At 60.4% G+C, this 224,773-nt stretch carries 224 protein-coding genes, 1 other RNA gene and 1 riboswitch (1 of these 226 only partly in view); of the genes, 94 read left to right on the plus strand and 131 right to left on the minus strand.

Going from position 1 to position 224,773, the window contains the following annotated elements; translation table 11 throughout:
* The first annotated feature begins 584 nt into the window (after positions 1-584).
* The gene (locus ACLBW8_RS07700; RefSeq protein ID WP_447805088.1) at positions 585-878 is read left to right on the plus strand and encodes a fructose-bisphosphate aldolase; all 294 of its coding nucleotides are present in this window, start codon (positions 585-587) and stop codon (positions 876-878) included.
* 60 nt (positions 879-938) lie between these two features.
* Here the strand turns inward: ACLBW8_RS07700 and fba are convergent, their stop codons facing one another.
* The 6 genes from fba to tkt all read right to left on the minus strand — a co-directional run bounded on the left by fba (position 939) and on the right by tkt (position 7,362).
* The gene (gene fba, locus ACLBW8_RS07705) at positions 939-2,003 is read right to left on the minus strand and encodes a class II fructose-bisphosphate aldolase (protein ID WP_003177554.1); all 1,065 of its coding nucleotides are present in this window, start codon (positions 2,001-2,003) and stop codon (positions 939-941) included.
* Between the two features lie 298 nt (positions 2,004-2,301).
* A complete protein-coding gene (locus ACLBW8_RS07710; RefSeq protein ID WP_064454490.1) occupies positions 2,302-2,634 on the minus strand; it encodes an MliC family protein in 333 nt (110 codons plus the stop codon).
* Between the two features lie 61 nt (positions 2,635-2,695).
* A complete protein-coding gene (locus ACLBW8_RS07715; protein WP_064454491.1) occupies positions 2,696-2,923 on the minus strand; it encodes a hypothetical protein in 228 nt (75 codons plus the stop codon).
* A gap of 29 nt (positions 2,924-2,952) precedes the next feature.
* Positions 2,953-4,116: a phosphoglycerate kinase gene (locus ACLBW8_RS07720; protein ID WP_106575625.1), complete on the minus strand. Its 1,164-nt coding sequence runs from the start codon at positions 4,114-4,116 to the stop codon at positions 2,953-2,955.
* Between the two features lie 26 nt (positions 4,117-4,142).
* Positions 4,143-5,198: an erythrose-4-phosphate dehydrogenase gene (epd, locus tag ACLBW8_RS07725; RefSeq protein ID WP_447805089.1), complete on the minus strand. Its 1,056-nt coding sequence runs from the start codon at positions 5,196-5,198 to the stop codon at positions 4,143-4,145.
* A gap of 166 nt (positions 5,199-5,364) precedes the next feature.
* Positions 5,365-7,362 carry a transketolase gene (gene tkt / locus ACLBW8_RS07730; protein ID WP_447805090.1) on the minus strand — a complete coding sequence of 666 codons (1,998 nt, stop codon included), beginning with the start codon at positions 7,360-7,362 and terminating at the stop codon, positions 5,365-5,367.
* 258 nt (positions 7,363-7,620) lie between these two features.
* On the opposite strand from tkt, the gene ACLBW8_RS07735 reads away from it, so the two are divergent.
* The 5 genes from ACLBW8_RS07735 (at position 7,621) to ACLBW8_RS07755 (ending at position 12,621) form a co-directional block, all read left to right on the plus strand.
* Positions 7,621-8,616 carry an ArsR/SmtB family transcription factor gene (locus tag ACLBW8_RS07735; RefSeq protein WP_064454495.1) on the plus strand — a complete coding sequence of 332 codons (996 nt, stop codon included), beginning with the start codon at positions 7,621-7,623 and terminating at the stop codon, positions 8,614-8,616.
* A 19-nt stretch (positions 8,617-8,635) separates the two neighbouring features.
* The gene (metK, locus tag ACLBW8_RS07740) at positions 8,636-9,826 is read left to right on the plus strand and encodes a methionine adenosyltransferase (RefSeq protein ID WP_447805091.1); all 1,191 of its coding nucleotides are present in this window, start codon (positions 8,636-8,638) and stop codon (positions 9,824-9,826) included.
* A gap of 222 nt (positions 9,827-10,048) precedes the next feature.
* Positions 10,049-10,396: a hypothetical protein gene (locus ACLBW8_RS07745; protein WP_447805092.1), complete on the plus strand. Its 348-nt coding sequence runs from the start codon at positions 10,049-10,051 to the stop codon at positions 10,394-10,396.
* Between the two features lie 95 nt (positions 10,397-10,491).
* Entirely contained in the window at positions 10,492-12,156 is a 1,665-nt protein-coding gene (gene ligB / locus ACLBW8_RS07750) for an NAD-dependent DNA ligase LigB (RefSeq protein WP_447805093.1), read from the plus strand.
* Between the two features lie 69 nt (positions 12,157-12,225).
* Positions 12,226-12,621 (plus strand): DUF1090 domain-containing protein, encoded by a 396-nt coding sequence (locus tag ACLBW8_RS07755; RefSeq protein WP_447805094.1) that lies wholly within the window; start codon positions 12,226-12,228, stop codon positions 12,619-12,621.
* 6 nt (positions 12,622-12,627) lie between these two features.
* Here the strand turns inward: ACLBW8_RS07755 and ACLBW8_RS07760 are convergent, their stop codons facing one another.
* Complete coding sequence (locus tag ACLBW8_RS07760; RefSeq protein WP_447805095.1) at positions 12,628-13,077, minus strand: c-type cytochrome; 450 nt, start codon at positions 13,075-13,077, stop codon at positions 12,628-12,630.
* A gap of 129 nt (positions 13,078-13,206) precedes the next feature.
* Here ACLBW8_RS07760 and mltA point away from each other — a divergent pair, with 129 nt between their 5' ends.
* Positions 13,207-14,394: a murein transglycosylase A gene (gene mltA, locus ACLBW8_RS07765; RefSeq protein WP_447805096.1), complete on the plus strand. Its 1,188-nt coding sequence runs from the start codon at positions 13,207-13,209 to the stop codon at positions 14,392-14,394.
* Positions 14,395-14,520: 126 nt separating this feature from the next.
* Here the strand turns inward: mltA and ACLBW8_RS07770 are convergent, their stop codons facing one another.
* The gene (locus tag ACLBW8_RS07770; protein WP_064454502.1) at positions 14,521-14,907 is read right to left on the minus strand and encodes an MAPEG family protein; all 387 of its coding nucleotides are present in this window, start codon (positions 14,905-14,907) and stop codon (positions 14,521-14,523) included.
* 193 nt (positions 14,908-15,100) lie between these two features.
* Here ACLBW8_RS07770 and ACLBW8_RS07775 point away from each other — a divergent pair, with 193 nt between their 5' ends.
* Positions 15,101-16,336, plus strand: coding sequence for a cation:proton antiporter (locus ACLBW8_RS07775; RefSeq protein WP_447805097.1), 1,236 nt, complete (start codon positions 15,101-15,103; stop codon positions 16,334-16,336).
* Positions 16,337-16,376: 40 nt separating this feature from the next.
* Here the strand turns inward: ACLBW8_RS07775 and ACLBW8_RS07780 are convergent, their stop codons facing one another.
* Positions 16,377-16,640 (minus strand): hypothetical protein, encoded by a 264-nt coding sequence (locus ACLBW8_RS07780; RefSeq protein ID WP_447805098.1) that lies wholly within the window; start codon positions 16,638-16,640, stop codon positions 16,377-16,379.
* The gene (locus ACLBW8_RS07785) at positions 16,612-17,253 is read right to left on the minus strand and encodes a LysR family transcriptional regulator (protein ID WP_447805099.1); all 642 of its coding nucleotides are present in this window, start codon (positions 17,251-17,253) and stop codon (positions 16,612-16,614) included. Before ACLBW8_RS07785 ends, ACLBW8_RS07780 begins: the two co-directional genes overlap by 29 nt.
* A gap of 92 nt (positions 17,254-17,345) precedes the next feature.
* Here ACLBW8_RS07785 and ACLBW8_RS07790 point away from each other — a divergent pair, with 92 nt between their 5' ends.
* Both ACLBW8_RS07790 and ACLBW8_RS07795 read left to right on the plus strand, forming a co-directional pair.
* Complete coding sequence (locus ACLBW8_RS07790) at positions 17,346-17,759, plus strand: VOC family protein (RefSeq protein WP_447805100.1); 414 nt, start codon at positions 17,346-17,348, stop codon at positions 17,757-17,759.
* A 33-nt stretch (positions 17,760-17,792) separates the two neighbouring features.
* The gene (locus ACLBW8_RS07795; protein ID WP_447805101.1) at positions 17,793-19,082 is read left to right on the plus strand and encodes a cation:dicarboxylate symporter family transporter; all 1,290 of its coding nucleotides are present in this window, start codon (positions 17,793-17,795) and stop codon (positions 19,080-19,082) included.
* Positions 19,083-19,125: 43 nt separating this feature from the next.
* On the opposite strand, the gene ACLBW8_RS07800 is transcribed toward ACLBW8_RS07795, so the two are convergent.
* Positions 19,126-20,001 carry a formate/nitrite transporter family protein gene (locus tag ACLBW8_RS07800; RefSeq protein ID WP_447805102.1) on the minus strand — a complete coding sequence of 292 codons (876 nt, stop codon included), beginning with the start codon at positions 19,999-20,001 and terminating at the stop codon, positions 19,126-19,128.
* A 77-nt stretch (positions 20,002-20,078) separates the two neighbouring features.
* Positions 20,079-20,483 carry an acyl-CoA thioesterase gene (locus ACLBW8_RS07805; protein ID WP_064454506.1) on the minus strand — a complete coding sequence of 135 codons (405 nt, stop codon included), beginning with the start codon at positions 20,481-20,483 and terminating at the stop codon, positions 20,079-20,081.
* 198 nt (positions 20,484-20,681) lie between these two features.
* Positions 20,682-20,788, plus strand: a riboswitch (S-adenosyl-L-homocysteine riboswitch).
* A gap of 21 nt (positions 20,789-20,809) precedes the next feature.
* Here ACLBW8_RS07805 and ahcY point away from each other — a divergent pair.
* The 4 genes from ahcY (at position 20,810) to ACLBW8_RS07825 (ending at position 26,292) form a co-directional block, all read left to right on the plus strand.
* The gene (gene ahcY / locus ACLBW8_RS07810) at positions 20,810-22,219 is read left to right on the plus strand and encodes an adenosylhomocysteinase (protein ID WP_064454507.1); all 1,410 of its coding nucleotides are present in this window, start codon (positions 20,810-20,812) and stop codon (positions 22,217-22,219) included.
* A gap of 175 nt (positions 22,220-22,394) precedes the next feature.
* Entirely contained in the window at positions 22,395-23,240 is an 846-nt protein-coding gene (gene metF / locus ACLBW8_RS07815; RefSeq protein WP_064454508.1) for a methylenetetrahydrofolate reductase [NAD(P)H], read from the plus strand.
* Positions 23,241-23,383: 143 nt separating this feature from the next.
* Positions 23,384-24,175 carry a substrate-binding periplasmic protein gene (locus ACLBW8_RS07820; RefSeq protein WP_447805103.1) on the plus strand — a complete coding sequence of 264 codons (792 nt, stop codon included), beginning with the start codon at positions 23,384-23,386 and terminating at the stop codon, positions 24,173-24,175.
* Positions 24,176-24,396: 221 nt separating this feature from the next.
* Complete coding sequence (locus ACLBW8_RS07825; RefSeq protein WP_262666448.1) at positions 24,397-26,292, plus strand: DEAD/DEAH box helicase; 1,896 nt, start codon at positions 24,397-24,399, stop codon at positions 26,290-26,292.
* Positions 26,293-26,357: 65 nt separating this feature from the next.
* Here ACLBW8_RS07825 and ACLBW8_RS07830 read toward each other — a convergent pair whose 3' ends face one another.
* Complete coding sequence (locus ACLBW8_RS07830; protein ID WP_064454511.1) at positions 26,358-26,729, minus strand: nuclear transport factor 2 family protein; 372 nt, start codon at positions 26,727-26,729, stop codon at positions 26,358-26,360.
* 126 nt (positions 26,730-26,855) lie between these two features.
* On the opposite strand from ACLBW8_RS07830, the gene ACLBW8_RS07835 reads away from it, so the two are divergent.
* Positions 26,856-27,740, plus strand: a complete 885-nt coding sequence (locus tag ACLBW8_RS07835) for a LysR substrate-binding domain-containing protein (RefSeq protein WP_064454512.1) — start codon at positions 26,856-26,858, stop codon at positions 27,738-27,740.
* A gap of 61 nt (positions 27,741-27,801) precedes the next feature.
* Here ACLBW8_RS07835 and ACLBW8_RS07840 read toward each other — a convergent pair whose 3' ends face one another.
* Positions 27,802-28,398: a YceI family protein gene (locus ACLBW8_RS07840; RefSeq protein WP_064454513.1), complete on the minus strand. Its 597-nt coding sequence runs from the start codon at positions 28,396-28,398 to the stop codon at positions 27,802-27,804.
* 32 nt (positions 28,399-28,430) lie between these two features.
* On the minus strand, positions 28,431-28,982 hold the full coding sequence (locus tag ACLBW8_RS07845; RefSeq protein WP_064454514.1) for a cytochrome b: 552 nt from the start codon (positions 28,980-28,982) through the stop codon (positions 28,431-28,433).
* Between the two features lie 273 nt (positions 28,983-29,255).
* Between ACLBW8_RS07845 and ACLBW8_RS07850 the strand changes: the two genes are divergently transcribed.
* Positions 29,256-30,662, plus strand: coding sequence for an adenosylmethionine--8-amino-7-oxononanoate transaminase (locus ACLBW8_RS07850; RefSeq protein ID WP_447805104.1), 1,407 nt, complete (start codon positions 29,256-29,258; stop codon positions 30,660-30,662).
* 91 nt (positions 30,663-30,753) lie between these two features.
* Positions 30,754-31,473 carry a 16S rRNA (uracil(1498)-N(3))-methyltransferase gene (locus tag ACLBW8_RS07855; RefSeq protein WP_407016317.1) on the plus strand — a complete coding sequence of 240 codons (720 nt, stop codon included), beginning with the start codon at positions 30,754-30,756 and terminating at the stop codon, positions 31,471-31,473.
* A 129-nt stretch (positions 31,474-31,602) separates the two neighbouring features.
* Here ACLBW8_RS07855 and ACLBW8_RS07860 read toward each other — a convergent pair whose 3' ends face one another.
* The 3 genes from ACLBW8_RS07860 to ACLBW8_RS07870 are packed head-to-tail and all read right to left on the minus strand — an operon-like array spanning position 31,603 to position 34,132.
* On the minus strand, positions 31,603-32,505 hold the full coding sequence (locus ACLBW8_RS07860; RefSeq protein ID WP_447805105.1) for a transporter substrate-binding domain-containing protein: 903 nt from the start codon (positions 32,503-32,505) through the stop codon (positions 31,603-31,605).
* A gap of 24 nt (positions 32,506-32,529) precedes the next feature.
* Positions 32,530-32,880, minus strand: coding sequence for a RidA family protein (locus ACLBW8_RS07865; protein ID WP_447805106.1), 351 nt, complete (start codon positions 32,878-32,880; stop codon positions 32,530-32,532).
* Positions 32,881-32,890: 10 nt separating this feature from the next.
* Entirely contained in the window at positions 32,891-34,132 is a 1,242-nt protein-coding gene (locus tag ACLBW8_RS07870; RefSeq protein ID WP_447805107.1) for a D-amino acid dehydrogenase, read from the minus strand.
* A gap of 109 nt (positions 34,133-34,241) precedes the next feature.
* Here ACLBW8_RS07870 and ACLBW8_RS07875 point away from each other — a divergent pair, with 109 nt between their 5' ends.
* Entirely contained in the window at positions 34,242-35,144 is a 903-nt protein-coding gene (locus ACLBW8_RS07875) for a LysR family transcriptional regulator (protein ID WP_221295821.1), read from the plus strand.
* A gap of 123 nt (positions 35,145-35,267) precedes the next feature.
* Here the strand turns inward: ACLBW8_RS07875 and trhA are convergent, their stop codons facing one another.
* Complete coding sequence (gene trhA / locus ACLBW8_RS07880; protein WP_064454521.1) at positions 35,268-35,885, minus strand: PAQR family membrane homeostasis protein TrhA; 618 nt, start codon at positions 35,883-35,885, stop codon at positions 35,268-35,270.
* Between the two features lie 259 nt (positions 35,886-36,144).
* Here trhA and ACLBW8_RS07885 point away from each other — a divergent pair, with 259 nt between their 5' ends.
* Genes ACLBW8_RS07885 through ACLBW8_RS07895 form a run of 3 tightly spaced genes read left to right on the plus strand, consistent with a single transcriptional unit; the run spans position 36,145 to position 38,205 of the window.
* Positions 36,145-36,711 carry a chromate transporter gene (locus ACLBW8_RS07885; protein ID WP_407016319.1) on the plus strand — a complete coding sequence of 189 codons (567 nt, stop codon included), beginning with the start codon at positions 36,145-36,147 and terminating at the stop codon, positions 36,709-36,711.
* The gene (locus ACLBW8_RS07890; protein WP_064454523.1) at positions 36,711-37,253 is read left to right on the plus strand and encodes a chromate transporter; all 543 of its coding nucleotides are present in this window, start codon (positions 36,711-36,713) and stop codon (positions 37,251-37,253) included. The genes ACLBW8_RS07885 and ACLBW8_RS07890 overlap by 1 nt, the downstream gene beginning before the upstream one ends.
* A 37-nt stretch (positions 37,254-37,290) precedes the next feature.
* Complete coding sequence (locus ACLBW8_RS07895; protein WP_447805108.1) at positions 37,291-38,205, plus strand: LysR family transcriptional regulator; 915 nt, start codon at positions 37,291-37,293, stop codon at positions 38,203-38,205.
* 101 nt (positions 38,206-38,306) lie between these two features.
* On the opposite strand, the gene madM is transcribed toward ACLBW8_RS07895, so the two are convergent.
* The 20 genes from madM to pilG form a co-directional block, all read right to left on the minus strand.
* The gene (gene madM, locus ACLBW8_RS07900; protein WP_064454525.1) at positions 38,307-39,071 is read right to left on the minus strand and encodes a malonate transporter subunit MadM; all 765 of its coding nucleotides are present in this window, start codon (positions 39,069-39,071) and stop codon (positions 38,307-38,309) included.
* Between the two features lies 1 nt (position 39,072).
* Positions 39,073-39,486: a malonate transporter subunit MadL gene (madL, locus tag ACLBW8_RS07905; RefSeq protein ID WP_064454526.1), complete on the minus strand. Its 414-nt coding sequence runs from the start codon at positions 39,484-39,486 to the stop codon at positions 39,073-39,075.
* Between the two features lie 67 nt (positions 39,487-39,553).
* On the minus strand, positions 39,554-40,453 hold the full coding sequence (gene mdcH / locus ACLBW8_RS07910) for a malonate decarboxylase subunit epsilon (RefSeq protein ID WP_447805109.1): 900 nt from the start codon (positions 40,451-40,453) through the stop codon (positions 39,554-39,556).
* Positions 40,450-41,046, minus strand: coding sequence for a malonate decarboxylase holo-ACP synthase (locus ACLBW8_RS07915; RefSeq protein WP_447805110.1), 597 nt, complete (start codon positions 41,044-41,046; stop codon positions 40,450-40,452). Before ACLBW8_RS07915 ends, mdcH begins: the two co-directional genes overlap by 4 nt.
* On the minus strand, positions 41,040-41,810 hold the full coding sequence (mdcE, locus tag ACLBW8_RS07920; RefSeq protein WP_447805111.1) for a biotin-independent malonate decarboxylase subunit gamma: 771 nt from the start codon (positions 41,808-41,810) through the stop codon (positions 41,040-41,042). Before mdcE ends, ACLBW8_RS07915 begins: the two co-directional genes overlap by 7 nt.
* Positions 41,807-42,649, minus strand: coding sequence for a biotin-independent malonate decarboxylase subunit beta (locus ACLBW8_RS07925; protein ID WP_447805112.1), 843 nt, complete (start codon positions 42,647-42,649; stop codon positions 41,807-41,809). Before ACLBW8_RS07925 ends, mdcE begins: the two co-directional genes overlap by 4 nt.
* Positions 42,642-42,941: a malonate decarboxylase subunit delta gene (locus tag ACLBW8_RS07930; RefSeq protein WP_053258458.1), complete on the minus strand. Its 300-nt coding sequence runs from the start codon at positions 42,939-42,941 to the stop codon at positions 42,642-42,644. The genes ACLBW8_RS07925 and ACLBW8_RS07930 overlap by 8 nt, the downstream gene beginning before the upstream one ends.
* Positions 42,941-43,774 carry a triphosphoribosyl-dephospho-CoA synthase gene (locus tag ACLBW8_RS07935; protein WP_447805113.1) on the minus strand — a complete coding sequence of 278 codons (834 nt, stop codon included), beginning with the start codon at positions 43,772-43,774 and terminating at the stop codon, positions 42,941-42,943. Before ACLBW8_RS07935 ends, ACLBW8_RS07930 begins: the two co-directional genes overlap by 1 nt.
* Complete coding sequence (gene mdcA / locus ACLBW8_RS07940) at positions 43,775-45,445, minus strand: malonate decarboxylase subunit alpha (RefSeq protein ID WP_447805114.1); 1,671 nt, start codon at positions 45,443-45,445, stop codon at positions 43,775-43,777.
* 259 nt (positions 45,446-45,704) lie between these two features.
* Positions 45,705-46,139, minus strand: coding sequence for a hypothetical protein (locus ACLBW8_RS07945; RefSeq protein WP_221295829.1), 435 nt, complete (start codon positions 46,137-46,139; stop codon positions 45,705-45,707).
* Positions 46,102-46,731 (minus strand): nucleotidyltransferase domain-containing protein, encoded by a 630-nt coding sequence (locus ACLBW8_RS07950; RefSeq protein WP_447805115.1) that lies wholly within the window; start codon positions 46,729-46,731, stop codon positions 46,102-46,104. The genes ACLBW8_RS07945 and ACLBW8_RS07950 overlap by 38 nt, the downstream gene beginning before the upstream one ends.
* 285 nt (positions 46,732-47,016) lie before the next feature.
* Positions 47,017-47,265, minus strand: coding sequence for a DUF6124 family protein (locus tag ACLBW8_RS07955; RefSeq protein ID WP_447805116.1), 249 nt, complete (start codon positions 47,263-47,265; stop codon positions 47,017-47,019).
* A gap of 328 nt (positions 47,266-47,593) precedes the next feature.
* Entirely contained in the window at positions 47,594-48,013 is a 420-nt protein-coding gene (locus ACLBW8_RS07960; RefSeq protein WP_447805117.1) for a hypothetical protein, read from the minus strand.
* Positions 48,014-48,134: 121 nt separating this feature from the next.
* Positions 48,135-48,374, minus strand: a complete 240-nt coding sequence (locus ACLBW8_RS07965; RefSeq protein ID WP_447805118.1) for a hypothetical protein — start codon at positions 48,372-48,374, stop codon at positions 48,135-48,137.
* Positions 48,375-48,712: 338 nt separating this feature from the next.
* The gene (locus tag ACLBW8_RS07970) at positions 48,713-49,168 is read right to left on the minus strand and encodes a chemotaxis protein CheW (RefSeq protein ID WP_159960623.1); all 456 of its coding nucleotides are present in this window, start codon (positions 49,166-49,168) and stop codon (positions 48,713-48,715) included.
* Entirely contained in the window at positions 49,161-54,974 is a 5,814-nt protein-coding gene (locus ACLBW8_RS07975; protein ID WP_447805119.1) for an Hpt domain-containing protein, read from the minus strand. Before ACLBW8_RS07975 ends, ACLBW8_RS07970 begins: the two co-directional genes overlap by 8 nt.
* 168 nt (positions 54,975-55,142) lie before the next feature.
* Positions 55,143-57,194 carry a methyl-accepting chemotaxis protein gene (locus tag ACLBW8_RS07980; RefSeq protein WP_064454539.1) on the minus strand — a complete coding sequence of 684 codons (2,052 nt, stop codon included), beginning with the start codon at positions 57,192-57,194 and terminating at the stop codon, positions 55,143-55,145.
* On the minus strand, positions 57,191-57,715 hold the full coding sequence (locus ACLBW8_RS07985; RefSeq protein WP_064454540.1) for a chemotaxis protein CheW: 525 nt from the start codon (positions 57,713-57,715) through the stop codon (positions 57,191-57,193). The genes ACLBW8_RS07980 and ACLBW8_RS07985 overlap by 4 nt, the downstream gene beginning before the upstream one ends.
* A gap of 12 nt (positions 57,716-57,727) precedes the next feature.
* A complete protein-coding gene (pilH, locus tag ACLBW8_RS07990; protein ID WP_014720320.1) occupies positions 57,728-58,093 on the minus strand; it encodes a twitching motility response regulator PilH in 366 nt (121 codons plus the stop codon).
* A 46-nt stretch (positions 58,094-58,139) separates the two neighbouring features.
* Positions 58,140-58,547, minus strand: coding sequence for a twitching motility response regulator PilG (gene pilG / locus ACLBW8_RS07995; protein WP_003176671.1), 408 nt, complete (start codon positions 58,545-58,547; stop codon positions 58,140-58,142).
* Positions 58,548-58,786: 239 nt separating this feature from the next.
* Here pilG and gshB point away from each other — a divergent pair, with 239 nt between their 5' ends.
* From gshB to ACLBW8_RS08030, 7 genes are all read left to right on the plus strand, one after another.
* Positions 58,787-59,740, plus strand: coding sequence for a glutathione synthase (gshB, locus tag ACLBW8_RS08000; protein WP_094949150.1), 954 nt, complete (start codon positions 58,787-58,789; stop codon positions 59,738-59,740).
* 77 nt (positions 59,741-59,817) lie between these two features.
* Positions 59,818-60,723 carry an energy transducer TonB gene (locus ACLBW8_RS08005; RefSeq protein WP_262666471.1) on the plus strand — a complete coding sequence of 302 codons (906 nt, stop codon included), beginning with the start codon at positions 59,818-59,820 and terminating at the stop codon, positions 60,721-60,723.
* 67 nt (positions 60,724-60,790) lie between these two features.
* The gene (locus tag ACLBW8_RS08010; protein ID WP_057022840.1) at positions 60,791-61,360 is read left to right on the plus strand and encodes a YqgE/AlgH family protein; all 570 of its coding nucleotides are present in this window, start codon (positions 60,791-60,793) and stop codon (positions 61,358-61,360) included.
* Positions 61,360-61,797: a Holliday junction resolvase RuvX gene (gene ruvX / locus ACLBW8_RS08015; RefSeq protein ID WP_447805120.1), complete on the plus strand. Its 438-nt coding sequence runs from the start codon at positions 61,360-61,362 to the stop codon at positions 61,795-61,797. Before ACLBW8_RS08010 ends, ruvX begins: the two co-directional genes overlap by 1 nt.
* Before the next feature lie 83 nt (positions 61,798-61,880).
* A complete protein-coding gene (gene pyrR, locus ACLBW8_RS08020) occupies positions 61,881-62,387 on the plus strand; it encodes a bifunctional pyr operon transcriptional regulator/uracil phosphoribosyltransferase PyrR (protein WP_447805121.1) in 507 nt (168 codons plus the stop codon).
* Between the two features lie 24 nt (positions 62,388-62,411).
* Complete coding sequence (locus ACLBW8_RS08025; RefSeq protein ID WP_064454544.1) at positions 62,412-63,416, plus strand: aspartate carbamoyltransferase catalytic subunit; 1,005 nt, start codon at positions 62,412-62,414, stop codon at positions 63,414-63,416.
* Positions 63,413-64,684 (plus strand): dihydroorotase, encoded by a 1,272-nt coding sequence (locus ACLBW8_RS08030; RefSeq protein ID WP_064454545.1) that lies wholly within the window; start codon positions 63,413-63,415, stop codon positions 64,682-64,684. The genes ACLBW8_RS08025 and ACLBW8_RS08030 overlap by 4 nt, the downstream gene beginning before the upstream one ends.
* A gap of 134 nt (positions 64,685-64,818) precedes the next feature.
* Here the strand turns inward: ACLBW8_RS08030 and ACLBW8_RS08035 are convergent, their stop codons facing one another.
* Positions 64,819-65,247, minus strand: coding sequence for an NINE protein (locus tag ACLBW8_RS08035; protein WP_064454546.1), 429 nt, complete (start codon positions 65,245-65,247; stop codon positions 64,819-64,821).
* 249 nt (positions 65,248-65,496) lie between these two features.
* Between ACLBW8_RS08035 and ACLBW8_RS08040 the strand changes: the two genes are divergently transcribed.
* A complete protein-coding gene (locus tag ACLBW8_RS08040) occupies positions 65,497-66,132 on the plus strand; it encodes a C40 family peptidase (protein WP_053258477.1) in 636 nt (211 codons plus the stop codon).
* Positions 66,133-66,277: 145 nt separating this feature from the next.
* Here the strand turns inward: ACLBW8_RS08040 and ACLBW8_RS08045 are convergent, their stop codons facing one another.
* Positions 66,278-67,312, minus strand: a complete 1,035-nt coding sequence (locus tag ACLBW8_RS08045) for a type IV pilus twitching motility protein PilT (protein WP_447805122.1) — start codon at positions 67,310-67,312, stop codon at positions 66,278-66,280.
* Between the two features lie 57 nt (positions 67,313-67,369).
* Here ACLBW8_RS08045 and ACLBW8_RS08050 point away from each other — a divergent pair, with 57 nt between their 5' ends.
* From ACLBW8_RS08050 to ACLBW8_RS08090, 9 genes are all read left to right on the plus strand, one after another.
* Positions 67,370-68,065: a YggS family pyridoxal phosphate-dependent enzyme gene (locus ACLBW8_RS08050; protein WP_064454548.1), complete on the plus strand. Its 696-nt coding sequence runs from the start codon at positions 67,370-67,372 to the stop codon at positions 68,063-68,065.
* Between the two features lie 24 nt (positions 68,066-68,089).
* Positions 68,090-68,908, plus strand: coding sequence for a pyrroline-5-carboxylate reductase (gene proC, locus ACLBW8_RS08055; RefSeq protein WP_221295835.1), 819 nt, complete (start codon positions 68,090-68,092; stop codon positions 68,906-68,908).
* A gap of 39 nt (positions 68,909-68,947) precedes the next feature.
* Positions 68,948-69,535, plus strand: coding sequence for a YggT family protein (locus ACLBW8_RS08060; RefSeq protein WP_053258481.1), 588 nt, complete (start codon positions 68,948-68,950; stop codon positions 69,533-69,535).
* Positions 69,536-69,726: 191 nt separating this feature from the next.
* Positions 69,727-70,866, plus strand: a complete 1,140-nt coding sequence (gene metX / locus ACLBW8_RS08065) for a homoserine O-succinyltransferase MetX (protein ID WP_262666477.1) — start codon at positions 69,727-69,729, stop codon at positions 70,864-70,866.
* A 7-nt stretch (positions 70,867-70,873) separates the two neighbouring features.
* Positions 70,874-71,494 (plus strand): methionine biosynthesis protein MetW, encoded by a 621-nt coding sequence (metW, locus tag ACLBW8_RS08070; protein ID WP_003213768.1) that lies wholly within the window; start codon positions 70,874-70,876, stop codon positions 71,492-71,494.
* Between the two features lie 21 nt (positions 71,495-71,515).
* A complete protein-coding gene (locus ACLBW8_RS08075) occupies positions 71,516-71,950 on the plus strand; it encodes a DUF4426 domain-containing protein (protein ID WP_064454551.1) in 435 nt (144 codons plus the stop codon).
* Positions 71,947-72,543, plus strand: a complete 597-nt coding sequence (gene rdgB / locus ACLBW8_RS08080; RefSeq protein ID WP_064454552.1) for an RdgB/HAM1 family non-canonical purine NTP pyrophosphatase — start codon at positions 71,947-71,949, stop codon at positions 72,541-72,543. The genes ACLBW8_RS08075 and rdgB overlap by 4 nt, the downstream gene beginning before the upstream one ends.
* The gene (gene hemW, locus ACLBW8_RS08085) at positions 72,540-73,742 is read left to right on the plus strand and encodes a radical SAM family heme chaperone HemW (protein WP_447805123.1); all 1,203 of its coding nucleotides are present in this window, start codon (positions 72,540-72,542) and stop codon (positions 73,740-73,742) included. The genes rdgB and hemW overlap by 4 nt, the downstream gene beginning before the upstream one ends.
* Before the next feature lie 17 nt (positions 73,743-73,759).
* Positions 73,760-74,083 carry a DUF3392 domain-containing protein gene (locus ACLBW8_RS08090; protein ID WP_064454554.1) on the plus strand — a complete coding sequence of 108 codons (324 nt, stop codon included), beginning with the start codon at positions 73,760-73,762 and terminating at the stop codon, positions 74,081-74,083.
* 145 nt (positions 74,084-74,228) lie between these two features.
* On the opposite strand, the gene trmB is transcribed toward ACLBW8_RS08090, so the two are convergent.
* From trmB to ACLBW8_RS08110, 4 genes are all read right to left on the minus strand, one after another.
* On the minus strand, positions 74,229-74,954 hold the full coding sequence (gene trmB / locus ACLBW8_RS08095; protein ID WP_262666479.1) for a tRNA (guanosine(46)-N7)-methyltransferase TrmB: 726 nt from the start codon (positions 74,952-74,954) through the stop codon (positions 74,229-74,231).
* 9 nt (positions 74,955-74,963) lie between these two features.
* Positions 74,964-75,758: a thiazole synthase gene (locus tag ACLBW8_RS08100; protein ID WP_064454556.1), complete on the minus strand. Its 795-nt coding sequence runs from the start codon at positions 75,756-75,758 to the stop codon at positions 74,964-74,966.
* Positions 75,759-75,823: 65 nt separating this feature from the next.
* Positions 75,824-76,024 (minus strand): sulfur carrier protein ThiS, encoded by a 201-nt coding sequence (gene thiS / locus ACLBW8_RS08105; protein ID WP_053258809.1) that lies wholly within the window; start codon positions 76,022-76,024, stop codon positions 75,824-75,826.
* A gap of 71 nt (positions 76,025-76,095) precedes the next feature.
* Entirely contained in the window at positions 76,096-76,473 is a 378-nt protein-coding gene (locus ACLBW8_RS08110) for a DUF423 domain-containing protein (RefSeq protein ID WP_447805124.1), read from the minus strand.
* 74 nt (positions 76,474-76,547) lie between these two features.
* On the opposite strand from ACLBW8_RS08110, the gene mtgA reads away from it, so the two are divergent.
* Positions 76,548-77,270 (plus strand): monofunctional biosynthetic peptidoglycan transglycosylase, encoded by a 723-nt coding sequence (mtgA, locus tag ACLBW8_RS08115; RefSeq protein ID WP_447805125.1) that lies wholly within the window; start codon positions 76,548-76,550, stop codon positions 77,268-77,270.
* Between the two features lie 192 nt (positions 77,271-77,462).
* On the opposite strand, the gene rpoH is transcribed toward mtgA, so the two are convergent.
* From rpoH to ftsY, 4 genes are all read right to left on the minus strand, one after another.
* A complete protein-coding gene (rpoH, locus tag ACLBW8_RS08120) occupies positions 77,463-78,317 on the minus strand; it encodes an RNA polymerase sigma factor RpoH (protein WP_003176698.1) in 855 nt (284 codons plus the stop codon).
* A 129-nt stretch (positions 78,318-78,446) separates the two neighbouring features.
* A complete protein-coding gene (gene ftsX, locus ACLBW8_RS08125) occupies positions 78,447-79,469 on the minus strand; it encodes a permease-like cell division protein FtsX (protein WP_064454559.1) in 1,023 nt (340 codons plus the stop codon).
* The gene (ftsE, locus tag ACLBW8_RS08130; RefSeq protein WP_003213784.1) at positions 79,466-80,137 is read right to left on the minus strand and encodes a cell division ATP-binding protein FtsE; all 672 of its coding nucleotides are present in this window, start codon (positions 80,135-80,137) and stop codon (positions 79,466-79,468) included. The genes ftsX and ftsE overlap by 4 nt, the downstream gene beginning before the upstream one ends.
* On the minus strand, positions 80,134-81,558 hold the full coding sequence (ftsY, locus tag ACLBW8_RS08135) for a signal recognition particle-docking protein FtsY (RefSeq protein WP_447805126.1): 1,425 nt from the start codon (positions 81,556-81,558) through the stop codon (positions 80,134-80,136). The genes ftsE and ftsY overlap by 4 nt, the downstream gene beginning before the upstream one ends.
* Before the next feature lie 338 nt (positions 81,559-81,896).
* Between ftsY and ACLBW8_RS08140 the strand changes: the two genes are divergently transcribed.
* The 4 genes from ACLBW8_RS08140 to ACLBW8_RS08155 are packed head-to-tail and all read left to right on the plus strand — an operon-like array spanning position 81,897 to position 86,411.
* On the plus strand, positions 81,897-83,252 hold the full coding sequence (locus ACLBW8_RS08140; RefSeq protein ID WP_128591872.1) for a M16 family metallopeptidase: 1,356 nt from the start codon (positions 81,897-81,899) through the stop codon (positions 83,250-83,252).
* On the plus strand, positions 83,245-84,735 hold the full coding sequence (locus ACLBW8_RS08145) for a M16 family metallopeptidase (RefSeq protein ID WP_447805127.1): 1,491 nt from the start codon (positions 83,245-83,247) through the stop codon (positions 84,733-84,735). Before ACLBW8_RS08140 ends, ACLBW8_RS08145 begins: the two co-directional genes overlap by 8 nt.
* Complete coding sequence (rsmD, locus tag ACLBW8_RS08150; RefSeq protein ID WP_064454563.1) at positions 84,735-85,352, plus strand: 16S rRNA (guanine(966)-N(2))-methyltransferase RsmD; 618 nt, start codon at positions 84,735-84,737, stop codon at positions 85,350-85,352. The genes ACLBW8_RS08145 and rsmD overlap by 1 nt, the downstream gene beginning before the upstream one ends.
* Before the next feature lie 60 nt (positions 85,353-85,412).
* Positions 85,413-86,411 (plus strand): hydrolase, encoded by a 999-nt coding sequence (locus ACLBW8_RS08155; RefSeq protein ID WP_064454564.1) that lies wholly within the window; start codon positions 85,413-85,415, stop codon positions 86,409-86,411.
* A gap of 115 nt (positions 86,412-86,526) precedes the next feature.
* Here the strand turns inward: ACLBW8_RS08155 and ACLBW8_RS08160 are convergent, their stop codons facing one another.
* Together ACLBW8_RS08160 and ACLBW8_RS08165 are read right to left on the minus strand one after the other, a co-directional pair.
* On the minus strand, positions 86,527-87,381 hold the full coding sequence (locus ACLBW8_RS08160) for a sulfurtransferase (RefSeq protein ID WP_447805128.1): 855 nt from the start codon (positions 87,379-87,381) through the stop codon (positions 86,527-86,529).
* 33 nt (positions 87,382-87,414) lie between these two features.
* Positions 87,415-88,086: a TetR/AcrR family transcriptional regulator gene (locus tag ACLBW8_RS08165; protein WP_447805129.1), complete on the minus strand. Its 672-nt coding sequence runs from the start codon at positions 88,084-88,086 to the stop codon at positions 87,415-87,417.
* Between the two features lie 146 nt (positions 88,087-88,232).
* Here ACLBW8_RS08165 and ACLBW8_RS08170 point away from each other — a divergent pair, with 146 nt between their 5' ends.
* From ACLBW8_RS08170 to ACLBW8_RS08190, 5 genes are all read left to right on the plus strand, one after another.
* Positions 88,233-89,660: a coniferyl aldehyde dehydrogenase gene (locus ACLBW8_RS08170; RefSeq protein ID WP_447805130.1), complete on the plus strand. Its 1,428-nt coding sequence runs from the start codon at positions 88,233-88,235 to the stop codon at positions 89,658-89,660.
* Between the two features lie 27 nt (positions 89,661-89,687).
* On the plus strand, positions 89,688-90,233 hold the full coding sequence (locus ACLBW8_RS08175) for a hypothetical protein (RefSeq protein WP_053258498.1): 546 nt from the start codon (positions 89,688-89,690) through the stop codon (positions 90,231-90,233).
* Positions 90,234-90,395: 162 nt separating this feature from the next.
* Positions 90,396-91,991 (plus strand): GMC family oxidoreductase N-terminal domain-containing protein, encoded by a 1,596-nt coding sequence (locus ACLBW8_RS08180; RefSeq protein ID WP_447805131.1) that lies wholly within the window; start codon positions 90,396-90,398, stop codon positions 91,989-91,991.
* Between the two features lie 114 nt (positions 91,992-92,105).
* Positions 92,106-92,585, plus strand: coding sequence for a pantetheine-phosphate adenylyltransferase (gene coaD / locus ACLBW8_RS08185; protein WP_003176711.1), 480 nt, complete (start codon positions 92,106-92,108; stop codon positions 92,583-92,585).
* 171 nt (positions 92,586-92,756) lie between these two features.
* Positions 92,757-93,008, plus strand: a complete 252-nt coding sequence (locus ACLBW8_RS08190) for a YfhL family 4Fe-4S dicluster ferredoxin (protein ID WP_003195146.1) — start codon at positions 92,757-92,759, stop codon at positions 93,006-93,008.
* A 132-nt stretch (positions 93,009-93,140) separates the two neighbouring features.
* Here the strand turns inward: ACLBW8_RS08190 and mutM are convergent, their stop codons facing one another.
* Complete coding sequence (gene mutM / locus ACLBW8_RS08195; RefSeq protein WP_064454569.1) at positions 93,141-93,953, minus strand: bifunctional DNA-formamidopyrimidine glycosylase/DNA-(apurinic or apyrimidinic site) lyase; 813 nt, start codon at positions 93,951-93,953, stop codon at positions 93,141-93,143.
* A gap of 21 nt (positions 93,954-93,974) precedes the next feature.
* On the minus strand, positions 93,975-94,787 hold the full coding sequence (locus tag ACLBW8_RS08200) for an HDOD domain-containing protein (RefSeq protein ID WP_208604480.1): 813 nt from the start codon (positions 94,785-94,787) through the stop codon (positions 93,975-93,977).
* A gap of 208 nt (positions 94,788-94,995) precedes the next feature.
* On the opposite strand from ACLBW8_RS08200, the gene ACLBW8_RS08205 reads away from it, so the two are divergent.
* The 3 genes from ACLBW8_RS08205 (at position 94,996) to ilvD (ending at position 99,696) form a co-directional block, all read left to right on the plus strand.
* The gene (locus ACLBW8_RS08205) at positions 94,996-96,192 is read left to right on the plus strand and encodes a class I SAM-dependent rRNA methyltransferase (protein WP_003213799.1); all 1,197 of its coding nucleotides are present in this window, start codon (positions 94,996-94,998) and stop codon (positions 96,190-96,192) included.
* A gap of 218 nt (positions 96,193-96,410) precedes the next feature.
* The gene (locus ACLBW8_RS08210; protein ID WP_447805132.1) at positions 96,411-97,604 is read left to right on the plus strand and encodes an MFS transporter; all 1,194 of its coding nucleotides are present in this window, start codon (positions 96,411-96,413) and stop codon (positions 97,602-97,604) included.
* A gap of 250 nt (positions 97,605-97,854) precedes the next feature.
* Complete coding sequence (gene ilvD, locus ACLBW8_RS08215) at positions 97,855-99,696, plus strand: dihydroxy-acid dehydratase (protein ID WP_064454573.1); 1,842 nt, start codon at positions 97,855-97,857, stop codon at positions 99,694-99,696.
* Between the two features lie 407 nt (positions 99,697-100,103).
* On the opposite strand, the gene ACLBW8_RS08220 is transcribed toward ilvD, so the two are convergent.
* Positions 100,104-101,162 carry a hypothetical protein gene (locus tag ACLBW8_RS08220; protein WP_064454574.1) on the minus strand — a complete coding sequence of 353 codons (1,059 nt, stop codon included), beginning with the start codon at positions 101,160-101,162 and terminating at the stop codon, positions 100,104-100,106.
* Positions 101,163-101,403: 241 nt separating this feature from the next.
* Here ACLBW8_RS08220 and ACLBW8_RS08225 point away from each other — a divergent pair, with 241 nt between their 5' ends.
* Complete coding sequence (locus ACLBW8_RS08225) at positions 101,404-102,795, plus strand: L-cystine transporter (protein ID WP_447805133.1); 1,392 nt, start codon at positions 101,404-101,406, stop codon at positions 102,793-102,795.
* A 96-nt stretch (positions 102,796-102,891) separates the two neighbouring features.
* On the opposite strand, the gene ACLBW8_RS08230 is transcribed toward ACLBW8_RS08225, so the two are convergent.
* Positions 102,892-103,404 carry a dihydrofolate reductase gene (locus tag ACLBW8_RS08230; protein WP_447805134.1) on the minus strand — a complete coding sequence of 171 codons (513 nt, stop codon included), beginning with the start codon at positions 103,402-103,404 and terminating at the stop codon, positions 102,892-102,894.
* 97 nt (positions 103,405-103,501) lie between these two features.
* Between ACLBW8_RS08230 and ACLBW8_RS08235 the strand changes: the two genes are divergently transcribed.
* Both ACLBW8_RS08235 and ACLBW8_RS08240 read left to right on the plus strand, forming a co-directional pair.
* Positions 103,502-104,881 (plus strand): DUF2868 domain-containing protein, encoded by a 1,380-nt coding sequence (locus ACLBW8_RS08235; RefSeq protein WP_407016345.1) that lies wholly within the window; start codon positions 103,502-103,504, stop codon positions 104,879-104,881.
* Positions 104,874-106,277, plus strand: coding sequence for a DUF3482 domain-containing protein (locus ACLBW8_RS08240; protein WP_447805135.1), 1,404 nt, complete (start codon positions 104,874-104,876; stop codon positions 106,275-106,277). Before ACLBW8_RS08235 ends, ACLBW8_RS08240 begins: the two co-directional genes overlap by 8 nt.
* On the opposite strand, the gene ACLBW8_RS08245 is transcribed toward ACLBW8_RS08240, so the two are convergent.
* The 12 genes from ACLBW8_RS08245 to ACLBW8_RS08300 form a co-directional block, all read right to left on the minus strand.
* Positions 106,245-106,433 carry a hypothetical protein gene (locus ACLBW8_RS08245; RefSeq protein ID WP_447805136.1) on the minus strand — a complete coding sequence of 63 codons (189 nt, stop codon included), beginning with the start codon at positions 106,431-106,433 and terminating at the stop codon, positions 106,245-106,247. The two genes, ACLBW8_RS08240 and ACLBW8_RS08245, sit on opposite strands and share 33 nt — an antisense overlap.
* Positions 106,434-106,457: 24 nt before the next feature.
* Positions 106,458-106,769, minus strand: a complete 312-nt coding sequence (locus ACLBW8_RS08250; RefSeq protein WP_447805137.1) for a hypothetical protein — start codon at positions 106,767-106,769, stop codon at positions 106,458-106,460.
* Positions 106,770-106,946: 177 nt separating this feature from the next.
* Positions 106,947-107,528, minus strand: coding sequence for a hypothetical protein (locus ACLBW8_RS08255; RefSeq protein ID WP_447805138.1), 582 nt, complete (start codon positions 107,526-107,528; stop codon positions 106,947-106,949).
* Positions 107,516-108,106, minus strand: a complete 591-nt coding sequence (locus ACLBW8_RS08260) for a hypothetical protein (protein ID WP_447805139.1) — start codon at positions 108,104-108,106, stop codon at positions 107,516-107,518. Before ACLBW8_RS08260 ends, ACLBW8_RS08255 begins: the two co-directional genes overlap by 13 nt.
* A 107-nt stretch (positions 108,107-108,213) precedes the next feature.
* On the minus strand, positions 108,214-108,744 hold the full coding sequence (locus ACLBW8_RS08265; RefSeq protein WP_447805140.1) for a hypothetical protein: 531 nt from the start codon (positions 108,742-108,744) through the stop codon (positions 108,214-108,216).
* Between the two features lie 97 nt (positions 108,745-108,841).
* The gene (locus tag ACLBW8_RS08270) at positions 108,842-109,402 is read right to left on the minus strand and encodes a phosphonate degradation HD-domain oxygenase (RefSeq protein ID WP_447805316.1); all 561 of its coding nucleotides are present in this window, start codon (positions 109,400-109,402) and stop codon (positions 108,842-108,844) included.
* Complete coding sequence (locus ACLBW8_RS08275; RefSeq protein WP_447805141.1) at positions 109,402-110,535, minus strand: TIGR03364 family FAD-dependent oxidoreductase; 1,134 nt, start codon at positions 110,533-110,535, stop codon at positions 109,402-109,404. The genes ACLBW8_RS08270 and ACLBW8_RS08275 overlap by 1 nt, the downstream gene beginning before the upstream one ends.
* Before the next feature lie 118 nt (positions 110,536-110,653).
* Positions 110,654-111,679 carry a putative 2-aminoethylphosphonate ABC transporter substrate-binding protein gene (locus tag ACLBW8_RS08280; RefSeq protein ID WP_064454580.1) on the minus strand — a complete coding sequence of 342 codons (1,026 nt, stop codon included), beginning with the start codon at positions 111,677-111,679 and terminating at the stop codon, positions 110,654-110,656.
* A gap of 19 nt (positions 111,680-111,698) precedes the next feature.
* The gene (locus ACLBW8_RS08285) at positions 111,699-113,423 is read right to left on the minus strand and encodes a putative 2-aminoethylphosphonate ABC transporter permease subunit (RefSeq protein WP_447805142.1); all 1,725 of its coding nucleotides are present in this window, start codon (positions 113,421-113,423) and stop codon (positions 111,699-111,701) included.
* A gap of 1 nt (position 113,424) precedes the next feature.
* Positions 113,425-114,489 (minus strand): putative 2-aminoethylphosphonate ABC transporter ATP-binding protein, encoded by a 1,065-nt coding sequence (locus tag ACLBW8_RS08290; protein ID WP_064454582.1) that lies wholly within the window; start codon positions 114,487-114,489, stop codon positions 113,425-113,427.
* 247 nt (positions 114,490-114,736) lie between these two features.
* Positions 114,737-115,600, minus strand: a complete 864-nt coding sequence (locus ACLBW8_RS08295) for a LysR family transcriptional regulator (protein ID WP_064454583.1) — start codon at positions 115,598-115,600, stop codon at positions 114,737-114,739.
* Between the two features lie 16 nt (positions 115,601-115,616).
* Positions 115,617-117,905, minus strand: coding sequence for a heavy metal translocating P-type ATPase (locus ACLBW8_RS08300; RefSeq protein WP_447805143.1), 2,289 nt, complete (start codon positions 117,903-117,905; stop codon positions 115,617-115,619).
* A gap of 84 nt (positions 117,906-117,989) precedes the next feature.
* Between ACLBW8_RS08300 and cadR the strand changes: the two genes are divergently transcribed.
* Positions 117,990-118,439 carry a Cd(II)/Pb(II)-responsive transcriptional regulator gene (gene cadR, locus ACLBW8_RS08305; RefSeq protein WP_064454585.1) on the plus strand — a complete coding sequence of 150 codons (450 nt, stop codon included), beginning with the start codon at positions 117,990-117,992 and terminating at the stop codon, positions 118,437-118,439.
* Between the two features lie 115 nt (positions 118,440-118,554).
* Here cadR and ACLBW8_RS08310 read toward each other — a convergent pair whose 3' ends face one another.
* Both ACLBW8_RS08310 and lgt read right to left on the minus strand, forming a co-directional pair.
* Entirely contained in the window at positions 118,555-119,388 is an 834-nt protein-coding gene (locus ACLBW8_RS08310) for a thymidylate synthase (protein ID WP_053258517.1), read from the minus strand.
* 65 nt (positions 119,389-119,453) lie between these two features.
* Positions 119,454-120,266, minus strand: a complete 813-nt coding sequence (gene lgt, locus ACLBW8_RS08315; protein WP_447805144.1) for a prolipoprotein diacylglyceryl transferase — start codon at positions 120,264-120,266, stop codon at positions 119,454-119,456.
* Between the two features lie 212 nt (positions 120,267-120,478).
* Here lgt and ACLBW8_RS08320 point away from each other — a divergent pair, with 212 nt between their 5' ends.
* On the plus strand, positions 120,479-121,225 hold the full coding sequence (locus ACLBW8_RS08320) for an NRDE family protein (protein WP_447805145.1): 747 nt from the start codon (positions 120,479-120,481) through the stop codon (positions 121,223-121,225).
* 100 nt (positions 121,226-121,325) lie between these two features.
* On the opposite strand, the gene ptsP is transcribed toward ACLBW8_RS08320, so the two are convergent.
* Both ptsP and ACLBW8_RS08330 read right to left on the minus strand, forming a co-directional pair.
* Positions 121,326-123,605 (minus strand): phosphoenolpyruvate--protein phosphotransferase, encoded by a 2,280-nt coding sequence (ptsP, locus tag ACLBW8_RS08325; RefSeq protein WP_064454588.1) that lies wholly within the window; start codon positions 123,603-123,605, stop codon positions 121,326-121,328.
* 22 nt (positions 123,606-123,627) lie between these two features.
* Entirely contained in the window at positions 123,628-124,107 is a 480-nt protein-coding gene (locus ACLBW8_RS08330) for an RNA pyrophosphohydrolase (protein WP_003176750.1), read from the minus strand.
* A 143-nt stretch (positions 124,108-124,250) separates the two neighbouring features.
* On the opposite strand from ACLBW8_RS08330, the gene ACLBW8_RS08335 reads away from it, so the two are divergent.
* The gene (locus ACLBW8_RS08335) at positions 124,251-124,907 is read left to right on the plus strand and encodes a histidinol-phosphatase (RefSeq protein WP_221295849.1); all 657 of its coding nucleotides are present in this window, start codon (positions 124,251-124,253) and stop codon (positions 124,905-124,907) included.
* Between the two features lie 114 nt (positions 124,908-125,021).
* On the opposite strand, the gene ACLBW8_RS08340 is transcribed toward ACLBW8_RS08335, so the two are convergent.
* The 4 genes from ACLBW8_RS08340 to ilvA are packed head-to-tail and all read right to left on the minus strand — an operon-like array spanning position 125,022 to position 128,714.
* Positions 125,022-125,489 (minus strand): DUF2269 family protein, encoded by a 468-nt coding sequence (locus ACLBW8_RS08340; protein WP_221295850.1) that lies wholly within the window; start codon positions 125,487-125,489, stop codon positions 125,022-125,024.
* Positions 125,486-126,736: an SDR family oxidoreductase gene (locus ACLBW8_RS08345; protein WP_447805146.1), complete on the minus strand. Its 1,251-nt coding sequence runs from the start codon at positions 126,734-126,736 to the stop codon at positions 125,486-125,488. The genes ACLBW8_RS08340 and ACLBW8_RS08345 overlap by 4 nt, the downstream gene beginning before the upstream one ends.
* Before the next feature lie 9 nt (positions 126,737-126,745).
* On the minus strand, positions 126,746-127,159 hold the full coding sequence (locus ACLBW8_RS08350) for a DUF2269 family protein (protein ID WP_447805147.1): 414 nt from the start codon (positions 127,157-127,159) through the stop codon (positions 126,746-126,748).
* Between the two features lie 40 nt (positions 127,160-127,199).
* Complete coding sequence (ilvA, locus tag ACLBW8_RS08355; protein ID WP_053258525.1) at positions 127,200-128,714, minus strand: threonine ammonia-lyase, biosynthetic; 1,515 nt, start codon at positions 128,712-128,714, stop codon at positions 127,200-127,202.
* 137 nt (positions 128,715-128,851) lie between these two features.
* Between ilvA and rpiA the strand changes: the two genes are divergently transcribed.
* Complete coding sequence (rpiA, locus tag ACLBW8_RS08360; protein ID WP_221295852.1) at positions 128,852-129,523, plus strand: ribose-5-phosphate isomerase RpiA; 672 nt, start codon at positions 128,852-128,854, stop codon at positions 129,521-129,523.
* Between the two features lie 317 nt (positions 129,524-129,840).
* On the opposite strand, the gene ACLBW8_RS08365 is transcribed toward rpiA, so the two are convergent.
* From ACLBW8_RS08365 to ACLBW8_RS08380, 4 genes are all read right to left on the minus strand, one after another.
* Positions 129,841-130,749, minus strand: coding sequence for an SdiA-regulated domain-containing protein (locus ACLBW8_RS08365; RefSeq protein ID WP_064454594.1), 909 nt, complete (start codon positions 130,747-130,749; stop codon positions 129,841-129,843).
* 120 nt (positions 130,750-130,869) lie between these two features.
* Positions 130,870-131,793: an SdiA-regulated domain-containing protein gene (locus ACLBW8_RS08370; RefSeq protein ID WP_447805148.1), complete on the minus strand. Its 924-nt coding sequence runs from the start codon at positions 131,791-131,793 to the stop codon at positions 130,870-130,872.
* A 251-nt stretch (positions 131,794-132,044) separates the two neighbouring features.
* Positions 132,045-132,710, minus strand: a complete 666-nt coding sequence (locus ACLBW8_RS08375) for a fumarylacetoacetate hydrolase family protein (protein WP_447805149.1) — start codon at positions 132,708-132,710, stop codon at positions 132,045-132,047.
* A gap of 22 nt (positions 132,711-132,732) precedes the next feature.
* Complete coding sequence (locus tag ACLBW8_RS08380; RefSeq protein WP_064454597.1) at positions 132,733-134,127, minus strand: FAD-binding oxidoreductase; 1,395 nt, start codon at positions 134,125-134,127, stop codon at positions 132,733-132,735.
* 225 nt (positions 134,128-134,352) lie between these two features.
* On the opposite strand from ACLBW8_RS08380, the gene serA reads away from it, so the two are divergent.
* On the plus strand, positions 134,353-135,582 hold the full coding sequence (gene serA, locus ACLBW8_RS08385) for a phosphoglycerate dehydrogenase (RefSeq protein ID WP_010167810.1): 1,230 nt from the start codon (positions 134,353-134,355) through the stop codon (positions 135,580-135,582).
* A 64-nt stretch (positions 135,583-135,646) separates the two neighbouring features.
* On the opposite strand, the gene ACLBW8_RS08390 is transcribed toward serA, so the two are convergent.
* Entirely contained in the window at positions 135,647-136,087 is a 441-nt protein-coding gene (locus ACLBW8_RS08390) for a DUF4399 domain-containing protein (RefSeq protein ID WP_017139512.1), read from the minus strand.
* Positions 136,088-136,221: 134 nt separating this feature from the next.
* Between ACLBW8_RS08390 and ACLBW8_RS08395 the strand changes: the two genes are divergently transcribed.
* Positions 136,222-136,707, plus strand: a complete 486-nt coding sequence (locus tag ACLBW8_RS08395) for a transporter substrate-binding domain-containing protein (RefSeq protein WP_064454598.1) — start codon at positions 136,222-136,224, stop codon at positions 136,705-136,707.
* Between the two features lie 49 nt (positions 136,708-136,756).
* Here the strand turns inward: ACLBW8_RS08395 and ACLBW8_RS08400 are convergent, their stop codons facing one another.
* Positions 136,757-137,260, minus strand: coding sequence for a DUF523 domain-containing protein (locus ACLBW8_RS08400; protein ID WP_221295856.1), 504 nt, complete (start codon positions 137,258-137,260; stop codon positions 136,757-136,759).
* A 2-nt stretch (positions 137,261-137,262) separates the two neighbouring features.
* Entirely contained in the window at positions 137,263-137,895 is a 633-nt protein-coding gene (locus ACLBW8_RS08405) for a 2OG-Fe(II) oxygenase (protein WP_064454600.1), read from the minus strand.
* A 131-nt stretch (positions 137,896-138,026) separates the two neighbouring features.
* Here ACLBW8_RS08405 and ACLBW8_RS08410 point away from each other — a divergent pair, with 131 nt between their 5' ends.
* A complete protein-coding gene (locus tag ACLBW8_RS08410) occupies positions 138,027-138,779 on the plus strand; it encodes a DUF2059 domain-containing protein (RefSeq protein ID WP_447805150.1) in 753 nt (250 codons plus the stop codon).
* Between the two features lie 105 nt (positions 138,780-138,884).
* On the opposite strand, the gene ACLBW8_RS08415 is transcribed toward ACLBW8_RS08410, so the two are convergent.
* Positions 138,885-139,826, minus strand: a complete 942-nt coding sequence (locus tag ACLBW8_RS08415) for an alpha/beta hydrolase (RefSeq protein WP_432751403.1) — start codon at positions 139,824-139,826, stop codon at positions 138,885-138,887.
* Between the two features lie 99 nt (positions 139,827-139,925).
* Between ACLBW8_RS08415 and ACLBW8_RS08420 the strand changes: the two genes are divergently transcribed.
* The 4 genes from ACLBW8_RS08420 to ACLBW8_RS08435 all read left to right on the plus strand — a co-directional run bounded on the left by ACLBW8_RS08420 (position 139,926) and on the right by ACLBW8_RS08435 (position 142,578).
* The gene (locus tag ACLBW8_RS08420) at positions 139,926-140,504 is read left to right on the plus strand and encodes a DUF6436 domain-containing protein (protein WP_221295858.1); all 579 of its coding nucleotides are present in this window, start codon (positions 139,926-139,928) and stop codon (positions 140,502-140,504) included.
* Positions 140,505-140,594: 90 nt separating this feature from the next.
* Entirely contained in the window at positions 140,595-140,951 is a 357-nt protein-coding gene (locus ACLBW8_RS08425) for an EamA family transporter (RefSeq protein WP_064454604.1), read from the plus strand.
* Positions 140,951-141,364: a DMT family transporter gene (locus ACLBW8_RS08430; RefSeq protein ID WP_064454605.1), complete on the plus strand. Its 414-nt coding sequence runs from the start codon at positions 140,951-140,953 to the stop codon at positions 141,362-141,364. The genes ACLBW8_RS08425 and ACLBW8_RS08430 overlap by 1 nt, the downstream gene beginning before the upstream one ends.
* Entirely contained in the window at positions 141,361-142,578 is a 1,218-nt protein-coding gene (locus ACLBW8_RS08435) for a DegT/DnrJ/EryC1/StrS family aminotransferase (protein ID WP_447805151.1), read from the plus strand. Before ACLBW8_RS08430 ends, ACLBW8_RS08435 begins: the two co-directional genes overlap by 4 nt.
* On the opposite strand, the gene ACLBW8_RS08440 is transcribed toward ACLBW8_RS08435, so the two are convergent.
* Entirely contained in the window at positions 142,556-143,434 is an 879-nt protein-coding gene (locus ACLBW8_RS08440; RefSeq protein ID WP_447805152.1) for a hypothetical protein, read from the minus strand. The two genes, ACLBW8_RS08435 and ACLBW8_RS08440, sit on opposite strands and share 23 nt — an antisense overlap.
* Positions 143,431-144,537 (minus strand): GNAT family N-acetyltransferase, encoded by a 1,107-nt coding sequence (locus ACLBW8_RS08445; RefSeq protein WP_447805153.1) that lies wholly within the window; start codon positions 144,535-144,537, stop codon positions 143,431-143,433. Before ACLBW8_RS08445 ends, ACLBW8_RS08440 begins: the two co-directional genes overlap by 4 nt.
* A gap of 170 nt (positions 144,538-144,707) precedes the next feature.
* On the opposite strand from ACLBW8_RS08445, the gene ACLBW8_RS08450 reads away from it, so the two are divergent.
* Positions 144,708-147,065, plus strand: coding sequence for a penicillin acylase family protein (locus ACLBW8_RS08450; RefSeq protein ID WP_447805154.1), 2,358 nt, complete (start codon positions 144,708-144,710; stop codon positions 147,063-147,065).
* 130 nt (positions 147,066-147,195) lie between these two features.
* Here ACLBW8_RS08450 and ACLBW8_RS08455 read toward each other — a convergent pair whose 3' ends face one another.
* Positions 147,196-148,098 carry an AraC family transcriptional regulator gene (locus ACLBW8_RS08455; protein WP_447805155.1) on the minus strand — a complete coding sequence of 301 codons (903 nt, stop codon included), beginning with the start codon at positions 148,096-148,098 and terminating at the stop codon, positions 147,196-147,198.
* Positions 148,099-148,197: 99 nt separating this feature from the next.
* Between ACLBW8_RS08455 and ACLBW8_RS08460 the strand changes: the two genes are divergently transcribed.
* Complete coding sequence (locus ACLBW8_RS08460) at positions 148,198-148,551, plus strand: carboxymuconolactone decarboxylase family protein (protein ID WP_034110071.1); 354 nt, start codon at positions 148,198-148,200, stop codon at positions 148,549-148,551.
* Here ACLBW8_RS08460 and ACLBW8_RS08465 read toward each other — a convergent pair.
* Entirely contained in the window at positions 148,529-149,494 is a 966-nt protein-coding gene (locus ACLBW8_RS08465; RefSeq protein ID WP_447805156.1) for a GlxA family transcriptional regulator, read from the minus strand. The two genes, ACLBW8_RS08460 and ACLBW8_RS08465, sit on opposite strands and share 23 nt — an antisense overlap.
* Before the next feature lie 287 nt (positions 149,495-149,781).
* Between ACLBW8_RS08465 and ACLBW8_RS08470 the strand changes: the two genes are divergently transcribed.
* Positions 149,782-150,423 (plus strand): HD domain-containing protein, encoded by a 642-nt coding sequence (locus tag ACLBW8_RS08470; protein ID WP_221295861.1) that lies wholly within the window; start codon positions 149,782-149,784, stop codon positions 150,421-150,423.
* A gap of 140 nt (positions 150,424-150,563) precedes the next feature.
* Here ACLBW8_RS08470 and ACLBW8_RS08475 read toward each other — a convergent pair whose 3' ends face one another.
* From ACLBW8_RS08475 to ACLBW8_RS08510, 8 genes are all read right to left on the minus strand, one after another.
* A complete protein-coding gene (locus tag ACLBW8_RS08475; protein ID WP_003176774.1) occupies positions 150,564-151,448 on the minus strand; it encodes an ABC transporter permease subunit in 885 nt (294 codons plus the stop codon).
* Entirely contained in the window at positions 151,445-152,365 is a 921-nt protein-coding gene (locus ACLBW8_RS08480; RefSeq protein WP_064454612.1) for an ABC transporter permease subunit, read from the minus strand. Before ACLBW8_RS08480 ends, ACLBW8_RS08475 begins: the two co-directional genes overlap by 4 nt.
* Positions 152,362-153,504, minus strand: a complete 1,143-nt coding sequence (locus ACLBW8_RS08485) for an ABC transporter ATP-binding protein (protein ID WP_003195240.1) — start codon at positions 153,502-153,504, stop codon at positions 152,362-152,364. The genes ACLBW8_RS08480 and ACLBW8_RS08485 overlap by 4 nt, the downstream gene beginning before the upstream one ends.
* A gap of 72 nt (positions 153,505-153,576) precedes the next feature.
* Positions 153,577-154,671, minus strand: coding sequence for a polyamine ABC transporter substrate-binding protein (locus ACLBW8_RS08490; RefSeq protein WP_064454613.1), 1,095 nt, complete (start codon positions 154,669-154,671; stop codon positions 153,577-153,579).
* 147 nt (positions 154,672-154,818) lie between these two features.
* Entirely contained in the window at positions 154,819-155,913 is a 1,095-nt protein-coding gene (locus ACLBW8_RS08495) for a polyamine ABC transporter substrate-binding protein (RefSeq protein ID WP_053258811.1), read from the minus strand.
* A gap of 208 nt (positions 155,914-156,121) precedes the next feature.
* Positions 156,122-157,486 (minus strand): aspartate aminotransferase family protein, encoded by a 1,365-nt coding sequence (locus tag ACLBW8_RS08500; protein ID WP_064454614.1) that lies wholly within the window; start codon positions 157,484-157,486, stop codon positions 156,122-156,124.
* A 58-nt stretch (positions 157,487-157,544) separates the two neighbouring features.
* Positions 157,545-158,903: a glutamine synthetase family protein gene (locus ACLBW8_RS08505; RefSeq protein ID WP_064454615.1), complete on the minus strand. Its 1,359-nt coding sequence runs from the start codon at positions 158,901-158,903 to the stop codon at positions 157,545-157,547.
* A gap of 39 nt (positions 158,904-158,942) precedes the next feature.
* Complete coding sequence (locus ACLBW8_RS08510) at positions 158,943-159,722, minus strand: gamma-glutamyl-gamma-aminobutyrate hydrolase family protein (RefSeq protein WP_064454616.1); 780 nt, start codon at positions 159,720-159,722, stop codon at positions 158,943-158,945.
* Between the two features lie 278 nt (positions 159,723-160,000).
* On the opposite strand from ACLBW8_RS08510, the gene ACLBW8_RS08515 reads away from it, so the two are divergent.
* Complete coding sequence (locus tag ACLBW8_RS08515; RefSeq protein WP_003213894.1) at positions 160,001-161,377, plus strand: glutamine synthetase family protein; 1,377 nt, start codon at positions 160,001-160,003, stop codon at positions 161,375-161,377.
* A gap of 227 nt (positions 161,378-161,604) precedes the next feature.
* A complete protein-coding gene (locus tag ACLBW8_RS08520; RefSeq protein ID WP_447805157.1) occupies positions 161,605-162,246 on the plus strand; it encodes a TetR/AcrR family transcriptional regulator in 642 nt (213 codons plus the stop codon).
* 124 nt (positions 162,247-162,370) lie between these two features.
* On the opposite strand, the gene ACLBW8_RS08525 is transcribed toward ACLBW8_RS08520, so the two are convergent.
* From ACLBW8_RS08525 to ACLBW8_RS08560, 8 genes are all read right to left on the minus strand, one after another.
* Entirely contained in the window at positions 162,371-162,586 is a 216-nt protein-coding gene (locus tag ACLBW8_RS08525; RefSeq protein ID WP_003213899.1) for a TOBE domain-containing protein, read from the minus strand.
* Positions 162,587-162,614: 28 nt separating this feature from the next.
* Positions 162,615-163,421, minus strand: coding sequence for an aliphatic sulfonates ABC transporter ATP-binding protein (gene ssuB, locus ACLBW8_RS08530; RefSeq protein ID WP_064454618.1), 807 nt, complete (start codon positions 163,419-163,421; stop codon positions 162,615-162,617).
* Positions 163,418-164,206: an aliphatic sulfonate ABC transporter permease SsuC gene (ssuC, locus tag ACLBW8_RS08535; RefSeq protein WP_064454619.1), complete on the minus strand. Its 789-nt coding sequence runs from the start codon at positions 164,204-164,206 to the stop codon at positions 163,418-163,420. The genes ssuB and ssuC overlap by 4 nt, the downstream gene beginning before the upstream one ends.
* 9 nt (positions 164,207-164,215) lie before the next feature.
* Positions 164,216-165,364, minus strand: a complete 1,149-nt coding sequence (gene ssuD, locus ACLBW8_RS08540) for an FMNH2-dependent alkanesulfonate monooxygenase (RefSeq protein WP_064454620.1) — start codon at positions 165,362-165,364, stop codon at positions 164,216-164,218.
* Between the two features lie 25 nt (positions 165,365-165,389).
* Positions 165,390-166,358 carry a sulfonate ABC transporter substrate-binding protein gene (locus ACLBW8_RS08545; RefSeq protein ID WP_064454621.1) on the minus strand — a complete coding sequence of 323 codons (969 nt, stop codon included), beginning with the start codon at positions 166,356-166,358 and terminating at the stop codon, positions 165,390-165,392.
* A gap of 94 nt (positions 166,359-166,452) precedes the next feature.
* Positions 166,453-167,046 carry an NADPH-dependent FMN reductase gene (gene ssuE / locus ACLBW8_RS08550; protein ID WP_447805158.1) on the minus strand — a complete coding sequence of 198 codons (594 nt, stop codon included), beginning with the start codon at positions 167,044-167,046 and terminating at the stop codon, positions 166,453-166,455.
* Positions 167,047-167,372: 326 nt separating this feature from the next.
* A complete protein-coding gene (locus tag ACLBW8_RS08555) occupies positions 167,373-168,011 on the minus strand; it encodes a peroxiredoxin (RefSeq protein WP_447805159.1) in 639 nt (212 codons plus the stop codon).
* A 274-nt stretch (positions 168,012-168,285) separates the two neighbouring features.
* Entirely contained in the window at positions 168,286-169,629 is a 1,344-nt protein-coding gene (locus ACLBW8_RS08560) for an OprD family porin (RefSeq protein ID WP_064454623.1), read from the minus strand.
* Positions 169,630-169,999: 370 nt separating this feature from the next.
* Between ACLBW8_RS08560 and tauA the strand changes: the two genes are divergently transcribed.
* A complete protein-coding gene (tauA, locus tag ACLBW8_RS08565) occupies positions 170,000-170,986 on the plus strand; it encodes a taurine ABC transporter substrate-binding protein (protein WP_447805160.1) in 987 nt (328 codons plus the stop codon).
* Between the two features lie 131 nt (positions 170,987-171,117).
* Here tauA and argA read toward each other — a convergent pair whose 3' ends face one another.
* Entirely contained in the window at positions 171,118-172,416 is a 1,299-nt protein-coding gene (gene argA / locus ACLBW8_RS08570; protein WP_064454625.1) for an amino-acid N-acetyltransferase, read from the minus strand.
* A 133-nt stretch (positions 172,417-172,549) separates the two neighbouring features.
* Positions 172,550-173,698, minus strand: coding sequence for an acetylornithine deacetylase (gene argE, locus ACLBW8_RS08575; RefSeq protein WP_064454626.1), 1,149 nt, complete (start codon positions 173,696-173,698; stop codon positions 172,550-172,552).
* A 158-nt stretch (positions 173,699-173,856) separates the two neighbouring features.
* On the opposite strand from argE, the gene ACLBW8_RS08580 reads away from it, so the two are divergent.
* On the plus strand, positions 173,857-175,224 hold the full coding sequence (locus tag ACLBW8_RS08580; protein ID WP_064454627.1) for a CYTH domain-containing protein: 1,368 nt from the start codon (positions 173,857-173,859) through the stop codon (positions 175,222-175,224).
* Positions 175,225-175,336: 112 nt separating this feature from the next.
* On the opposite strand, the gene ACLBW8_RS08585 is transcribed toward ACLBW8_RS08580, so the two are convergent.
* On the minus strand, positions 175,337-175,807 hold the full coding sequence (locus ACLBW8_RS08585; RefSeq protein WP_003195279.1) for an Lrp/AsnC family transcriptional regulator: 471 nt from the start codon (positions 175,805-175,807) through the stop codon (positions 175,337-175,339).
* Between the two features lie 127 nt (positions 175,808-175,934).
* On the opposite strand from ACLBW8_RS08585, the gene ACLBW8_RS08590 reads away from it, so the two are divergent.
* The 6 genes from ACLBW8_RS08590 (at position 175,935) to ACLBW8_RS08615 (ending at position 181,191) form a co-directional block, all read left to right on the plus strand.
* Positions 175,935-176,273, plus strand: coding sequence for a hypothetical protein (locus ACLBW8_RS08590; protein ID WP_447805161.1), 339 nt, complete (start codon positions 175,935-175,937; stop codon positions 176,271-176,273).
* Between the two features lie 82 nt (positions 176,274-176,355).
* Entirely contained in the window at positions 176,356-178,047 is a 1,692-nt protein-coding gene (locus ACLBW8_RS08595) for a GspE/PulE family protein (protein WP_447805162.1), read from the plus strand.
* Positions 178,048-178,124: 77 nt separating this feature from the next.
* On the plus strand, positions 178,125-179,045 hold the full coding sequence (locus tag ACLBW8_RS08600; RefSeq protein WP_053258568.1) for an SPFH domain-containing protein: 921 nt from the start codon (positions 178,125-178,127) through the stop codon (positions 179,043-179,045).
* A gap of 10 nt (positions 179,046-179,055) precedes the next feature.
* A complete protein-coding gene (locus tag ACLBW8_RS08605; RefSeq protein WP_447805163.1) occupies positions 179,056-179,502 on the plus strand; it encodes an NfeD family protein in 447 nt (148 codons plus the stop codon).
* A gap of 69 nt (positions 179,503-179,571) precedes the next feature.
* A complete protein-coding gene (locus ACLBW8_RS08610; RefSeq protein ID WP_064454631.1) occupies positions 179,572-179,886 on the plus strand; it encodes a DUF2388 domain-containing protein in 315 nt (104 codons plus the stop codon).
* Positions 179,887-180,048: 162 nt separating this feature from the next.
* Entirely contained in the window at positions 180,049-181,191 is a 1,143-nt protein-coding gene (locus ACLBW8_RS08615; protein ID WP_064454632.1) for a DegT/DnrJ/EryC1/StrS family aminotransferase, read from the plus strand.
* Positions 181,192-181,336: 145 nt separating this feature from the next.
* On the opposite strand, the gene gcvH is transcribed toward ACLBW8_RS08615, so the two are convergent.
* The 9 genes from gcvH to ACLBW8_RS08660 all read right to left on the minus strand — a co-directional run bounded on the left by gcvH (position 181,337) and on the right by ACLBW8_RS08660 (position 190,744).
* Positions 181,337-181,720, minus strand: a complete 384-nt coding sequence (gcvH, locus tag ACLBW8_RS08620; protein WP_447805164.1) for a glycine cleavage system protein GcvH — start codon at positions 181,718-181,720, stop codon at positions 181,337-181,339.
* A 52-nt stretch (positions 181,721-181,772) separates the two neighbouring features.
* Complete coding sequence (gcvT, locus tag ACLBW8_RS08625; RefSeq protein WP_447805165.1) at positions 181,773-182,855, minus strand: glycine cleavage system aminomethyltransferase GcvT; 1,083 nt, start codon at positions 182,853-182,855, stop codon at positions 181,773-181,775.
* Between the two features lie 156 nt (positions 182,856-183,011).
* On the minus strand, positions 183,012-184,628 hold the full coding sequence (locus ACLBW8_RS08630; protein WP_447805166.1) for an ABC transporter permease: 1,617 nt from the start codon (positions 184,626-184,628) through the stop codon (positions 183,012-183,014).
* A 161-nt stretch (positions 184,629-184,789) separates the two neighbouring features.
* The gene (locus ACLBW8_RS08635) at positions 184,790-185,794 is read right to left on the minus strand and encodes an extracellular solute-binding protein (RefSeq protein ID WP_064454636.1); all 1,005 of its coding nucleotides are present in this window, start codon (positions 185,792-185,794) and stop codon (positions 184,790-184,792) included.
* A gap of 160 nt (positions 185,795-185,954) precedes the next feature.
* On the minus strand, positions 185,955-187,172 hold the full coding sequence (locus tag ACLBW8_RS08640; protein WP_447805317.1) for a 2-octaprenyl-3-methyl-6-methoxy-1,4-benzoquinol hydroxylase: 1,218 nt from the start codon (positions 187,170-187,172) through the stop codon (positions 185,955-185,957).
* 9 nt (positions 187,173-187,181) lie between these two features.
* Positions 187,182-187,667, minus strand: a complete 486-nt coding sequence (locus tag ACLBW8_RS08645) for a DUF4442 domain-containing protein (protein WP_221295870.1) — start codon at positions 187,665-187,667, stop codon at positions 187,182-187,184.
* Positions 187,660-188,847, minus strand: coding sequence for a 2-octaprenyl-6-methoxyphenyl hydroxylase (ubiH, locus tag ACLBW8_RS08650; RefSeq protein WP_221295871.1), 1,188 nt, complete (start codon positions 188,845-188,847; stop codon positions 187,660-187,662). The genes ACLBW8_RS08645 and ubiH overlap by 8 nt, the downstream gene beginning before the upstream one ends.
* Positions 188,844-190,166, minus strand: coding sequence for a Xaa-Pro aminopeptidase (gene pepP, locus ACLBW8_RS08655; protein ID WP_064454640.1), 1,323 nt, complete (start codon positions 190,164-190,166; stop codon positions 188,844-188,846). The genes ubiH and pepP overlap by 4 nt, the downstream gene beginning before the upstream one ends.
* A gap of 20 nt (positions 190,167-190,186) precedes the next feature.
* Positions 190,187-190,744 carry a YecA/YgfB family protein gene (locus ACLBW8_RS08660; protein WP_017135268.1) on the minus strand — a complete coding sequence of 186 codons (558 nt, stop codon included), beginning with the start codon at positions 190,742-190,744 and terminating at the stop codon, positions 190,187-190,189.
* A 138-nt stretch (positions 190,745-190,882) separates the two neighbouring features.
* Between ACLBW8_RS08660 and ACLBW8_RS08665 the strand changes: the two genes are divergently transcribed.
* The 4 genes from ACLBW8_RS08665 to ACLBW8_RS08680 all read left to right on the plus strand — a co-directional run bounded on the left by ACLBW8_RS08665 (position 190,883) and on the right by ACLBW8_RS08680 (position 192,303).
* Positions 190,883-191,092, plus strand: coding sequence for a TIGR02449 family protein (locus ACLBW8_RS08665; protein WP_003177365.1), 210 nt, complete (start codon positions 190,883-190,885; stop codon positions 191,090-191,092).
* A complete protein-coding gene (locus tag ACLBW8_RS08670; RefSeq protein ID WP_064454642.1) occupies positions 191,089-191,406 on the plus strand; it encodes a cell division protein ZapA in 318 nt (105 codons plus the stop codon). The genes ACLBW8_RS08665 and ACLBW8_RS08670 overlap by 4 nt, the downstream gene beginning before the upstream one ends.
* Positions 191,407-191,436: 30 nt before the next feature.
* Positions 191,437-191,615: non-coding RNA, 6S RNA (gene ssrS / locus ACLBW8_RS08675), on the plus strand.
* 58 nt (positions 191,616-191,673) lie between these two features.
* Complete coding sequence (locus tag ACLBW8_RS08680) at positions 191,674-192,303, plus strand: 5-formyltetrahydrofolate cyclo-ligase (protein WP_262668063.1); 630 nt, start codon at positions 191,674-191,676, stop codon at positions 192,301-192,303.
* 7 nt (positions 192,304-192,310) lie between these two features.
* Here ACLBW8_RS08680 and ACLBW8_RS08685 read toward each other — a convergent pair whose 3' ends face one another.
* Positions 192,311-192,460 (minus strand): hypothetical protein, encoded by a 150-nt coding sequence (locus tag ACLBW8_RS08685; RefSeq protein ID WP_167353713.1) that lies wholly within the window; start codon positions 192,458-192,460, stop codon positions 192,311-192,313.
* A gap of 194 nt (positions 192,461-192,654) precedes the next feature.
* On the opposite strand from ACLBW8_RS08685, the gene ACLBW8_RS08690 reads away from it, so the two are divergent.
* The 4 genes from ACLBW8_RS08690 (at position 192,655) to ACLBW8_RS08705 (ending at position 197,971) form a co-directional block, all read left to right on the plus strand.
* A complete protein-coding gene (locus tag ACLBW8_RS08690) occupies positions 192,655-193,104 on the plus strand; it encodes an EVE domain-containing protein (RefSeq protein ID WP_064454644.1) in 450 nt (149 codons plus the stop codon).
* A gap of 69 nt (positions 193,105-193,173) precedes the next feature.
* On the plus strand, positions 193,174-194,139 hold the full coding sequence (locus ACLBW8_RS08695; protein ID WP_064454645.1) for an HlyD family secretion protein: 966 nt from the start codon (positions 193,174-193,176) through the stop codon (positions 194,137-194,139).
* Entirely contained in the window at positions 194,136-196,853 is a 2,718-nt protein-coding gene (gene rbbA, locus ACLBW8_RS08700) for a ribosome-associated ATPase/putative transporter RbbA (protein ID WP_447805167.1), read from the plus strand. Before ACLBW8_RS08695 ends, rbbA begins: the two co-directional genes overlap by 4 nt.
* Positions 196,853-197,971, plus strand: a complete 1,119-nt coding sequence (locus ACLBW8_RS08705; protein ID WP_407016366.1) for an ABC transporter permease — start codon at positions 196,853-196,855, stop codon at positions 197,969-197,971. Before rbbA ends, ACLBW8_RS08705 begins: the two co-directional genes overlap by 1 nt.
* 144 nt (positions 197,972-198,115) lie before the next feature.
* Here the strand turns inward: ACLBW8_RS08705 and ACLBW8_RS08710 are convergent, their stop codons facing one another.
* The gene (locus ACLBW8_RS08710; protein WP_064454648.1) at positions 198,116-198,523 is read right to left on the minus strand and encodes a flagellar basal body-associated protein FliL; all 408 of its coding nucleotides are present in this window, start codon (positions 198,521-198,523) and stop codon (positions 198,116-198,118) included.
* 150 nt (positions 198,524-198,673) lie between these two features.
* Between ACLBW8_RS08710 and ACLBW8_RS08715 the strand changes: the two genes are divergently transcribed.
* Complete coding sequence (locus ACLBW8_RS08715; RefSeq protein WP_053258585.1) at positions 198,674-199,651, plus strand: NADPH:quinone oxidoreductase family protein; 978 nt, start codon at positions 198,674-198,676, stop codon at positions 199,649-199,651.
* 292 nt (positions 199,652-199,943) lie between these two features.
* Positions 199,944-201,281, plus strand: a complete 1,338-nt coding sequence (glpT, locus tag ACLBW8_RS08720; RefSeq protein ID WP_064454650.1) for a glycerol-3-phosphate transporter — start codon at positions 199,944-199,946, stop codon at positions 201,279-201,281.
* Here the strand turns inward: glpT and ACLBW8_RS08725 are convergent.
* Together ACLBW8_RS08725 and ACLBW8_RS08730 are read right to left on the minus strand one after the other, a co-directional pair.
* Entirely contained in the window at positions 201,278-201,931 is a 654-nt protein-coding gene (locus ACLBW8_RS08725; RefSeq protein WP_064454651.1) for a gamma-glutamylcyclotransferase, read from the minus strand. The two genes, glpT and ACLBW8_RS08725, sit on opposite strands and share 4 nt — an antisense overlap.
* A 53-nt stretch (positions 201,932-201,984) precedes the next feature.
* A complete protein-coding gene (locus ACLBW8_RS08730) occupies positions 201,985-204,372 on the minus strand; it encodes a TonB-dependent receptor plug domain-containing protein (RefSeq protein ID WP_447805168.1) in 2,388 nt (795 codons plus the stop codon).
* 286 nt (positions 204,373-204,658) lie between these two features.
* On the opposite strand from ACLBW8_RS08730, the gene ACLBW8_RS08735 reads away from it, so the two are divergent.
* Positions 204,659-205,135, plus strand: a complete 477-nt coding sequence (locus ACLBW8_RS08735) for a sn-glycerol-3-phosphate transporter (protein ID WP_447805169.1) — start codon at positions 204,659-204,661, stop codon at positions 205,133-205,135.
* A 62-nt stretch (positions 205,136-205,197) separates the two neighbouring features.
* Here the strand turns inward: ACLBW8_RS08735 and ACLBW8_RS08740 are convergent, their stop codons facing one another.
* The 6 genes from ACLBW8_RS08740 to ACLBW8_RS08765 form a co-directional block, all read right to left on the minus strand.
* Positions 205,198-206,166 carry a CDP-6-deoxy-delta-3,4-glucoseen reductase gene (locus ACLBW8_RS08740; RefSeq protein WP_447805170.1) on the minus strand — a complete coding sequence of 323 codons (969 nt, stop codon included), beginning with the start codon at positions 206,164-206,166 and terminating at the stop codon, positions 205,198-205,200.
* Positions 206,166-207,632, minus strand: a complete 1,467-nt coding sequence (gene ubiD, locus ACLBW8_RS08745; RefSeq protein WP_053258591.1) for a 4-hydroxy-3-polyprenylbenzoate decarboxylase — start codon at positions 207,630-207,632, stop codon at positions 206,166-206,168. The genes ACLBW8_RS08740 and ubiD overlap by 1 nt, the downstream gene beginning before the upstream one ends.
* A 59-nt stretch (positions 207,633-207,691) precedes the next feature.
* Complete coding sequence (locus tag ACLBW8_RS08750) at positions 207,692-209,695, minus strand: acyltransferase family protein (protein ID WP_447805171.1); 2,004 nt, start codon at positions 209,693-209,695, stop codon at positions 207,692-207,694.
* A 155-nt stretch (positions 209,696-209,850) separates the two neighbouring features.
* Positions 209,851-211,110: a transcription termination factor Rho gene (rho, locus tag ACLBW8_RS08755; RefSeq protein WP_003176825.1), complete on the minus strand. Its 1,260-nt coding sequence runs from the start codon at positions 211,108-211,110 to the stop codon at positions 209,851-209,853.
* A 234-nt stretch (positions 211,111-211,344) separates the two neighbouring features.
* Positions 211,345-211,674, minus strand: coding sequence for a thioredoxin TrxA (gene trxA, locus ACLBW8_RS08760; RefSeq protein WP_015886460.1), 330 nt, complete (start codon positions 211,672-211,674; stop codon positions 211,345-211,347).
* Between the two features lie 121 nt (positions 211,675-211,795).
* Positions 211,796-212,491 carry a FadR/GntR family transcriptional regulator gene (locus tag ACLBW8_RS08765; protein WP_447805172.1) on the minus strand — a complete coding sequence of 232 codons (696 nt, stop codon included), beginning with the start codon at positions 212,489-212,491 and terminating at the stop codon, positions 211,796-211,798.
* Positions 212,492-212,746: 255 nt separating this feature from the next.
* On the opposite strand from ACLBW8_RS08765, the gene ACLBW8_RS08770 reads away from it, so the two are divergent.
* Genes ACLBW8_RS08770 through ACLBW8_RS08785 form a run of 4 tightly spaced genes read left to right on the plus strand, consistent with a single transcriptional unit; the run spans position 212,747 to position 215,589 of the window.
* The gene (locus ACLBW8_RS08770; protein ID WP_064454657.1) at positions 212,747-213,532 is read left to right on the plus strand and encodes a transporter substrate-binding domain-containing protein; all 786 of its coding nucleotides are present in this window, start codon (positions 212,747-212,749) and stop codon (positions 213,530-213,532) included.
* A gap of 17 nt (positions 213,533-213,549) precedes the next feature.
* A complete protein-coding gene (locus ACLBW8_RS08775) occupies positions 213,550-214,218 on the plus strand; it encodes an amino acid ABC transporter permease (RefSeq protein WP_447805173.1) in 669 nt (222 codons plus the stop codon).
* Positions 214,215-214,865, plus strand: a complete 651-nt coding sequence (locus ACLBW8_RS08780) for an amino acid ABC transporter permease (protein WP_447805174.1) — start codon at positions 214,215-214,217, stop codon at positions 214,863-214,865. The genes ACLBW8_RS08775 and ACLBW8_RS08780 overlap by 4 nt, the downstream gene beginning before the upstream one ends.
* Entirely contained in the window at positions 214,852-215,589 is a 738-nt protein-coding gene (locus tag ACLBW8_RS08785) for an amino acid ABC transporter ATP-binding protein (protein WP_064454660.1), read from the plus strand. The genes ACLBW8_RS08780 and ACLBW8_RS08785 overlap by 14 nt, the downstream gene beginning before the upstream one ends.
* On the opposite strand, the gene ACLBW8_RS08790 is transcribed toward ACLBW8_RS08785, so the two are convergent.
* From ACLBW8_RS08790 to ACLBW8_RS08805, 4 genes are all read right to left on the minus strand, one after another.
* The gene (locus ACLBW8_RS08790; RefSeq protein ID WP_447805175.1) at positions 215,561-216,115 is read right to left on the minus strand and encodes a hypothetical protein; all 555 of its coding nucleotides are present in this window, start codon (positions 216,113-216,115) and stop codon (positions 215,561-215,563) included. The two genes, ACLBW8_RS08785 and ACLBW8_RS08790, sit on opposite strands and share 29 nt — an antisense overlap.
* On the minus strand, positions 216,105-218,606 hold the full coding sequence (locus ACLBW8_RS08795; protein ID WP_447805176.1) for a fimbria/pilus outer membrane usher protein: 2,502 nt from the start codon (positions 218,604-218,606) through the stop codon (positions 216,105-216,107). The genes ACLBW8_RS08790 and ACLBW8_RS08795 overlap by 11 nt, the downstream gene beginning before the upstream one ends.
* A gap of 7 nt (positions 218,607-218,613) precedes the next feature.
* A complete protein-coding gene (locus ACLBW8_RS08800; RefSeq protein WP_447805177.1) occupies positions 218,614-219,363 on the minus strand; it encodes a fimbria/pilus chaperone family protein in 750 nt (249 codons plus the stop codon).
* Between the two features lie 72 nt (positions 219,364-219,435).
* Positions 219,436-220,089, minus strand: coding sequence for a DUF1120 domain-containing protein (locus tag ACLBW8_RS08805; protein WP_447805178.1), 654 nt, complete (start codon positions 220,087-220,089; stop codon positions 219,436-219,438).
* A gap of 485 nt (positions 220,090-220,574) precedes the next feature.
* Here ACLBW8_RS08805 and ppx point away from each other — a divergent pair, with 485 nt between their 5' ends.
* Positions 220,575-222,077: an exopolyphosphatase gene (gene ppx / locus ACLBW8_RS08810; protein WP_064454665.1), complete on the plus strand. Its 1,503-nt coding sequence runs from the start codon at positions 220,575-220,577 to the stop codon at positions 222,075-222,077.
* Between the two features lie 128 nt (positions 222,078-222,205).
* On the opposite strand, the gene ppk1 is transcribed toward ppx, so the two are convergent.
* Complete coding sequence (gene ppk1, locus ACLBW8_RS08815; protein WP_064454666.1) at positions 222,206-224,428, minus strand: polyphosphate kinase 1; 2,223 nt, start codon at positions 224,426-224,428, stop codon at positions 222,206-222,208.
* Positions 224,429-224,446: 18 nt separating this feature from the next.
* Positions 224,447-224,773: the end of a porphobilinogen synthase gene (hemB, locus tag ACLBW8_RS08820; RefSeq protein ID WP_053258600.1), read on the minus strand. It continues 687 nt past the right edge of the window; the window shows 327 of its 1,014 coding nt (coding positions 688-1,014); the start codon falls outside the window, past its right edge; it ends in the stop codon at positions 224,447-224,449.

The following is a 224,773-nucleotide window of genomic DNA, read 5'->3' on the forward strand; positions in this document are numbered from 1 at the left end:
TTTCAATGACCTACCAATAAAACAGAAAGGCTGTAGCGCCGCCGGAACATCAACTTATTAGTATTCAGGACAGTTCCGACTGCAAACAACTCAGGAGCGTTTCTGTTCGTAGGTAATATCCGACAAACCCAAGGACAATTCATGAGTAGTCCAACCCCTTAAATACACCGCCAGTCCCTGTGGGAGCCGGGCTTGCCCGCGATAGCGGTGGATCAGCCACTCTTTGCGGCAGCTGACACACCGCCATCGCGGGCAAGCCCGGCTCCCACAGTTGCTCCGCATTGGTTGAGGGTTAAGTGCTCGTCCTACACGACCGTTGCGGCAAGCCAGATCGGCGCTTATAGTTCGCCCCGTCGCTGGCATTGACCGGCGATAGGGTTTCGCAGCCCTACAGAGTTAATTCCGCACCCGTCAAAACTGCCCTGGCGCTCCTGCCAATGGCCGTCTTGTTATGGCGGCTGTGCGTGGGAGACCTTCGGGTCTGCCGGGTCTTAACTCCTCGGTCTGCGAACCCGCGTACAGCTGCCACCCAATTTGTTTCGCAGCAAACGGTGGTCATTCTTCTCTCGAGTTAAGGATTCACCATGACCCAACAACTGCCACCCCGTCGTTTCAGTCCCTGCACCGAAACCGCAACCGATTACCCCGTGCTGCTAATCGACAGCGACGCTCCACTGCTGGACCTCCACGCCTGCCTGCGCGAACGTCTCAACGCAGCGCTAGAACACCTCAACCTGATCGCCTGCTCCAGCCTGCCGGACTTCGCCGAGCGCGACCTGAACAACGTGGCCAACACTGCGCGCATTCTGGTGCAGGACGTGAGCGATGTGTTCCGGGTGATTGAGCATCGAGGTTTCGATAGGCCTGACGTGGCCTGATCAAATCCAAGCCAGAAAAAAGCCCGCATCGCTGCGGGCTTCTTTTTAAACGACCAGGACTCAGTTCACCTTAGCGTTCAACTCACCTTTCAAATACCGCTGGTACATCGCTTCCAACGAGATCGGTTTGATCTTCGAAGCATTGCCAGCAGTACCAAAGGCTTCGTAACGCGCGATACACACATCACGCATCGCGGTTACGGTGGCGCCGAAGAATTTACGCGGGTCAAATTCGCTCGGGTTGGTGGCCATCAGGCGACGCATTGCGCCGGTGGACGCCAGGCGCAGGTCGGTGTCGATGTTGACCTTGCGCACGCCGTACTTGATGCCTTCGACGATTTCTTCAACCGGCACGCCGTAGGTTTCTTTGATGTCGCCGCCGTACTGGTTGATGATCGCCAGCCACTCTTGCGGTACCGAGGAAGAACCGTGCATCACCAGGTGGGTGTTAGGGATGCGTTTGTGGATTTCCTTGATGCGGTCGATGGCCAACACGTCGCCGGTAGGTGGCTTGGTGAATTTGTAAGCGCCGTGGCTGGTACCGATGGCGATGGCCAGGGCGTCCACTTGGGTCTTCTTGACGAAGTCGGCCGCTTCTTCCGGGTCGGTCAGCATTTGGCTGTGGTCCAACACGCCTTCGGCGCCGATGCCGTCTTCTTCGCCGGCCATACCGGTTTCCAGGGAACCCAGGCAGCCCAGCTCGCCTTCAACCGAGACGCCGCAGGCGTGAGCCATGGCCACGGTTTGTTGGGTGACGCGTACGTTGTACTCGTAGTCGGTTGGGGTCTTGCCGTCTTCGCCCAGGGAGCCGTCCATCATCACCGAGCTGAAGCCCAGTTGGATGGAACGCTGGCACACGTCAGGGCTGGTGCCGTGGTCCTGGTGCATGCACACCGGGATGTGTGGGAATTCTTCGATCGCCGCGAGGATCAGGTGGCGCAGGAACGGGGCGCCGGCGTATTTGCGGGCACCGGCCGAAGCCTGGACGATCACTGGGGAGTCGGTCTTGTCAGCGGCTTCCATGATGGCGCGCATCTGCTCAAGGTTGTTGACGTTAAAGGCTGGGACGCCGTAGCCGAACTCGGCTGCGTGGTCCAGCATTTGACGCATGCTGATAAGTGCCATTGTGTTGTCTCTCCCGATCGAGGGTCGTTAATCGTGCAAGCCTGCCGTAGCGGCGGCTGCTATTCAAGTTATTGCAGATCAAGGGGTTAAGGCTTGGCCTGCTGAATCGTTATTGCAGTTTCCGATTCAAAATCTATGTCACTTTGGAACCGGATCTACTGTGGGAGCGGGCTTGCTCGCGAAAGCGGTGTATCAGCTACCTGATGCATGACTGGCCCACCGCATTCGCGAGCAAGTCGAACCGTCGCACCGCCGCTCCCACATTTTGATCTCATCACATTCGAGATCATGTTCTGTCTTATTGGGCCTTACAGCCTCGCCCGATCAAATCATCGGTGGCGACCCAGTAAATCAGGCCTTCCTCACCTTTTGTGTGAAACGCCAACTGGTCGTTGCTGTACAGCACGCCCGAGGCGGCAACGTCTTGCTTAAGACGGTAAACCTGGTCCGAACCACCGAGGCGTACATCCACTTCGGAACGGGCCTGATTGGCAAAGCGCCAGTTGATCTCGGCCTTGCTGTCGCAAGTCCAGGTCGTCCACTTGTCCGCCGGCTCTGCCTTGTTGAACATGTTCATGCTGCTGCAGCCGGCCAACAAGGCCAATGCAGCCAGGGCGAATACGCCTTTCATTGCCAATCCTCGAACGGCGACCCGAAGGCCGCCACTGCTGTCGGTTAATTGATCAGACCGGTCACGGGCAACCCTGTTCCTGACCGTTGGGCGCAGCGTCGTATTTCTCCAGCCGCTCGTTGCCGATGCGCTTGTTGATCACCGGCATGGTCTCGGCTTGCCAGTCAGCCTGGTAGCAGCTCTTTTTTTGCCCCGGCGCACGCTCTGCCGGGTCAGGCTTAGCGCTTGGCGTGCTGCCGCAGCCGGCCAACAGGCCTGCTGCGATTACCAGTGCCAACGACTTGATCATGGGAATACTCCTTTTCCGGATCACGAGCCTTAGCCTTTGGCTCGGGTTTCCAGCACTTCAACGGCCGGCAGGACTTTGCCTTCGACGAATTCGAGGAATGCCCCACCACCGGTAGAAATGTAGGAGATCTGGTCAGCAACGCCATATTTATCGATCGCTGCCAGGGTGTCACCGCCACCGGCGATGGAGAATGCCGAGCTTTCAGCAATAGCGTGGGCCAGGACTTTGGTGCCGTTACCGAATTGATCGAACTCGAACACGCCCACCGGGCCGTTCCACAAAATGGTCTTGGACGACTTCAGCAATTCAGCGAAGTTGGCCGCGGTTTGCGGGCCGATGTCCAGGATCATGTCATCGGCAGCCACGTCCGCGATGAGCTTGACGGTGGCTTCGGCGCTTTCGGCAAACTCCTTGGCAACCACCACATCCACCGGCAACGGCACGCTCACTTTTGCCGCGATGGCACGGGCGGTGTCGAGCAGGTCCGGCTCGTACAGGGACTTGCCCACCGGGTGCCCGGCTGCCGCCAGGAAGGTGTTGGCAATGCCGCCGCCAACGATCAACTGGTTGCAGATCTGGCTCAGGCTGTTGAGCACGTCCAGCTTGGTGGACACTTTGGAACCGGCCACGATGGCGGCCATCGGTTGCGCCGGAGCGCCCAGGGCTTTGCCCAGTGCATCCAGCTCAGCGGCCAGCAGCGGGCCGGCTGCGGCGACTTTGGCGAACTTGGCCACGCCGTGGGTCGAGCCTTCAGCACGGTGAGCGGTGCCGAAGGCGTCCATCACAAACACGTCGCACAGGGCCGCGTATTGCTGGGCCAGCTCGTCGCTGTTCTTTTTCTCGCCTTTGTTAAAGCGCACGTTCTCGAACAGCACGATGTCGCCAGGCTTGACGTCAACGCCACCCAGGTAGTCAGCCACCAGTGGCACGTCGCGGCCCAGGGCCTTGCTCAGGTAGTCGGCTACAGGCTTGAGGCTGTTTTCAGCGGAGAACTCACCTTCGGTCGGGCGACCCAGGTGGGAGCAGACCATCACGGCCGCGCCTTTTTCCAGGGCCAGCTTGATGGTCGGCAGCGAGGCCAGGATTCGCGCATCGCTGGTGACAACACCGTCCTTGACTGGGACGTTGAGGTCTTCGCGAATCAGTACGCGCTTACCTTGCAGATCGAGGTCGGTCATCTTCAACACGGTCATGGGTCGCAGTTCCTGAATTGGCTGATTTAAAGGGCTGATTTAGCAGAGGCGATGTGCAGATAATGGTCCGCAACATCCAGCATTCGGTTGGCAAACCCCCATTCGTTGTCGAACCAGGCCAGGATGTTCACCAACCTGGGGCCGGAAACACGGGTCTGGCTGGCATCGACAATCGCCGAATGCGGGTCATGGTTGAAATCACAACTGGCGTGCGGCAACTCGGTGTAGGCCAAAAGGCCCTTGAGCGGGCCGCGGGTGGCGGCGTCGCGCAAAATCCGGTTGACCTCAGTGGCATCGGTATCGCTGACGGTTTGCATGGTGATGTCCAGGCAGGACACGTTCACCGTCGGCACCCGTACAGCTTTGGCCTGGATTCGCCCGGCAAGTTCCGGTAACAACCGTTCGATACCACGCGCCAAGCCTGTGGACACCGGAATCACCGACTGGAACGCCGAGCGCGTACGGCGCAGGTCTTCGTGGTGATAGGCGTCGATCACCGGCTGGTCATTCATGGCCGAGTGGATGGTGGTGATAGACACGTAATCCAGGCCAATCGCCTGATCCAGCAGGCGCAACAGCGGCACGCTGCAGTTGGTGGTGCAGGAGGCGTTGGACACCAGCAGCTCATCGCCGGTCAGGCAATCCTGGTTGATGCCGTAGACGATGGTGGCGTCGACATCCGCCTCGCTGGCCATCGGCTGGGAAAACAGCACACGCGGTGCACCGGCGTCGAGAAAACGCTGGCCATCGGCACGGGTGTGGTAAGCACCGGAGCATTCCAACACCAGGTCGACGCCCAGCGCCGCCCAGTCGATGCCCTCGGGGGTGGCACTGCGTAAGACTTTTACGCAGTCGCCATTGATATGCAGACAATCACCGTCGACCCGCACTTCGCCGGGGAACCGGCCGTGAGTGGAGTCAAAGCGTGTCAGGTATTCGATGCTGGCCATGTCGGCCAAATCGTTGATCGCGACAATTTCAAACCCGGCCGCCGCCCCTCGCTCGAACAGAGCACGCAAGACGCAACGACCAATGCGGCCGTAGCCGTTGAGTGCAACTTTGTAGCGACGCGGTTGAGGCATGGGGTTCTCGATTACCTTGGGTAATAGGGTGGCTGTTAGATCGCTTTCGCGAGCAAGCCCGCTCCCACACTTGAATGGGTTCACAATTGCAACTGTGTGAACCCGATCAAGTGTGGGAGCGGGCTTGCTCGCAAAGGCGTCAGTACAGCCACCTCAATCTACAGCCTTAGTCTTCCAGCAGCTCTTCAGCCTGACCCAGGATGTTTTCCAGGGTGAAACCGAACTCTTCGAACAACGCTGGCGCCGGCGCCGACTCACCGTAGGTGGTCATGCCGATCACGCGGCCTTCCAGGCCCACGTACTTGTACCAGTAGTCGGCGTGAGCCGCTTCGATGGCGATACGCGCGCTGACTTGCAACGGCAATACCGATTGCTTGTAGTCCGCGTCCTGGGCTTCGAACAGGCTGGTGCAGGGCATCGACACAACACGCACCTTGCGGCCTTGCTCGGTCAGCTTGTCGTAGGCCTGAACGGTCAGGCCGACTTCGGAACCGGTGGAGATCAGGATCAGCTCCGGCTCGCCAGCGCAGTCCTTGAGCACGTAGCCGCCACGGCTGATGTCGGCGATTTGCGCGTCGGTACGCACTTGGTGCTGCAGGTTCTGACGCGAGAAGATCAGCGCCGAAGGGCCGTCCTTGCGCTCGATGGCGTGCTTCCAGGCCACGGCGGATTCGACCGCGTCGGCTGGGCGCCAGCAATCCAGGTTCGGCGTGGTACGCAGGCTGGTCAGTTGCTCGACCGGCTGGTGCGTCGGGCCATCTTCGCCCAGGCCGATGGAGTCGTGAGTGTACACATGGATCACCCGCTTCTTCATCAGCGCGGCCATACGCACGGCGTTGCGCGCGTATTCCATGAACATCAGGAAGGTCGCGCCGTAAGGCACCAGGCCGCCGTGCAGGGACACGCCGTTCATGATGGCGCTCATGCCGAACTCGCGCACGCCGTAGTACATGTAGTTGCCGCTGGCGTCTTCTGCCGAAACACCTTTGCAACCTTTCCACAGGGTCAGGTTGGAACCGGCCAGGTCAGCCGAACCGCCGAGGATCTCAGGCAGCAGCGGGCCGAAGGCATTCAGGGTGTTCTGGCTGGCTTTACGGCTGGCGATGGTCTCGCCCTTGGCCGCGACTTCGGCGATGTAGGCCGAGGCTTTTTCCGAGAAGTCGGCAGGCAGGTCACCGGCCAGACGACGCACCAGCTCGTTGGCCAATGCCGGGAATTCGGCGGAGTAGGCCGCAAAACGCTGGTCCCACTCGGCTTCGGTCGCCAGGCCTTTTTCCTTGGCGCTCCACTCGGCGTAGATGTCGGCCGGGATTTCGAACGGGCCGTGGTTCCACTTCAGCGCTTCGCGGGTCAAGGCGATTTCCGCGTCACCCAGTGGGGCGCCGTGGCAGTCTTCTTTACCTTGCTTGTTCGGCGAGCCGAAACCGATGGTGGTCTTGCAGCAGATCAGGGTCGGCTGCTCGCTTTTGCGCGCGGTGTCGATGGCGGTCTTGATTTCTTCCGGATCGTGGCCGTCAACATTGCGGATCACTTGCCAGTTGTAGGCTTCGAAACGCTTCGGGGTGTCATCGGTGAACCAGCCTTCGACTTCGCCGTCGATGGAGATGCCGTTGTCATCGTAGAAGGCAATCAGCTTGCCCAGGCCCAGGGTACCGGCCAGGGAGGCGACTTCGTGGGAAATGCCTTCCATCATGCAGCCATCACCGAGGAACACATAGGTGTGGTGGTCGACGATGTTGTGGCCAGGGCGGTTGAACTGCGCGCCCAGCACTTTTTCAGCCAGCGCAAAGCCAACCGCATTGGCCAGGCCTTGGCCCAGGGGACCGGTGGTGGTCTCGACGCCTGGGGTGTAGCCGAATTCCGGGTGGCCCGGGGTGCGGCTGTGCAGCTGGCGGAAGCTCTTGAGGTCATCAATGGTGACGTCGTAGCCGGTCAGGTGCAGCAGCGAATAAATCAGCATCGAGCCGTGGCCGTTGGACAGCACGAAGCGGTCACGGTCGGCGAACGACGGGTTGCTCGGGTTGTGTTTCAGGTAGTCACGCCAAAGTACCTCGGCGATATCCGCCATGCCCATCGGGGCACCGGGATGGCCGCTGTTGGCTTTTTGCACGGCATCCATGCTGAGGGCACGAATGGCGTTGGCACGCTCACGACGGCTGGGCATCGCTGATCTCCTGGGGTTTGAATATAGAAACCGAAAAAAGGACCGGCATTTTCCCTCAGCCACCGCCTGCGGGCAATGACAGATAGTCACTTGACGGTGTTTTTCCTGCGCATTGCACGGCAATCGCTTGCAGAAACGCCCCACGGCTTCGTCTAGAGGTAATAGCGGCTGCTTATAACCGCCACTTATCGACCAATATCAAAACTTTTTGATATTGGCCTTGCAGGGATTTACACCCATCACTAGACTGCTGGCCTTATGAACCTACCCGTGCCCTCCCTGCGTCCCGACGACGGCGATGAGCTGGCTGCCTTATGCAAGGCCGCTGGTGATCCGTTACGCCTGAACGTACTGCGCGCACTGGCCAACGACTCCTTCGGGGTACTGGAACTGGCGCAAATCTTTGCCATTGGCCAGTCCGGCATGAGCCACCACCTCAAGGTGCTGGCCCAGGCCGAGCTGGTAGCCACCCGCCGCGAAGGCAATGCGATTTTTTACCGCCGTGCCCTGCCCCACACCGAGCTGCTCGGCGGCAAGCTGCACAGCGCTTTGCTCGAAGAAGTCGACAACTTGAGCCTGCCGGCGGATGTGCAGTCGCGCATCGGCCAGGTCCACGGGCAACGGGCCGCCGCCAGCCAGGACTTTTTCTCTCGGGTTGCCGAAAAGTTTCGCGCCCAGCAGGACCTCATCGCCGGTTTGCCGCAATACCGCGAAAGCGTACTGGCGCTGTTGGACAAGCTGAGCTTCAGTCATGAGGCGACGGCGCTGGAAGTCGGACCTGGCGACGGCGGTTTCCTGCCGGAACTGGCGCGCCGCTTTCAGCAGGTGACGGCGCTGGACAACAGCCCGGCGATGCTCGAACTGGCGCGCCAGCTGTGTGAGCGCGAAGCCCTGGGCAATGTCAGCCTGCAGTTGGCAGACGCGTTGAATGACACCAGCCTGCGGGCCGATTGCGTGGTGCTGAACATGGTCCTGCACCATTTCGCCGCCCCCGCCGACGCCCTCAAGCAGATGGCAAACTTGCTGCAACCCGGCGGTAGCCTGCTGGTCACAGATTTATGCAGCCACAACCAGAATTGGGCCAAGGAGGCCTGCGGTGATCTCTGGTTGGGTTTTGAACAGGACGATCTGGCCCGTTGGGCCACCGCTGCGGGACTCGTTCCCGGGGAAAGCCTCTATGTAGGTTTACGTAATGGTTTCCAGATCCAGGTCCGCCATTTTCAGCGGCCGGCTGGCGACACTCACCATCGGTAAATATCAGGAAATCATCGAGATGAGCGAATACTCCCTTTTCACCTCCGAGTCCGTGTCTGAAGGGCATCCGGACAAAATCGCCGACCAGATTTCTGACGCGGTGCTGGACGCCATCATTGCTGAAGACAAGTTCGCCCGTGTGGCGTGCGAGACTCTGGTGAAAACGGGCGTGGCGATCATCGCCGGTGAAGTCACCACCACGGCCTGGGTCGATCTGGAACAGATCGTCCGTGACGTCATCACCAAGATTGGCTACAACAGCTCCGACGTCGGCTTCGATGGCGCGACCTGTGGCGTGATGAACATCATCGGCAAGCAGTCCCCCGACATCAACCAGGGTGTGGACCGCGCCAAGCCTGAAGATCAGGGCGCCGGCGACCAGGGCCTGATGTTCGGCTACGCCAGCAACGAAACTGACGTGCTGATGCCGGCACCGATCACCTTCTCCCACCAACTGGTGCAGCGCCAGGCCGAAGCGCGTAAATCCGGCGTGCTGCCATGGCTGCGCCCGGACGCCAAGTCCCAAGTGACCTGCCGTTACGAAGGCGGCAAAGTGGTGGGCATCGACGCCGTTGTACTGTCGACCCAGCACAACCCGGATGTGTCCTACGCCGACCTGCGCGAAGGTGTGATGGAGCTGATCGTCAAGCACGTGCTGCCTGCCGAGCTGCTGACCAAGGACACTCAGTTCCACATCAACCCGACCGGCCAGTTCATCATCGGTGGCCCCGTGGGCGACTGCGGCCTGACCGGCCGCAAGATCATCGTCGACAGCTACGGCGGCATGGCCCGTCACGGCGGTGGCGCGTTCTCGGGTAAAGACCCCTCCAAGGTTGACCGTTCCGCCGCCTACGCCGGTCGTTACGTGGCCAAGAACATCGTTGCGGCCGGCCTGGCCGAGCGTTGCGAAATTCAGGTTTCCTACGCTATCGGTGTGGCTCAGCCTACGTCGATCTCGCTGAATACCTTCGGCACCGGCAAGATCAGCGATGAAAAGATCGTCAAGCTGGTGCGTGAGATCTTCGACCTGCGCCCTTACGCGATCACCACCATGCTCGACCTGCTGCACCCGATGTACCAGGAAACCGCAGCCTACGGCCACTTCGGTCGTACCCCTGCGCAGAAGACTGTCGGCGACGACACCTTCACCACGTTCACCTGGGAAAAAACCGACCGCGCCAGCGACCTGCGTACCGCTGCAGGCTTGTAATCACCCGCGGTACACAAAGCCCCGCAGGGTAAAACCTGCGGGGCTTTTTATTGGCCGGGTGATTAACCGGATGACATTCACGTTTTTGGATCCAAAACCTTGCAGGCCAAATAATGGCCCTCTAGAATCCGCGCCCTCTCGGGCGCTTCACCTTATTTGGATATTGCACTGCGCCAGCCCGGGGCCGATAAGCGCGCAGGCAATCGAACATTGAGGTTTTTCATGCGCATCTCCACGCTCGTCCCTGCCGCCCTTCTGCTCAGCCTGTTCACCCTGCCGGCCCAGGCTGCCGACCTGAGCGCACTGGGTGGCGCCCTGAGCACCCAACTGGGCAGCAAGTCCGGTGATTGCCAGCAACAAGCCAAAGACCTGCAAACCAAGATCGATGCGGCCGAGGCCAAGAACGACATGCTGAGCGTGAAGGCTTTTAAAGCGGCACAAGAGCAGGTCAACAAAGGCTGTAACAAACTGGCTGAGTCCCAGGCCAAAGTCGACGCCAAGCAGCAAACACAGGAAGCCAAGCTGGATAAGAACGATACGGTGAAGGCCTTGGGCGGTCTGTTCAAGTAACTCGAAACACCCGGTAAAAAGCCCCGCAGCGTCGGGGCTTTTTTGTGGCCGCATGGATCACTTAGGCTGGGCGCCCCTTCCGAGCAAGGATGCTCATGATGCGTTTACTGATTGCTCTTTTACTCAGCGCCCTGCCTTTTTTGGCCTGGGCAGACGATTGCCCCGAGGAAGCGCGATCACAGGTCGACACCTTGGCTGAACAGATAAGACTATGGGATGACAGCTACCACCGGCTTGGCCAATCCCCGGTCAGTGATGAACTCTATGATCAGGCTCGCCACCGCCTGGCTCAGTGGAGAACGTGTTTTACTCAATTAACCAAAGCCACCGACAACCCATTGGCCAGTTCACGGGGCACGCGGGCTCACCCGGTCGCGCACACCGGCCTGGAAAAGCTGGTCGATGAAAAGGCTGTCGATGAGTGGCTCCGAACCCGACAAGACGTATGGATTCAACCCAAGGTCGACGGCGTTGCAGTGACGCTGGTGTATCACCGGGGTCGGTTGAGCCAACTCATCAGCCGAGGTGACGGCCTGCTCGGCCAGGATTGGTCAGCCGCCGCACGCAAGCTCCCCGGCATTGTCCAGCAACTGCCGGAGCCGACCGATCTGGTGTTGCAAGGCGAACTCTATTGGCGCCTTGACGATCATGTGCAGTCAGCACACGGCGGGGTAAGTGCCCGAAGCAAGGTGGCAGGGCTAATGAATCGTCGCCAGCTGAGTGACGCCGACGCCGCTGGAATCGGCTTATTCGTCTGGGCCTGGCCCGACGGCCCGGCAGACTTCACCACGCGCCTGGCCACCTTGGCGCGCTGGGGTTTTGCCGACAGCCGTCGCTACAGCCAGCCCATCCAGAACATGACTGAGGCCGCGCACTGGCGCAGCTACTGGTACAACCATCCGCTGCCCTTCGCCAGCGATGGCGTGGTGTTGCACCAGGCGTTGCACCCGCCCGCCAAACGCTGGCAGGCCGGATCGCCTTACTGGGCGATCGCCTGGAAGTACCCGGTCACCAAGGCGCTGGCGCTGGTGCGCAAGGTGCACTTCAAGATCGGCCGCACCGGGCGCATCACCCCCATTCTGGAACTGGACCCCGTGCGGCTGGACGATCGGCAAATTCGCCGCGTCAACGTCGGCTCCCTGAAACAGTGGCATGCGCTGGATATCCGACCTGGCGATCAGGTCTCCATTAGCCTTGCCGGCCAAGTGATTCCCCGGTTGGACCAAGTGATCCTGCGCAACAAGACAAGGGTGGCGGTGCAGGTACCGGATGCGCGGGACTTCCACGCGTTGAGCTGTTGGCAACTGGACCCCGGTTGCGAGGAACAGTTGCTCGCCCGGCTGACCTGGCTGAGCAGCAATCAAGGCCTGTCCTTACCGAATATAGGGCGCGAAACCTGGAACGCATTGATTCAGGCCGGTCTAATCGCAGGCTTTCTCGATTGGTTGACCCTGGATGCGGCAGAGCTTGCTAACATTGACGGCTTCGGTGAACGCAGCCGTGCCCGTGTGCTCGACAGCCTTCAAAGCGCTCGGCAACGGCCCTTTGCGCAATGGCTCAAAGCGCTGGGAGTACCGCCTTCGGCACGCAACGATCTGGAGGGCGGCTGGCAGACCCTGGCCGCCAGAGACGTCCAGGCCTGGCTGGCTACCGACGGTATTGGCCCGGGCCGCGCGGCGCAATTGAGCGCTTTTTTTCGCGACCCGCAAGTACAAGCATTAGCTGAAACATTACGTGTGGCCGGGATTGACGGGTTTTAAGCCCCGCCCGGCCACCTTTAACCCCGGCAGAATTCACCCTGCCAACCGATTGCGACCTTGGAGCCTTACATGAAATTTCTAGCCCCACTTGCCTTGTTTACCGTCGCAAGCTTCATGACCACGCCGCTGCTGGCCGCCGAAGAAGTCCCGGAACTTACCGGCTGCGCCGCCAAACGCCAAGCCATCAGCGCCCAGATCGAACAGGCCAGGACCCATGGCAACAGTGAGCAGCAAGCCGGTCTGGAAAAAGCCCTGAGCGAAGTCACCGCCCACTGCACCGACGCGTCCTTGAGGAAAGAGCGCGAGAACAAGGTGCTCGACGCCAAACATGAAGTCAGCCGCCGCCAGGCCGACCTCGACAAGGCAATGAAAAAGGGCGACGCGGACAAGATCAACAAACGCAAAGACAAACTCGCTCAGTCCCGCAAGGAACTGCAGGACGCCGTAGAAGAACTCGACAAGTAAGACCGGTCAGTGATCCCGAAACTGTTTATGGCAGGCTGTGCAGGCATCTTCAACCTTCTGCACCGCCGGCCCCAGGTTGCTGGCCTTGTAAGGTTGCACTTGGCTTGCGATCACCAATTCACCGGTGGCCGCTTCAAGGTTTCGGGCCAACTCCTGGAAGCGTGCCTGCTGTTGCCACACGTTGTCCTTGGCGCTGGTGTGATCTTCTTCACGCACGCTCGGGAAATGCTTCCACGGTTCGTGGGACAAGGCATCGAGCTTGACTGCGCCTTCGGCGAACTTGGCGCCGTCGAACGGGATACGCCCACGCAACATGCCGCCCAGGTCTTCGCCGGTTTTGAGCATCTGCTTAAAGATTGCCTTGCGTTGGCCCAGGGGCGAATTCGGATCGACACCGCCGCAAGCGGACAAGGTCAGGCTGGCCAGCAATACCACGGTCAGTTTTTTAAAAGTCATGATGGCTTCAAGGTCACGGGAAACGGCGGTCAGTATCCTCGCCCCGCCCGTAAAGACCAATAGCCCTATTAATAATAAGGGTTGCCTGAATGCGCCACGGCGCGGGCAACCGCTTCAGGAATTGCTTGTATGACTATCACGTTGAAACCCTGGAGCCGCCGCCTGGCGCTGGCTCTGCCGATGCTGGCGTTGTTGGCCGGATGCGATGGCGGTAAAGAGGCCCACAAAAAAGATGAAGCGGCCAAACCCCATGCGGTCGCCACTTATGTGAGCGCACCGTGGGAAGCCCTGCCAGCCGTCTCCGACAGCGATCTGCTGGCCGGGTTTGAATCCTGGCGCAGCGCTTGCCAACGCCTCAAGGCCGACCCGGTATGGGGCGCCACCTGCGCAGCAGCAGCCACCGTGCCGGGTGATGCCGTGGCGGTTCGCAGTTTTCTCAAGGAACGCCTGGATGTATTCGGTTTGCGCTCGGCCGACAACACGCCGAACGGTCTGATCACCGGCTACTACGAGCCGGTCTACCCCGGCAGCCTGACCGAAACCGCCACGGCCCATGTGCCGGTTTACGGCGTGCCGGATGACCTGATCATCGTCAACCTGGAAAGCATCTACCCGGAACTCAAAGGCAAGCGCCTGCGCGGCCGTCTCGAAGGCCGTGTACTCAAGCCCTATGACGATGCCAGTACCATCAACGGCCAGGGCTCCACGGCCAAGCCGATTGCCTGGCTGACTAACCCGATGGACCTGCAATTCCTGCAGATCCAGGGATCGGGGCGCATTCAACTGGCGGGCGGGCGTCAACTGCGCGTCGGTTATGGCGACCAGAACGGCTACCCTTACCGACCGATCGGCCGCTGGCTGGTGGAGCAAGGCGAGCTGAAAAAAGAAGACGTGACCATGGGCGCCATCAGCGCCTGGGCCAAGGCGCACCCGCAACGCATCCCGGAACTGTTGGCGAGCAACCCCAGCTACGTGTTTTTCAGCGCCCGCCCGGACAGCAATGAAGGCCCGCGTGGTTCGCTGAATGTGCCGCTGACGGCGGGCTACAGCGTGGCAGTGGATCGCAAGGTGATTCCGCTGGGCAGCCTGCTGTGGCTGTCGACCACCCAACCCGATGGTTCACCCATCGCACGCCCCGTCGCCGCGCAGGACACGGGCGGCGCCATCACCGGCGAAGTGCGTGCGGACTTGTTCTGGGGCACGGGTGATGCAGCGGGTGAATTGGCCGGGAACATGAAGCAACAGGGACAGATCTGGATGTTGTGGCCCAAGGGTGCAGCGTTGCCGCAGGTGCCCGACGCACCCGCCGGGACCTGAAGACCACTGAAGATCAAATGTGGGAGCGGGCTTGCTCGCGAAGGCGGTGTATCAGCCAGCACAACTGATGACTGGCCCGCCGCCTTCGCGAGCAAGCCCGCTCCCACAATGAAACCGCGTCAGCCTTTAGATCGAGACAAAGAAGAAACTCGCAATCAACGCCATGCCCACGAACCATACCAGCGAACGCAGCATCGCCCAGTCCGCCAGGTAGCAAATGATGTACAGCAGGCGGCTGGTGATAAACAGCACTGCCAGCACATTAATGGTCACTAGCGACGCTGTACCGGCCAGGTGCGCAATGATCACCGCCGCCGCGAACGCAGGCGTCACTTCAAAGCTGTTGAGCTGTGCGCTGTGGGCGCGTTTGGCGAACCCTTCGAGGGTGTCCAGGAAAGCGCGCGGGTCATGGTTCTGGCGCGGCCCGAACTTGCCGCCGCTGAACTTGGCCAAACCCGTGCACAGGTAAGGCAGAAACATTGCAATCAACACACACCAGAATGCCACCGTCATCACAGATTCCTTTTGTCGTTTTAGTCAGCGGTTAGAGTTTTAGCACTAAAAATGCGAAGCCGCACTTACCCGCTATGAGCCGTGCCGCACCGAAAGGTTCTACCCGCCTTTTGCTGCGTGGTTTGCAACATCCCGCCACGGCTGCGGTCCATCCACCCATTAACAACCTGTCACTCTCCTCCAAGGACTCCGGATGCTTGAACTTGTCGCCGCCTTCATCTGCCTCACCACCCTGCTCACCTATGTGAACTTCCGTTTTATCGGCCTGCCGCCCACCATCGGCGTGATGGTCACGGCCCTGCTGTTTTCCCTGATCCTGCAAGGCCTGAGCGTTATCGGCTACCCCGGCCTGGAAGCGCGTATCCAGCAGTTGATCGGCCAGATCGACTTCGGCGACTTGCTGATGAATTGGATGCTGTCATTCCTGCTGTTCGCCGGCGCTTTGCACGTCAACCTGAATGACCTGCGCAGTTATCGCTGGCCCATCGGCTTACTCGCAACCTTCGGCGTATTAATCGCCACCGTGGTGATCGGCAGCCTGGCGTACTACATCTTTGCCCTGTTTGGCTGGCACGTGAGCTTCCTTTACTGCCTGTTGTTCGGCGCGTTGATCTCGCCTACCGACCCGATTGCAGTGCTGGGTGTGCTGCGAACCGCGAACGCCTCGAAACCCCTGAAAACCACCATCGTCGGCGAGTCGCTGTTCAACGACGGCACGGCGGTTGTGGTGTTCACCGTGCTGCTCGGCATCGCACAGTTGGGCGAAACGCCGACCGTCGGCGCCACCGCCATGCTGTTTGCCCATGAAGCCATTGGCGGCGTGGCATTTGGCGGGCTCATCGGCTACCTGGTGTACCTGATGATCAAGAGCATCGAGCAGCACCAGATCGAAGTGATGCTGACCCTGGCCTTGGTCATTGGCGGCTCGGCGATGGCCAGCGAACTGCACGTTTCCGCACCGATTGCGATGGTGGTGGCCGGGCTGATCATCGGCAACCTGGGCCGCAAACTGGCGATGAACGACATGACCCGGCGCTACCTGGATGGTTTCTGGGAACTGCTCGATGACATGCTCAACGCTCTGCTGTTTGCGCTGATCGGCATGGAACTGCTGCTGTTGCCGTTCAACTGGCTGCACGTATTCGCCGCCAGCTTGCTCGCCGTGGCGATCCTGCTGTCACGCCTGCTGACCGTGGCCCCGGCGATTCTGTTGCTGCGCCGCTGGCGCACGGTGCCACGCGGCACCATCCGCATTCTCACCTGGGGTGGCTTGCGTGGCGGGGTTTCGGTGGCACTGGCCCTGGCCCTGCCGCTGGGCCCGGAGCGCGACCTGTTGCTGAGCATCACCTACATCGTGGTGCTGTCGTCGATCCTGTTGCAGGGCTTGACGATTGGCCGAGTCGTACGCCGAGTGGCCGAGCCGCAGTAGCCCGGCAGCCAACCCAAACGCGCCCGTGAGCATTGGTCTGCTAGGCAGGAGGTCCGCTTACAGGCGTGCCGCACAGCGTTTCAAGCAGGTGCCGCATGGACAGTGGACGGCGCGGCACCGAGCCATGCATCACGACCAGATCCCGCGCATAGCGCTGCTCTTCGTCAACCGCCAAAACACATATTTTGTTCCGAGACATTCCCGTCCACTGCGGCACCAACGATACCCCCATACCTTGAGCAACCAGCATCACGATGGTTTCCAAAGCATCCAGCTCACACCTGCGGATCAAAGGACTGCTCATCAAGAAACCGCTGAGCGATCTGACCGCCCCACGAACGAGCGTCGTAACGGATAAATGATCGCTCGCGTAACAAGGTTTCAAACGTCTGCGTCTCACACGCTGAGGGCGCAATCAAAATCAGTGGTTCGGCACGCAACAATGCCGTGACCAGAGCCTTGGGCGGTTGAAACGGTGGCCTGACGAGAATCGCCGCGTCCAACTCCTGGGTCAGTAATCTCTCATAAAGGCTTCTGGAATCACCTGGTGTGATCTTAAGCCTCAACTTCGGGGCCGAACGTGCCAGCCGCTCGATTACCCCTGGCAAGACCCCGGTCAACGCCGTTGAAATGGCACCGATCTTAATCTCTCCCGATAAGCCGTCTTGGCTCAAGTCCTCCTGCAACTCGCGCGCCTGCTCTACGACTGCCTGAATTTTTGGTAACAACAGCAGGCACTGGTCCGAGGGTAACGCAGCATGTGCCGTACGCATGAGCAACGTGCAGCCCAGCGTCCGCTCAAGCGCCTTGATGCGTTGGCTGATCGCCGCGGCGGTACGGTTTTCACGTCGCGCAGCCGCGGCAATGGAGCCGGTTTCAATGACGGCGACCAGGCTTCTCAGGAAGCGAACATCCATAAGTTTTCCTTTCGCTCAGAACAAGGCGAACGCGTTTTATCCGTATATACAGCCTGTTTAATCTGAGGACTCACCCACTCGGAGATCCAGCCATGAACAGACCCTTTCACGCTGCATACCATGTTTGTGACTTAAACGAGGCGCGCATTTTTTATCGAGATGTTTTGGGCTGCACAGAAGGCCGTGGCACCGACACCTGGATCGACTTCGATTTTTTCGGCAACCAGCTTTCACTGCACCTGGGCACACCCTTTTCGACAACGCGTACCGGGCGGGTAGGTGAACACCACGTACTGATGCCGCACCTCGGCGTGGTGTTGCCGCTTGACGAGTGGCTGACGCTTGCCGAACGCCTTACCCATCTGGGTACGCACTTCGAGATACCGCCAGTGACTCGCTTTGCCGGCGAACCTGGAGAGCAGCGCACGATGTTTTTTCTCGACCCCAGCGGCAACCCAATCGAAGTGAAAGGCTTCAAGGACTTCGCCGGACTGTTCGCTCAATAAATCCCTGACAATCACAACAATAAGGGGCACCCCATGACTGCCAGTAAATCAACCAGCCTTGTCACCCGCATCATGATTGGCCTGGCTGCCGGCATAATCGTCGGCATCCTTCTCAACCAATTTCCCGAACACAAGACCTGGTTCATCGACAACCTGCTTCAACCGGCGGGCGACCTGTTCATCAAGCTGATGAAAATGATCGTCGTCCCTCTGGTGTTTGCGTGCATGACGGTCGGCATTGCCGGCATGGGTAACCCCGCGGCCCTGGGACGCGTGGGTGTGAAGACGTTCGTGTACTTCTTCACCATCACCAGTATTGCAATCGTCTTCGGTCTGATTGTCGGCAATGTCATTGAGCCCGGCGCGGGTGCGGAATTCGCCAGCACCCTACGTACACCGGTAGCAGGGCTAGCCGCCAACGACACGACGCAGAACCTGGGCCAAACGCTGCTGGCGATCGTACCGGACAATATCGTGTTGGCCATGTCGCAGGGCAAACTGCTCTCGGTATTGTTTTTCGCCATCCTGTTCGGCTGCGCCTTATCTCTGCTGCCCGAGCAGCGCAAGGCACCACTGATAAGTGTGATGCAGGGTGTCTCCGACACCATGTTCAAAGTCACTCAGTTGGTCATGCATTACTCGCCGATAGGTATTTTCGGACTGATTGCAGTCACCGTCGCCAGCTTTGGCCTCAGTGCCTTGCTGCCGTTGGCCAAACTGATCGGCACCACCTATCTCGCGGTACTGTTATTTGCACTGTGTGTATTGGGTGCGGTTGCGCGGCTGGCGGGCGTAAGCTTTTTCCATCTGCTGCGGGAAATACGCAGTGAACTATTGCTGGCCTATTGCAGTGCCGCTTCGGCAACGGTGATGCCTCAATTGATCGAGAAGATGGAGCGCTATGGCGCGCCACGACCGATTACCAGCATGGTTATCCCACTGGGCTACTCGTTCAACCTGGATGGCGCATCGCTATTTGCCGCGCTGGGCACGCTGTTCATCGCCCAAGCGTATGGCATAGACCTAAGCCTGGCGGATCAGGGGATGCTGGTCTTGATCATGGTGCTGACGTCAAAGGGCGCGGCGGGCGTGCCAGGGTTCATGTTTATTATCCTTACCGCCACCTTGACCACGGCAGGGCTACCCGTGGAAGGCGTGGCGATCATCGCAGGCGTCTATCGACTGATGGACATGCCCGTCACGGCATTGAATGTGCTGGGCAACGCACTGGCGCTATTGGTGATTGCTCGATGGGAAAGTCAGCTCAAGACACCTGACCGCACGCCGGCCGCCGAACCGTCCAGCGCACCGGCAAACGTCTGAAGCGTCCCCGCAAGGGAACAGCGTTAACCCTTGCGGGGCAATTTCAGGTTTTTTCCTTAACTTGAGGGTGCGATCGAGTAGAAGCGGGTGATGTCGCCTCGCTGCGAATCTGCGCATGGCTGATCAGCGCGAAGATAAAACTGCCGCCGATGATATTGCCCACCAGGGTCGGCCCGGCAAATATCAGCCAGAAGTCCTTCCAGGGCAGTTCGCCGGCAAACACCAGGTACGACACCTCGGCCGAGCCAACCACGATGTGGGTGAAATCCCCCAGCGCCATCAGGTAGGTGATCAGGATGATGATGAACATCTTCGCGCTTTCCATGGACGGGATCATCCACACCATGGTGGCGATCATCCAGCCGGAAATAATGCCTTTGGCGAACATCTGGCCAGGGTCGTTTTCCATGACCTTGCGGCCAATCTCAAGGAAGGCCATATCGGTCTTGGTGTCGAAAATCGGCAAGTGCAGCATCACATACGCGACCAGCAAGGTGCCACACAGGTTGCCCACCAACACCACTGTCCACAGCCGCAACAGGCGCCCGGCATTGGCCAGCGTCGGTTTGCTCATCACCGGTAGCACGGCCGTCAGGGTGTTTTCGGTGAACAGTTGCTGGCGCGCCAGGATGACGGCGAGAAAACCCGCGCAATAGCCGAAACTGGCAATCACCTTGAATGCTTCACCCTCGGGCAGGCGCGAGTTGAGCAGCCCCATGCCCATCAACGACAGGCCCATGGTCAGGCCGGCCGCCAGCGCCGACCACCACAGCGCCGCTACCGTGCGCTCCAGCTCCTGATCGCCCTGGGTGCGAATGATTTCATGCAGAACCGCCGCGCGGGGCGGTTGGTTCTTGTCGACGTCGTGTTGCTCTTCCTGCGACAAGTTGGGGGTCTTGCCGTCTGCTTGCGTGGCCATGGGCGTACCTGAACAGGGGGGTGTTATTCAGGTACGACCTGTCGCCCATCAATAGCGTTCACTGGCCAGCGGCAGTATTAATCCTTGATGCCGTCTTCCTGGAACTGATCCTTCACGTACTTGATCTCGGTACGGCCGTGGGGCGCCGGCAAACCGTCTTCACCGAGGTTGACGAAGACCATTTTTTCCACGGTCAGGATGCTTTTGCGGGTGATCTTGTTACGCACTTCACAGGTCAGGGTAATGGAGGTGCGGCCGAACTCGGTAGCGGTGATGCCCAGCTCGATAATGTCGCCCTGGCGCGAGGCGCTGACGAAGTTGATTTCGGAGATGTACTTGGTCACCACACGCTGGTTGCCCAACTGGACAATGGCGTAGATGGCCGCCTCTTCGTCGATCCAGCGCAGCAGGCTGCCGCCGAACAGGGTGCCGTTGGGGTTGAGGTCTTCGGGTTTTACCCATTTGCGGGTGTGGAAGTTCATGGTCACTCCAATGCGTCTTGCCGAATGATGGGCAACATCATGGCAGAGCGTCGGCCCAAGCTCTATGAGCCCTTGTCTATCAACCCCATGAGCGATCTTCATATGGCCGACAGAAAGGCTTGGGAAGTCTGGCGCACACAGCTATAATCGGCACCGTTTCAAAACGGTCATCTTCGATTGATACCGTTCTCCCGCCACCTGTCCGAGGGGCGCTGCAGCAGGCTCGACCTGTCAGGCTCGGATGGGGCGTTGTTGGGCCTGGTTCACCTGGCCTGATACTAAACGCACAACGGCGCCCATTCGCACACTACGAATGGAGGCTCTTCATGAGCGCTGTAATCACGCCTGCAGGTTTTACCGACTACAAAGTCGCCGATATGTCCCTCGCTGCCTGGGGCCGTCGCGAAACCTTTATCGCCGAATCCGAAATGCCTGCCCTGATGGGTCTGCGCCGCAAGTACGCCGCTGAGCAGCCGCTCAAAGGCGCGAAGATCCTCGGCTGCATCCACATGACCATCCAGACTGCCGTGCTGATCGAAACCCTGGTTGCCCTGGGTGCCGAAGTACGTTGGTCGTCCTGCAACATTTTCTCGACTCAAGACCAGGCTGCTGCTGCTATCGCTGCTGCCGGTATCGCGGTTTATGCCTGGAAAGGCGAGACCGAAGAAGAGTACGAGTGGTGCCTGGAGCAAACCATCCTCAAGGATGGCAAGCCATGGGACGCCAACATGATCCTCGACGACGGCGGCGACCTGACCGAGCTGCTGCACAAGAAGTACCCGCAGATCCTCGACCGTGTTCACGGCGTGACTGAAGAAACCACCACGGGCGTGCACCGCCTGCTGGACATGCTGGCCAAGGGCGAGCTGAAAATCCCGGCCATCAACGTCAACGACTCGGTGACCAAGAGCAAGAACGACAATAAGTACGGCTGCCGTCACAGCCTGAACGATGCCATCAAGCGCGGTACCGACCACCTGCTGTCGGGCAAGCAAGCCCTGGTGATCGGCTACGGTGACGTGGGCAAGGGTTCGTCCCAGTCCCTGCGTCAGGAAGGCATGATCGTCAAAGTCTCCGAAGTAGACCCGATCTGCGCCATGCAAGCCTGCATGGACGGCTTCGAAGTGGTTTCGCCGTTCATCGATGGCGTCAATGACGGCACCGAAGCAAGCATCGACAAAGCGCTGCTGGGCAAGATCGACCTGATCGTGACCACCACCGGTAACGTGAATGTTTGCGACGCGAACATGCTCAAAGCCCTGAAAAAGCGTGCCGTTGTCTGCAACATCGGTCACTTCGACAACGAAATCGACACCGCTTTCATGCGCAAGAACTGGGCATGGGAAGAAGTGAAGCCACAGGTGCACAAGGTTCACCGCACCGGTGCTGGTGATTTCGACCCGCAGAACGACGACTACCTGATCCTGCTGGCTGAAGGCCGCTTGGTGAACCTGGGCAACGCTACCGGCCACCCAAGCCGCATCATGGACGGCTCGTTCGCCAACCAGGTACTGGCGCAAATCTTCCTGTTCGGCCAGAAGTACGCCGACCTGTCGCCAGCCCAGAAAGCCGAGCGCCTGACCGTGGAAGTGCTGCCGAAGAAACTCGACGAAGAAGTGGCCCTGGAAATGGTCCGCGGCTTCGGCGGCGTAGTGACTCAACTGACCAAGACCCAGGCCGACTACATCGGCGTGACCGTCGAAGGTCCGTTCAAGCCGCACGCTTACCGCTACTGATATGCCTGCTGCCTGCTCTCTCTGCGAGAGCGGGCTTTTGTAGGAGCGGGCTTGCTCGCGAAAGCGGTGGGCCAGTCACAAAATAGATTGACTGACCCAGCGCATTCGCGAGCAAGCCCGCTCCCACATTGACGGTGTACATCTTCTGGCTTGATGAGTTTCCATAGGTACGACCATGTCCCAAGACCGTCGCTACAGCTTCGAGTTCTTCCCGACCAAGACCGATGCTGGGCATGAAAAACTGATGGCGACTGCCAAGCAGTTGGCCAGCTACAACCCCGACTTCTTCTCCTGCACCTACGGCGCCGGCGGCTCGACCCGTGACCGCACGATCAACACCGTGCTGCAGCTGGAAAGCGAAGTCAAAGTTCCCGCCGCTCCGCACTTATCGTGCGTGGGCGACAGCAAGGCCGACCTGCGCAGCCTGCTGACCCAGTACCAGCAAGCCGGCATCAAGCGCATCGTCGCCCTGCGTGGCGACCTGCCGTCCGGCATGGGCATGGCCAGCGGCGAGCTGCGCTACGCCAATGACCTGGTGAGCTTTATCCGTGAAGAAAGCGGCGATCACTTCCACATCGAAGTGGCGGCTTACCCGGAGATGCACCCCCAGGCGCGCAATTTCGAAGACGACCTGCAGAACTTCGTGCGCAAGGCCAACGCCGGCGCCAACAGTGCGATCACCCAGTACTTCTTCAACGCCGACAGCTACTTCTACTTTGTCGAGCGTGTACGGGCCATGGGTGTAAACATCCCGATTGTGCCGGGCATCATGCCGATCACCAACTACAGCAAGCTGGCGCGCTTCTCTGACGCTTGCGGTGCTGAAATCCCACGCTGGGTGCGCAAGCAACTGGAAGCCTATGGCGACGACGTCAAGAGCATCCAGGCGTTCGGCGAGCAGGTCATCAGCGAGATGTGTGAACAATTGCTGCAAGGTGGCGCACCAGGGCTGCACTTCTACACCCTGAACCAGGCTGAACCTAGCCTGGCCATCTGGAACAACCTCAAGCTGCCACGCTGAGGCTTGCCCGATTGCGGTGCATTTAAAACAAAAGGCCCTCGCATTGACGAGGGCCTTTTTGTTTTAAATGCGCCACATCAACTTGCCCGCGAATGCTTGTGCCAGAGCTTCTCTTTAGCGAAGGAGCATCGTAATCTCAGGGTATGCCCGTCATTCTCAAGTTGTTGACCGCTGCGCTTTTTACTTGCCTGAGCCTCACCGCCTACGGCGAGAAACTACGCATTGTCACTGAGCCCTGGGCGCCTTATGTCTACGACGAAAACGGCAGCATGCGCGGCCTGGACTATGAAACCACGGTGACCGTGTTCCAGCGCCTGGGTGTCGATGTGGAGTGGCAATTCCTGCCCTGGAAACGCTGCCTGGCCATGCTCGACCAGGGCCACGCCGACGGTGCGCTGGATATTTTCCACAGCCATGACCGCGACGCCCAGCTGCTTTACCCCAGTGAGCCGCTGTCGGAAGTCGAGTTCGTGCTGTTCTACGCCAATGCGCGACCACACCCCGCCGAAAACATCGATGACCTGCAGGGGCTGACCGTCGGCATTTCGCCGGGCTACCTCTATGGCGACGCCTTCAGCGAATCCACCCTGTTCAACCGCGAGCCGGCCGCCAGCCACGAGGCCAACTTCGGTAAGCTGTTATTGGGACGTATCGACCTGGTCATCACGGATCGCCGGGTGGGCCAACATGTGATCAAGGCCATGGGCCTGGAAGGCAAAGTCAGCCAGGCGCCCTTCGTGGTCAGCCGCCAGCAGCAATTTCTCGCCGTACGCCGTGGCGCGGGCATGGACCTGCTGGTGCAACGCTTTGCTGCCGAGCTCAAGCGCTTCAAGCAAGAACCGGCCTACGCAGCCTTAAGCGCCAAATATGGCGGAATCCAAGCCATTACGGCCTCCGAACACACCGTTGAGCAGCAGGAAAGCAGCGCGCAGTGATTGCTCTGTTATACTCCGGCCTTTCCGCCAGGCTCACGCCCGGCCGCTGAGGTCTTGAAAAAGGCACCTAACCCCGCTACTGCGCAGCTTTCAGCCCGCGCGAGCCGGTGGAGTGCCCGCCAGACGCAGCAGGACCGGACGGGGTTGCGCTCCCCTAAGCGCCATTCACGCCCGGCAAGATTATCCCTTTGGGCCAAGCCCTAACTAAAACAGGATTACTCATGTCCTTTGCTTCCCTCGGTCTCTCCGAGGCTTTAGTCCGCGCCATCGAGGCAGCGGGCTATACCGAGCCTACTCCGGTGCAACAGCGGGCCATTCCCGCCGTGTTGCAAGGTCGCGACCTGATGGTTGCGGCTCAGACAGGTACTGGTAAAACCGGTGGTTTCGCCCTCCCGATTCTGGAGCGGTTGTTCCCCAACGGTCACCCGGACAAATCCCAGCGTCACGGCCCGCGCCAACCGCGCGTACTGGTCCTGACCCCTACCCGCGAACTCGCCGCCCAAGTGCACGACAGCTTCAAGCTGTATGCCCGCGACTTGAAGTTCGTCAGCGCCTGCATCTTCGGCGGCGTCGGCATGAACCCACAGGTTCAGGCCATGTCCCGCGGTGTTGACGTGCTGGTCGCCTGCCCGGGTCGTTTGCTCGACCTGTGCGGCCAAGGCAGCGTTGATTTGTCCCACGTGGAAATCCTCGTGCTGGACGAAGCCGACCGCATGCTCGACATGGGCTTTGTCCATGACGTGAAAAAGGTCCTCGCCCGCCTCCCGGCCAAACGTCAGAACCTGCTGTTCTCGGCAACGTTCTCCAACGACATCACCGCCTTGGCCGGCAAGCTGCTGCACAACCCGGAGCGCATCGAAGTCACGCCGCCGAACACCACGGTCGAGCGTATCGAGCAACGCGTATTCCGCCTGGCCGCCAGCCACAAGCGTTCCCTGCTGGCGCACCTGATCACCGCCGGCGCCTGGGAACAAGTGCTGGTGTTCACCCGTACCAAGCACGGTGCCAACCGCCTGGCCGAGTACCTGGACAAGCACGGCCTCACCGCCGTCGCCATCCACGGTAACAAGAGCCAGAACGCGCGCACCAAAGCCCTGGCCGACTTCAAGGCCGGTGAGGTGCGCATCCTGGTCGCCACCGACATCGCCGCACGCGGCCTGGATATCGACCAACTGCCACACGTGGTCAACTTCGAGCTGCCGAATGTCGACGAAGACTACGTGCACCGTATCGGCCGTACCGGCCGTGCCGGTCGCTCGGGTGAAGCCATTTCCCTGGTCGCACCGGACGAAGAAAAACTGCTGAAAAGCATCGAACGCATGACCAAGCAGAAAATCGCCGACGGCGACCTGATGGGCTTCGATTCCAGCACCGTGGAGGCCGAGAAGCCTGAAGCGCGTGAGCGTCCGGACGTGCGTAACCCACGCAACCCACGCGGTCCGAAGGGCGATGGCCCGAACGGCGGCGGTGGTGGCGGTGGTCGTCGCGACAAGGGCAAAGACAAGGGCGGCAAAGAAAAAGCGCCTACCAACGGCCGTGGCGAACGCCCAGCCCGCGAGCAGAAGCCACGTGAAGGCACCCCGGCCCGCGAACAGCGCCAGCCGAGCCAACCGCCACGCGCCACAGCTGATCGTGCCCCGGACGAATTCCTCGACGATGACGTGGATAACTTCGGTAACCGCGTTGACTACGTGCCTCAGGCCAAACCGGCTCAAGGCCGTGGCCGCCGTCCGGGTGCTCCGGCACCGGCTGCAGGTGCAGGTGCAGGCGCTCCACGTGGCGGCCAGCCACAGGGCGGTCGTCAGAACGGTCCACGCAACAGCAGCGGCGGCACCACTGGCACCCCGCCTGCCAAGCGCAGTGGCCCGCGTAATGGCGCGCCGCGTGACGGTCAAGCCCGTCGCGAAGACTCGCGCAGCAGCAACAACCGCCGCCCGGCCCGTGACGATCAGCCACGCGCGTCCGAACCTGCCGTGCAGAACCCGCGCGGTGGCCCGGCGCCGAAAATCATCCACAAGGAGTCGAAAGCTGACCGCTTCCCGACACCCGAGCAGTTGGATCAACTGCCAGGCCGTCCTCGTGGTGAAAAACCAGCGCTGCTGACCCGCAACCGCTGAGTGTTCGACGGTAAATAAAAACGCCCCGACTGTTCGGGGCGTTTTTGTATCTGGCGGTCAGCGCATTAATCCGTCACTTCACCGGCCTTGTGAAACAGCTTGGCGAAGATCATCCAGCGACCATCCACTTTCATCAGATTCAAGTAGTCGACCATCACGTTATTGAACAGGCGCAAGCGTACTTTAACGATGGCCATTTCTGCCGACATCACATCAATCATCAGCACTTCGTCAAGTTGCGGAAAACCGCCTTCCCGGGGCGACTTACGGCCCTGAACCATCGCCCTGTACTCATCAAAAGGCCGAACCACCACGGCCGAATTTTGCGCGCTATACAACACGCAGCCTCGATGAAACACTTGATCGAACGCATTCAAGTCCTGGGTTTGCAACACATTAAAGTAGTCTTTCAGAAACGCTTGGATTTCATTAATCATGCCTAACAACTCCCGATTCTTCTGCACGGCGTTATTTAAATAAATAACTTGTCGCCATTATCGGTAGCTCACTCATTTCACGTATAGCGGCTATTATTGGGCTTTCCCGTGAAAGGAATTCACCTATTGAAGCTCCCTCCACTCGCCGCGTTGCGTGCCTTCGAGGCGGTCGCCCGGCTGGGCAAGGTGAACCTGGCGGCCATTGAGCTGCACGTCACCCACAGCGCCGTCAGCCACCAGATTCGTTCACTTGAAGAGTATTTGGACATCGCGTTGGTGGCGCGCAGCGGGCGTTCCCTGGTGCTGACGGATGAAGGCCGTGTTTATGCCTACCAGATCAGGCAAGCGCTGGGCGAAATAGCCGGGGTCACCGATAAGCTTCTGGCAAAAAACAAGCACCCGCTACTGACCCTGTCGGTGCTGCCCTCCTACGCCATGCATTGGTTACTGCCACGGTTGCACGATTTCATGAGCGCCCATCCTGGTCTGCGCCTGAAACTGGAATCGTCCATGGAGTTCGCCAGCTTCGAGCAGGGCCTGATCGATTGCGCCATCCGCTTCGGCCACGGCCAATGGCCCGATATGCATTGCGAAACGCTGATGACCGACTCACTGCTGGTGGTCGCCGCGCGCGACTTCAACCACGGCGTACTGCCCGATACACCGCAAGCCATCCTGGAGCAGCCACTGCTGCACGCCAGTGAAAGCTGGCCGACCTGGCTGGGTGCCGCAGGCGTGGAGGGGCAACGCCCTCATGCTGCGCTGGAATTCACCGACTCAACATTGTTGCTCGAAGCGGTCAGGCTCGGGCATGGCGTCGCATTGACCCGACGTTCGATTGCCCATTCACTGATTCAACGCGGGGATCTGGTCAAGCTCACCGATATTGAACCGGCGCATTCTTCACGCTATTACCTGGTCTGGCCGATGGGGACCAAACGTTCGGCGCAACTGATAGCCCTGCACACGTGGCTCAACGACCAGGTCGCGACGTATCAAGACAGCCTGTAACCCACGCACAGCAAAACGCCGACCCGGAGGTCGGCGCTTTGCACTTAAAACAGCGAAATAATTACTTCGCTTTCACACCTTCAAACGTCACGTACAGCTCAACAGTGTTGGACGCTGGGCCCAGGTCCATCTGCTTGCCGAAGTCCTGGCGGTTGAAGCTGGTGGTGCCTTCAAAGCCGGCACGGTAGCCGCCCCATGGATCTTTGCCTTCACCCAGGAAGGTGGCCTTGACGACGATCGGCTTGGTCACGCCGTGGAAAGTCAGGTCGCCGGTCACGTCGGCAGTGACTTGGCCTGCAGCATTTTTACCGGTGGTTTTAACACTGGTGGAGACGAACTTGGCATCGGCAAACTTGCCAACGTCCAGGAAGTCTTTGCTGGAGATGTGCTTGTCACGTTCGGCGTGGTTGGTGAACACGCTGGCAGTACGTACGTTGAACTCGATCTTGCTGTCTTCAGGCTTGGCAGCGTCGAAGCTGAACTTGCCGTCCAGGTCCTTGAAAGTACCGGTGATGAAGCTATAGCCCAAGTGGCTGATCTTGAAGTCAACGAAGGCGTGCTGGCCTTCTTTGTCGACAACATAATCAGCGGCCATCACCGAACCTGCGGACATCAGAGCAGAACCGATTGCCAGAGCGGCGAGCGTCTTTTTCAACATGCTTTCTATTCCTTGTGAGTCGAGGTTGAACATCAGGCTTTGCGCCCCAGCATTCGCGTCAGGGTCGCATCACGATCGATAAAATGGTGTTTAAACGCAGCCACGCCGTGCAAGCCGGCGAAGACCACCAACACCCAGGCGAGGTACAGATGCACCACACCGGCGGTGTCTGCCTGGTCCGGTAGCCCGGAAACCACGGCAGGAATCTCAAACAGGCCAAACACCGGGATACCGACACCGTCTGCGGTGGAAATCAGGTAACCGGCAATCATCACGGCAAACAGCCCGAGATAAAGGAAAGCATGGCCAAACGCAGCCCCGATACGGGTCAAGCGGCTGTAGCTGGCCAGTGGAGGAGGCGGCGGGCTGATCAGGCGCCAGACAATGCGCACCAGCATGATGGCGAACAGCGTAATGCCAATGCTCTTGTGCAGGTCAGGCGCGTCTTTGCGCCAGGTGCTGTAATAGTCGAGACCGACCATCCACAGGCCCAGGGCGAACAAACCGAACACCACCAGGGCCACGCCCCAGTGCAAAACAATGCTGACCCAACCATAGCGGGCCGGTGAGTTACGTAGTTGCATGTCCCAAATCCCGTAAGAGCTGTGCCCAAGACTAGCGATTTACCTATCGAATTAAAGCGGAAAATTTCGCTTTGAAATATCGAGAAATACGATCAAGAGGTTATGCACAGTACGTTAACAATGGATTAAGGACTATTCCTAAGAAACGTGACAGTCCGTCCCGCGTTTACTGCCAATTCATCCGTAATGGGTTGTGACACCGTCTGGCATTGCATAGGCTTGCGCGATTGTTTCGCCTGCGCCGGCCGCAGGTCCGCTTCGAGGAGATAGACGATGGGCTTGAATAACCAGTGGATGCAACGCGACCTCGCGGTGCTGTGGCATCCCTGCACCCAGATGAAAGACCACCAGCAACTGCCGCTGATCCCGATCAAGCGCGGTGAAGGCGTCTGGCTGGAGGACTTCGAAGGCAAGCGCTACCTCGACGCCGTCAGCTCCTGGTGGGTCAATGTGTTCGGTCACGCCAACCCGCGTATCAACCAGCGCATCAAGGACCAGGTGGACCAGCTGGAACACGTGATCCTCGCCGGTTTCAGCCACCAGCCGGTGATTGAGCTGTCCGAGCGCCTGGTGGCGATGACGCCCGACGGCCTGACCCGCTGCTTTTATGCCGATAACGGCTCGTCGTGCATCGAAGTCGCGCTGAAGATGAGCTTTCACTACTGGCTCAACCGCGGCCTGCCGAACAAAAAGCGCTTCGTCACACTGACCAACAGCTACCACGGCGAAACCATCGCTGCGATGTCGGTCGGCGACGTGCCGCTGTTTACCGAAACCTACAAGGCGCTGCTGCTGGACACGATCAAAGTGCCGAGCCCGGATTGCTACCTGCGCCCCGAAGGCATGAGCTGGGAGGAACACTCGCGCACGATGTTCCTGGCCATGGAACAGACCCTGGCCGAGCATCACGACACGGTCGCCGCCGTGATCGTCGAGCCCCTGATCCAGGGTGCCGGCGGCATGCGCATGTATCACCCGGTGTACCTCCAGCTGTTGCGCGAAGCCTGCGACCGCTACGGCGTGCACTTGATCCACGACGAAATCGCCGTCGGCTTCGGCCGTACCGGCAGCATGTTCGCCTGTGAACAGGCCGGCATCCGCCCGGACTTCCTGTGCCTGTCCAAGGCCCTCACCGGCGGCTACCTGCCGCTGGCGGCCGTGGTCACCACCGACGACGTCTACGACGCTTTCTACGACGAATACCCGACCCTGCGCGCCTTCCTGCACTCCCACAGCTACACCGGCAACCCGCTGGCGTGCGCGGCGGCCCTGGCGACGCTGGATATTTTCGAAGAAGACAACGTCATCGAAAACAACAAGGCCCTGGCCCAGCGCATGGCCACGGCCACCGCGCACCTGATCGACCACCCGCATGTGTCGGAAGTGCGCCAGACCGGCATGGTGCTGGCCATCGAGATGGTCCAGGACAAAGCCACCAAAACCGCCTACCCGTGGCAGGAGCGCCGTGGGTTGAAAGTGTTCGAACACGCCCTGGAACGCGGTGCTCTATTGCGGCCGCTGGGCAGCGTGGTGTATTTCCTGCCGCCGTACGTGATTACGCCGGAGCAAATCGACTTTTTGGCTGAAGTGGCCAGCGAAGGCATCGATATTGCGACCAACAGTAAAGTCAGCGTGGCAGTGCCAAAGGACTTCCACCCAGGCTTCCGAGATCCAGGTTGATTGAATTCACTCAACTGACCGGGTGTCAGGGCTACCGTCATCGCGAGCAAGCCCGGCGCCCACAGGTTTTGTATTTTTCCAGAGAACAGAAATGAGACTGTCCCGCTTTTTTACCGACACCCCGCTGAGCCTCGGCGAGCACGAATTGCCCGAAGCCCAGGCGCACTACATCAGCCGCGTGTTGCGCATGGGCGATGGTGATGCCGTGCAACTCTTCGACGGCTCCGGCCATGAGTTCCTGGGCACGTTGCTGGAGGTCGGTAAAAAGCGCGTCACCGTGCAACTCACGGAACGCTTCGCGGGCCAGACCGAGTCCCCGCTGCACATCCACCTCGGCCAGGGCCTGTCCCGGGGCGAGCGCATGGATTGGGCGATTCAGAAAGCCACCGAACTGGGGGTGAATGAAATCACGCCGATTTTCAGCGACCGCTGCGAAGTACGGCTCAAGGACGAGCGTGCCGACAAACGCCTGCTGCACTGGCGCCAAGTGGCGATCAGCGCCTGCGAGCAATGCGGGCGGTCGACGGTGCCGGTGATTCACCCACCGCTGCTGCTGGCGGACTGGTTAAAGCAGGCCGAGGCGGAGTTGAAACTGGTGCTGCACCCGGTGGCCGAGCCGATGATCAGCCATGCCAGGCCTGCCAGCCTGGCCTTCCTGATCGGGCCTGAAGGTGGGTTGACCGACGCAGAAGTCGAAGCCGCCCAAAGCGCCGGCTACCACGCCGCCCGCCTCGGCCCGCGCGTACTGCGCACCGAGACCGCGCCCGTGGTGGCACTGGCCGTGGCCCAACAATTGTGGGGCGACTTCTAACCCAGCCCTGCAAACCCAATTCAACTGTGGGAGCGGGCTTGCTCGCGAATGCGGTGGATCAGTTAGCCTATTTATCAACTGACACACTGCCTTCGCGAGCAAGCCCGCTCCCACAGTTGGATAGGGTTATCACTCCACGGGATCACTGACCGGCTTGGCAATAATCGCCTTCAACTCGGCTGTCATCGGAAACTCCAGGTTCAAGCCCTTGGGTGGAATCGGCTGTTCAAACCAGCGCTGGTAAATCCCGTTGATTTCCCCCGAGCGGTACAGGTCGCCGAGTGTTTCGTTGACCACTGCGAGAAACTGCGGGTCGTCCTTGCGCACCATGCAGCTGTAGATTTCCCGCGATTGCTCCTTACCCACCACCGCCCAGTGGTGCGGGTCCTTGGCCTTGGCACGCTCGCCGTAGAGCAGCGCGTCATCCATGTAGAACGCCACCGCACGGCCGGTCTCGAGCATCTTGAACGCTTCACCGTGGTCCTTGGCGCTGATCACAAAGATGTTGGCTTTGTGTTCGGCGTTGTAGCTCTTGAGAAAACGCTCGTTGGTGGTGCCCGCAGTCGTGACTACGTTCTTGCCCTTGAGGTCATCGAAGCCTTGGATGCCGCTGTCCTTGGCGGTCAGCAACTGGCCTTTCACATAGATAAACCCGTAGGAAAACGCCACCTGCTTCTGCCGCTCGGCGGTGACGCCGGTAGAGCCGCATTCCAGGTCCACGGTGCCGTTCTGCACCAGCGGGATGCGGGTTTGGGAGGTCACCAGGTTGTACTTCACGTTAAGGTTGGCCACGCCGGTCTTCTGCTGAATCCGCTCAACGATCTTGTTCGCCAACTCCACCGAATAGCCCATGGGCTTGCCGCTGTTATCGCCCACGTAGGAAAACGGCACCGACGCATCGCGATAACCCAACGTGATGGACTTGGCACTGGCGATCTTGCTCAACGTGCCGTCCAGCGGCGCGTCATTCGCCTGAACCTGAGCGCCAAACAAAAGCCCCAGGGTGCAGCCGGTCAACAGGATTTTTTTCATTGTTATTCTCCGTTGGTCTTGCGGTTATTTACGTACAGCAATCACGCTGATTTCCACCAGCACAGTCGGACGCGCCAGTTCCGCCTGCACGGTGGTGCGCGTCGGCGCCATGCCCGGTGACAGCCACGCCGACCACACTTGATTCATCGGTGCAAAACCGGCGCCGATGTCTTTCAGGTAAATCGTTGCGTTGAGCAGGTGGTCCTTGTCGCTGCCCGCCTGCGCCAGTAATGCATCGATCCTGGCCAACACCTCGCGGGTTTGCGTGGCCACCTCCTGACCTTCACCCGGCACCTGGCCCGAAAGGAACACCAGGTCCTTGAAGGTGACGGCACCCGAGAGGCGTTCGTTGCTGTTGATTCGGTTGATGGTCATGGCTTTATCCTCAAGCGGCGCTGGGCGCCAGGCCCTGCATATCAATGGAAGGAACCTGCTGGCCGATCAGCTCGGCGAGCAGTTGGCCGCTGCCGCAGGCCAGGGTAAAACCGAGCGCGCCGTGGCCCAGGTTCAGCCACAGGTTGCGGTACGCACTGGCGCCGATCAGCGGCACCCCGGTCGGCGTGGCGGGGCGCATACCGGCCCACTCGACGGCGCGGGTGTAATCGCCAGCACGGGGAAACGTCTCGAGTGCCTGGCGCTTCATCAGTGCCAGGCGCTTTGGCTCAAGGCGCGCATCAAAGCCGACGATATCGACCATGGCCGCCACCCGCAGCTGCTGGCCGATGCGCGCGTAGACGATCTTGCGGTCATAGTCGGTGATGCTCACATTCGGCGCCTGATGCTGCGCGCCAATCGGCACGCTCAGGCTGTAGCCCTTTAGCGGGTAAAGCGGCAGCGACAACCCAGGCAAGGCCAATTCAGCACTGCGATGCCCGGCCGCCAGCACCAGCTGCTCGACCGGCATCACGTCATCGCCCAGCACGACGGCCTGCACCACGCCGTCGGCGTGACGCAGGCCAGTGACTTTCTTCCCGAGCAAAAAAGTGCAGCGTCCCGAGGCCTCAAGCCGCGCCGCGAGCCGCCGGCAAAAGGCATGGCAATCAGCAACCTCTTCGCTGGGCGTATAGATGCCACCGACAAAACCACCGCTCGCCAACGCCGGGTCCAGGCGTGCGCAATCGGCGGCCGACAACACTTGCTGTTGCAAGGTATCGGTGACCTTGCTGCGCGCATGCTCAAAGGTGCCCGCGCTGCGAAAGGTCACCAGTTTGCCGTTGCGCCGCCAGTCGAAGCCGTCGAGGCGGTCAGCTTCTCGCCATTGCTCCAAGGTGGTCTGGCTCAAGGACGCCAGGCGCAGCAGGTGGGCGGCATTGCGTTTATTCACCGAGCCACGGCAGGCGCCGATAAAGGCCGCCATCCAGCGCCATTGCTGGGGATCGAGCCGGGGGCGCAGCGTTAGCGGCGAGTCACTGCGCAACAGCCAGCCAATGGCTTGCAGCGGTACGCCGGCGTCGGCCAGCGGCGCCACATAGCGGTAGGACAGTTGCCCACCGTTGGCGAAACTGGTCTCGCTGCCCAAGGTGTCGCGCGCTTCAATCACCGTCACCTCATGGCCTGCACGCACCAGGGCGTAAGCACTCGCTAACCCGATGACGCCACCGCCAATGATGCAAACCCGCTTGGCCATTCCCGCCACCCGCTCTTGAATTAACTTGGGCTCAAGCGTAGGGCCAGGTGACAGGCCACCGACAATGAATAAAGATGGGCCACCTATAAACAAAGGTTATGGACGTGCCATGCGCTTGCGTCACATCGAAATTTTCCAGGCCATCCGCCAGACCGGCTCTGTCAGTGCCGCCGCGCAGTTGCTGCACGTCTCGCAACCGGCGGTGACCAAGGTGCTGCAGCACGCCGAGTTGCAGCTGGGCTTCCCGCTGTTTCTGCGGGTGCGCGGCAAATTGCTGCCCACCCCGGAAGCCCTGGCGCTGGAAAGCGAAGTCGAGAAAGTCACCGAGAGCCTGCAAGGTGTGCGACGCCTGGCCAAGAGCTTGCGCCGTGAGCCTGGGCAAAGCGTGCGCATTGGTGCCATTCCGGCGTTGGCCTTGTCGCTGCTGCCGCCAGCGATTCTGGAATGGACGCGCGACTACCCGACCATCGCCTGCGAGCTGTCCAGCGACCATAGCCGCGAATTGGTGCAGAAGCTGTTGATGCGCGAGATCGACCTGGCGCTGACGCTCAACTTCTCCGGCCATCCCGGTTTGACCACGCAAGTGCTGGCCAATGGGGTGTTGGTGGCATTGGCCTCCAAGGGTTATTGGCCAGACGCCGAGATGAGCAAGCCATTGCCGCTGGCAGCGCTCGCGGGTGCGCCGCTGATTGGGCTGTCCAGTGCTGATCCGTTGGCGGCAAAACTCGACAGCTACCTGGAAAACATCGACCCAGCGCCTCGGGTGACGATCGCCGTACAAACCTACTCCCTGGCGCGCGCCATGGTCGAGTCAGGCGCCGGGTTGACGGTAATCGACCCGTTCACAGCCTTGGGCGCCTCAACGGCCACCACCTGCATCCGCACGCTCACACCGCCGCTGCCGATCACCCTGTACGCCCTGACCCGTGCTGACGAGCCGCCGCCGCATATGCTGGCGAACCTGCTGCAGATCTTCGGCAAACGCGCGCGTGAACTGCTCGAACGCTTGTGAGAACACTACCGATCTAATGTGTGGGCTTGCTCGCGAATGCGGTGGATCAGTTAGCCTATTTATCAACTGCCACACTGCCTTCGCGAGCAAGCCCGCTCCCACATTTTTTAACCGCGTCGCCTGTTACAGCACGTAGTGCATGATCGCCACGAAGTGCAGCAGGCTGCCGCCGATCACAAACAAATGCCAGATCCCATGGGAATGGCGCAGGCGATCCTCCAGGGCAAAAAAGATGATGCCGACGGTGTACAACACCCCGCCCGAGGCCAGCCAGACAAACCCCGCCGTGCCCAGCGCAGCCATCAACGGTTTGACGGCCACCAGCACGATCCAGCCCATCACCGCGTAGATCACAATCGATAGAATCCGCGCCTCGGAGCGTGGCTTGATCTCTTGCAGGATGCCGATCACGGCCAGCCCCCACACGATCCCAAACAGCGTCCAACCCCACGGCCCACGTAGCGTCACCAGGCAGAACGGCGTGTAACTGCCGGCGATCAGCAAGTAGATCGAAAAGTGGTCGACCTTCTGCATGATCGCTTTTCGTCGCCCCTGCACGCTGTGATACACGGTGGAGGCGCTGTACAGCACCAGCAACGTAAAGCCATAAATCGCTACGCTGACGATCTTCCAGGGGCTGCCGTCCAGGCTCGCCACCACCAACATCCATACTGCGCCGACAAAAGCTGCAACCGCCCCGACCAAATGGCTCCACGCGTTGAATCGTTCCCCGTGATACATGTGTCACTTACCTCGAATAACCGTTACCGCATGGTTTTACACTATGCACTCTGACGCTCCGGGCGGCTTGGCAGGTAACAACCTTTCTTCATTTGCCCAAACGCACCCGCCGATAGATGATTCGCTTCATCCTGTGGACGCTGGCTCGCCTGCGATGAGGACCTGTCAGCCACTGAGTATTGGCTGACACACCGCTGTCGCAGCGATGCGGCGATCCGCCAAGCCAGCGCCCCATAAAAGCACCCTATCGGTAATCCCCGTGCCCGAGCTTGAACCCGCGCCGCCTCATCCCAGCCTATGGCAGTTGTTTTACAACTTTGCCATGGTCGGCCTGTTCGGCTTTGGCGGCGTAATGCCGTGGGCACGGCAGATGATGGTTGACCAGCGCCGCTGGGTCAGCGAGCAAGGCTTCAATGAGCTGCTGACCACCGGGCAATTCTTCCCCGGGCCCAATATCGCCAACGTCGGCATCATCTACGGCCGGCGCCTGCATGGCTTGCCGGGTGCAATTGTGACCGTGTGCGGGCTGTACCTGTTCCCCTCGTTGATCACCGTGCTCGCCGGTTTCGCCTATGCCAAGTGGTGGAGCAATGACGTGGTGCAGCAGATCTTCGGCGCCGTCATGCCGATTGCCACCGGCCTGATGCTCGGCACCACCCTGCGCCTGCTCAAGGCCATGCCCAGGACGATCGCCAACTACAGCGCCTTTGTGTTGACCTTCGTCTTGATGGCGATCTTCGTATTGCCGCTGTGGATGGTGCTGCTGATTGGCATCCCCAGCTCCCTGGCCTTGAGCTTTATCCGCTCGAACACGGGGGCCGGCTGATGCAAACCGTCCTGCTGCACCTGATGATTCAATGCGCGCTGTGGTCGCTGATGTCGATTGGCGGCAATACCGTAGCCATCAGTGATATCCACCGCTATACCGTCACCGATATGCGCTGGATCACCGATGCACAATTCGTCGCGTTCTTCGCCCTCTCCCAGGCACTGCCGGGGCCAAACGGCATGTTTCTGGTGTTTATCGGCCAGCAGGCGGCGGGCCTGCCCGGCGCACTGGTGGCGTTGACCGCCAAACTGGTGCCTTGCTCGGTGCTGACCTACGTCGGCGCCGGCTGGCTGGAGCGGCACACCCGGACGCCGTGGGTGCAGCGCGTCAAACGCAGCCTGCTACCGCTCTCCATTGGCCTGATCCTCGCTTCCACCTACATCCTGATGAACAGCCTGGAAAACAACGCGACCAGCCTGGTGCTGACCCTGGCCAGCGCCGCCGTGGTGTATTACACGCGGCTGAACGCGATCTGGCTGATCATCCTCGGCGTGGTGCTGGGGCTGTGCAGTTCATGGCTGGGAGCGGGCTGGTTTTAGGGGCACAATCGACGGCATTCGAACCCGAGCCACGGCCATGCTGATCGACGAAGAATTCACCCTCAAGAAGTTGGAAATCTTCCTGGCGTTCATGCGCACCGGCAACCTGGCCCGCGCCGCCGCCGAGCTGCAAACCAGCAACGTCAGCGTGCACCGCGCCATCCACTCGCTGGAAAACGCCCTGCGCTGCCCGCTGTTCAAACACGAAGGGCGCAACCTCACCCCGCTGGAAAGCGCCTATGTGCTGGAAGAGCGCGCGCAAAAACTGGTGGCCGACGTGGTCGACAGCGTGCGCCTGACCCGCGAAGCCGCCGGCTTCTCCGCCGAACGCTTCAAGCTCGGCTCGCTGTATTCGCTAACGGTCAAGACCGTGCCGCAGCTGATCATGGGCCTGAAAATCCGCCGCAGTGAACTGAATATCGACCTGATCCTGGGCTCCAACTTCGACCTGCTCTACAAGCTTAAAAACATGGAAGTAGACGCGATCCTCATCTCCCTCGACGAACACGCCAACGACCCTGACTGCGCGCAGATAGCGCTGTTCTGCGATGACATCTTCCTCGCCACCCCGGCCGATTCACCGTTCGACCGCGAGCAGGAAATCGACCTCGCCGACGTGCGCGACGCCACGTTCATCACCCTCACCCAAGGCTTCGCCACGCATCAGGATGGCAACCGAGTGTTCAAGCAGGCAGGGTTTGAGCCGAAGGTGGCCATGCAGGTGAATGACATCTTCACCCTGTTGAGCATGGTCAGCTCAGGCGTGGGTTATGCACTGCTGCCGGGGCGGATTGCGGCGGTGTATGAGAACCGTGTGAAGCTCATACCGCTGCAACCCAGGTATCGAATGCAGCAGCATATTGGTGTGATGTTTCTGAAGGCCAAGGAGCGCGACCCGAACTTGCTGGCCTTGTTGGCGGAGTGCCGGATGTATGCCAATCGGCAGGCTTGAGACCGCCATCGCAGGCAAGCCAGCTCCCACATTTGAATGTATTCACAGAGCAAAATGTGGGAGCGGGCTTGCCCGCGATGAGGCCCTTACAGCCACCAAAATCAGCCGACCAACCCACGCACGATGAAGTAGAGCAACGAAGGCCCAAGCAAGCACCCAAGCCCGGTATGGAACGTGGCCGTCAACGCGCCATACGGCACCAACCGCCGATCCGTCGCCGCCAAGCCTGCGGTCACACCGCTGACCGTCCCGGCCAACCCACCAAACACCATCGCCGAGCGCGGGTTGTCCAGGCCCATCCAACGCGCCGCGACGGGCGTGCCGACCATCACCAGGATCGCCTTGATCAAGCCGGTGGCAATCGACAACGCCATCACATCCGACGTCGCGCCAATTGCCGCACCGGTCACAGGCCCAACGATGTAAGTCACGGCACCCGCGCCAATGGTGGTCATACTGATCGCATCGCGATATCCAAACGCCCACGCCATGCTTGCTCCGACGATAAACGGCAGGATCGTGCCAAGCAGCAAGGCAATCACACCGATCAACCCGGCTTTGCGCGCCTCAGTGGCTTGTACTTCAAAGGCCGTGGCGACAATCGCAAAGTCGCGCAGCATCGCGCCGCCCATCAAACCGATACCGGAGAACAGCGCCACGTCGGCCAGGCCTTTTTGCCCGCCGGTAAGCGTGCCGCCCACCCAGGCCAATACAAGGCCGATAACAATGGCAATCGCCGAGCCATGAATGCGCCCGAAGGTCAGGCGCTTGGACAGCACCACGGAAATCCACATCACCACGCCAACGAACGCAAAGGCGGTGACCAGGCCGTTATTCTCCAGGCCTTTTTCGATAAGTGCCCACATATCAGCGGCCTCCCACGACAGGTGTCGGCGTAATCAGCGGCTCTTCATCGGGCAAGGGTTCGCCCTTGTGGGTGCGGCTGATCAGCGCGATGGTGCAGCCACAAACGACCACAGAACCAATCGCCGCGAGCACCGCGACCGGGCCGCCGTGCAGGGCGGTGACGACGTTTTGTTGCGCGGCCATCGCGACAACCACGGGGATGTACATGGCCCCCCAGAAGCCGACGCCCATCTCACAATCCTTGGTCATGCCGCCGCGTTTTTGCATCCACAACCGCGCGCAGATCAGCAGGATCATCGCGATGCCCACCCCGCCCACGTTGGATTTGACGCCGAGCAACACGCCCAGCATGTCACCCATGATCACGCCCGCGAGCGTGCAGATCGCCAGCAATGCCACACCGTAGATAATCATCGTTGTTGTCCTCAAAGTGCTCGATCGAAATTGTTGTTTTTGTGCTTCGAAAGCCTTGGGTGGTGCTTTATCGGTGGCGGCGCTCCTCCTCTTGCAGCAGGGCCTGCAAGGTGTCCAGGCGTGCGCCTTCACAGGCGATCACCGTGCCTTGTTCAAACACACGGCGTGACAGGCCGGTGAGCACGGCGCCCGGGGGCAGTTCGATTTGCAGGCGCACGCCGCGCTCGTAGGCGCTTTGCACGGTGCCACGCCAGTCGACGACGCGGCACATGTTGAAGGCGAGGTCGTCGCGCAGTTGTTCCGGGTTATGGATTGGCCGCGCGCGAGTGCTGCTCAGGTAGGTAATGCGCGGAGCCTTGAGCGTGACGAAGGCTTGGGCCAGTGCCTGGGCAGGTTCTTCCAGCAGCGCGCAATGGGACGGCACGCTGACGGCCAGGCGCTTGGCGACGCCGTTGCCTTTGATGCGTTCGGCAACCCGCTTCATCGCCGCGTCGCTGCCAGCGATGACGGTTTGGTTATCGGCGTTGATGTTGGCCAAATACACCGGCGTTTTTGCGCTGTGGATATCGGCCAGCAAGGTTTCGACGGTGGATAACTCCGGGCCGATCAGCGCGGTCATGCCGTAGCCCTGTGGATAAGCGTTTTGCATCAGTTCGCCGCGCAGGCTGACCAGTTTTACCCCGTCGGCGAAGTCCAGGGCACCTGCGATCACCGCTGCCGGATAGGCGCCGATGGACAGGCCCGCCACGTAGTCGGGTGTGTGGTGCAACTGGCGGGCATGGGCAACACCGGTGATCAGCAGGCATAACTGAACGGCGCGCGTGTTCGCCAAGGCTTGCGCCGAGTCGAGCAGGCGAACGTCTTCACCCAAGGCGTCACTGGCTTCTTCCAGCACGGCGGCCGGCAGCGCCTGGAGCATGCCCGTGCGTTGGGCGCCCTGCCCCGGAAACACCAGAAGGCTGCTCATGCCACGGCCTGCCACGGGTCAATCACCAGGTGCGCGCCGCCGGTGGTTTTCAGCAGCACACGGCGTGAACCACCGGCCCATTCGCGCAAGGCGACGGCGCCAAACGGGGTTTGCAGTTGCAGGTCCACGGCACACGGCGCCGTGTCCAATTGCGCCAGCAACGTTTGGGCGTCATTGCGATCAAGCGGCTGGGGCGTGCGCAGAATCAAATCCAGATCGCTCAGGGCATGCAACGCCTCGATACCGCTTGCCAATTCAAAGCCGGCACTGCCGCTCACGCCCCAATCTTGCTGTGCCAACAACGGCCGCAGTTGATCAAGTGCGCGCAACGCCGGTAAATCCCGTGGCGAGATCACGCCGCGCAGGGCTTGGGGCGTCACTCGCCGTTGCACGGCTGCGAGAGGCATCACGGTCGCAAAACGCTGCTCGCGCCGTTGCCCGCGCACGCCGACCGCCACATAGCCCGGCTCAGCAATGGCGCGACGCACCACCACCGGATGGCCGGCGCCAACGGCGTCCACCGCCCACGCCGGCGCATCGGCGGGCAAATGCGCCGGGGTCATGCCCCAGAGCAAATCGTGGGCGTTCACCATTGCTCCCGCAGCAGCTGGCGCACGTGGCTGGAGGCGGCGCGATTAGTGGCGCCCAGCCGCCCTTTTAAATCAGGGCCTTCGATATCGTGGATCGCGTGCAGCAGGCAATCGCTGACCCGCACCACATCGTCCGCCGTGGGCTGTTCAATCTGGCTGACCGACAAGGTTTCCCAGAGCAAACCGAGGCTGGCATAACTGTCGATGTCATAGGCCATCGGCGGCACGCTGGCGGCCAGGGCTTCCAATTCTTCGACGCTGCGCAGGGTCACCCGCGCCGCCGAGGCTTTGCCCATGGCGTGCACCATCACGCCGGGGTCACGCAAGGCGATCAGGCGGTTGGCCTGGTAGCCGTGGGCGAGGAACGCGCCGGACATGGCCTTACCCACCAGCAGTGCAATCACCGGGTGCCCGGCCAGCCGGGCGCGGGCGTAGCTGTCGGCGGCGGCGGCCAGCGCTTGATGGATGCCGAGGGCTTCTTCGCGACGGCCGTAAGCTTGGCTGGGCACATCGACGATGGCGATGATGGGGCGCTTGTCGCCACGGGCGATGGCGTCGTCCACGGCCTTGGCCAGGCCCCAGCCTTCGAGCAGGCCGACTTCGCCGTTGCGCGCGCGCGGGAAGCGGTTTTGTGCATCGGTGACCACGGCGATGAAACGCACCGCGTGTTCACCCAACACGCCGTCGGCGACTTTCAGCGAGGCCGGTAAACCTTCCACGGGCGTGGCGCCGTTGCTCAATGCGTTGAACCACTGCAACCCTCTCATGAGCGGTCTCCTTGATACAGGTCGCGCACCGTGGCCGCGTCGATTTGCGGCGCAGCGTCCAGTTCGGCCAGGCGTGTCAGGTAGAAATCGGCGCGGCGGCTGCGTTGTTGTGCAGGCAAGCCTTGTTGCAACAGCGCGGTGACGGTCTGCTGGATCTGCGCCACATCGTCCGCCACATAACGGTCGGCCAAACCGCTGTTAAAGCGTTGCTCGCCGCCCGTCAGGCTCCAGATAAAGGGGCGGTCGCGGGAGTCGTATTCTTCCAGGCCTGCTTCCTGCTCGATCACCTGCGGGCCATTCAGGCCCAGGCGTGCTTCACGGGTGACGACGAGGTAGCTGCACAACCCGGCAGCAATGGACATGCCGCCAAAGCAACCGACGCTGCCCGCCACCACGCCGATCACCGGCTGGTACTGGCGCAAGTCGACAATCGCCGCGTGGATATCGGCAATTGCAGCAAGCCCGAGGTTGGCTTCCTGCAGGCGTACGCCGCCGGTTTCCAGCAGCAGCACGGCGCGGGTCGGGATGCCCTTGCGGTTGTCTTCAGCCGCCAGTTCCAGGGCGCCGGCGATTTTCGCGCCGCCGACCTCACCGAGGCTGCCGCCCTGGAAGTTGCCTTCGATAGCCGCAACCACCACCGGCAATCCGGCAATGCTGCCCTTGGCGATCACCACACCGTCATCGGCCTGGGGCACCACGCCTTGGCGGCTGAGCCACGGTGACATCACGCGCTGGAACGGATCGATCAGCTCGCGGTAAGTGCCGGTGTCCAACAAGGCCTTGGCCCGCTGCCGTGCACCGAGTTCGACAAAGCTGTGTTTGCTGAGCAAGTCAGTCATGGCCGATCTCCTCGAAACCCTGCTCCAGGCGCAAGCGCACCACGCCGGGGGTGGCGCCGAAATCGTGGATATCAATCTTCAAGGCTGGTGGCATCTGTTCCTGGAAGATCCGCTCAAACAGATGTTGCCAGCGTTGTTCGGCGCCATTTACCGAGGTCTGCACCTGAATAGTCAGCGTGCCCGGCGTGCCCGGTTCCAGCAGCACTTCAAGGTCACCGGAGCCGACGCAACCCACCAGCGCACGGCCTGTTGGCGGCTGCCCGGCGGGGAATTCAAAGGATAAGGTTTCCATCACAACGCTCCGTCGAGGCGGTCGATAAACAGGCAGGCGGCCAACAGGTCGGCGGCGCCGCCGGGGGAGGCATTCAGGGCCAGTAATTGCTGGTCGAGTTCGTGCAGTTGGCGGCGGCCGGCGAGGGTTGCGCTGCCACCTGCATCCAGCACAGCCTGGGCGCCGTGGTGCATGGCGTTGAGGCCCTCGGTGCCTGCGCGGTAGAGCACGCAGGTATCGGCCAGGTCGGTCATGATGGCGAGCAAGGCGTCCAGGCGGGCGTTCTGTTCGCCGACATTTTGCTGACGGCTTTTGTGCAATTGCGGCAGGCCGCGTTGTACAACCGAAGGGAAGCCCAATTGTGCTTCTTCACGGGCACCGCGTGCGCCGTAGCGTTGGGCGACTTGGGCGCCATGGCTCAGCGGTTGGGGCGCGTAGCGGTCATTGAGCAAGGCCAGCCTGGCCGCATTCAGCGTGATGGCGCGTGGTTCCAGAGCCGCCGCTGCGGTAAGCAAACCGAGTGCCCAGATCGCGCCGCGATGGGTGTTCACGCCGTTGGTGGTGGTGAGCATGGCTTGCTCACCTTCGCGACCAATCCGCCCGAGGGCTTCGCGCAGGGGCAAACCGACTTCACCGAATTCAAGCGCGGCTTCAGCCATCGCCTTGAACATCGGCCACAGCGACAGCGCCGACGCGTGCATCAGGCCCAGGTGTAAATCGCGATGGGCGCCATTGCCGCGGCGGTCGACCAAAGCGGGTTTTGGCGACAAGTCCGCCTCATCGATCAGCGCGTCGACGGCCATGTCCGCCAGGCGATCGGCGAGGCTCAGTTCATGCAGTTTGAGGGCGCGCATTTACCAGCTCCTGAACTTGGCGGGCGGGTTGTACAAGCCACCGGACCATTCCACCAAGTCGGCCACGCTCTTGGCGGCCAACAGTTCGCGGGTGGCGTCGGTGCGGCGGATGCCGAGGTCTTCGGGCAACGCGATCAAGCCTTCGCGGCGCATGCGCGCGGTGTCCTTGGGGTTGTGGCGCATGCCGATAGCGGTGACGCCGGCGACAGCGGCGATCATCGCCTGACGCTCTTCCAGGGAGCGCGCCTTGTACAGGTAGGCGATGCCTTCTTCGGTGAGCAGGTGGGTGACGTCGTCGCCGTAGATCATGATCGGCGCCAGGGGCATGCCGCTTTTGCGCGCGACTTCCACCGCGTCGAGGGTTTCGACGAAGGTAGGTTTGCCGCCTTCCTGGAAGGTCTCGACCATTTGCACCACGAGTTTTTTGCCGCGTTCGAGCAAAGCCTCCGGCGCGTCGTCGTGGCGCATATCCAGCCAGGCCGGGGTGCCATGGCGACGACCACGCGGGTCGTGGCCCATGTTCGGCGCGCCACCAAAACCTGCCAGGCGGCCACGGGTCACGGTGGAGGAATGCCCGTCGCCGTCCACTTGCAGGGTGGCGCCGATAAACAGGTCCACCGCGTACTGGCCGGCCAGTTGGCAGAACATACGGTTGGAGCGCATCGAGCCGTCGCGGCCGGTGAAGAACACATCCGGCCGTGCGGCGATGTAGTTTTCCATGCCCAACTCGGTGCCGAAGCAATGCACGCTTTCGACCCAGCCGCTTTCGATGGCGGGGATCAGGGTTGGGTGTGGGTTGAGGGTCCAGTTGCGGCAGATTTTGCCCTTAAGACCGAGGGACTCGCCGTAGGTGGGCAGGATCAGCTCGATGGCGGCCGTGTTGAAACCGATGCCATGGTTGAGCGACTGCACATTGTGTTTTTCGTAGATGCCACGGATCGCCATCATCGCCATCAGCACATGCACCGGCTTAATGTGGCGCGGGTCGCGGGTGAACAGCGGCTCTATGTAGAACGGCTTGTCGGCCACCACCACAAAATCCACCCAGCTGGCGGGGATGTCGACGCGCGGCAAGTCGGTCACGTCGTCCACCAACTGGTTGACCTGCACGATGACGATGCCATCACTGAACGCGGCGGGTTCGATCAGCGCCGGGGTGTCTTCGGTGCTTGCGCCGGTGTAGATATTGCCGGCGCGGTCGGCCATGAAACCGGCCGAGAGCACGACGTTGGGGATCAGGTCCACCACCAGCCGTGCGTAGAGTTCGATATACGTGTGGATCGCGCCGATTTCCAGCAGGCCGTCTTCGAGCAACTGGCTGATGCGCAGGGATTGGGTGCCGGCGAAGGAGAAGTCGAGCTTGCGCGCGATGCCCTTTTCAAACAGGTCGAGGTGCTCGGAGCGGCCGACGCTGGGCATGATCATGTGCAAATCGTGGAGCTTGGCCGGGTCGGCCTTGGCCAGGGAACGCGAGAGGAAATCGGCTTGCTTCTGGTTGTTGCCCTCCAGCACCACGCGGTCGCCAGGCAGGATCAGGGCTTCGAGAGCCTCGACGATCTTGTCGCTGGGCAGCACCGCCCCGTCTGCGTATTGTTTGACCAACCCGAGGCGCCGCTGCTTCTCGTCGCGCCGCCGCGTCCAGCGCGAGTCGGGGGTGATGGTTGCTGTCATGGTCGCTCCACGGGGTTTGCTGTCGTGGGCTTACCTTAGGAGTGAATCCGGGGGGCATCAATCAAGCCCAACGGCGGATCGTTACGGCTGGAGTAACGGATCATCAGCAAACGCTGAGTTCGAGCCGACTGAAGATTAAAAATGTAGGAGCGGGCTTGCTCGCGAATGCGGTGGGTCAGTTACACATGTACCGACTGACACCCTGCATTCGCGAGCAAGCCCCTCCCACATTTGTTCGGTGGTGTTCAGAAGAGTCACGTCATTGCCACTGATGGACAGCCAACACGTCTTCCACTTTATTCAGCAGTGTTATCGCGCCATCCATCAACTGCCCCAGCAGCGCCTCATCCTCATCCATATACCCTTCGTACTCCGCCAGGTTTCGGCGCTCATGACACAGCGCTAATAACCTCACCTGCACCTTGTTCGCGTCGGCGGAGTGAATCAGACATTGAAAGACCAAATAGCGTTTGTCAGAACGATAGCCTTGCAAACGCAAGGCCGAGAGCGCGATGGCGTGAGCAGCGTTGTATGCCAGGTCGAAACGACTGGCGAACGACAACAGTGGGTTGCCCGCATCCCTTAATCGGTCCCGGGCCGAGCGCATCAGTCCATCACACTCCTTGCGATCCGGCGGCTCTGCCTTCAAGCCACCGCTACGTTGCAGGTTCTCCAGGTTTGCCTTGCTGTCCATCCGTGGATTCCAGGGGGTTGCCCCCCATCAGATTGATCTTGTCCTGCTGCACGACCCGCTGCACAAAACTGTTCCTGGCATTCCATTTGCCGATCCAGTCTTCGAGGGTGTAAAGCGTCGGGTTGATGGTGCGGCCCAGTTGCTCTTCCAGCGGCATGAGCTGCTCCATGACTTCACTGTAGTTGAGGCTTTCACCTATCAGCATCAGGTCTATGTCACTGGATGAGTGCGCCTCGCCCTTGGCGATGGAGCCGTAGATAAACGCCCACGTCAGTTGCTCGGCGAAAGGCGCCAATGCATTGCGCAAGGGTTCGTCCAGGCTCAGCGTCTTGCGCACGATGGCCAACAACTCCGAGTAAATCGGGCACTGGGGATTGGCTTGGTAGTGGGTCTGGTTGCCTTGGCGCGTCATGCTCAAGATGCCCGCCAACTGCAACCGCTCAAGTTCGCGGGTGAGGCTGCCCTTGCCCACTTGGGCCCAGCGGGCTATTTCGTTGGTGAAGAAACTTTGATCGGGCTTGCCAAAAAGCAGGCCCAGCACTTTTTGCTGGGTGACGGTGAAGAGCGCAGTGCTGAGCGGCAAGGTTTGCATGGCGGCGGCCAAAGAGTCCCAAAAGGGGAACGATAGGTCCCTTTTTGGGAACGATCAAGTTTAAGCGGTTGGGGTATAGGAAACGATCAATCGGCAAATACTGGATTCGAGCCGAATGAAGATCAAAATGTGGGAGCGGGCTTGCTCGCGAATGCGGTGGGTCAGTCAGCACATCTACAACTGATCCACCGTATTCGCGAGCAAGCCCGCTCCCACATGTGTTCGGTGATGCCTGTTAAGTAGCGGTCCTAAACAAGGAACGACCAGCCCCTATTTGGGACCGATTTAACCTTCCGCCGCCGGGCTGACCTGCTCCAGTGCTCTATCGACCAGCAACTGGCCCAACTCGGCCATTTGCTGAATGCCGAGCATGATTGCACGCTGGGAAGTATTCAGGTCAAAGGCCAGGTTGCAGGTCATAGCACTCAGCGAGGACAGCGTCTCGCTGGCGTTGACCAATAGGGCTTCGGTGTTCTGGTGGGGGTTTACGGTGAAGATATTGGACGCGGGTGGATTAGGAGTAGGTTTAGCCATGATTTACAGCTCCGATATGTGATGGAGGCTGCCCTCATCCGCTTGCACGCGAAATAGGGTGGCAGCCATGCGCAGGTGTGCAAGACCGGGCATATCGGACCCCGGCAGACCCCAAGGGATCTCCCGCGCACAGCCGCCATAACAAATACAGCAGGCATAAAAAACGCCCGTTGAATGGCTATGGGCGTTGGTGCGCCGACATGTAACCGGACTTGCACGTCCGTGTCACCGTTTTTTCGATGACGAACGAAGACTAGCCGCCATCACTACCCACAACAAGTTCATGCACAGCCCGAAATCTTGCAGGAAAAATCTGAAGACTGGCCCATCACAAAGCCATCATCACCTTGACCGTTCCCAAGCCCTCCAGTCCATAGCTATGGTACTCATACACCTTTCCCTGAATGATCAGGTGCAGCGCGCCGCCTTCATCACTTACTTGAACATCGGGCTCTTTGGTTTTCAGAAAAGGATATGCAGACACTAATGCGGTGAGTATTTCCTGATCACTCCCCAAATCCTCATAGACGTAGTATCTGTAGGAAAACCCCACCGTCGCACCCCCCTGGCCGTCTCGCGCACCATAGATCGAGGTGCCGTTGCCCAATGAATGCTTCAACACCACTTCATCCAGATCCGGTGTTCCGGGCGACAGGATCCAACTGCCGCCGATATAGATCAGGCAGACCACAAGCAGGCAATTACGCAGAAACGGTATGAGGCGCTTAGTGGCCTTGCGAAATTGCATATTCAATACCTTTTCTTATCCAATATTGGTCCCGTGGGTCATCACCAAAAGGCTCACCGCCCCACCCTGTTCCAAAATCCGGAAGGGTGGTTTTTGCGACGGTTTGAGCCACACCAGCAGCTCACAACAACGCATGCTCGGGAATGCCCAGCACCGTACCCGTAGCGCTGTAATTGAAGTTACCAAAAGCCTCATACTCGCGCCCTCGCTTCTTGTAGTTCCATGGGCCAGCAGCCCTGACCTGAGAATAAAACCAAGAATAAGCGAATGCCGAGCCTGGCTTGAGATGAGTGCGTTTGCATCGAGATATCGCCATGTTTTCAAAAATTGAAACACCGGGCGGCATTAACGGTACGGCCATTTGCAGATCCTTGCAGGCAATGAGGAGCGCAGAAGCTAGCCACTCCACTCAGGCCTGAAAACCCGCTTAATCCAAATGCAGAACTCGCCTACAGCAACTCCATCCCATTCCGACATGTGAGCGGTCAGCCCGCATCATTAGCCGATCCGAAATGGCGAAAAGGTACGATCATCAACAACAATTTTTTAGTCACGAAAACCCTAACGCGCGATTGAACACAATTCAGTGTGGGAGCTGGCTTGCCTGCGATTGCGGTGGGTCGGTTATTGATGCAGTGACTGACAAACCGCTATCGCAGGCAAGCCAGCTCCCACAGTGGATCTTCACAAGGCTAATCGTCAGGCCAGACCGGACTCTACCAATAAGGCCTCCAACCCCATCAAATCAGGTACTTTCGCCACATGCTCCCCCACCTGCACCGCCGCCAGTTCCAGCGGGCACAGCGGCACATCCACGTAACTCAACTGGCTATCGAGCTTGTAAGAGCGGGGAATCCCCTGAATCACCATCGCAATAAACTTCAACGTCGGTCGCCCGCCGAGCGCGTTCAACACCACAATCCGCGAGCGCTCGCCGGTCACGCTGGCCTCACCGCACACCGCTTCAAAGCTGATCAACGGCAACTGCCGGTCGCGCCAGGTCACTTGCCGCAGGTACCACGGCGGTGCATCGCTGGCCGGTTCTCCACGCTGATAGTCGATCAGTTCGGCGATGGCAACGTTGGGCAGCACCAGGTGGCGGTCAGCCAGGGGCAATAGCAGGCCGGTGAGTTGGCTGGTGCGGTGGTCAAGCATGGGACTTGCTCCAGTAGGCGATGCTTTCCAGCAGCACCGACTCTTGATACGGCTTGCCGAGGTAGTCGTTGACGCCAATGGCCATGGCGCGGTCGCGGTGTTTTTGGCCGGTGCGCGAGGTGATCATGATGATCGGCAGGCGCATCAGCCGTGGGTCGTTGCGCACCTGGATGGCCACTTCGAAGCCGTCCATGCGCGGCATTTCGATGTCGAGCAGCATCAGGTCCGGGGTGTGTTCTTCGAGCAGGGCGATGGCGTCGATCCCGTCTTTGGCAGTGAGTACGTTCATGCCGTTGCGCTCCAGCAGGCGGCTGGTGACTTTGCGCACGGTGACCGAATCGTCCACGACCAGCACCAGCAGCGGGCGCTTCTTCAGCGGGTCGTTGAGGACCAGCGCGGCGTCGACCGACTGGGCCGGCAAGGCCGGTTGCCGGGCGCGAATATGCGCGAGCAAATCGATGATCAACACCACGCGGCCATCGCCCAGAATGGTCGCCCCGGACAACCCCTGCACGCCCGCAAACTGCGGGCCCAGGCCCTTGACCACGATCTCTCGCGTACCGGCCATGGCATCCACATGCACCGCCACACGCCGCTCGTTGCATTGCACCAGCAGCACCGGCACCGGCTGGTACTGGCCCAACAGTTTCGGCCGGGCGACGGTGTGCAGCAGGTCGCCCAGGTAGAACAACTCGTAGCGCTGGCCGGCGTATTCATAACGTGGCGGGTCTTGTTGGTAGTGCCCCGCCAGTTCGTGGGGCAGTACACGCACCAGGCCTTCAATAGTGTTGAGCGGAATCGCGTATTGATCGTCCGCGCATTGCACCATCAGCGCCCGGTTGACCGACACCGTAAACGGCAGGCGAATGCGAAAGTGCACGCCCGCGCCCGGCGTCGAATCAATGACCATCGAGCCACCGAGTTGGCGCACTTCTTCGTGCACCACGTCCATGCCCACGCCACGCCCGGAAATCTGCGTGATTTTTTCCGCCGTGGAGAACCCCGGCTGCAGGATGAACTGCAACACGTCGCGGTCGCTGATCTCTTGATGGGGGCTGAGCAAACCCCGCTTGATTGCCTTGCGCCGCACCGCCTCAAGTGGCACCCCGGCGCCATCGTCGCGCATGTCGAAGACGATATCGCCACCTTCGTGGGTCAGGTCCAGACTGATACGGCCCCTCGCAGGTTTGCCGGCCAGCAACCGTGCCTCGCGCGATTCCAGGCCATGGTCCACGGCATTGCGCAGCATATGTTCCAGCGGCGCCACCATGCGTTCCAGCACGTTGCGGTCCATCTCGCCCTCGGCATTGCCGACCACGAACTCGACGTCCTTGCCCAACTCCTCCGCCACCTGGCGCACGATGCGCTTGAGGCGCGGCAGCATGCGTTCAAACGGCACCATGCGCGTGCGCATCAGGCCTTCTTGCAACTCGGTGTTGATGCGCGCCTGTTGCTGCAACAGGTTGTGCGCATCCTGGTTGCGGCGATCAAGAGTTTCCTTGAGGTCCAGCAAGTCGGAGGCTGACTCAGACAGCGCTCGGGACAGCTGCTGCAACTGCGAGTGGCGGTCCATTTCCAGCGGGTCAAATTCTTCATAACCCAGGCGCTCGGCCTCGGCCTGTTGGCGGCTGAGGATGCGGCCCTGGGTTTCGGTGTCGAGCCGGCGCAGTTGGTCGCGCATGCGCTCAATGGTGGTTTCGACTTCATTGAGCGCGGTGCGCGCATCGTTCACCTGCTGCTCGATACGGCCACGGAAGATCGAAGTTTCACCGGCCAGGTTGACCAGGTCATCCAGCAAATCGGCAGAGATTTTCACCATGTCCGCAGCAGGATCAACCGCCGCTTCCGCCTTGCCCGCCGGCAATGCCACAGGCAACAACGGTTCATCACTCGGGTGCACCAGGCTTTTGATCCGCTCGATGAGTTTGTCCACCGAGCCCACCGGCAAGCCGTCCGTCACCGCATCGATCATCTGCGCCAAGCGGTCATGGCAGCCCTGCAGCAACGCGAACAGTTCGGGGGACGGGGCCAGCAAACCGGCGGACAGCCCTTCGTAGAGAAACTCCAGCTCATGGGCCAAATCGCCAATCGGCCCGATCTCGACCATGCGCGCGCCCCCTTTGAGGGTGTGCAGGTCGCGCAGCAGGGTTTCCACCTCCTGGCGATTGTTCGGCTCGGCCTGCCAGCGCAGCAACGCGCTGCTTGAACTGTCGAGAATATCGGCGGCTTCTTCGAGGAAAATATCCAGCAGCTCGGGGTCAGCCGCCGCTTCGGGCGCAGCGACCGGGGTGGCTGGCGTGCTGCTCTGGCGTAACTCGCGCAGTTGAGCGATCAAGTCGCTGGAGTCGCTCAGGGGTTGGTGGCCTTGCAGTTGATCCAACTGCAAGGCCAGCCGCTCATGGCTGGCCATCAGCACGTGGGACAGTTCCGGCGAGTAGCTGTAGCGGCGGTCCACCAAGCCTTCGTAAAGGCATTCCAGCTCATGGGCCAGGTTGCCAATTGGCCCAATCTCGGCCATGCGCGCGCCGCCTTTGAGGGTGTGCAAATCCCGTTGCAGCGACGAGAGCGGTGCCGCGCTGTCGGGCTCCAGCAACCAGCGTTTAAGCGACTGCCCGGCGCTGTCGAGGATATCCACCGCCTCTTCCAGGAAGATCTCGACGATCTCTTCGTCCATCGCCGTGTCCTGGCCCAACTGTGCCGTGGCGGCGCCCAGTTCCGAGATGCTCAGGGCGCGGCTGCCGTCGCTTTTAATCAGGCCGGTGGCGGACGGATCGAGGGCGTCATCAAGCAATTCGCGCAGGGCTTGTACCCGCGCCGGGGCCGGGCTGATTTCCTGGCCGGCGGCCAGTTGGTCGAGCATGTTGATCAACGCTTCATGGGCCTGTTCGGCCTCCTGGAAAAACCGCTCGCTGACCGCCAGGCTGCTCTCTTCCACGGCACCGTACAGATCGAGCAAGGCCTCGCACAGCGCGTCGATGGCGTGCAGGTCGGCGATGTGCGCGCCTTCGCCCAAGGTGGTCAATTCGTCCAGCAGCGCCGTCAGCTCCTGGCGCTCGCCGGGGTGTTGCTGCCAGCGGCGCAGCAGGCTTTCGGCATCCAGCAGGATGTCCATGCCTTGGGCCAGGAAGTTGGTAATCAACTGCGGGTCGCGTTTGATACGCAGGCCCGTATTAGGCGCGTCGAGCAAGGCGTCGAGCTGATGGTCGAGCAGGCTTTGGGTACGGCCGATCAGGTCCGCTGCGCCCTTGATCGGCACGAGCGGGTCGCTGTCCAGTTGTCGCAACCCGCGCTGAAACAAACCTTCAGCTTCCAGCAGCAGTTCCACTTCATCCAGGTCCAGCGGCAGGCGGTGGGCCTTGTATTCGCGGGTCAGGTGATCAAGCGGCCGCGCCAGTTCGGCAATCGGCAACACGCCAGCCATGTAGGCGCTGCCCTTGAGGGTGTGCAGGGCGCGTTGCAATTCATCGCTGACTTGCAGCGGCACGTGTTCGGCGGCCTGCTGCAGGAAGTGGTTGAGGCTTTCCAGGTGGCTCTGGGCTTCGTTGCGGAAGATCTCCAACAGCATCGGGTCATGGGGTTCTGCGGCCTTTTCAGTGCCGCTGGCCAGGGCGTGGGCACGGGCGGCCAAGGCGTCGACTTCATCGCGTTGGCGTTGGTCATCGGTGGCGAAATCGGCAATCAATTCCGGCAGCAGGGCCACAGCTTCATCCAGCACCTGTTGAATATCAGGGCCAAGGGTAACGCTGCGTTCGAGCACGCGGTTAAGCAGGTTTTCCACTGCCCAGGCCAACTCGGCCAGCACCAGGGCGCGGACCATACGGCCGCTGCCTTTCAAGGTGTGGAACGCGCGGCGCATCTCGCCTTGAGCGGTTTTGTCCGCGCAACTCGGCAAGTAACGGTGCAGCACTTCGAGGACTTCGTCGGTTTCTTCGAGGAAGACTTCGCGCAGCTCATCGTCGATGGACTCTTCACCGAGCGGCGGTGGCAGCAGGCTGCCGGGGCGTTGCAGTGCAGGCGGGTTCAGGCGTGATGTCGGGCTGGCCAGTGCGTCGAACTGGGATTGGCTCGGCGCAACCTCGGTCGACAGCGCGCCGTCCGGCGCGACCAGTGCCTGACGCCAGGGTTTTTCGGCGGGCAGGTAGCCGAGCGCGGCCAGGCCCTGGGTGGCCAGCTCCAGCACGCGTTCGCCCGCAGCGTCGGCGTCCTGAAGCATGCGTTCCAGGTAGTACTCCAGGCTGCTGATCACGTCAGCAAAATGCGCCAGTTGTGCCTCGGAGGGCATGGCCTCATTCACCATCAGCTGTTCATCGACATAATCGGTACAGCCGCGCATCAGGCTCGCCGCGCGCGGCAGGGGAATCATCGCCAACGCCCCGCGCACTTGGCTGAGCAACTCGGGCAGAGACTCCAGGCGCTGGCGATCCCAATGGGCTTCAATGCAGTCAATCACCAGCTCTTTGGCTTGCTTGAGGCACTGGCAGGATTCGCGGATAACCAGTTGGTGAATCTGGGTCAGGTCAGTGGTGGGCAGGCGGCTTTCTTCGCGGCTTTCCGGTTCGACGGTGCCGACCATTCCCGCCAGCGTGGCCTCGACATAGAGCAAGGCTCCGGCGACATCCATCAGCACTGCATCATTGGGTTCGCGGTGGCCTTGGACCAGGCCAAGCACCACGGCAAGCTGGTCGATAATGACTTTGCGCGGCTGGCCGAAGCCCAGCACGGCCAAGGTGTCGGCGATCTGCCGCAGGGGCGCCAGCAAGGCATCGAGGTCGCTGGTGTGCTGCCGGTCACTGCGCACGAACAGGTCCAGGCGCTCCTTGACCCGCACCAGTTCCTCACATAACGCGCCAAGCACCGAGCCCATGGCATTGCGATCCGGCCCGGCCAGGCGCGCGCGCTCGGCATCGACCACGGCGCTGTCGGGCAAGGCTTCATCCAGGCCGTAGCGTTCCTTGAGGCTTTGCATACGCGGCGTTGGCCGGGTGACCTTGGCGACGTAGAACAGCAGGCTCTTGAGCAATTCATCCGGCGCAGGTTGGTTGATGCCGCCGATACCCTGGACCAGCAGGCGCTTGAGTTGCTTGTCGCTGGCTTTGAGCAAACTGCGCAGCGCCGGGCTGTTGGCGATCACGCCCGTGAGCATGCCTTCGACCAGCGCCGAGGTGACTTGCCACAAAGGCAGCAGCGGCGCGCCCTGGCATAGCGCTTCGAGGCGCGCGAAAACCCGCGCCATGTCTTCCAGGTTGCTTGGGCCATGGTCTTCGCGCAGCAAACCGGCCAACGCCTGCAGCAGAAGCTGGTGCCACTGGCGCAGTTGCTCGTGAAGGTCAGGCAGCGCGCGCTGGGCCAAGGCCTCATCGGGCAACGGCGCAATCGACAGCAGTTGCGGGCTGAACAGGCTGGTCTCCGACAGCAGACTTTCGCCGCGCGCGCTGCGCAGGTCATTGAGCAGCGGCAACACCACCAGCGGCAGGTCGCGGCGGGCACTGTGTACGCGCTCGAGGTACAGCGGCAGCTGGCTAAGCGCCTGTTGCAGCAGGCGGATGCTTTCATCGCGCTGGCTGACGCGCTCGGCTTGCAGGGCCAGGGCCAGCTCTTCAATTTCTTCAGCCAGCAGGGCCGCGCCGTAGAACTCGACCATTTGCAGCGCGCCATGCACCTGATGGACGCAGGCCAGGCACTCGCCGATGGCGTCGCCGTCGCTGGTTTCGACAAACGTGTCCAGCGCCGAACGGGCCTGTTTCAGGGTTTCGGCAATGTCGCCCTTGACCCATTCGAGGGCCACGTAGTCGTGCCGATCAACCATAACTGCTCCGCTTAAAATTCATGAATTGCGTGTGTTGCCAAGATCTCAAAACCAATGAAGATTAAATGTGGGAGCGGGCTTGCTCGCGAATACGGTGGGCCAGCCAGCAGATAGGCGACTGATACACCGCTTTCGCGAGCAAGCCCGCTCCCACATTTTGACTGCATTTCAATCCTCAACTTGCTTGGGCGGTGGCAAGGTGAAACCCGACACCGACCTGCGCAACTGGCTGGCCATCTTCGCCAGGTTGCCAATACTTTCGGCGGTGGCGGTCGAGCCGGATGACGTCTGCGTGGTGATTTGCTGGATCACGTTCATCGTCAGGGAGATCTGCCCGGCGGACGACGTCTGTTGCTGCGCCGCATTGGAAATACTCTGAATCAACGCCGCCAGGGTTTTCGACACCCCTTCGATTTCTTCCAGCGCCACCCCGGCGTCCTGGGCCAATCGCGCGCCACGCACCACTTCGGTGGTGGTCTGTTCCATGGAAATAACGGCTTCATTGGTGTCGGTCTGAATCGCCCGCACCAGCGTTTCGATTTGCCGGGTGGCGGCGGATGAGCGCTCAGCCAGCCGTTGCACTTCATCGGCCACCACCGCAAAACCGCGCCCGGCGTCACCGGCCATGCTCGCCTGGATCGCCGCGTTGAGGGCGAGGATGTTGGTCTGGTCGGCAATGTCGTCGATCAGGCTGACGATATCGCCAATCTCCTGGGAAGACTCGCCCAGGCGCTTGATGCGCTTGGCGGTGTCCTGGATCTGCTCGCGAATGTTGTCCATGCCGTGGATGGTGTTGTGCACCACCTCATTGCCCTTGTTGGCGATTTCCACCGAACGCTCCGCCACCGCCGAAGACTCCGCCGCGTTGGCCGACACCTGGTCGATGGACTGGGCCATCTGGTTGATCGCGGTGGAGGCTTCGGCGATTTGCTGGGCCTGATGCTCCGAGGCCTGGGCCAGATGCATGGCGGTGGCCTGGGTCTCTTGCACCGCGCCGGCAACTTGCCCGGCGGTGAGGTTGATGGTGGCGACCAGATCGCGCAGTTGGTCCACCGAATAGTTGATGGAGTCGGCGATGGTGCCGGTGAAGTCTTCGGTCACCGAGGCGGTCACCGTGAGGTCGCCATCGGCCAGGTCTTCGATTTCGTCGAGCAGGCGCATGATCGCGTTCTGGTTGCGCTCGTTCTTCTCGGCGGTTTCATGCAGTTGGCGGTTGGTTTCGCGCACCATCACCAGGCCGATCAGGATGATCGAGGTCAACGCCAACAGGCCCAGCACATAGCCGCCGATGGTGTCGAAGCTGCGCCCGCTGGCGAGGTTTTCAAACCCGGTGGCCAGGTGTGAGGCTTCATCGAGCAGGGTTTGCGACAGGTTGAAAATATTGCTCGCCGAAGCGCGCACCTGGAACAGTTGCGGCGAGGTTTCAAGGATTTCATCCACAGAGCCGGAGACGAACTCAAACAGCTCGGCGATTTCCGCCAGGCGCGCGCGGGCATCGTGGTCTTCAACCTGGGTAATGCGCAGGCCCGGGTTGCCGTTGAGCATGCCGTTGAGCACCAGGCCGAAGCGGTTGGCATCGCGACCAAACGCGTCAGCGGCCTGCACGGCGGTTTCGTCGCCGGCCAGCACGGTGTTGACGGCGCCCAGGATGCGCTCGGCCAGCAGCGACTGGCGCTGGGCCAACGCCACCTGGCTCGCCGGGGCGCCGCGTTGCAGCAAGATATCGACGACCTTTTCCGACTCCATCTGCAATTGCGGCACGGTTTCGGCCAGGGTCGCGGCCACTTGATGCAACGACAACACCGTCTGCTCGCTGGCGAGGATCGCGTCGGTGTTTTTCAGCAGCGCTTCCCAGTCAGTCTGCACGGCGCGCATCTCGGCGCGTACCGCACTGGGCGCCGCCGGCAGGCCGGTCTCGGCGTCACCTTTTTTCAGGTAGCCCCAGCGCTGGGCGAAGTCGTTGCGCGCGTCGCCCAGCAGCTTGAACGCGGCGGCTTTGCCGGCGGCGGCTTCGGTGGCATTTTTGGCGATGCGCTGGGACAGCACGCGCAGCTCACCGGCGTGGCCGATGTACTGTTTGTCATAGGTGGACTGGGTGTTGAGGTACGCGAAGTTGGCGAACAACAGCATGATGAACACGATCAGCGCGATAAACAGCACGATGATCTGCGAACGGCTGCGCGACGCGGCTTGCGGTTTGGGAGTAGTAGCGGTGGTCATGCGGCAACATCCATGAAGCCTGGGGCCTGGGCCAAAGCGAAGGGGCTGAAGACCTGCCAGAGCTGGTCGCTGTCGAACTGCCCCTGAATAAACGGCACGCCGGAGTTGGCGCCCGTCAACAAGGCGTCTTGTGCGAAATGCTGCATGCCCACCACCTCATCTACCAGCAGCCCGACAAACAAGTCGTTGAATTCCACCACCAGCACCCGCCGTTGCTTGCGCGCTTTGGACAGGTCCAGGCCGAGAAACCCGCCCAGGTCCATCACCGGCAGCAAACGCCCGCGCAGGTTGGCCACGCCCTTGACCCAGGGTTTAACCCCCGGCATCAAGGTGCAACGCGGTTCGTGCAACACCTCGGCGACTTCGCCCATCGGCGCCACATACCAATGCGGCCCCAGGCGAAAGCCGATCCCGCTCCAACGCTGCAGACGGGTTTCCTGGGACGGCAGGTCAGCCGCCAACAGGCGGCAGCGGCGGTCGATGTCCAGCAGCAATTCGAAGGCGGTTTGCGACTCGGTCATGATGGCGTGCAGTCAGCCGGCCAGCACCTTGTTCAGGGTGGCGATCAGGGTTTCTTCGTCAACCGGTTTGGTCAGGTAGTCCTTGGCGCCCTGGCGCGCGCCCCAGATCTTGTCGGTTTCCTGATCCTTGGTGGTGATGATGATGATCGGAATGCCGTTGGTTTCCGGCTCCTTGGACAGCTGACGCGTTGCCTGGAAGCCATTGAGGCCCGGCATCACGATGTCCATCAGGACCGCATCGGGTTTTTCCTGACGGGCCAGCGCCACACCGTCAGCGCCATTTTCGGCCTTGAGGACCTGATGCCCATGCTTTTCCAGCATGCCGGTCAGTTTGTACATTTCAGTCGGCGAATCGTCGACGATCAGAACGCGTGCCATGGTTTTCCCCACTACATTGGTCGGCGCCTGCCCTTGTGAGGCGGCGTCAGTGTGCTTGTTCTACTGCGGCGAACCCTGGCACATAGGCCTTGATCGCACTCAGCAGTTCTTCCTTGCTGAAAGGCTTGGTCAAAAACTGATCGACACCGACGATGCGCCCCTTGGCCTTGTCGAACAGGCCGTCCTTGGAGGACAGCATGATCACCGGGATCGACTTGAACGCCGGATTATTCTTCACCAGGGCGCAGGTCTGATAGCCATCCAGGCGCGGCATCATGATGTCGACAAAGATAATGTGCGGGTGGTGATCAACAATCCGGGCCAATGCATCGAAACCGTCGATGGCCGTGATGACATCGCACCCCACGTTCTTCAACAGCGTCTCGGCGGTGCGGCGGATCGTTTTCGAATCGTCGATCACCATCACTCTCAAGGCGTTGGAATGCTGTTCCATATCTGCTCTACCATCGCCACAGCGAATCGGTTTTCGGTGTGTACTGCCTGATGTTGCACAGGATGAGCGCCGCAAGCCTTGGAATTCAAGGGCTGCTGCGCCGTGCCAGTCTTTTTAGCACAGTCTCCGGGCGCAATCTATCGAGCAACCGGCCAGGTGGTTTTTCCTTGACCCACAACAGCCGCAGCGCCACTCTGACGCCACTTTTATGCGCCCTAATTTGCTAGAGGAAATCCCCCATGAGCGTTCGCGTCGGCATTGTCATGGACCCTATCGCCAGCATTTCCTATAAAAAGGACAGCTCGCTGGCCATGCTCCTGGCCGCCCAGGCCCGCGGCTGGACCCTGTTCTATATGGAGCAGCGCGACCTTTACCAGGGCGACGGCGAAGCCCGCGCACGCATGCGCCCGCTGCAGGTGTTTGCCAACCCGGAAAAGTGGTTTGAGCTTGCGGATGAAATCGACAGCCCCTTGAGCGACCTGGACGTGATCCTGATGCGCAAGGACCCGCCGTTCGACATGGAATTCGTCTACTCCACCTACCTGCTGGAGCAAGCCGAGCGCGCCGGCGTGCTGATCGTCAACAAGCCGCAAAGCCTGCGCGACTGCAATGAAAAGCTGTTCGCCACGCTGTTCCCGCAGTGCACCCCGCCGACCGTGGTCAGCCGCCGCGCCGATGTGCTGCGTGAATTCGCCGCCAAGCACGGCGATGTGATCCTCAAGCCGCTGGACGGCATGGGCGGCACCTCGATCTTCCGTCACCGTGCCGGCGACCCGAACCTGTCGGTGATCCTGGAAACCCTGACCGCGCTGGGCACCCAGCAGATCATGGGCCAGGCTTACCTGCCGGCGATCAAGGACGGCGACAAGCGCATCCTGATGATCGACGGCGAGCCGGTGGATTACTGCCTGGCGCGTATCCCGGCAGCGGGTGAAACCCGTGGCAACCTGGCGGCCGGCGGTCGTGGTGAAGCACGGCCATTGTCGGACAAGGACCGTTGGATCGCCGCTCAGGTTGGCCCAACCCTGCGCGAGAAAGGCCTGCTGTTTGTGGGGCTTGACGTTATTGGTGAGAGCCTCACTGAAATCAACGTCACCAGCCCGACCTGTATCCGCGAGATTGACAACGCATTTGGCACGAACATCGGCGAAATGCTGATGGCGGCCATTGAGCGCAAGCTACAAGCCAAGTGACATAGAACAGCCGGACACACACCAACATTGCGTTATCATGCGCCACCTGTGAAACGCGCGATGTTGGTTTTTTTGTCATGACACTCCCGTCCGATCTGCCCCCCGAACTCTCCCACAGTGGCGTGCGCCCGGCTGATCGGCTCGGATTTACCCTGTTCCTGGCGGCCTTGATTCACCTCGCCTTGCTGCTCGGCCTGGGCTTCTCCTTTGTCGAACCCAAGCAGATCACCAAAACCCTGGAAATCACCCTCGCCACGTTCAAGAGCGAAAAGAAGCCGGAGAAGGCGGATTTTCTCGCTCAGGACAACCAGCAGGGCAGCGGCACGCTCGACAAGAAAGCCGTGCCCAAGACCACTGAAGTGGCGCCGTTCCAGGACAACAAGGTCAATAAAGTCACCCCGCCGCCGACGCCCAAGCCCGAAGTCAAGCAAGCCGCACCCAAGGCTGCGGTGACCACCGTCGCGCCCAAACCGCAAAAAGCCCCGACCCAGCGCGAGAAAGCCAAGACCGAGCCGCAGCCCGAACCGGTGAAACCGGCGCCGACTTTTGACAGTTCGCAGCTCTCCGACCAGATCTCCAGCCTCGAAGCCGAACTGGCCAACGAACAACAGTTGTACGCCAAGCGCCCCCGTATCTACCGCCTGAACGCCGCCTCGACCATGCGCGACAAAGGTGCCTGGTATAAGGACGAGTGGCGCAAGAAGGTCGAACGCATCGGCAACCTCAACTACCCGGATGAAGCCCGGCGCCAGCAGATCTATGGCAATTTGCGCTTGTTGGTGTCGATCAACCGTGATGGTTCGTTATATGAAGTGCAGGTGCTGGAGTCATCGGGCCAGCCGCTGCTGGACCAGGCCGCCCAGCGCATCGTGCGCCTGGCCGCGCCTTTCGCACCGTTTACCGGCGACCTGAATGATGTGGACCGCCTGGAAATCATCCGCACCTGGAAGTTTGCCCGGGGTGATCAGCTGTTCAGCAATTGATGACAATTGCCACATCACCCGCATCCCCAGCTTGTCAGTTCGCCCCTCCAACGCCACACTAGCGGACATGAAAAATGTCAGCCCGACCTACCTCAAGCACCAATTCCTGATCGCCATGCCCCATATGGCCGACCCGAACTTTGCGCAGACCTTGACCTATATCGTCGAGCACACGGCCAATGGTGCCATGGGGCTGGTGGTGAACCGCCCGCAAGAGCTGAACCTGGCCGACATCCTTGAGCAACTGCGCCCCGAGATCGACCCGCCGGCCCGTTGCCAGAGCGTGCCGATCTATATCGGCGGGCCGGTGCAGACCGATCGTGGTTTTGTGCTGCACCCGACCGGGCCCAAGTTTCAGGCCACGGTCGACCTCGAAGGTGTGTCGTTGTCCACTTCCCAAGACGTGCTGTTCGCCATCGCCGACGGCGTGGGGCCTGAGCAAAGCGTGATTACCCTCGGCTACGCCGGTTGGGAAGCCGGGCAACTGGAGGCCGAATTGGCCAGTAATGCCTGGCTGACCTGCCCGTTCGACGCCGACATCCTGTTCAACACCGCCAGCGAACTGCGCCTGGAAGCGGCGGCGGCCAAGTTGCGGGTCAACCTCAACCTGCTGACCAGCCAGGCGGGGCACGCCTGATGGCCTTGCGCTTGATCCTCGGGTTTGACTACGGCACCAAACAGATCGGCGTGGCAGTCGGCCAGGTCATTACCGGCCAGGCCCGCGAGCTGTGCACCTTGAAAGCCCAGAACGGCGTGCCGGACTGGAACCAGATCGAAGCCCTGATCAAGGAGTGGAAGCCCGACGCAGTCGTGGTTGGCCTGCCCTTGAACATGGACGGCACCCCCAGCGAGATGTGCCTGCGCGCGGAAAAATTCGCCCGCCGCCTCAACGGCCGCTACAACCTGCCCTTCTATACCCACGACGAACGCCTGACCACCTTTGAAGCCAAAGGCGAGCGCCGCGACCGTGGCGGCCAGAAAGGCAGTTACCGCGACAACCCGGTGGACGCCATCGCCGCCGCCTTGCTGTTGCAGGGTTGGCTGGATGAAAACACCGCTTTATTTGAATCCTGACTGACGCGGCTTGCCGCGTCTTTTTACGTTTGAGCCCGGACCTTGCACGCACCCCCGCCGCGCAAGGCCTTGAAGGAGCCACCATGAGCCTGCCCAATCCCGCCGAACTGATCAGCCAGATGGCAATTCGCCTCAAGGCGCTCCTGCAACACCGTGCCATCAGCGAACCGCGTTTTATCGGCATTCGCTCCGGCGGTGTGTGGGTGGCCCAAGCGTTATTGGAAGAACTGGGCAGTGATTCGCCACTGGGCACACTGGACGTATCGTTCTACCGCGACGACTTCAGCCAGAACGGCCTGCACCCGCAAGTGCGCCCATCGGCCCTGCCGTTCGAAATCGAAGGCCAGCACCTGGTGCTGATCGACGACGTGCTGATGAGCGGCCGCACTATCCGCGCCGCCATGAACGAGCTGTTCGACTATGGCCGCCCCGCCAGTGTAACCCTGGTGTGCCTGCTGGACCTGGACGCCGGCGAATTGCCGATCAGCCCGGATGTGGTCGGCGCAACCCTGTCCCTGGAAGCCCACCAGCGGGTAAAATTGTCCGGTCCAACGCCGCTCGAACTCGAACTGCAAGACCTTGCCCTTTAAACCGCCTTGTACAGAGTCCCCGCGATGACGCCTCTAGATGCCAAGCGCCCGCTGCAGCTCAATGCTCAGGGCCAGCTACAACACTTCTTGTCCCTCGACGGTTTGCCCCGCGAACTGCTCACTGAAATCCTCGACACGGCCGACTCGTTCCTTGAAGTCGGTGGCCGCGCGGTAAAGAAGGTCCCGCTGCTGCGCGGCAAGACCATCTGCAATGTGTTCTTCGAGAACTCTACCCGCACCCGCACCACCTTTGAATTGGCGGCCCAGCGGCTGTCGGCCGACGTGATCACGCTGAACGTGTCCACCTCGTCGGCGAGCAAGGGCGAGACCCTGCTCGACACCCTGCGCAACCTGGAAGCCATGGCCGCCGACATGTTCGTGGTACGCCATGGCGACTCCGGTGCCGCGCACTTCATCGCCGAACACGTGTGCCCGAACGTGGCAATCATCAATGGCGGCGACGGCCGTCACGCCCACCCGACCCAAGGCATGCTCGACATGCTGACGATCCGTCGGCACAAGGGCGGCTTTGAAAACCTGTCGGTGGCCATCGTCGGCGACATCCTGCACTCGCGGGTAGCTCGCTCAAACATGCTGGCCCTCAAAGCCCTGGGTTGCCCGGACATCCGCGTGATCGCGCCAAAAACCTTGCTGCCGATCGGCATCGAGCAGTACGGCGTGAAGGTCTACACCGACATGGCCGAAGGCCTTAAGGATGTGGACGTGGTGATCATGCTGCGTCTGCAACGCGAGCGCATGGCCGGCGGCCTGCTGCCGAGCGAAGGTGAGTTCTACCGCCTGTTCGGCCTGACCACCGCGCGTTTGGCCGGCGCCAAGCCGGATGCCATCGTGATGCACCCAGGCCCGATCAACCGAGGCGTAGAGATTGAGTCGGCGGTGGCCGACGGCGCGCAATCGGTGATCTTGAACCAGGTGACTTACGGCATCGCCGTACGCATGGCCGTGCTGTCCATGGCCATGAGCGGGCAAACCGCGCAACGTCAATTCGAGCAGGAGAACGCCCAGTGAAGCTCAGCATTCTCGGCGCCCGAGTCATCGATCCGGCCAGCGGCCTGGATCACGTTACCGATCTTCATGTGGAAGCCGGCAAAATCATCGCCATCGGCGCCGCGCCCAGCGGCTTCAGCGCGGTTGAGACCATCGACGCCAAAGGCCTGGTGGCCGCGCCTGGCCTGGTGGACCTGAACGTCGCCCTGCGTGAGCCGGGTTATAGCCGCAAAGGCAGTATCGCCAGCGAAACCCGCGCCGCCGCTGCCGGTGGCGTGACCAGCCTGTGCTGCCCGCCGCACACCAAGCCCGTGCTGGACACTTCGGCCGTGACCGAGCTGATCCTCGACCGCGCCCGTGAAGCCGGCAATTGCAAAGTGTTCCCGATCGGCGCCCTGAGCAAAGGCCTGGAAGGCGAACAGCTCGCCGAGCTGATCGCCCTGCGCGACGCCGGTTGCGTGGCATTCGGCAACGGCCTGGAAAGCTTCCGCAGTACGCGCACGCTGTGTCGCGCCCTGGAATACGCGGCCACCTTCGACTTGACGGTGATTTTTCACTCCCAGGACCGCGACCTGGCCGAAGGCGGCCTGGCCCATGAAGGCGCCGTCGCCAGCTTCCTCGGCCTGCCGGGCATTCCGGAAACCGCTGAAACCGTGGCCCTGGCCCGCGACCTGCTGCTGGTGGAACAAAGCGGCGTGCGCGCGCACTTCAGCCAATTGACCAGCGCGCGGGGCGTGGCCCTGATCGCCCAGGCACAGGCTCGTGGCCTGCCGGTGACGGCGGACGTGGCGTTGTATCAGCTGATTTTGACCGATGAGGCGCTGATCGACTTTTCCAGCCTTTACCACGTGCAGCCGCCGCTGCGCACCCTGGCCGACCGTGAAGGTTTGCGCGCGGCGGTGAAGTCGGGCGTGGTCTCGGCGATCTCCAGCCATCACCAGCCCCACGAGCGGGATGCCAAGCTGGCACCGTTTGGCGCGACAGAGCCGGGCATCAGCAGCGTCGAACTGTTGCTGCCATTGGCGATGACGCTGGTGGAGGATGGCTTGCTCGACCTGCCGACGCTGCTGGCGCGCCTGAGCGCCGGCCCGGCCGAGGCCTTGCGCCTGCCCGCGGGTAAGCTGGCGGTAGGCTCGGCGGCGGATCTGGTGCTGTTTGATCCGGCCAGCTCTACGGTTGCCGGCGAACACTGGCTGTCCAAGGGCGAAAACTGCCCGTTCATCGGCCATAGCCTGCCGGCGACGGTGCGGTACACCTTGGTGGATGGGCGGATCAGCTACCAGGCCTAAAGCGGGCACGGTAAAAAAAGTGGGAGGGGGCTTGCTCCCGATGGCGGTGGGTCAGTCAGCTTATCTGTAGCTGACCCACTGCCATCGGGAGCAAGCCCCCTCCCACATTTGGTTTTGTATAGGCCTTGAGAGACTCAGCGCCCGCTATTGCGCTCGGCATTGCGGATCGAAATCTGCGTATTCAACGTCCAGAAGTCATACAGCACACCGATCAGGAACAACCCACCGGTCAGCAGGTAGATCAGGCCAGTGATCCATTTGCCCTGGTACATACGGTGCAGACCGAACACACCCAGGAACGCCAACAGTACCCAGGCCACGTTGTATTCGATGGGCCCGGCGGTAAAACGCAGGTCCGCTTCACGGTCCATGGCCGGGATCAGGAACACGTCGATCAGCCATCCGATACCGAACAGGCCGAAGGTGAAAAACCAGATTGTCCCGGTCACGGGCTTGCCGTAATAGAAGCGATGCGCCCCGGTAAAACCGAAAATCCAGAGCAGGTAGCCAATCACCTTGCTGTGGGTGTCCTGCTGCATCACATCCTGTCGATAGGTGTTCATGGAGTACCTCTTTTGCCTCGATAGATAAATTTTTTCATTTTCTTTGTGACTTTTTTACGGGCGCCCGACGCACGGCAAATGGTATCTTCCCTCCCGCAAAGCCTTATGCCACCTGACCTCTGTAGGACAATAGCGGCAATTCGTCGCGTTTTTCCTGAATTTGACCCCAGGGTTCAGTCGACAAACGGCCTTAGAACGACACAAAAAGCTGTTATAAAGTTGCGCGCAAACCATTAAGAGCCACGCCTAATGCGACCATTTTTCAAGACATGGCTAACCATTTGCCTATTAATGCCACTGGCCGCCCACGCCACCAATCGTGAGCAACGTCTTCCTAACGTTAACGGTTTTACCCCTAAAGTTCACAGCACACCCAGCACTGCCAAGTCGGTAAAGCTGACCGTCAACCGCCCGACTCAAGTGAGCAAGGCCCACGGTAAAGCCATTCATACCCAACTGGCCGGCAACACCAAGCAAAGCAGTAATGTCCTCAGCCGCGCCGTTAACGTGCTCGGTACTCCTTATCGTTGGGGCGGCAGCAGCCCAAGTAAAGGGTTCGACTGCAGTGGCTTGGTGAAATATGCGTTTAATGACGTTAAAGCGGTGGATTTGCCCCGCACTTCCAACGCCATGGCCGCCGGCCACGGGCTGAAGGTTGATCGCAAGGACTTGAAACCGGGCGACCTGTTGTTCTTCAAACTGAAGAGCCGCCAGGTCAACCACGTTGCCATCTACCTGGGCAACGACCGTTTTATCCACGCACCGCGTCGCGGCAAGTCGGTGAGCATCGACACGCTGAAGAAGCCGTTCTGGGACAAGAACTACGTGATTGCCAAGCGTGTTCTGCCTAAAGAGCAGAACAACCTGCGGGTTGTGCAGCGCTAAGCCACAGGTACCAGGCTCCCCATTTGAAATGCAATCAAGTGTGGGAGCTGGCTTGCCGGCGATGACGGTGTGTCAGCTTGGAGAGATGTCGCTTGGCAGTCCGCTATCGCAGGCAAGCCAGCTCCCACATTGACCTCCGTATCCTCTAGATATCTGTAGGCACCCTCGCCTGCCCCCGCGCCTCCTCGCGACTGATCAGCCCCTCGCTGACCAACGCCTTCAAGCTCATATCCAACGTTTTCATGCCCAGCGCCCCACCGGTCTGGATCGCGGAGACCATTTGCGCCACCTTGTCCTCACGGATCAGGTTACGGATGGCCGGCGTGCCCAGCATGATCTCGTGAGCCGCAACCCGCCCGCCGCCGATCTTCTTGACCAGCACTTGGGACACCACGGCCTGCAACGACTCCGACAGCATCGAGCGAACCATGGCCTTTTCCCCGGCCGGGAACACATCCACCAGCCTGTCCACGGTCTTTGCCGCCGAAGTGGTGTGCACGGTGCCAAATACCAGGTGGCCGGTCTCAGCCGCCGTCAGCGCCAGGCGTATGGTTTCCAGGTCGCGCAACTCCCCCACCAGAATGACATCCGGGTCTTCCCGTAGCGCCGAGCGCAGTGCCGTGGAAAAACTGTGTGTATCGCGTTGTACCTGCCGCTGGTTGATCAAGGCCATTTTCGGCCTGTGGATAAATTCGATGGGGTCTTCCAGCGTAAGAATGTGCTGGCGCTGGTGTTGATTAAGATGGTCGATCATCGCTGCCAACGTCGTGGACTTGCCGGACCCGGTTGGCCCGGTCACCAACACCAGGCCGCGCGGAAACCGGGCGATCCGCTGGAACACTTCTCCCAGCCCGAGACTTTCCAGGCTTTGTATTTCGGTCGCAATGGTACGAAACACCGCGCCCATGCCGCGCGCCTGCTGGAACACATTCGCCCGGAATCGCGCCACGCCCGGCAGCTCGAAGGCAAAATCCGTTTCAAGAGATGTTTCGAAATCCTTTTCTTGGTATTGGTTGAGCAAAGGGCTCAATAAATCCGCCACTTGCGGGGGGGACAGTGCCGGGCCATCCAGGGGCCAGACCTCGCCATCCACACGCAGCATCGGCGCCACGCCAGCCGACAAATGCAGGTCAGAGGCGCCACGACGCACGCTGGCCGTCAGCAATTCAGTGATATCCATAGGGCTTTCCATTTCCAGTAGAATGCCGCGGACTCCATATCCACGGGTGCATCTTGAATGTCGACGATAGCAGACAACATTGGCCTGGTTAGCGAGCGGATCCGCGCCGCGGCCCACGCCGTGCAACGTGACGAAAGCAGCATCCACCTGCTGGCCGTGAGCAAGACCAAACCCGCACAAGCCGTACGCGAAGCCTATGCGGCCGGGATGCGCGATTTTGGCGAGAACTACCTGCAGGAAGCCCTGGGCAAACAGGCCGAATTAACCGACCTGCCCTTGAGTTGGCACTTCATCGGCCCCATTCAATCAAACAAGACTCGTGCGATCGCCGAGAACTTTGCTTGGGTGCATTCCGTGGACCGCCTGAAAATCGCGCAACGCCTGTCCGAACAACGCCCGGCCGACCTGCCGCCGCTGAACATCTGCATCCAGGTCAACGTCAGTGGCGAAGCCAGCAAGTCCGGCTGTACACCCGCCGACCTGCCGGCCCTGGCCGCAGCGATCAGCGCCCTGCCGCGCCTGAAGCTGCGTGGTTTGATGGCGATCCCCGAGCCGACTGAAGACCGTGCCGAGCAGGATGCAGCCTTTGCGACAGTACGCGACCTGCAAGCGAGCCTGAACCTGGGCCTGGACACACTTTCCATGGGCATGAGCCACGACCTTGAGTCAGCCATCGCCCAAGGCGCCACCTGGGTGCGGATCGGTACCGCGCTGTTTGGCGCCCGCGACTACGGCCAGCCATCAAATGGCTGACTTTCCTCTGAATAAGGACCTGTCATGAGCAACACGCGTATTGCCTTTATCGGCGCCGGTAACATGGCGGCCAGCCTGATCGGTGGCTTGCGGGCCAAAGGCCTGCAAGCCCAGCACATCCGCGCCAGCGACCCGGGCGCCGACACGCGCGCGCGCGTCAGCGCCGAGCACGGTATCGAAACCTTTGCCGACAACGCCGAAGCCATTCAGGGCGTTGACGTGATCGTGCTGGCGGTGAAGCCGCAAGCCATGAAGGCCGTGTGCGAAAGCCTGCGCCCGAGCCTGCAACCGCATCAACTGGTGGTATCGATTGCCGCTGGCATCACCTGCGCCAGCATGAACAACTGGCTGGGTGCCCAGCCAATCGTGCGCTGCATGCCCAACACCCCGGCGCTGCTGCGCCAGGGCGTGAGCGGCCTGTACGCAACGTCCGAAGTGACCGCCCAACAGCGCGACCAGGCTCAAGAGCTGCTGTCTGCGGTGGGCATCGCCCTGTGGCTGGAACAGGAACAGCAACTGGATGCGGTGACCGCCGTCTCCGGCAGCGGCCCGGCCTACTTCTTCCTGCTGATCGAAGCCATGACCGCCGCCGGCGTGAAACTGGGCCTGCCACACGAAGTCGCTGAACAACTGGCCGAGCAAACCGCGCTGGGCGCCGCGAAGATGGCCGTCGCCAGTGAAGTGGATGCGGCCGAGCTGCGCCGCCGCGTGACGTCCCCGGGCGGCACCACGCAAGCGGCCATCGAATCGTTCCAGGCCGGGGGCTTTGAAGCCCTGGTGGAAAAAGCACTGGGTGCCGCGGCACATCGTTCGGCTGAAATGGCCGAGCAGCTGGGTAAATAGTCGTCCCCTACTCGCAACTGGATTAGATAGGAAACACACATGCTCGGAATCAATGACGCTGCCATTTTCATCATCCAGACCTTGGGCAGCCTGTACCTGCTGATCGTGCTGATGCGTTTTATCCTGCAACTGGTGCGGGCGAACTTCTACAACCCGCTGTGCCAGTTCGTGGTGAAGGCTACGCAACCGTTGCTCAAACCCCTGCGCCGAGTGATCCCGAGCCTGTTCGGCCTGGACATGTCGTCGCTGGTACTGGCGCTGCTGCTGCAGATTTTGCTGTTTGTGGTGATCCTGATGCTCAACGGCTACCAGGCCTTCACCGTGTTGCTGTTGCCATGGGGCCTGATCGGCATCTTCTCGCTGTTTTTGAAGATCATCTTCTGGTCGATGATCATCAGCGTGATTCTGTCGTGGGTCGCACCCGGCAGCCGCAGCCCAGGTGCTGAGCTGGTTGCCCAGATTACCGAGCCAGTACTGGCACCGTTCCGTCGGTTGATACCCAACCTGGGCGGCCTGGATATCTCGCCGATCTTCGCGTTTATCGCGATCCAGCTGCTGCAAAGCTGGGTGATCCCGCGCCTGGCCTACTACGCGTTCATGCCCAAGGAACTGTTTGGCCTGATCTGAGTGCGGTAAAAAATGTGGGAAGGGGCTTGCTCCCGATAGCGGTGGATCAGTCAAACAGATGTCGACTGCCACGCCGTCATCGGGAGCAAGCCCCCTCCCACATTTGTATCTTTGTACGGGTGCAGGCCTTTGCTTGCCGCTAGGTGCAGCGGTCTTTAGACTTACGCCTCATTTAAACGAGAGCAGGGTCGATGCCAGCTGCCTTCCCCCCCGATTCTGTTGGACTGGTCGTGCCCCAAGTGGCGCACTTCAGCGAACCGCTGGCCCTGGCCTGTGGCCGTTCGCTGCCGGCCTATGACCTGATCTACGAAACCTACGGCCAGTTGAATGCCACGGCGAGCAACGCCGTGCTGATCTGCCACGCCCTGTCCGGCCATCATCACGCCGCCGGTTTCCACAGTGTTGACGAGCGCAAGCCCGGTTGGTGGGACAGTTGCATCGGCCCCGGCAAGCCCATCGACACCAACAAATTCTTTGTGGTCAGCCTGAACAACCTTGGCGGCTGCAACGGTTCCACCGGCCCGAGCAGCCTCAACCCGGAAACCGGCAAGCCATTCGGCGCGGATTTCCCGGTACTGACCGTGGAAGACTGGGTACACAGCCAGGCCCGCCTCGCTGACCTGCTGGGCATCAAACAATGGGCCGCGGTGATCGGCGGCAGCCTGGGCGGCATGCAGGCGTTGCAGTGGACCATTTCCTACCCGGATCGCGTGCGCCATTGCCTGGCAATCGCCTCGGCACCAAAACTGTCGGCGCAGAACATCGCGTTCAACGAAGTGGCGCGCCAGGCCATCCTCACCGACCCCGAGTTCCACGGCGGTTCGTTCCAGGAAGCGGGCGTGATTCCCAAGCGCGGCTTGATGCTGGCGCGGATGGTCGGGCACATCACTTATCTATCCGATGACTCCATGGGCGAAAAATTCGGCCGTGGGCTCAAGAGCGAGAAGCTCAACTACGACTTCCACAGCGTCGAGTTCCAGGTGGAAAGCTACCTGCGTTATCAAGGAGAGGAATTCTCGGGGCGTTTCGACGCCAACACCTACCTGCTGATGACCAAGGCCCTGGACTACTTCGACCCGGCCGCGAACCATGACGACGACCTGGCGAAAACCTTCGAGGGCGCCACGGCCAAGTTCTGCGTGATGTCGTTCACCACCGACTGGCGCTTCTCGCCGGCCCGCTCCCGAGAGCTGGTGGACGCCTTGATGGCCGCCCGCAAAGACGTCTGCTACCTGGAGATCGATGCACCGCAAGGCCACGATGCCTTCCTGATTCCGATCCCGCGCTACCTGCAAGCCTTCAGCAACTACATGAACCGAATAGCCCTGTGAGAACGCCATGAGAGCCGACCTGGAAATCATCCAAGACTGGATCCCCGCCGGCAGCCGCGTGCTCGACCTTGGCTGCGGCGATGGCGAACTGCTGAGCTGGCTGCGCGACAACAAGCAAGTCACCGGCTATGGCCTGGAAAACGACCCGGACAACATCGCCCAGTGCGTGGCCAAGGGCATCAACGTGATCGAGCAGGACCTGGACAAGGGCCTGGGCAACTTTGCCAGCAACAGCTTCGATATCGTAGTGATGACCCAAGCCCTGCAAGCGGTGCACTACCCAGACCGTATCCTCGACGAAATGCTGCGTGTAGGTCGCCAGTGCATCATCACTTTCCCCAATTTCGGCCACTGGCGTTGCCGCTGGTACCTGGCCACCAAGGGCCGCATGCCGGTGTCGGACTTCCTGCCCTACACGTGGTACAACACGCCAAACATCCACTTCTGCACCTTCGAAGACTTCGAAGCCTTGTGCGGCGAGCGTGAAGCCAAGGTGATCAACCGCCTTGCTGTCGATCAACAACACCGCCACGGCTGGGCGAGTAAGCTATGGCCCAATCTGTTAGGCGAAATCGGTATCTACCGAGTCAGCAGCCCTGGCCTGACAGACCATCAAATTGCCGTCTAACCATTTTCAAGGAGGACGAACATGAGTCGTTTGGCTATTTTTCTACTCACCGCCTGCCTGGGCACCAGCGCCATGGCAGCGGACGCTATCGACAGCAATCGCCTGAAGGAATTTGGTGATATCACGGTGCGTTACAACACCTTCACATCCACCTTCCTGCAGCCGGAACAGGCCCAGGAACTGGAGGTGGTGCGCGACAAAAAGGTCGGCATGATCAACGTGTTCGTGCAAAAGGGCGTGACGCCGATCGATGCCACCGTCACCGGCACGGTCAAAGACCTCGGCGGCAAAAGCGAGATGCTGACGTTCAAGAAGGTCACCGAGAACGGCAGCACCAATTACATCGCCCAATACCCGGTGCCGCAGCAGGAAACCAAGATATTCACCATCAATGTTGAAACCGGCGGCAAGGCTCACGGTTTCAGTTTCAACCAGGAACTGTTCCCGGCCCCATGATGAACCTTACCCAACTCGTACTCGCCAGCCATAACGCAGGCAAACTCAAAGAACTCCAGGCCATGCTCGGTGAGTCCGTGCAACTGCGCTCGATTGGCGAGTTCAGCCAGGTCGAGCCGGAAGAAACCGGCCTGTCGTTTGTCGAGAACGCGATCCTCAAGGCACGCAATGCCGCGCGTATCTCCGGGCTGCCGGCCTTGGCCGATGACTCGGGCCTGGCGGTGGATTACCTCGGCGGCGCCCCTGGCATCTACTCGGCGCGTTATGCCGACGGCAAGGGCGATGCGGCCAACAACGCGAAGCTGCTGGACGCCCTCAAGGACGTGCCGGACGCGATGCGTGGTGCGCAGTTCGTCTGCGTGCTGGCGCTGGTGCGGCACGCCGATGACCCGCTGCCGATCCTGTGCGAAGGCCTGTGGCACGGGCGCATCCTGCATGCGGCCAGCGGCGAGCATGGGTTTGGCTATGACCCTCTGTTCTGGGTGCCGGAGCGTAATGTCTCCAGCGCCGAACTGAGCCCGGCCGACAAGAACCAGATCAGCCACCGCGCCCGCGCAATGGATTTGCTGCGCCAACGCCTGAGCCTGAAATGACCCAGAACACCTCTGCGCAGCCGCTGATCCACGGCGGCGCGCAAACACCTCGGGCGGCCCTGCCCCACCTGCCGCCCCTGGCGCTGTACATCCACATCCCGTGGTGTGTGCGCAAATGCCCTTATTGCGACTTCAACTCCCACACGGCCAGCAACGTGCTGCCGGAAGAAGAGTATGTGGACGCGCTGCTGGCCGACCTTGATCAGGACCTGCATGCGGTTTACGGCCGCGAACTGAGCTCGATCTTCTTCGGCGGCGGTACGCCTAGCCTGTTCAGCGCCGCGGCACTGGGTCGCCTGCTCAAGGGCGTGGAAGCCCGCATTGCGTTTGCCGGCGATATCGAAATCACGCTGGAAGCCAACCCCGGGACCTTCGAGCAAGAGAAGTTCATGGCGTACCGCAAGCTCGGGATCAATCGCCTGTCCATCGGCATCCAGAGCTTTCAGCAGGAAAAGCTCGAAGCCCTGGGCCGTATCCACAACGGCGATGAAGCCGTACGCGCCGCCGGCATGGCGCGCCAGGCCGGGTTTAATAACTTCAACCTGGACCTGATGCACGGCCTGCCCAACCAGTCCCTGGACGATGCCCTGAGCGACTTGCGCCAAGCCATCGCCCTGAAGCCGACCCACCTGTCCTGGTACCAGCTGACCCTGGAACCCAACACCGTCTTCTGGAACCAGCCGCCCGTGCTGCCGGAAGACGACATGCTGTGGGACATTCAGGAAGCTGGCCAGGCGCTGCTGGCCGAACACGGTTACGCGCAATATGAGGTGTCGGCCTATGCCCAACCGGGTCGCCCGGCGCGGCATAACCTGAACTACTGGAGCTTCGGCGACTTTATCGGCATCGGCGCGGGCGCCCACGGCAAGCTCAGCCATCCAGACGGGCGCATCGTGCGCACGTGGAAGACCCGAGCGCCCAAGGACTATCTAAACCCGGCCAAAAGCTTCCAGGCCGGCGCGAAAGAACTGACCAATGAAGAACTGCCGTTCGAGTTTCTGATGAACGCGTTGCGGCTGACCGAAGGCGTTGAATCCAAGCTGTACGCCGAGCGCACCGGCCTCGACCTGGCCAGCCTCGACGAAGGCCGCCGTGAGGCAGAACAAAGTGGCTTAATGCAGGTCGAACCGTCACGCCTGGCGGCGACCGACCGCGGGCAACTCTTTCTCAATGACCTGTTGCAGAAGTTTTTGAGCTGACGCTCTAAGGAAATCGAATGGATTTGGTACTCGACCTGCTCGCCACCGTATCCCGCTGGAGCCGTAGCAACCTGTCGGAAATCGCCCTGGCTCTTGTCGGCTGCTTGCTGGTGCTGTTTGGCGCTGATATCAAAGGCTGGATCGAAGGCCGCTTGGGCAGCATTGCCGGCGCGCTGCGCGTACCGTTGATGGCGCTGGTGTGCATGATCGGCAGCGGCGCGGCGTTGATCTACGCCACACCGTGGATAGTGCGCGGGCTGAGCCAGTTCAATAACTACAGCCTGGCGCCGGTGCTGGTGGTGGTGCTGGTGTTGATTGGCGTAGTCGCCGACCGCCGCTGACCCCAAACCCAACACACAGATACACATGTGGGAGGGGGCTTGCTCCCGATAGCTGAGTGTCAGTCGACATCAAGAGGACTGATCCACCGCTATCGGGAGCAAGCCCCCTCCCACATTTTTGACTGCATTCCAAGCTAATGACTTGTCAGTCGATTTTCTCGAACTTCAAATCCCAAACGCCGTGCCCCAACCGCTCGCCGCGGCGCTCGAACTTGGTGATCGGGCGCTCGGCCGGGCGTGGCACGCATTTGCCGTCTTCGGCCAGGTTGCGATAGCCAGGCGCGACGCTCATCACTTCCAGCATGTATTCCGCATACGGTTCCCAGTCGGTGGCCATGTGCAGGATGCCGCCCACTTTCAGCTTGCTGCGCACCAGTTCGGCAAACGAAGCCTGGACGATGCGGCGCTTGTGGTGGCGGGACTTGTGCCACGGGTCCGGGAAAAACAGCATCAGGCGGTCGAGGCTGTTGTCGGCGATACAGCGGTTGAGCACTTCGATCGCGTCGCAGTCGTAGACCCGCAGGTTGGTCAGGCCTTGGGTCAGCACGCCGTTAAGCAGCGCACCGACGCCCGGGCGGTGTACTTCTACACCGATGAAGTCCTGTTCCGGCGCGGCAGCCGCCATTTCCAGCAGGGAGTGGCCCATGCCGAAGCCGATTTCCAGGGAGCGTGGGGCCGAACGGCCGAACACCTGGTCGTAGTCCACCGGCGCGTCAGCCAGTGGCAATACGAACAGCGGTGTACCTTGCTCCAGGCCCTTTTGCTGGCCTTCGGTCATGCGACCGGCGCGCATCACAAAACTCTTGATGCGGCGGTGCTTGGACTCGTCGCCTTCTTCCACGGTGTTCGGCGTTTCGTTTGATTCAGTCATCAATGGCTCTTACTTGATCAGACCATCCAGCGGCGAGGAGGCGCTGGCGTAAAGTTTTTTCGGCATGCGCCCGGCGAGATAGGCCAGGCGACCTGCGACGATTGCGTGTTGCATGGCTTCAGCCATCATGATCGGCTGCTGGGCATGGGCGATGGCCGAGTTCATCAGCACTGCATCGCAGCCCAGTTCCATGGCGATGGTGGCGTCGGAGGCAGTGCCCACGCCCGCGTCCACCAGCACAGGGATTTTGGCTTCTTCGAGGATGATCTGCAGGTTGTACGGATTGCAGATGCCCAGCCCGGAACCGATCAGACCGGCCAGCGGCATCACCGCGATGCAGCCGATTTCCGCCAATTGACGGGCAATAATCGGGTCATCACTGGTGTAGACCATGACGTCGAAGCCTTCCTTGACCAGCGTTTCGGCGGCCTTGAGGGTTTCGATTACGTTGGGGAACAGGGTCTTCTGGTCGGCCAATACTTCCAGCTTCACCAGGTTGTGGCCGTCGAGCAGCTCACGGGCCAGGCGGCAAGTGCGCACAGCTTCGATAGCGTCGTAGCAACCTGCTGTGTTCGGCAAGAAGGTATAGCGTTCCGGCGACAGCACCTGGAGCAGGTTCGGTTCGCCTTCGATCTGGCCCAGGTTAGTGCGGCGCACGGCAAAGGTGACGATCTCTGCACCCGAGGCTTCGATGGCCAGGCGGGTTTCTTCCATGTCGCGGTACTTGCCAGTGCCGACCAGCAGACGGGACTGGTAGGTACGACCGGCCAGGACGAAGGGCTTGTCGCTACGAACGATGCTCATGGGAAATCCTCGAAATGGGGTGAGGTTCTGCAGAATTCGGGGTGGCGCCGTTGAGCGCCGAACGGCTAACCGCCGCCGATGGCGTGAACCACTTCGACTTGGTCGCCTTCGGTGAGCGCCGTGTCGGCGTGCTGGCTACGCGGGACGATATCCAGGTTGAGCTCCACTGCGACGCGACGCCCGGTCAAGTCCAGACGGGTCAGCAGGGCCGCAACGGTTTCACCGTCGGGCAGTTCAAAGGATTCGCCGTTCAACTGAATGCGCATGCCACGGGCCGCCATCGTTTTTAGGGGCCAGCATTCTAGCCCGATTGGCGTTGCTGGCCCAAGCCCCTCGGTCAGATGACCTGCAGGCGCCACGCGGTCAAGCCGAGGAAGAACCAGCCCAACAGGAACGCCAGCCCACCGAATGGGGTGATGATGCCAAGCTTGCTGATGCCGGTCAGGGTCAGCGCATACAAGCTGCCGGAGAACAGCAGGATACCGACGGTAAAGGAAATACCCGCCCAGCTGACCAGCCGGCCAGGAATATGCGCCGCCAGCAGCGCCACGCCGAACAACGCGAGGGCATGCACCAGCTGGTAGGTCACGCCAGTTTGGAAGATCGCCAGGTATTCGGCGCTCAGGCGGTTTTTCAGGCCGTGGGCAGCAAAGGCACCGAGGGCGACGCCGGTGAAGCCGAAAAAGGCAGCCAGCATCAGAAAGCTACGCAGCATGAGGAACTCCAGTCAGACTCAAAGGGCGGTGTCTGTATAATGGCCCCCTCAACGGGTTCGGCCAAGCCATCTCTATGCTGCGTCTCCTCTTCAAACGCTTTCTCAAAGTCGTGAAATGGTTTGCCATCGGCAGTGTGCTGCTGGTGCTGCTGTTGCGTGTCGTCCCGCCGCCGTTCACGGCGCTGATGGTGGAGCGCAAGGTCGAATCCTGGGTCGACGGCGAGCCGATAGACCTGCAACGCACGTGGGTGTCGTGGGATGAGATCTCCGATGACCTGAAGGTGGCGGTGATGGCCGGCGAAGATCAGCGTTTTCCCCAGCATTGGGGTTTTGACTTTGGCGCGATTCAAGCCGCGTTGCTGCACAACGAGCGCGGCGGTTCGATTCGCGGCGCCAGCACCTTGAGCCAGCAAGTGTCGAAAAACCTCTTTCTGTGGACCGGCCGCAGTTATTTGCGCAAAGGCCTGGAGGCCTGGTTTACCGGATTGATCGAGGTGTTATGGCCCAAGCAGCGGATTCTTGAGGTGTACCTCAACAGCGTGGAATGGGATGAAGGCGTGTTTGGCGCAGAGGCTGCGGCGCGGCACCATTTTGGGGTGAGCGCCAAAGCGCTTTCCCGACAGCAGGCCAGCTACCTGGCGGCAGTGCTGCCCAATCCACGGGTGTGGAGTGCCAGCCATCCGACGGCCTATGTGGCGCGGCGCGCGGCGTGGATTCGCCAGCAGATGAGCCAGTTGGGTGGGGATGGTTACCTGGTGGAGCTGAATAATTCCCGAAAGGCCCCGTGGTCCGACTGACACAACACAACCCCTGTGGGAGCTGGCTTGCCTGCGATAGCGGTGTGGCAGCTTGCAGAGGTGCTGGTGAAAGGGCCTCATCGCAGGCAAGCCAGCTCCCACAGAGAACCGCACTGGATATCAGATTTTCGAGCCCAAACAAAAATGCCCCAATCTTTCGATCGGGGCATTTTTTTGACTTATCGCTACGTTTTAGGCGGCGATCGACAACTTCAGCTTGTTCATCGCGCTTTTCTCAAGCTGACGAATTCGCTCGGCCGACACGTTGTACTTCTGTGCCAGGTCGTGCAGCGTGGCTTTTTCTTCTGCCAGCCAACGCTGGTAGAGGATGTCACGGCTGCGGTCGTCCAACACTTCCAGCGCTTCGTGCAGGTTGTGGTTGGAGTTGTCGCTCCAGTCGGCGTCTTCCAGTTGACGCGCCGGGTCGTACCGGTGGTCTTCCAGGTAGTTGGCCGGCGATTGGAAAGCGCTGTCATCATCCGCTTCAGCGGCGGGGTCGAAGGCCATGTCATGGCCGGTCAGGCGGCTTTCCATCTCGCGCACTTCACGCGGCTCCACACCGAGGCTTTCGGCCACGCGGTGGACTTCTTCGTTGTTCAGCCACGCCAGACGTTTCTTCTGGCTGCGCAGGTTGAAGAACAGTTTGCGCTGGGCCTTGGTGGTCGCGACTTTCACAATGCGCCAGTTGCGCAGGATGAACTCGTGAATTTCCGCCTTGATCCAGTGCACAGCAAACGACACCAGGCGCACACCCATCTCAGGGTTGAAGCGCTTTACAGCCTTCATCAGGCCGACGTTGCCTTCCTGGATCAGGTCAGCCTGGGCCAGGCCGTAGCCGCTATAGCTACGGGCGATATGTACGACAAAACGCAGGTGGGCGAGCACCATCTGCCGAGCCGCCCCCAAATCCTGCTCATAGTAGAGACTCTCGGCCAGTTCACGCTCCTGCTCCGGTGTCAGCAATGGAATGCTGTTGACCGTGTGCACATAGGCCTCCAGGTTCGCACCCGGGACCAAAGCATAAGCAGGTTGCAAAGAAGTGGTCATACGAAAAAACCTCCGACTCACATAACTCGTGCAGTTCAGCACTGCGAAAATTGACCGGGAACCGTAGGACAAGTTCCCTAAACCACCAATACGGTCAATACAAACGAAACCACATTAATCTGACATTAACTACTTCGGCGCCAGTTCACGTAAATGACGAGCGACCGCAATCCAGGCACCGATATACCCCAACAATACCGCGCCAAGCAAGAGTGACAGCCCATCGGCGACCGGCACGCCAGCCAAGGCGAAATCGCTGCCGTACAAACCGGCAAGCCCGACTACCGCGTCGTTCAGCCAATCAAGGCCAAACGCCAGCACACCCCAGGACAAAATCCCCGCACCAAAGCCATAAAGCGCGCCCATGTACAGAAATGGACGACGCACATAGCTGTCCGTGCCGCCGACCAGTTTAATCACTTCTATCTCGGTGCGACGGTTTTCAATATGAAGACGAATGGTATTACCTATCACCAAAAGTAATGCAGACACCAACAGCACCGTCAGGCCAAACACAAAGCGGTCGCCCAGCTTGAGGATCGCGGCCAGGCGCTCTACCCAGACTAGATCAAGTTGAGCCTGTTGCACCTTGGGCATCTCTGCGAGTTTTTGTCGCAGGGCTTCCAAGGCCGGCTTGTCGACTTCATTCGGCGTTACCAGCACCACGCCCGGCAGCGGGTTCTGCGGCAGCTCCTTGAGCGCCTCGCCCAGGCCGGACTGCTGCTGGAACTCCTCAAGGGCCTGGTCGCGGCTTATGTACTCGGCATCTGCGACACCCGGCAGGTTCTTGATGTCATCACGCAAACTCTCGCCGTCTTTGGTGCTGGCGTCGAGGTTCAAGTACAGAGAAATCTGCGCCGCACGCTGCCAGGACCCACCCAGGCGCTCCACATTATTAAGCAGCAGCGACAACCCCATCGGCAGGCTCAGGGCCACAGCCATTACCAGGCAGGTGAAAAAGCTGCCAATCGGCTGTTTGCCCAGGCGGCGCAGGCTGTCGAGCAGGCTGGCGCGATGGCTTTCGATCCAGGCGCGCAGCAGCGTGCCGAAATCCGGGCCATCGTCATCGTCGCGTTTTTTCTTCTGCGGTTGCGGATCGGCGGCTTTGGGCGCCACGCGCTCGGAAACTTTAGGGCTGCGTGTCGCACTCATACGCCGGCCTCCCCGTCACCGATCAGGCGGCCACGTTGCAGGGTCAGCATGCGATGGCGCATACGGGCGATCAGGGCCAGGTCGTGACTGGCGATCAGCACGCTGGTGCCCAATCGGTTGATGTCTTCGAACACGCCCATGATCTCGGCCGCCAGACGCGGGTCGAGGTTACCGGTGGGTTCGTCCGCCAGCAGCAAAGCCGGGCGGTGGACAATGGCGCGGGCGATACCGACGCGTTGTTGCTGGCCGGTGGACAGGTCGCCCGGGTACAGGTCGGTCTTGTCCGACAGCGCCACGCGCTCCAGCGCCGAATCCACGCGCTTGACGATCTCAGCCTTGGACAGCCCGAGGATCTGCAACGGCAAGGCAATGTTATTGAACACCGTACGATCAAACAGCAACTGATGGTTCTGGAACACGACGCCAATCTGACGGCGCAGGAAAGGAATCTGCGCATTGCTGATGGTGGCCAGGTCCTGACCCGCCAGCAGCAACTTGCCGGTGGTAGGACGCTCCATCGCCAGCAACAGGCGCAACAATGTACTTTTGCCGGCACCCGAGTGGCCGGTCACAAACAAAAACTCGCCGCGACGCACTCGAAAGCTCAGCTCATGCAAGCCCACATGCCCGTTGGCGTAGCGTTTACCGACCTGTTCGAATCGAATCATGAACGCTCCCGCTCGGCGAAAAGTGCCTGTACAAAGGGTTCGGCTTCAAAGGTGCGCAGGTCGTCGATGCCTTCACCGACGCCAATATAACGAATCGGCAACCCGAACTGTTTGGCCAGGGCGAAGATCACGCCGCCCTTGGCCGTGCCATCGAGCTTAGTCAATGCCAGGCCGGTCAGTTGCACCGTCTGGTTGAATTGTTTGGCCTGGCTGATGGCGTTCTGGCCGGTGCCGGCGTCGAGCACCAGCAACACTTCGTGCGGTGCTTCGTCGTCGAGCTTGCTGATGACGCGGCGCACTTTCTTCAGCTCCTCCATCAAGTTGTCTTTGGTGTGCAGGCGACCGGCGGTATCGGCTATCAACACATCGATGTTACGGGCCTTGGCGGCTTGCACGGCATCGAAGATCACCGAGGCGGAGTCGGCGCCGGTGTGCTGGGCGATCACCGGAATCTTGTTGCGCTCACCCCAGACTTGCAGCTGCTCCACGGCGGCGGCACGGAAAGTGTCACCCGCGGCAAGCATGACTTTCTTGCCTTCCAACTGCAGCTTCTTGGCCAGCTTGCCGATGGTGGTGGTTTTGCCGGCGCCGTTGACGCCGACCACCAGGATCACGAACGGTTTGTTCGGCGTGATCACCAGCGGGGCTTCGACGGGTTTGAGCATCGCAGCCAGCTCGGCCTGCAGGGATTTGTAAAGCGCATCGGCGTCGGTCAACTGCTTGCGCGCGACCTTCTGGGTCAGGCTCTGGATGATCACCGCAGTGGCTTCGACGCCCACGTCGGCAGTCAGCAGGCGAGTTTCGATGTCTTCCAGCAGTTCATCATCAATGACCTTCTTGCCCAGGAACAGGCTGGCCATACCTTCGCCGATGCTGGCGCTGGTCTTGCTCAGGCCTTGCTTGAGACGGGCGAAGAAGCCGGTCTTGCTGGTTTCGGCGGGAACGACGACCGGCTCTGGTGCAACCGGCGGCTCGATAACGGCAGGCGCGGCAACAACCACGGGGGCCGGTGTTGGCTCTACAACTACCGGCGCAGATGCTTCGATGGCTGGCGGCGCTTCGACCACAACCGCCACCGGCTCAACCACGACAGGAATCGGCGGCGTCACGTGCTCAGCCTGCACATCTTCGACCAAGGCCACGGGCTCTTCGGCCACCGGCAGTTCCAGCCACGGTTTGTGCTCTGGCTCTGGCTCAACCTGTTCCACTGGCTGCAATACCGGCTCAGCCATCGGCAACACGATCGGCGCCGGGGTTTCAGCGACCGGTTCGGCTTCCAGTACAGGCTCTGGGAAAGGCTCAGGTTGAACCTGCGACTGTTCGACGACGGTTTCCTGCGGCTTTTTGCGCAGCCATCCGAACAGGCCTTTTTTCTCGCCAGCCGCAGCTGGGCTCTTCTTGTCGTCGTTGGAACCAAACATGGAGGACGGCTATCTCAAAGTAGCGATGCGCCAGGGCGCCTCGGTAAATAAATTCGATGCAGAACAGACTGCTTTAACGCTCGCTTGTTCATGCGCAACATTTTGTAAGGCGTAAATAAAGGCCTCAACAAATCGTTTCAATAAAGGACTGAAGCGATAAAATCGGCGAAAAGTGGAAGATCGTCGGGGAAACCCACCATCTACTCCAACATTCCTACGACTGGATCCGGGACAAGATGACCGCCGCAGTGGCCGTGTCCAAATCGGATCAGTATCCTAGCACCTCCTCGCCCGCCGACGCTAAGACCAAGCGGGCAACCCAACAGGTTTAAAAACGAATGAATGCTCTAGCCCGCCGCGCCGCTGGCCTGCTGCTCGGCACAGTTTGTCTGCCCCTTTCAGCCTTGGCTGCCGACCCACAACCCACCCATGAATTCACCCTGGATAACGGCCTTAAAGTGGTCGTGCGCGAAGATCATCGTGCACCGGTGGTGGTTTCCCAGGTCTGGTACAAGGTGGGTTCGAGCTATGAAACACCGGGCCAGACCGGTTTGTCCCACGCCCTGGAACACATGATGTTCAAGGGCAGTGCCAAGGTCGGGCCCGGCGAAGCCTCGTTGATCCTGCGCGACCTGGGCGCCGAAGAAAACGCCTTCACCAGCGACGACTACACCGCCTACTACCAGGTACTGGCCCGTGATCGCCTGGGCGTCGCCTTCGAACTGGAAGCCGACCGCATGGCCAGCCTGCGCCTGCCGGCCGATGAGTTCAGCCGCGAAATCGAGGTCATCAAGGAAGAGCGCCGCCTGCGCACCGACGACAACCCAATGTCCAAGGCCTACGAGCGCTTCAAGGCCATGGCCTACCCGGCCAGCGGCTATCACACGCCGACCATCGGCTGGATGGCCGACCTTGAACGCATGAAAGTCGAAGAGCTGCGCCACTGGTACCAGTCCTGGTACGTGCCGAACAACGCCACGCTGGTGGTGGTCGGCGACGTGACCCCGGACGAGGTGAAAAACCTGGCCCAGCGCTACTTCGGCCCGATCCCCAAACGTGATGTGCCACCCGCCAAGATCCCGCTGGAGCTCGCCGAACCCGGCGAGCGCTTGCTGACCATGCACGTGCAGACCCAGTTGCCGAGCGTAATCCTCGGTTTCAACGTACCGGGCCTGGCCACCGCCGAAGACAAACGCTCGGTACAAGCCCTGCGCCTGCTCTCGGCCCTGTTGGATGGCGGCTACAGCGCGCGCATCTCGGAGCAACTGGAGCGTGGTGAAGAGTTGGTGTCCGCCGCTTCCACCAGCTACGACGCCTACACCCGTGGCGACAGCCTGTTCACCCTGACGGCCACTCCGAACCAGCAGAAGAAAAAGACCATTGCCCAAGCCGAAGCCGGCCTGTGGCGCCTGCTGGACGAGTTGAAAGCCAAACCGCCGACCGCTGAAGAGCTGGAGCGTATCCGCGCTCAGGTGATTGCCGGCGTGGTTTACCAACGTGATTCCATTACCAGCCAGGCCACGGCCATCGGCTCCCTGGAAACCGTCGGCCTGTCCTGGAAGCTCATGGACACCGAACTGGCCGACCTGCAAAGCGTGACGCCGGAAGATATCCAGAAGGCCGCACGTACGTATTTCACCCGCGAGCGTTTGAGCGTCGCCCATGTTTTGCCTGAGGAGACCGCTCATGAGTGATCGCAAAAGCAGCCGCCTGATCTTTCCTGGCCTGGTCGTCGTCACACTGATTGCAGCAAGTGCCGTGTACTTCCTGCGCCCGAGCGAGTCCGTAGCCAGCCAGGCATTGGACAAGGCTCAATCGGCCAATAAACTGCAATCCCTCGCGGAACTGGATGGCAAGGCGCCGACCAACCGCAAGCTTGACGTGCAAACCTGGACCACCGCCGAGGGCGCCAAGGTGTTGTTCGTCGAAGCGCATGAACTGCCGATGTTCGACATGCGCATCCTGTTCGCCGCCGGCAGCAGCCAGGACGGCAGCAGTCCCGGTGTGGCACTGCTGACCAACGCCATGCTTAACGAAGGCGTGCCGGGCAAGGATGTCAGCCAGATTGCCAGCGGCTTTGAAGGCCTGGGCGCCGACTTCGGCAATGGCGCCTATCGCGACATGGCACTGGTGTCCCTGCGCAGCCTGAGCGACAGCGACAAGCGCGATGCGGCCCTGGCACTGTTTGACGACGTGATCGGCAAGCCGACCTTCCCGGCCGATTCCCTGGCCCGGATCAAGAACCAGATCCTCGCCGGTTTTGAGTACCAGAAGCAAAACCCGGCCAAGCTGGCCAGCCTTGAACTGTTCAAGCGCGTGTACGGCGACCACCCTTACGCGCACCCGAGCGAAGGCACGCCCGATAGCATCCCGAACATTACCCTCGCGCAGTTGCAGACGTTCCACGCCAAGGCTTACGCGGCGGGCAACGCGGTCATTGCCGTGGTCGGCGACCTGACCCGCGCCGAGGCCGAAGCCATGACCGCCAAGGTCTCCGCATCACTGCCTAAAGGCCCGGCCCTGGCGAAGATCGCCCAGCCAACCGAGCCGAAAGCTGGCCTGAGCCATATCGAGTTCCCGTCCAAGCAGACGCACCTGTTGTTCGCACAACTGGGCATCGACCGCGCCGACCCGGATTACGCCGCCTTGTCCCTGGGCAACCAGATCCTCGGCGGCGGTGGCTTCGGCACCCGCCTGATGAGCGAAGTGCGCGAAAAGCGCGGCCTGACCTACGGCGTGTACTCCGGCTTCTCGCCGATGCAGGTGCGCGGCCCGTTCATGATCAACCTGCAGACCCGCGCCGAAATGAGCGGCGGCACCTTGCGCCTGGTTGAAGACGTACTGGCCGACTACCTCAAGACCGGCCCGACGCAGAAAGAACTGGATGACGCCAAGCGCGAACTGGCCGGCAGCTTCCCGCTGTCCACCGCGAGCAACGCCGATATCGTCGGGCAGCTGGGCGCCATGGGTTTCTACAACCTGCCGCTGAGCTATCTGGAAGATTTCATGAAACAATCCCAGGCCCTGACCGTAGAGCAGGTCAAGGCTGCCATGAATAAACACTTGAGCGCCGACAAGATGGTCATCGTGACCGCCGGCCCGACGATTGCGCAAAAGCCACTACCGCCCCCCACTGATAAACCTGCCGAGCAGCCGCTCGGGGTTCCGGAGCATTAATGGCCAGTTCATCTCGCCCAAAAAAACCCGTCCACAACGTCCATAACGGTGTGGGCCAACTGCGCATCATTGGTGGCGAATGGGGCAGCCGCAAGCTGAGCTTCCCCGACGTCGTCGGCCTGCGCCCAACGCCGGATCGCGTACGTGAAACCCTGTTCAACTGGCTCGCGCCGTACATCGGCGGGGCCAAGGTACTGGACCCGTTTGCCGGCAGCGGCGCGCTGTTCCTCGAAGCACTGTCCCGTGGCGCGGCCCAGGGCCAGGCGCTGGATGCCAGCAATGTGGCTGTCTCCAGCCTCAAGGAACACCTGGGCACCCTGCGCTGCACCACCGGCCAGGTTCAGACCGCCGACGCGCTGCGCTACCTGGAAACCCAGCCGGCCACCGAGTACGACGTGGTGTTCCTCGACCCGCCGTTCAACCAGAACCTGCTGCCGACAGTGTGTGCGTTGCTGGAAGAGCGCCAATGGCTGGCACCGGACGCGTGGGTCTACACTGAGAGCGAGACTGCACCGTCTACCCTCGGCCTGCCGGGCGCCTGGCGCCTGCACCGGGAACAGAAATCCGGTCGGGTGTATTACGCGTTGTGGCACCGCTTGGTGGAAAGCGCCGCCTGATTTATGGCGAGCGGGCTTGCCCCGCTCGCCACAACAAGCTCGCTCGCTACAGAGATATCCATGACCCCTTCCGTCGACCTGTTCAAACCCGCCTTCGGCCTCGGCAACCCACACCTGCAAACGCTTTGGGGCCCATTGTGGCGCCCTGCCACCCATATCGAACGCCAGCGCGAGCGCCTATGGCTGGACGACGGCGACTTTCTCGACCTCGACTGGCATGGCCCCCATGACGCGCAAGCGCCATTAGTGCTGGTGTTGCATGGGCTGACGGGCTCGTCCAATTCGCCCTACGTGGCTGGCCTGCAAAAAGCCCTCGCCACCCAAGGCTGGGCCAGCGCAGCCTTGAACTGGCGTGGGTGCTCGGGTGAACCCAACCTCTTGGCGCGCAGCTATCACTCGGGCGCCAGCGAAGACCTGGCGGCCGCGATTGCCCATCTGCGCACCAAGCGGCCGTTGGCTCCGCTGTACGCGGTGGGTTATTCGCTGGGGGGCAATGTGCTGCTCAAGCACCTGGGAGAAACCGGCGAAGCTTCCGGGCTGCAAGGCGCGGCGGCGGTGTCGGTGCCGTTTCGGCTGGATCAATGTGCAGATCGCATCGGGTTGGGCTTTTCGCGGGTTTATCAGAAGCATTTCATGCGCGAGATGCTGGCGTATATCCGCCTCAAGCAGAGCCGGTTTCTACAGGATGGCCGGGCTGACGGGCTGAAAACCCTGGAAGCGCTTGGCTCCCTGGAGAAGATGCGCACGTTCTGGGACTTCGATGGCCGGGTGACTGCGCCGCTGCACGGGTTCCTCAGTGCAGAGGACTATTACCGCCGCGCGTCGAGCCGTTACTACTTGGGCGAAATCCGTACCCCGACCCTGATCATCCAGGCTGCCGACGACCCCTTCGTGTTCGCACACAGCTTGCCTGAAGCCAGCGAACTGTCGGATTGCACCGAGTTCGAGTTGCTGGCCAAGGGTGGGCATGTGGGGTTTGTCGACGGTTCGCTGAAGCGCCCCAGCTACTACCTGGAGCGCCGCATTCCCCAATGGTTGCTGGAGAAACACGGTAAATAATGTGGGAGCTGGCTTGCCTGCGATAAGGCCGTGTCAGCTGGCCGATTACTGACTGACACACCGCAATCGCAGGCGAGCCAGCTCCCACACTTAATCGGGTTTTCAAACTGGATATTTAGTCGCCAGTCGCAATCTTCCGCGCCGGATCAGTAATCCACTCACTCCACGACCCTGCATACAACTTGCCCAACGGATAACCCGCCAAACTCAGGGCGAACAGGTTGTGGCACGCCGTCACACCCGAACCGCAATACGCCACCAGTTCATCCGGCGAACGCCCTTGCAACTGCGCGGCGAAGCGCTGCTTGAGCTGCTCAGCCGGCAGGAAACGGCCATCACTGCCCAGGTTTTCGTTGAATGCCGCACACTGCGCGCCGGGAATGTGCCCGGCGATCGGGTCGATCGGCTCCACGTCGCCACGAAAACGCGCTTGGGCGCGGGCGTCGATCAAGGTCATGCCCGGTTCGCCCAGGCGCTTTTGCAGGTGCTCCGCGTCCAACAGCAGGTGATTATCCGGCGTACCGGCGAATGTTCCCGGCTCAACCACCGGCGCATCCAGGCTCAGCGGGAAACCTGCCGCATGCCAGGCCTTGAGGCCACCGTCCAGAATAAACACGCCATCACGCTTGCCCAGCCAGGCCAGCAGCCACCAGGCGCGGGCGGCATAGGCGCCGGGGCCGTCGTCATACAGCACGATGTCGGTGTCGGCGTTGATGCCCCAGGCTCGCAGTTGCACAACCAACGTATCAGCAGCCGGTAACGGATGACGACCGGTCACGCCTTTGGTCACCGGCCCGCTGAGATGGCGTTCAAGATCGGCATATTGCGCGCCTTCGATATGCCCTTCGGCGTAGCTGCAAAGCCCGTAGTCCGGGTCTTCCAGGGCAAAGCGGCAATCCAGTATCACCAGCCCGCCGCGCTGTTGGCGCTCGGCCAATTGCTGGGGGCTGATCAGTTGGGCAAGCGGCATGACGGACTCCTGTGAATAGATTGGGGAAAGGCCCTACTTCACTTCTTCCAGTGCCTGATTCAACGGCACGTAAAACTCTTTGAACAAGGCATCCACTGCTTCTTTCGCCTCGGCGGTGACAAACCCCGCCTCCAGCACCAGCACCTGGTACACACCGCGCTTGATCGCTTCGGCGCTCAAGTGAGCGGAGTTTTCATTGGTGGTGCACAGAAAGCGCACCCAGGAGGTGAGGATGATCCAGGCATTAAGGGTCAGCGCTTCGGTTTGCACGGGGTCCATATTGAGGATGCCAGCATCGACAAATCCCTGATAGATGGCGCTGCCCTGGATCAGGCAGCGCTGGGAAAACCGCCGGTAGCCGGTGGCAAGTTCCGGGTCGCTTTCCAGCAGGTGTTCAAGGTCACGGTGCAGGAAACGGTAGCGCCACATGCCAGCCAGCACGGCCTGCAGGTAGAAGCGCTTGTCTTCGACGGTAACGGCGCGGCCTTGGGGCGGGCGCAGAAAACTGTCTACCAGGGCTTCGTATTCACGAAACAGCACGGCGATGATCGCCTGCTTATTGGGGAAGTGGTAGTACAGGTTGCCCGGGGAAATTTCCATGTGGGCGGCGATATGGTTGGTGCTGACACTGCGTTCACCCTGCTGGTTAAAAAGCTCCAGGCTGGTTTGCACAATGCGCTCGCTGGTCTTTACTCGTGGTGCCATAGGGGATCAGCTTCTGAACACGTGATGAAGCATCTTACGGCCTATCCTGCTCAGGATAAATCCGCATGTTGCTGCAATGTTATTTGACATTTTAGAGCAATGACTCTAATAAATGATGCATTCCAATGACAATCGGAAACTGCGCCATGTCTGCCAACGTTGCCTACCTGCAAGACGCCCAGGCGCTGGATCAACTCCAGGGCTTGTTCAACGCCCAACGTCTCGCCTATGCGGCCAACCCGATGCCGCCCGCCGAGCAACGCCAGCAATGGCTCAAGGCATTGCGCGACTTGCTCAGCGACGAACGCCAGGCGCTGATCGACGCGATCAGCCAGGACTTCAGCCACCGTAACGCCGACGAAACCCTGTTCGCCGAACTTATGCCGAGCCTGCATGGCATTCACTACGCCAGCCAACACCTCAAAGGCTGGATGAAACCTTCCCGTCGCGCTGTGGGCATTGCCTTCCAACCCGCGTCAGCCAAAGTCATCTACCAGCCGCTCGGTGTGGTCGGGGTAATCGTGCCCTGGAACTACCCACTGTATTTGGCCATTGGCCCGCTGGTCGGCGCTTTGTCGGCAGGTAACCGGGTGATGCTCAAACTCAGCGAATCCACACCCGCCACGGGCGCGCTGCTCAAGACACTGTTGGCGAAAATATTCCCCGAGGACCTGGTGTGCGTGGTGCTGGGCGAGGCCGAAGTGGGTATGGCGTTTTCCAAACTGCGCTTCGACCACTTGTTATTCACCGGCGCCACCAGCATCGGCAAGCACGTGATGCGCGCGGCGGCCGAGCACCTCACGCCGGTCACGCTGGAGTTGGGCGGCAAGTCGCCCGCCATTGTCTCCGCCGACGTGCCACTTAAGGACGCCGCCGAGCGCATCGCCTTCGGCAAATGCCTGAACGCCGGGCAAACCTGTGTGGCGCCGGACTATGTGCTGGTGCCGGAAGACCGAGTGGAGGGCTTTGTCGAGGCTTACTCCAAGGCAGTCCGTGGGTTTTATCCAACCCTGGCCGACAACCCGGACTACACCGCCATCATTAACGAGCGGCAACAGGCCCGGCTCAATGCCTACATCAAAGACGCCACCGACAAAGGCGCCACCCTGATTCCACTTTACGAGCAAGGCCAGGCTCGGCGCATGGCCCATAGCCTGTTGCTGAATGTCAGCGATGACATGACCGTGATGCAGGACGAAATCTTCGGCCCGGTGCTGCCAATCGTGCCTTATCGCGGCATCGACCAGGCGTTTGCCTACATCAACCAGCGCCCTCGCCCGTTGGCCCTGTATTACTTCGGCTACAACAAGGGCGAGCAGAACCGAGTGCTCCACGAAACCCACTCCGGCGGCGTGTGCCTGAATGACACGCTGCTGCACGTGGCTCAGGACGACATGCCTTTTGGCGGCATCGGCCCGTCGGGTATGGGCCACTACCACGGTCATGAAGGGTTCCTCACGTTCAGCAAGGCCAAGGGTGTGCTGGTCAAGCAGCGCCTGAACGCGGCGAAGTTGATCTACCCGCCGTACGGCAAGTCGATCCAGAAATTGATTCAGAAGCTGTTTATCCGTTGATAACACACCCTCGGGATAACAATAACAATGAACCCTAGCCTGACTGATTCACCCGCGCTGTCGCGGCGCGGCGTCTTGAAAATCGGCCTGTGCGCCAGCGCGTTCCTGGCCACCGCCGGGCTCGGCGCCAGCCTCAGTGGCTGCTCCAGCAGCACCCCGGCCAGCGGCTTTGCCATGCTGCGCAGCAGTGATTTGCCGTTCCTGCGCGCGGTCATCCCGGTGCTGCTCGAAGGCGCCGCCAGCGCCCAGGACGTAGTCGCCGGGATCGAAGACACCCTGAAAAAACTCGACTACAGCCTGCAGCACTTATCGCCGGAGATGTTCAAGCTCACCCAGCAACTGTTCGACGTACTGGGTATGGGTATCACCCGCGGCCCGTTGACCGGGATCTGGGGCAGTTGGGAAAACGCCAGCAGCGAGCAGATTCGCAACTTCCTGCACCGCTGGGAAAACAGCTACCTCAACCTGCTGCGCATGGGCCAGGGTTCACTGCTCAAGCTGGTGATCATGGCCTGGTACTTCCGCCCGCAATCCTGGGCCCATTGCGGCTACCCCGGCCCGCCGAAGATCTAACCCTGATAACCCGATCAGAAAATGTGGGAGCGGGCTTGCTCGCGAAAGCGGTGGGTCAGTCAATAAATTCTTAACTGATAGACCGTATTCGCGAGCAAGCCCGCTCCCACCTTGACCGCAACTTCGTAGCGTTTAACTCATAAAAACAAGAGTGCACTTCATATGCCCGTACCCGATCTGTTCCGCGACGGCCTGGCCCGTGGCTGGAAAACCCACAATGGCGCCGCCTTAGGCAACGACCTGACCCTGGAAGCCGATGTGGCGATTATCGGCAGCGGCGCCGGTGGCGGCACTACCGCCGAGATCCTCAGCGCAGCCGGCTACAAGGTGTTGCTGATCGAAGAAGGCCCGCTCAAAACCAGCAGCGATTTCAAACTGCTGGAAGACGAGGCATACGCCAGCCTGTACCAGGAAGGCATCGGCCGCATGAGCAAAGACGGCGCGATCACCATCCTGCAGGGCCGGGCCGTGGGCGGCACCACGCTGATCAACTGGACGTCGAGCTTTCGCACGCCCGATGCCACCCTCGCCCACTGGGCCAGCGAATACGCGGTAAAAGGCCACAGCAGCGCCGAGATGGCGCCATGGTTCGAGAAGATGGAGCAGCGCCTGGGTATCGCGCCGTGGGCCATACCACCGAACGCCAACAACGATGTGATTCGCAAAGGCTGCGAAAAACTCGGTTACAGCTGGCACGTGATTCCGCGCAACGTACGCGGCTGTTTCAACCTGGGGTATTGCGGCATGGGCTGCCCGGTCAACGCCAAGCAGTCGATGTTGGTCACCACCATCCCGTCCACCCTGGAAAAAGGCGGCGAACTGCTCTACCTGGCCCGCGCCGAACACCTCAACTACAGCGGCGACACGATCAGCAGCCTGGAATGCGTCGCCATGGATGAACGCTGCGTGGCCCCCACCGGGCGCAAGATCATGGTCAAGGCCAAGCATTACGTCCTGTCCGGCGGTGGCATCAACAGCCCGGCACTGCTGATGCGTTCGGACGCACCCGACCCGCATTCGCGGCTGGGCAAGCGCACTTTTCTGCACTTGGTGAACTTCTCCGCCGGGCTGTTCGACGAGGTCATCAACCCGTTCTACGGTGCGCCGCAGTCGATCTATTCTGACCACTTCCAATGGCAGGACGGCACGACCGGCAAAATGTCCTACAAGCTGGAGGCTCCGCCCTTACATCCGGGCTTGGCCAGCACCCTGTTCGGCGGCTACGGCACGCAGAACGCCTTGGACATGAGCCAACTGCCCCATACCCACGCCATGCTCGCGCTGCTGCGTGACGGCTTTCATCCCGACAGCCCGGGCGGCACCGTGGAATTGCGCAGTGACGGCACGCCGGTGCTCGATTATCAGGTGTCGGATTACGCCTGGGACGGCCTGCGCCGGGCGTTCCATACCATGGCCGAGATTCAGTTCGCAGCGGGCGCCAAGTCGGTCAAGCCGTTGCACCACGATGCACGCTACGTGAACACCTTGGCCGAGGCGCGCAGCCTGATTGACGGCCTGAGCCTGGAATTGCACCGCACAACACTGGGCAGCGCCCACGTAATGGGCGGTTGCGCCATGGGTGAAGACCCGAAAAACGCGGTGGCCGACAGCCTCGGCCGGCATCACCAATTGCGCAATCTGTCGATCCACGATGGCTCTTTATTCCCCACCAGCATTGGGGCTAACCCGCAATTGTCGGTGTACGGATTGACGGCGCAACTGGCGACAGCATTAGCCGAACGTCTGAAAACGGCATGAAAAAACACGGTATTCGTGCTGTCTATAGTGCTTTCTTCTGCATAAGTTGACTTGGCCGACCGGGACGGCTGCGATACCATCCGGTTCCCCAACGGACTCCGCCAGGACGACGCGATGAACCGAGTGTTGTACCCAGGTACCTTCGACCCGATTACCAAAGGCCATGGCGATCTGGTCGAACGCGCCTCTCGCTTGTTCGACCATGTGATCATCGCGGTCGCCGCCAGCCCCAAGAAAAACCCGCTGTTTCCCCTGGAACAGCGCGTGGAATTGGCACGCGAGGTCACCAAGCACCTGCCTAACGTGGAAGTGGTGGGCTTTTCGACGCTGCTGGCGCACTTCGCCAAAGAGCAGAACGCCAATGTGTTCCTGCGTGGCCTGCGTGCAGTGTCGGACTTCGAATACGAATTCCAGCTGGCCAACATGAACCGTCAACTGGCGCCGGACGTGGAAAGCCTGTTCCTCACGCCTTCGGAGCGTTATTCGTTCATTTCCTCCACATTGGTCCGTGAAATCGCTGCTTTGGGCGGGGATATCACCAAGTTCGTGCACCCGGCCGTGGCAGATGCGCTGACCCTGCGTTTCAAGAAGTAATTTCTGAGGCGTGGGCTTGTTGTGGCGAGCGGGCTTGCCACAATAAGCCAGCTCACCCCCACAAGCCCATAAGCCACAGGTCATGTGCGCTCGCACTGTGGGCGCCAATGCGGCACAATTGCGCGCATTCGTTTTCAGATGCCCTGGCTGACAGCCCTGGCAGGAGTTTCCATGTCCCTGATCATCACCGACGATTGCATCAACTGCGACGTCTGCGAACCCGAGTGCCCGAACGCTGCGATTTCCCAGGGCGAAGAGATCTACGTGATCGACCCCAACCTGTGCACCCAGTGTGTCGGCCACTACGACGAGCCTCAGTGCCAGCAAGTGTGCCCGGTGGATTGCATTCCGCTGGATGAAGCCCATCCGGAGACCGAAGAGCAGTTGATGGAGAAGTACCGGAAGATTACCGGTAAGGCCTAAGCCTTTGTGGCGCCCATCAGGGCCTCATCGCAGGCAAGCCAGCTCCCACACAGACCGCGTTCGTTCTGAAGAAATACGGTTAAATGTGGGAGCGGGCTTGCTCGCGAAGGCGGCATCAGCCCTCACACAGAGTCAGCTCTGGCACTTGGGGCAAAACACACTCGCCCGCTGCCCCAACACCACATTGCGCAACTCCGTCCCGCAGACCTTGCACGCCTCGCCTCCCCGGCCATAGACGAACAGTTCCTGCTGGAAATACCCCGGCTGCCCGTCACCCCCAATAAAGTCGCGCAGCGTGGTACCGCCCCGTTCGATGGCGGCCGCCAGCACGCGCTTGATCTCAATCGCCAGCTTCAAATAACGCCCGCGTGAGATACCGCCCGCGGCCCGACGCGGATCAATCCCCGCCGCAAACAACGCTTCCGTCGCATAGATATTGCCCACCCCCACCACCACTGCGTTGTCCATGATGAACGGCTTCACCGCCATCGAACGCCCACGGGACAGCTGGAACAGGCGCTCGCCATCAAACAGGTCGGTCAACGGCTCGGGCCCCAGGCGCATCAGCAACTCGTGGTTGTGCGGGTCGTGGCTCCAGAGCATTGCGCCGAAACGCCTGGGGTCGGTGTAACGCAGGGCCAGGCCGGATTCGAGTTCGATGTCCACATGCTCATGTTTGAGTGCCGGCGAACCGACTTCCACCATGCGCAAGTTGCCCGACATGCCCAAGTGGCTGATCAAGGTGCCCACTTCGGCATTGATCAACAGGTACTTGGCCCGCCGCTCCACCAATACGATGCGCTGCCCTGACAGACGCACATCAAGGTCTTCCGGGATTGGCCAGCGCAGGCGCCGCTCACGCACCACCACGCGACTGACCCGCTGGCCTTCCAGGTGGGGCGCAATTCCGCGCCGGGTGGTTTCGACTTCTGGTAACTCGGGCATGTGTACCTCTTGGAAAAAGGGTCAGTGCGCGCCCAGCTCGCGGATCGACAACTTCATGCTTTCAAAGTCGTAGTCCGACAGGCCCACGTAATCCAGCACCAGGTGGCCGATAGCATTCCACTCATGGTCTACCGACTGGCTGCCCAGCACACGGTAAGACGAGCAGATATGCTCGGCCATTTTCAGGATCGCCAGCAGGTTTTTCAGTTGCGGAGTGCGCGACGACTCATCGCTGAAAATCGCCAGGGCATTGTGGTGGTTGGCGATGGCGTCGGTCACATGCTCCGGCAGGCGCCAGGACTTGGCGGTGTAATAACCGACGACGGCATGGTTGGTGTTGAACGCGTTGTTCTCGGTGTCGACCACCCGGCAGTCGGGGCCGGCGTTGGCGTAGGCCTCTTCCAGCACCGTCATGTAGTTGGGAAAACGCTTGAGCATCAATGGCACACCGCAATCGTGAAACAGGCCCAAGGCATAGGCCTCGTCTACGGTTTGCGAACCGGTGCGTTTGGCCAGGGTCAGGCACGTCATGGCCACATCCTGGGCAGTGTCCCAGAAGCGGTTGAGGGTGACGATGGTGTCGTCGCTCATCTCGCCCTTGATCGACTGCGCATTGATCAGGTTGATGATCGAGCGGCTGCCCAGCAGGTTCACTGCGCGCTGGATCGAGGCGATCTTGTTGCTCAGGCCGTAATAGGGCGAGTTGACGATCTTCAGCAGCGCACCGGACAAGCCTGGGTCTTGGGAGATCAACCGCGCGATCACTTCCAGGTCCGGGTCGGGCATGTACTGCTCCATCTGCAAATCCACCATGATTTGCGGTTGAGGCGGCACGCTGATGCCTTGCAGGGCCTGTTGGATCTGCTCGGCGGAAAGCTCTTGGGACATAAGTACACACTCTGGGCTAGGCGGGGATTCTAACCCTTATGAAGACTTGACCGACACCCAAATGCCGAACTGAAACCGGATCAAATGTGTCCGGCGGCGCCGCGAATTCATGCACAACACGGTATACTCCCGCTCTTTTTTCCGGAGCGACGTCATGTCCCTGCCAAGCCTGCGTCTCAAAGCCAACGCCGATCGTCGTTTGCGCAACGGCCACCTGTGGGTCTACAGCAACGAAATCGACGTGGCCGCCACACCTCTTCATGGCTTCCAGGCAGGCGACCAGGCCATCCTGGAAGCGGCCGGCGGCAAGACCCTGGGCATCGTGGCCATGAGCCCGAACAACCTGATCTGCGCACGCCTGCTGTCGCGCGACATCAAGTTGCCCCTGGACAAGTCGCTGCTGGTGCACCGCATCAACGTCGCCCTGTCGCTGCGTGATCGCCTGTTCGACAAGCCGTTCTACCGCTTGGTCTACGGCGATTCCGACCTGTTGCCAGGCCTGGTAGTCGACCGTTTCGGCGATATCCTGGTGGTGCAGATCGCGTCGGCGACCATGGAAGCCCACAAAGAAGACGTGATCGCTGCACTCACCCAAGTGCTCAAGCCGAGCGGCATCCTGTTCAAGAACGACTCCGCCGCGCGCGACGCTGAAGGCCTCAACCGCTACGTTGAAACCGTGTTCGGCCTGGTGCCGGAGTGGGTAGCGCTGGAAGAAAACGGCGTGAAGTTCGAAGCCCCAGTCATCCAGGGCCAGAAAACCGGCTGGTTCTACGACCACCGCATGAACCGCGCGCGCCTGGCCCCGTATGCCAAAGGCAAACGCGTGCTGGACCTGTACAGCTACATCGGCGGCTGGGGCGTGCAAGCTGCAGCCTTCGGCGCCAGTGAAGTGTTCTGCGTCGACGCCTCCGCTTTCGCCCTCGACGGCGTTGAGCGCAACGCCGCGCTGAACGGCGTTGCCGAGAAAATGACCTGCATCGAAGGCGACGTCTTCGAAGCGCTGAAAGAACTGAAAGCCAGCGAAGAGCGTTTCGACGTGATCGTCGCCGACCCACCGGCCTTCATCAAACGCAAAAAAGACATGAAAAACGGCGAAGGCGCCTACCGTCGCCTGAACGAGCAAGCCATGCGCCTGCTCAGCAAGGACGGCATCCTGGTCAGCGCATCCTGCTCGATGCACCTGCCGGAAGATGACCTGCAAAACATCCTGCTGACCAGCGCCCGCCACCTGGACCGCAATATCCAGATGCTCGAACGCGGCGGCCAGGGCCCGGATCATCCGGTGCACCCGGCGATTGCAGAGACGCGGTATATCAAGAGCATTACCTGCCGGTTGCTGCCTAACAGCTAAGGCGCGCCGCGCTCTGAGATAGAGCGCAGATCAAAATGTGGGAGCGGGCTTGCTCGCGAAAGCGGTGTGTCAGTCGATGAATGCATTGGCTGACAGTGCGTATTCGCGAGCAAGCCCGCTCCCACATTTTATTGCGCGGCGTCCGAAACGGATTTGATTGAATTCCACGTTTCACAGACTAGTATTGGTTTCTGGAATTACTCCGGAAAATAACAACAATGTCTGAGTCCTACGCCCAGCCCAGTGGCGACGTAAAACGCCAACAACTGTCCCGCTTCATCCTCATCACCTGCATTTCACTGATCAGCTTCTTTCCGATCAATATTCTCCTGCCCTCATTCCCCGCGCTGGCTACCCGGTTCGACATGCCTACGGCGGACATCGCACTCTCCATCAGCCTGTTCACCCTGGTCTTTTCCATCTCGCAACTGGTCGCCGGCCCGCTGTCGGATAAATGGGGTCGCAAGGAAGTCCTGCTCGGCTGCATCACGCTGTCGATCCTGGGTGCGATTGGCTGCGCACTGGCCTCGGACTACCTGACCTTCCTGCTGTTTCGCTCCGTACAGGCGATGGGCTGTGGCTTCTTCGTGCTGGGCCACGCCCTGGTGGAAGACCTGTTCGAGGAACAGGATCGAGCCCGTGTACGCCTCTATTACATGACCCTGAGCGGTTCGTTTGTCGCGCTGTCACCCCTGATAGGCTCCTGGCTGCAAACCACATTCGACTGGCAAGGCAGCTTCTACGGATTCGCGCTGATGGCGCTGGGCATGTTGATCCATGCGTTCTGCATCCTGCCGTCCAAATCCGCCAGCCCCCACCGTGCCCCGGTTTCGATCATCGGCACGCTGAAAGCCGTCGCAAGCAATCGGGACTTCCTGCGTTACTGGTGGATCGCCGCGCTGGTGTTTGCCTGTTATTTCGCGCTGATCAGCGTGACGCCGCTGATTTTCATGGATGCACTGAAACTGTCGGAATACCAGTACGCCCTGGTGCTGATGGTGTACGGCGTGGCCTATCTGCTCGGCGGCGTCGCGGCGTCGTATTTGCAAAAGCGCATCCCGCTGCCCCGGCAAATCAACCTCGGCCTCGGGTTGCTGCTTGTCGCTGGCGTGCTGTTGACACTGATCGTCAGCGTTGAGGCGATCACCACCATCACCCTGCTGATTCCGATGCTGATCAGCGCCCTGGCCGTCACCCTGGTTCGGCCTGCCGCGATTTCTGCGGCGATGTTGCTGTTCTCCAGCAGTGCAGGCACAGCCGCATCAGCGGGCAACAGCATCATGTTCCTCAGCGCCGCCGTCAGCAGCGCCGCTCTTGCGCAAACCGGCACGCATTTGCTGATGACCATTGCTGTCAGCTTCATCCTTTTCAGCCTGTGGGGTTGGTTGACGAATGCGCGGGTCGGGCGCTAATGCCCCGCCACACGTCCCGTAAGCGCTATCTCCACGCTTACGGCCATTCCCTCCCGCCGCCAGCGGTGTAGAATCGACGTTATTCATCGCCAGTCATCCCCCGGCGGGTTTATGAGCTCGAGGCCCAAGCACGCGGCGATCCCGCGACGCGAGTGGCAACTTTTGGACACGCGGCCATTTTCTGAGTGTTCCAGACGTCAATAGAAGCTCACTCCCCTTTAGTACTTGATTAGCCGCCCGGAGTGCTCCAATGCCTGATTACCGCTCGAAAACATCCACCCACGGCCGCAACATGGCCGGCGCGCGCGCACTGTGGCGTGCCACGGGGATGAAAGATGACGACTTCAAAAAGCCGATCATTGCGATTGCCAACTCGTTCACCCAATTCGTACCCGGCCATGTCCACCTCAAGGACCTGGGCCAGTTGGTCGCCCGCGAGATCGAACGCGCCGGCGGTGTAGCCAAAGAATTCAACACCATCGCCGTGGATGACGGCATCGCCATGGGCCATGACGGCATGCTGTATTCGCTGCCGAGCCGCGAGATCATCGCCGACTCCGTGGAGTACATGGTCAACGCCCACTGCGCCGACGCCATCGTCTGCATCTCCAACTGCGACAAGATCACCCCCGGCATGCTGATGGCCTCCCTGCGCCTGAATATCCCGGTGATTTTCGTGTCCGGCGGCCCGATGGAAGCCGGCAAGACCAAACTCGCCTCCCACGGCCTCGACCTGGTCGATGCCATGGTCATCGCCGCCGATTCCAGCGCTTCTGACGAGAAGGTCGCGGAATACGAGCGCAGCGCCTGCCCGACCTGCGGTTCGTGCTCCGGCATGTTCACCGCCAACTCGATGAACTGCCTGGTAGAAGCCTTGGGCCTGGCGTTGCCGGGTAACGGCTCTACCCTGGCCACCCACAGCGACCGCGAGCAATTGTTCCTGCAAGCCGGCCGCACCATCGTCGAGCTGTGCAAGCGTTACTACACCGAGAACGATGAGTCGGTGTTGCCGCGCAACATCGCCAACTTCAAGGCGTTCGAAAACGCCATGACCCTGGACATCGCCATGGGCGGCTCCACCAACACCATCCTGCACTTGCTGGCCGCCGCCCAGGAAGCCGAGATCGACTTCGACCTGCGCGACATCGACCGTCTGTCCCGCCACGTGCCGCAACTGTGCAAAGTCGCGCCGAACATCCAGAAGTACCATATGGAAGACGTGCACCGCGCCGGCGGGATCTTCTCGATCCTGGGCTCCCTGGCCCGCGGCGGCCTGCTGCACACCGACCTGCCGACCGTGCACAGCAAATCCCTGGCCGAAGGCATCGCCAAATGGGACATCACCCAGACCACTGACGAAGCCGTGCATCACTTCTTCAAGGCCGGCCCGGCAGGCATCCCGACGCAAACCGCGTTCAGCCAGTCGACCCGTTGGGACACCCTCGACGACGACCGTGAAAACGGCTGCATCCGCAGTGTCGAGCACGCCTACTCCCAAGAAGGCGGCCTGGCCGTGCTGTACGGCAACATCGCCCTCGACGGCTGCGTAGTCAAAACCGCTGGCGTGGACGAGTCGATCCACGTGTTCGAAGGCCGCGCCAAGATCTACGAAAGCCAGGACAGCTCGGTACGCGGCATCCTCGCCGACGAAGTCAAAGAAGGTGACATCGTCATCATCCGTTACGAGGGCCCGAAAGGCGGCCCGGGCATGCAAGAGATGCTCTACCCGACGTCGTACCTCAAATCCAAAGGTCTGGGCAAAGCCTGCGCCTTGCTGACCGACGGCCGTTTCTCCGGCGGCACCTCGGGCCTGTCCATCGGCCACGCTTCTCCAGAAGCCGCTGCCGGTGGCGCGATTGGCCTGGTGCAGGATGGCGACAAAGTGCTGATCGACATTCCGAACCGCTCGATCAACCTGTTGATCAGCGATGAAGAACTGGCTGCACGCCGGGTCGAACAGGACAAGAAAGGCTGGAAACCGGTCGAGAAGCGTCCACGTAAAGTGACGACCGCGTTGAAGGCTTATGCCCTGCTGGCTACCAGTGCCGACAAGGGTGCGGTACGTAACAAGGCGATGCTCGACGGCCTGTAAGCCTCGCCCATAAAAATGCCCCGCCAAGTGCGGGGCATTTTTTTGCCTGCAGAAAACTCCCCAGACATAGAAGACCAACTGTGGGAGCTGGCGTGCCTGCGAAAGCGGTGGGCCAGCCGACTCATGTATGGCCTGACACACCGCCTTCGCGAGCAAGCCCGCTCCCACATTCGACCGCATTCCAATGCTGGAACCCGATCAAGTGTGGGAGCGGGCTTGCTCGCGAAGCAGGCGCCTTGGTCTTACTGAATCTCGTCAGGCTTGACGATCACCCAGTTCTTGTCCGCCGTCACCGGCAGCCCTTCCTTGGCTTGCGCCGCTGCCCGCTCCCACGTTCGACCGCATTCCAATGCTGGAACTCGGTCAAGTGTGGGAGCGGGCTTGCTCGCGAAGCAGGCGCCTCGGTCTTACTGAATCTCGTCAGGCTTGACGATCACCCAGTTCTTGTCGGCCGTCACCGGCAGCCCTTCCTTGGCCTGGGCCGCTGCGTGCTTGGCCATCATGCCGTTGAGTTGGGTCATGTACTTGTCTTTGCGGTTGACCCACAGGTGAATGCCGCCTTTGGCCACGTCCACATCGTGGAACAGCATGTAGCCGTCGCTGGTCGGCGTGTCACCGCCGACAATCACCGGCTTTTTCCACTCGTCGATGTAGGTCAGGATGGCTGCGTGTTTGCCGGCCATCCAGGTTGCCGGCGTCCACAGGTAGGGGGTCAGTTCCAGGCCCAGGTTGGCCTTCTCGTCATATTTGCCGGCAGCGATCTGTTTGCGTGCGGTGGTCAGCTCGCCAGTCTTGCGGTCCTTGAGCAGGGTGCTCACGCCGATGACGTTCTCGGGTTTGACGTTGTAGCCGTACTTCGGATCGGCAGCGACCATGCGCACCAGTTCCTCGGACGCGGCGGTCATCACGTAGACCTCAATGCCATTTTCCATCAGCTTGTTGTAGAGCTCAGCCTGGCCGGTGAAGACTTTTGGTGGCTGCACGTCCATGTTCTTGACCACGTCACCGTCGTAGTACGTGACCGGGACTGGCTTGCCGGAAGCCATCATCTCATCGACGTAGCCTTTGAGTTCCTTGAGGGTGAAGCCGGAGAAGATCTGCGCCACCCATGGGTAGCAGACCATGTCGTCGACTTCGCAAAGGCGGTAGTAGTAGCTGAACAGGCTTTCCTTGTGTTCAGCGGTGTCCTTGAACGGGATCAGCTTCAGGGACGGGTCCATCGTGTCGCGGGTGATCAGGCCCTTGTTTTCCAGGTACGGCAGCAAGGACTCTTCAAGGTCATAGCGGTAGCTGGTGTTGTCCATGTCGAACACCGCGAAGTTACCCTTGTTGGCGTTGGCGGCGATCATCTTGTTCAGTTGCTCGGCGGCGGGCGCCGGCCAGTGCTTCAACTCGGTGGCGGCAAATGCCTGGCCGGCGAGGCCGAAGCAGAAGGCGGCGGCAAGTAGTGTTGGCGCGAGCTTCATAAGCGTTTTCTCCCTGAGTGAAAGACATCGACGCTAACAAATCTGTGTGACAGTTATCGCCCGAGCGCGACCGCTTGCGTCGTGATTGCGCCAAAGGCATACGCCTGAACGTCAAACGCTTATTCCAAAAACGACAGTCCACATTCCATATCGGTATTAAATCAATATATTTCAAGCTGTTAGCATTTCCGGTTCGCAATCGCAGGCTCACGCGATTGGCTGCCTTCTCAACGGAGCTTCAATGAATCTGCCCCTGATTCTCAACTTACTGGTGTTCGTGGCCCTGTTGCTGGGCCTGGCACAAACTCGCCACACGCAATGGAGCCTCGCCAAGAAGGTCCTGTTCGCCCTGGCCCTCGGCGTGGTGTTCGGTACGGTATTGCACACCATTTATGGCGACGGTAACCCGGTGCTCAAAGCCTCCATCGGCTGGTTCGACCTGGTCGGTAATGGTTATGTGCAACTGCTGCAAATGATCGTGATCCCGCTGGTATTCGCTTCGATCCTCAGCGCAGTAGCGCGTCTGCATAATGCCTCGTCCCTGGGCAAGATCAGCTTCCTGACCATCGGCACGCTGCTGTTCACCACGGCGATTGCGGCGCTGATCGGCATCGGCCTGACCAACCTGTTCGGCCTCACCGCCGAAGGCCTGGTGGCCGGCACCCAGGAAATGGCGCGCCTGCAAGTGATCCAGAGCGATTACGCCGGCAAGGTCGCCGACCTGAATATCCCGCAATTGCTGCTGTCGTTCGTGCCGGCGAACCCGTTCGCCGACCTGGCGCGCGCCAAGCCGACGTCGATCATCAGTGTGGTGATTTTCGCTGCATTCCTGGGGGTTGCCGCGCTGCAACTGCTCAAGGATGACGTGGAAAAAGGCCAGAAAGTAATCAACGCCATCGACACCCTGCAAGCCTGGGTGATGCGCCTGGTGTGCCTGGTGATGAAGCTGACGCCGTACGGCGTGCTGGCGCTGATGACCAAAGTGGTCGCCGGTTCCAACCTGCAAGACATTATCAAGCTCGGCAGTTTTGTGGTGGTGTCGTACCTGGCGCTGGGCCTGATGTTTGTGGTGCACGGCCTGCTGCTGTCCCTGGCCGGGATCAACCCGCTGCGGTTCTTCCGCAAAGTGTGGCCGGTGCTGACCTTTGCGTTCACCAGCCGCTCCAGTGCGGCGGCCATTCCGCTGAGCATTGAAGCCCAGACGCGCCGCCTCGGCATTCCACAATCCATCGCCGGTTTTGCCGCCTCGTTTGGTGCCACCATCGGCCAGAACGGTTGCGCGGGCCTCTACCCGGCGATGTTGGCTGTGATGGTTGCGCCAACCGTCGGCATCAACCCGCTGGACCCGCTGTGGATCGCGACCCTGGTGGCAATTGTGACCTTGAGTTCGGCCGGTGTGGCCGGGGTGGGTGGCGGTGCGACGTTTGCCGCGCTGATCGTGCTGCCGGCGATGGGCTTGCCGGTGTCACTGGTGGCGCTGCTGATTTCCGTGGAGCCGCTGATCGACATGGGCCGCACGGCCTTGAACGTAAACGGCTCGATGACGGCGGGCGCGATTACCAGCCAGGTCATGAAGCAGACGGATAAAGCGCTGTTGAATGCCGATGAACATGCCGAGCTAGCGCAGGCCTGATAGACCGCTATCGCAAGCAAGCCAGCTCCCACATTTTGACCGCATTCTCATGTTGGAACTCGGTCAAGTGTGGGAGCTGGCTTGCCTGCGATGCTCTTAGGCTTTTTCCCAGACTTCGAAGTTATACGCCGGCTTATCACCTTCAGCTGGATTCTCCAGGTTTGAAACCAGCTTCCACTGCTGTTTATCAAATTCGGGAAACCACGCATCCCCTTCCGGGCTCAGCGCAACCCGGGTCAGATACAAGCGATCTGCCTGTTCCAGCCCCTGCGCATACAACTGCGCACCGCCGATCAGCATCAGCTCATCCACGCCCTGCGCCAGCGCCCAGGCCTCGGCCCGCTCAACCGCGGCTTCGAGAGACGGAAAAACTTCCGCACCTTCGAGCACCAAGTCGGTCTGACGGCTGACCACGATGTTCAAGCGCCCCGGCAACGGTCGGCCCAGCGAATCCCAGGTCTTGCGCCCCATGATGATCGGCTTGCCGAGCGTGGTGGCCTTGAAGTATTTAAAATCCCCCGGCAAATGCCAGGGCATGCTGTTGTCGACGCCGATCACACGGTTTTCACCGAGGGCTGCGATCAGGCTTAAAGGGAGAGTTTTTTTCATGGCGACGAGAATACCAGAGCCCCCAGCCACGCGCAGCGTGCACTAAACAGCCCCGGAGCGGTTATGCTCCAGGCTCACGAACACAACAGGACGGCGCGTGACTGCACTGAACCCCTTGCACAAACTCTGGCTGACGGAAACCGTGCGCTTGCGTGAAGAACACGCCGGCCCGCTGGAAGACCTGGAAGCCAACCGCCTGGCCCGCGCGGCCGGCGGCGACCTGCCGACGCGCATCCAACAGCGCGCCCTGCATTTGGCCGAGCGCGATGGTTTGATCGCCGCCCTCACCCGCTGGCTGCAAGGCGCCCGTTTGGCGCTGGTGCTGCTGGCGGTGGTCGCGGTGATCAGTGGCGCCGGTCTGGCGTTTGCTGCATTGGGCAATGGTGTGACGCCGGTGAATGTGTTCTGGGCCCTGGGCAGCCTGCTCGGCTTGAATCTGATCCTGTTAATCAGTTGGGCCCTGGGCCTGCTGTTTGCCGGCGAACACAGCGCCAGCCTCGGCCGCCTGTGGTTGTGGCTCAGCGAAAAACTCGCGCGTGATGCCAAGGCCGCGCAACTGGCGCCGGCGTTGCTGCTGTTGTTACAGCGCCAGAAACTCAATCGCTGGGCGGTCGGCATGCTGGTCAACAGCCTGTGGTTGCTGGCATTGCTCAGTGCCATGGTGATTTTGCTGACACTGCTCGCCACCCGACGCTATGGTTTTGTGTGGGAAACCACCATCCTCGGCGCCGACACTTTTGTCGCCGTGACCCAAGCCCTTGGCAGCCTTCCCGCGCTGTTGGGCTTCAATGTGCCGACGGTCGAGATGATCCGCGCCAGCGGCGATTCCGCCCTGAACATCGAAAGCGCTCGCCAAGCCTGGGCCGCCTGGCTGGTCGGGGTGTTGCTGGTTTACGGCCTGCTGCCCAGATTGATCCTCGCGTTACTCTGCCTGTGGCGCTGGAAACGCGGGCGCGCCGCATTGCGCCTGGACCTCAACCTGCCCGGCTACAGCCAACTGCGCGAACGCCTGATGCCCAGCAGTGAACGACTGGGCGTCAACGACGCCGCGCCCGAACAGCTGCACCACGTCACAGGAGGCGTCAGTGAACTGGAGAGCGACGGCGCGCTGCTGGTCGCCATCGAACTCGACGATCAGCACCCCTGGCCGCCCAAACTGCCGGCCAGCGTGAAAAACGCCGGCATCCTCGACACCCGCGAATCGCGCAACAAACTGCTGGAACAACTCACCCGCTTCCCGCCCGCGCGCCTGGCCATCGCTTGCGACCCACGGCGCTCGCCCGACCGTGGCAGCCTGGCGCTGATCGCCGAGCTGGCACGCAGCGCCGCCGCCACCCGTGTGTGGCTGCTGCAAGCTCCGCCCGGCCAGGCACTGGACGCCGAGCGCCTGGGCGATTGGCACGCAGCGCTGCAACAACTGGAGCTGCCCTTCGCCGACTGCGCGCCGCTGAACTGGCTGGAGACCGGTCATGACTAAACCGCTGAAACTCGCCGTGGTCGGCCACACCAATGTCGGCAAGACCTCACTGCTGCGTACGTTGACCCGCGATGTCGGCTTTGGCGAAGTCTCCCATCGGCCCAGCACCACGCGGCATGTCGAAGGCGCGCGCTTGTCGGTGGATGGCGAGGCCTTGCTGGAGCTATACGACACGCCCGGCCTGGAAGACGCCATCGCCCTGCTCGACTATCTGGAACGCCTGGATCGCCCCGGCGAACGCCTTGACGGCCCGGCCCGCCTGGCGCGTTTCCTGGAAGGCAGCGAAGCGCGCCAGCGTTTCGAACAGGAAGCCAAAGTGCTGCGCCAACTGCTGGCCTCCGACGCCGGCCTGTATGTGATCGACGCCCGCGAGCCGGTGCTGGCCAAGTACCGCGACGAGCTGCAAGTGCTGGCCAGTTGCGGCAAGCCGTTGCTGCCGGTGCTCAACTTCGTCAGCAGCAGCGACCACCGCGAGCCGGACTGGCGCGAAGCCCTGGCCCGACTTGGCCTGCATGCGCTGGTGCGTTTCGACAGTGTGGCGCCACCGGAAGATGGCGAGCGTCGTCTTTATGAAAGCCTGGCCCTGCTCCTGGAGAAGTCGCGGGGGCAGTTGGAACGGCTGATCCAGGACCAGCAAGCCCAACACCAGGCCCGCCAGCAAAGCGCCGCACGGCTGATCGCCGAGCTGTTGATTGACTGCGCCGCGTGCCGACGCAGCGTGGTCACTGCCGATGAACAGCAAGCCATCAGTGACCTGCGCAAAGCCGTACGCCAACGCGAACAAAAATGCGTGGAAGCGCTGCTCAAACTGTTTGGTTTCCGCCCACAAGATGCCGCCGCCAGCGACTTGCCGTTGCTGGACGGCCGCTGGGGCGATGACCTGTTCAACCCGGAAACCCTCAAGCAACTCGGCGTGCGCGTCGGTGGCGGAATCGCCGCAGGTGCGGCTGCCGGGGCGGGTGTGGACCTGCTGGTCGGAGGCTTGACGCTTGGCGCCGCCGCCCTGGCCGGTGCGATTGCCGGTGGTGCCCTGCAAACCGCACGCGGCTATGGCAGCCGCCTGCTGGGCAAGATTAAGGGCCAACGCGAACTGACCGTCGACGACAGCGTGCTGCGCCTTTTGGCCTTGCGCCAACGCCAGTTGCTCAAGGCCCTGAACCTGCGCGGCCATGCGGCCATGCACAGCATCAAGGTCGATACGCCCCAGGATAAAACCTGGCGCGAAGGCAAGTTACCGGACGCGCTGCACAAGGCCCGCGCTCATCCGCAATGGTCATCCCTGAACCTTCACCCGAAGCTGAGCCAGGCAGAGCGCCAGGAACAGATAGACACATTGGCCCACCAGCTGAATGATGCTGGCCACTTACCAGTTGAAGCTCAGGTACGCAGTACATAGCCGTCGGATCAATGCTTTATCGAGGTTGTTGGCAATGCCGTTGCCGACCACATCACTACTGGTAAAAAACTCCAACACTCCATCGACATCATAGGCAGCGGCCTGAAAAACGAGCGAACTTTTGCCACGTTCACCCGTATGCTCATCGAACGTCATCTGAACAGCGTTGGGAGCGCCCTGTTAACAGGCGTGCCCAACGTGAAAGGTCACCGTGCGCTGCCAACGATTGCCCGTGTTGAACCAGTTCAGATGTAAAAAGGTATCGGCGAAAACATCAAGCAAGCGCTTGTCGATCACATCGTTTTCACCGTCTCGATTCATGTCCCCTGAGCACAGCACATCGACCTGCCCATTGGCACTGACATCCACGGCAATGGCCTCGTGCAGCATTTCGTCAGACCCACCGGGCTGTTGGCGGAAAAAATTCAGCACGACAGTATCGGCCTTACCGTTCCTGGCACGGTCTTGGGCCGCCACTTTCAAATAGCGCATCGATGTTGTTCCTTTAAATCAATGAAACACTCACTCTAGAAAGGGTATCGATTCGCCTCTAGCCGACACGTCCTGGCTTGCCGTAAGAACCCAGCGAACTCGCTGAAAGCCGTAGCGGCTTGCAGTGCGAGCGGGCACAACGAGGTTTAAATAGTGCAGCCCCCTGTCTTGATGAATTCACTCAACAGTAAACTTAGGGCCTGCCATAAACCTGGGCATGCCGTCCGGTCTATGCCAGTTGAATTTCAAGTAAATATCGGCAAGTTTCTGAACTAACGCCTTGTCGACATCATTGATCACGCCGTCGTTATTTATATCGAAGTGAATATTCCACTCCAGCGCACCGTCATTATCAAAATCATAAGCGGCGTTCCACATCACCAAGGTCTTCTTGGTGGTAATGCCCGTCTCCTCGTACAGCTGTAAGCGGACGGTATCAGGCGTGCCATCTTTATAAAAGTCCTCGGAATAGACGTGCATAAAACGCGTTGTATCCGCCCCGCAGTTAAACCAGTTAAGTTTCAAATACGTGCTGCCGAACGCGTTCAATAATTCGCGATCACGTTCATTCTCCACGCCGTCGTGGTTGACGTCTCCCAAACGAAAATCAATATGCCCGTCCTCGATGAAGTCGAACGCGAAGGCACTGTTAACGATGACCTCTCGGTGGTCGGCAACCGCCTCGCAAAATCGCAACAAGACCGTATCCGGCTTGCCACTGCCAAAACTGTCTTGAGCAACCACCTTTAAATACCGCATGGGTCAGCTCCTTGACCGCGCTTACTCAGCCCGGCATCAGCCTTGTCATACCACTTGAACGCCAGGAAAACAGTGCACATCGACCGGATCAGCTCCTTGTCGGCATTATTCGCAATACCGTCTTTGTTCACATCGGTTCGAGTAAAGGACTCCAGCACCCCATTACCATCGCCGTCGTAGCCCGCAGCCTGAAAAATGAGCGTGGGTTTTCGAACAGGGCTTACCCGGTCGAAAAACCCCAACTCGACCGCATTAGGCGCACCTGCCGGGGTGTAATGTGCGACTTTCAGCACCAATACACGCTGTGAGTGTTCACCTTTGTTAAACCAGCACAACTTTAGAAACGTACCGGCGAACGCTTTGAGCAACAATGTGTCGGCAACCGTGCTGTTGCTATCATCGTTGTTGCCCCCAGAGAACTGAAAGTCTGTGATGCCATCGGCGTTCATATCGACTGCCACGGCTTCGTGTATCAGGTCATCCGGCTGGTTGGAACTGCGCTCGTAAAAATGCATCAAGACCGTATCGGCTTTGCCATTTCCACTGCGGTCTTGAGCGAAGGCTTTTAAATAACGCATGGGGTTTTCCTAAAAAAGAATAGGCCTTTACGCTAACGCAAGACTTGCCTCCCCTCCAGCTCACACCGTCTACGCCGAACGTAAGAAAGTGCAACAACGGTTGCCCCTTAACGCCAGTTAAACTTCATATACGATTCAACCATGCACTGCAGGGCCTCTCGATCCACTGTGTCGAACAGGTCAGGAGAGAGCGCCTCCTCGTCCAGCTCTATATCGCCCCTGCCGCTGGCGTCATCCGCGATGAGGCTTAGCACCAGTTTCTCTTTCTTGATCATCGGTTTCTCGTTTTGATACAGATCCAATCGGACTTCCACAGGATTGGCCGCAGCATCGAAGCGACTCACAAAGATGTTGATCGAACGGTTCGGCATTGAGGGGCGGCTTAACCAACTCAGCTTCAATACACTGTTAGCAAAGCGCTGGAGCAGTTCCCTGTCCTTCAGGCCCGAGAAACCATTGCCATCAATGTCTCCCGTGATTTGATAATCGACCAACCCATCAGCCGACACATCAACGGCTGTCGCCTTACGCACCAACTCATCCGGCAACTTTGGATTTCGTTGAAAAAAGAGAAGCTCCACGGTATCCGCCTGTGCATTGGAACTCTGGTCCTTCACGACAACTTTCAAATAACGCATCAGTCCTGCTCCCTTGTTCAGAGGGAGCACCTTACTGAGTCCCGCAACATTGATTCCAGATGCGGCGTCTCTCTCTTCAGTGAGAATCGCGCCTATCTCATGAAGGAAACTCAAGCAGGCGTTTTGCCTTGACCTTTAACATCTCAAGATCCACCACTGGCCGGTGCATTTGCTTGGCCTGCTCATCCCAGTGACGCATGCGCAAACTCACGGAGCAGAGCGGGTCTTGTTCAAACGCCAGGGCTTCTTCGGCGCTCATCATGCCGCCCTGGTACCCCAACGTGCGGCGACTGGCTTCGCTCAAGCGGGCGTAATAGTCCGGCTGGCTGAAGGTCAGATAGCGCTTGGCTTGCACGTGGTATTCCACCAGTTTGACCAGGCGCTCACTGAAGCCTGCGCGGCGCAAGTAATCCGCGCCCAGCCGCTCATGACTGACCACCCCATAACCGCCCATGTTTTCGCCACCCTGGCCGCACAGGTGCCCGATATCGTGGAAGAACGCCGCCAGCACCACTTCATCATCAAACCCCTCGGCCATCGCCTGTTGCGCGGCTTGGGACATATGTTCGAGCTGCGACACCGGTTCGCCGATGTAATCCGCCGTGCCGTGCTGCTCGTACACGCCAAAGACTTCGGTAATCGCCTGTTCCGGGGTCATCATGCCGCCCCCCACAGGGTTGTGATATTTCGCTCGGCCATCGCCGGCCCCACGCTCATGCCCACGCCGGTGTGCATCAGTGCCGCGCTCACGCCGGGTGCCGCACGCAGGAATGAAAACGGGGCGGGCCCGCGTGAGCCGTAAACACCTTGCCAGCGCTCCACTACTTGCACCTTGCAGCCCAACGTTTGCTCGGCCAACTCGATCAGCCAGTCATCGACCTGCTCGGCGTTGAACGGCGACGCATCGCTGCCGTAGTCATGGGAGTCGCCGATAATCAGCTCGCCATGGGGCGTCGGGCTGATCAGCAGATGAATGCCGTGTTCATGCAAGTGTGGTGCTTCACGCAGGATCTGCGCCTGCACCGGCGCGGCTTCGGGCAGGTCGGCGAAGGCGCCGTAATGCACGCAACTCAAGCCTGTGAGCAACGCGTGTTGCAGGTTGAGGTTGGTCGCAGGCCGGGCACGCAGCATTTGCAGGCGGCAAATACTCGGGTTGAGTTCGGCGATCGGTTCCGCCAGCAAGGTTTGGTAGTCGTGGCCGGAGCACACAATGACCTGCTCGCCGCGAAAGCTGCCGGCCGTGGTGTGCACGTGGCCGGGCTCAACGTCGCGCACCAGGGTGGAGAAATGAAACTCCACGCTCAATTGCTGGCTCAGGTAGTTGATCAGCGCCGGAATCGCCTCGCGGGAATACAGCTGCTGATCGTCTTTACCATGCAGCGCTGCGCGGTGATGACGGAACTGACCGCCATATAGATCCTTCATCGCCGCGCCTTGCAGCAGCTCGACGTTGTAGCCGTGTTCCTGGGCGCGACCGGCGCGGAATGCTTCCAACAGATGCTCTTCGGCTTCGGTGCGGGCAAACAGGTACGAGCCGTTGCGCTTGAGCTGCACACCCGCCACTTGTGCCCATTGCGCCCAGATATCGCGACTTTCACGGGCCAGGTCGAGCATCGGCCCCGGTGGTTGGCCGGTGACCAGCGCCTGGCCGAAGTTACGCACCGAAGCGCCCAACGGCGTAGCGCTGCGCTCGAACACCTTGACCTTGAGGCCGCGCCTGGCGGCCGCATAAGCGTGGGACAGGCCGAGGATGCCGGCGCCGATGATCAGCAGATCGCTGTGTTGTGTCATAGAGTGAAGTCCTGAATTTGGGACCGCTATCGCAGGCAAGCCAGCTCCCACATTGGAATGCATTCCAACTGTGGGAGTTGGCTTGCCTGCGACAGGGCCATCAGCCCTAACGAAAACCTTACTGACCCGCCACCTTCTCCGACTTGCCGTCATAGCGCTTGCGCCATTCGGTCAGGATGCTGTCGCGGTTTTTAGAGGCCCAGGCGAAGTCGTTCTTGATCAGGCGTTGCTCGTAGTCAGCGGGCAATTCGGTCTGCGGCTTGGCGATACCAGGCTGGGCGAGGACAGCGAAGTTGTCTTTGTACAGGTCCATCGCCGCAGTGCTGGCGGAGAAGTCAGCGAGCTTTTTAGCCGCCTCGGCGTGAGCGGTGCCCTTGATCACGGCCGTCGCTTCAATGTCCCAGCCCAGGCCTTCCTTGGGCAGGATGATATCCAGCGGCGCGCCCTGGCGTTTCAGTTGGACGGCCGGGTATTCGAAGGAAATGCCAATCGGGAATTCACCGGAAGCCGCCAGCTTGCACGGCTTGGACCCGGAGTGAACGTACTGACCGATGTTCTGGTGCAGGTCGTCCATGTACTGCCAGCCCTGTTTCTCGCCAAAGGTCTGCAGCCAGGCACTCACGTCCAGGAAGCCGGTGCCGGACGACGCCGGGTTCGGCATCACGATCTTGCCCTTGTACTCAGGCTTGGTCAGGTCTTGCCAGCTCACCGGCTTGGTCAGGCCTTGCTTCTCGGCTTCGACAGTGTTGAAGCAGATGGTCGCAGCCCACACGTCCATGCCGACCCAGGCCGGTGGGTTGGCGGCGTCGCGGTAGTGCTTACCGATCTTGTCCAAATCCTTGGGCGCGTAGTTAGCCAGCATGCCTTGCTGGTCGAGGATCGCCAGGCTCGACGCGGCCAGGCCCCACACCACGTCGGCTTGCGGGCGATCTTTCTCGGCCAGCAGCTTGGCGGTGATGATGCCGGTGGAGTCGCGTACCCATTTGATCTCGACGTCCGGGTTGGCCTTTTCGAAAGCCTGTTTATAGGTCTTCAACTGCTCGGCTTCGAGGGCCGTGTACACCGTCAACTCGGTTTTGGCGGCAAAGGCATTCAGGCTGAATGCGCTGAGTAGAGCAGCGGCCAGAGCCAGGGGCTTGAACATGGAACACCTCCTTCAGGGATTATTGGCCGGGCGCGGTCTGACGCCAGGCTTGGGAACGGCGCAATGCGCCACGTGAAGCCCACGCCAGCAGCAGCGAGACGCTGCCTGAGGTGAACAGGATCAGGGTGGACATGGCCGCAGCGCCGCCCACGTTGCCGGCATCGTCCATGTTCAATACGGCGACGGCGGCAAGAAGGGTGTCGGGGCTGTAGAGGAAGATCGCGGCGGACACGGTGGTCATCGCCGACACAAACAGGTAGCGCACGATGTCCAGCAACGCCGGCAGGCAGATCGGTACGGTGACGCGCAAATAGTGGCGGTACAGCGGCGCCTTGAGCGACAGCGCGGCGGCTTCAAACTCGGCGTCCAGCTGACGCAGCGCCGTGGTCGCGGTCATCTGTGCAGTGGTCAAATAGTGCGCAATGGTGCACACCACCAGCAGGGTCATGGTTCCGTAGAACACATGCAGCGGGTTGCCGTTGAGGTTGAAAAAGAACACGTAGCCCAGGCCGAGCACCAGGCCCGGCACGGCCATCGGCACAAAGCTGAGCATGCGCAGCACCAAGTTCAGGCCTTTCTGGCCCTTGGTCTTTTCCATCAGGTAGGCGCCGGTGAAGATCAACACGCTACCGATCAGCGCCGTGCACAGGGCCAGGGTCAGGCTGTTGCGATAGGCCAGCCAACCGCCACCGGCCGTGTCTTCGAATTGGTAGTGGTTGAGCGACAGCGACAGGTTGTACGGCCAGAACTTCACCAGTGAGGAATACACCGCCATGCCGAACACCAGCAGCAACACGGCGCAGATCAGCAGCACAATGGCCAGGTAGCACCCATCGCGCTGCGGCGATGGCGCTGGTTGGAACACCTGGGCACGGCCACTCATGGAGTCGCCATGACGACGGCGCAACCAGGCGTCGACCCCAAAGCTGAACAGCGCCGGCAGCAGCAATACCATGCCGATCAAAGCACCGCGACCGAACTGCTGCTGGCCGACCACCGCTTTGTAGGCCTCCAGCGCCAGCACCTGATAATCGCCGCCGACCACCACGGGCACGCCGAAGTCGGTGATGGTCAGGGTGAATACCAGGCAAAACGCAGCGAATACGGCCTGGCGCGTGGCCGGCCAGGTGATGCTGCGAAACGCCCGGGCAGGACTTGCGCCCATACTTGACGCCGCGTCGAACAAACGCGCATCTGCCAGCGAGAGTGCCGACAGCAGAATCATCAAAGCGTGTGGGAAGGTGTAGATCACTTCGCCGAGAACAATGCCCCAGAAACCGTAGATATTCTCCGAAAGCAGCCCGCGCAATATGCCCTGGTTGCCGAACAGATACACCAGCGCAATCCCCGGCAGCATGGACGGCGCCATCAGCGGCAGCAGTGATATGCCACGCCAGATGGCCTTGCCGGGGATCAGCGTGCGCTGCAATGCGTAAGCAAACAGGTAGGCCAACGGTACGACGATGGCCGCCACGCTGAGGGAAACCTTCAAGCTATTGCCCAGCAGCCAGTGGAAGTTGTCGCTGGTGACCAGCTCGCGCGCCGCGACCCACCCACCGCCCTGCCCGGCTTCACTGCTGAAGCCACGCCAGAAGATCGCCAGTAATGGCATCAGTACCGCCACGCCCAACAGGCACAACCAGAGCACTTTGCCGCCGAGCACAAAAATGCGGTCGCCCAGTTCGGCGCGGGAAACCTGACGAGCCAGGTTGTCGGGTATCGGCAGCGTCATATCAGCGGCCATCTCAGGCAAACACCTGCAGGCTGCGTGGCGGCAAGGCCACCCAGATGTCCTGGACGCCGAGGCGCGGCATGGCTTCGGGGGCCAGTTCGGCCAGCAACGGGTGGCCAGGCAATTGTTCCAGTTCAAAGCTCATGCGGCAGCGGTTACCGAGAAAGGTGATCTCGCGGACCTTCGCCGGGAACAGGTTTTCTTCATGTACCGGCGGGTTCACGCTGATGGCTTCCGGGCGACAGAACAAGCGGCCGGACTTGGCCTTGCTGGCGTTATCGTCCAGGCGCATGTTCATACCGCCGACCTGGGCATGGCTGTCGCTGTTGCGACTGAACGGCAGCCAGTTGCCCTGGCCGACGAACTCTGCCACGAACGGCGTGGCCGGTCGGTCGTAGATTTCCTGGGGCGTGGCGTATTGCTCGACCTTGCCGTTGTTCATCACGGCGATGCGGTCGGCCATCAACATGGCTTCGTCCTGGTTATGGGTGACCATCAGGGTGGTGATCCCCAGGCGCCGTTGCAGTTGGCGCAACTCGGTGCACAAGTGCTCGCGGACACGGGCGTCGAGCGCCGACATCGGTTCGTCCAACAGCAGCAAGGAGGGTGCTGGCGCCAGGGCACGGGCCAGGGCGACGCGTTGTTGTTGGCCGCCAGATAGTTGGCCGGGGTATTTCTTTTCGCTGCCCAGCAGGCCAACCAGCTCGAGCATCTGGCCGACACGCTTGCGCACTTCATCGCGGCCGCTGCCGGTGAGGCCGTAGCCGATATTCGCTTCGACGGTCAGGTTGGGAAACAGCGCGTAGGACTGGAACAATATCCCATAGTCCCGCGCCTGAGGTGGCAGCAAGGAAACATCCCGTTGGCCAAGGTAAAGCTCGCCGCTGTCCTGGCGTTCCAGACCGGCGATGCAACGCAGCAAAGTGGTCTTGCCGCAACCGGACGGGCCCAGCAGGCACACCAGCTCACCGGCCGCGACGTCCAGCGACACATTGTCCAGCGCAGTAAAGGCGCCGAAGCGTTTCTGGATACCGCGCACCTTCATCGGCGCACCGGGGTTGGTCAGGGCTGTGTTCATGGAGGCACCTCATCAAACTGATGAAGGCCATGCTAGGGAGACAATGCGTCCTTGGTGTGGCAGGAAGGCAAAAGGGAGTGATAGTGGTATTGGTGGATTTGTGTAGGACTTGAGGAATGAGTTGTCTGGGAGGACGCCATCGCGGGCAAGCCCGCTCCACATTTTGACCGCATTCTCATGTTGGAACTCGGTCGAAGGTGGGAGCTGGCTTGCCTGCGATGGCGATCCAAAGGCCACCAAACCTATTTCAGAGCGGCGACATTTCCTGCGCCAACCCGAGAAACGCAGCAGGCAGGCGAGCCCCTTTTCTTTCCTTGAGGCAGTACAAATACTCAGGAATCTGCGGCGCATTCTCGATGGTCAGCACGCGCAACTGCGGGTCATGGGGCACTTCCTGGCGGGCGATGATACTGATACCGATATTGCGCAGCACGGCCTCGCGAATCGACTCACGGCTGCCGATTTCCAGCAGTGGTCCGTAACTCACACCCGCGCCTTGTAACATTTCTTCGGTCAACCTGCGCGTGGTGGAACCCGCCTCACGCATCAACAGCGTGTGCCCGGCCAACGCACTGAGCGGTACATGATCGAGGGTGGCCAGAGGGTGATTGCGATGCACCGCCAGCACCAAAGGATCGGTGCCGAGTACGCGACGGATCAGACGAGGGTCTTCCAGCAGTTGCGAGGATGCGGCGACATCGACGCGGTAATCATCCAACGCTTCGAGCACCTGCTGGGAGTTGCCGATTTCCACCGACACCTCCACGTGGGGCAGGCGCTCACGAAAGGCTTTGACCAGGTCGAGAATGTAATACGGCGCTGTCGCGGCAATCCTCAAGGCACCCTGGACCTGGCCGCTGTTGCGCAGGAAAAACTCGATATCGGCTTCCTGCTGCAACAGCGTCTTGACCATTGGCAGCAGCCGCGCACCTTCATCGCTGACGGTGAGGCGGCGGCCGCCTCGGTAGAACAGTTCAACGCCGTATTGGCTTTCCAGGTTACGAATCTGGGTGGTGACGGTGGGCTGGCTCAGGCCGAGTTTTTTCGCCGCCTGGGTAATGCTGCCCAGGCGGGCGACCATAAAAAACGCCTTCAACTCGGCACTCAGCACGCCACCCTCTCATCGTCTATTTGCGCAACAGGCGCAGGCCATTGAACACTACCAGCAGGCTCACGCCCATGTCGGCGAACACCGCCATCCACATGGTGGCCATGCCGAGGAAAGTGACCGCGAGGAAGATCGCCTTGATCACCAACGCCAGGGCGATGTTCTGCTTGAGGATACTCGACGTTTGCCTGGAGAGCCGAATGAAAGCCGGGATCTTGCGCAAATCATCGTCCATCAGCGCCACGTCAGCGGTTTCAATCGCGGTGTCGGTGCCGGCTGCGACCATGGCAAAACCGATCTCGGCGCGCGCCAGGGCCGGGGCGTCGTTGATGCCGTCACCGACCATGCCCACCCGGCGGCCCTGGCCGTAGAGGGTTTCGATGGCTTGCAGTTTGTCGGTGGGCAGCAGGTCGCCCTGGGCCTGGTCGATGCCGACCTGAGCCGCAATCGCCTGGGCGGTGTGGGTGTTGTCGCCGGTGAGCATCAAGGTCTTGATGCCCAGTTCGTGCAACTGCTGGATGGCTTCGCGGCTGCTGTCTTTGACGGTGTCGGCCACGGCGAACAGCGCCAGCGGGCCGGATTTGTCGAGCAACAGCACCACCGACTTGCCTTGTTTTTCCAAGGCGAAGAGCTTTTCTTCCAGCTCAGGCGAGCACAGGCCCAAGTCTTCCACCAGGCGATGGTTGCCCAGGTGGTAGGTTTCGCCGTTGATGTCGCCGCGTACACCGCGACCGGCCAGGGCCTCAAAGTTATCCACAACGTGGCTCGGCAGGTTTTTATCCACAGCTGCGTTGGCAATCGCCAGCGACACCGGGTGGTCGGAACGCCCGGCCAAGCTGGCCGCCAGCGCCGGTGCGCTGTCTGCGACATTGGGGAACAGCGGCACATAGTCGGTTTGCACCGGTTTACCGTGGGTAATGGTGCCGGTCTTGTCGAGGGCCAGGTAATCGAGCTTGTAACCGCCTTCCAGGTACACGCCACCCTTGATCAGGATGCCTTTGCGCGCCGCCGCCGCCAGGCCGCTGACGATGGTCACCGGGGTGGAGATCACCAAGGCGCAAGGGCAGGCAACCACCAGCAGGACCAGCGCGCGATAGATCCAGTCGAACCAGACGCCAGCCATGAACAGCGGTGGAATCACCGCCACGCCCAAGGCAAACAGGAACACTGCCGGGGTGTAGACCTTGGCGAAGCTGTCGACAAAACGCTGGGTCGGTGCCCGCGCGCCTTGGGCTTGCTCGACGGCGTGAATGATGCGCGCCAGGGTGGAATTGTTCGCCGCCGCGGTGACCTTGTACTCCAGGGAACCGGCTTGGTTGATGGTGCCGGCGAAGACTTTATCGCCCACAGTCTTTTCAATCGGCAGGCTTTCACCGGTGATCGGTGCCTGGTCGATGGTGGATTGGCCGGCGGTGACTTCGCCGTCCAGGCCAATGCGCTCGCCGGGCTTTACTCGTACGATGGCGCCAAGATCGATGCTTTTGACCTCTTGTTCCAACCATGAGCCGTCAGCCTGTTGCACCGTGGCCTGTTCCGGGGTCATCTGCATCAAGCCGCTGATGGCATTGCGCGCACGGTCCAGGGACTTGGCTTCGATCAACTCGGCCACCGTAAACAGGAACATCACCATCGCTGCTTCAGGCCACTGACCGATCAGGATCGCGCCCGTCACCGCGATGCTCATCAGCGCGTTGATGTTCAAGTTAAGGTTTTTAAGCGCGATCCAGCCCTTTTTGTAGGTGGTGAGGCCGCCGCTGAGGATCGACACCAACGCCACCAAAGCAATCACCCAGGTCGGTGCAACACCAGTGAAATGCAGCACCTCGGCACCCAACGCGCCGACACCGGAGACTGCAAGCGGCCACCAGTGTTTCTTGGCCGGCGGCGCAGCGGCCGGGGTGCCCTCTTCAATAGGATCGGCTTGCATACCGAGGGACTTGATGGCATCGATGATCGGCGCCGTGCTCGGCAAGTCATGGGTGACGCCGAGAATGCGGTTGATCAGGTTGAATTCCAGCTGCTGCACACCCGCGAGCTTGCCCAGTTTGTTCTGGATCAGCGTCTGCTCGGTAGGGCAGTCCATGGCTTCGATGCGAAAGGTGCTCAGGCGCGAGCCGGCGGTCAGCGCTTCGCTCAGCGTCACCACGGCAGGCGCGGCCTTGCTTGCACAGCAGGAGTCGCCATGGCTGGCGTGGTCGTGCTTTTTGACGGGCGTCAGTTTGGCGCCGTGATCGTGGTCATGATCGTGCTTATGATCATGATCATGCGGGTGATCGTGCTTTTTGGGGGTGTGGATGGAGTCGCTCATTTCGTCGCGTCCGTAAGGTGCCTGTTGCCAAGTAAAGACCCTGTAGCCACTATAGGGTCAAGCACCCATTTGGAGATTGCTGCGATGAAGATCGGCGAATTGGCCAAACTGACCGACTGTCAGGTGGAAACCATCCGGTATTACGAGAAAGAAGGCCTGCTGCCGCCGCCGGCGCGCACCGACGCCAATTACCGCGTGTACACCCAGGCGCACACCGAACGGCTGATCTTTATCCGCAATTGCCGCAGCCTGGACATGACGCTCGAGGAAATCCGCAGCCTGCTGGGGCTACGCGACAGCCCACGGGACCAGTGCGAAAGCGTGAATGCGTTGATTGACGAGCATATCCACCACGTAAAGGCACGGATCGATGGGCTGCTCGCATTGCAGGTGCAATTGCTGGACCTGCGCCAACGATGCGGCGGTGGGCCGGATCTGGATCAGTGCGGGATTTTGCAGCGGCTGGAAGTCAGCGGGAGTGTGGCGGCCAGCGAGGCTGAGCCTTCGCATGTGGGCAGAAGCCACGGGCACTGAATCAAGTCAACACGGATCAAATGTGGGAGCGGGCTTGCTCGCGAATGCGGTAGATCAGTCGATATTTCCAGCGACTGACACACCGTTTTCGCGAGCAAGCCCGCTCCCACAGTAATCAGATAGCCACGTCGGCCTTGATGCTCGGGTCGGCGTCGTAGCCAACAATTTCAAAGTCTTCAAACTTGTAGTCATAGATCGACGCAGGTTTGCGCTTGATCACCAGTTCCGGCAGCTTTTTCGGCGTACGTGCCAGCTGGGTGCGGATCTGTTCCATGTGGTTGCTGTAAGCATGGGTGTCGCCGGTGGTGACGATGATCTCGTGAGGGATCAAGTCGCATTGCTGGGCCAGCATGTGGGTCAGCAAGGCCAACGCGGCCGTGTTGTACGGCAGGCCGAGGAAGACGTCGGAACTGCGGATATACAACTGCATCGACAGATGACCGTCATGCACGAACGCCTGGTAAAGCAGGTGGCACGGCGGCAAGGCTTGCTTGCCGTTGCGCGCGTTTTCCTGCGGGCTCTTGGTTTCGTCCGGCAGGTACTCGACATTCCAGCCATGAAACAGGATGCGGCGGCTGTTCGGGTTGGTTTTGAGGGTGTGAACCATGTAGTCGATCTGGTTGATCTTGCCGCCGTCCTTGGTCGGCCAGGCGGTCCACTGCTCGCCGTACACCGGGCCCAGGTCGCCGTCTTCGGTGGCCCACTCGTCCCAGATTTTCACGCCATTTTCGTTGAGCCATTTGATGTTGGTGTTGCCGCTCAACATCCAGATCAACTCGTTGGCGATACTTTTGAAATGAAGCTTCTTGGTGGTCAGCAGCGGGAAGCCGTCGGCCAAGTTATGCCGATACTGACGGGCAAATACGGCTTTGGTGCCGGTGCCGGTGCGATCGCCCTTGGTCAATCCATTGGTCACGACGTCGTTCAGTAGTTCGAGATATTGCTTCATGTTATTACCCGTATCGTTGAAGCCGAGGAGGCTCATCCTTCACGGAAGAGCCTCGGCATTCGAATTTAAAGCGTGGCGTTCTTGATAGGCTGCGGACGGTTGTAAGCCCACCACAGCAGGCCCAGGCCCGCCAGGATCATCGGTATGCTGAGGATCTGGCCCATGGTCAGCCAGCCCCACGCCAGGTAGCCCAGTTGTGCATCCGGCACGCGCACGAACTCGACGATGAAACGGAAGATCCCGTAGAACAACGCGAACATCCCCGACACGGCCATGGTTGGACGTGGCTTGCGCGAGAAGATGTACAGAATGAGGAACAGTGCCACACCTTCCAGGGCGAACTGGTAGAGCTGCGACGGGTGGCGCGGCAATTGCGCCGGGTCGCTGAACGGCGGGAACACCATGGCCCACGGCACGTCGCTCGGCTTGCCCCACAACTCGGCGTTGATGAAGTTACCGATACGCCCGGCGCCCAGGCCAATCGGCACGAACGGCGCGACGAAGTCCATCAGCTGGAAGAATGACTTGCCGTTGCGACGACCGAACCACCAGGCAGCGATCATTACGCCGACAAAGCCGCCGTGGAATGCCATGCCGCCCTTCCACACTTCGAAAATCAGCGTCGGGTTGGCGATGTAGGCCGGCAGATCGTAGAACAGCACATACCCGAGGCGTCCGCCGACAATCACCCCCATCGACATCCAGAACACCATGTCGGAGAGTTTCTCCTTGGTCCAGGTGGGGTCGAAACGGTTCAGGCGCCGGGAAGCCAGCAGCCAGGCACCGCCGATGCCGATCAGGTACATCAACCCGTACCAGTGGATTTTCAGCGGACCGATGGCCAAGGCCACCGGGTCGATCTGCGGGTAAGGCAGCATTGCGACTCCTCGTTAAATCATTAGTCATGGCGCACCGGACCATGCCGGTGTGCGATTAAGCCTGCGTTATAGCCGCAATTTCAAATTAAGAAGTTCGCACACACGGAACAGCCTGGCATGTTAACGGATGGAAGGCGTGCGACCCAACTTCGATACGATGGAACGCCCGCCCTTGTGTGGGTAGAGTGGGCAAAACACAAAGGAAACGCCTTATGTGCCTGATCGTTTTCGCCTGGCGGCCGGGCCACGCCCAGCCGCTGATCGTCGCGGCCAACCGTGATGAATTCTACGCCCGGCCCAGTCTGCCGCTGGGCCAATGGCCCGATGCGCCTGACATCTATGCCGGCCGCGACCAGGAAGCGGGTGGCACTTGGCTTGGGGTCAACGCCGACGGGCGTTTTGCCGCCCTGACCAATATCCGCGATCCGCACCAGCCACCGGCGCGTACGTCGCGCGGAGAGTTGGTGGCACGTTTTTTAAGCGGTTCGCTGCCCATTGATCAGTATTTGACCGACGTTAACGGCCGTTCGATTGAATATGCCGGTTTTAATCTATTGGTGGGCACACGCGATGAGCTGTGGCATTACAACGCCAATGAGACCGAACCGACGCAGTTGAAGGCGGGGGTTTATGGCTTATCCAATGCCGGGCTGGATACGCCGTGGCCGAAGTTGATCAAGGCCAAGGCGGCGCTGAGTGAGTTGCTGGAGAACCCCGACCCGCAAGCCTTGCTGGGGATATTGAGCGACCCGCAGACCGCGCCGTTTGCCGACTTGCCGGATACCGGCGTGGGGTTGGCGACGGAGAGTTTGTTGTCGAGCGTGTTTATCGCCAGCCCCAGTTATGGGACGCGGGCAAGTACGGCGTTGATTGTGAATGCCGACGGCACGCGGCGGATGGTGGAGCGCAGTTTCGGGCCACATGGTGGCCGGCTGGGCGAGGTAGAACTCAATATTTGATGGCGCTTGGCGCTGACGCCATCGCAGGCAAGCCAGCTCCCACAGTTGCAATGCATTCTTCTGTGGGAGCCGGGCTTGCCCGCGATGGCCGCACCTCGATTTAGAGCGTTTTTGCCGAGGCCGGGTTGATCATCCGCGTCAGCCCCAAATTCTTCAGCGCCAGTTGAAGCGAGCTGTGGATAACTTGCGGGTTGTCGATGGTCATCAACTCAGCCAGCAACTCCTTGGCCATGCTCAGGTTTACCTGGCGCAGCAACCACTTCACCTTCGGCAAGTTGGTGGCGTTCATCGACAGGCTGTCAAAGCCCATCGCCATCAGCAGCACCGCTGCCGCCGGGTCGCCGGCCATTTCACCGCAAATGCTCACCGGCTTGCCTTCGGCATGGGCGTCGCGCACCACGTGCTGCAAGGCTTGCAGTACCGCCGGGTGCAGGTAGTCGTAGAGGTCGGCCACCCGTGGGTTGTTGCGGTCCACGGCCAGCAGGTATTGGGTCAGGTCGTTGGAACCGACCGAGAGGAAGTCCACTTGCCGCGCCAGTTCTTTAGCCTGGTACACCGCCGCCGGGATTTCGATCATCACGCCAATCGGCGGCATCGGTACGTCGGCGCCTTCGTCGCGTACTTCGCCCCAGGCACGGTGGATCAGGTGCAGTGCTTCTTCCAGCTCATGGGTGCCGGAGATCATCGGCAACAGAATGCGCAGGTTGTTCAGGCCTTCGCTGGCCTTGAGCATGGCGCGGGTCTGGACGAGGAAAATTTCAGGGTGATCAAGGGTTACACGAATGCCGCGCCAGCCAAGGAAGGGGTTGTCTTCCTTGATCGGGAAATAGGACAGTGACTTATCGCCGCCGATGTCCAGGCTGCGCATCGTCACCGGTAACGGGTGGAAGGCGGACAGTTGCTCGCGATAGATCGCGAGCTGCTCCTTTTCACTCGGGAAACGCTGGTTGATCATGAACGGCACTTCGGTGCGGTACAGCCCGACCCCTTCGGCGCCACGTTGTTGTGCGCGGGCCACATCGGCGAGCAGGCCGGTGTTTACCAGCAACGGCACGCGGTGGCCGTCGAGGGTCACGCACGGCAGCTCGCGCAGCGAATCGAGGCCCAGCGCCAGCTGTTTCTCTTCTTCCACCACTTCGGCGTATTGCTTGCGCAACAGCTCGCTGGGGTTGGTAAAGACTTCACCGCGATGCCCATCGACGATCATGTCGATGCCGTCGACCTTGGAATACGGCAGGTCCACCAGGCCCATCACCGTCGGGATGCCCATGGCCCGAGCCAGGATCGCGACGTGGGAGTTACCCGAACCCAATACCGAGACCAGGCCCACCAGTTTGCCTTCCGGCACTTCGCCGAGCATCGTGGCGGTCAGTTCTTCACTGATCAAAATGGTGTTGTCGGGGTAGACCAGGTTGGTGGTGCGGTCTTCCTGCAGGTAGGCCAGCAGACGGCGACCCAGGTCACGCACATCCGAGGCGCGCTCGCGCAGGTAGGCGTCGTCCATCAGTTCGAAACGGTTGACGTGATCGGTGACCACCTGGCGCAACGCGCCCTGGGCCCACTGGCCGGTCTTGATCACGGTTTTGACTTCATTACCCAGCGACGCGTCGTCGAGCATCATCTGGTACACGTCGAACAGCGCGCGCTCTTCGGGGCGCAATTGTGTAGCCAGCTTGGTCGACAGGTTGCGCATATCCGCGCGCACGCCTTCCAGGGCGGTCTTGAACAGTTTGATTTCAGCGTCAATGTCGTTGACGGTCTTGTCCGGCACCACATCGAGGTCGGCCGGTGGCAGCATAACCACCGCGGTGCCGACGGCAGCGCCCGGCGAACCCGGTACGCCGACGAACTTGGCTTCCTGGATGCCCTTGCCCTGGCGACCCAGGCCGCGAATCGAGCCGGTGGCTTCGGCATGGGCGATAACCCCGGCCAACTGCGCACTCATGGTCACGAGGAAGGCTTCTTCACCCTCGTCGAACTGGCGGCGTTCTTTTTGCTGAATGACCAACACGCCGACAACGCGGCGGTGGTGAATGATCGGTGCGCCGAGGAACGAGGCGTAACGCTCTTCACCGGTTTCGGCAAAGTAGCGGTAACGCGGGTGATCGGCCGCGTTTTCGAGGTTGAGGGGTTCTTCACGCGTCCCCACCAGGCCCACCAGACCTTCATTGGGCGCCATGCTGACTTTGCCGATGGAGCGCTTGTTCAAGCCCTCCGTGGCCATCAGCACAAAACGGTTGGTCTCGGGGTCCAGCAGGTAAACCGAGCAGACCTGGCTGCCCATGGCTTCCTTGACGCGCAACACAATAATCCCCAACGCCGCCTTGAGATCCTTGGCGGAGTTAACTTCCTGGACGATCTTGCGCAGCGTATTGAGCATGGCTCGGGGTCGAACTCCGTCGTCAGTCGCGCGCTAAAAGGCGCGGGGCAAGCTCTTTGAGAGCGCGACGATAAACCTCGCGCTTGAATGTCACCACCTGGCCCAACGGGTACCAATAGCTGACCCAGCGCCAGCCATCGAACTCCGGTTTACCGGTCAAATCCATCCGCACCCGCTGCTCGTTGGAGATCAGGCGCAGGAGAAACCATTTCTGCTTCTGGCCGATGCACAGCGGTTGGCTGTGCGTACGCACCAGGCGTTGCGGCAAACGATAGCGCAACCAGCCGCGAGTACAGGCCAGAATTTGCACATCTTCGCGCTCAAGGCCGACTTCTTCATTCAACTCACGGTACAAGGCGTCTTCAGGGGTTTCGTCGGGGTTGATTCCGCCTTGAGGAAACTGCCAGGCATCTTGGTTGATTCGGCGAGCCCATAGCACCTGTCCGGCATCATTCGTAAGAATAATCCCGACATTAGGACGGAAACCATCGGGGTCGATCACGGCAACAACCTCGCAAACGCATGTCGCCGCATTGTTCCACAAAGGTTGATCCAGCGGCAACGAGGCTTCTTACCTTATGTGCACTCTTGTGAAAAGACCGTATTCTGGACGCCTTTTTACAGACTTTTCAGCGAGTAACTGCAATGCGCCTGGCTTTATTCGACTTGGACAACACGCTTCTGGGCGGTGACAGCGATCACGCCTGGGGCGATTACCTCTGCGAACGCGGAATTCTCGACGCGGTGGCCTACAAGGCGCGCAACGATGAGTTTTACCAGGATTACCTGGCCGGCAAGCTGGATAACGCCGCTTACCTTAACTTCTGCCTGGAAATCCTCGGCCGCACCGAGATGGCCCAGCTGGACGAATGGCACAACGACTATATGCGTGACTGCATCGAGCCGATCATGCTGCCGCAGGCCGTGGAACTGCTGGCCAAGCACCGTGCCGCCGGCGACAAGCTGGTGATCATCACCGCGACCAACCGCTTCGTCACCGCACCGATTGCCGCGCGCCTGGGGGTTGAAACCCTGATCGCCACCGAGTGCGAGATGGAAAATGGCCGCTACACCGGGCGCAGCACCGATGTGCCGTGCTTTCGCGAGGGCAAGGTGACGCGCTTGAATCGTTGGCTGGAAGAAACCGGGCATAGCCTGCAAGACAGCTACTTCTACAGCGATTCGATGAATGACTTGCCGTTGCTGGAGCAGGTGACCCACCCGGTGGCGGTGGACCCGGACCCGAATCTTCGGGCTGAGGCCGAGAAGCGTGGCTGGCCGGTGATTAGCCTGCGCGGCTGATAACGCCTTCGCGAGCAAGCCCGCTCCCACATTGTGACCGCGCTCCCTCTGAAGGAACCGGCTCGAATGTGGGCGCGGGCTTGCTCGCGAATGAAGTCGACTCGGTCCCAAGCCTTACATCGGCTTAGCCACCATCAAGTAAAAAATCGCCACAAACGCCAGAAACGCCGGCCAGCCCAGGCCAAACCACCAACGCATATAGGTTGTCGCCTTGATCGGCATCGCCGTGCCGTCGCGCAACGCCTGCTCCGCCATCTTGTGCACACGAATCTGCAACCACACCACCGGCAGCCAGCAAATCCCCGCCAGGCAATACAGGCCGACGGTCCATTGCAGCCAGCTCTGCTGCATCGACCAACCCGCCAAATGCATCAAGCCGACCCCGCTCAAGGGCTGGAGCACCGCCGTGGTCGCGGTAAACGCCCAGTCGGCGAACACCAGGTGCTTGAAGGTCACGGCGATCACTTCAACCTTGCCACTGCGCCAAGCGCGCAAGGCGTAGTAAGCCGAGCCTGCGCCCAACCCGAACAGAATGGTCGACGACAGGATATGCAGGGTTTTCAGCAGCAGGTAAGCGCTCATCGCCGGGGTTCAGTCCAAAGAAGCCAAAGAGTAGCCACCATGAGTACCAGGTTTTTGGCGACGGCCGCGTAGGGATCAAACCAGTAATGGGGCAGGATTATGCTGATAACCACGGTATACCCGGCCATCAACAACAATTGCAGGATCAGTGTCTGCCTGCGCCAACGCGTGACCAGTAACCCCAAGCCCAACAGGCCATCACACACGGCCCCGGCGATCACGGCCAACGTCGCCCAAGCGCCTTGCACGCCCGCCTCGGCCAGGATGCGCAGGCCCCAGTCATAACCCGGGCCAAGGCAGACCACTGCGGTGCCCAGCCAGATCAGCACCATCACCGCCAGCATCAGCGGGCGGACAGTGCGTTGACTACTCACTGTTGCCGTCGGCCAATCCCGCAGCCGCGAGGCCAGCGGCGCGGCTGTATAGCCGCACACCGAGGCCAGCACCTCGGGGTCGGCCACATTGTCCTGTTGCGCCAGCGCGATACTTTGTCGATTCAACGCCCGCCAACCCAGGCGGTCTCCCAGCCAACCGCCCCACCCCAGCAACGGCACTTGCACGTATCGGCCCGCGCCCCAGCCCTGGGCGGCACGCAAGTGGTCAACGACTTCGGACAGCCGCATCGGCTCAGGGCCCACCAACGGGAGCACCATTGATTCGGCCGGCCACTGCCGCAGCAGCGCCAGCACCGCACCGACCACGTCATCGATGTGCACGGGTTGCAGGTGGGCGTTGAGGTCCAGCAACGGAATCAACGGCCAAGGCGAAAGCCCGGCCAACCACGCACTGCTGGCGCCGCCTGCGCCCACCACCAATGAAGGCCGCAGCACGACACTCGTTTTGCCCAGGCTTAGCAGATAATCATCCGCCGAGCCTTTGCTGGCCAGGAACGGCACATCGGAGTGCGCCGAGGCCCCCAGGGCAGAAATCTGCAACACCCGCACACCGCGCCGGGCCGCCAGATCAAACAGCACGCGGGCGCCCTGATCCTGGACACGGCTCAACTGCGCTGCATCCACGCTCAGCAGGCCCGCCGCATTGATCAATAAATCAACAGATTCAGGAAAAACAAAGCACTCGGGGTCGATCGCCAACCGGCTCAAATCCAGCGACCGCCACTCTACCCCCGGCCCATTCTGACTGCGAGGCTCGCGACACGTCGCGATCACGCGGTGCCCCGCTTGCTGCAAGGCACGCAACAGGTGGCCGCCTACAAACCCTGTGGCGCCGACCAAAAGAACGTTCATGAAGATCCTTTAAACCGGTTTGGCGCCCATCAAACCGGCAATTGCCACAAACCCCACCAGGCTGACTACCGCCAGCACCAGGGTGAAATTCAGGTTGCCGCCTTCGCCTTTGCGCAGGCGATTAAGCCGTGCCACCAGCCAGAACCAGGCCAGCGCTGCCACGGTGTAGAGGATGCTGGAACCCAGAATCCAGGTTTGCCCCAGCGGCCAGCCGATCAGGTGCACCAGCCACCAGCCGGTAAACGGCATGCTGACAAGGCTTATCCCCATCAACAACCACACGAACACCCAAGGGCGTTGCACGGTAGCGGCCGGGCCGGCGCTGCGTTTACGCCAGGCCAGTACCGCCAGGCCGAGGCCGCTGAGCAGCAGCAACACGGTGGCGGTGATGTGGATAACCTTGAGGGTGGTCAGCGTTTCCATGGTCTCGATTCCTTATAGGCCGCTCAGTCAGCGTAGTCGCTCAACCGAGGAACAGCTGGTAAGCCGGGTTTTCGCTTTCATCCCAATACGGGTAGCCGATTTGTGCCAACGCGGCCGGCACCAGGTGACGCTCGTCTGCCGGTACTTGCAGGCCTGCGACCACACGGCCGTCGGCCGCGCCGTGGTTGCGATAGTGGAACATCGAGATGTTCCAGCGCCCACCCAATTTGTTAAGAAAGTTGAACAGCGCGCCCGGGCGCTCCGGGAATTCGAAACGAAACACCAGTTCATCGCTGACTTTAGCCGCGTGGCCGCCGACCATATGGCGGATGTGCAACTTGGCCAGTTCGTTCTCGGTCAGGTCCAGCACCGGGAAGCCCTGGCTGGTCAGGCTGGCGATCAACGCGCTGCGCGGGTCGTTTTCGGGGTGCGTCTGCACGCCGACGAAGATGTGCGCCTCACGCCCGGAGTGGTAGCGGTAATTGAATTCGGTGATCTGGCGCTTGCCCACCGCTTCGCAGAACGCCTTGAAGCTCCCCGGCTTCTCGGGGATGGTCACGGCGATGATGGCTTCGCGGCCTTCACCCAGCTCGGCGCGCTCGGCTACGTGACGCAGGCGGTCGAAGTTGACGTTGGCGCCGGAGTCGATGGCCACCAGGGTTTGCCCGGTCACGCCACGGGTCTCCACGTACTTCTTGATCCCCGCCACACCCAATGCACCCGCCGGCTCAGTGATGGAGCGGGTGTCGTCGTAGATATCCTTGATCGCCGCACAGATTTCATCGGTGCTGACGGTAATCACTTCATCCACATAGTCTTTGCAGATGTCGAACGTGTGCTGGCCGATCTGCGCCACCGCCACGCCATCGGCAAAAATGCCGACGGTCGGCAAGATCACGCGCTCGCCCGCGGCCATGGCGGCTTGCAGGCAGTTGGAGTCGTCCGGCTCGACGCCGATGATCTTGATCTCCGGGCGCAGGTATTTCACGTACGCCGCGATACCGGCGATCAGCCCGCCGCCGCCCACCGGCACAAAAATCGCGTCCAGAGGCCCCGGGTGCTGGCGCAGGATTTCCATCGCCACGGTGCCCTGCCCGGCAATGGTGTGTGGATCATCGTAAGGGTGAATGTAAACGTAGCCTTTTTCGTCGACCAGTTTCAGCGAGTAGGCCAGGGCTTCCGGGAAGGAATCACCGTGCAGCACCACTTTGCCGCCACGCGAACGCACGCCTTCGACCTTGATCTCCGGCGTGGTCTTGGGCATCACGATGGTGGCCTTGACCCCCAGCACCTTGGCCGCCAGGGCCAGGCCCTGGGCGTGGTTGCCCGCAGAAGCGGTGACCACGCCGCGCGCGCGTTCTTCGGCGCTCAGTTGGGTCAGCTTGTTGTAGGCGCCGCGAATCTTGAACGAGAACACCGGCTGCAAGTCTTCACGCTTGAGCCAGACCTTGTTGCCCAGCCGCTCGGAGAGCTGGCGAGCGGTCTGCAATGGGGTTTCTACGGCAACGTCGTAAACGCGCGAGGTGAGGATCTTTTTGACGTACTGTTCAAGCATCGGCAGGCATCACTGAGCGGGTTGGGCAGGGCCAAGGAGTCTAACCCGGCTTTTGGCCGGGCGACCACACGAATCCCGAGGTTTTGTTGGGTTATACTCGCCGCCCTCGATAACTCCCCGCCCGTTCCGGAGCCCGCATGACCCAGGATCAACTCAAACAGGCAGTGGCCCAGGCCGCCGTCGATTTAATCCTTCCTAAACTCGACGACAAAAGCATCGTCGGTGTCGGCACCGGCTCCACCGCCAACTGCTTTATCGATGCGCTGGCCCAGCACAAGGGCGCGTTCGACGGCGCCGTGGCCAGCTCCGAAGCCACCGCCGCGCGCCTCAAGGGCCATGGCATTCCAGTGTACGAGCTCAACACCGTGAGCGACCTGGAGTTCTACGTGGACGGCGCCGATGAAAGCGACGCACACCTGAACCTGATCAAAGGCGGCGGCGCAGCCCTGACCCGCGAGAAGATCGTCGCGGCCGTGGCCAAGACCTTTATCTGCATTGCCGACGCCAGCAAGCTGGTGCCGGTACTCGGCGCGTTCCCGCTGCCGGTGGAAGTCATCCCGATGGCCCGCAGCCACGTCGCCCGTGAGCTGGTGAAACTGGGCGGAGACCCGGTGTACCGCGAAGGCGTGTTGACCGACAACGGCAACATCATCATCGACGTGTACAACATGCAGATCACCAACCCGGTGGAGCTGGAATCCCAGATCAATGCGATCGTCGGCGTGGTCACCAACGGTTTGTTCGCGGCGCGCCCGGCTGATGTGCTGCTGCTGGGTACTCCCGAAGGTGTGAAAACCCTCAAGGCCTGACACTCACGGCTGTGCTTCCTGTGGGAGCTGGCTTGCCTGCGGTGCAAACGCCTCGGTGTATCATTAGAACCGAGGCGTTTGCACCGCAGGCAAGCCAGCTCCCACAGTTGATCCCATCGATTAAAAGATCGATGTAACAAAAACGCTCCTTTTCGCAGCATCCCCCTCCGACATCGTGCGCCATGCCACGCCATCTCCCGCCAAACGGGGCTCAGTGGACAAAAGCTTTGCCGCGCATTAGTCGGCGGCCAGTTGGCGATCATCCCGCAGCCGGGCGTCTATGCCGACCATTCGCTGTGCGTGAAATGGATTTTTGATCAGGGCTTTTTGAACACGTAGAACAGGTTCGGCTCGCTGACCACATACAGCGAGCCCTCGTCATCCATGGCGATCCCTTCGGCCTGAGGCACACGCTTTTCAAGGCCATGGCGCCCGTTGAGCAGAGAAAGACTGCTCAACGGGCGCCCATCGATACCCAGTTCCAGCACCAGGAACGATTCATCCGACAGCGCCAGCAGATGGCCGCTGCGCTCGTCGTATTGCAAGCTCGACAGGTCGCGCACAAACAGCCCGGCATCGCGCTTGGGGTTGTTGATCACGTGCACCGAGTAGGTTTTTTCCGGTTTGAAATGGGGAAACCCATGGATCTCATAGATCAGCATCGGGTCGCGCTCCTTGGCCACAAACAGACGCTTGCCCACCGAGTCGTACGCCAGGCCCTCGAAGCCGTTGTTACCACCGATGTGCACACCCAGCGTCATCTGCTCCGCATCGGCGGCGTCGAGAAATTGGGTGTCGTCATTCACATGCACTTTGATCAGTCGCTGCTGGCTCTCATCGCTGATGACGTAGATGTTATCGCTGATGAACTCCACCGCCTCCGCATCGCCAAACCCCACCAGAGGAATCCGCCGCAGGATCTTGCCGTCCAGGGACAGCTCGACCAGCTCGGCGTTTTTATTGGTGACCGTAAACAGGCTTTTGCGCACCGGGTCGTAGGTGAGGGCCGAGACGTTATCGTCGAGACCGTCGATGACTTTGGCTTGCAGGCTGACGCGGTAATCACCCAGGCCAATGGAGCGCTCGTCGGCAGGTTGGCGCCATGCCTGGAAATTGAACCAGCCACGCTCAAACAAGCGAAAGTGCTGTGCGACCACCCCGGCGGCAACCAGGGCGAGCAGCATCACGATAAAAAACGCAGGTTTGGGGCGGGCAAGTCGACGCATCAGGCAAGCTCAAAGACAAAAAGTGGCGAATAAATATCACGCCCTTCTGAATTTAAACTTAAACGCTGCCGGGTGTCTGGTGAATGCCGCTTATAGAGCAGTAACCGACGCAATCGTCGGTTATTTTTGCTTTTCGAAGCGATAGAACAAGTTCGGCTCACTGACCATATACAGCGTGCCGTTCTCGTCCATGGTCACGCCTTCCGCCCGGGGAATGGTGTGCTTGAGGCCGTTGAAGCCGCCAAGCAGGGTGATGAAGCTGACTTGCTCGCCCTTCTCATCCAACTCCAGCAGCAGGTGGGAGTCGGCCGACAACACCAGCAAGTGCCCGGTGCGCGGGTCGACAGCCAGAGCCGAGATGTTGCGCATGTCCAGCGCGGTGCTGGCGATCTTTTGCTTGTCGCCGGTCAGGGTGCTGCCATCGCTTTTCCAGGTGAACAGCGCCGGCGGGCGCTCTTCGCCGAGTACGATTTGCTGGTTACGCTTGTCCCAGGTCACGCCTTCAAAGGCTTTGTTCTGATCCTTGGACGGGCCCAGGTCGTAAGTCTTGAAGTCGGCGAAGTTCAGTTGCTGGGTGCTGGCGTCAACGTTGACCACGGTCAGGGTGTGCATGCGTTCATCGACAATGGCCATCAGGCCGTTCTCCATGACTGTCACACCTTCCGGGTTGTTCCAGCCGTTGAGCGGCATTTTGCGCAGCACATCGCCTTGCAGGCTCAGCTCAACGAGGAACGGGTTTTTGCCCATGACGGAAAACAGGGTTTTGGTCTGCGGGTTATAGGAAACGTCCGAAGCCTCGTCCTTCTCCATACCGGGCAGCAATTTGGCATCGATAACCGCACGGTAGTCCGGCAGCCACACGCTCGCTTGTCGTTCAGCCGGCGATTCAAAGCGCTCCGCCACCCACAGCACGCCGCGATCATCCCAATGCATCGCCCAGACAACGCCATACACAATCACCCCGGCCAGAAATAGCCAGGAATACCAGCGCAGGGCAAAACGGGAACGGGGTTTGGATTTAACGGAAGGCAGGAGCACGGCCATTGAGCGCTTTTCCAGAAAGTCAGCTTTAGGTGATAGCACAGGATCAACGGGCCCGCGCGCACGAGGCAGGGGATTATCCGGATGGCGTGTGAAAAAAATGCAAAACCCTCCGATTCTGCTGATGTACGCAATCAAATGTGGGAGCGGGCTTGCTCGCGAATGCGGAGTGTCAGTCACCGAATGTTTTGACTGGTACACCGCATTCGCGAGCAAGCCCGCTCCCACATTTTTGACCGCGTTTGGCCTGGTTCTTAGCGAACGCTGCTTTCGAAGCGGCTCACGCCCGCCAGCTCCAACACCAGCTCATCGCCCACATTTAAAGGGCCCACACCGGCCGGGGTGCCGGTGAGAATCACGTCACCCGCCTGCAGCGAGAAGCAGCCGGCCATGTGCTGGATCATCGGGATGATCGGGTTGAGCATCTGCGAGCTGTTGCCGTCCTGGCGCACTTCGCCGTTGATGGTCAGGCGAATGCCGATGTCGGTCACGGCCGCAAAGGTGCTGCTCACCACAAACGGTGCAATCACCGCGGCGCCGTCAAACGACTTGGCGATTTCCCACGGCAGGCCCTTGGCTTTCAGCTCGGCCTGCTTGTCGCGCAGGGTCAAATCCAGTGCCGGGGCGAAGCCGGAGATGGCGTCCAGCACTTCTTCACGGCTTGGCTTGGTCGACAAGGGTTTGCCGATCAGTACCGCGATTTCCGCTTCGTAGTGCACCGAACCGCGCTCGGTCGGGATGGCGAAACCGCCTTCCAGTGCTACCACACAACTGCCCGGCTTGATGAACAGCAAGGGCTCGGTCGGTACCGGGTTGTCCAGTTCCTTGGCATGTTCGGCGTAGTTACGCCCGATGCACACCACTTTACCCAGGGGAAAGTGGATGTTGGTGCCGTCGACGTACTTGTGCTGGTAGCTCATGAAACGACTCCTTCAGGGGCGGTTAAACAGCGAAGATCTTGCCAGGGTTCATGATCCCGTTAGGGTCGAACACCGCTTTCACTGCCTTCATGTATTCGATTTCAACCGGCGAGCGGCTGTAGGTCAGGTAATCGCGCTTGGTCATGCCCACGCCGTGTTCAGCGGAGATAGAGCCGTTGTACTTCTCGACGGTCTCGAACACCCACTTGTTCACGGTGGCGCACTTGGCGAAGAACTCGTCTTTGCTCAGGTTTTCCGGCTTGAGGATGTTCAGGTGCAGGTTGCCGTCGCCAATGTGGCCGAACCAGACAATTTCGAAGTCCGGGTAATGTTCGCCGACGATCGCGTCAATTTCCTTCAAGAACGCCGGGACCTTGGAGACGGTCACCGAGATGTCGTTCTTGTACGGCGTCCAGTGGGAAATGGTCTCGGAGATGTACTCGCGCAGTTTCCACAGGTTGTGCAGCTGGGTTTCGCTCTGACTCATCACGCCGTCCAGCACCCAGCCCTGCTCGACGCAGTGCTCGAAGGTTTCCAGGGCGTGGTTGGCGACCTCTTCGGTGGTGGCTTCAAATTCCAGCAGCGCGTAGAACGGGCACTCGGTTTCGAACGGCGCCGGTACATCGCCACGGCCCATGACTTTGGCCAGCGCCTTGTCGGAGAAGAACTCGAAGGCGGTCAGGTCCAGTTTGCTCTGGAACGCGTGCAGCACTGGCATGATCGAGTCGAAGTCAGTGGTGCCGAGCACCATGGCGGTGAGGTTTTTCGGCGCACGGTCCAGGCGCATGGTGGCTTCCACCACAAAACCCAACGTACCTTCGGCGCCGATAAACAGCTGGCGCATGTCGTAACCGGTGGCGTTCTTGATCAGGTCGCGGTTCAGCTCCAGTACGTCACCTTTGCCGGTGACGACTTTCATGCCGGCGACCCAGTTGCGGGTCATGCCGTAGCGAATCACTTTGATCCCGCCGGCATTGGTGCCGATATTGCCGCCAATCTGGCTCGAACCGGACGACGCGAAGTCCACCGGGTAGTACAGGCCTTTTTCTTCGGCGACGTTCTGCAATTGCTTGGTGACCACGCCCGGCTGGCACCTGGCGGTGCGGTCGGTGAGGTTCACGTCGAGGATCTGGTTCATGTAGTCGAACGACACCACCACCTCGCCATTGGCGGCAACGGCGGCGGCCGACAAGCCAGTACGCCCCCCGGACGGCACCAGTGCCACCTTGCGTTCATTGGCCCAGCGGACGATGGCCTGCACCTGTTCGGTGGTCTTCGGGAAGACGATGGCGACCGGAGCCGGGGCGAAGTGCTTGGTCCAATCCTTGCCGTAAGCCTCCAGGGAGTCTGCATCGGTCAGCACTTTGCCGGGCTCAACCAGGGTCTTTAGCTCATCAATCAGGGCAGGATGGGTCATCGACAGAACTCTCGAACAATTCATGGTCATCCTGAGAACGCTTCACGTCGCAGGAATAGGTGTTTAGCGGGGCGCGTATGCTAGCATACCGCCCCCGCAGGACAGAGCCCAAGGGCGTTCTGCGGTGACGGCTTTCCTGCCGTCCGGGTCAGCTCTTGTGCACTGGTTCAGGGCACTAACTGCTCGATTCCCTGCCATTTTTCTCCGGGATACAGGTTTACGCAGATGAGCAAGACTTCTCTCGATAAGAGCAAGATCAAGTTCCTTCTTCTGGAAGGCGTCCACCCATCGGCTGTCGACGTACTGAAAGCCGCTGGGTACTCCAGCATTGAGTACATCACCAGTTCTCTGCCGGAAGCCCAGTTAAAGGAAAAGATCGCCGACGCGCACTTTATCGGCATTCGCTCCCGCACTCAGCTGACCGAAGAGATCTTCGACCACGCCAAGAAGTTGGTGGCTGTCGGCTGTTTCTGCATCGGCACCAACCAGGTCGACCTCAACGCAGCGCGCGAGCGCGGCATCGCGGTGTTCAACGCACCGTACTCCAACACCCGTTCCGTTGCGGAGCTAGTGCTGGCCGAGGCTATCCTGCTGTTGCGCGGCATCCCTGAGAAGAACGCTTCCTGCCACCGTGGCGGCTGGATCAAGAGCGCGGCCAACTCCTTCGAAATTCGCGGCAAAAAGCTGGGTATCGTCGGTTACGGCTCGATCGGCACGCAGTTGTCGGTGCTGGCCGAAGGCCTGGGCATGCAGGTGTTCTTCTACGACACCCTGACCAAACTGCCGCTGGGCAACGCCACTCAGGTGTCGAGCCTGACCGAGCTGCTGGGCATGTCCGACATCGTCACCCTGCACGTTCCGGAAACCGCTGAGACCCAGTGGATGATCGGCGAGAAGGAAATCCGCGCGATCAAGAAAGGCGGAATCCTGATCAACGCTGCACGCGGCACCGTGGTCGAGCTGGACGCCCTGGCTGACGCGATCAAGGACAAGCACCTGATCGGCGCCGCTATCGACGTGTTCCCGGTGGAGCCACGCTCCAACGACGACATCTTCGAAAGCCCGCTGCGTGGCCTGGACAACGTGATCCTGACCCCGCACATCGGCGGCTCCACCGCTGAAGCCCAAGCCAACATCGGCCTGGAAGTGTCGGAGAAACTGGTCAAGTACAGCGACAACGGTACGTCAGTGTCCTCGGTCAACTTCCCGGAAGTGGCCCTGCCGGCTCACCCTGGCAAGCACCGTTTGCTGCACATCCACCAGAACATCCCTGGCGTGATGATGGAGATCAACAAGGTCTTCGCAGAAAACGGCATCAACATTTCCGGTCAGTTCCTGCAGACCAACGAGAAAGTCGGCTACGTGGTAATCGACGTAGACGCCGAGTACTCGGACCTGGCGCAAGAGAAGCTGCAACACATCAACGGCACGATTCGTAGCCGCGTGTTGTTCTAAGGTTTCAACCGCAGCACAAAAAAGGGAGCCCCTCGGGGCTCCCTTTTTTACATCTGAACAAATCTTACTTGACGTTAACCGTGATGACTTTCGAGGCTACAGTCGGGTTGAACTGCATGTGCAGTTTGTCGCCAGCGACGAGTTGCAGCGTGTGCTTGCCCGGAGTGAGCGTCAGCTCGGTTTCAGTCTGGGCCTTGCCGTAGTGGATCACGGTGTCGGTAGCCGGGATCGGCACGCTGGCGTCCGGCAGCTCTTTTTGGTCGATCAGCAGGTGGTGGTGGCCGGTGCCCGGGTCCTGGCTGGTGGCCGGGGCCAGCTTCAGGCCTTCCATGCCGAATTTGACGGTGAAGGTTTTATCGACGGTGGCGCCATCTTTAGGCGACACGATAAAGACTTTGGCGCCTTCGGGTGGAGCACTGCGCGGAATACCGTCAGCGGCGGTCGCCAGCATCGAAGCACCCAGCAAGAGGCTAGCCAGGGTTGCACGGGACAATAGAGCTTTCATTCGCTTCTCCAGTTTTTCCAGGAAATCTGTTGGGTTATCACAACTTCGCGACAAATTGCTGTCCAAGGCACTCAACACCTTAGCAAAGCGATGCTGAAAGGCGCCTCGCACAGACGAATTCTTTAGGAGCGACCATGCGCTTTTCGCCTGGCCTTGTACTTTTGCTGCCCCTTCTGAGCCCTTTGGCTCACGCCGAACTGATTGATGATGTGTTTGATCGCGGCGAACTGCGCATCGCCGTGGAGGCCAACACACCGCCATTCAACTTCAAGGACGGCGACAAGCTCACCGGTTTTGAAGTGGAACTCGGTGAGCAACTGGCGAAGGAAATGGACGTGCGTCCCTCGTTTATCACCACCGATGACACCGACCTGCTGTCAGGCGTTGAAACCGGCAAGTACGACGTGGCCATCAATCATATCGCTATGACTGCCGAGCTGCGTGATCGGTTCGATTTCAGTGAGCCTTATCGCGAAAAGCCGGAACTGGCGATTCCCTTCCAGAAGGGCAACCCGGCATTCAAGACCAGCCTGGACAAGGCGTTGCAGCACGTGAAGGCCGATGGCCGCTTGAAGGCGCTGACGCAGAAGTGGTTTGAGGGCAACACAAAAGGCGAATAAATACTCGGTCAATGTGGGAGCTGGCTTGCCTGCGATAGCGGTGTGTCAGTCACACATCAGGTGCTGAGCCATCGCTATCGCACAGGGCAGCTGCCGCTTCGGCCAGCTCAAGCTCACTGAACACCAGCACCCCATGGCGTTTGAGCAATGCCGCCGTCACGCCTTCGCCGCTGACCTTCACGCCGGTGAAGGTGCCGTCATAGGTCAGCAGGTTACCGCAAGACGGGCTATTGGCCTTGAGAACGGCAATGCGGATGTCATGGCGTTGCACCAACGCCAAGGCCTGGCGGGCGCCATCGAGAAAGGCGGCGCTGAAGTCCTCTCCCTCAGCGGTCAGCACCTGAGCGCGGCCTTCCCACACATCGACACCCTGCCCGCCCGGGATCTCGGCAGAGGGCCGAGGCGTAGGCAAACCGCCCGACACTTCCGGGCAGATCGCAACCACCCGCCCTTGCGCCTGCCAGGCCGCCAATTGATCGAACGGGCCGCTGCCACCACCGTCGTAACGCACCTTGTGCCCGAGCAGGCAGCGGCTGATCAGAATCTTTTCCATACTTAAAACGGCTCGTTACCCCGCCGGCGAAACCAGCCGGTCAGGGACAAGCGTTCACGCGTAGCGGGCAGGACTTCATGGGGCACATCGCCGGACAGGAACACCACCAGGCTGCCGCCGGTGGGCACCACATCGTATTCCACGCCGTCCTTGAGGTACATGCGCAACTGGCCACCCTGCTCAGGCAGCCAAGCGTCATTCAAGTAAACCACCGCCGAGACCATACGCCGGTCGTCGTCGCGAAAACGGTCCACATGCTTGAGGTAAAACGCACCCGGCGGATACATCGCGAAGTGGCTTTCGAAATCCTCCAGGCCCAGGAACAGACCACGATTCATCGCCTGGCGCAGACTGTCCATCAAGCCCATGTAAGTCTCGCAGACGGCGGCATCACCCTCTTCCAGCCACTGGATATGGTCACCGCGAATCCCCTCGCGAATTTCCTGGGCCGGGCCGCGCCCTACCGCTGCGGGGGCCAATTCACCCTCGGCCGCACGTTTACGGCACTCAGCCGCCAGTTCCAGGGTCAGAGCCTGGGGCAGGAAGCCGTTCTGCTGCGACCAACCTTTTTCGGCCAGGTCGTCGACGATGCGTTGCAGCAGGGGATGATCAAGGGGTATTTGCATGGCGCGCATAGTATCCATACGCCTGTAAATCCGACAGAGCCGCCGAGCGTCTGAACACACTTTAGTCAGGTGACTGATAGGATTTCTCGACAAATCCTACGCCCGACACGGACAATAGTGGCCGACTGACAGGAGTCCCTATGCGTCGTTTGTTTTTTTCCATGCTGATGTTCTGCGTTTTGCCCGCTTGGGCAGACGGCCATGACCAGTTATACAAGGTCGCCGGCTGGGCCGATCAACGTGCGCATTTCAATGACGCCCTCAGTGCAGCCCAACAGCGCTACCGCAACAGCCTGCCGCCGGCGGTGTACCAGGCGTTGGTGGACAACAGCAACACACGTTTTGCGGCCCAGGCTATGGACAAGCGTGCCGAAGCGCAACTGCGCAAAAACCTGGCGGACCCGAAACCTGCCCTGGCGTTTTTCCAATCGCCGCTGGGCCGCAAGATTGTCGCCGCCGAGTTGCTCGCCACCCGCCGCGACCAGTTGGCAAAAAATGCGCAAGGCCTGCCACACATCGAGGCCGACGCCACCCGCAGCCTGATCATCGGGCATCTGGCCCAGGCCCTGCCCGCCCGTGAAGCGGGGGCGGAAGTCAGCCTGGCGATTGCCGGGGTTGCCGCCGACAGCTTGAGCCAGATGATTCCTGGCCTGCTGGGTGGCGGCCAGGCCCAGGGCATGCTCAATGGTCAGCGCGAGCGTTTAATGCAACAGATCGGTAACGACCTGAATAACACGCTGCTGTACGTCTATCGGGATTTGTCCGACCCGGAGCTGGAAGAATTCGCCACGTTTGCGGAGTCGCCGCAAGGTAGGGCGTATTACAAGGCAGCTCTTGCAGCCATTCGCGCGGGTCTTGCCGTTGGTCAAAGCACTTCCAGCCTGGCGCAGTAACCAATGTGGGAGCGGGCTTGCTCGCGAATGCGGTGTGTCAGCCGCTGTATTAGTTGACTGACAGGCCGCTTTCGCGAGCAAGCCCGCTCCCACATTTGATCCGTGTTACTTCAGATGGTCGGTCAAATACCGGAAGTATTCCTGGCGAATCTCCGGAATCTCATTCGCCAAGTGATGCCTGCCCCGCGGCAGCATCAGCACTTCGGGCCGATCGAACTTGCTGCGCAGCACCTGCAGGTTGTGCTGCCAATCCACCGTCATGTCTTCCTCGCCCTGCACGATCACCGGCCGCCGTGGGCTGCGCGGTGCGGCTTCGATACGTTTGATCCAACGCGCCAGCGCACCCACCCAGGCGGTAGGCAGTTGGCGTGGCTGCAGGGGGTCAGCTTCCAGGAACGGCTTGAATTTTGGGTCGTTGGTGTTCTCGCTGAACCGCCGCGCAATGCCTTTGACGAACGGCCGCAGCAGGTAATAGCTGACCTGCGACCAACCCCACGCACGCGGCCGCACCAAAGGCGACAACAGAAATGTCTTGCCCTGGGCCGGGCTGTCGGCGCCGTGATTGAGCAAATGGTCCACCACCACCGCACCGCCGGTGCTTTGCCCGAACAGGTGCCAGGGTTGCGGCAGTTGCAGCGCCTTGGCCTGGGCGAACAAAGCCTGCACCACGTCCTGATACACCGAAAAATCATCGATGCTGGCACGTGCGCCGCTGGACAGGCCATGCCCCGGCAGGTCGCAGGCAATCACCACAAACCCTTGGTCCAGGGCCCAATCCACCGCGTTGCGGTACAGGCCCATATGGTCGTAGAAGCCGTGGAACATAAACATCGTCGCCACAGGCTGTGGCGGCCACCACACCTGGGCAACCACCTCAAAGCCATCCACTTCGAAACGCCCTAGACGGCTCAACGCCGGCACTTTGCGCGCAGATAAATCCAGCCCATAGAAACGCTGGTAGACCCGCGCCTCGGCGCTGAGCGGTTGCGCATCCACGAGTGGTCGCAAGCTTTCGCGCAGATGATCGGGGTCAAAACTGACAGGCATAAAGGGTTCCAGACTGACGGTGAAGATGAATATCGAGCAGCGATATTCATCTGTCAGGGCAAGCATGGCAAGCTACGCGACCTTCGAGGATAGTTCTGAATGCGACAGCCCTACCGTTCCGCCCTGTTCGCCAGCCTGATCCTGATCATCTGCACCGGCGTGCTGTGGGCGGCGTATGACTGGTTCCAGGGCCGCTACCTGCGCGCGTTCAGCGAACACACGGCCGTGTTCTCCGGCGACGCCCTGCGCCTGCCCGCCGATCTCGCAGGCCCAGGCCCGATTCGCCTGGTGCACTTCTGGGACCCGGCCTGCCCGTGCAACGTCGGCAACCAGCAACACCTGGGCGAGCTCATCGAGCAGTACGCGCCCCAAGGCGTCGAGTTCTATGCCCTGCAAAAAGCCGGCAGCCACGGCCAACTGCCCGACAACCTGCGCAAGATGAAAACCCTCAATAACCTGGCCGGCGCCGATCAGGTGCCCGCCACCCCGGCTGTCGGGATTTGGGATCGCACTGGCAAGCTCGCGTATTTCGGACCGTACAGCGAAGGGCTGACGTGTAATTCCAGCAACAGCTTTATCGAGCCGATTTTGAAAGCCCTTGAGGCCGGGCGCGAAGTCGATGCAACCCATACCCTGGCGGTAGGCTGCTATTGCGAGTGGAGCAAGGCATCAAACTGAACGGAGGCTGTTCGACCGGTAAACTCCAATCACCCGAGCGGCAGGCTGCTGTATCGTACGTTTTCGGTGAGATTGTAAGCATAGGAACACATGAGCCAGCTAACCATCATCCTCTGGATGCTCAACGTTATCGTGGATACGTCCGGCCAGTTGGCTTTCAAAGCCGCCGCCTCTGCCAGCGCCGAGCATGACGGCATGGCCCACTGGAAGCACATGCTCAAGCGCCCCTGGATCTGGCTTGGCGTGATCTGCTACGTCTTCGAATTCGTGTTGTGGCTGGCGTTTCTCACGCTGGTGCCGTTGTCGGTCGGCGTGATGCTAGGCTCGATCAATATCGTGGTGATCATGATTGCCGGGCGTTTCCTGTTCAAGGAAAGCCTGACCAAATGGCGGTTGATCGGCATCATGCTGATCGCCTGTGGCGTGACCGTTGTGGGGTTTGAATAATGAAACGGTTCTATATCCTGGGCTTTCTGGCGCTGATCATTTTTGACACGTTGGCGCAGGTCAGTTTCAAATTCGCCTCGGTGCATGCCGAACCACTGACGATGGATACCGCCTGGTTGGTGCGCGTGTTTGGCGCACCGTGGATCTACGGCGCCTTCGTGGGCTACATCGGCGCGTTCTTCACCTGGATGACGTTGCTCAAGTACGCACCGGTGGGGCCCGCGTTTGCGGCGTCCCATTTGGAGTTGATCAGCGTGACGCTGATCTCTGTCTGGTTGTTCGATGACACCCTGACCTGGCCAAAAATCATCGGCGGCGCATTGATCATCGCAGGCATTCTCTGTCTCGCACGCAGTGAAGACAAAGAGAGCAAAACTGTCGAGGCCGAACCTTCGCAGCCACTGGCATCATGACCAGGGAAGTCCCGCCCACCGCTGGCCTGCCCTTAAGCTGGCGGGATTTGCTGAACCTTTCGGGCGACTTGGCCCAGTCTCTGGCCCGCCAGTTCTCGATTCCACTGCCGGCGCTGCCCTGCTCCGGCACCGCCGCCCTGATCATCGCCCTGCGGGTCTTGCAGCAACGCATGCCCGGCCGCACCCGGCTGATCGTGCCGGCCTACACCTGCCCGCTGGTGGCGTTGGCCGCCCATTACTGCCCGCCGTTGCGCGTCGTACCCTGCGATTTGCAGCCAGGCAGCATTGACCTGGACGAACAGCAACTGAAACACCTGTGTGACGACAGCACGCTGGCCGTGGTGGTGACCCATCTGGCCGGGCGCGTCGCGGACGTCGATACCGCCAAGCGTATTGCCGATGCTGTCGGCGCTGTGGTCATCGAAGACGCGGCCCAAGCCATGGGCGCACTCGACGACGGCCGCAGCGTCGGGCTCAAAGGTGATGTGGGATTTTTCAGCATGGCGCTGGGCAAGGGCCTGACGACGGCCGAAGGCGGCGTGCTGTTCAGCCGCGACCCGGTGTTGCATCAGGCGCTGCACCGCCAATGCGCACAGGACCTGCCTTTCAGCCTGCGCTGGGAGCTGCAACGCAGCGCCGAGTTGTGGGGTTACGCGCTGCTTTACCAACCGCGCGGCTTGCACTACGTGTATGGCAAGCCGTTGCGCAAAGCGCTGGAACAGGGCGATGAAGTGAGTGCCGTGGGCGACGACTTTTCGGTCAATGACATCCCGTTGCACCGCCTGGGCGGCTATCGCCAGAAGGTCGGCGCCGCCGCGCTGGCTCGCCTGCCCGATTATTTGCAACAAGGCCGCGCCCGGGCCTTGCGCCGTGCAGCTCGCTTGAATGCCTTGCCCGGCGTCTCGGTCGTTATGGACAGACCAGGCCAGCAAGGCACCTGGCCCTTTCTGATGGTGATGATGCCGTCTGCACAGGCCCGGGATGCGGCGATGGCGCAGTTGTGGACCTCGGGGCTGGGCGTGACCCGCCTGTTTATCCACACATTGCCGGACTACCCCGACGTGGCCCCGCTGCTGCAGCCTGGTGGCGATATCAGCCAAGCCCAGGCGTTCGCGACCCGCACACTGTCGATCAGTAACAGCCATTGGCTGACGGACGAACACTTCGAACAGATACTCAAGCAACTCAAGGCTATCGTCGCCAGCCTTCGTTGATACGCGCCACCAGGCGGCTGTTCAGCTCGTTCTGCTGCTGTTGCCAGATCTGCACCTGTGCCTCAGGCAGTTCTTCCTGGCCATCGGACGCACTCAACCAACGTTTGAACTTGCTTTCATAGTGGTAGGCCGACACATCGCCAGTGATGTCCGCGCCAATGATCTGGCCCTGGCAGGCACTGATCAGGTCGTTCAGATGCTGCTCCAGGAATTCGCCCTGATCCCAGTTGGTGTTCACCACTTCCGGGCTCAGCACATCTTTATCGATGGACAGGTACACCGGCAGTGAACGGTCAAACTGTGCCAGGAACGCGCGCATCAGCGCATCTGCATGGCTGAAGGCACGATTACTGCTCCCGGCGCCGATCCAGTTCATCCAGCGCGTGTCGACGTTGACGCTCCAGTAGGTCAACTTGCGCTTGAGCAGCGGCGACCAGTGATTCTCCCACGCGTGGCCCAGGCCAATATCCTGCGAACCGATGCCCAACACATGCACATGCTCGACCTGCGGCAAGCGGCTGGCCCAGTAGACCCAGGAGCCGCAGTGGATGCCGAACGGGTAGCGCATGTTATCGGGATGGTTGTCGCAGATGATCAGCTGGAACTTCTGCTGCGTCGGCAGGCGATTCAACAACAGCTGGCTGAGGTGGTGATAATCACCGCTGCCGGTAAATACACAGCCGTAATCGCTGGGCATTTGTGCGTGCAGGGCGGTTTCCAGCTCTTTGAATTGTGCCCAGCGGCAGCCGAAACGGATTTTTTCCTGCCAGACCTGCAACGGCAACGTAATCGCGCCGGGAATGTCACTGACGGCACTGTCGAAATCGAGAATCAGCGGCGGTCGGGCCTGGCTCATGAGGTGTGCTCCTGATGCCACTGGGTATCACTTTCAAAGTGATGACGGAACCGGTTGCCCAGCTTGCGCAACAGCGGGTTACGCACCCAGACCAGATGGCGGGTAAAGGTAAAGTCGGCGCCCAGGCTGGCCTTGACCTGCGGGTCGGTCCAACCCGCCACATAAAATTTCAGCCCATTGGCCAGCGCATACTCAAGGTTCACAAACCAACTGACGAAATACAGGTTGAACTCCAGCGCCAGCGGGTAGCTAAGGCCGATGTACTTGTCGAGCAGCTTGTCGCCCTCCACGTAGCACAGGTTGTAGCCGATCAGTTCGTCGCAGTGCCAATAGCAGAACACGCGCCCGTTACTGCCGGCGTCCCGCAGAAGGCTGCTGAAAAATTCAGGGGTGAGCAGGTCAAAATGGATCTCGCTCTGGTCGTACACCGCCTTGTACAACCCGTACAACTGCGTGAGCCAGGCGTCATCGTTGAAGCGCGCATCGCCGGTGTCCAGGACTTCCACCCGCAACGCCTCACGGCTGCGCAGTTTGCGTCGGATATTTCGGCGACGGCTGTGGGACAAGCGCGCCAGGTACTCATCGACCGTGGCAAAGTTGATCGGCACGTAGGCCAGCGCCTGCCCCTCGAGGCTGATGAAACCGCGCCGGGTGCATTCATCGATCAAGGCTTGCGCGTAGCGGTTATCCGCCTCGCTGAGCAGCGGAGAGTCGCACGGCACGTCTTTGACGATGGTGAGCTTGCGCTGCGGCGCGCACGCCTCTTGCAACCACTGCGCGAGGTCCTGAGGCGACACGTCTTGGGGCAGTGGTGAATATTCACTGACCGTGGTCCCCACAAAACAACTGTCGACACGCAGCCAGGCATTCCAGAAACGATACCCGGGCCAGCTGCGAACACGCTTTTCGAACGCATCGTCGGCGGTGGTCAACAGGTCGAAGGGCGTAAAGAAATACGGCAGGCCCTGGTCGGACAGACGAGCATCGAAGCCCACTGGCGGGTGCTGCAAAAAGCGGTCGATCAGCGACTGCGCTTCCAGGCAGCACGCATAGGCAACCTTGGAGCGGCTGGAGTCTGGAATGGGTTGCGGGGCGCAAGTCATGGAAAAAAGCTCAAAGATGACGGGCGCAATAGTAGCGTATTCAGGGTGTTCGACACTTGAACCTCGGCTGTCACAACGGCGCATCGTGCGCGATATCAGCATTTCCCTCAGCCCTCGCCAAACCTATTAGACTCCGTTGACCTTCAAGGTGAATGACTCAAGGACCGTCCATGAAACGCAGCCTGACCGTGCTCGCTATCCTGATTGCCGCCCTCATGGCCGGCGCCGGCTGGTATGTCTACAGCAAGCAACCCACCCGCCAGGGCACCGAAACACTCGCCAACCTGCAAGGCGCGGTCACCGTGCGCTATGACGACCGGGGCGTGCCGCACCTGCGCGCCGAGAACGAGACCGACCTGTACCGCGCCCTCGGCTATGTGCATGCACAGGACCGGCTGTTCCAGATGGAGATCATGCGGCGCCTGGCCCGTGGCGAGTTGGCCGAGATACTGGGCCCGAAGATGCTCGAGACCGACAAGCTGTTCCGCAGCCTGCGCATTCGCGAGCGCGCCTTGAGTTACGTGGAACACATGGACCACGATTCGGCGGCCTGGAAGGCCTTGCAAGCCTACCTGGACGGCATCAACCAATTTCAGGACAGCCACGCCAGCCCAATGGAGTTTGACGTACTGGGCATTCCCAAGCGGCGGTTTACCGCTGAGGACACCATCAGCGTCGCCGGGTACATGGCCTACAGCTTTGCCGCCGCGTTTCGTACCGAGCCGCTGCTGACTTACGTACGCGACCAATTGGGCGGCGACTACCTGAAAGTCTTCGACCTCGACTGGCAGCCCAAAGGCGCGCTTAACCTGGCCGCCAGTGATTGGCAGACGCTCGGCGCGCTTGCCTCCTTGAGCGACAGGGCCTTGGCCGAGAATGGCTTGCCTCAGTTCGAAGGCAGCAACGCCTGGGCCATCAGCGGCAGCCGCACCAAGAGCGGCAAGCCCTTGCTGGCGGGCGACCCGCATATCCGTTTCTCGGTACCGTCGGTGTGGTACGAAGCGCAGCTCTCCGCACCGGGCTTTGAGCTCTACGGCTATCACAACGCGCTGGTGCCGGTGGCGTTCCTGGGGCACAACCTGGATTTCGGCTGGAGCCTGACCATGTTCCAGAACGATGACCTCGACCTGATCGCCGAAAAGGTCAACCCCGACAACCCCAACCAGGTCTGGTACCACGGCCAATGGGTCAACATGACCAGCAGCGAGCAACAGATCGCGGTGAAGGGCCAGGCACCGGTGACCCTCACTCTGCGCCAGTCACCCCACGGCCCGATCATCAATGATGTACTCGGCGAGAATGCCGGCAACACGCCGATTGCCATGTGGTGGGCATTCCTCGAAACCGAGGATCCGATCCTCGAAGGTTTCTACCAGCTCAACCGCGCCGATACCCTGGCCAAGGTGCGCGCCGCAGCGTCCAAGGTTTCTGCACCGGGCCTGAATATCGTATGGGCAAATGCCAAGGGTGATATCGGCTGGTGGGCGGCGGCGCAATTGCCGATTCGCCCGGCCGGGGTCAACCCGACGTTCATTCTCGACGGCAGCACCGCCCAGGCCGACAAGCTGGGCTTCTACCCTTTCAGCGCCAACCCCCAGGAAGAAAACCCGGCGCGGGGTTATGTGGTGTCGGCCAATGCCCAGCCGGCCTCACCCACCGGCATGGAAATCCCCGGTTACTACAACCTGGCCGACCGTGGCCAGCAATTGAACACGCAGTTGAGCGACAAAAGCGTGAAGTGGGACGTGAACAACAGCCAAGCCTTGCAACTGGGCACGACCACCGCCTACGGCCCACGCTTGCTGGCACCGCTGTTGCCGGTGTTGCGTGACGTGGTCAAGGACCCGGCGCAGTTGAAACTGGTAGAACAATTGGCCGCCTGGAAAGGCGACTATCCGCTGGACTCCACCAGCGCCACACTCTTCAACCAGTTCCTGTTTAACCTCACCGACGCGGCCTTCCACCCAAAACTGGGCGACGCCATGTTTAAAACCCTGCTCGGTACTCGAGTGATCGACGCCGCGCTGCCACGCCTGGCCGCCTCGCCGGACTCGCCCTGGTGGAACGGCAAGCGCGCCGACACCGTCAAGCTCGCCTGGGACAACAGCCTGGCTCACCTCAAAGCCACCTTCGGCGATGACCCGACGCAATGGCAGTGGGGCAAGGCCCACACCCTGACCCACGGCCACCCGTTAGGCATGCAGAAGCCACTGGACAAGGTCTTCAACGTGGGCCCGTTCCCGGCGCCCGGCACCCACGAAGTGCCAAACAACCAGTCGGCGATGATCGGCCCCGCGCCCTGGCCGGTCACTTATGGCCCATCGACCCGTCGATTGATCGACTTCGCCGACCCGGCCCACGCCTTGACCATCAACCCGGTAGGGCAAAGCGGTGTGCCGTTTGACCGGCACTATGGCGACCAGGCGGAAACCTATATCGAGGGTGGGTACGAGCAGGCGCATTTCAGTGATGAAGAAGTGACGGCGAATACCCGTGGCACGCTGAAGCTGTTGCCTGCGAGAAAATAGTGCTGGAAGAATGCGGTCAATGTGGGAGCGGGCTTGCTCGCGAATGCGGAGTATCAGTCACCAGATGTATCGACTGGCACACCGCATTCGCGAGCAAGCCCGCTCCCACATTTGCTTTGTGTTGTAGCGACTAACGAGCCCGCATCCGCCCCGGCGCCTCGCCGTAGGTTTCCTTGAACTTCTTGCTGAACGCTGCCTGCGACTGGTAACCCACCTGGGCGGCGATATCCATCAGGCTCAGGCGTGACTGGCGCAGCAGATTGAACGCCAACTCCATACGCAACTGGGTCAGCAGCACCCACGGGGATACACCCGCCACCTTCACAAAGGCACGCATGAAGGTCGCTCGCGACATCGTCGCAACCAAGGCCAGGTTGTCGATGGTCCATTCATGGCCGGGCTCGGCCAGCATCGCCTGCCAGGCCTTGCTCAGGCGCTTGTCGGCCAGCAAGGCGAAGGTGCCGGCCACCGGCGCCTGAAGGGTCAGCCAGGTGCGCAGGATCAGGGTGAACAAGGCCGACGACAGTGCATCGATAAACGAGCGGGCGCCCAGTTGCTGCCCATCCGCTTCGCTGCGTAACAAAGCAATCAACGCAGCCAATTGCCCATCGCCCTGCCACTGCCGACTGGACACCACCAGATACTCCGGCAACGCGGCAAACAACAACGACTGCCGGTTGTAGTGAAAGCTGCCGCAGAGCATGTCCAAGTCCACCCGTTCGCCACCCAGGCGATGGACCGGGAGTAAACCGCCCTCAATCACCGTCGGCGGCATCGGCCGGATGCGTGAACCTGGACTGCGCAACAAATGGGTGGCGCCACCGGGCATCAGCAGGATATCGCCCTCCCCCAGCGTTACGTGCTGCCCGCCCGTCAACTCGGCGCGGCAGGTGCCGCTGAGCACAATGTGATACGGCGCCACGCCCAAATTCTCCGGCGCGTGATCCAGCGCCCAGTCGCCCTGGAACTGGCAACGCAAATCCAGGCTGCCGCGCAGGTTGGCCAGCGTGATAAGGGTGTCGATCGAATTCATTTGCGAACATCGGTCAAAAAGATGAGCGGATTGAACAATGCCCCCAACCCCGAACAGCACAGACTGGCTTCACACCCAACCTGTTCAGGAGTTACCGCAATGTTCAATAACTGGTCCGACTTGCTGCCTACCGTAAAGAAAGCCTTTGGCGCGCTGGGCAAGAGCAACCCGAAGATGGTCAAAGCGTACATGGCGTTGGGCGAGGCTGCCGAGGAAAACAACGTGCTCGACGCCAAGACCCGTGAGCTGATTTCCATCGCCGTGGCCATCACCACGCGCTGTGACGGCTGCATCGGCGTGCATGCGGATGCGGCGATCAAAGCCGGCGCGACCCGCGAAGAAGTGGCCGCGACCCTGGCCACCGCAATTTCCTTGAACGCGGGCGCGGCATATATCTACTCACTGCGCGCCCTGGAAGCCTACGACACACTCAAACCGGTGCCGCAAAGTTGAGCCTGAACTGTTGCGGCGTTACGCCCAGCCGGCGGTTGAAGACACTGCGCATGTGCTGGGCATCGCGAAACCCGCATTGATAGGCCACGGTCTTGAGCGGCGCAGGGCTGCTTTCGAGCATCACCCGCGCCGCATCCACTCGTGCCCGCTCGACAAACTCCGCCGGGGTTATGCGTGCTTCACGGGCAAACACCCGGGAGAAATTACGCGCGCTCATATTGGCCGCCTTGGCCAGGTCGGCAATGGTCAAATCCCCGGTCAGATTCGCCAGCACATACAACTGCACCAACGCCACCGCCGAGGTGGACCGCGCATGAGGTGTGAGGAACGGGCTGAACTGTGACTGCCCGCCCGAACGCTGGGTGAATACCACCAGGCGCTTGGCCACGCTCAACGCCACTTCCGGGCCATGGTCCTGGGCCAGGAGGTACAGCGACAAATCGATACCTGCCGTCACCCCGGCCGAGGTGTAGAGGTTGCCGTCCTGCACGTAGAGGCGGTCGGCGTCTACCTGTGCCGAGGGGCACAGACGCGCCAGATCAGCGGCATCGTTCCAATGGGTGGTGACGGTTTTTCCATCGAGTAAGCCGGCGCGCGCCAGCATGAAAGCGCCGTTGCAGATCGAACCGAAGCGTTGGGCTCTTTCGGTTGCACCGCGCAGCCAATCATCAAACGGGGCACCGAAATCTTCGAAGGGCAATTGCGGGCCTCCGGCGACCAGCAACAGATCGTAGGCGCTCAAGGCTTCGCTGTAATGCCGGTGGGCCTGCAACGACAAACCGTTGGAGGCGGCCATCGTGCCGTGGCCCAGGCCGATCACTTCAAGCTGGTAGTGGTCTTCGGGCGGTAGAAAACGGTTGGCCTCGCAGAACACATCCATGGGGCCGGTCACGTCCAGTGACTGGACACCGGGGAAGATCAGGATGGCGATGGTTTTGCCCATAAATAGAGACACCCTTTTCTAACTGAATAAAGGCAAAACCCTGTGGGAGCGGGCTTGCTCGCGAATGCGGTTGTTCAGTCGGTACATGCATTAACTGACATACCGCTTTCGCGAGCAAGCCCGCTCCCACATTTGATCTGCGCAGATTTCAAGAGACTAATCCGGCTGGCACGATGTGGCGGCACATTGGCCGGGATCGCACCCTCGCTGCGATGGCCCCGTCGCGGGCGCGCGACCAGACTGGACTCATCGGCGCCACCCCCGGCGCTTTGTTGAGGAGAACGACCATGAGCACCCCCATCGCCGGCATCCAGATCCCGGACAGCGCCCTGGCCAAGGCCACCACCGAATACATCCGCGACGTCGAGTCCGACCTGCTCTACCACCACTCCCGCCGGGTGTTCCTGTTCGGTGCCTTGAGCGGTGAACGCAAGCAACTGGCCTACAACCCGGAGCTGCTTTACGTCGGCGCAATGTTCCATGATCTGGGCCTGGTGCAAGGCCACCGCAGTGACAACGAGCGTTTCGAAGTGGACGGCGCCAACGCCGCCGCCGACTTCCTCAAGCCTTACGGCCTGAGCGATGACGACATCGAGCAAGTGTGGCTGTCCATCGCCCTGCACACCACGCCGGGCGTGCCGCAGCATCTGCGCCCGACCGTGGCGCTGGTAACTGCTGGTGTCGAGATGGACGTGCTGGGCATGGACTACGCCGCGTTTACCCACGAGCAGCGCGAAGCCGTGGTGCATGCACACCCACGCGGTGAAGGATTCAAGGAGTGCATCATCTGCGCGTTTGCCGACGGCTTGCGCCATCGCCCGCAGACCACGTTTGGCAACGTGAAGACCGACGTGCTGGTGGATCAGGAGCCGGGGTTCAAGCCGATGAATTTTGTAGAGGTGATTCGCAAGTCGCCGTGGGCTGCCTGAAACCCAATTTTACAAACACTGCAAAACGACTGTGGGAGCTGGCTTGCCTGCGATGAGGCCATGTCAATCGACTTATCTGTCGACTGACACACCGCCATCGCAGGCAAGCCAGCTCCCACATTTTTAACCCACTCCGGCAGTTAGACCGGTGCAGGCGCCCGGCGCTTGTCCGGCTGCTGCCAGCCATCCGCCGCGGCTTCTTCAATCGCTTGCTGGATAGCTTTCTTGCGATGCTCTTCAGCACGGCGGCTGAAGAACCACACCAGGAAGGTCACCAGCGACACCGCCAGCAGAATCAGGCTGGCCACGGCGTTGATCTCGGGTTTAACCCCAAGACGTACCGCCGAGAACACTTCCATCGGCAAGGTGGTTGAACCCGGGCCCGACACGAAGCTGGCAAGTACCAGGTCATCCAGGGACAGCGCGAACGACATCATGCCGCCCGCCGCCAACGACGGCGCGATCATCGGGATAGTGATCAGGAAGAACACCTTCCACGGCCGCGCGCCCAGGTCCATTGCCGCTTCTTCAATCGACAGGTCCAGCTCACGCAAGCGCGCCGACACCACCACTGCCACATACGCGGCACAGAACGTGGTGTGGGCGATCCAGATGGTGACGATGCCACGTTCCTGGGGCCAGCCGATCATCTGCGCCATGGCCACGAACAGCAGCAACAGCGACAGACCGGTGATCACTTCGGGCATCACCAACGGCGCCGTCACCAGGCCGCCGAACAGCGTGCGGCCCTTGAACTGGCTGATGCGCGTCAGCACGAAAGCTGCAAGCGTACCCAGCGCCACCGCAGCCACCGCCGTGTAGCAGGCGATTTCCAGGGAGCGCGCCACCGAGCCCATCAACTGGGTGTTGTCCAGCAGGCCCACGTACCACTTGATCGACCAACCGCCCCACACCGTCACCAGTTTGGATTCGTTGAACGAGTAGATCACCAGGATCAGCATCGGCAGGTAGATGAACAACAACCCCGCCACCAGCATGAAGCTTGAGAAACTGACGCGCTTCATATCTTGCCCTCCATCTCTTTGGCTTGGCTGCGGTTGAACAGGATGATCGGCACGATCAGGATCGCCAGCATCACCACCGCCAGGGCAGAGGCCACAGGCCAGTCACGGTTGTTGAAGAATTCTTGCCACAACACTTTACCGATCATCAGGGTTTCCGGACCGCCGAGCAGTTCCGGGATCACGAACTCGCCCACTACCGGAATGAACACCAGCATGCAGCCGGCGATGATGCCGTTCTTGGACAGCGGCACAGTGATTTTCCAGAAGCTGTTGAAGGTGCTCGAGCCCAGGTCGGACGCGGCTTCCAACAGGCTCTGGTCGTGTTTGACCAGGTTGGCGTACAGCGGCAGGATCATGAACGGCAGGTACGAATAGACCACGCCGATGTACACCGCGATGTTGGTGTTGAGGATCTGCAGCGGCTCGTTGATCAAGCCGATGGACATCAGGAAGCTATTGAGCAACCCGTTGTTGCTGAGGATGCCCATCCACGCATACACGCGGATCAGGATCGCGGTCCAGGTCGGCATCATGATCAGCAGCACCAGCACGGTCTGCATTTCTTTACGCGCGCTGGCAATGGCATAGGCCATCGGGTAGCCGATCAACAGGCACAGAATCGTGCTGAAAAACGCCATCTTCAGCGAGCCCAGGTACGCGGCGATGTACAACTCGTCGTCGCCGAGCATCGCGTAGTTGCCCAGGTTGAGCACCAATTGCAGCTTTTGCTCAACGAAGGTGTAGATCTCGGTGTAAGGCGGGATCGCCACGTCGGCTTCGGCAAAGCTGATCTTCAAGACGATGAAGAACGGCAGTGCGAAAAACAGGAACAGCCAGAGGAAAGGGATCCCGATGACCACATGCCGGCCACCGGGTGTTATTCGTTGCAGCTGGCGTTTGAACTTCTTCATATTCATGAGCGAAGTACCACGCCGCTGTCGTCTTCCCACCACACGTACACCTGGTCACCCCAGGTTGGGCGCTGGCCACGGCGTTCGGCGTTGGCGACGAAGGACTGCACCAGCTTGCCGCTCGGCAGTTCCACATAGAACACCGAGTGGCCGCCCAGGTAGGCGATGTCATGCACCTTGCCGCTGGACCAGTTGTGCTCGCAGGTCGGCATTTCGGTGGTAACCAACAGCTTTTCCGGGCGGATGGCGTAGGTCACCGACTTGTCTTCCACCGAGGTGGCGATGCCATAGCCCACGTAGATGTCACGGTCCAGGTCCGGGCACTTGAGCACCGCGTGGCCTTCCGCGTCGTCCACCACCTGGGTGTCGAAAATGTTCACGTTGCCGATGAACTCGCACACCAGACGGCTGGTAGGCGTTTCGTAGATGTCGATCGGGCTGCCGATCTGGGCGATCCAGCCCAGGTGCATGATCGCGATGCGCTCGGCCATGGTCATGGCCTCTTCCTGGTCGTGTGTCACCATCACGCAGGTCACGCCCACGCGCTCGATGATCTCTACCAGTTCCAGTTGCATCTGCGAACGCAGCTTCTTGTCGAGTGCGCCCATCGGCTCGTCGAGCAGCAGCAGTTTCGGGCGCTTGGCCAGGGAACGCGCCAAGGCCACACGCTGACGCTGGCCACCGGACAACTGGTGCGGCTTGCGCTTGGCGTACTGGCTCATCTGCACCAGCTTGAGCATCTCGGCCACGCGGGCGTCGACTTCAGCCTTGGGGATCTTGTCCTGTTGCAGGCCGAACGCAATGTTCTGCGCCACGGTCATGTGCGGGAACAAGGCGTAGGACTGGAACATCATGTTGATCGGCCGCTCGTAGGGCGGCATATCGGTGATGTCCACACCATCGAGGTAAATGCGACCTTCCGTTGGGCGCTCGAAGCCTGCGAGCATGCGCAGCAAGGTGGATTTGCCCGAACCCGATCCGCCGAGCAAGGCGAAGATCTCGCCTTTCTTGATTTCCAGGGACACATCGTCCACGGCGATCGTCTCGTCGAACTTCTTCGTGACCCGGTCGATTTTGACCAGCACCTTTTTCGGTGTCTGGTCGCCCTCGAGGGCTTTCTTATAGGCGCCGGAGGCAACTGCCATTTACGAAACTCCCAACAAAATTTGAGGTTCGCCCAATACGGGCGAAACCTTGGATAGTTTGAGCTTTAAGCCTTACTTGCCCGTTTTGACCTTGGTCCAGCTACGGGTCATTAAACGCTGCACTTTCGGGGGTAGCTCGAAGTTGACGAACGTCCGGTCGAGAACCGCCTGCGGTGGGTAAACCGCTGCGTCAGTGCGTATCGATTGCTTCATCAGTTTGTCCGCCCCGGGGTTAGGGTTGGCGTAACCGACGTAATCACTGACCTGAGCGATCACCTCAGGTTGCAGTAAATAGTTGATGAAGGCGTGAGCCTCTTTGACGTTGGTCGCATCCTTGGGGATTGCCAGCACGTCAAACCAGAGGTTGCCGCCTTCTTTCGGAATCGCGTAGGCGATGTTCACGCCTTTGCCTGCCTCGCTTGCGCGAGCCTTGGCCTGGAACACATCACCGGAGAAACCTGCCGCCACGCAGATGTTGCCGTTGGCCAGGTCAGAGATGTATTTGGAAGAATGGAAATAGGTCACGTAGGGCCGCACTTTGAGCAGCTTCTCTTCGGCCTTTTTGTAATCTTCGGGGTTGGTACTGTTAGGGTTCAGGCCCATGTAGTTGAGCACCGCCGGCAGCATTTCATCCGCCGAGTCCATGAACGAGACCCCGCAAGTGGCCAGCTTCTTCATGTTTTCCGGCTCGAACAGCACGGCCCAGGAATCGATATGGTCGACGCCCAGCACTTCTTTGACTTTTTCGACGTTGTAACCAATGCCGTTGGTGCCCCACAGATACGGCACGGCGTATTGGTTACCCGGGTCGTTTTTTTCCAGACGCTTGAGCAGCGCCGGGTCCAGATTGGAATAGTTAGTCAGCAACGACTTGTCGAGCTTCTGAAACGCCCCGGCTTTGATTTGCTTGCCAAGGAAGTGGTTGGACGGCACGACCACGTCATAACCGGTACGCCCGGCGAGCAACTTGCCTTCCAGGGTTTCGTTGGAATCAAACACGTCATACACCGGCTTGATGCCGCTGGCCTTTTCAAAGTTGGCCAGGGTGTCGGCGCCGATGTAGTCCGACCAGTTATAAATATGCACCGTCGGCGCGGCCTGCACGCTGACAGCCAGCGTGATACCTGCACCCACCAGCAAGGCTTTGCGAAATAAAGAAATTGGCAAGTGGAGGTCCTCTTAAATAGTTGGGCCCGAAGTTGTTGCCCGGCAACAAAACCGGCGCGCAACTTACCCTCGATAAACCGATCCGGCAAAGCTTTCTGTCATTTAATTTGTGGGAGCGGCGGTTCGCCGCCCCCACGGTTCAAAGGCTTATTTGCCCGATTTGATTTTGGTCCAGCTGCGCGTCATTTCACGCTGAGTTGCAGCCGGCAAGTCAGCAATGGCGTAGAGCTTGGCCTGCACATCCGCTGGCGGGTAAATGCCCGGGTCGCTGGTGATGTCTTTGTCGACCAGTGCGGTGGCTTTTTCGTTACCGTTCGGGAAGCGGACGCTGTTGGTGATAGCGGCCATGACTTCCGGCTTGAGCAGGTAGTTCATGAACTTGTAGGCAGCATCGACGTTTTCGGCATCTTTAGGGATGGCGACCATGTCATAGAAGCTACCGGCGCCTTCTTTCGGAATGTCGTAGGCAACCTTGACCTTGCCACCGGCTTCAGCCGCGCGGGACTTGGCTTGCTGGATGTCCCCGGAGTAGCCCACGGCCACGCAGATGTTGCCGTTGGCCAGGTCCGAGATGTACTTGGACGAGTGGAAATAGCCGATCGATGGGCGCAGCTTGAGGAACAGGTCCTCGGCTTGCTTGAGGTCAGCTTTTTTCTGGGTGTCGGTCGGCAGGCCCAGGTAATGCAGCGCCACCGGCAGCATTTCGGTTGGCGAGTCGAGGAAGCTCACGCCGCAGCTTTTCAGCTTGGCGATGTTTTCCGGCTTCATCAGCACGTCCCACGAGTCGATCTTGTCCACGCCCAGCGCAGCCTTGACCTTCTCCGGGTTGTAACCGATGCCGATCGAGCCCCACATGTACGGGAAAGCGTGCTTGTTGTCCGGGTCGCTGACCGACACGGCTTTAAGCAGGGATTTGTTCAGGTTGGCGTAGTTGGACAGCTTGGACTTGTCCAGCTCCTGATAGACACCGGCCTTGATCTGCTTGGCGAGGAAGTTGTTCGACGGAACGACGATGTCGTAACCGGACTTGCCTGCCAGCAACTTGGCTTCCAGGGTCTCGTTGCTGTCGAAAACGTCGTACACCACTTTAATGCCCGACTCTTTTTCAAAGTTGGCGATGGTGTCCGGTGCAATGTAGTCAGACCAGTTGTAGACGTGCAGCACTTTATCGTCTGCCTGGGCCGCGCCCGCCATTGCGCCCATCAGGGACAACGCGAGGAGGGTCTTGCCAGCGTTCTTCAAACCTAATGCCTTCATTTGGTGATGCTCCAATTTTTTCTTTTTTGGGCCACGTTCTTTAGTCGTCTCACGACCCTTCCAAAGGGCAACAAAACACGGCGACAGTCTGGCAAGTTCAGGGGCCGGCTTTCAACCAAAGCCCCCTTTATTACTGCGTTTTTGTAACTGCCCAGACGCAGCGCCCGAAGCCGCAGCGCACTGAGCCTAGCACTTAGCCTTGCAATGCCGCCAAAGTCAGGTCCAGGCACTGGCGAGCCTTGGTCACCAGCTCGTCGATTTCCGCCTTGCTGATCACCAGCGGAGGCGAAATGATCATGGTGTCGCCCACGGCGCGCATGATCAGGCCATTCTCGAAGCAGAACGTGCGGCAGATCATGCCCACACCACGGCCTTCGTAACGTTTGCGCGTGGCCTTGTCCTGCACCAGCTCAATCGCCCCGAGCATGCCGACACCGCGAACTTCACCCACCAACGGGTGATCAGCCAGTTCCCTCAGACGTTTCTGCAAATACGGTGCCGTTTCTTCGTGCACACGGTTAACGATTTTTTCATCGCGCAGAATCCGGATGTTTTCCAGGGCTACCGCTGCCGCCACCGGGTGACCGGAATAGGTGAAGCCGTGGTTGAAATCACCGCCTTCATTGAGCACGGCAACCACGTCGTCGTGCACGATCAGGCCACCCATAGGGATGTAACCCGAGGTCAGGCCCTTGGCGATGGTCATCATGTGTGGCTTGAGGCCATAGAAGTCGCTGCCGAACCATTCACCGGTACGGCCGAAACCGCAGATCACTTCATCGGCGACGAACAGAATGTCGTACTTGGCGAGGATTTCCTTGATGCGCGGCCAGTAGGTCTCTGGCGGCACGATCACGCCACCGGCCCCCTGGATCGGCTCGGCAATAAAGGCACCGACGTTGTCCACGCCCAGTTCCAGGATCTTCTCTTCCAACTGGTTGGCGGCCCATACCCCGAACTCTTCCGGGCTCATGTCGCCGCCTTCGCCATACCAGTACGGCTGGGCGATATGGGTGATGCCCGGGATCGGCAAGTCGCCCTGTTCATGCATGTACGTCATGCCGCCCAGGCTGGCGCCGGCCACGGTGGAGCCGTGATAGCCATTCTTGCGGCTGATGATGATCTTCTTGTTCGGCTGGCCCTTGATCGCCCAGTAATGGCGGACCATGCGCAACATGGTGTCGTTGCCTTCCGAGCCTGAGCCGGTGAAGAACACGTGGTTCATGCCGGCCGGTGCGATCTCGGAAATCACCTTGGCCAGCTCCAGCACCGGTGGGTGAGCGGTCTGGAAGAACAGGTTGTAGTACGGCAGCTCTTTCATCTGCTTGGCGGCGGCGTCAGCCAGTTCGTCGCGACCGTAACCGATCGCCACGCACCACAGGCCGGCCATGCCGTCGAGGATCTTGTTGCCTTCGCTGTCCCACAGGTAAACGCCGTGGGCTTTGGTGATAATCCGTGGGCCTTTCACTTTCAATTGCTTGAAGTCGCTGAACGGCGCCAGGTGGTGATCATTGCTCAAGGCTTGCCATTCACGGGTTTGCGGGTTGTTGCTGGACATACCAATCTCCTAGACTTTTCAGGTGTGGGCGCGCCAATCCCAAGGCGCGCCCGACGCATCAGACGGCGAAGAGCAGGAATTCCCGCTCCCACGAACTGATCACGCGCTTGAAGTTTTCATGCTCGGCCCGCTTGACCGCGACGTAGCCTGTGATGAATTTTTGACCCAAATATTTTTCGATGGTCTTGCTGTTTTCCATACGCTCCAGGGCGTCTTCGATGGTCAACGGCAGGCGCAGGTTGCGGCGCTCGTAACCTCGGCCCACCACCGGCGCGCTCGGGTTATGGCCTTCGACCATACCGATGTAGCCGCACAGCAAGCTGGCGGCAATCGCCAGGTAAGGATTGGCGTCGGCGCCCGGCAGGCGGTTTTCCACGCGACGGTTCTGCGGGCCGGCATCCGGTACGCGCAGGCCGACGGTGCGGTTTTCTTCGCCCCACTCCACGTTCACCGGCGCCGAGGTGTCGGGCAGGAAGCGGCGGAACGAGTTCACGTTCGGCGCAAACAGCGGCAGCAATTCAGGGATGAATTTCTGCAGGCCGCCAATGTGATTGAGGAACAGCTGGCTCATGGTCCCGTCTTCATTAGAGAAGACGTTCTTGCCGGTGGCGATGTCGATGATGCTCTGGTGCAAGTGCATCGCGCTGCCGGGCTCGCCGGTCATGGGCTTGGCCATGAAGGTGGCGGCCACGTTGTGCTTGAGCGCGGCCTCACGCATGGTGCGCTTGAACACCAGGATCTGGTCGGCCAGGGACAGCGCATCGCCATGACGGAAGTTGATCTCCATCTGCGCGGTGCCGTCCTCGTGGATCAGGGTGTCGAGGTCAAGCTCCTGGAGTTCACACCAGTCGTAGACGTCTTCGAACAACGGGTCGAACTCGTTGGCCGCTTCTATAGAGAAGGACTGGCGACCGGTCTCCGGGCGCCCGGAACGGCCGATCGGCGGTTGCAGCGGGAAGTCCGGGTCTTCGCAGCGTTTGGTCAGGTAGAACTCCATTTCCGGCGCCACGATCGGCTGCCAGCCTCGGTTGGCGTAGAGCTGGAGGACTTTCTTGAGCACATTGCGCGGCGACAGCTCGATCGGGTTGCCTTGCTTGTCGTAGGTGTCGTGAATCACCTGGGCGGTAGGCTCGATGGCCCAGGGCACCAGGAATACGGCGTTCTGGTCGGGACGGCAGATCATGTCGATGTCGGCCGGGTCGAGCAATTCGTAATAGATGTCGTCTTCGACATAGTCGCCGGTCACGGTCTGCAACAGAACGCTCTCGGGCAGGCGCATGCCTTTTTCGGCGATGAACTTGTTGGTCGGCGAGATCTTGCCCCGGGTGATGCCGGTGAGGTCGCCAATCATGCATTCGACTTCTGTGATCTTGTGGTCTTTCAACCAATCGGTGAGCTGGTCGAGGTTGTTACTCATAAATGCCTCTGGGCTGTGTTTCCTGACATCCATTAAAGGTCAGGCGTTGTTTGACGCAGCATCCGCGTCGCGTTGCATCGCCCGCGTTCGACAGGCCGAGCCAAAGGCCTGGAAGATCGCGAGATAGTGCGGGTTAGAGCTTACCTGCCATTCGGGGTGCCATTGCACTCCTAAAGCAAAAGCCTTGCCCGCGGTGTAAGAAAAAGCTTCGATCAACCCATCCGGCGCAGTGGCTTCGACCTGCAACCCCGGCGCCAGGCGATCAACGCCCTGGCCGTGAATCGAGTTGACCTGAATGGTCTGCGGCAACCCCAGGCTTGCCAGGACGCCATGCGGGGCAATCGCCACGGCGTGCGCCGGGCCGTACTGAATCTCCAGCGGCTGGGTATCGTCTTCGCGGTGATCCATCATGCCCGGTACTTCATGAACCTTCTGGTGCAGGCTGCCACCCAAAGCCACGTTCATTTCCTGGAACCCACGGCAGATGCCCAGCACCGGCACGCCTGCCGCAATCGCGGCACGCAGCAACGGCAGCGTGGTCTGGTCCCGTGCAGAATCATGAGCAGTCCCGGGCGCGCTGGCCGGACCGTCGTAGAGAAAGGGTTCGATATTGGAGGGGGAGCCGGTAAATAGAATGCCATCCAGGCCGTCAAGAATATTGGCCGGGTCGAGCAAATCGCCCAAGGATGGAATGATCAATGGCAAGCCCTTGGCAGCGATGGCCACTGCACGGACGTATTTGTCGCCACTGATGTGATAAGCATGCAGACCGACCTGTTTGGAGCAGGCGGTGACGCCGATTAACGGCAGGCGAGACATGAAGCACCCCGGTATTATTGCTGTTATGGGTTTGAATCGAGCTTAGCCTTGTTCATTTTTTTACACAACACCCCCGTAAAAAATACAACACGGCCCGCTCAAGCCTGCTAGTCCCAAGGCCTTCAAACCCAAAAAAGCGCCCCAAAAAGCCCCAAAAAAGGCCTCAAGGCGCTTTTTTAGGGCAAAAAAGGCCTCGCTTGACTTCGGCAAGCCGTTCGGGTTGACTGAAACCAGAAAAGATCAATGATTGATATTTTTAACAACAAAGGTGTTGCATCATGTCGGTACCCCCGCGTGCCGTTCAGCTTAACGAAGCGAACGCGTTCCTTAAGGATCATCCTGAGGTTCTGTACGTAGACCTTCTAATTGCGGATATGAATGGTGTGGTGCGCGGCAAGCGCATCGAACGCACCAGCCTCCACAAGGTTTACGAGAAGGGCATTAACCTGCCTGCCTCTTTATTTGCCCTGGATATCAATGGCTCGACAGTGGAAAGCACTGGCCTGGGTCTGGACATCGGTGATGCTGACCGAATCTGTTATCCGATCCCTGACACCCTGTGCAATGAGCCGTGGCAAAAGCGCCCAACCGCGCAACTGCTGATGACCATGCACGAACTTGAAGGTGAACCTTTCTTCGCCGATCCTCGCGAAGTGCTCCGCCAAGTTGTCAGCAAGTTTGACGACCTCGGTCTGACCATCTGCGCTGCCTTCGAGCTTGAGTTCTACCTGATCGACCAGGAGAACGTGAACGGCCGCCCACAACCGCCCCGCTCGCCGATCTCCGGCAAACGCCCGCACTCGACACAGGTCTACCTGATCGACGACCTCGACGAATACGTCGACTGCCTCCAGGACATCCTGGAAGGTGCCAAAGAGCAAGGCATCCCGGCTGACGCCATCGTCAAGGAAAGTGCCCCGGCGCAGTTCGAAGTGAACCTGCACCACGTGGCCGACCCGATCAAGGCTTGCGATTACGCCGTACTGCTCAAGCGCCTGATCAAGAACATCGCCTACGATCATGAGATGGACACCACCTTCATGGCCAAGCCTTACCCAGGCCAGGCAGGCAATGGTTTGCACGTACACATTTCGATCCTGGACAAGGACGGCAAGAACATCTTTGCCAGCGAGGATCCCGAGCAGAACGCCGCATTGCGTCACGCGATCGGCGGTGTGCTCGAGACCCTACCCGCCCAAATGGCGTTCCTGTGCCCCAACGTCAACTCCTACCGTCGTTTCGGCGCACAGTTCTACGTGCCGAACTCGCCGTGCTGGGGCCTGGACAACCGCACTGTGGCGATTCGCGTACCCACGGGCTCCTCGGATGCCGTACGTATCGAACACCGCGTGGCCGGCGCCGACGCCAACCCTTACCTGCTGATGGCTTCGGTCCTGGCAGGCGTGCACCACGGTCTGACCAACAAGATCGAACCGGGCGCTCCAGTGGAAGGCAACAGCTACGAGCAGAACGAACAGAGCCTGCCGAACAACCTGCGCGATGCCCTGCGCGAGTTGGACGACAGCGAGGTGATGGCCAAGTACATCGATCCTAAATACATCGATATCTTCGTCGCCTGTAAGGAAAGTGAGCTGGAAGAGTTCGAACACTCCATCTCCGACCTTGAGTACAACTGGTACCTGCATACCGTGTAAGCAGTGGTTGTACTGAAAAACGCCTCCGGCCTTTGGTCTGTGGCGTTTTTTTATGGGTTTCTTCCGGCTGACCGAGTCGGCCTCATCGGGAGCAAGCCCCCTCCCACACTTGACTGCATTTCAAGGTTGGAACTCAGTCAACTGTGGGAGGGGTGCTCCCGATGGCGCCTTGGCAGACAACACCGGTTCCTGCTCATACAATGCCCGCTGCCTTGTAGGAGACTTCCATGACCACCCGCCCTGCCGCCCCTCGCAAACCCCGCGCCCGCAGCCAGGCCAGGATCGATGCGATCCTTGATGCCGCCCGCACGTTGCTGGCGACCGAAGGCGTGGCCAGTTTGTCGATCTACAGCGTGGCGGAACGGGCACAGATTCCACCGTCGTCGGTGTATCACTTTTTCGCCAGCGTGCCGGCGCTACTGGAAGCGTTGACCGCCGATGTGCATGCGGCATTCCGCGCAGCCATCCAGGCGCCTATCGAGCATGCTGCACTCAAGCACTGGCGTGACCTGTCCTGCATCGTCGAACAGCGCATGCTCACGGTCTACGAGCACGACGCCGCCGCGCGCCAGTTGATCCTGGCTCAGCATGGGCTCACCGAAGTGACCCAGGCCGACCGCCAGCATGATCTGGAGTTGGGGGATTTGATGCTGGCCGTGTTCAACCGCCACTTCGAAGTGCCGACGCTGCCTGAGGATGTGGATGTGTTCGCCTTGGCGCTGGAACTGAGCGACCGCGTCTATGCGCGCTCGGTGCATCAGCATGGGCAGATTACGCCGCGCATGGCGGAAGAAGGGATGCGGGTGTTTGATGCGTATGTGGGGCTTTATTTGCCCGCATATCTGCCCAAGCGCCAAGTATCGGGTTGACTGGGCCGGCCTCTTCGCGAGCAAGCCCGCTCCCACATTTGAATGCATTCCACTGTTGGAACTCGGTCAAATGTGGGAGCGGGCTTGCTCGCGAAAGCGGCCTTAAAAGCACCGCAAATCCCGATCACAACTTGGCGATCGACACCTCGGTGGACTTAACGAAGGCAATCACTTCGCTGCCAATCACCAACTCCAGCTCTTTGACCGAGCGGGTGGTGATGACAGACGTCACGATGCCGGACGCCGTCTGCACGTCGATTTCCGACAGCACGTCACCTTCTACGATTTCCTTGATAGTGCCTTTGAACTGGTTACGCACGTTGATGGCTTTAATAGTCATGGTGTTCTTCCTTCGAGGGACAAGTGAGTTATTGCGCCCAACGCAATTGCGTCGGCAGCGGTGAAACAGGTTCGGGTTCCGGCGGCGTTCCGGGCAGCGACAGCACACGGTTAAGCACTTCGGCTTCCAGGGCTGCCAGGCGATGCGACCCACGGGCACGGGGTCGCGGCAGATCGACAATCAGGTCGAGGCCGACTTCACCGTCTTCGATCAGAATTACCCGGTCGGCAATCGCCACGGCCTCGCTGACATCGTGGGTCACCAGCAACACGGTGAAGCCGTGCTTCTGCCACAGGTTTTCGATCAGTTGCTGCATCTCGATGCGCGTCAAGGCGTCCAGCGCCCCCAAAGGCTCATCCAGCAGCAGCAAGCGCGGTTGGTGAATCAGCGCACGCGCCAAGGCCACCCGCTGCTTCTGGCCACCGGACAAGGCCGCCGGCCACTCATTCGCACGCTCGGCCAGGCCGACCGCCTCCAGCGCATCCAGCGCTTTGGGGCGCCAGTTACCTTTGAGACCCAGGCCCACGTTGTCGATGATCTTTTTCCACGGCAGCAGGCGCGCTTCCTGGAACATCAACCGCGTGTCCTCAATCGCTTCGCTCAGCGGTGCAGAGCCGGCCAACAGTTCGCCGCCGCTGGCTTTGTCCAGGCCGGCCAGCAGGCGCAGCAAGGTACTTTTGCCGCAGCCACTGCGACCGACCACGGCCACAAACTGCCCAGCGGGGATGTGCAGGTCGATGTCCTTGAGCACTTCCCGCGCACCAAAGGCCTTGCGCAATTTGCGCACCGCCAGCGGGATACCCTTGAGCAGGCGCGGAGGTTGTTGAGCGGTCATGCCGCACCTCCTTTATTCACTTGGTAAGCCGGATGCCAGCGCAGCCACACACGTTCCAGGCCGCGAGCAGCCAGGTCGGCGAGCTTGCCGAGGATGGCGTACATGACGATGGCCAATACCACCACGTCGGTTTGCAGGAATTCACGGGCGTTCATCGCCAGGTAACCAATGCCGGAGCTGGCCGAGATGGTTTCCGCCACGATCAGCGTCAACCACATAAAGCCCAGCGCAAAACGCACGCCGACCAGAATCGAAGGCAATGCGCCCGGCAGGATCACCTGACGGAACAGGCTGAAGCCGGACAAGCCGTAGCTGCGCGCCATTTCCACCAGCGCCGGGTCGACGTTGCGAATGCCGTGATACGTGTTCAGGTAGATCGGGAACAGCGTGCCGAGGGCGACCAGGAAAATCTTCGCGGTCTCGTCAATGCCGAACCACAGGATCACCAGCGGAATCAGCGCCAGGTGTGGCACGTTGCGGATCATCTGCACCGAGCTGTCCAACAGGCGTTCGCCCCATTTCGACAGGCCGGTGATAAAGCCCAGGGCCAGGCCGATGCTGCCACCGATCACAAAGCCCAGGCCGGCACGCCAGCCGCTGATGGCCAGGTGCGTCCAGATTTCGCCGCTGCGCACCAGGTTAACCCCGGCTTCGATCACCGCACTCGGCGCCGGCAGAATGCGTGTCGACAACCAACCCGCCGACACCGACAACTGCCACACCGCCAGCAACAAGATCGGCAGCACCCAGGGCGCGACGCGATGGCTTAATTTTTCAACGTTCATGACGGCGCCTCAGCTCTGCGACGCAGCTTTGGGAAGGATGTCGTTGGCGACCATCTCGCCGAACGGGCTGACGTAACCGGCGCTTTTCGGCAACTCGGGACGTTCGATGTCCAAGTGCGGGAACAACAGCTCAGCCACGCGGTACGACTCTTCCAGGTGTGGATAACCGGAAAAGATGAAGGTATCGATGCCCAGCGCAGCGTATTCATTGACACGTGCCGCAACGGTTGGGCCATCACCCACCAGCGCAGTACCCGCACCACCGCGTACCAGGCCGACACCGGCCCACAGGTTGGGGCTGACTTCGAGGTTGTCACGGTTACCGCCGTGCAAGGCCGCCATGCGTTGCTGGCCGACGGAATCGAAGCGCGCGAGGGAGGCCTGGGCACGGGCGATGGTCTCGTCGTCCAAGTGGGAGATCAGTTTGTCCGCAGCTTTCCACGCCTCATCGTTGGTTTCACGCACGATCACATGCAGGCGAATACCGAAGCGCACCGTGCGCCCAAGTTTCGCGGCCTTGGCCCGCACCTGTTCGATTTTTTCAGCGACAGCGGCCGGTGGCTCGCCCCAGGTCAGCACCATTTCCACTTGTTCAGCGGCCAGGTCCTGGGCGGCTTCGGAGGAGCCGCCGAAGTACAGCGGCGGACGCGGTTGCTGGATCGGCGGGTAGAGCAATTTGGCGCCTTTGACGCTGATATGTTCACCGTCGTAATCCACGGTTTCACCTTCCAGCACGCGTCGCCAGATGCGGGTGAATTCCACGGAGGCCTGATAGCGCTCTTCGTGGCTGAGGAACAAACCGTCGCCGGCCAGCTCTTCCGGATCACCACCGGTCACCAGGTTAAACAGCGCACGGCCACCGGACAGGCGGTCCAGGGTCGCCGCCTGACGCGCAGCCACCGTCGGGGAAATGATCCCGGGGCGCAGGGCGACAAGGAATTTCAGACGCTGGGTCACCGGGATCAGCGAGGCGGCCACCAGCCACGAGTCTTCGCAGGAGCGGCCGGTCGGAATCAGCACCCCGCCGAAACCCAGGCGGTCGGCCGCCTGTGCCACTTGTTGCAGGTAACCATGGTCGACGGCGCGAGCGCCTTCGGCGGTACCCAGGTAATGGCCGTCGCCGTGGGTAGGCAGGAACCAGAAAATATTGAGGCTCATGGAGTTGTCTCCTGAAGAAGTCGAATTACGGCGCTTTGGCAACGGCGGCGGGTGGCGTCCAGATCACGTCCTTGATGCTCAAGGGTTTGGGGATCAATTTGAGCTGGTAGAAGCTGTCGGCGATTTTCTGCTGGGCGGCGACCACTTCCGGGGTCAGGAACAACGCGCCGTAGCCTTGGCGTTTCACCGAGGTCAGGGTGATGTCAGCGGGCAGGCCGAGCAGCGGTGCGACTTGTTCCGTGACTTCCTGCGGGTTGGCTTTGGACCACTCGCCTACCGCACGCACTTCTTCCACCAGCGCCTTGATCACATCCGGGTGCTGTGTGGCGTACGGTTTGGTGGCCAGGTAGAACTGGTGGTTGTCGGCGATGCCGGTGCCGTCACGCAGGGTGCGCGCTTGCAGTTGTTTCTCGGCGGCGGCCTGGTACGGGTCCCAGATCACCCAGGCGTCGACGCTGCCTCGCTCGAACGCGGCGCGGGCATCGGCGGGCGGCAGGAACACGGTGTGCACGTCGGTGTATTTCAGGCCGGCATCCTCCAGGGCGCGTACCAGCAGGTAGTGCACGTTGGAGCCTTTGTTGAGCACGATTTTCTTGCCCTTGAGCTCGGCCACGGACTTGATCGTCGAATCTTTGGGCACCAGGATCGCTTCACTGGTCGGCGCTGGCGGTTCGTAGGCGACGTAAAGCAGATCGGCGCCGGCAGCCTGGGCGAATACCGGCGGGGTTTCGCCGGTGACGCCGAAGTCGATGGAACCGACGTTCAGGCCTTCGAGCAGTTGCGGGCCACCGGGGAATTCCGTCCACTGCACCTGCACGCCTTGGGCGGCCAGGCGTTTTTCCAGGGTGCCCTTGGCCTTGAGCAACACCAGCGTGCCGTACTTCTGATAACCGATCCGCAGGGTTTCGGCGGCGTGGGCTTGAACCATGGCGCCGAAGGACACAGCCGCAGCAAACAGTGCGACCAGACCACGACGCAAGATGACAGTGCGCATGGCGCTCTCTCCAAAAAATGCGATTAGGGGGTTGGCTGCACCTGCTTGGCCGTTGGCGGCTGAGTAAGGTGAGTACTACACAATCCGGTAAGACTTAAATGCTCCAGCGAGCACTCAACAAACGGTCATTCAACACATTGGGATCAAGGGGTTTTGGGCGACGGGCCATGGCGCTATAGAGCGTCTCCAGGGCCTCGTGCAAACGCTGTTCAAGCACCGGCACCAGTTGCGCCTGGGCACTGCCTTCGCCGTAAGCGATCTGGCTGTCTTCGGCAAAGATGCCGTGGAGCAACTCCTGGGCTTTGAGGGCCGACAACACCGGCTTCAAGGCGTAGTCCACCGCCAGCATGTGGGCGATGCTGCCGCCGGTGGCCATCGGTAAGACGATCTTGTGAGCCAGGGCGCGCTCAGGCAGCAGATCGAGCACGGTTTTCAGCGCGCCCGAGAACGAGGCCTTGTATACCGGCGTGGCGATGACCAGGCCGTCAGCGTTGGCGACATGCTGCAACAGATCGATAACTTTGGGGCTGTCGAAGCGGGCGTGCAGCAAGTCTTCGGCCGGGAAGTCCCGTATCTGATAACTCACGACTTCCACGCCTTTGTCTTGCAGCCACTGACGGGTTTTTTCCAGCAAGACCCCGGAGCGGGAACGCTGGCTGGGACTGCCTCCAAGTGTTACGACCAACATGCAGGTATTCCTTGAGCAAGTGTCGGCGGTTCGCTGTGTGCGGTGGCGCCAAGATGGGACAGACCATATCAGCTGATTTATATATCTATAAATCTTATTTTTTTATTTGTTTATTCCCTAAAAATATATGAGATTTATGAATCTTCAGACGAAAAAAAAGGCCGTCGAAACGGCCTGAAAACCCCTGCTGTGTGAGTCGGTCTACAACTTGAAATGCGATCAAAATGTAGGAGCGGGCTTGCTCGCGAAGGCGGTGTGTCATTCAAAGGTGCATCAACTGACAGCCCGCCTTCGCGAGCAAGCCCGCTCCCACACTGGATTGTGTGTCAGCGATTAGGCTGTGGGGTAAGCCGCAGATACGGCTTCACCGCGCGATAACCTTTCGGAAAGCGTTGCTTGATCTCTTCCTCGTCCTTGAGCGACGGCACGATCACCACTTCATCGCCGTCCTGCCAGTTGGCGGGCGTGGCGACCTTGTGGCTGTCGGTCAGCTGCAGCGAGTCGATAACCCGCAGGATTTCGTGGAAGTTGCGGCCAGTGCTGGCCGGGTAGGTAATCGTCAGGCGAACCTTCTTGCTCGGGTCGATCACGAACAAGGAGCGCACGGTGAGGGTGTCACTGGCGTTCGGGTGGATCAGGTCGTACAGGTCCGACACCTTGCGATCGGCATCCGCCAGGATCGGGAAGTTAACGACCGTGTTCTGGGTTTCGTTGATGTCTTCAATCCACTTGTGGTGCGAGTCCACCGGGTCTACCGACAGCGCGATAGCCTTGACGCCGCGCTTGGCGAATTCGTCCTTGAGCTTGGCAGTAAAGCCCAACTCGGTGGTGCACACCGGAGTGAAGTCCGCCGGATGGGAAAACAGCACGCCCCAGCTATCGCCCAGCCACTCATGGAAACGAATCTTGCCGGCGCTGGAATCCTGTTCGAAGTCGGGGGCGATGTCGCCCAATCTTAGGCTCATGGTGTAGCTCCTGGTGAGTGCTTATGGAGCCTACTGTGCATGGGTTACAGATTATTTAAAAAGAATAAATATCGCTTTATCTAGACGATAAAAGAATATTAAAAATCTGTTCATTGGACTTGGCAACGGGCAAGGATCAACATCCGTTTCAAGGTTCGAGAAGGCCTTGAGACGCTGTAAAGAGAGGGGATTCAGGAAGGGCTTGCGGGGGTTGAGCCCGACTTGAACAGTAAAATACCCTGCCCGGCATTGCGCCGGGCAAGGTTTTACACGCTTACAACAGCGGGATCGAGTAGCTGACGATCAGACGGTTTTCGTCTTGATCGCGGGTAGCAACGTCGGTACGCCACATTGCGTTCTTCCAAGCCACGCCGAGGTTTTTCAGCGGGCCTTGTGGAACAACGTAGGCCAGGGTGATATCGCGTTCCCACTCAGACTTGTCGCCAGCGGTGGTCTGGATGTTGGTACCTTTGAGGTAAACAATACCAGCGGTCAGGCCAGGCACGCCGATTTTGGCGAAGTCATACGCGTAACGAGCTTGCCAGGTGCGCTCGCCGGCACGGGCGAACTTCTGGATTTGCATGTCGGTCGTGGTGCTGTTCGACGAACCGTCGCCTTGGTTCAGCCAAGGGAAGTCACTGTCGCCATTGGTGTACTGATAACCGCCACCAAAGGTGTGGCCATTAATCGAGTACAGACCCAGGTAGCTGTAGAGGTCGTTGTCAACCTTGCCAGCGGTAACAGGCTTGGCACCGTCGGTGTAGTAACCCGAGGTGTAGTAGCCGGCAGTGTTGCCATTTGCGCCGTTGTCGCGGCTGCGGTAGTAACGCAGGTCACTTTTCAGCACGCCTGGGCCGATTGCCCAGTTGTGTACCAAGCCCAGGAAGTTCTGGGAGTAAAAATCTTTCAGCTCGCCGAAGTAGTACGAAGCCGTCAGATCCTTGGTGATTTTGTAGTCAGCACCCGCGTAGTAGAACTTGTTGCTGAATTTGCCGGTGTCGTAGTTGGAGCTTTTGTTAGCGCCAGCAATCGACAGGTTTTCGTTGTTGCTCGAGTTACGGCCCTTGGCCGACTCGATCTGACCAGCAGTCAGGGTCAAGTCTTTGATTTCGTTAGAAACGATCTCGCCGCCCTGGAAGGTCTGAGGCAACAGGCGACCATCGTTGGTCTTGATCACCGGGTTGTTTGGCTGCAGGGTGCCAATTTTCGCTACGGTCTGGGAGATCTTGACCTTACCGGTCACGCCCAGGCTGGCGAAATCGCTGACGGCTTTGTTGCCGTCGCTTGGGAACACAGTGCCGCCCGAAGCGGTGCCGCTGTAGTTGCCGTGGTTATCGCGGCTGGAGTCCAGACGCATGCCGTACAGGCCGATAGCGTCAACACCAAACTGAACGGTACCTTGGGTAAAACCCGAGATGAAACGCAGGTCGAAGCCTTGGCCCCATTCAGCGTTCTTGCTACGGCTGCTCGCAGTAGGAGCGCCATCGCGGTTGTCAGTGTTGATGTAAAAGTTACGCAGACCCAGAGTGGCCTTGCTGTCTTCGATGAAACCGGCGGAGTTTGCCTGTTGGGCAATCGCAGCGACAGCCACGGCCAACGCCAATGTTGACTTCTTCATGTACCGCTCCTCTCATTTCTAATTTTTGTATTTCTTAGGTCTCGGGTCTGACGCCCTAGATCCACAGATGCGCGATTAGCGCCAGATAGTGACTACCAAGTCAATCGTAACTTTGTATGTCTACTACCTTCGTCTAACCGCAGTTGATTTGGTCCCTGCAGGGTAATGAGTTTTTCATACACCCAAAAAGAATTGTTTCATTCTTTTTCATACGATTCAGGAATAAGGCTTTCCATGCAGCAAGCCGGTCAGCATAGACCACCTGCTCCATAAGCTAATTCCTAAATGGTATTTACTAGCCTTTTTTTAGATCGATTAGTGTTGCCGTACTGTTGCATACGTCACCCACGATCAAAAAGGCGACGCCATCATGGCCAAAGGCACATCCTCCCGTCAATTTGTTACAGTTTTTGTGTCACTAATAATTTCTTTTGGTGTCCAAGCGGCCGATTTAACCATCGGCTATCAAACCGGCATCGACCCCAGCAAAGTCCCACAGGCCGATGGCCTCTATGAAAAGGCCATTGGCGAGAAGATTGCCTGGCGCCGATTCAACAGTGGGCCGGAAGTCGTCACGGCTATCGCATCCGGCGATGTACAAATCGGTAACCTGGGTTCCAGCCCTCTAGCAGCGGCGGCTTCACGCAATCTACCGATCGTAGCCTTTATGGTATCGGCGCAGATCAATGCTTCTGAAGCGTTGGTGGTGCGTAATGGCAGCGGCATCAACAAACCAGAGGATCTGATCGGCAAAACCATCGCCACCCCCTTCGTCTCAACCTCTCATTACAGCCTGCTCGGCGCGCTGAAGCACTGGGGCCTGGACACCCGGAAAGTCAAAGTGGTGAACCTGCAGCCCGCGGAAATTGCCGCCGCGTGGAAACGTGGTGATATCGACGGCGCCTTCGTGTGGTCACCGGCCCTGGGCGAGATCCGCAAGACCGGAAAAACCCTGACAGATGCGGCAGAAGTGGGCCAGTGGGGAGCGCCGACGTTCGAAGTGTGGGTGGCACGCAAGGATTTCGCGGAAAAACATCCTGACGTAGTGGCCAAGTTTGCCAAGGTCACGCTGGACTCTTTCGCTGACTATGCCGCCCATAAAGACGGCTGGACGGTCGACTCTGAACCGGTGCAGAAAATCGCCAAATTGACAGGTTCGAATGCCACCGATATTCCTGAGCTGTTGGCCGGCACCACTTTCCCGGATGCGCAGGCGCAGCAAACCAATGCCCTGCTTAAAGGGGGCACGGCGAAGGCGATTGGAGAGACGGCGAAGTTTTTGAAGGAACAGGGGAAGGTTGAAGCGGTGTTGCCGGACTATTCGGCATTCGTGACCGACAAATTCGTCAACCCGTAAGGCAATCAAATGTGGGAGCTGGCTTGCCGGCGATGCTGGCGACTCGGTAGTTCAGATAAACCGAGGTGATGCTATCGCAGGCAAGCCAGCTCCCCCATGAGCCAGCTCTTTATCAGGCAGGAAGATCAGGTTTAGAGGGCCTTCTCGAAAATCTTCGAATTACGCTGATAGTTGTAGAGCGAGGCCCGCGCCGAAGGCAGGCGATCCACGCTGCTCGGCACAAACCCACGCTCACGGAACCAGTGGGCGGTTCGGGTGGTGAGAACAAACAGCGTCTTCAAACCCTGCGCTCGGGCTCGGGTCTCGATTCGCTCCAGCAACACATCACCGCGCGCGCCGTGGCGGTATTCCGGGTTCACCGCCAGGCATGCCAACTCACCGGCATCCGAGTCTGCGATTTGATACAGCGCCGCACAGGCGATAATCATGCCTTCGCGCTCGACCACACTGAACTGCTCGATCTCACGCTCCAGCACTTCGCGCGAACGCCGTACCAGGATGCCCTGCTCTTCCAGCGGGCTGATCAGGTCGAGCAAACCACCGACATCTTCAATCGCCGCTTCGCGTACCAGTTCAAATTGCTCCTGGGCCACCAGCGTACCGCCGCCGTCCCGGGTAAACAGTTCGGTGAGCAACGCGCCGTCTTCGGCGTAGCTCACGATATGGCTGCGCCCTACCCCGCCACGGCAGGCTTCGGCGGCGGCGTCCAGCAGTTCAGCCTGATAGTTGTTGCCCAGGCGTTGCAGGTGCGCCGGCACTTGCTGCGGGCGCAACTCACGGACCAGGCGACCCTGTTCGTCGATCAGGCCCAGGTCGGCGCCAAACAGCAGCAGCTTGTCGGCGCCCAGGTCGATGGCGGCGCGGGTGGCGACGTCTTCGCAGGCCAGGTTGAAGATTTCCCCGGTGGGCGAGTAACCCAGCGGCGACAGCAGCACGATGGAGCGCTCGTCCAAGAGACGGTTGATGCCCTTGCGGTCGACCCGGCGCACTTCGCCAGTGTGGTGGTAATCCACGCCTTCCAGCACACCGATCGGCCGCGCGGTGACCAGGTTGCCGCTGGCCACCCGCAGGCGCGAGCCTTGCATCGGCGACGAGGCCATGTCCATGGACAGGCGCGCTTCGATAGCAATACGCAGGTGGCCGACCGCGTCGATCACACACTCCAGCGTCGCGGCATCGGTGATGCGCAAGCCTTCGTGGTAAGCCGGCGTCAGGCCACGCGCCTCAAGGCGCGTTTCGATTTGTGGGCGCGAACCGTGGACCAGCACCAGCCGCACACCGAGGCTGTGAAGCAGCACCAGGTCGTGGACGATATTGCCGAAGTTCGGATGTTCCACACCATCGCCGGGCAGCATGACCACAAAGGTGCAGTCGCGGTGGGCGTTGATGTAAGGCGAAGCGTGACGAAGCCAATTGACGTATTCGGGCATAACACCTGGGCCTGTAATAAAAAGCAGCCAAAAAAGGATGAATCGTGAAAGCGCACAGCGGGCTGATGGTTATCGTCGGAACAGGCTTGGCGACACGCTCGCTCTCCTTATGTACGAATGGGCAGGGGTTAATTTATGCAGGTTTAAGGCAGTAATGTTCGATCAGTTCCCGCAATAGACGCACTGTAGGCGTCAAGCGTGACATTTCGAGGTACTCGCCCGGCTGGTGGGCACACGCAATATCACCAGGGCCAAGCACCAGGGTTTCACAACCAAGGCGCTGAAGATAAGGCGCTTCGGTGCCGAACGCTACTGCTTCGGCACGATGACCGGTCAATCGTTCCGCAACCCGCACCAGCTCGGCGTCTTCGGCCTGCTCGAACGGCGGCACTTCGGGGAAGAGCGGCGCGTAGTCGATCTTGACTTTGTGGCGCTCGGCCAAGGGTTCGAGCTTCTGCCGAATGGCGTCGCGCAGCACTTGCGGGTCCATGCCCGGCAAGGGCCGCAGGTCGAACTCGAGGGAACATTGACCGCAAATGCGGTTGGGATTGTCGCCGCCGTGGATGCAACCGAAGTTCATGGTCGGTTGCGGTACGCTGAATTGCGGGTTGCGGTACTCACGCTGCCAGGCCAGGCGCAGGCCACGCAGTTCGCCAATGGCGTCGTGCATGGCCTCGAGGGCGCTGTGGCCCAGACTTGGGTCCGACGAATGGCCGCTACGGCCGAGGATGTCGATGCGTTCCATCATCACGCCTTTATGCAGGCGGATGGGCTTGAGGCCCGTCGGCTCACCGATCACCGCCGCGCGGCCCAACGGGCGCCCGGCCTCGGCGAGCGCACGGGCGCCGGACATGGAGCTTTCTTCGTCGCAGGTGGCGAGGATCAACAACGGTTGCTTGAACGGCTGATCCAGCAATGGCAACACCGCTTCAATGGCCAGTGCGAAAAAGCCCTTCATGTCGCAGCTGCCCAATCCTACCCAGCGGCCATCAACTTCCGTCAGTTTGAGCGGGTCGGTCTTCCACAACGCAGCGTCGTAGGGAACGGTATCACTATGACCAGCCAGCACCAGGCCGCCAGGACCGCTGCCGAAACTGGCCAGCAGGTTGAACTTGCCGGGGCTGACTTGCTGGATATCGATGGCGAAACCCAGGTCGCCGAGCCAACTGGCGAGCAGGTCGATCACCGGGCGGTTGGTCTGGTCGAGAGACGCTTGGGTGCAACTGACCGACGGCGCGGCAATCAACGCGGCGAATTGCTCTTTCATGGACGGTAACGGCATGCGCGGCCTCTCAACTTCCCGGATGAGCCCCACTATAGAACCATCTGCACGACACAATAAACCGTTGCGGCGCGTTGCCGGGCTCAGTCCTGTACACTGCACGACCTTGGCAGCCACACTTTTCCCCGGCTGCGCTCCCGATCCTGGATTTTCCGGCCATGCAGAAAGAAACCGAAATCAAGCTCCGCGTCAGCCGCGAAACACTCGCCGCGCTGCGTGAGCACCCGCTACTGAAAAAACGCAACAAAAGTGGCTGGGAACGCCGTGAGTTGATGAACCAGTATTTCGACACCCCCGAGCGCGACCTGGCCCAGGCCAAAGTCGCCCTGCGCCTGCGCAAGGACGGTGACGAAATCATCCAGACCCTCAAGACCCGTGGCCAAAGCGTCGCTGGCTTGTCGGAACGCAACGAGTTCAACTGGGACCTACCCAAGGCCAAGCTCGACGTGAAGAAACTCGACGGCGAGTGCTGGCCCGAGCAACTGGCCGAGCTGGACAAAAAGACCCTCAAGCCGATCTTCACCACCGATTTCGTGCGTGAGCGCGCTGAAATCGCCTGGGGCCGTGGCAAGGCCAAGGTGGTCATCGAAGCCGCCCTGGACCTGGGCCACGTGGTCGTGGGCAAGCAGAAAGAAGAAATCTGCGAGCTGGAACTGGAACTGCGCGAAGGTGAACCGGCTGCCCTGCTGGAACTCGCCGCCGAGCTGGCCGCCACCCTGGCGCTGATGCCCTGCGATATCAGCAAAGCCGAGCGTGGCTACCGCTTGTACGACGCCAATAGCTACTCGCTGAGCCTGCCGGCACCGCAGATCCACGCCGAAATGCCATTGGACGACGCCTTCGCCGCCATCATGTGGCACCTGCTGGGCAGCAGCCAGCGCCTGGCCGAACAATACCGTTTCAATGGCCACTGGCGCCTGCTGCAGGACTGGGTCGACAACCTCGGCGAACTGCGCGCCCTGATCGGCAGCCTCGGCCAGGCCGCTCCGCGTCAATCCACCAGTGAGCTGCGCAGCTCGCTGGATGCGTTGCTGGAAGACTGGCGCCCACTGGTCCAGGCCGGTGATGACGACGAAGACATTCGCAAAGCCGCGCCGGAACAATTCGCTGAAGAGCTGGAAGACGTGCGCTGGGGCTTGTTCTCGCTGAACACCTCGCGCTGGCTGCTGGCCCGCACCTGGACCACCGACCGCAACGTGCGTGGCAACCGTCAGGGCGCCGCGCAAATCACCAACTGGCTACCGCGCCTGCTGGCTGACGATGCCGTCGCCCTGCAACTGCCGCGCTACCAGCAGCAACCGGAAGACCTGGCCGAGCAACTGCCGCGTATCGAGCGCATCCAGGCCTGGCTGCACCACGCGCGCCAGGTGGTAGACATCCCGGAACTGGACCGTTTGTACGGCGAGCTGAACAAGCTGGCGCAACTGGCTAACCAGTTGATCACCGACGAATCGCTGGATGCGCGCATGCATCAGGCAATTGCGGTGTATCAGAACCGTGCCTGGAAAACGTTGCTGCGCCTGTAAAACCGAGCAACTCGGTCAAATGTGGGAGCGGGCTTGCTCGCGAAAGCGGTGGATCAGTCAACTTCTTGGTGGCTGACACGCCGCATTCGCGAGCAAGCCCTCTCCCACACGGTCAGCGCAATACAGGCAGGCTGGTAGTGGACTTGATCTCGGATAAAGCCACGATCGAGTTGACCTCCTGAATCCCCGGCACCATCGACAGCTTCTCGAAGAAAAACCGCTCGTACGCCTCGATGTCAGAGGTGACGATGCGCAGCAGAAAATCCACCGCCCCCATCAGCACGTAACACTCCAACACTTCCGGAAACCCACGAATCGCTTCGGTGAACTCTGTGAAGTTGGATCGGCCGTGGGCGTTGAGTTTTACCTCGGCAAAAATCTGCGTGTTGAGACCGATCTTCTTGCGGTCGAGCAGCGTCACCTGCCCGCGAATCACGCCTTCTTCCTTGAGCCGTTGAATACGCCGCCAGCACGGCGACTGCGACAGGCCCACCTGCTCGGCGATCTGCGCGCTGGACAGTGAAGCGTCCTCTTGCAACAGGGCCAGGATACGGCGGTCGTAGGCGTCCAACTCACTGTGCATAGAAATACCTGTTATCACGCTTATCTCGAATTAATTTATTCAATAAACCGCAAATCAGCTCCATCTTAGATAAGAAATCTCCCGTAGCGAATGTAAAAATTTCTCCAGTCGAATCTGGAGAGTCAGCATGCACGTCGTCGAAACCACACCGCCCACTGCCCGCGTCGATGCGTGGGCCGTCAACAGCGCCCATTGCCAGGCGCATTATCAGATCGTCGCCGAGGCCGAACCGGATGTGCTGTGCCGGGTGCTCAACTACTTCGCATTGCAGTTCCTGACGCCGCACCAGGTCAATGTGAACCGGGAAGACGACCTGCTGAGCATTGACATCGTGATGGACGGTTTGAGCTGGCATCGCGCCCAGGTGATCGGTGAAAAGATTAGAAACCTGATCAGCGTGTGCTCGCTGGAAGTGTGGCGGGCCGACTCCCTGCGGCCTCAGGCGGTGACGGCAGCCAGTCTGTAAAAGCCTGCAATACACACTGGGAGGTGGATGTTCAGAGACTGGCTAGCCTGGAATTACGCCCGACACTGCCCAGGAAATGTCCATGCCCGCTGCCTTGCACGATCACCGATTGGAACTGCATCAATTGCTGCCCGCATTGGTCGAGCAACAGCTGATTACAGCGGATGTGGCGCACAGGTTATCGACGACGCCTTCCTCACTGCACCCTCTTGAATGCATCGCAGCTGAAGGACTTTGCCTGGAAACACTGACCCAATGGCTGGCCCGGCATGTCGGGCAGCCTTATTTGCGCATAGACCCGCTCAAGATCGACGTGGCGACGGTAGTGCCCTTGATGTCCCACGCCTTCGCGCAGCGCCACGCGATCCTTGCGGTGGCCGTGGATGCGCAAACCGTCACCGTCGCCAGCGCCCAGCCCCATGTCAGCGGATGGGAAGCTGGGCTGGCGCAGGTGCTGAAACGCTCGATCAAGCGCGTGGTCGCCAACCCCAAGGACATTCAACGCTGCATTGGCGAGTTCTACCGGCTGGCCCAGTCCGTCAGCGGCGCTGATCAAAAGGTAGCGGTGGCCGGCAATTTCGAACTGCTCAACCTCGGCGCCAGCGAGCAGGAGCCAGATGCCAATGACGCGCATATCGTCAATATCGTCGACTGGCTGTTGCAGTACGCCTTCGGCCAACGGGCCAGCGATATCCATATCGAACCTTGTCGCGACCAGGGCCGGGTGCGTTTTCGCATCGATGGGCTGTTGCACGACGTGTATCAATTTCCGCCTCAGGTCACGATGGCGTTGGTCAGCCGCCTGAAAAGCCTGGGCCGGATGAATGTCGCGCAGAAGCGCAAACCCCAGGACGGCCGGGTCAAGACCAAAAGCCCGGAGGGCGTCGAGGTGGAACTGCGCCTTTCAACCCTGCCGACCGCGTTTGGCGAAAAACTGGTGATGCGTATTTTCGACCCACAGGTGCTGATCAAGGCTTTTGACCAGCTGGGTTTATCCGTCGAGGATCAACAACGTTGGCACGCCATGACCCGTCAGGCCAACGGCATCATCCTGGTTACCGGGCCTACCGGCTCTGGCAAGACCAGTACCCTCTACACCACGCTCAAGCAACTGGCGACCCGCGAGGTCAACCTGTGCACGGTGGAAGATCCGATCGAAATGATTGAGCCCGCCTTCAACCAGATGCAAGTGCAACACAACATCGACCTGACCTTCGCCAGCGGTATCCGCGCACTGCTGCGCCAAGACCCGGACATCATCATGATCGGTGAGATTCGCGACCAGGAAACGGCAGAGATGGCGATCCAGGCCGCACTGACCGGGCATCTGGTGCTATCGACCCTCCACACCAACGATGCTCCCAGCGCCGTCAGTCGTTTGCAGGAACTGGGTATTGCTCATTATTTGATCAAAGCTACGCTGATAGGGGTGATGGCACAGCGTTTGGTAAGGCTTTTGTGCCCTCACTGTAAACGCGCGGTGAATACGCAGGAACCTGTCCACGAAGCTACCGGCTGCGGGGAGTGTCGTGACAGCGGTTATCGAGGCCGAGCCGGGCTCTACGAAATCATGGTGATGGACGAGACGCTCAAGGCGCTGATCACCCCCGGCGCCGATGTGCAGGCTCTACGCCGTGCATCACTCGGGCAAGGCATGCGCAGCCTGCGAATGGCCGGTATCGATAAAGTGAACGCAGGGCTGACAACCCTGGCAGAAGTATTGCGGGTAACGCCTGGGGATTCAGATACAAATGAATGGGCTGTTGCGCCGTGAAACCGTCCTTATCCGTGACCAGACCGTTACACTCGGTCGCACATCGTTTCACTGACACCATCAGATAGGGAATCGCTATGCAGATCGGAACCGTACTGCTTCTATTCGTGGGTTTGGCCGTGGCCATCCTGTTCATGGGTTTTAAAGTGGTGCCACAGGGCTACCAATGGACCGTCGAGCGCTTCGGTCGCTACACCAACACCCTCAAACCCGGCCTCAACATCATCATTCCGATCATGGACCGTATTGGTCGCAAGATGAACGTGATGGAAAGCGTGCTGGATATCCCGCCCCAGGAAGTCATCACCGCCGATAACGCCACCGTGCAGATCGACGCCGTGTGCTTCTTCCAGGTGGTCAACACGGCCCAGGCCGCCTACGAGGTCAACAACCTCGAGCATGCTATCCGTAACTTGCTGCAAACCAATATCCGCACCGTGCTCGGCTCCATGGAACTGGATGCGATGTTGAGCCAGCGTGACGGCATCAACGAGAAACTGCTGCGTACCGTGGATGAAGCCACGGCACCGTGGGGCATCAAGATCACCCGGATCGAGATCAAGGACATCAGCCCGCCTGCCGACCTGATGGCCGCCATGTCCGGCCAGATGAAAGCCGAGCGGATCAAGCGTGCGCAGATTCTGGAGGCCGAAGGCCTGCGCGCATCGGCGATCCTGACTGCCGAAGGCAAGAAGCAGGCGCAGATCCTTGAGGCCGAGGGTAGCCGTCAGGCGGCTTTCCTGGAGTCCGAAGCCCGCGAGCGTCAGGCCGAAGCCGAAGCCCGCGCCACACAAGTGGTTTCCGAGGCAATCGCTTCGGGGAACGTGCAGGCGGTTAACTACTTCGTTGCGCAAAAATACATCGATGCCTTGGGCAAGCTGGCTTCGGCCAACAACAGCAAAGTCATCCTGATGCCGTTGGAAGCCAGCCAGGTGATTGGCGCAGTCGGTGGCATCGGCGAAATCGTCAAGGCAACCTTCGACAACAAGAAAGGCTGAGGCAGTCGCCATGTGGGATTTCCTGCAGCATCTGTCGTTCTGGGATTGGTTGGCACTGGGTACAGTGCTGTTGATTCTTGAAGTATTCGGCGCGGGTGGCTACCTGCTGTGGATGGGGATTGCCGCCGCTGCCGTAGGCGTGATCAAGTTTCTGGTCCCACCGCTTGGGCTGGAGTGGCAGCTGCTGCTATTCGCTGTCTTGTCGATCCTGACAGCCGTGTATTGGTGGAAACGCCAGCGCAGCAGCGCCAAGGTCAGCGACCAGCCGGGGCTGAACATGCGCGGCTCGGAGTTGATCGGTCGCACATTTTTGGTGCATCAGGCGATCGTCGATGGCCGGGGCAAGATAAAAGTCGGCGATGGCGTGTGGATGGTGACTGGCCCGGAAAGCCCCGTAGGCGCTCAAGTACGTGTCATTGGTCAGGAAGGCGTGGTTTTACAGGTCGAAACTGTTTAGTCAGTGATGGAACTCGGTTGGGCTAACTACAATCAAACTGTTCAGATAACCCAGTCGGAGTCACCCATCATGCGTCTCAAATATGCTGTCGCAACCCTCGCTGTGCTTTCCCTTCCTGTCGGTTCAGCCATGGCCGACAGTTTCTGGCGCAACGTCATCTCATCGGGCGCCACTACCGGCTCGACGTACCTGACCTTCAAGGACCACAAGCTGGTGGTCGCCGCCCAAGACGACGCAGGCAGCTTTGTTGCCAGCGACGGCGGCATCCGCGGCCCGTATCTGGAAGCCGCCATGCAAAAAGTTCGCGCTGACAACCCTGGCCTCAAGGCCACCGATATGGATTTGGCCAACGCTATCCTCGCGAAAAACGCTGTGACCGAGTAACAGCGCCCTATAAAGAATGCCGCTTTCCCAAGCGGCATTTTTTTGTCCGTAACATGACGATTCATTCACGCATGACAGGCTATATTCAGTCGAACCGTGCAACTATGCGGTACTGATACGTCTATTACTTATCGCCTATCTGAAACGGATGCCTTCGTCGTTATGAGCCAACAGCCCTTTCTGCCGTTTTCCAAACCTACCATTGATGAAGCCACCATCTCGGCGGTCGGCGACGTACTGCGCTCAGGCTGGATCACCAGCGGGCCAAAAGTGCAGGCGTTCGAAGCACAACTGTCGGAATACTTTGGCGGCCGTCCGGTACGCACCTTCAACTCCGGCACCTGCACCATGGAGATTGCCCTGCGCATCGCCGGGATCGGCCCTGGGGATGAAGTCATCACCACTCCGATCTCCTGGGTCGCCACCGCCAACGTCATTCTGGAAGTGGGTGCCACGCCGGTATTTGCCGATATCGACCCGGTCACCCGCAATATCGACCTGGCCCAGGTGGAAGCAGCGATCACCCCACGTACCAAGGCGATCATCCCGGTGTACCTGGCGGGCCTGCCCCTGGATATGCCGATGCTGTATGCACTGGCCAACAAGTACAACCTGCGTATCGTCGAAGACGCCGCCCAGGCGTTGGGTTCCAGCTGGAATGGCAAGCGTATCGGCGCTACGGGCGACTTCGTGTCGTTCAGCTTCCAGGCGAACAAGAACATCACGTCTTCCGAAGGGGGTTGCCTGGTGTTGAACAACGCCGAGGAAGCACGCCTGGCAGAAAAATATCGCCTGCAGGGCGTTACCCGTACCGGCTTCGACGGCCTGGACGTAGATGTGTTGGGCGGCAAGTTCAACATGACCGACATTGCCGCAGCCATCGGCCTGGGGCAGTTTGCCCATATCGAGAAGATCACTGCCCATCGCCAGAACCTGGCACGGCACTACTTCAAGTGCTTCGGCAGTGACTTTGAAGAGACATACGGCGCGCAACTTCCGCCGGCGGATTTCGAAAACAGCAACTGGCACCTGTTCCAGCTGGTACTGCCGGAGCGTCAGGATGGCCTGCCCGCGCGCGCGACCTTCATGGAGCAAATGCAGGCCCACGGCGTCGGCATTGGCTATCATTACCCGCCGATCCACCTGCTGAGCCTTTATCGGGCGCAGGGGTTCAAGGAAGGCATGTTCCCGGTGTCGGAGCGTGTTGGGCGTTTGATCGTGTCGTTGCCGATGTTCACGGCGATGACAGAAGCGGACGTGGAGCGGTCGGTCGCTGCGGTTAAAGCGGTACTGAAAGCGAGCTGAAAACAAACTGCCAGCTATCCGCAATCAACTGTGGGAGCTGGCTTGCCTGCGATGGCATCACCACGGTGTAACCGCTACACCGAGGCGTCTGCATCGCAGGCAAGCCAGCTCCCACATTGATTTGTGCTGTTCCAACTGCTCGCGTTTACTCGCCGATGGCGGCTTTGTAGCCGGCGGCATCCAGCAGTTTTTCCAGATCAGCCGGGTTGCTTGGCTTAAGCTTGAAGATCCAGGCGCCGTAAGGGTCGGAGTTCAACAGCTCAGGGCTGCCACTCAGTTCCTCGTTCACGGCAATCACTTCGCCAGCCACCGGGGCGTAGATATCCGAAGCAGCCTTCACCGACTCAACCACGCCAGCCTGGCCTTCAGCGTCAAACAGGGCGCCAACTTCCGCCAGCTCAACGAACACCACATCACCCAACGCTTCCTGGGCATGATCGGAGATCCCGACGGTCACGGTGCCGTCAGCTTCCAGACGGGCCCATTCGTGACTTTTGGCAAAACGCAGGTCGGCAGGGATATCGCTCATAGTCTGTGTCCTCAAGATTAAATGTCAGCGGCCTTTGGCCTGCCGGAAATAGTTAGATCAAGGTTTTGCCATGGCGCACGAAGGTCGGTTTGACCACTCGAACCGGGTACCACTTACCGCGGATTTCCACTTCGGCCCGATCGGCAGTGGCCGTCGGCACACGCGCCAGCGCAATGGATTTGCTCAGCGTAGGAGAGAAACTACCACTGGTGATCTCTCCTTCGCCAACATTGGCGATACGAACCACTTGGTGAGCACGTAAAACCCCACGCTCCTCCAGCACCAGCCCGACCAATTTGAATCGCACTCCGCCTGCCTTTTCCGCCTCGAGGGCGGCACGGCCGATGAATTGGCGATCGACAGGCTCCCAGGCAATACTCCAGGCCATATTGGCCGCCAGGGGCGAAACATCTTGGTGAATATCCTGGCCATACAGATTCATGCCGGCTTCCAGGCGCAGGGTATCGCGGGCGCCAAGGCCAATGGGTGAAATACCGGCACCGACCAGATCGTTGAAAAAACCCGGTGCCTGGGCGGCAGGCAGGACGATTTCCAGGCCATCCTCACCGGTGTAACCCGTGCGGGCGATAAACCAATCGCCGTCGACCTGGCCTTCAAACGGCTTGAGCTGATGGATCAGCGTGCCGCGAGACTGGGTGACCAACTCGGCGATTTTCTGCCGGGCATGCGGCCCTTGAATGGCAAGCATCGCCAACTCGGACCGCTCATGCAGTTGCACCGAGTAGTTGCCCAACTGTGCCTGCATCCAGGCCATATCCTGGTCACGGGTGGCGGCGTTGACCACCAGCCGGTAGCCCGTCTCGGTGCGGTAGACGATCATGTCGTCCACCACGCCGCCCCGCTCATTGAGCATGGCGCTGTAAAGCGCACGGCCGCAGCCATGCAAACGATCGACATCATTGGCCAGCAGGTGCTGGAGCCATTCCTTGGCCTGAAGGCCTGCGACATCAATCACGGTCATATGAGATACATCGAACACCCCGCAGTCGCGTCGCACCTGATGGTGCTCTTCAACTTGCGAGCCGTAATGCAGAGGCATATCCCAACCGCCAAAATCGACCATTTTCGCGCCGAGGGCGAGATGCAGGTCATACAGAGGCGTACGCTGTCCCATGGGTTTCTCCTTCCGGGCTTGGCGAAGATGCGCAGAGTTGCCATGTGCGCTGAACACCTTGTATTACCAGGCCTGCAGCGACATTTAGCGACTCGCCCCGAAAGACGGAGCGCACCGAATGCCGCGCATTGTAGCCGCAAGCCGTAGGACTGGCACCTAACCGATTTGTCGTGCAGAGCGTCGGATCAAGCCGATCACCGGCAACAGGCCCACCAACACCAGTGTCAGTGCCGGCAACGACGCCCGCGCCCATTCCCCTTCACTGGTCATTTCAAAGATCCGTACCGCCAGGGTGTCCCAGCCAAACGGGCGCATCAGCAGGGTCGCAGGCATTTCCTTGAGCACATCGACGAACACCAGCAGCGCTGCACTCAATGTCCCCGGCAGCAATAGCGGCAGATACACTTTGCAAAACAGTCGTGGCCCACTTACGCCGAGGCTGCGCGCCGCTTCCGGTAAAGACGGCCGGATTCGCGCCAGGCTGTTTTCCAGCGGCCCGTAGGCCACCGCCAGAAAACGCACCAGATACGCCAGGACCAGCGCCGACAGGCTGCCAAGCAACAAAGGCTTGCCAGCGCCGCCGAGCCAACCTGACAACGGCACTACCAGCTCACGGTCCAGGTAGCTGAACGCCAGCATGATCGACACCGCCAGCACCGAGCCCGGCAAGGCATAGCCGACATTGGCCAGGCTGATTCCGGAGCGAATCGCGCGCGTCGGCGCCAGACGGTTGGCAAAGGCCAATATCAACGCAACGCTGACCGTGATCAGGGCCGCGATGCCGCCCAGGTAAAGGGTGTGAACGATCAAGCCGGTATAACGCTCATCCAGATCGAACCGACCGCGCTGCCAGAACCAGGCGACCAGTTGCAGCATCGGGATAACAAAGGCACAGACAAACACCAAACCACACCAACCACTGGCAGCTGCGGCCTTGAACCCGCGCAGGTGATACAGCGCCTTGCCGCGTGGCCGCTCATTGCCTGCGCGGCTGGCACCTCGGGCACGTCGTTCGCCGTAGAGCACCAGCATTACCACCAGCAGCAACAGGCTGGCGAGTTGGGCGGCGCTGGAAAGGCTGAAAAAGCCGTACCACGTCTTGTAGATGGCGGTGGTAAAGGTGTCGAAGTTGAATACCGAGACTGCGCCGAAATCTGCCAGGGTCTCCATCAACGCCAACGCTACGCCAGCGCCAATCGCCGGACGTGCCATGGGCAGCGCCACGCGCCAGAACGCTTGCCAGGGCGATTGGCCGAGCACTCGCGCCGCCTCCATCAAGCCTTTGCCCTGAGCCAAAAACGCGGTGCGCGCCAGAAGATAGACGTAGGGGTAGAACACCAGCACCAACACGATGATCACACCGCCAGTGGAACGCACGCGCGGCAGGCGTAGACCGCTGCCCAACCATTCGCGCAGCAGGGTTTGGACCGGCCCTGCGAAATCGAGCAGGCCGACAAACACAAAGGCCAGCACGTAGGCAGGAATAGCGAAAGGCAGCATCAGGGCCCAGTCGAGCCAGCGCCGCCCGGGAAATTCGCAGAGGCTGGTCAGCCAGGCCAGGCTCACGCCGAGCAGCGTCACACCAACGCCGACGCCCAGCACCAGGGTCAGCGTGTTGCCCAGCAGGCGTGGCATCTGGGTTTCCCACAAGTGCGACCAGATCTGCGTGTCGATGCTTTGCCAGGACAGCAACAGCACGCTCAGCGGCAGCAGTACCAGAGCGGCGACGGTGAAGACCGGCAGGTACCAGCGGCGTTGGGCGGGGTGGGCCAAGGAAAAACTCTCAGAGTGTCAGTTGTCTTGAAAACACCACCAACCAATGTGGGAGCGGGCTTGCTCGCGAAGGCGGTGTATCAGTCACACATGTATCGACTGACACGACGCATTCGCGAGCAAGCCCGCTCCCACATTTTGATCGGCCGCGTTCTAAAAATTTAGTTCCAGCCAGCGCGGTCCATCAAGCGAATGGCCTCAGCCTGGCGCTTGCCCGCCACTTCCACCGGCAAGGTATCGGCGATGAACTTGCCCCAGGTCGCCACTTCCGCTGACGGCGGCACGGCAGGGTTAGCCGGGAACTCCTGGTTCACATCGGCAAAAATCTTCTGCGCCTCAGCCGTGGTCATCCACTCCACCAGGGCCTTGGCAGCCTCCGGGTGCGGCGCATGCTTGGTCAGGCCAATGCCCGACAGGTTCACATGCACGCCACGGTCGCCCTGGTTCGGCCAGAACAGCTTCACCGCCAGGTCCGGCTTCTGCTTGTGCAGGCGGCCATAGTAGTAGGTGTTGACGATACCCACGTCGCACTGCCCGGCGTTGATGGCTTCAAGCACTGCGATGTCATCGGAGAACACGTCGGTGGACAGGTTGCTGACCCAGCCCTTGACGATTTCTTCGGTCCTGGCCGCGCCATGGGTTTCGATCAGGGTGGCAGTCAGCGACTGGTTGTAGACCTTTTTTGCGGTGCGCAGGCACAGTCGACCTTCCCACTGCTTGTCGGCCAGGGCTTCGTAAGTGGTCAAGTCGCCCGGTTTTACCCGGTCAGTGGAATAGGCGATGGTCCGCGCGCGCAGGCTAAGACCCGTCCACGCGTGGCTGGAAGCGCGGTATTGCAGGGGAATGTTCTTATTGATCACTTCAGAGGTGAACGGCTGCAGGATGCCCATCTGCTCGGCCTGCCAGAGGTTGCCGGCGTCGACGGTCAGCAGCAGGTCAGCCGTGGCGTTTTCGCCTTCGGCCTTGATCCGCTGCATCAGCGGGGCTTCCTTGTCGGTGATGAACTTCACCTGCACCCCGGTTTTCTGGGTGTAGGCGTCGAACACCGGCTTGATCAGTTCGTCGATGCGCGAGGAGTAGACCACGACTTCGTCGGCTGCCTGCACGGTGGTGCTGCCGATAAGGGTGAGTGCCAGGGCAGTCAGGAGGCGCTTGGGTGCCAACATGGGTGCGGTCTCTCATTTGCAAAAAGAGGGCAAATGATAAGGACTCACATTTGGTAGCGCTCGACGGAGGAGTTACCAGATGTTGCACAGCCGGATTTGCGCGAGCGCTGATGGCCTCATCGCGGGCAAGCCCAGCTCCCACAGAGGGACGCATTTCAAGTCAGGGCTTGGCCAGGTCCGGCAGATCTCCCGTCAACCCCAGGGCCTGACGTACAAAAACCGCTTTGGCTTCGGGCATCTGGTCGACCATTTTCAACCCGGCGTTGCGCAGCCAGCGTAAAGGCAATTGATCGGCCTGGAACAACCGCTCAAAGCCTTCCATCGCCGCCATCAACGCCAGGTTATGCGGCATGCGTCGACGCTCGTAGCGGCTCAGCACCTTCACATCGGCCAGGCGCTCGCCGCGCTCGGTAGCGGCCAACAACACTTCGGCCAGCACCGCTGCATCGAGAAACCCCAGGTTCACGCCCTGCCCCGCCAACGGGTGGATCACGTGCGCCGCATCGCCGATCAGCGCCAGGCCTTCAGACACATAACGTTTGGCGTGACGTTGGCGCAGCGGCACGCACACACGCGGGTCGGCGCTGATCACCGTGCCGAGCCGCCCTTCAAAGGCGCGCTCCAGTTCACGGCAGAAGCTGTCGTCATCCAGCGCCATCAGGCGTTCGGATTCAGCTGGTGTGGTCGACCAGACGATTGAGCACCAATCTTCTTGCCCGTCGCGCACCAGCGGCAAAAATGCCAGCGGGCCGGTATCGGTAAAACGTTGCCAAGCCGTACGCTGGTGAGTCTGGCTGCTGCGCACGCTGGTGACGATGGCGTTATGCAGGTAATCCCATTCACGCGTCGCGGTGCCGGTCAGGCGGCGCACGGCGGAGTGGGCGCCGTCGGCGGCAACCACCAGCGGTGCACGCAATTTGCGGCCATCGGCCAACGTCAGCAGCCAGTCATCACCGGAGCGACGCATCTGCTCCAGGCGCGCATTGGCCAGCAAGCCCAGGTCGCAATCGTGCAGGCGATCAAGCAACGCGTCCTGAACCACACGGTTCTCGACGATATGCCCCAGCACTTCGGCATGCACGCTGGCCGCCGAAAAGTGGATGTGCCCAGTGCCGCTGCCGTCCCACACCTGCATCTCACCGTAAGGGCTGGCGCGCCGCGACACGATGCCGTCCCACACGCCCAAGCGCTCGAGGATGCGCTGGCTGGCGCCCGACAAGGCGCTCACGCGGGGCTCGAAGGCCGCCTCACGGTCGAACGGCTTGACGCTCAGCGGGCTGCCATCGAGCAGCAGCACTTGCAGGCCACTGCCCTGCAACGCCAGCGCCAAGGCGCTCCCGACCATTCCGGCCCCGACAATCAGCACATCTGCGCGCATGTCCATGCTTTAAGCCTGTCTCGCTGGCGGCTTGCGCCGCACGTAAAGGGTTTTGTCGACCCGCGCCACCAAGGTGCCGGAGCCGTCATGAATCTGCACCTGAAGCTGGGGCAAGTACTTCTCACCCCCTTCGGTCTGTCGGCGAATCTCGTCCAGCAAGGCCTCGTCGATGGAAAACTCGGCATACACCGGGCCTTTGCCCGGCGAGATGAAATCGATACTCGCGGCCTTGTCCCAGACGATGTAGTCGCGACCCAGGTTCTCCATCAACAGCAACATGTAGAACGGGTCGACCATGGAATACAGGCTGCCGCCAAATTGCGTGCCGACGTAATTACGGTTGTACCAGCCCAGGCCCATGCGAACTTTGACGTGACGAAAGTCGGCGCTCATGTGCTGCACGCTTATCCCCGCCCCCAGATAGGGCGGATAAAGGGTCATGACCCAACGCAATAGCCGCGCTTTACCCAAGCGTTCGATCAACCACTTACGCATCGGGGCGCGTACCCAAGCCCATGGCCTGACGGGCGAACCAGCGTTTGGCCGGCGGCAGCAGGTCCAAGCCCAGCAGGCCCATATTACGGCCCATGGCTACCAAGGGTTGAGCGCTGCCAAACAGGCGCGTGACTTGATCGGAGAAACCCACCGTAAGCTTCTGATCCAGGCGCTGGCGCTCGCGATAACCTTGCAACGTCGCCAGGTCACCCGGCACCGCCGGCCCGGCCAGCAAGGCTTCGGCCAAGGCAGTCGCATCGCGCAGGGACAGGTTGAACCCCTGCCCGGCAATCGGGTGCAGGCTGTGGGCCGCATTGCCGAGGACCGCCAGGTGGGAGCGTACTTGTTCTTCCGCTTCCACCAGGGTCAGCGGATACAAATGACGAGCGCCCACTTGCTTCAGGGTACCCAGGCGGTAGCCGAACACGCCCTGCAGTTCGCTCAAGAAACTGCGCTCATCAAGGTTGGCCAGGCGCTGGGCGTCCATGCCGATGCGCGTCCAGACCAGCGCGCAACGATTGTCCGGCAGCGGCAGCAAGGCCATCGGGCCTTCATCGGTGAAGCGCTCAAAGGCTTCGCCGTTGTGTGCCTCGCTTGGGGTGATGTTGGCGATCAGCGCACTCTGGTTGTACGGGCGTGTTTTTACACCGATGCCTAATTGCTCGCGCAAACCGGAGCGGCCACCATCGGCCAACACCGCAAGGTCGCACTCCAACACGGTTTCATCATTGAGGGTCAGGCGATAGCCGTCGGGCAGCGGCTCCATGCGCGTGACTTCCGCCGGGCAACGCCAGCTCACCACTTCTTTGTCCAAACCTTGCCACAGGCATTGGCCGAGCCAGGCGTTTTCCACCACGTAACCGAGGGCAGGCACGCCTTCCTCCATCGCGGATAACCGCGCAGTGGAGAAGCGCCCACGGTCCGACACATGAATCTGCTTGATCGGCTCGGCGCGGCGGGAGATGGCCTGCCACAGGCCTAACCGCTGATAAATCTGACGAGCGCCGTAAGACAACGCCGAAGAACGCGCATCGTAGCTCGGCTGGTAATTGTCACCCGGCGCAAAGGGTTCGATCAGCACGATGTTCCAACCACGCGCCTTGGCGCCCGCCTGCAACGCCAGCGCCAGGCTCGCACCCACCAGGCCTCCGCCGATAATCGCCAGGTTGACCCGGCTCATCGGGCAGCAGCCATCAGCGCTTCGATCTCGACAACCGTCTTGGGCACGCCGCCGGTCAGAATTTCACAGCCTTGCTTGGTCACCACCACGTCGTCCTCGATGCGCACGCCAATGCCACGCCATTTCTTTGCTACGTTCTGGTTGTCCGGCGAAATATAAATGCCGGGTTCCACGGTCAACGCCATGCCGACTTCCAGCACCCGCCATTCGCCGCCGACTTTGTACTCGCCCACATCGTGGACATCCATGCCCAGCCAGTGGCCGGCGCGGTGCATATAAAACGCACGGTAGGCTTCGCTGGCGATCAACTCGTCGACATCGCCCTGCAACAGACCCAGCTTCACCAGCCCGGCAGTGATGACTTTTACCGTCGCCTCATGGGCCTGGTTCCAGTGTTTGTTCGGCGCAATTTCGGCAAAGGCAGCTTCCTGGGACGCCAGCACAATCTCGTAAATCGCTTTTTGCTCGGGCGAAAACCTGCCGTTGACCGGCCAGGTACGGGTGATGTCGCTGGCGTAGCAGTCAATCTCGCAACCGGCATCGATCAGCACCAGGTCGCCGTCCTTGAGCACCGCGTCATTCTGCTGGTAATGCAGGATGCAGCTGTTGCGCCCGGCGGCGACGATGGAGCCATAGGCCGGCATTTTCGCGCCGCCCTTGCGAAATTCGTAATCCAGCTCGGCTTCCAGGCTGAATTCATACAACCCCGCGCGGCTGGCCTGCATGGCCTTCACGTGGGCCGCACAGGAAATTCGCGCGGCCTCGCGCATCACTTTCACTTCTGCCGCCGATTTATACAGGCGCATGTCGTGGAGCAGATGATCCAGGGCAACAAATTCGTTCGGCGGCTGGGCGCCCAGGTGCGCTTTAGAGCGGATCACGTTGATCCACTCCATCACATGCCGGTCGAACTCGGCGTTGCTGCCCATGGCCGAGTACACCCGGTCACGGCCTTCGATCAGGCCGGGCAGAATGTCGTCGATGTCGGTGATGGGGAATGCATCGTCGGCGCCAAAGTCACGGATCGCGCCTTCGGTGCCGGCGCGCAGGCCGTCCCACAATTCGCGTTCGGCGTTGCGTTCGCGGCAGAACAGCACGTACTCGCCATGCTGGCGACCGGGCATCAGCACGATCACCGCTTCGGGCTCGGGAAAACCGCTCAGGTACTGGAAGTCGCTGTCCTGGCGGTAGACGTGCTCGACATCACGATTGCGAATTGCCACGGCAGCGGCCGGCAGAATCGCGATGCTGTTGGGTTCCATCTGCGCCATGAGCGCCTTGCGGCGACGGGTGTATTCCGCTTTCGGGATATGGATCATGGGCAGATGGGCTTCCTTTCTTAATGCAGCGAAGGCTTGGGTGCAGCGGGCTCAGCGGATTTTTTGGTCTCGGTGAACAGCAGCAGCGGCGCGACGCGCAGGTATTCCATCACTTCCATGTAGTCGCCTTCGCCGTCTTCGGACTCTTCCAGGGCATCTTGCACCTGGGAGATGGCCGCCAAGTCTTGCAACACTTCCTTGGCATCGGTGCTCAGTTCCAGGCCGCCGGCGTTCACGCCGAAGCCGTGGAGGAAACCCTGGCACCATTGGCCCAGCGCCGCAGCGCGTTCGGTGAGTGGCGCGTCGTCGGTCGGCAACAGCAGGACTACGGTGACGTCATCACCGGTCAGCTCGCCCTTGACCATCTCTTGCAGGCCGATCAGCGCGTTACGCACGTTCTCGGTCGGTTCGGTTTCCAGCAGCTCGGCCACATCAGCCAGCCAGTTGTCGGCATCGAAGCCAACACCCGTGCAGCTGCGGCCCAACAACACGCCGTGCAGTTCGGCAGGCGAGCAAGGATGACCGCTGGAGCTCAGCAGTTTGGAAAAAGCGTCGTACGGGGAGTTCTGAATAGGCATGGTGAGCTAGGCGCCAGACGGCGCAATGTCTAGAATGAAGCGCTGTATCCTAGCACCGGCAGACGTACCAAGACTATCGAGGGCGTCAGATCGTTTATCCTGCAGTTGCCATTCATCAGACAAATCCAGTGGAACCCAATGGAAGACACCGACCTGCAAGCGCTGATGGCCAGACTCGAGCTGCTAATTGATCGGGTCGAGCAACTTAAGAGTCAAAACGGACTCCTATTAGCTCAGGAAAAGACCTGGCGCGAGGAACGCGCTCACCTCATTGAAAAAAACGAAATCGCCCGGCGTAAGGTCGAATCGATGATTTCGCGCCTGAAGGCCCTGGAGCAAGACTCATGAGTTCAAGCAATAGCGTTACCGTGCAGATCCTCGACAAAGAATATTCGATCATCTGCCCCCAGGAAGAACGCAGCAACCTGGTAAGTGCTGCCCGCTACCTGGACGGCAAAATGCGTGAAATCCGCAGCAGCGGCAAAGTCATCGGTGCCGACCGCATCGCCGTGATGGCTGCGCTGAACATTACCCACGATCTGCTGCATAAGCAGGAACGGCCTGACGTTCAGGCCAACGGCTCAACCCGCGAGCAAGTGCGTGACCTGCTGGAACGCGTGGATCTGGTGCTTTCCACCGATTCAGACGCACCCAAGGGCTGATTGCCAAGTCTGTTTAAGGTATACTCGCCCCACTCCCTGGCGTGTTTGCCAGTCGGCGATGTCCCTGAGCCGATTCGCACTACCCTGGAAGTTGCACGTTGGGCTGGTGTGCATGTCCGCTAGACGGAAAGCCTTAAAGCCTACTGCATCTTCCACCTTGAACTTTCGGGTTCAAGGGCTAAGTCGACAGCGGCTCTGTCGGGGAGCCTGAATTCCCAAACTCAATGCCAGTCCCAGGACTGGCATTGTTTTATGAGCCGAAAAACCATGACCGAACCTGCGCCGCTTTCCCGCCCGCAACTTCGACGCATGTTGCGCAAGGCCCGCCGCGAGCTGACGCCGAGCGAACAGCGTAAGGCAGCCCAAGGCTTGTATCGGCAACTGGCACAGCAACCGCTGTTTCGCCGGGCCAGACATATCTCTTTGTATCTACCGACGGACGGCGAAATCGATCCGCGCTTGCTGCTGCGCGCCGCTCAGCGCCGGGGCAAGGCCACTTACCTGCCGGTGCTCAGTGCCTGGCCGCGAACCAAGATGGTGTTCCAGCGTGTGCGGCCTGGGGATAAGTTGTTGCCCAATCGCTTTCGCATTCTTGAGCCGCGCGTGAATGCCAATCGCCAGCGCCCGGTATGGGCACTCGATCTCGTGCTGCTGCCGCTGGTGGGGTTCGATGATGTGGGTGGGCGCCTGGGCATGGGCGGCGGGTTTTATGACCGCAGCCTGGCCTACCTCGCCAGGCGCCAAAGCTGGCGCAAGCCGACGCTGCTGGGGCTGGCCCATGAATGTCAGAAAGTCGAGCGCCTGGCGCAGGCAAGCTGGGACGTGCCACTGGCGGGCACCGTCACCGATAAGCAGTGGTATGTCGCAGAAACGTCGCTGGAGTCAGCGACGCCTTGAAAAAGTGTTAACGCTTGAACGGTTGCGGCTGCTGCTGAGCCAGTTCAATGGGTGCATCGGTCTTGTTCGACCACAAGCTCTGGGCATACCCGGTGGTCACGACGCCCAGACCAAACAAAATAACCAAAATCCATAGTAAATCCGGTTTACGTTGCATCGATTGCCCCCCTTCAGGCACCTCGTACACGATGACAACAACGTTCCAAAGTAGTCCGTTGCAGCTGCGTCAAGCTTAAAAGCGGGCATTCTGCGGTAACGCGAACCAACACGCAAACCTTGACGCCAACCGACTGTCGGTTTGTCATGGAATTGCCTGACAACTTATCCAACGCCTTTTTCAGGAGCCCAAAAATGGCCTACTGGCTGATGAAATCCGAGCCCGACGAACTCTCCATCAACGGCCTGGAAAAGCTCGGCGAAGCCCGCTGGGACGGGGTTCGCAACTACCAGGCGCGCAACTTCCTGCGAGCCATGGCGGTCGGTGATGAGTTTTTCTTCTACCACTCCAGCTGCCCCGAGCCCGGCATTGCCGGCATCGGCAAAATCATCGAAGCGGCCTACCCCGACCCCACTGCCCTGGAACCGGACAGCCACTATTTCGATGCAAAGGCCAGCCCGGAGAAAAACCCGTGGAGCGCGATCAACGTGGCACACGTTAAAACCTTCCCCAAGGTGCTGGGCCTGGGTTACCTGAAACAGCAAACCGCCCTCGCCGAACTGCCGCTGGTGCAAAAGGGCAGCCGGCTTTCGGTCATGGCGGTCACGCCTGAGCAGTGGGCCACAATCCTCAATTTGCTTTAACTGACCGATATCAACACCCTCCCGGGGTAAACCGGTCACACTGGGACGCTAATGCCGCAGGATGCAGCCATGTCTACGAACCGCCATATGTCGCGCCTTTTCGCTATTGCCCTGATCGCCCTGTTGCTGGGTGCCGGCGGCTTCGGTTACTGGCGATCCACCCAAGACCGCCTGCCAGAAGGCTTGAGCATGGGCAATGGTCGCCTGGAATCCACCGAAGTGCAGATCGCCGCCAAGATCCCCGGGCGCCTGGCCGAAGTGCGCGTGGACGAAGGCGACAAGGTGCTCAAAGGCCAATTGCTGGCGCGCATGGACACCCGCACCCTCGAAGCCCAGCGCGCCCAGGCCGAAGCCGAAGTACTGCGCGCCAAGGAAAACTTCGCCGCCGCCGAAGCCAACGTGCAGCTGCGCCAGAGTGAACAACTGCTGGCCAGCCAGGAACTCAGGCGCACCCAGGAACTGTATAAGCGCGGCTTCGCCAGCAGCCAGTTGATCGACCAGCAGCAAGCGCGTCAGAACACCGGCAACGCCGCCGTGATTGCCGCGCAAGCTCAGGTCAATGCGGTGAAAGCCGCCATTGGCGCGGCCCAGGCTCAAGTGGCTCAGCTCACCAGCGAAATCGACGACAGCAGCCTGCGTGCGCCCATCGACGGCATCATCCAGTTACGCCTGGCCGAGCCTGGCGAAGTGCTCGGCGCGGGTGGCCGAGTTTTGTTGCTGATTGATCCCAATGATCAGTACATGAACCTGTACCTGCCCGCGTCCATCACCGGTCGCCTGACCGTCGGCAGTGACGCACGCATCCTGCTCGACGCCCTGCCCCAGCAACCGCTGCCGGCGAAAATCAGCTTTGTCGCCGACAAATCGCAGTTCACGCCCAAGGAGGTCGAGACCCGCGACGAGCGTCAGAAGCTGGTGTTCCGCGTCAAGCTGCGCCTGACTCAACCCAGCGCCGTACCGCAAGCCAAGCCGGGCATGCCCGGCGCCGGCTACGTGCGCACGGCTGATATCGACTGGCCGGCCAACCTGCAATGACCGACCTGGCGCTGCACGCCACGGGGATCAACCACCGCTACGGCAAGCAACAGGCACTCGTCGATATCGCCTTCAGCCTGCCCGCCGGCATACGCTGCGGCTTGATCGGCCCGGATGGCGCGGGCAAGTCGAGCCTGCTGGGGCTGATCGCCGGGGTTAAAAAGCTTCAGGCGGGGCAACTGGAAGTACTCGGTGGCTCTATCGAAGACCGCCACCACCGTAACAGCCTGTACCCACGCATCGCCTTCATGCCCCAAGGCCTGGGCGGCAACCTGTACCCCGAACTGTCCATCAGCGAGAACATCCGTTTCTTCGCCACACTGTTCGGTTTGTCAAAAGCCGATTGCGAGCAGCGCATGCACAACCTGCTGCTGGCCACCGACCTCGCGCGCTTCGCCGAGCGCCCGGCCGGCAAGCTGTCCGGTGGCATGAAGCAGAAACTCGGCCTGTGCTGCGCGCTGATCCACGACCCGGACCTGCTGATCCTCGACGAGCCCACCACCGGCGTCGACCCACTGTCGCGCCGACGCTTTTGGGAGTTGGTCGAGACCGTACGCCACGAACGCCCGCAGCTGACGCTGTTGGTGGCCACGGTCTACATGGAAGAAGCCGAGCAATTCGAACACTGCCTGATGCTGGATCGCGGCAAACTGATCGCCGACGGCCTCAGCAGCGAATTGGCGGCCGCGACACCCAGCGGCAAACTGGATGAGGCCTTTACCCACTTCCAGGGCGACAGTGCCCACAACAATCAGCCGCTGGTGATTCCGCCGCGTAACAGCGGCAATACCGATATCGCCATCGAAGCCCACGACCTGACGCTGCGTTTTGGTGATTTCACCGCGGTGGATAAAGTCAGCTTCGCCATCGGCCGAGGTGAGATTTTCGGCTTCCTGGGCTCTAACGGTTGCGGCAAGACCACCACCATGAAAGTCCTCACCGGGCTGATGCCGGCCACCGAAGGCAGCGCCACGCTGCTCGGCAACCCGGTGAATGCCAAGGACCTGGCGACCCGCAAGCGCGTGGGTTTCATGTCGCAAAGTTTTTCGTTGTACGGCGAACTCAGCGTGCGCCAGAACCTGGTGCTGCACGCGCAACTGTTCGACTTGCCCAAGGCTGATGCCGGCCCGCGGATCGACGAGCTGATCAAGCGCGTCGACCTCAGTGACGTAGCCGAGCAGCCGTCCGGCGAGCTGCCGTTGGGCCTGCGCCAGCGCCTGTCATTGGCCGTGGCGGTGCTGCATCGCCCGGAAGTGCTGATCCTCGATGAGCCCACCTCGGGCGTCGACCCGGCAGCGCGGGATGATTTCTGGCGATTGCTGATCGAGCTGTCCCGCGAACAAGGTGTGACGATCTTCCTGTCCACCCACTTTATGAACGAGGCCCAACGCTGCGACCGCATCTCCCTGATGCACGCGGGCAAGGTGCTCGCCTGCGACACGCCCGACGCACTGCAAAAGCAATTCCATGGCGACACCCTCGAAGCTGCGTTCGTCACCTGCCTGGAGCAGGCACAAGGCGAACCGGAACCTGCCGCGCCGAGCGCAACCGTCAGCGATACCGGCGCAGCGCCCGTCAGCAAACACGGTTTCAGCCTGGCTCGGCTATTGGCCGTGGCGGGCCGCGAAGGCAAGGAGCTGTTGCGCGACAAAGTGCGCATGGCCTTCGCCCTGCTGGGGGCGATGTTCATGATGGTGATCTTCGGCTACGGGATTTCCCTGGACGTGGAAAACCTCGCCTTCGCCGTCTACGACCAGGACCAGACCCCGCAGAGCCGTGCCTACCTGGAAGCCTTTCGCAGTTCGCGCTACTTCGCCGAACAAGCGCCCATCAGCGACGCCAATGAATTGCACCGTCGCCTGCAGCGTTCTGAAATCAAACTGGCGCTGGAAATCCCACCCGGCTTTGGCCGCGACCTCTACGCCGGTCGCCAACCCACGGTAGCCGCGTGGCTCGACGGCGGCATGCCGTTTCGCGCGGAGACCAGCCGCAACTATGTGGAAGCCGTGCACCTGGGCAACCTCCAGCAACTGGCCGCGCTGAGCAGCCTGCCCTTGAACGCCCCAGCCACCGCCAAGCTCGAAACGCGCTTTCGCTACAACCAGGACGTGGTCAGCGTGAATGCCATCGGCCCGGGCGTGATGGCGCTGATCCTGGCGTTTATCCCTGCGATGCTCACCGCGCTGGGCATCGTGCGCGAGAAAGAGCTGGGCTCGATCACCAACTTCTATGCCACGCCCCTGACCCGCCTGGAATTCCTGCTGGGCAAACAGGCCCCCTACCTGGCCGTGAGCCTGGTCAACCTGGCGCTGCTGGTGGCGATGAACCGCTGGCTGTTCGGTGTACCGTTTAAAGGCAGCGGGTTGACCCTGGCATTTGGCGGCCTGCTGTATGTGCTGGCCACAACGAGCATGGGCCTGCTGATCTCAGCGTTCACCCGCACTCAAATTGCGGCGATCCTCGGCACCATGATCATCACCAGCCTGCCGACCATCCAGTTCTCCGGGCTGATCGTGCCGCGCTCGTCCCTGGAAGGCGCGGCCGCACTGATGGGCACGTTGTTTCCCGCCGGGCACTTTCTGGATATCGCGGTGGGCACCTTTACCAAGGCCCTCGACCTACGCCAGTTGTGGCCGCAGTGCCTGGCGCTGTTCGGGTTTTTTGTCGGGTTCACCGGGCTGAGTTTGATCATGCTCAAGAAGCAGGAGGCCTGATGCACAAGCTCGCTCACATTCTGCGACTGGGTATCAAGGAACTCACCAGCCTGCGCCATGACAGCGTGTTGCTGCTGTTTCTGGCCTACGCCTTTACTGTCGCGATCTATATGCCCGCCGCCGGCTCGGTAATTGGCGTGCACAACGCCAGCGTGGCCTTTGTCGATGAAGACCACAGCGCGCTGTCCCGGCAGATGGCCGAAGCATTGCAACCGCCGGAGTTTCAACCACCCGCGCCGCTGGCCTATGACCAACTGGATAAGGTCATGGACAGCGGCGAGTACACCTTCGTGATCAACGTGCCGGCAAATTTCCAGGCCGATGTGTTGGCCGGGCGGCAACCGGGCGTGCAGGTGAACGTCGATGCCACGGCGATGAGTCAGGCGTTCATGGGTGCAGGCTACATCGGCAGGATTTTCCAACGTGAGCTGCTGAGCTACAGCGGCCAGGCCAATGCCAGTCAGACGTTACCCGCGCTGCTGACCACCCGGGCGCTGTTCAACACCAACCTGGAAGGCGGCTGGTTCCTGGCGGTGATCCAGATCGTCAACAACATCACCATCCTGGCCATCGTGCTGACCGGCACCGCGCTGCTGCGCGAGCGCGAGCACGGCACGCTTGATCATTTATTGGTACTGCCGCTGACCGCACTGGAAATCATGCTGGCGAAAATCTGGAGCAACATGCTGGTGGTGGTGCTGTGCACCTGGCTGTCTCTGGAGCTGGTGGTCAAAGGCTTGCTCGGCGTGCCGCTGGCCGGGTCCATGAGCCTGTTCCTGTTTGTGACGGCGCTGTATCTGTTTGCGAGTACCGCACTGGGGATCTTCCTCGCCACCCTCGCTCGCTCGACGCCGCAATTCGGTTTGCTGGCAATTCCGGTGATCATCCCAATGCTGTTGCTGTCCGGTGGCAGCACGCCGCTGGACAGCATGCCCGAGTGGCTACAGTGGGTGATGCAGGGCTCGCCGTCGACGCACTTTGTGAGCCTGAGCGCAGCGATTCTGTTCCGGGATGCGGGCGTGAGTGTGGTGTGGCCGGACTTGCTGGCGCTGGCGGCGATTGGCCTGGTGTTTTTTGCGGTGGCGTTGGCCAGGTTTCGCAAAAGCCTGGCTTCTTAACTGTGGCGAGCGGGCTTGCCCCACGTGGGGCTGCGCAGCAGCCCCATCCAGATTCACCACATTGTTTCAGGTGTACCGAGGCGTATGGTTTTGGGGCGGCTTCGCCACCCAACGCGGGGCAAGCCCGCTCGCCACAAGGAACCGTTACTGGATGATCAAGTTGTTGAACAACAGGTCTTCCACCACCGGCTTGCCGGTTTCGTCGTTCATGACTTGCTGGGTTTGCTTCAAGGCTTCCTGGCGCAGTTTTTCTTTGCCTTCGACCGTACTCATGGCTTCGTTGGTCTGCTGGGTGAACAGCGCAACCATCTGGTTACGAATCAATGGCTCGTTGGCCTTGACCGCGGCAAGGGCTTCGGGGCCAGTCACTCGCAAGGCGATGTCGGCCTTGAACACCTTGAGTTTCGTTGTGCCATCCAGGCCGTAGTTGCCCACGAAGGGCGGGTTCAGGCTGTAATAGCTGACCTTGGGCGCCTCGCCTTCTTTTGCTTCTTCGGCCTGGGCTGCCATCGGCAAGGTCAGGGCGAGCATCAACAGGATCCACGCTTTCACAGTTCATTCCTCAAATTCGGTTGCCCGGTAGCATAACGCTAGCAAGGCTGAGCACAAGCTTATGGCGACTTATCAGGCCTGGGCATGCTCGTTGACCCACGGGCGTACCCTCCTACACTTATCGGCCACGACGCCAAAAGGAATAGTCCGATGAAAGCTGTGCTGTGCAAAGCCTTCGGCCCCGCCGAAACCCTGGTGCTGGAAGAGATCGCCAGCCCGGCGATCAAGAAGAACGAAATCCTGTTGGACGTGCACGCGGCCGGGGTCAATTTCCCGGACACCCTGATCATCGAGGGCAAATACCAGTTCAAGCCGCCCTTCCCGTTCTCGCCGGGTGGCGAAGCGGCCGGCGTGGTCAGTGAAGTCGGTGAAAAAGTCAGCCACTTGAAAGTCGGCGACCGGGTCATGGCCCTGACCGGCTGGGGCAGCTTTGCCGAGCAGGTCGCCGTGCCGGGCTACAACGTGCTGCCGATCCCGCCGAGCATGGATTTCAACACCGCCGCGGCCTTCAGCATGACCTACGGCACTTCGATGCACGCCTTGAAACAAAGGGCCAACCTGCAACCCGGCGAAACCCTGTTGGTACTCGGTGCCTCGGGTGGCGTGGGCCTGGCTGCCGTGGAAATCGGTAAAGCCATGGGCGCCCGGGTAATCGCCGCCGCCAGCAGTGCAGACAAACTGGCCGTAGCCAAGGCCGCCGGCGCGGACGAGTTGATCAACTACAGCGAAGCCAACCTTAAGGACGAAATCAAGCGCCTGACCGACGGCAACGGTGTCGATGTGATCTACGACCCGGTAGGCGGCGATCTGTTTGACCAAGCTGTTCGTGGTATCGCCTGGAACGGCCGTTTGTTGGTGGTGGGCTTTGCCAGCGGGCGCATTCCCGAGCTGCCGGTGAACCTGGCGCTGCTCAAGGGTGCGTCCGTGGTCGGGGTGTTCTGGGGCTCGTTCGCCCAGCGCCAGCCGCAGGACAATGCGGCGAACTTCCAGCAGTTGTTCACCTGGTACGCCGAGGGCAAGTTGAAGCCGTTGGTGTCGCAGGTGTATCCGCTGGAACAGGCTGCCCACGCGATCAACGACCTGGGGCAGCGCAAGGCGGTGGGCAAGGTCGTCGTTCAGATCCGGTAATGATTTGAAACGCGGTCAATGTGGGAGCTGGCTTGCCTGCGATTGCGGTGGGTCAGCTCCAACAAATGCAGCTGACAGACCGCAATCGCAGGCAAGCCAGCTCCCACATTTTGATCTCCAGTGCTTCGAAGGAGCTGATTACGGCCCATACTTATCCATTAGCGACATGTTCGTAAGAGAACATGCAATCGCTCGGATTTCCTGTGTTTGCAGATAAGAGGCGATGCTATTTTCGGTAACGAAACTGTAACATTCGCATCCGCAGTCAAAACAAGAAATTTGGAGCTCTTGAATGTTTGCTTTCTTCCGTCCTGCCGCACACCAGGCGCCCCTGCCTGAAGAAAAAATAGACAGTACCTACCGACGACTGCGCTGGCAGATCTTCGCGGGTATTTTCTTCGGTTACGCCGGGTACTACCTGCTGCGCAAAAACTTCTCGCTGGCCATGCCGTACTTGATCGACGAGGGTTACACCCGTGGTGAGCTGGGCCTGGCGATGTCGGCGATTGCGATTGCCTACGGACTGTCCAAATTCCTCATGGGCCTGGTGTCCGACCGCTCTAACCCGCGCTATTTCCTGCCCTTCGGCCTGCTGATATCGGCGGGCGTGATGTTCATTTTCGGTTTCGCACCTTGGGCAACGTCCAGCGTGACCATGATGTTCATTTTGCTGTTCATCAACGGCTGGGCCCAGGGCATGGGCTGGCCGCCAAGTGGACGGACCATGGTGCACTGGTGGTCGCAGAAAGAACGCGGCGGCGTGGTGTCTGTGTGGAACGTGGCGCATAACGTCGGCGGAGGCCTGATCGGCCCGCTGTTCCTGCTGGGCATGGCTTGGTTCAATGACTGGCATGCCGCGTTCTATGTGCCGGCGACCGTGGCATTGGCGGTGGCGGCGTTTGCCTTCATCACCATGCGCGACACCCCACAATCGGTCGGCCTGCCGCCTATCGAGCAATACAAGAACGATTACCCGGAAGGCTACGACGCCAGCCACGAAGACGAATTCAGCGCCAAGGAAATCTTCGTCAAGTACGTGCTGCGCAACAAAATGCTGTGGTACATCGCCTTCGCCAACGTCTTCGTCTACCTGCTGCGCTACGGCGTGTTGGACTGGGCGCCGACTTACCTTAAGGAAGCCAAGCACTTCGACGTGGATAAAACCTCGTGGGCGTATTTCTTCTACGAGTGGGCGGGCATTCCGGGCACGCTGCTGTGCGGCTGGATGTCGGACAAGATCTTCCGTGGCAACCGAGGCCTGACCGGCATCGTGTTCATGGCCTTGGTCACCGTGGCGACCCTGGTTTACTGGCTCAACCCGCCAGGCAACCCAATGGTCGACATGATTGCGCTGTTCTCTATCGGCTTCCTGATCTACGGCCCGGTGATGCTGATCGGTCTGCAGGCGCTGGAGCTGGCACCGAAAAAAGCCGCGGGCACCGCTGCGGGCTTCACGGGCTTGTTCGGTTACCTGGGTGGTTCGGTGGCCGCGAGTGCGGCCATGGGCTACACCGTGGACCATTTCGGCTGGGACGGTGGCTTTGTGTTGCTGGTGGGCGCCTGCCTGTTGGCGATCGCGTTCCTGATCCCAACGCTGTGGCACACCAATAGCGTCAGCACGGCGCGTTAATCGCCGGAACAATCCTTTGCACAACGCTTGAGCCGCGCCTCCAGATTCTTATCTGGCATGGCGTGGCTACGCAGGGCGTTAACGGTCTGCTCGACGTAATCGCGCGTCGTGCCGTAACGCCCGCAAGCGCTTTCCAACACGTGGTTGAGCACGATATCGGGCAGGTTGCCGGCATAGCTGGGCAAGTGCCGCTCCAACACGAATCCCAACGCCTGTACCTGACTGCCATCTTCCAGACGGCAGCTGAGCCAGTGCGGCCGATACGAGGGGTAAGGCATCTCGCGCTGCCACAAGGCATAAAGAGAAGCCTCAAGCTGGTCTTCCGGCAAGCGGTAGGCAAACCCGCTGCAAGAACCCCCACGATCCAGGCCAAACACTAACCCCGGCAACTCCGGCGTCCCCCGATGCTCGTGTGACCACAGGTACAGGCCACGGTGATAACCGTGAACCCGCGCGCGCATGCGCTGGGTCGACGAGCATTCGGGACGCCAGATCAGCGAACCATAAGCGAATAGCCAGACCGGCCCACCCTTATGCTTGGCCATCGTGGCCTGCATTGAGCTCATCAATTGCTCGTGAGTAAGTTGCGGCCCCAGATCGAGCCGCGGAGGGTAAGCCAATTGCAAAAGATCGGTTTCAATAACGGTCATGGCGGATCGCTTAGGTCTCCTTTGCCACTACAGAATGTTGCTACGAGAAGCTATTACCAATTGTAAGCAACTTTACCGTAATAGAACGCGCCGCTGTAACCGTATGGCGAAAAAGTGCTATAGGCGAGGTTGCCGCCGCTGCTGGCGTAGGCATTGACCTTCTCTGGGTATTTATCGGTGACGTTGTCGCCGCCCAGGGTGAAGGTCCAGTTCTTCAGCTTGTAGTCCGCCGACAGGTCCAGTACCCAGGCAGCCTTGAAGGTCTGGTCGTTGATGTTATCCGCCTGGTAACTGGTGAATTCGCCGTAGCGCACCAGATTGCTGTGCAGTGCCCAGCGGCCATAGGTGAAATCGTTACCCAGGCTCAGTTTGTGCTGAGGTGTGGTGTCGCCGAGTAAACCGATACGCTCGCGGCGGTCCACCCGCACCAGATTGGCGCCCAGACTGTCCAGAATGGCCGGGTTGGCCTTCACGTCCGTGACCTTGGTGTGGTTGTAGTTGTAGCCAACCGTGCTGTTCCAGCGGATGCCATTATCGAACTGGTAACGATAGTTGGCCACCAGATCGACGCCGTCGGTACTGGTGTCGGTGGCGTTGGTGAAATAGCGGGCACTGGTGTAGTTGATGTTGCCGACACCGTTGGCTTGCAGGTAGGCAATGGTGGCGGGGTTGAGATTGAGGTTGGACGACAGGCTGATGCGGTCGCGGATGTCGATGCGGTACACGTCGAGTGTCACGGTCAGGTCATCGGCAGGTTCGAGCACCAGGCCGAGGCTGTAGTTACGCGACTTCTCGGCTTTCAGGTCTTCGGCGCCCAGCAAGCGGGCCACCTTGCTGTTGGCCGGGAAGGTGCCGGCCTCCTGAAGGGTGCTGCCGATCAACTGTGACGAGGTGTAGGCAAAGTTCTGCTGGGCCAGAGACGGCGCCCGAAAGCCGTTGGAGATGCTGCCACGCAGGGCCACTTGCGGGGTGAAGTCATAGCGGGCCGACAACGAGCCGCTGACATTGGAGCCGAAGTCGCTGTAGTCCTCATGGCGCACGGCGGCCGAAGCGCTGAGTTTTTCGGTGAAGTTGGTTTCCAGGTCCAGGTACTGGGCCCAGTTATGCCGTGAACTGCTGCCGGCATCCGCATCACGGAAACCACCCAGGCCCGAGCTGCCGGTCTGGTAGTAGGACGCCGGGTCGCCCGCTTCGATTTCATAACCCTGGTGCAGGTATTCGCCGCCAAAGGCCACCGACACCGGGTAAGGCAGGAAGCCCACGTCGAACTCACGGGACAGGTCCAGGCTGACTTGTTTCTGCTCGTTGCTCAGGGTGCCATTGTCGAACTTTCGCGGCGTGGCCAGGCCCAGTGAGGTGTTGATGGTGTCGGTACTCAGCTCATACTGATTTTTGCCGTAGTTGGCCGACAGGTCGTAGTGCCAGTCGTAAGCCAGCAAGCCACGCAAACCGACGACCAATGAGGTGTCTTCCAGGTTGCCCTTGATCAACGGCAGGTAGCCATTGGGGTTGAGCGCCACAATGTTATTGGACGCATTGCTTGCCCGGTAGAACGCCGCCGTTTCACCGCGGCGTTTGCTGTAACCGCCAAAAGTGTAGAACTCGAGCCCGTCGCTGAAGGAATACTCGGAGTTGAACTGCAATTTGCCTTCATTGGTGGCTGGCTCACCCTGACGGAATACACGCTGCCCGTAAGTGGTGGAGCCGATGCTGCCAGGGCGCAAATCATCCCCGGCGCGGTTGGTGTAATCGTTGTCGGCGCCTTCGGCCGAAAGGTTGATAAAGCCGTTGTCGCCCAAGGCCAGGCCGGTATTGCCGCTGACATTGCGCTGGATACCGTCACCCTTTTTGTACTCGCCGAACTTGGTCGAAATCGAGCCACCATGGTCGTCGTGCTTGAGGATCACGTTGATCACCCCGGCAATCGCGTCAGAGCCATAGCGCGCCGACGCACCGTCACGCAGCACCTCGATATGGTCGACGGCCGACAGCGGGATGGCATTCAAGTCCGCCGGGGCCGAGCCACGACCCACGGCCCCGCCGAGGTTGACGAATGCACTGGTGTGGCGGCGTTTGCCGTTGACCAGCACTAACACTTGGTCCGGCGACAAACCGCGCAACTGCGCAGGGCGCACCAGTTCGGCGCCATCCACCAGGCTGGGGCGCGGGAAGTTGATCGACGGAATCAGGCGCGCCAACACCGCACCCAGCTCATCGGAGCCGGTGCTGCGCAGGGTATCGCCGGAGATCACGTCGATGGGCGACAACGAAGCACTGGCGGTGCGCTCTTGGGCGCGAGTGCCGGTGACGATCACGGTGTCGAGTTTTGGTGCGTCGGCGGTAGCTGTTTCGCTCGCAAGGACTGGATTGAATCCCACAGCGGTCAGCAAATTTGCCGACAAAATCGCTGTGTACAGCGTGTGTTTCTTATAGCTCCCCATACCGCTCCCCTAAGAATCAACAATCAGAACTTCAATGCTCTGGTTCGTACGATCGATCCGGCTGGTGGGCGGTGGCGGTCCGTTAGTGGTTATTGGCAGATAGTCGGTAGTCCGTTGCTTATATCTTAATGAGATTTTTCCTACATCAGTAATACCGTAAATGAATAAGCATAGGCGACCAAGCTTTCAGCGCAGGTTCAGGCCATGCAGGACGTTAACCGCCAAACTGCCAACGTTTAGCGACCCCACATTAGCCGCCCATCCGAACGACTATCGAGGTCGAACCATGAAATACTTTTATTGCGGCCTGCTGCTGTTGGCACAAGCCGCCAGCGCCCTTGCCTCTGAGGCTGTCACCGAAAACGACAAAGGCTTCTGGTACGCCCAGACAAGCGTCTACACCCGGCACTTTTCACCGGACCCACAGCACAATAACCATCAGGATTTGATCAACCTGGAGCGCAACGAGGCGTCGGGGTTGGTGTATGGCGGGGCGACGTTTCGCAACTCGTTCAGCCAGCGTTCGTACTACGTGTACGCAGGCAAGCGCTACGATATTGTCGATTCGCCGTTTTACGTGAAGGTGACCGCAGGCGCGCTTCAGGGCTATAGCGGCAAGTATCGGGACAAAATCCCGCTCAACCGCTTTGGCGTGGCGCCGGCGATCATTCCGTCTGTGGGGGTTCACTTCGGCCCGGTGACCAGCGAACTGGTGTTACTGGGCTTCAATGCCGCGATGCTGACGGCAGGCGTTCGTTTCTAAGAACGCTGCATACCTATGTGGGAGCTGGCTTGCCAGCTCCCACAATAGTTCAGCTCAAGGCTTCAAGGGCGCGGCGCGTAGGCAAACACATCGGCACGCATCTGGTGCGCATCCATGCCGGCCTCGACCAATGCATCCAGGGTGCCGTAGATCATCGCCGGCGAACCACTGGCGTAGACATGCACAGACTTGAGGTCGCTGATGTCTTCACAGACGGCTTCATGCAGCAGCCCGCAGCGCCCTTCCCAACCGCACAGGTCGCTGACCACTTTGTGCAGGAACAGGTTCGGCAGTTGCTGCCATTGCGCCCAGTGTTCGATCTCGTAGAAGTCTTCCGGACGTCGCACGCCCCAATACAGGTGCACCGGGTGCTTGAAGCCCGAGGCGCGGCAATGCTCGATCAGGCTGTGCATCTGCGCCATGCCCGTACCCGCAGCGATCAGCACCAGCGGACCGTCCGGCAATTCGGCCAGATGGGTATCGCCAAACGGCAGTTCAATGCGCGCCATCTGGTCGCGTTGCAACTGCTCGAGCAGGTTGCGAGCGCTGTCCTCGCGGGCCAGCACATGCAACTCCAACTCGCGCCCGGCGTGGGGCGCCGAGGCCAGCGAAAACGCCGACTTCTCGCCGTTGTCCCGTTCGATCATCAGGTATTGCCCGGCGTGGTAACGCACCGCCTTGCCGGCCGGCGCGCGCAGGCGCACGCGCCACACATCGCCACCGACTTCCACACATTCACTCAATTGGCACGACAACTTGCGCAACGGCAACTCTCCCGGCGCCAACACGCCATCCCACAGCACAACGCAATCTTCCAGCGGTTCGGCGATGCAGGTGTAGAACTCACCGTGATCGCGCACTTCACCGGCTTGCTGCACCCGCCCTTCCACCAGCAGCGCGGCACACACATGGCACACACCATTACGGCAGGCCTGCGGGCACTCGTAGCCCAGGCGGCGTGCGCCTTCGAGGATTCGTTCGCCAGGGACCAGGTCCAGTACCGCGCCGGAAGGTTGCAGGGTTACACGCATCAATCTATTCCCAATTCTTTCCAGATCGCATCGACGCGCGCGGTCACGGCTTCATCCTTGACGATCACCCGGCCCCACTCGCGGGTGGTTTCACCCGGCCATTTGTGCGTGGCATCCAGGCCCATCTTCGAGCCCAGGCCCGACACCGGCGAAGCAAAGTCCAGGTAGTCGATCGGCGTGTTATCGATCATTACCGTGTCGCGCTTGGGGTCCATGCGCGTGGTAATGGCCCAGATCACGTCGTTCCAGTCCCGGGCATTGATGTCGTCGTCGGTGACAATAACGAACTTGGTGTACATGAACTGTCGTAAAAACGACCACACACCGAGCATTACCCGCTTGGCATGGCCTGGGTACGACTTCTTCATGGTGACGATGGCCATGCGATACGAGCAGCCTTCGGGCGGCAGGTAGAAGTCGGTGATCTCAGGAAACTGCTTTTGCAGGATCGGTACGAACACTTCGTTCAGCGCCACACCGAGAATAGCCGGCTCATCCGGCGGCCGGCCGGTGTAGGTGCTGTGGTAGATCGGCTTGATCCGGTGGGTGATGCGCTCGACGGTGAACACAGGGAAGCTGTCGACTTCGTTGTAATAGCCGGTGTGATCGCCATAAGGGCCTTCATCGGCCATTTCGCCCGGATGAATCACCCCTTCCAGGATGATTTCAGCGGTGGCCGGCACTTGCAGATCATTCCCACGGCACTTCACCAGCTCAGTGCGATTGCCACGCAGCAGGCCGGCGAAGGCGTATTCGGACAGGCTATCGGGCACCGGGGTCACTGCGCCGAGGATGGTCGCCGGGTCGGCGCCCAGGGCCACGGAGACCGGGAACGGCTTGCCGGGGTGTTTTTCGCACCATTCACGGAAGTCCAGGGCGCCGCCACGGTGGCTTAGCCAACGCATGATCACTTTGTTGCGGCCGATCACTTGCTGACGGTAGATGCCCAGGTTCTGACGATCTTTGTTCGGGCCTTTGGTGACGGTCAGGCCCCAGGTAATCAGCGGGCCGACATCGCCGGGCCAACAGGTCTGCACCGGCAGCATGGCGAGGTCGACGTCATCCCCCTCGATGACCACTTCCTGGCACACCGCGTCCTTGACGACTTTGGGCGCCATGGCAATGATCTTGCGGAAGATCGGCAGCTTCGACCAGGCATCCTTCAAGCCCTTGGGTGGCTCGGGCTCCTTGAGGAAGGCCAGCAGCTTACCGATCTCGCGCAGTTCGCTGACAGACTCGGCCCCCATGCCAAAGGCCACGCGGTCGGGGGTGCCGAACAGGTTGCCGAGCACCGGGATATCAAAGCCGGTCGGGTTTTCGAAAAGCAGCGCCGGGCCCTTGTTACGCAAGGTACGGTCGCAAATCTCAGTCATTTCCAGCACCGGGGAAATCGGCACCTGGATACGTTTCAACTCTCCGCGCTGCTCAAGTTGCTGCACGAAATCCCGAAGATCCTTGAATTTCATTAACCATGCCACCCGTAAAATAGGCGTACATCCTACCTGCTCTTACGAGCGCTGGCAGCTTATTGCACGTCATTGCGACTCACATCCGACTCAACGGATGCATTGCGCAAGCTGCGGAAGAAGGGCTCAAGGAACCCTTCTACATACCGCGTGCCCACGCTTGAAAGGTGGTTGTCATCGGTATACAGCGACTGGCCACCCAGTTCGACCCGACACCAACCGTTTGCAGCACACAGCGTTGGCGCAGGGTCCAGGAGCTGGACTCCCGGGTCAGCCGCGGCGATTTGCTCAAAAACGCTGCTGATATAGCCCTGTCGCTGGACGTGTTCGGCCAGTGGCAGGCCTTCTCGATCGGTCGGGCGACCTAACATCGCCAAGCGGCTGAGTCGATAAGGCACATTGAAATCCTGCAGCGGCACCTCCTTGACCAACCAGACCCGATGGCCGCCGGCACGGAGTTGCTGCACCAACGCCCTCACCCCCTCGGAGAACAATCGCTCGGCAATAGCACGGTCATACTTGCCCGTCTCAGGGTCATGGATCGACGCGCCTGTATCGCCGGAGTGCTGGCCATAAACGTAGAGGCTCCAGCGCGCGACCAACACCACATCGCTGAAGTGTTCCTGGCTCAACAACTGGGTCACGCGTTCGTTGAACGCGCTGCAACCTGGCGTGTTTTCCTTCCTGTAAAAAGGCAGGCAACCGGCATAACCGGCCTGGGTGATGCTGAAGTCGTACTTGCTGGCCCCGTCTTTCAACGCCGGAATCAGCGCCGAGGCATGGCTGTCCCCCCAGACGATCGCCCGAGCCGAGCTCGCCCGTGGACCAAAATGGCACAGCTCACGGTGCGGGTCTTTCTTATCGTCCGACAGGCAACTCATGAGTGTGGGGCTCCAGGTATGCGCCTTGGCAAATTGCAACGCCTGGGGCGGCAGCCGCGATGCAAAACCATCCGACCAGACCAGGCTTTTGCCGAGCAGTCCCAGGCTGGCAAGCCCAAGGAAACCCGCTACCAGAATCGACCTGCGACCTGCCAGCAGGCGCCGCTCACGGAACGGCCCTTCGACAAACCGCCAGGAGGCATAACCCAGCACCAGGCTCACGACGAACAGAGCCACAAGCTCCCAGGGCGACAGGCCAAAGATACTGGCGTACTTGCCAAACACCAGCACCGGCCAGTGCCACAGGTACCAGGAATAGGAAATCAGCCCAATGCCCACCATCACACGACTGCCCAGCAGCCGCCCTACCCACGTCGGTTGCTGGCCGTTGGCCCAAATCAGCCCCACCACACCCAATACCGGCAACAAAGCGGCAGCCCCTGGGAAGGCGGTGCTGTCGTCGTAACCAAATACCGCCGCCATAATCAGGCCGAGGCTGAGTACGCTGACGGCTTGCGCCAGCATCGGGCTTGCCCGCCGAGCCCGCGCCGGCATGACGGCCAGCATCGAACCCGCCAACAATTCCCAGGCTCGCATGGGCAGCAGGAAGAAAGCCTTGTCCGGTTCCCGAGACACGGCCCATACGCTCGCCGCAAATGACACCAGCAGCAATACAAACAAGGCGCCGCGCCATTGCTTCAGCCGGCTCGACAGCAACGCCAGCAAGAGTGGAAAGGCGATGTAGAACTGCTCTTCAACCGATAGCGACCAAGTGTGCAACATGGGCTTCATGTCGGAGGCCGTGTCGAAATAACCGTCCTGACGCATGAAGAACAGATTGGAGATGAAAATCACCTGGTTGTGTATCGACCGCCCCAGCTCTGAATAGTCTTTGGGCGCCATCAAAAACCAGCCGACGGCCAATGATGCGGACATCATCACAATCAACGCCGGCAGGATACGCCTGGCCCGCCGGGCCCAAAAATCCACAAAACTGAAATGCCCGGCCTGACGCTCGCGCCAGATGATCGAGGTGATCAGGAACCCTGAAATCACGAAGAACACGTCAACGCCGACAAAACCGCCAGTAACGCCAGGTACTCCAAAATGGAACAGCACAACAGCCAGGACAGCGATGGCGCGCAAGCCATCAATGTCCCTTCGGTAAGCAAGAGCGGTCATAAATCGTCGATCAGCCTGATTCGGATGGAGGTGAGCGTATCCGCACCCACCTTTTTTGTTTCTTAACTGACACTATTAGCGCACAAATCTCTCTTTTTCGATGCAAAAAAAATGGCGCCACAAAGGGCGCCATTTTTTGGACCTGAAACGTCGTATTACTTACGCTTCATCGACAGGAAGAACTCGTCGTTGGTCTTGGTGGTTTTCAGCTTGTCGATCAGGAACTCGATGGCGGCTACTTCGTCCATCGGGTGCAGCAGCTTGCGCAAGATCCACATGCGCTGCAGTTCGTCGTCGGCAGTCAGCAACTCTTCGCGGCGGGTGCCGGAACGGTTGATGTTGATCGCAGGGAACACACGCTTTTCCGCGATACGGCGGTCCAGAGGCAGTTCCATGTTGCCGGTACCCTTGAACTCTTCGTAGATCACTTCGTCCATCTTCGAGCCGGTTTCAACCAGCGCGGTGGCGATAATGGTCAGCGAGCCGCCTTCTTCGATGTTCCGCGCGGCGCCGAAGAAACGCTTCGGTTTCTCCAGGGCGTGGGCATCGACACCACCGGTGAGTACCTTGCCGGAGCTCGGGATCACGGTGTTGTAGGCACGGGCCAGACGGGTGATGGAGTCGAGCAGGATCACCACGTCTTTCTTGTGTTCGACCAGGCGCTTGGCCTTCTCGATCACCATTTCGGCAACCTGCACGTGGCGGGTTGGCGGCTCATCGAACGTCGAGGCAACCACTTCGCCGCGCACGGTGCGCTGCATTTCGGTTACTTCTTCCGGACGCTCATCGATCAGCAGCACGATCAGGTGAACTTCCGGGTTGTTACGTGCGATGTTCGCTGCGATGTTCTGCAGCATGATGGTCTTACCGGCTTTCGGCGGGGCGACGATCAGGCCGCGCTGGCCTTTACCGATCGGGGCGCACAGGTCGATAACACGACCGGTCAAGTCTTCGGTGGAACCGTTACCGGCTTCCATCTTCATGCGCACGGTCGGGAACAGCGGGGTCAGGTTCTCGAAGAGAATCTTGTTTTTCGCGTTCTCGGGACGATCGAAGTTGATCGTGTCGACCTTGAGCAGGGCGAAATAACGCTCGCCTTCCTTTGGAGGGCGGATCTTGCCAACGATGGTGTCACCGGTACGCAAGTTGAAGCGACGGATCTGGCTCGGCGAGACATAGATGTCGTCTGGGCCGGCGAGATAGGAAGCGTCTGCAGAGCGGAGGAAGCCGAAGCCGTCCTGGAGAATCTCCAGCACGCCATCACCGGAGATTTCCTCGCCGCTTTTCGCGTGCTTTTTGAGCAGGGAGAAAATCACGTCCTGCTTGCGCGAACGGGCCATATTTTCTATGCCCATTTCTTCGGCCAATTGGAGCAGGTCGGTAATCGGCTTTTGCTTGAGTTCAGTCAGATTCATATAGGAATGACGTAATCATTTATGGAGGGGGGAAATTAAGCTTTTGGCTTAATGAGGCCGCGCCGCAGAGAAGGCGACAGGATCGCGTACTAATCGAAAAGGAATGCGTCGGCGACGGCTTGCAGGGGGCAGTGGAGAAACCAGTGCGGGGCCGAATGTACCACCTGAATTTCGGAGCGTCTAGCCCTGTTTCACGAAAAAGCCCCGCGATTTGCGGGGCTTTTTTGACGACGCTTAGATGTTCGCGTCGAGGAAAGCTTGCAGTTGCGACTTCGACAGCGCGCCCACTTTAGTGGCCTCGACGTTGCCGTTCTTGAACAGCATCAGCGTTGGAATACCGCGCACGCCGTGCTTGGCCGGGGTTTCCTGGTTGTCATCGATGTTCAGCTTGGCAATGGTCAGTTTGCCTTCGTAGGTCGTTGCAATGTCGTCCAGGACAGGAGCGATCATTTTGCAAGGGCCGCACCATTCAGCCCAGTAGTCAACCAGCACCGGGCCAGCAGCCTTGAGTACTTCGGCCTCAAAGGTCGCGTCGGTGACGTGCTTGATAAGATCGTTGCTCATGGATGTCTCCGGATTGTAAGCAAAAAAAACGTTGCCCATCATAGCCGCCCTTCCCTCGTTCAGGAAGCCGCCTCTGATTGACTCTTGCTATGGTGATGCATGAGTTTGGGTATAGCCCAACTCACGGCGTCACGGGAGTCACGAACGCTATGCCCGTGCGCAACGCCGCATTGCGTACGTGCTCCTGCATGGTTTTCTGCGCCGCCGCACTGGAGCGCCGGGCCAGTGCACGCAGGATCTTGCGGTGTTCCTGCCAGGTCTCCATGGCCCGCTCCGGTCGGATGAACGGTAGTTTCTGACTCTCCAGGAACACCTCCGCGCTGGCACTCAGAATGCTCACCATCGCCTGATTACCGCTGGCCAACAGGATCCGCTGATGAAATTCGAAGTCCAGTCGGGCGGCGGTTTCAAAGTCGCCGGCCTTGAGTACCTTGCGCATTGCCTCGACATTGTCCTGCAGGCCGTCCAACTCATCGATGGTCAGCGTCACCGCGGCCAACCCCGCTGCAAATCCCTCCAGGGCATAGCGCAACTGGAAGATATCCAGCGGCGAGGCCTGGGCCGCAAAAGGCCAGGCAAACCCAGGCGAATCTTCCGCCGCCTGCACAAAGACGCCTTTGCCCGGCTGCACACTGACCACACCCAAGGCACTCAAAGACGACAACGCCTCGCGCAACGACGCCCGACTCACGCCCAATTGCACCGCCAGGTCGCGCTGGGACGGCAATGCATCGCCCGCTGCGAAGCCCTGTTCCTTGATCAGTTTGCGGATGGCCTGCAGGGCCGCTTCCGGTACGGCTTGGGCAATGGAATTCATAAAAAACTCAAGGTTCCAGACAACTGAGCGGCTAGTTGTAAAGCTATTCGCGGCCGTCGGCAAGCCACGCCCCAAAGGGGCTCGCGGGGTTTTGTCGACGCTCGAAAAAGGTGCGAAAAGCGTCATCACTGTTCAGACCAGTAAGACCACCGAACCTCAACAAATTCCGGCGTTGCAGACGATCCGAGGGGTGATGGCATGGGCTGTGCACTGAGCAAAGTCAGAAAATCCCTTCGCCCTTTTCGGAGAGTTGCCATGACCAAGCGCTACAGCGCCCTGCTCACTGCCCTGTTTGCCAGCCTGATGCTGAGCCAGGCACCCGCCCAGGCCAATGGTCTGGACGATATCGTTGCCCGTGGCACCCTGAAGGTCGCCGTCCCTCAAGACTTCCCGCCGTTCGGTTCGGTCGGCCCTGACATGAAACCCCGCGGCCTGGACATCGACACCGCCAAGCTGCTGGCCGACCAGCTCAAGGTCAAGCTGGAGTTGACCCCGGTCAACAGCACCAACCGCATCCCGTTCCTCACCACCGGCAAGGTCGACCTGGTGATTTCCAGCCTGGGCAAGAACCCCGAGCGGGAAAAGGTCATCGATTTCTCCAAGGCGTACGCGCCGTTCTACCTGGCTGTGTTCGGTCCGCCTGACGCGGCCATCAGCACCACCGACGACCTCAAGGGCAAAACCATCAGCGTGACGCGCGGTGCCATCGAAGACATCGAGCTGACCGCCGTTGCGCCCAAGGAAGCGACAATCAAGCGTTTCGAAGACAACAACTCGACCATCGCCGCCTACCTGGCCGGCCAGGTCGACCTGATTGCCAGCGGCAACGTGGTGATGGTGGCGATCAGCGAGCGCAACCCCAAACGCGTACCGGCACTGAAAGTGAAACTCAAGGACTCGCCGGTGTACGTGGGCGTGAACAAGAACGAGCCGGCACTGCTGGAGAAGGTCAACCAGATCCTGGTGGCGGCCAAGGCCGACGGCAGCCTGGAAAAGAACGCGATGCAGTGGCTCAAAGAGCCGCTGCCCGCCGATCTTTGACGCGACGGAGCTGATTCATGGCCTATCAATTCGACTTTATGCCCGTACTGGCCAATACCGACCTGCTATTGCGCGGCGCCTTGTTCACGCTTGAACTGACGGCCATCGGCGCGATTCTGGGGGTTGCCCTGGGCACCGTCGGTGCCGTAGTCCGGGCGTGGAAGATCCAGCCCTTTGCCTGGTTCTTCGGCGTGTATGTCGAGTTGATCCGCAACACGCCGTTTCTGGTGCAGTTGTTTTTCATCTTCTTCGGTTTGCCGTCACTGGGGCTGAAAATCACCGAGTGGCAAGCCGCCGTGCTGGCGATGGTAATCAACCTGGGGGCTTACTCAACCGAGATCATCCGCGCCGGCATCCAGGCCATCCCTCGTGGCCAGCTGGAAGCGTCAGCAGCATTAGCGATGACGCGTTTTGAAGCGTTTCGTCATGTGGTGCTGCTGCCCGCTCTGGGCAAGGTGTGGCCGGCCCTGAGCAGCCAGATCATCATCGTGATGCTGGGTTCGGCGGTGTGTTCGCAAATCGCCACCGAGGAGCTGAGCTTTGCCGCCAACTTCATTCAGTCACGCAACTTCCGCGCCTTTGAAACCTACGCACTGACCACCCTGGTGTACCTGTGTATGGCGCTGATGATTCGCCAGTTGCTCAACTGGATTGGCCGACGGTTTGTGATGAGGAACAGCCGATGAGTGATTTTTCGTTCTGGGACATCGTGCGCAACCTGGCTGTCGGCCTGCAATGGACCCTGTTGCTGTCACTGGTAGCCTTCGTCGGCGGTGGCCTGATCGGTTTGCTGGTGATGACGATGCGCATCAGCCGCAAAGCCTTCCCGCGCAATGTCGCGCGCACCTATATCGAACTGTTTCAGGGTACGCCGCTGCTGATGCAGTTATTTCTGGTGTTTTTCGGCATTGCCCTGCTGGGGCTGGATATCTCGCCCTGGCTGGCAGCGGCAATTGCCCTGACTTTGTTTACCAGTGCCTACCTGGCCGAGATCTGGCGCGGCTGCGTCGAGTCCATCGCCCATGGGCAGTGGGAAGCGTCGGCCAGCCTGGCCCTTAACCCGCTTGAACAACTGCGTTACGTAATCCTGCCCCAAGCGCTGCGGATTGCCGTAGCGCCGACGGTTGGCTTCTCGGTGCAAGTGGTCAAAGGCACCGCCGTGACCTCGATCATCGGTTTTACCGAACTGACCAAAACCGGCGGCATGCTCGCCAACGCCACCTTCGAGCCCTTTATGGTCTATGGCTTGGTGGCCCTCGGTTACTTCCTGCTCTGCTACCCCTTGTCCCTCAGTGCGCGCTACCTGGAAAGGAGACTGCATGCCTCTGCTTAGAATTTCCGCCCTGCATAAGTATTACGGCGATCACCATGTACTCAAGGGCATCGACCTGACGGTTGAAGAAGGCCAGGTGGTGGCGATCATCGGCCGCAGCGGCTCGGGTAAATCCACCTTGCTGCGTACCCTCAATGGCCTGGAATCCATCAACGACGGCGTGATCGAAGTCGATGGCGAATACCTCGACGCCGCCCGTGCCGACCTGCGCAGCCTGCGGCAGAAAGTCGGCATGGTGTTCCAGCAGTTCAACCTGTTCCCGCACCTGACCGTGGGCGAAAACGTCATGCTCGCACCGCAAGTGGTGCAGAAAGTACCCAAGGCCAAAGCCGCACAGCTTGCCAGGCAGATGCTGGAGCGGGTCGGGCTGGGGGAGAAGTTCGACGCCTTCCCTGATCGCCTGTCCGGTGGTCAGCAGCAACGGGTCGCCATTGCGCGCGCATTGGCCATGTCGCCCAAAGTGCTGCTGTGCGACGAAATCACCTCCGCCCTGGACCCGGAACTGGTCAATGAAGTGCTCAGCGTCGTGCGCCAACTGGCCAAGGACGGCATGACCTTGATCATGGTGACCCACGAAATGCGTTTTGCCCGGGAAGTCGGGGACAAACTGGTGTTTATGCACCAAGGCAAGGTGCATGAAGTAGGCGACCCCAAAACGTTGTTCGCCAACCCCAAGACCCCCGAGCTCGCCAATTTCATCGGTTCGGTGGAACAGCCGGGCTGATCAATTCGAAACTGCCTTGCCCCTCAAGGTGCGTTTCGTCACGTACCTCCAAGGCCTCAGCGGGCAGTTCGGTGTCGATATCAACCTGGGCTGTCAGTCGGCGGCCTGCTACCGGCACCCCTGCCGCCCGCGCCACCAAGGTCTGGCCGGGCAGCAACTGCCCGCTGGCAGGCTCGCCGGGCAAGTGCGTAGCCGCCCACCATTCGACAGCACGCCCATCCACCTGGGCGTGTTTGAGGCTCAAGCGAAAACGCCCCTGCCGACCAAACACAAACCCCTGCCGGTCTGCTGCAACACCGATAAAACGCAACGCCATGGCCGCAGGCTCAGTGCAAATGACGTTCACGCGCAACGAGCGCGTACCCAGCACCATGGAGGTTTTTGCAACGAGCGCCTCCCTGCGGATGGCGCCATAGTCAATGCGCGGCTGGCTCACCGAGAGCCGACAGTTTTCGGCCAGGACCTCAGGCGCCGCCAATACCGTGCAGAGCAACACCAACGGCCATGTTTCAAACTTAACGGCCATGGCACACCGCCGAAGTGGTTTCATAAAATTTGTCATTGTCTGGCTGGGTCTCAAGATCAATCCGCAACAGGCAGGTGGAAGAGTCCGGCAATGAAACCCGCAGGCTTTGCGCCTCCTCGACGTCGTTGAGGAAAATCATGCCCTCACCCACCACGTTGGTCAGGAAGCGATCACCTTTGCCGAATACCGAGGCGCCTTGAGGTAATGGCCGGCCGTGCTGGTCATTCGCGGTAAGCAACACGCGGCGCACTTTCACCACATCGAAATTCACGGCATTGAAGGACCCACGGCCTGCTGTGAGCATCTGGGTGCCGTTTTTCAGGTCGACGCGCTTGGGCAAGGACTGGGTTTGCACCTCGACTCGGCTGTTGGTGTAGGCCGGCAAGCCTGCGATCACCGCTTGCCCGCGGTAGTCAGTCCAGACAGGGCCTTGGGGCGTCTGGACTTTTGCAGCGCCGATACCCCCTACCGAGACGATGCCGAACGTGTCCTGCACGGTATACGGCGAGAACGTCAGCCCACCCTCGTGAGCCACCACGCCGCCCTGCAACTGCCCCGTATAGCTGGTGCCCTGGGGATCATGGCTGACACCCAGGCCAACGCGGGTATAACGTGGCAACAGGTCCACATTGCCGCGAACCGATTGTTCTCGAGCATTGAGGTCGCGCTCGACCCCCACTTCGTAATTCACAGACTCGTTGACCCGCTCGCTAAGCGCTGTGCCAGCGGTGAACCGGCCCCCGCGACGGCTGGCGTAGCTGTTTACCCGGCGATCCCGCCCCAGCGGCACGCTGACCTGCAGACGCAAGGACAGGTCATTCTCCAGAGCGCTCTCATGTCGCCTGCCGGCAAGCGTGGCGTCACGGCCCATTCGAGTACCGCCCACCTGCGAATCCGCAATCAACGTTACATCGGCGTGGCTGAATGACTTGTTCCAGGAGGCCGACACATGCGCGGTCGTTCGCCCGTCAAATTGAGAACTGCGGGTATAGCCCGCAGAAAATACGCCCAGCGTGGGTTCGGCCCAGCTCACGCTTGCTGTGTATTGGTTTTTGAAGCGCGAACCCAATTCATCGACCCCGTACGACCGGCCGGCCTCAAGTACCTCACGATACCCCTGGGTTTGGGTGGTTGCGCTGAGGTTGACGTCGATATTGGCGTATACCGGGCTGGTAACCGACACGCTGCTGCGCGACCCGGATACTGCACGTTTGCCGTCTCGAGAAAGGTTTTGACGCGCCGCCACAGAAACTCGCTGGAAAAACACACTGCTCAAGGTGCCACCTGCCGACCAGTACTCATCCGTATTCAATAAGCCAAAGCCCGCAGACGAGTTGCTCCCCAAACCCCAAGTGCCGCTCCCCATGGCGACCACCGGTACCGGACCGTCTTCACCCGCATTCTTGCGCAGCGTGCCAACAGAAAAATAGTAACCGGGCGCCGCCGGGACAGCCCCCGTAAACGAGGCCGCTGGCACCACAAAGCTGCGCCTGGCGCCCCGTACATCGATCACGCTGACCTCCAGGTCACTGGTGCCATTGAGCAAGGGCAACCCCGTCAGCCGGAAGGGGCCTTCAGGCACCAGCGTGCTGTGAATCAACACGCCGGACTGGCGAACTTCAATGCGTGACGGGCTATGGGCAAGCCCTTCGACCACGGCATTGTTACTGCCCGCAGCGACGCGTGATTGACCATCGGGGAAAAACTGCAGGCCAGATAACTGGACGCCACCAAACAGCGGGTTATTACTGGAAATCTGCCCCATCTGGAAAGTCGACTGCAACTCGGCAATGTCCCGCTGTGCATAGGCGTATAGATGCTCGATACGGGCCTTGCCATTATCGGACACATAGAATTGACGGCTGCGAACAATCCAATCCTCAAGGTTAAAGCCTGCCTCGGTATAGGCCGAAACGAACCGGCTGGGCCCGCTGCGCGAACGGCTGTCGAAACCCAGCACGTCATAGTTGAACAACGCCGCGGTCCCGCCTTTGGAAAAATGCCCGGCGTCCCACTGGGGATCACGCAACGATTGGGTGGGCACCACCAGCGTCACCTCGTCCGTGCCGGGACGCAGCTTGACCATGGTCGTGGGGAATGCCCCGAAGAAGTCATGGCAAGACTGGTCGGGCGTAGCACCTTCCTGAATGATCGCGCCGGGCGTCACTAATCCTGCTTTCTCCAGTAACCCGCGGGTGAAGCATAAGCGGCCCTCGTGATCGAACCGTGCATCCACCAGCCCAAGCGGGTTCCCATTGACCCGCAACCCCACCACCTGGACGCCTTCGCGAAAGCGCGCCGCGTTGCGAAAGTAGTCGGAGACCTTCGGGTCGATGCCGTGGGCGGTCAGTGACGCGAGGTCGAAACCCTCCCCAAGCTCCATCGCCGACACCAGGCCGGGCAGACTCCACAGGGTCGCAAACCCCACGATCAGCGTGGGTCTGCAGGGCCAAAAAGACGCCGCGACGCTGTTACTCGAAGGGTTCGACATGAGTCAGTCAAGCCCCATCGGTTACGATCGGAGCCCGGTAGTTGTCTACCGTAAACCCATAAACCGTAGCCGGCTGTATCTCGACCTCAGCCGCACTGCCCAAGGGGTTGTCGAGCTCTGCCGTCAGCACTTCACCCGGCAGTAGGTAGGTGCGTGGCAATGTAGCCAGAAAGCCTTGTGGAAACACTTTCACATCCGGCGCCAGGCGCACGACATAGGCACTGTCGTTATGGACAGTGAGGCGCTCGCCCGCCCGCTTCCACTTCAGCAACTCCCAAGGCGTATGGTGCCGAGGCAAGCCTTGTGGGTGCAGGATGAGCGGCAAATTCTGTCGAAGGGTGATGCCGATGGTCGCACCATCCACCGCGCGCGCCTGGGGAATACCTTCGAAGGACACTCGCTTGAGTCGTTGGGTCTTAAGCGGCTCCTTCAAGGTGGCGATGAACCGCACCAGTTGCGTTTCGCCCGCCTCCACACGAGCGATGGGCGGCGTGACAATCAATAGCGGCTCCAGGTCCTCCGGCACGTTTTCCACGACTGAATGAAGCAGCGCCGGCCCGGCATCGGTATTCTTGATATTTATTGTGGCTTCGCCGTCTTCCTCATAAAGCACCACCACCGTTGTTTCCGGATACATGCCATCCGCCACAGCAACAGTGGCAAACAAAAGGCAAATGCTTGCACCCCGCAATAACGCACTGCTTATTATTAAAAAACCACGCACTCTATATTCCCCGCCACTAATAAAGTTGACCATTGGCCGTCAAGCGCCCACAGAAAAACAGCCAACCAGAAATAATGAGTTTCTTGGCTGGCTATTTTCCGTTACTTAGATGTAACTCAATACAAGCGTGGCGCGCCCATCAATAGAGATATCTCGACTCAGGTCCAGATCCCGAGCTCGGTTGATGACAGCCTTCACTGCAAGCGTGCCCGTCAATTGGTTAACCGCGGCGGGTGTAAAGGCTGCGCCATTGCGCCACGAGTACTGGGTGGGCGATTGAGCAACTTTGCCATCGCTGTTATTCCAGGTGCCAGCGCCGATACGCATGATCGGATGCAGCGACACACCGGACGAACGCAGGTCCCTGAGGGTGACCGAATAGCCACCAGTGCGACGGGTTCCTACAGCCCCCAAACCAAAGTTCTGCGCTTCAGTAAAGCCTGCACCCAGGATACCCGTCACCTTGTTGCCCGCTTGCAGATCGGTAAAGGTGATGCCGAACCGGGCAGGTGTCGCGCCACAATTGACGATCAGGGAAGTGGTCTTCTCTTCGCGCGGATTGAACGCCGTCTGGGACAATTCGCCCGAACGAATCGTGCCATAGTCGATGATACCGCTGCCGGCCAGGCTGAGGTTGCAGGCTGCCGGTGTAATCGTACCCCTGACGACCAGTTGGGCACTGGTATTGGTAGTCGCCTGTACAGTTAAGGCCGCAGCCAGGCACGCAATACCAAGAGTCAATCCAACAATTTTTTTCATGTTCATCCTGTCACTAAAAGAAGTTATCAGGTGTTCTTTATTTGTGTCTTGGCGACTCCATCGCCCAACGACTTATCTTCCGGGACATGTACAACGATAAATAAATGCCACCCAGGCAGAATTGCCGGATAACAGTGTGTCGCTTTGACACTTCGTTAAAGAATCAGACAACACATCAATAATTGTGGGAATGATAAAAATAAAGCATCACTTTAAGCCACCGACAATGTAGTCCTGAACAAAAGAATGAAGGCGACATCAAATCACTGACTGTAGGGAAAGTCATAAATGGCACGTGCGCAGCACCTGATTAAAACACGCTACAACATCAAGGGTCTTATTCAGCGCACACTTATAAAACCGCCCTACATTTCCTAAAGGAATTCCCCACAGACAGCCTCAGGAAAATTACTGAAGCACAACGCGTTGGCGCCAGCGGTCGATCGTGGCACGATGGTGAGGTTATCGACCGAGACCCCCAAACCATGCCGCAATCCCAAGCCAAGAATCTGTCCCTGATCGCCGCCATCGACCTGGGCTCCAACAGCTTTCACATGGTCGTGGCCAAGGCCCAGAACGGCGAAATCCGCATCCTCGAACGGCTCGGCGAAAAAGTACAACTGGCTGCCGGGATCGACGACGAGCGCCAGCTCAATGAAGAATCCATGCAACGCGGGCTCGACTGCCTCAAGCGCTTTGCCCAGCTGATCAATGGCATGCCTTTGGGCGCCGTGCGAATCGTCGGTACCAACGCCCTGCGTGAAGCGCGCAACCGCGGTGAATTTATCCGCCGCGCCGAGGAAATCCTCGGCCACCCGGTAGAAGTCATCTCCGGCCGTGAAGAAGCGCGCCTGATCTACCTCGGCGTCTCCCATACACTGGCTGACACTCCCGGCAAGCGCCTGGTGGCGGACATCGGCGGCGGCAGTACCGAGTTCATTATCGGCCAGCGTTTCGAGCCGTTGCTGCGCGAGAGCCTGCAAATGGGCTGCGTCAGCTTTACCCAGCGCTATTTCAAGGACGGCAAGATCACCCCGGCACGCTATGCCCAGGCCTACACGGCCGCGCGACTGGAGATCATGAGCATTGAGCACGCCCTGCACCGCCTGACCTGGGATGAGGCCATCGGTTCGTCCGGTACCATCCGCGCCATCGGCCTGGCCCTGAAAGCCGGCGGCCATGGCACCGGTGAGGTCAACGCCGAAGGCCTGGCGTGGCTCAAGCGCAAGCTCTTCAAACTGGGCGATGCCGAGAAAATCGACTTCGATGGCATCAAGCCCGATCGCCGCACCATCTTCCCCGCAGGCCTGGCGATTCTCGAAGCGATCTTCGACGCGCTCGAACTGCAACGCATGGACCACTGCGATGGCGCCCTGCGCGAAGGCGTGCTTTACGACCTGTTGGGCCGCCATCATCACGAAGACGTGCGTGAGCGCACCCTTACTTCATTGATGGAGCGTTATCACGTCGATCTGGAACAGGCGGCCCGGGTGGAGCGCAAAGCCCTGCACGCCTTCGACCAGGTGGCCGAGGACTGGGACCTGGAAGACGGCGTCTGGCGCGAACTGCTCGGCTGGGCAGCCAAAGTGCATGAAGTGGGCCTGGACATCGCCCATTACCATTACCACAAACATGGCGCCTACCTGATCGAGCACTCGGACCTCGCCGGTTTCTCCCGCGAAGACCAACAGATGCTCGCGCTGCTGGTGCGCGGCCATCGACGTAACATTCCAAAGGACAAGTTTGCCGAATTCGGCGATGAAGGCATCAAGCTGATTCGCCTGTGCGTGCTGCTGCGCTTTGCGATCCTGTTCCACCACATCCGTGGCACTCAGGAAATGCCTCAGGTCACCCTGCGCGCCCGGGGCGACAGCCTCGACGTGGTGTTCCCGAAAGGCTGGCTGGATGAAAACCAGCTGACCCAGGCGGACTTTGCCCAGGAAGCGGAGTGGCTGACACGGGTGGGGTTCAGCCTGAACCTGCACTAAAGCACACTGCAAAACAAATGTGGGAGGGGGCTTGCTCCCGATAGCGGAGTGTCAGTTGACCTGTTCATCAACTGACCCACTGCAATCGGGAGCAAGCCCCCTCCCACATTGTTAGTCCGTATTGGCTATTAATTCACCGCCAGAATCGGGCTGCCCAGCTTCTCCAGCAACGTCGCCTGCGCGCTTCGCGGGTTCTGATTGCCGGTCGGCGTGTTGCGCACGTAACGGCCGTCCGACTGCAGGCTCCAGCTGTGTGTGTTGTCGGTGAGGTAGCTTTCCAGCTCCTTCTTGACCCGCATGATCAACTTCTTGCCTTCCACCGGGAAGCAGGTCTCCACACGCTTGTCGAGGTTGCGTTCCATCCAGTCCGCGCTGGAAAGGAACATCTGCTCCTCGCCACCGTTGAGGAAGTAGAACACCCGCGTGTGCTCCAGGAAGCGGCCGATGATCGAGCGCACATGGATGTTATGCGAGACCCCGACAATGCCCGGGCGCAGGCAGCACATGCCACGCACCACCAGGTCGATGCGCACACCGGACTGGCTGGCCTTGTACAGCGCGCGGATGATTTTTGGATCAGTCAGCGAGTTGAACTTGGCAATGATGTGCGCCGGTTTGCCGTCGAGGGCGAACTGGGTCTCCCGGGCAATCATGTCGAGCATGCCCTTCTTCAGGGTGAACGGCGCGTGCAGCAGCTTCTTCATGCGCAAGGTCTTGCCCATGCCGATCAACTGGCTGAACAACTTGCCGACGTCTTCACACAAGGCGTCGTCGGAAGTCAGCAGGCTGTAGTCGGTGTAGAGCTTGGCGTTGCCGGCGTGGTAGTTGCCGGTGCCCAAGTGAGCGTAGCGCACAATCTCGCCGGCTTCGCGGCGCAGGATCAGCATCATCTTGGCGTGGGTCTTGAAGCCCACCACGCCGTAGATCACCACCGCACCGGCCGCTTGCAGGCGACTGGCCAGTTGCAGGTTGGACTCTTCATCGAACCGCGCACGCAGCTCGATCACCGCGGTGACTTCCTTACCGTTACGCGCAGCGTCTACCAGCGCATCGACGATTTCCGAGTTTGCGCCGGAGCGGTACAACGTCTGGCGCACGGCCAATACATGCGGGTCCTTGGCAGCCTGGCGCAGCAGGTCGACCACTGGAGTAAAGGACTCGAACGGGTGCAGCAGCAGAATGTCCTGCTTGCTTACCACACTGAAGATGTTCTCGCTGTTTTGCAGCAGTTTCGGGATCTGCGGCGTGAACGGCGTGTATTGCAACTCCGGATGGCTGTCCAGGCCGGTGATGCTGAACAGGCGCGTCAGGTTCACCGGGCCATTGACCTGGTACAACTCCGACTCGGCCAGGTTGAACTGCTTGAGCAGGTAGTCCGACAGGTGTTTCGGGCAAGTATCAGCCACTTCCAGGCGCACCGCGTCACCGTAGCGACGCGAGAACAGCTCGCCGCGCAGGGCACGGGCCAAGTCTTCGACGTCTTCGGAATCCAGCGCCAGGTCGGCGTTACGGGTCAGGCGGAACTGGTAGCAACCTTTTACCTTCATGCCCTGGAACAGGTCATCGGCATGCGCGTGGATCATTGACGAGAGGAATACATAATTGTCGCCAGCGCCCCCCACCTCTTCCGGTACCTTGATGATCCGTGGCAACAGACGCGGTGCCGGGATGATCGCCAGGCCAGAATCGCGACCAAAGGCGTCGATACCTTCCAGTTCAACGATGAAGTTCAGGCTCTTGTTCACCAGCAGCGGGAACGGGTGAGTAGGGTCGAGGCCGATCGGGGTGATGATCGGTGAAATCTCGTCACGGAAGTAGCGACGCACCCAGGTCTTGATCTTGGCGGTCCAGTGACGGCGACGGATGAAGCGGACCTGATGTTTTTCCAGCTCGGGCAACAGAATGTCGTTGAGGATCGCGTATTGGCGGTCCACATGGCCATGCACCAGCTCACTGATACGCGCCAGGGCCTGATGCGGCTGCAGGCCGTCGGCACCGGCTTGTTCGCGGGCGAAGGTAATTTGCTTCTTGAGGCCCGCGACGCGAATCTCAAAGAACTCGTCCAGGTTGCTGGAAAAAATCAGCAGGAACTTGAGCCGCTCCAGCAGCGGATAGGACTCGTCCAGCGCCTGCTCCAGCACGCGGATGTTGAATTGCAGTTGTGACAGCTCGCGGTGGATGTACAGGCTGCTGTCATCCAGGTTGGTCACCGCCGCCACCGGGGCCGGCGCAGGGGCTTCGGGCACCACGGCAGGCGGAGCGGGCTCCAGCTCGGGCGGGGTCTCGGTGACTTGTTCCACCACCGGGTGAGCGTCTTTTACGGCAACTTCTGAGAGTCCTTCGGTATTCATCGAGTGTTCCTGTGAGGGCTATTGTTGCTCTCTAAGCAATTGGGCAGCGCGGGCGGCGAAGTAGGTCAGAATGCCATCAGCGCCGGCACGTTTAAAGGCTGTCAGGGATTCAAGGATCACCCCTTCACTCAACCAACCATTCTGGATCGCGGCCATGTGCATGGCGTATTCACCGCTGACCTGATAGACAAAGGTCGGCACCTTGAATTCCTCTTTGACCCGGTAAAGGATGTCCAGGTACGGCATCCCGGGTTTGACCATCACCATATCGGCACCTTCGGCCAGGTCGGCCGCCACTTCGTGCAGGGCTTCATGGCTGTTGGCCGGGTCCATCTGATAGGAGGC

This window comes from Pseudomonas sp. M5A4_2d (assembly GCF_053345295.1).

Coding starts and splice junctions, on each gene's coding strand:
- ACLBW8_RS08775 (WP_447805173.1), top strand. CDS start 213,550: ATGGCCTATCAATTCGACTTTATGCCCGTACTGGCCAATACCGACCTG.
- ACLBW8_RS07945 (WP_221295829.1), bottom strand. CDS start 46,139: ATGGACAGCAAGGCAAACCTGGAGAACCTGCAACGTAGCGGTGGCTTG.
- ACLBW8_RS07785 (WP_447805099.1), bottom strand. CDS start 17,253: ATGGATGTTCGCTTCCTGAGAAGCCTGGTCGCCGTCATTGAAACCGGC.
- ACLBW8_RS08175 (WP_053258498.1), top strand. CDS start 89,688: ATGAACCCTAGCCTGACTGATTCACCCGCGCTGTCGCGGCGCGGCGTC.
- ACLBW8_RS08515 (WP_003213894.1), top strand. CDS start 160,001: ATGTCGGTACCCCCGCGTGCCGTTCAGCTTAACGAAGCGAACGCGTTC.
- trhA (WP_064454521.1), bottom strand. CDS start 35,885: ATGTATCACGGGGAACGATTCAACGCGTGGAGCCATTTGGTCGGGGCG.
- ACLBW8_RS08430 (WP_064454605.1), top strand. CDS start 140,951: ATGAAACGGTTCTATATCCTGGGCTTTCTGGCGCTGATCATTTTTGAC.
- ACLBW8_RS07930 (WP_053258458.1), bottom strand. CDS start 42,941: ATGGAAACCTTATCCTTTGAATTCCCCGCCGGGCAGCCGCCAACAGGC.
- metK (WP_447805091.1), top strand. CDS start 8,636: ATGAGCGAATACTCCCTTTTCACCTCCGAGTCCGTGTCTGAAGGGCAT.
- ACLBW8_RS08685 (WP_167353713.1), bottom strand. CDS start 192,460: ATGCAACGTAAACCGGATTTACTATGGATTTTGGTTATTTTGTTTGGT.
- ACLBW8_RS08265 (WP_447805140.1), bottom strand. CDS start 108,744: ATGCGTTATTTGAAAGTTGTCGTGAAGGACCAGAGTTCCAATGCACAG.
- trxA (WP_015886460.1), bottom strand. CDS start 211,674: ATGAGCAACGATCTTATCAAGCACGTCACCGACGCGACCTTTGAGGCC.
- ACLBW8_RS08420 (WP_221295858.1), top strand. CDS start 139,926: ATGCGACAGCCCTACCGTTCCGCCCTGTTCGCCAGCCTGATCCTGATC.
- rpoH (WP_003176698.1), bottom strand. CDS start 78,317: ATGACCACTTCTTTGCAACCTGCTTATGCTTTGGTCCCGGGTGCGAAC.
- ACLBW8_RS07955 (WP_447805116.1), bottom strand. CDS start 47,265: ATGGCTAAACCTACTCCTAATCCACCCGCGTCCAATATCTTCACCGTA.
- ACLBW8_RS08170 (WP_447805130.1), top strand. CDS start 88,233: ATGTCTGCCAACGTTGCCTACCTGCAAGACGCCCAGGCGCTGGATCAA.
- mtgA (WP_447805125.1), top strand. CDS start 76,548: ATGCTGCGTCTCCTCTTCAAACGCTTTCTCAAAGTCGTGAAATGGTTT.
- ACLBW8_RS08600 (WP_053258568.1), top strand. CDS start 178,125: ATGCAGATCGGAACCGTACTGCTTCTATTCGTGGGTTTGGCCGTGGCC.
- ACLBW8_RS08725 (WP_064454651.1), bottom strand. CDS start 201,931: ATGACCGTTATTGAAACCGATCTTTTGCAATTGGCTTACCCTCCGCGG.
- ACLBW8_RS08275 (WP_447805141.1), bottom strand. CDS start 110,535: ATGACACAACACAGCGATCTGCTGATCATCGGCGCCGGCATCCTCGGC.
- ssuC (WP_064454619.1), bottom strand. CDS start 164,206: ATGAACGTTGAAAAATTAAGCCATCGCGTCGCGCCCTGGGTGCTGCCG.
- ACLBW8_RS08795 (WP_447805176.1), bottom strand. CDS start 218,606: ATGTCGAACCCTTCGAGTAACAGCGTCGCGGCGTCTTTTTGGCCCTGC.
- ACLBW8_RS07890 (WP_064454523.1), top strand. CDS start 36,711: ATGCAAACCGTCCTGCTGCACCTGATGATTCAATGCGCGCTGTGGTCG.
- ACLBW8_RS08270 (WP_447805316.1), bottom strand. CDS start 109,402: ATGACCCCGGAACAGGCGATTACCGAAGTCTTTGGCGTGTACGAGCAG.
- ACLBW8_RS08090 (WP_064454554.1), top strand. CDS start 73,760: ATGGATTTGGTACTCGACCTGCTCGCCACCGTATCCCGCTGGAGCCGT.
- ACLBW8_RS08060 (WP_053258481.1), top strand. CDS start 68,948: ATGCTCGGAATCAATGACGCTGCCATTTTCATCATCCAGACCTTGGGC.
- ACLBW8_RS08370 (WP_447805148.1), bottom strand. CDS start 131,793: ATGGCCGTGCTCCTGCCTTCCGTTAAATCCAAACCCCGTTCCCGTTTT.
- ACLBW8_RS08435 (WP_447805151.1), top strand. CDS start 141,361: ATGACCAGGGAAGTCCCGCCCACCGCTGGCCTGCCCTTAAGCTGGCGG.
- ACLBW8_RS08640 (WP_447805317.1), bottom strand. CDS start 187,172: ATGCGCGCAGATGTGCTGATTGTCGGGGCCGGAATGGTCGGGAGCGCC.
- ssuE (WP_447805158.1), bottom strand. CDS start 167,046: ATGTTGGTCGTAACACTTGGAGGCAGTCCCAGCCAGCGTTCCCGCTCC.
- rpiA (WP_221295852.1), top strand. CDS start 128,852: ATGACCCAGGATCAACTCAAACAGGCAGTGGCCCAGGCCGCCGTCGAT.
- ACLBW8_RS08375 (WP_447805149.1), bottom strand. CDS start 132,710: ATGAGCTACCAGCACAAGTACGTCGACGGCACCAACATCCACTTTCCC.
- ACLBW8_RS08415 (WP_432751403.1), bottom strand. CDS start 139,826: ATGCCTGTCAGTTTTGACCCCGATCATCTGCGCGAAAGCTTGCGACCA.
- serA (WP_010167810.1), top strand. CDS start 134,353: ATGAGCAAGACTTCTCTCGATAAGAGCAAGATCAAGTTCCTTCTTCTG.
- ACLBW8_RS07830 (WP_064454511.1), bottom strand. CDS start 26,729: ATGATTAATGAAATCCAAGCGTTTCTGAAAGACTACTTTAATGTGTTG.
- pepP (WP_064454640.1), bottom strand. CDS start 190,166: ATGATCCATATCCCGAAAGCGGAATACACCCGTCGCCGCAAGGCGCTC.
- ACLBW8_RS07825 (WP_262666448.1), top strand. CDS start 24,397: ATGTCCTTTGCTTCCCTCGGTCTCTCCGAGGCTTTAGTCCGCGCCATC.
- ACLBW8_RS08560 (WP_064454623.1), bottom strand. CDS start 169,629: ATGAAGAAGTCAACATTGGCGTTGGCCGTGGCTGTCGCTGCGATTGCC.
- ahcY (WP_064454507.1), top strand. CDS start 20,810: ATGAGCGCTGTAATCACGCCTGCAGGTTTTACCGACTACAAAGTCGCC.
- ACLBW8_RS08260 (WP_447805139.1), bottom strand. CDS start 108,106: ATGCGTTATTTAAAAGCCTTCGCTCAAGACCGCAGTGGAAATGGCAAA.
- ACLBW8_RS08145 (WP_447805127.1), top strand. CDS start 83,245: ATGAGTGATCGCAAAAGCAGCCGCCTGATCTTTCCTGGCCTGGTCGTC.
- ftsX (WP_064454559.1), bottom strand. CDS start 79,469: ATGAGTGCGACACGCAGCCCTAAAGTTTCCGAGCGCGTGGCGCCCAAA.
- ubiD (WP_053258591.1), bottom strand. CDS start 207,632: ATGAAATTCAAGGATCTTCGGGATTTCGTGCAGCAACTTGAGCAGCGC.
- pilG (WP_003176671.1), bottom strand. CDS start 58,547: ATGGAACAGCATTCCAACGCCTTGAGAGTGATGGTGATCGACGATTCG.
- ACLBW8_RS08740 (WP_447805170.1), bottom strand. CDS start 206,166: ATGCGTGTAACCCTGCAACCTTCCGGCGCGGTACTGGACCTGGTCCCT.
- ilvA (WP_053258525.1), bottom strand. CDS start 128,714: ATGCTTGAACAGTACGTCAAAAAGATCCTCACCTCGCGCGTTTACGAC.
- ACLBW8_RS07860 (WP_447805105.1), bottom strand. CDS start 32,505: ATGAAAAAAATCCTGTTGACCGGCTGCACCCTGGGGCTTTTGTTTGGC.
- ACLBW8_RS08590 (WP_447805161.1), top strand. CDS start 175,935: ATGCACGTCGTCGAAACCACACCGCCCACTGCCCGCGTCGATGCGTGG.
- ACLBW8_RS07985 (WP_064454540.1), bottom strand. CDS start 57,715: ATGACCGAGTCGCAAACCGCCTTCGAATTGCTGCTGGACATCGACCGC.
- ACLBW8_RS07895 (WP_447805108.1), top strand. CDS start 37,291: ATGCTGATCGACGAAGAATTCACCCTCAAGAAGTTGGAAATCTTCCTG.
- ACLBW8_RS07960 (WP_447805117.1), bottom strand. CDS start 48,013: ATGCAATTTCGCAAGGCCACTAAGCGCCTCATACCGTTTCTGCGTAAT.
- ssuD (WP_064454620.1), bottom strand. CDS start 165,364: ATGAGCCTCAATATTTTCTGGTTCCTGCCTACCCACGGCGACGGCCAT.
- ACLBW8_RS08050 (WP_064454548.1), top strand. CDS start 67,370: ATGTCGACGATAGCAGACAACATTGGCCTGGTTAGCGAGCGGATCCGC.
- ACLBW8_RS08690 (WP_064454644.1), top strand. CDS start 192,655: ATGGCCTACTGGCTGATGAAATCCGAGCCCGACGAACTCTCCATCAAC.
- ACLBW8_RS07965 (WP_447805118.1), bottom strand. CDS start 48,374: ATGGCCGTACCGTTAATGCCGCCCGGTGTTTCAATTTTTGAAAACATG.
- ACLBW8_RS08705 (WP_407016366.1), top strand. CDS start 196,853: ATGCACAAGCTCGCTCACATTCTGCGACTGGGTATCAAGGAACTCACC.
- ACLBW8_RS08505 (WP_064454615.1), bottom strand. CDS start 158,903: ATGAGTAACAACCTCGACCAGCTCACCGATTGGTTGAAAGACCACAAG.
- ACLBW8_RS08160 (WP_447805128.1), bottom strand. CDS start 87,381: ATGCCGCTTGCCCAACTGATCAGCCCCCAGCAATTGGCCGAGCGCCAA.
- ACLBW8_RS07755 (WP_447805094.1), top strand. CDS start 12,226: ATGAAATTTCTAGCCCCACTTGCCTTGTTTACCGTCGCAAGCTTCATG.
- ACLBW8_RS07775 (WP_447805097.1), top strand. CDS start 15,101: ATGCTTGAACTTGTCGCCGCCTTCATCTGCCTCACCACCCTGCTCACC.
- ACLBW8_RS07975 (WP_447805119.1), bottom strand. CDS start 54,974: ATGGTTGATCGGCACGACTACGTGGCCCTCGAATGGGTCAAGGGCGAC.
- tauA (WP_447805160.1), top strand. CDS start 170,000: ATGGCCAAAGGCACATCCTCCCGTCAATTTGTTACAGTTTTTGTGTCA.
- ACLBW8_RS07925 (WP_447805112.1), bottom strand. CDS start 42,649: ATGACTGACTTGCTCAGCAAACACAGCTTTGTCGAACTCGGTGCACGG.
- ACLBW8_RS08680 (WP_262668063.1), top strand. CDS start 191,674: ATGACCGAACCTGCGCCGCTTTCCCGCCCGCAACTTCGACGCATGTTG.
- ACLBW8_RS08350 (WP_447805147.1), bottom strand. CDS start 127,159: ATGGAAACGCTGACCACCCTCAAGGTTATCCACATCACCGCCACCGTG.
- ACLBW8_RS07790 (WP_447805100.1), top strand. CDS start 17,346: ATGAACAGACCCTTTCACGCTGCATACCATGTTTGTGACTTAAACGAG.
- ACLBW8_RS08475 (WP_003176774.1), bottom strand. CDS start 151,448: ATGAAGCGCGTCAGTTTCTCAAGCTTCATGCTGGTGGCGGGGTTGTTG.
- ligB (WP_447805093.1), top strand. CDS start 10,492: ATGATGCGTTTACTGATTGCTCTTTTACTCAGCGCCCTGCCTTTTTTG.
- hemW (WP_447805123.1), top strand. CDS start 72,540: ATGACCCAGAACACCTCTGCGCAGCCGCTGATCCACGGCGGCGCGCAA.
- ACLBW8_RS08520 (WP_447805157.1), top strand. CDS start 161,605: ATGACCACCCGCCCTGCCGCCCCTCGCAAACCCCGCGCCCGCAGCCAG.
- ACLBW8_RS08580 (WP_064454627.1), top strand. CDS start 173,857: ATGCAGAAAGAAACCGAAATCAAGCTCCGCGTCAGCCGCGAAACACTC.
- ACLBW8_RS07795 (WP_447805101.1), top strand. CDS start 17,793: ATGACTGCCAGTAAATCAACCAGCCTTGTCACCCGCATCATGATTGGC.
- proC (WP_221295835.1), top strand. CDS start 68,090: ATGAGCAACACGCGTATTGCCTTTATCGGCGCCGGTAACATGGCGGCC.
- rsmD (WP_064454563.1), top strand. CDS start 84,735: ATGGCCAGTTCATCTCGCCCAAAAAAACCCGTCCACAACGTCCATAAC.
- ACLBW8_RS07845 (WP_064454514.1), bottom strand. CDS start 28,982: ATGCAACTACGTAACTCACCGGCCCGCTATGGTTGGGTCAGCATTGTT.
- mltA (WP_447805096.1), top strand. CDS start 13,207: ATGACTATCACGTTGAAACCCTGGAGCCGCCGCCTGGCGCTGGCTCTG.
- ACLBW8_RS08665 (WP_003177365.1), top strand. CDS start 190,883: ATGGAAGACACCGACCTGCAAGCGCTGATGGCCAGACTCGAGCTGCTA.
- ACLBW8_RS08345 (WP_447805146.1), bottom strand. CDS start 126,736: ATGAACGTTCTTTTGGTCGGCGCCACAGGGTTTGTAGGCGGCCACCTG.
- ACLBW8_RS08250 (WP_447805137.1), bottom strand. CDS start 106,769: ATGCGCTATTTGAAAGTGGCGGCCCAAGACCGTGCCAGGAACGGTAAG.
- gcvH (WP_447805164.1), bottom strand. CDS start 181,720: ATGAGCGATATCCCTGCCGACCTGCGTTTTGCCAAAAGTCACGAATGG.
- mutM (WP_064454569.1), bottom strand. CDS start 93,953: ATGCCCGAGTTACCAGAAGTCGAAACCACCCGGCGCGGAATTGCGCCC.
- metF (WP_064454508.1), top strand. CDS start 22,395: ATGTCCCAAGACCGTCGCTACAGCTTCGAGTTCTTCCCGACCAAGACC.
- ACLBW8_RS07720 (WP_106575625.1), bottom strand. CDS start 4,116: ATGACCGTGTTGAAGATGACCGACCTCGATCTGCAAGGTAAGCGCGTA.
- ruvX (WP_447805120.1), top strand. CDS start 61,360: ATGGCCTTGCGCTTGATCCTCGGGTTTGACTACGGCACCAAACAGATC.
- mdcH (WP_447805109.1), bottom strand. CDS start 40,453: ATGAGCAGCCTTCTGGTGTTTCCGGGGCAGGGCGCCCAACGCACGGGC.
- ACLBW8_RS07935 (WP_447805113.1), bottom strand. CDS start 43,774: ATGCGCGCCCTCAAACTGCATGAACTGAGCCTCGCCGATCGCCTGGCG.
- ACLBW8_RS08180 (WP_447805131.1), top strand. CDS start 90,396: ATGCCCGTACCCGATCTGTTCCGCGACGGCCTGGCCCGTGGCTGGAAA.
- ACLBW8_RS08645 (WP_221295870.1), bottom strand. CDS start 187,667: ATGCGTAAGTGGTTGATCGAACGCTTGGGTAAAGCGCGGCTATTGCGT.
- ACLBW8_RS08615 (WP_064454632.1), top strand. CDS start 180,049: ATGAGCCAACAGCCCTTTCTGCCGTTTTCCAAACCTACCATTGATGAA.
- ACLBW8_RS08735 (WP_447805169.1), top strand. CDS start 204,659: ATGAAATACTTTTATTGCGGCCTGCTGCTGTTGGCACAAGCCGCCAGC.
- ACLBW8_RS07805 (WP_064454506.1), bottom strand. CDS start 20,483: ATGAACTTCCACACCCGCAAATGGGTAAAACCCGAAGACCTCAACCCC.
- ACLBW8_RS08005 (WP_262666471.1), top strand. CDS start 59,818: ATGACACTCCCGTCCGATCTGCCCCCCGAACTCTCCCACAGTGGCGTG.
- ACLBW8_RS08555 (WP_447805159.1), bottom strand. CDS start 168,011: ATGAGCCTAAGATTGGGCGACATCGCCCCCGACTTCGAACAGGATTCC.
- ppk1 (WP_064454666.1), bottom strand. CDS start 224,428: ATGAATACCGAAGGACTCTCAGAAGTTGCCGTAAAAGACGCTCACCCG.
- ACLBW8_RS08510 (WP_064454616.1), bottom strand. CDS start 159,722: ATGTCTCGCCTGCCGTTAATCGGCGTCACCGCCTGCTCCAAACAGGTC.
- ftsY (WP_447805126.1), bottom strand. CDS start 81,558: ATGTTTGGTTCCAACGACGACAAGAAGAGCCCAGCTGCGGCTGGCGAG.
- ACLBW8_RS08805 (WP_447805178.1), bottom strand. CDS start 220,089: ATGAAAAAAATTGTTGGATTGACTCTTGGTATTGCGTGCCTGGCTGCG.
- ACLBW8_RS08785 (WP_064454660.1), top strand. CDS start 214,852: ATGCCTCTGCTTAGAATTTCCGCCCTGCATAAGTATTACGGCGATCAC.
- ACLBW8_RS07875 (WP_221295821.1), top strand. CDS start 34,242: ATGCGCTTGCGTCACATCGAAATTTTCCAGGCCATCCGCCAGACCGGC.
- ACLBW8_RS08410 (WP_447805150.1), top strand. CDS start 138,027: ATGCGTCGTTTGTTTTTTTCCATGCTGATGTTCTGCGTTTTGCCCGCT.
- ACLBW8_RS08290 (WP_064454582.1), bottom strand. CDS start 114,489: ATGAACACAGCCCTGACCAACCCCGGTGCGCCGATGAAGGTGCGCGGT.
- ACLBW8_RS08320 (WP_447805145.1), top strand. CDS start 120,479: ATGTGCCTGATCGTTTTCGCCTGGCGGCCGGGCCACGCCCAGCCGCTG.
- ACLBW8_RS08165 (WP_447805129.1), bottom strand. CDS start 88,086: ATGGCACCACGAGTAAAGACCAGCGAGCGCATTGTGCAAACCAGCCTG.
- thiS (WP_053258809.1), bottom strand. CDS start 76,024: ATGCGCATTCAGTTGAACGGCGAATCCTTTGAACTGCCCGACGGTGAA.
- ACLBW8_RS08695 (WP_064454645.1), top strand. CDS start 193,174: ATGTCTACGAACCGCCATATGTCGCGCCTTTTCGCTATTGCCCTGATC.
- mdcE (WP_447805111.1), bottom strand. CDS start 41,810: ATGAGAGGGTTGCAGTGGTTCAACGCATTGAGCAACGGCGCCACGCCC.
- ACLBW8_RS08485 (WP_003195240.1), bottom strand. CDS start 153,504: ATGGCAGTTGCCTCCGGCGCCTATAAGAAAGCCCTCGAGGGCGACCAG.
- ACLBW8_RS07840 (WP_064454513.1), bottom strand. CDS start 28,398: ATGTTGAAAAAGACGCTCGCCGCTCTGGCAATCGGTTCTGCTCTGATG.
- argA (WP_064454625.1), bottom strand. CDS start 172,416: ATGCCCGAATACGTCAATTGGCTTCGTCACGCTTCGCCTTACATCAAC.
- fba (WP_003177554.1), bottom strand. CDS start 2,003: ATGGCACTTATCAGCATGCGTCAAATGCTGGACCACGCAGCCGAGTTC.
- ACLBW8_RS08500 (WP_064454614.1), bottom strand. CDS start 157,486: ATGTCCAGCAACAACCCGCAAACCCGTGAATGGCAAGCCTTGAGCAAT.
- ftsE (WP_003213784.1), bottom strand. CDS start 80,137: ATGATTCGATTCGAACAGGTCGGTAAACGCTACGCCAACGGGCATGTG.
- ACLBW8_RS08405 (WP_064454600.1), bottom strand. CDS start 137,895: ATGCGCGCCATGCAAATACCCCTTGATCATCCCCTGCTGCAACGCATC.
- ACLBW8_RS07865 (WP_447805106.1), bottom strand. CDS start 32,880: ATGACCATCAACCGAATCAACAGCAACGAACGCCTCTCGGGTGCCGTC.
- ssuB (WP_064454618.1), bottom strand. CDS start 163,421: ATGACCGCTCAACAACCTCCGCGCCTGCTCAAGGGTATCCCGCTGGCG.
- ACLBW8_RS08635 (WP_064454636.1), bottom strand. CDS start 185,794: ATGTTGGCACCCAAGCGCCTCCTGACTGCCCTGGCACTCACCCTTATC.
- ACLBW8_RS08790 (WP_447805175.1), bottom strand. CDS start 216,115: ATGGCCGTTAAGTTTGAAACATGGCCGTTGGTGTTGCTCTGCACGGTA.
- metW (WP_003213768.1), top strand. CDS start 70,874: ATGAGAGCCGACCTGGAAATCATCCAAGACTGGATCCCCGCCGGCAGC.
- ACLBW8_RS08280 (WP_064454580.1), bottom strand. CDS start 111,679: ATGTTCAAGCCCCTGGCTCTGGCCGCTGCTCTACTCAGCGCATTCAGC.
- rbbA (WP_447805167.1), top strand. CDS start 194,136: ATGACCGACCTGGCGCTGCACGCCACGGGGATCAACCACCGCTACGGC.
- ACLBW8_RS08800 (WP_447805177.1), bottom strand. CDS start 219,363: ATGGTCAACTTTATTAGTGGCGGGGAATATAGAGTGCGTGGTTTTTTA.
- ACLBW8_RS07715 (WP_064454491.1), bottom strand. CDS start 2,923: ATGATCAAGTCGTTGGCACTGGTAATCGCAGCAGGCCTGTTGGCCGGC.
- ACLBW8_RS08715 (WP_053258585.1), top strand. CDS start 198,674: ATGAAAGCTGTGCTGTGCAAAGCCTTCGGCCCCGCCGAAACCCTGGTG.
- ACLBW8_RS08310 (WP_053258517.1), bottom strand. CDS start 119,388: ATGAAGCAATATCTCGAACTACTGAACGACGTCGTGACCAATGGATTG.
- ACLBW8_RS07745 (WP_447805092.1), top strand. CDS start 10,049: ATGCGCATCTCCACGCTCGTCCCTGCCGCCCTTCTGCTCAGCCTGTTC.
- ACLBW8_RS08140 (WP_128591872.1), top strand. CDS start 81,897: ATGAATGCTCTAGCCCGCCGCGCCGCTGGCCTGCTGCTCGGCACAGTT.
- ACLBW8_RS08450 (WP_447805154.1), top strand. CDS start 144,708: ATGAAACGCAGCCTGACCGTGCTCGCTATCCTGATTGCCGCCCTCATG.
- pilH (WP_014720320.1), bottom strand. CDS start 58,093: ATGGCACGCGTTCTGATCGTCGACGATTCGCCGACTGAAATGTACAAA.
- ACLBW8_RS08525 (WP_003213899.1), bottom strand. CDS start 162,586: ATGACTATTAAAGCCATCAACGTGCGTAACCAGTTCAAAGGCACTATC.
- ACLBW8_RS08445 (WP_447805153.1), bottom strand. CDS start 144,537: ATGACTTGCGCCCCGCAACCCATTCCAGACTCCAGCCGCTCCAAGGTT.
- ACLBW8_RS08585 (WP_003195279.1), bottom strand. CDS start 175,807: ATGCACAGTGAGTTGGACGCCTACGACCGCCGTATCCTGGCCCTGTTG.
- ACLBW8_RS08660 (WP_017135268.1), bottom strand. CDS start 190,744: ATGCCTATTCAGAACTCCCCGTACGACGCTTTTTCCAAACTGCTGAGC.
- ACLBW8_RS08335 (WP_221295849.1), top strand. CDS start 124,251: ATGCGCCTGGCTTTATTCGACTTGGACAACACGCTTCTGGGCGGTGAC.
- ACLBW8_RS08300 (WP_447805143.1), bottom strand. CDS start 117,905: ATGAGCGACTCCATCCACACCCCCAAAAAGCACGATCACCCGCATGAT.
- madM (WP_064454525.1), bottom strand. CDS start 39,071: ATGTGGGCACTTATCGAAAAAGGCCTGGAGAATAACGGCCTGGTCACC.
- pyrR (WP_447805121.1), top strand. CDS start 61,881: ATGAGCCTGCCCAATCCCGCCGAACTGATCAGCCAGATGGCAATTCGC.
- ACLBW8_RS07710 (WP_064454490.1), bottom strand. CDS start 2,634: ATGAAAGGCGTATTCGCCCTGGCTGCATTGGCCTTGTTGGCCGGCTGC.
- ACLBW8_RS08770 (WP_064454657.1), top strand. CDS start 212,747: ATGACCAAGCGCTACAGCGCCCTGCTCACTGCCCTGTTTGCCAGCCTG.
- ACLBW8_RS08545 (WP_064454621.1), bottom strand. CDS start 166,358: ATGCGCACTGTCATCTTGCGTCGTGGTCTGGTCGCACTGTTTGCTGCG.
- ubiH (WP_221295871.1), bottom strand. CDS start 188,847: ATGAGCCGGGTCAACCTGGCGATTATCGGCGGAGGCCTGGTGGGTGCG.
- ACLBW8_RS08425 (WP_064454604.1), top strand. CDS start 140,595: ATGAGCCAGCTAACCATCATCCTCTGGATGCTCAACGTTATCGTGGAT.
- ACLBW8_RS08390 (WP_017139512.1), bottom strand. CDS start 136,087: ATGAAAGCTCTATTGTCCCGTGCAACCCTGGCTAGCCTCTTGCTGGGT.
- ACLBW8_RS07700 (WP_447805088.1), top strand. CDS start 585: ATGACCCAACAACTGCCACCCCGTCGTTTCAGTCCCTGCACCGAAACC.
- tkt (WP_447805090.1), bottom strand. CDS start 7,362: ATGCCCAGCCGTCGTGAGCGTGCCAACGCCATTCGTGCCCTCAGCATG.
- ACLBW8_RS08240 (WP_447805135.1), top strand. CDS start 104,874: ATGACTAAACCGCTGAAACTCGCCGTGGTCGGCCACACCAATGTCGGC.
- ACLBW8_RS07850 (WP_447805104.1), top strand. CDS start 29,256: ATGGGCTTGAATAACCAGTGGATGCAACGCGACCTCGCGGTGCTGTGG.
- ACLBW8_RS07970 (WP_159960623.1), bottom strand. CDS start 49,168: ATGCTTGACCACCGCACCAGCCAACTCACCGGCCTGCTATTGCCCCTG.
- ACLBW8_RS08400 (WP_221295856.1), bottom strand. CDS start 137,260: ATGGAAAAGATTCTGATCAGCCGCTGCCTGCTCGGGCACAAGGTGCGT.
- ACLBW8_RS08155 (WP_064454564.1), top strand. CDS start 85,413: ATGACCCCTTCCGTCGACCTGTTCAAACCCGCCTTCGGCCTCGGCAAC.
- ACLBW8_RS07760 (WP_447805095.1), bottom strand. CDS start 13,077: ATGACTTTTAAAAAACTGACCGTGGTATTGCTGGCCAGCCTGACCTTG.
- ACLBW8_RS08255 (WP_447805138.1), bottom strand. CDS start 107,528: ATGCGGTATTTAAAGGTGGTTGCTCAAGACAGTTTTGGCAGTGGCAAG.
- ACLBW8_RS07855 (WP_407016317.1), top strand. CDS start 30,754: ATGAGACTGTCCCGCTTTTTTACCGACACCCCGCTGAGCCTCGGCGAG.
- ACLBW8_RS08455 (WP_447805155.1), bottom strand. CDS start 148,098: ATGAATTCGATCGACACCCTTATCACGCTGGCCAACCTGCGCGGCAGC.
- ACLBW8_RS08225 (WP_447805133.1), top strand. CDS start 101,404: ATGAATCTGCCCCTGATTCTCAACTTACTGGTGTTCGTGGCCCTGTTG.
- ACLBW8_RS08730 (WP_447805168.1), bottom strand. CDS start 204,372: ATGGGGAGCTATAAGAAACACACGCTGTACACAGCGATTTTGTCGGCA.
- ACLBW8_RS08075 (WP_064454551.1), top strand. CDS start 71,516: ATGAGTCGTTTGGCTATTTTTCTACTCACCGCCTGCCTGGGCACCAGC.
- ACLBW8_RS08045 (WP_447805122.1), bottom strand. CDS start 67,312: ATGGATATCACTGAATTGCTGACGGCCAGCGTGCGTCGTGGCGCCTCT.
- ACLBW8_RS07915 (WP_447805110.1), bottom strand. CDS start 41,046: ATGGTGAACGCCCACGATTTGCTCTGGGGCATGACCCCGGCGCATTTG.
- ACLBW8_RS08100 (WP_064454556.1), bottom strand. CDS start 75,758: ATGAGCATCGTTCGTAGCGACAAGCCCTTCGTCCTGGCCGGTCGTACC.
- ACLBW8_RS08440 (WP_447805152.1), bottom strand. CDS start 143,434: ATGAGCCAGGCCCGACCGCCGCTGATTCTCGATTTCGACAGTGCCGTC.
- ACLBW8_RS08670 (WP_064454642.1), top strand. CDS start 191,089: ATGAGTTCAAGCAATAGCGTTACCGTGCAGATCCTCGACAAAGAATAT.
- ACLBW8_RS07870 (WP_447805107.1), bottom strand. CDS start 34,132: ATGGCCAAGCGGGTTTGCATCATTGGCGGTGGCGTCATCGGGTTAGCG.
- ACLBW8_RS08465 (WP_447805156.1), bottom strand. CDS start 149,494: ATGGGCAAAACCATCGCCATCCTGATCTTCCCCGGTGTCCAGTCACTG.
- rho (WP_003176825.1), bottom strand. CDS start 211,110: ATGAATCTGACTGAACTCAAGCAAAAGCCGATTACCGACCTGCTCCAA.
- ACLBW8_RS08025 (WP_064454544.1), top strand. CDS start 62,412: ATGACGCCTCTAGATGCCAAGCGCCCGCTGCAGCTCAATGCTCAGGGC.
- ACLBW8_RS08460 (WP_034110071.1), top strand. CDS start 148,198: ATGTTCAATAACTGGTCCGACTTGCTGCCTACCGTAAAGAAAGCCTTT.
- ACLBW8_RS08010 (WP_057022840.1), top strand. CDS start 60,791: ATGAAAAATGTCAGCCCGACCTACCTCAAGCACCAATTCCTGATCGCC.
- ACLBW8_RS08110 (WP_447805124.1), bottom strand. CDS start 76,473: ATGCTGCGTAGCTTTCTGATGCTGGCTGCCTTTTTCGGCTTCACCGGC.
- ACLBW8_RS08780 (WP_447805174.1), top strand. CDS start 214,215: ATGAGTGATTTTTCGTTCTGGGACATCGTGCGCAACCTGGCTGTCGGC.
- ACLBW8_RS08750 (WP_447805171.1), bottom strand. CDS start 209,695: ATGACCGCTCTTGCTTACCGAAGGGACATTGATGGCTTGCGCGCCATC.
- ACLBW8_RS08340 (WP_221295850.1), bottom strand. CDS start 125,489: ATGAGCGCTTACCTGCTGCTGAAAACCCTGCATATCCTGTCGTCGACC.
- ACLBW8_RS08605 (WP_447805163.1), top strand. CDS start 179,056: ATGTGGGATTTCCTGCAGCATCTGTCGTTCTGGGATTGGTTGGCACTG.
- ACLBW8_RS07950 (WP_447805115.1), bottom strand. CDS start 46,731: ATGCAAACCTTGCCGCTCAGCACTGCGCTCTTCACCGTCACCCAGCAA.
- ACLBW8_RS08470 (WP_221295861.1), top strand. CDS start 149,782: ATGAGCACCCCCATCGCCGGCATCCAGATCCCGGACAGCGCCCTGGCC.
- ACLBW8_RS07770 (WP_064454502.1), bottom strand. CDS start 14,907: ATGACGGTGGCATTCTGGTGTGTGTTGATTGCAATGTTTCTGCCTTAC.
- mdcA (WP_447805114.1), bottom strand. CDS start 45,445: ATGACAGCAACCATCACCCCCGACTCGCGCTGGACGCGGCGGCGCGAC.
- rdgB (WP_064454552.1), top strand. CDS start 71,947: ATGATGAACCTTACCCAACTCGTACTCGCCAGCCATAACGCAGGCAAA.
- metX (WP_262666477.1), top strand. CDS start 69,727: ATGCCAGCTGCCTTCCCCCCCGATTCTGTTGGACTGGTCGTGCCCCAA.
- ACLBW8_RS07735 (WP_064454495.1), top strand. CDS start 7,621: ATGAACCTACCCGTGCCCTCCCTGCGTCCCGACGACGGCGATGAGCTG.
- ACLBW8_RS07800 (WP_447805102.1), bottom strand. CDS start 20,001: ATGGCCACGCAAGCAGACGGCAAGACCCCCAACTTGTCGCAGGAAGAG.
- ACLBW8_RS08245 (WP_447805136.1), bottom strand. CDS start 106,433: ATGACGTTCGATGAGCATACGGGTGAACGTGGCAAAAGTTCGCTCGTT.
- trmB (WP_262666479.1), bottom strand. CDS start 74,954: ATGACTGAATCAAACGAAACGCCGAACACCGTGGAAGAAGGCGACGAG.
- ACLBW8_RS08610 (WP_064454631.1), top strand. CDS start 179,572: ATGCGTCTCAAATATGCTGTCGCAACCCTCGCTGTGCTTTCCCTTCCT.
- ACLBW8_RS07820 (WP_447805103.1), top strand. CDS start 23,384: ATGCCCGTCATTCTCAAGTTGTTGACCGCTGCGCTTTTTACTTGCCTG.
- glpT (WP_064454650.1), top strand. CDS start 199,944: ATGTTTGCTTTCTTCCGTCCTGCCGCACACCAGGCGCCCCTGCCTGAA.
- ACLBW8_RS07980 (WP_064454539.1), bottom strand. CDS start 57,194: ATGACCACCGCTACTACTCCCAAACCGCAAGCCGCGTCGCGCAGCCGT.
- ACLBW8_RS08210 (WP_447805132.1), top strand. CDS start 96,411: ATGTCTGAGTCCTACGCCCAGCCCAGTGGCGACGTAAAACGCCAACAA.
- ACLBW8_RS08380 (WP_064454597.1), bottom strand. CDS start 134,127: ATGACCCATCCTGCCCTGATTGATGAGCTAAAGACCCTGGTTGAGCCC.
- ACLBW8_RS08765 (WP_447805172.1), bottom strand. CDS start 212,491: ATGAATTCCATTGCCCAAGCCGTACCGGAAGCGGCCCTGCAGGCCATC.
- ppx (WP_064454665.1), top strand. CDS start 220,575: ATGCCGCAATCCCAAGCCAAGAATCTGTCCCTGATCGCCGCCATCGAC.
- ACLBW8_RS08220 (WP_064454574.1), bottom strand. CDS start 101,162: ATGAAGCTCGCGCCAACACTACTTGCCGCCGCCTTCTGCTTCGGCCTC.
- ACLBW8_RS07780 (WP_447805098.1), bottom strand. CDS start 16,640: ATGAGCAGTCCTTTGATCCGCAGGTGTGAGCTGGATGCTTTGGAAACC.
- cadR (WP_064454585.1), top strand. CDS start 117,990: ATGAAGATCGGCGAATTGGCCAAACTGACCGACTGTCAGGTGGAAACC.
- ACLBW8_RS08395 (WP_064454598.1), top strand. CDS start 136,222: ATGCGCTTTTCGCCTGGCCTTGTACTTTTGCTGCCCCTTCTGAGCCCT.
- gshB (WP_094949150.1), top strand. CDS start 58,787: ATGAGCGTTCGCGTCGGCATTGTCATGGACCCTATCGCCAGCATTTCC.
- lgt (WP_447805144.1), bottom strand. CDS start 120,266: ATGCTGCCTTACCCGCAGATCGACCCGGTGGCCTTGGCCATCGGTCCG.
- ilvD (WP_064454573.1), top strand. CDS start 97,855: ATGCCTGATTACCGCTCGAAAACATCCACCCACGGCCGCAACATGGCC.
- coaD (WP_003176711.1), top strand. CDS start 92,106: ATGAACCGAGTGTTGTACCCAGGTACCTTCGACCCGATTACCAAAGGC.
- ACLBW8_RS08190 (WP_003195146.1), top strand. CDS start 92,757: ATGTCCCTGATCATCACCGACGATTGCATCAACTGCGACGTCTGCGAA.
- ACLBW8_RS08595 (WP_447805162.1), top strand. CDS start 176,356: ATGCCCGCTGCCTTGCACGATCACCGATTGGAACTGCATCAATTGCTG.
- epd (WP_447805089.1), bottom strand. CDS start 5,198: ATGCCTCAACCGCGTCGCTACAAAGTTGCACTCAACGGCTACGGCCGC.
- gcvT (WP_447805165.1), bottom strand. CDS start 182,855: ATGGGACAGCGTACGCCTCTGTATGACCTGCATCTCGCCCTCGGCGCG.
- ACLBW8_RS08230 (WP_447805134.1), bottom strand. CDS start 103,404: ATGAAAAAAACTCTCCCTTTAAGCCTGATCGCAGCCCTCGGTGAAAAC.
- ACLBW8_RS08480 (WP_064454612.1), bottom strand. CDS start 152,365: ATGAATATGAAGAAGTTCAAACGCCAGCTGCAACGAATAACACCCGGT.
- ACLBW8_RS08040 (WP_053258477.1), top strand. CDS start 65,497: ATGCGACCATTTTTCAAGACATGGCTAACCATTTGCCTATTAATGCCA.
- ACLBW8_RS08365 (WP_064454594.1), bottom strand. CDS start 130,749: ATGCGTCGACTTGCCCGCCCCAAACCTGCGTTTTTTATCGTGATGCTG.
- ptsP (WP_064454588.1), bottom strand. CDS start 123,605: ATGCTCAATACGCTGCGCAAGATCGTCCAGGAAGTTAACTCCGCCAAG.
- ACLBW8_RS08205 (WP_003213799.1), top strand. CDS start 94,996: ATGTCCCTGCCAAGCCTGCGTCTCAAAGCCAACGCCGATCGTCGTTTG.
- ACLBW8_RS08285 (WP_447805142.1), bottom strand. CDS start 113,423: ATGGCCGCTGATATGACGCTGCCGATACCCGACAACCTGGCTCGTCAG.
- argE (WP_064454626.1), bottom strand. CDS start 173,698: ATGCCGTTACCGTCCATGAAAGAGCAATTCGCCGCGTTGATTGCCGCG.
- madL (WP_064454526.1), bottom strand. CDS start 39,486: ATGATTATCTACGGTGTGGCATTGCTGGCGATCTGCACGCTCGCGGGC.
- ACLBW8_RS08035 (WP_064454546.1), bottom strand. CDS start 65,247: ATGAACACCTATCGACAGGATGTGATGCAGCAGGACACCCACAGCAAG.